The organism is Acidovorax delafieldii, from assembly GCF_007993815.1.
Taxonomy (GTDB): Bacteria; Pseudomonadota; Gammaproteobacteria; order Burkholderiales; family Burkholderiaceae_C; genus Acidovorax; species Acidovorax delafieldii.
Genome location: NZ_VJWE01000017.1, coordinates 1 through 222,600, shown reverse-complemented (window position 1 = coordinate 222,600; position 222,600 = coordinate 1). Strand labels below are relative to the sequence as shown.

218 protein-coding genes, 1 tRNA gene, 1 rRNA gene and 1 riboswitch (1 of these 221 only partly in view) are annotated in these 222,600 nt (G+C 65.9%); of the genes, 101 read left to right on the top strand and 119 right to left on the bottom strand.

The features are described 5' to 3' along the window. The 9 genes from ATF69_RS20555 to ATF69_RS20515 form a co-directional block, all read left to right on the top strand. Nucleotides 1-206, top strand: partial view of a DHCW motif cupin fold protein gene (locus ATF69_RS20555; protein ID WP_108496888.1) — the 3' portion only. The gene continues 124 nt to the left of window position 1, outside the view; only the last 206 of its 330 coding nucleotides appear in the window; its start codon lies beyond the left edge, outside the window; it ends in the stop codon at nt 204-206. Between the two features lie 99 nt (nt 207-305). Next, nucleotides 306-1,511: an aminotransferase-like domain-containing protein gene (locus ATF69_RS20550; protein WP_208758753.1), complete on the top strand. Its 1,206-nt coding sequence runs from the start codon at nt 306-308 to the stop codon at nt 1,509-1,511. Nucleotides 1,512-1,657: 146 nt separating this feature from the next. After that, nucleotides 1,658-2,287, top strand: coding sequence for a glutathione S-transferase (locus tag ATF69_RS20545; protein WP_146872112.1), 630 nt, complete (start codon nt 1,658-1,660; stop codon nt 2,285-2,287). 12 nt (nt 2,288-2,299) lie between these two features. Continuing rightward, nucleotides 2,300-3,163 carry a PhzF family phenazine biosynthesis protein gene (locus tag ATF69_RS20540; RefSeq protein WP_056065622.1) on the top strand — a complete coding sequence of 288 codons (864 nt, stop codon included), beginning with the start codon at nt 2,300-2,302 and terminating at the stop codon, nt 3,161-3,163. Nucleotides 3,164-3,332: 169 nt separating this feature from the next. Beyond that, a complete protein-coding gene (locus ATF69_RS20535) occupies nt 3,333-4,208 on the top strand; it encodes a PhzF family phenazine biosynthesis protein (protein WP_146872111.1) in 876 nt (291 codons plus the stop codon). Next, complete coding sequence (locus ATF69_RS20530) at nt 4,205-4,924, top strand: VOC family protein (protein WP_146872110.1); 720 nt, start codon at nt 4,205-4,207, stop codon at nt 4,922-4,924. The genes ATF69_RS20535 and ATF69_RS20530 overlap by 4 nt, the downstream gene beginning before the upstream one ends. Nucleotides 4,925-4,930: 6 nt before the next feature. Then, on the top strand, nt 4,931-5,572 hold the full coding sequence (locus ATF69_RS20525) for a LysE family translocator (protein WP_056065617.1): 642 nt from the start codon (nt 4,931-4,933) through the stop codon (nt 5,570-5,572). Continuing rightward, nucleotides 5,569-6,552 carry a threonine dehydratase gene (locus tag ATF69_RS20520; RefSeq protein ID WP_146872109.1) on the top strand — a complete coding sequence of 328 codons (984 nt, stop codon included), beginning with the start codon at nt 5,569-5,571 and terminating at the stop codon, nt 6,550-6,552. Before ATF69_RS20525 ends, ATF69_RS20520 begins: the two co-directional genes overlap by 4 nt. 96 nt (nt 6,553-6,648) lie before the next feature. After that, nucleotides 6,649-7,320 (top strand): histidine phosphatase family protein, encoded by a 672-nt coding sequence (locus tag ATF69_RS20515; RefSeq protein ID WP_099729160.1) that lies wholly within the window; start codon nt 6,649-6,651, stop codon nt 7,318-7,320. Nucleotides 7,321-7,408: 88 nt separating this feature from the next. Here ATF69_RS20515 and ATF69_RS20510 read toward each other — a convergent pair whose 3' ends face one another. Beyond that, the gene (locus ATF69_RS20510) at nt 7,409-8,260 is read right to left on the bottom strand and encodes a creatininase family protein (RefSeq protein ID WP_146872108.1); all 852 of its coding nucleotides are present in this window, start codon (nt 8,258-8,260) and stop codon (nt 7,409-7,411) included. A gap of 64 nt (nt 8,261-8,324) precedes the next feature. Between ATF69_RS20510 and ATF69_RS20505 the strand changes: the two genes are divergently transcribed. The 4 genes from ATF69_RS20505 (at nt 8,325) to ATF69_RS20490 (ending at nt 16,133) form a co-directional block, all read left to right on the top strand. Then, nucleotides 8,325-9,077, top strand: a complete 753-nt coding sequence (locus tag ATF69_RS20505) for an alanyl-tRNA editing protein (protein WP_146872107.1) — start codon at nt 8,325-8,327, stop codon at nt 9,075-9,077. A gap of 172 nt (nt 9,078-9,249) precedes the next feature. After that, on the top strand, nt 9,250-13,104 hold the full coding sequence (locus ATF69_RS20500) for a DUF748 domain-containing protein (RefSeq protein ID WP_146872106.1): 3,855 nt from the start codon (nt 9,250-9,252) through the stop codon (nt 13,102-13,104). Between the two features lie 115 nt (nt 13,105-13,219). Continuing rightward, a complete protein-coding gene (locus ATF69_RS20495) occupies nt 13,220-15,472 on the top strand; it encodes a protein-disulfide reductase DsbD family protein (RefSeq protein WP_167514377.1) in 2,253 nt (750 codons plus the stop codon). A 46-nt stretch (nt 15,473-15,518) separates the two neighbouring features. Next, complete coding sequence (locus ATF69_RS20490) at nt 15,519-16,133, top strand: thioredoxin family protein (RefSeq protein ID WP_146872105.1); 615 nt, start codon at nt 15,519-15,521, stop codon at nt 16,131-16,133. Nucleotides 16,134-16,175: 42 nt separating this feature from the next. Here ATF69_RS20490 and ATF69_RS20485 read toward each other — a convergent pair whose 3' ends face one another. From ATF69_RS20485 to ATF69_RS20465, 5 genes are all read right to left on the bottom strand, one after another. Next, nucleotides 16,176-19,325, bottom strand: a complete 3,150-nt coding sequence (locus ATF69_RS20485) for a type I restriction endonuclease subunit R (RefSeq protein WP_146872104.1) — start codon at nt 19,323-19,325, stop codon at nt 16,176-16,178. A 352-nt stretch (nt 19,326-19,677) separates the two neighbouring features. Next, nucleotides 19,678-21,087 (bottom strand): ATP-binding protein, encoded by a 1,410-nt coding sequence (locus tag ATF69_RS20480; protein WP_146872103.1) that lies wholly within the window; start codon nt 21,085-21,087, stop codon nt 19,678-19,680. Then, entirely contained in the window at nt 21,084-22,103 is a 1,020-nt protein-coding gene (locus tag ATF69_RS20475) for an SIR2 family protein (RefSeq protein ID WP_146872102.1), read from the bottom strand. Before ATF69_RS20475 ends, ATF69_RS20480 begins: the two co-directional genes overlap by 4 nt. Before the next feature lie 2 nt (nt 22,104-22,105). Continuing rightward, nucleotides 22,106-23,482 carry a restriction endonuclease subunit S gene (locus tag ATF69_RS20470; protein WP_244303777.1) on the bottom strand — a complete coding sequence of 459 codons (1,377 nt, stop codon included), beginning with the start codon at nt 23,480-23,482 and terminating at the stop codon, nt 22,106-22,108. Continuing rightward, nucleotides 23,466-25,202, bottom strand: a complete 1,737-nt coding sequence (locus ATF69_RS20465) for a class I SAM-dependent DNA methyltransferase (protein WP_146872101.1) — start codon at nt 25,200-25,202, stop codon at nt 23,466-23,468. The genes ATF69_RS20470 and ATF69_RS20465 overlap by 17 nt, the downstream gene beginning before the upstream one ends. Before the next feature lie 57 nt (nt 25,203-25,259). On the opposite strand from ATF69_RS20465, the gene ATF69_RS20460 reads away from it, so the two are divergent. Next, complete coding sequence (locus tag ATF69_RS20460; protein WP_146872100.1) at nt 25,260-25,775, top strand: CoA-binding protein; 516 nt, start codon at nt 25,260-25,262, stop codon at nt 25,773-25,775. A gap of 104 nt (nt 25,776-25,879) precedes the next feature. Further along, nucleotides 25,880-27,202: an O-acetylhomoserine aminocarboxypropyltransferase/cysteine synthase family protein gene (locus ATF69_RS20455; RefSeq protein ID WP_146872099.1), complete on the top strand. Its 1,323-nt coding sequence runs from the start codon at nt 25,880-25,882 to the stop codon at nt 27,200-27,202. A gap of 12 nt (nt 27,203-27,214) precedes the next feature. Here the strand turns inward: ATF69_RS20455 and ATF69_RS20450 are convergent, their stop codons facing one another. Next, a complete protein-coding gene (locus ATF69_RS20450; RefSeq protein WP_146872098.1) occupies nt 27,215-28,024 on the bottom strand; it encodes an IclR family transcriptional regulator in 810 nt (269 codons plus the stop codon). Nucleotides 28,025-28,166: 142 nt separating this feature from the next. On the opposite strand from ATF69_RS20450, the gene ATF69_RS20445 reads away from it, so the two are divergent. The 4 genes from ATF69_RS20445 (at nt 28,167) to ATF69_RS20430 (ending at nt 32,151) form a co-directional block, all read left to right on the top strand. Further along, nucleotides 28,167-29,126: an MBL fold metallo-hydrolase gene (locus ATF69_RS20445; RefSeq protein ID WP_146872097.1), complete on the top strand. Its 960-nt coding sequence runs from the start codon at nt 28,167-28,169 to the stop codon at nt 29,124-29,126. A gap of 26 nt (nt 29,127-29,152) precedes the next feature. After that, nucleotides 29,153-30,805: an FAD-dependent oxidoreductase gene (locus tag ATF69_RS20440; protein WP_146872096.1), complete on the top strand. Its 1,653-nt coding sequence runs from the start codon at nt 29,153-29,155 to the stop codon at nt 30,803-30,805. Nucleotides 30,806-30,831: 26 nt separating this feature from the next. Next, the gene (locus ATF69_RS20435) at nt 30,832-31,089 is read left to right on the top strand and encodes a DUF2783 domain-containing protein (protein WP_015015947.1); all 258 of its coding nucleotides are present in this window, start codon (nt 30,832-30,834) and stop codon (nt 31,087-31,089) included. Between the two features lie 93 nt (nt 31,090-31,182). After that, the gene (locus tag ATF69_RS20430) at nt 31,183-32,151 is read left to right on the top strand and encodes a Bug family tripartite tricarboxylate transporter substrate binding protein (protein WP_146872095.1); all 969 of its coding nucleotides are present in this window, start codon (nt 31,183-31,185) and stop codon (nt 32,149-32,151) included. Between the two features lie 54 nt (nt 32,152-32,205). Here ATF69_RS20430 and ATF69_RS20425 read toward each other — a convergent pair whose 3' ends face one another. From ATF69_RS20425 to ATF69_RS20420, 3 genes are read right to left on the bottom strand one after another with little or no spacing between them, the layout of a single operon-like run. Further along, on the bottom strand, nt 32,206-32,757 hold the full coding sequence (locus ATF69_RS20425; RefSeq protein ID WP_015015949.1) for a DUF2062 domain-containing protein: 552 nt from the start codon (nt 32,755-32,757) through the stop codon (nt 32,206-32,208). After that, the gene (locus tag ATF69_RS23175; protein ID WP_167514376.1) at nt 32,754-32,912 is read right to left on the bottom strand and encodes a hypothetical protein; all 159 of its coding nucleotides are present in this window, start codon (nt 32,910-32,912) and stop codon (nt 32,754-32,756) included. The genes ATF69_RS20425 and ATF69_RS23175 overlap by 4 nt, the downstream gene beginning before the upstream one ends. A 27-nt stretch (nt 32,913-32,939) precedes the next feature. Beyond that, entirely contained in the window at nt 32,940-33,923 is a 984-nt protein-coding gene (locus tag ATF69_RS20420; protein ID WP_146872094.1) for a TerC family protein, read from the bottom strand. Between the two features lie 160 nt (nt 33,924-34,083). On the opposite strand from ATF69_RS20420, the gene ATF69_RS20415 reads away from it, so the two are divergent. After that, nucleotides 34,084-34,986, top strand: coding sequence for a LysR family transcriptional regulator (locus ATF69_RS20415; protein ID WP_056065575.1), 903 nt, complete (start codon nt 34,084-34,086; stop codon nt 34,984-34,986). A gap of 78 nt (nt 34,987-35,064) precedes the next feature. Here ATF69_RS20415 and ATF69_RS20410 read toward each other — a convergent pair whose 3' ends face one another. The 4 genes from ATF69_RS20410 to ATF69_RS20395 all read right to left on the bottom strand — a co-directional run bounded on the left by ATF69_RS20410 (nt 35,065) and on the right by ATF69_RS20395 (nt 39,462). Beyond that, a complete protein-coding gene (locus ATF69_RS20410; RefSeq protein WP_146872093.1) occupies nt 35,065-35,793 on the bottom strand; it encodes an alpha/beta hydrolase in 729 nt (242 codons plus the stop codon). A 182-nt stretch (nt 35,794-35,975) separates the two neighbouring features. Then, entirely contained in the window at nt 35,976-36,944 is a 969-nt protein-coding gene (locus ATF69_RS20405) for a helix-turn-helix domain-containing protein (RefSeq protein WP_146872092.1), read from the bottom strand. A gap of 84 nt (nt 36,945-37,028) precedes the next feature. Then, nucleotides 37,029-38,363 carry a sulfatase family protein gene (locus ATF69_RS20400; protein WP_146872091.1) on the bottom strand — a complete coding sequence of 445 codons (1,335 nt, stop codon included), beginning with the start codon at nt 38,361-38,363 and terminating at the stop codon, nt 37,029-37,031. Nucleotides 38,364-38,508: 145 nt separating this feature from the next. Then, the gene (locus ATF69_RS20395; RefSeq protein WP_146872090.1) at nt 38,509-39,462 is read right to left on the bottom strand and encodes a tripartite tricarboxylate transporter substrate-binding protein; all 954 of its coding nucleotides are present in this window, start codon (nt 39,460-39,462) and stop codon (nt 38,509-38,511) included. Nucleotides 39,463-39,580: 118 nt separating this feature from the next. Between ATF69_RS20395 and ATF69_RS20390 the strand changes: the two genes are divergently transcribed. Next, nucleotides 39,581-40,156, top strand: a complete 576-nt coding sequence (locus ATF69_RS20390) for a MarR family winged helix-turn-helix transcriptional regulator (protein WP_146872089.1) — start codon at nt 39,581-39,583, stop codon at nt 40,154-40,156. Between the two features lie 41 nt (nt 40,157-40,197). Here the strand turns inward: ATF69_RS20390 and ATF69_RS20385 are convergent, their stop codons facing one another. Further along, complete coding sequence (locus ATF69_RS20385) at nt 40,198-40,785, bottom strand: hypothetical protein (RefSeq protein ID WP_056747955.1); 588 nt, start codon at nt 40,783-40,785, stop codon at nt 40,198-40,200. Nucleotides 40,786-41,092: 307 nt separating this feature from the next. Between ATF69_RS20385 and ATF69_RS20380 the strand changes: the two genes are divergently transcribed. From ATF69_RS20380 to ATF69_RS20370, 3 genes are all read left to right on the top strand, one after another. Then, nucleotides 41,093-42,676: an MFS transporter gene (locus tag ATF69_RS20380; RefSeq protein WP_146872088.1), complete on the top strand. Its 1,584-nt coding sequence runs from the start codon at nt 41,093-41,095 to the stop codon at nt 42,674-42,676. 101 nt (nt 42,677-42,777) lie between these two features. Next, nucleotides 42,778-43,890: a uroporphyrinogen decarboxylase gene (gene hemE, locus ATF69_RS20375; protein WP_146872087.1), complete on the top strand. Its 1,113-nt coding sequence runs from the start codon at nt 42,778-42,780 to the stop codon at nt 43,888-43,890. Nucleotides 43,891-43,948: 58 nt separating this feature from the next. Next, nucleotides 43,949-44,836 carry a helix-turn-helix transcriptional regulator gene (locus tag ATF69_RS20370; protein WP_244303776.1) on the top strand — a complete coding sequence of 296 codons (888 nt, stop codon included), beginning with the start codon at nt 43,949-43,951 and terminating at the stop codon, nt 44,834-44,836. A 26-nt stretch (nt 44,837-44,862) separates the two neighbouring features. On the opposite strand, the gene ATF69_RS20365 is transcribed toward ATF69_RS20370, so the two are convergent. Continuing rightward, nucleotides 44,863-45,324 carry a NuoB/complex I 20 kDa subunit family protein gene (locus ATF69_RS20365; RefSeq protein WP_369817519.1) on the bottom strand — a complete coding sequence of 154 codons (462 nt, stop codon included), beginning with the start codon at nt 45,322-45,324 and terminating at the stop codon, nt 44,863-44,865. 826 nt (nt 45,325-46,150) lie between these two features. Here ATF69_RS20365 and priA point away from each other — a divergent pair. After that, on the top strand, nt 46,151-48,283 hold the full coding sequence (gene priA / locus ATF69_RS20360) for a replication restart helicase PriA (RefSeq protein WP_200947635.1): 2,133 nt from the start codon (nt 46,151-46,153) through the stop codon (nt 48,281-48,283). Nucleotides 48,284-48,289: 6 nt separating this feature from the next. On the opposite strand, the gene ATF69_RS20355 is transcribed toward priA, so the two are convergent. Further along, nucleotides 48,290-48,961, bottom strand: coding sequence for a midcut-by-XrtH protein (locus tag ATF69_RS20355; protein ID WP_146872085.1), 672 nt, complete (start codon nt 48,959-48,961; stop codon nt 48,290-48,292). Between the two features lie 11 nt (nt 48,962-48,972). On the opposite strand from ATF69_RS20355, the gene ATF69_RS20350 reads away from it, so the two are divergent. Both ATF69_RS20350 and ATF69_RS20345 read left to right on the top strand, forming a co-directional pair. Next, nucleotides 48,973-49,251, top strand: coding sequence for a cupin domain-containing protein (locus ATF69_RS20350; RefSeq protein ID WP_056747941.1), 279 nt, complete (start codon nt 48,973-48,975; stop codon nt 49,249-49,251). Between the two features lie 204 nt (nt 49,252-49,455). Beyond that, nucleotides 49,456-50,178 (top strand): hypothetical protein, encoded by a 723-nt coding sequence (locus ATF69_RS20345; RefSeq protein WP_146872084.1) that lies wholly within the window; start codon nt 49,456-49,458, stop codon nt 50,176-50,178. Between the two features lie 84 nt (nt 50,179-50,262). Here the strand turns inward: ATF69_RS20345 and ATF69_RS20340 are convergent, their stop codons facing one another. Beyond that, nucleotides 50,263-51,216 carry an AEC family transporter gene (locus tag ATF69_RS20340; RefSeq protein ID WP_056747938.1) on the bottom strand — a complete coding sequence of 318 codons (954 nt, stop codon included), beginning with the start codon at nt 51,214-51,216 and terminating at the stop codon, nt 50,263-50,265. A gap of 111 nt (nt 51,217-51,327) precedes the next feature. Continuing rightward, the gene (locus tag ATF69_RS20335) at nt 51,328-52,617 is read right to left on the bottom strand and encodes an ABC transporter substrate-binding protein (RefSeq protein ID WP_121941147.1); all 1,290 of its coding nucleotides are present in this window, start codon (nt 52,615-52,617) and stop codon (nt 51,328-51,330) included. A 329-nt stretch (nt 52,618-52,946) separates the two neighbouring features. Between ATF69_RS20335 and ATF69_RS20330 the strand changes: the two genes are divergently transcribed. The 4 genes from ATF69_RS20330 to ATF69_RS20310 all read left to right on the top strand — a co-directional run bounded on the left by ATF69_RS20330 (nt 52,947) and on the right by ATF69_RS20310 (nt 57,565). Next, nucleotides 52,947-55,046, top strand: a complete 2,100-nt coding sequence (locus tag ATF69_RS20330; RefSeq protein ID WP_056747936.1) for an ATP-dependent helicase — start codon at nt 52,947-52,949, stop codon at nt 55,044-55,046. 179 nt (nt 55,047-55,225) lie between these two features. Beyond that, nucleotides 55,226-55,579 carry a hypothetical protein gene (locus tag ATF69_RS20325; protein ID WP_235510738.1) on the top strand — a complete coding sequence of 118 codons (354 nt, stop codon included), beginning with the start codon at nt 55,226-55,228 and terminating at the stop codon, nt 55,577-55,579. Continuing rightward, a complete protein-coding gene (locus ATF69_RS20320) occupies nt 55,576-56,802 on the top strand; it encodes a phospholipase A (protein WP_056747935.1) in 1,227 nt (408 codons plus the stop codon). Before ATF69_RS20325 ends, ATF69_RS20320 begins: the two co-directional genes overlap by 4 nt. A 376-nt stretch (nt 56,803-57,178) precedes the next feature. Beyond that, nucleotides 57,179-57,565 (top strand): hypothetical protein, encoded by a 387-nt coding sequence (locus tag ATF69_RS20310; RefSeq protein ID WP_056065534.1) that lies wholly within the window; start codon nt 57,179-57,181, stop codon nt 57,563-57,565. A 96-nt stretch (nt 57,566-57,661) separates the two neighbouring features. Here ATF69_RS20310 and ATF69_RS20305 read toward each other — a convergent pair whose 3' ends face one another. Beyond that, on the bottom strand, nt 57,662-58,141 hold the full coding sequence (locus tag ATF69_RS20305; protein ID WP_056065531.1) for a universal stress protein: 480 nt from the start codon (nt 58,139-58,141) through the stop codon (nt 57,662-57,664). 109 nt (nt 58,142-58,250) lie between these two features. Between ATF69_RS20305 and tgt the strand changes: the two genes are divergently transcribed. The 5 genes from tgt to ATF69_RS20280 all read left to right on the top strand — a co-directional run bounded on the left by tgt (nt 58,251) and on the right by ATF69_RS20280 (nt 63,345). Next, on the top strand, nt 58,251-59,423 hold the full coding sequence (gene tgt / locus ATF69_RS20300; RefSeq protein WP_056748090.1) for a tRNA guanosine(34) transglycosylase Tgt: 1,173 nt from the start codon (nt 58,251-58,253) through the stop codon (nt 59,421-59,423). 252 nt (nt 59,424-59,675) lie between these two features. Next, nucleotides 59,676-60,014: a hypothetical protein gene (locus tag ATF69_RS20295; protein WP_233250604.1), complete on the top strand. Its 339-nt coding sequence runs from the start codon at nt 59,676-59,678 to the stop codon at nt 60,012-60,014. 141 nt (nt 60,015-60,155) lie between these two features. Continuing rightward, nucleotides 60,156-61,298 (top strand): GGDEF domain-containing protein, encoded by a 1,143-nt coding sequence (locus ATF69_RS20290; RefSeq protein WP_146872083.1) that lies wholly within the window; start codon nt 60,156-60,158, stop codon nt 61,296-61,298. A 27-nt stretch (nt 61,299-61,325) separates the two neighbouring features. Continuing rightward, nucleotides 61,326-61,895 (top strand): PAS and helix-turn-helix domain-containing protein, encoded by a 570-nt coding sequence (locus ATF69_RS20285; RefSeq protein WP_146872082.1) that lies wholly within the window; start codon nt 61,326-61,328, stop codon nt 61,893-61,895. A 40-nt stretch (nt 61,896-61,935) separates the two neighbouring features. Then, entirely contained in the window at nt 61,936-63,345 is a 1,410-nt protein-coding gene (locus ATF69_RS20280; protein ID WP_146872081.1) for a GGDEF domain-containing protein, read from the top strand. A 33-nt stretch (nt 63,346-63,378) separates the two neighbouring features. Here ATF69_RS20280 and ATF69_RS20275 read toward each other — a convergent pair whose 3' ends face one another. The 4 genes from ATF69_RS20275 to ATF69_RS20260 all read right to left on the bottom strand — a co-directional run bounded on the left by ATF69_RS20275 (nt 63,379) and on the right by ATF69_RS20260 (nt 66,512). Continuing rightward, nucleotides 63,379-64,431, bottom strand: a complete 1,053-nt coding sequence (locus tag ATF69_RS20275; protein ID WP_056747930.1) for a zinc ribbon domain-containing protein — start codon at nt 64,429-64,431, stop codon at nt 63,379-63,381. A 119-nt stretch (nt 64,432-64,550) separates the two neighbouring features. Beyond that, entirely contained in the window at nt 64,551-65,345 is a 795-nt protein-coding gene (locus ATF69_RS20270; RefSeq protein ID WP_146872144.1) for a DUF2145 domain-containing protein, read from the bottom strand. A gap of 71 nt (nt 65,346-65,416) precedes the next feature. Then, nucleotides 65,417-65,890, bottom strand: a complete 474-nt coding sequence (locus ATF69_RS20265) for a hypothetical protein (RefSeq protein WP_146872143.1) — start codon at nt 65,888-65,890, stop codon at nt 65,417-65,419. A 133-nt stretch (nt 65,891-66,023) separates the two neighbouring features. Further along, complete coding sequence (locus ATF69_RS20260; protein WP_056065512.1) at nt 66,024-66,512, bottom strand: YiaA/YiaB family inner membrane protein; 489 nt, start codon at nt 66,510-66,512, stop codon at nt 66,024-66,026. 294 nt (nt 66,513-66,806) lie between these two features. Between ATF69_RS20260 and ATF69_RS20255 the strand changes: the two genes are divergently transcribed. Beyond that, nucleotides 66,807-67,988 (top strand): saccharopine dehydrogenase family protein, encoded by a 1,182-nt coding sequence (locus ATF69_RS20255; protein ID WP_146872080.1) that lies wholly within the window; start codon nt 66,807-66,809, stop codon nt 67,986-67,988. A gap of 73 nt (nt 67,989-68,061) precedes the next feature. Here the strand turns inward: ATF69_RS20255 and ATF69_RS20250 are convergent, their stop codons facing one another. The 15 genes from ATF69_RS20250 to ATF69_RS20180 are packed head-to-tail and all read right to left on the bottom strand — an operon-like array spanning nt 68,062 to nt 81,446. Then, nucleotides 68,062-69,042 (bottom strand): NAD-dependent epimerase/dehydratase family protein, encoded by a 981-nt coding sequence (locus tag ATF69_RS20250; protein ID WP_146872079.1) that lies wholly within the window; start codon nt 69,040-69,042, stop codon nt 68,062-68,064. Next, the gene (locus ATF69_RS20245; protein WP_146872078.1) at nt 69,042-70,037 is read right to left on the bottom strand and encodes a fumarylacetoacetate hydrolase family protein; all 996 of its coding nucleotides are present in this window, start codon (nt 70,035-70,037) and stop codon (nt 69,042-69,044) included. The genes ATF69_RS20250 and ATF69_RS20245 overlap by 1 nt, the downstream gene beginning before the upstream one ends. Before the next feature lie 21 nt (nt 70,038-70,058). Then, nucleotides 70,059-71,048, bottom strand: coding sequence for a tripartite tricarboxylate transporter substrate binding protein (locus tag ATF69_RS20240; protein ID WP_158641498.1), 990 nt, complete (start codon nt 71,046-71,048; stop codon nt 70,059-70,061). Further along, nucleotides 71,033-71,797 carry an SDR family NAD(P)-dependent oxidoreductase gene (locus tag ATF69_RS20235; RefSeq protein WP_425291794.1) on the bottom strand — a complete coding sequence of 255 codons (765 nt, stop codon included), beginning with the start codon at nt 71,795-71,797 and terminating at the stop codon, nt 71,033-71,035. The genes ATF69_RS20240 and ATF69_RS20235 overlap by 16 nt, the downstream gene beginning before the upstream one ends. Beyond that, complete coding sequence (locus ATF69_RS20230; protein WP_146872076.1) at nt 71,794-72,765, bottom strand: Bug family tripartite tricarboxylate transporter substrate binding protein; 972 nt, start codon at nt 72,763-72,765, stop codon at nt 71,794-71,796. The genes ATF69_RS20235 and ATF69_RS20230 overlap by 4 nt, the downstream gene beginning before the upstream one ends. Further along, nucleotides 72,762-73,343 carry a cupin domain-containing protein gene (locus tag ATF69_RS20225; RefSeq protein WP_146872075.1) on the bottom strand — a complete coding sequence of 194 codons (582 nt, stop codon included), beginning with the start codon at nt 73,341-73,343 and terminating at the stop codon, nt 72,762-72,764. Before ATF69_RS20225 ends, ATF69_RS20230 begins: the two co-directional genes overlap by 4 nt. Nucleotides 73,344-73,358: 15 nt before the next feature. Continuing rightward, nucleotides 73,359-74,156, bottom strand: coding sequence for a cyclase family protein (locus tag ATF69_RS20220; RefSeq protein WP_146872074.1), 798 nt, complete (start codon nt 74,154-74,156; stop codon nt 73,359-73,361). A gap of 17 nt (nt 74,157-74,173) precedes the next feature. Beyond that, complete coding sequence (locus ATF69_RS20215; RefSeq protein ID WP_146872073.1) at nt 74,174-75,193, bottom strand: tripartite tricarboxylate transporter substrate binding protein; 1,020 nt, start codon at nt 75,191-75,193, stop codon at nt 74,174-74,176. After that, nucleotides 75,190-76,350, bottom strand: a complete 1,161-nt coding sequence (locus ATF69_RS20210; RefSeq protein ID WP_146872072.1) for an MFS transporter — start codon at nt 76,348-76,350, stop codon at nt 75,190-75,192. Before ATF69_RS20210 ends, ATF69_RS20215 begins: the two co-directional genes overlap by 4 nt. A 12-nt stretch (nt 76,351-76,362) precedes the next feature. Then, entirely contained in the window at nt 76,363-77,496 is a 1,134-nt protein-coding gene (locus ATF69_RS20205) for an FAD-dependent oxidoreductase (protein WP_056065483.1), read from the bottom strand. Between the two features lie 16 nt (nt 77,497-77,512). After that, nucleotides 77,513-77,848, bottom strand: coding sequence for a Rieske (2Fe-2S) protein (locus ATF69_RS20200; protein WP_056065480.1), 336 nt, complete (start codon nt 77,846-77,848; stop codon nt 77,513-77,515). 9 nt (nt 77,849-77,857) lie between these two features. After that, nucleotides 77,858-78,799 (bottom strand): VOC family protein, encoded by a 942-nt coding sequence (locus ATF69_RS20195; RefSeq protein ID WP_146872071.1) that lies wholly within the window; start codon nt 78,797-78,799, stop codon nt 77,858-77,860. Nucleotides 78,800-78,837: 38 nt separating this feature from the next. Continuing rightward, on the bottom strand, nt 78,838-80,010 hold the full coding sequence (locus ATF69_RS20190; RefSeq protein ID WP_146872070.1) for an alpha/beta hydrolase family protein: 1,173 nt from the start codon (nt 80,008-80,010) through the stop codon (nt 78,838-78,840). An 11-nt stretch (nt 80,011-80,021) separates the two neighbouring features. Continuing rightward, the gene (locus ATF69_RS20185; protein WP_146872069.1) at nt 80,022-80,510 is read right to left on the bottom strand and encodes a nuclear transport factor 2 family protein; all 489 of its coding nucleotides are present in this window, start codon (nt 80,508-80,510) and stop codon (nt 80,022-80,024) included. Between the two features lie 24 nt (nt 80,511-80,534). Then, nucleotides 80,535-81,446, bottom strand: coding sequence for a SphA family protein (locus ATF69_RS20180; RefSeq protein ID WP_244303775.1), 912 nt, complete (start codon nt 81,444-81,446; stop codon nt 80,535-80,537). A 266-nt stretch (nt 81,447-81,712) separates the two neighbouring features. Here ATF69_RS20180 and ATF69_RS20175 point away from each other — a divergent pair, with 266 nt between their 5' ends. Further along, nucleotides 81,713-82,624 (top strand): LysR family transcriptional regulator, encoded by a 912-nt coding sequence (locus tag ATF69_RS20175; protein ID WP_146872068.1) that lies wholly within the window; start codon nt 81,713-81,715, stop codon nt 82,622-82,624. Nucleotides 82,625-82,786: 162 nt separating this feature from the next. Next, the gene (locus ATF69_RS20170; RefSeq protein WP_425291795.1) at nt 82,787-83,689 is read left to right on the top strand and encodes an EamA family transporter; all 903 of its coding nucleotides are present in this window, start codon (nt 82,787-82,789) and stop codon (nt 83,687-83,689) included. A gap of 22 nt (nt 83,690-83,711) precedes the next feature. Here the strand turns inward: ATF69_RS20170 and ATF69_RS20165 are convergent, their stop codons facing one another. Then, nucleotides 83,712-84,227 carry an Lrp/AsnC family transcriptional regulator gene (locus ATF69_RS20165; protein ID WP_116748111.1) on the bottom strand — a complete coding sequence of 172 codons (516 nt, stop codon included), beginning with the start codon at nt 84,225-84,227 and terminating at the stop codon, nt 83,712-83,714. A gap of 161 nt (nt 84,228-84,388) precedes the next feature. Here ATF69_RS20165 and ATF69_RS20160 point away from each other — a divergent pair, with 161 nt between their 5' ends. After that, nucleotides 84,389-85,405, top strand: coding sequence for a 1-aminocyclopropane-1-carboxylate deaminase (locus ATF69_RS20160; RefSeq protein ID WP_056172646.1), 1,017 nt, complete (start codon nt 84,389-84,391; stop codon nt 85,403-85,405). A 122-nt stretch (nt 85,406-85,527) separates the two neighbouring features. Continuing rightward, complete coding sequence (locus ATF69_RS20155) at nt 85,528-86,526, top strand: Bug family tripartite tricarboxylate transporter substrate binding protein (protein ID WP_146872066.1); 999 nt, start codon at nt 85,528-85,530, stop codon at nt 86,524-86,526. A gap of 21 nt (nt 86,527-86,547) precedes the next feature. On the opposite strand, the gene ATF69_RS20150 is transcribed toward ATF69_RS20155, so the two are convergent. From ATF69_RS20150 to ATF69_RS20140, 3 genes are read right to left on the bottom strand one after another with little or no spacing between them, the layout of a single operon-like run. Next, nucleotides 86,548-87,087 (bottom strand): hypothetical protein, encoded by a 540-nt coding sequence (locus tag ATF69_RS20150; RefSeq protein ID WP_244303774.1) that lies wholly within the window; start codon nt 87,085-87,087, stop codon nt 86,548-86,550. Further along, the gene (locus ATF69_RS20145; RefSeq protein ID WP_146872065.1) at nt 87,084-89,024 is read right to left on the bottom strand and encodes an MFS transporter; all 1,941 of its coding nucleotides are present in this window, start codon (nt 89,022-89,024) and stop codon (nt 87,084-87,086) included. Before ATF69_RS20145 ends, ATF69_RS20150 begins: the two co-directional genes overlap by 4 nt. A gap of 55 nt (nt 89,025-89,079) precedes the next feature. After that, nucleotides 89,080-89,967 (bottom strand): hypothetical protein, encoded by an 888-nt coding sequence (locus ATF69_RS20140; protein WP_244303773.1) that lies wholly within the window; start codon nt 89,965-89,967, stop codon nt 89,080-89,082. Between the two features lie 132 nt (nt 89,968-90,099). Between ATF69_RS20140 and ATF69_RS20135 the strand changes: the two genes are divergently transcribed. The 7 genes from ATF69_RS20135 to ATF69_RS20105 all read left to right on the top strand — a co-directional run bounded on the left by ATF69_RS20135 (nt 90,100) and on the right by ATF69_RS20105 (nt 95,575). Continuing rightward, complete coding sequence (locus ATF69_RS20135) at nt 90,100-90,831, top strand: helix-turn-helix domain-containing protein (protein WP_056065456.1); 732 nt, start codon at nt 90,100-90,102, stop codon at nt 90,829-90,831. 289 nt (nt 90,832-91,120) lie between these two features. Then, entirely contained in the window at nt 91,121-92,014 is an 894-nt protein-coding gene (locus ATF69_RS20130) for a TetR/AcrR family transcriptional regulator (protein WP_056747915.1), read from the top strand. Next, nucleotides 92,011-92,592: a DUF2867 domain-containing protein gene (locus ATF69_RS20125; RefSeq protein ID WP_146872064.1), complete on the top strand. Its 582-nt coding sequence runs from the start codon at nt 92,011-92,013 to the stop codon at nt 92,590-92,592. Before ATF69_RS20130 ends, ATF69_RS20125 begins: the two co-directional genes overlap by 4 nt. Next, nucleotides 92,579-93,910 (top strand): ABC1 kinase family protein, encoded by a 1,332-nt coding sequence (locus tag ATF69_RS20120; protein ID WP_146872063.1) that lies wholly within the window; start codon nt 92,579-92,581, stop codon nt 93,908-93,910. Before ATF69_RS20125 ends, ATF69_RS20120 begins: the two co-directional genes overlap by 14 nt. Further along, nucleotides 93,907-94,308, top strand: coding sequence for a hypothetical protein (locus ATF69_RS20115; RefSeq protein WP_146872062.1), 402 nt, complete (start codon nt 93,907-93,909; stop codon nt 94,306-94,308). The genes ATF69_RS20120 and ATF69_RS20115 overlap by 4 nt, the downstream gene beginning before the upstream one ends. 203 nt (nt 94,309-94,511) lie before the next feature. Then, the gene (locus ATF69_RS20110) at nt 94,512-94,964 is read left to right on the top strand and encodes a YXWGXW repeat-containing protein (protein ID WP_056065441.1); all 453 of its coding nucleotides are present in this window, start codon (nt 94,512-94,514) and stop codon (nt 94,962-94,964) included. A 155-nt stretch (nt 94,965-95,119) separates the two neighbouring features. Beyond that, nucleotides 95,120-95,575, top strand: a complete 456-nt coding sequence (locus ATF69_RS20105) for a YXWGXW repeat-containing protein (protein WP_146872061.1) — start codon at nt 95,120-95,122, stop codon at nt 95,573-95,575. A 66-nt stretch (nt 95,576-95,641) separates the two neighbouring features. Here ATF69_RS20105 and ATF69_RS20100 read toward each other — a convergent pair whose 3' ends face one another. Beyond that, nucleotides 95,642-96,424 (bottom strand): 2-keto-4-pentenoate hydratase, encoded by a 783-nt coding sequence (locus ATF69_RS20100; protein WP_146872060.1) that lies wholly within the window; start codon nt 96,422-96,424, stop codon nt 95,642-95,644. Nucleotides 96,425-96,652: 228 nt separating this feature from the next. Beyond that, a riboswitch (glycine riboswitch) is annotated at nt 96,653-96,764 on the top strand. Nucleotides 96,765-96,859: 95 nt separating this feature from the next. Here ATF69_RS20100 and ATF69_RS20095 point away from each other — a divergent pair. Continuing rightward, a complete protein-coding gene (locus ATF69_RS20095) occupies nt 96,860-98,179 on the top strand; it encodes a D-amino acid dehydrogenase (protein ID WP_146872059.1) in 1,320 nt (439 codons plus the stop codon). Nucleotides 98,180-98,235: 56 nt separating this feature from the next. Here ATF69_RS20095 and sorU read toward each other — a convergent pair whose 3' ends face one another. Both sorU and sorT read right to left on the bottom strand, forming a co-directional pair. After that, complete coding sequence (gene sorU / locus ATF69_RS20090; RefSeq protein ID WP_056065430.1) at nt 98,236-98,574, bottom strand: SorU family sulfite dehydrogenase c-type cytochrome subunit; 339 nt, start codon at nt 98,572-98,574, stop codon at nt 98,236-98,238. A gap of 1 nt (nt 98,575) precedes the next feature. Further along, nucleotides 98,576-99,790: a SorT family sulfite dehydrogenase catalytic subunit gene (gene sorT, locus ATF69_RS20085; protein ID WP_146872058.1), complete on the bottom strand. Its 1,215-nt coding sequence runs from the start codon at nt 99,788-99,790 to the stop codon at nt 98,576-98,578. 221 nt (nt 99,791-100,011) lie between these two features. Between sorT and ATF69_RS20080 the strand changes: the two genes are divergently transcribed. Together ATF69_RS20080 and ATF69_RS20075 are read left to right on the top strand one after the other, a co-directional pair. Beyond that, nucleotides 100,012-101,187 (top strand): rhodanese-like domain-containing protein, encoded by a 1,176-nt coding sequence (locus tag ATF69_RS20080; RefSeq protein WP_146872057.1) that lies wholly within the window; start codon nt 100,012-100,014, stop codon nt 101,185-101,187. Between the two features lie 80 nt (nt 101,188-101,267). Continuing rightward, on the top strand, nt 101,268-102,593 hold the full coding sequence (locus ATF69_RS20075; protein WP_056065422.1) for a hemolysin family protein: 1,326 nt from the start codon (nt 101,268-101,270) through the stop codon (nt 102,591-102,593). A gap of 53 nt (nt 102,594-102,646) precedes the next feature. Here ATF69_RS20075 and ATF69_RS20070 read toward each other — a convergent pair whose 3' ends face one another. The 6 genes from ATF69_RS20070 to ATF69_RS20045 all read right to left on the bottom strand — a co-directional run bounded on the left by ATF69_RS20070 (nt 102,647) and on the right by ATF69_RS20045 (nt 108,989). Beyond that, the gene (locus ATF69_RS20070; protein ID WP_146872056.1) at nt 102,647-103,981 is read right to left on the bottom strand and encodes an FIST signal transduction protein; all 1,335 of its coding nucleotides are present in this window, start codon (nt 103,979-103,981) and stop codon (nt 102,647-102,649) included. A gap of 78 nt (nt 103,982-104,059) precedes the next feature. Beyond that, nucleotides 104,060-104,929, bottom strand: coding sequence for a PhaM family polyhydroxyalkanoate granule multifunctional regulatory protein (locus tag ATF69_RS20065; RefSeq protein WP_099729104.1), 870 nt, complete (start codon nt 104,927-104,929; stop codon nt 104,060-104,062). Between the two features lie 105 nt (nt 104,930-105,034). Further along, on the bottom strand, nt 105,035-105,520 hold the full coding sequence (locus ATF69_RS20060) for a copper chaperone PCu(A)C (protein ID WP_099729103.1): 486 nt from the start codon (nt 105,518-105,520) through the stop codon (nt 105,035-105,037). A 63-nt stretch (nt 105,521-105,583) separates the two neighbouring features. After that, nucleotides 105,584-106,144 (bottom strand): YcnI family copper-binding membrane protein, encoded by a 561-nt coding sequence (locus ATF69_RS20055; RefSeq protein ID WP_208758751.1) that lies wholly within the window; start codon nt 106,142-106,144, stop codon nt 105,584-105,586. A gap of 14 nt (nt 106,145-106,158) precedes the next feature. Further along, nucleotides 106,159-108,537 carry a TonB-dependent receptor gene (locus ATF69_RS20050; RefSeq protein WP_146872055.1) on the bottom strand — a complete coding sequence of 793 codons (2,379 nt, stop codon included), beginning with the start codon at nt 108,535-108,537 and terminating at the stop codon, nt 106,159-106,161. 80 nt (nt 108,538-108,617) lie between these two features. Continuing rightward, a complete protein-coding gene (locus ATF69_RS20045) occupies nt 108,618-108,989 on the bottom strand; it encodes a DUF2946 family protein (RefSeq protein WP_208758750.1) in 372 nt (123 codons plus the stop codon). 122 nt (nt 108,990-109,111) lie between these two features. On the opposite strand from ATF69_RS20045, the gene ATF69_RS20040 reads away from it, so the two are divergent. From ATF69_RS20040 to ATF69_RS20020, 5 genes are all read left to right on the top strand, one after another. Further along, nucleotides 109,112-109,759, top strand: a complete 648-nt coding sequence (locus ATF69_RS20040; RefSeq protein WP_146872054.1) for a glutathione S-transferase — start codon at nt 109,112-109,114, stop codon at nt 109,757-109,759. A gap of 123 nt (nt 109,760-109,882) precedes the next feature. Then, the gene (locus ATF69_RS20035) at nt 109,883-110,254 is read left to right on the top strand and encodes a TraR/DksA family transcriptional regulator (RefSeq protein ID WP_099729099.1); all 372 of its coding nucleotides are present in this window, start codon (nt 109,883-109,885) and stop codon (nt 110,252-110,254) included. 64 nt (nt 110,255-110,318) lie between these two features. After that, complete coding sequence (locus tag ATF69_RS20030) at nt 110,319-110,693, top strand: hypothetical protein (protein WP_099729098.1); 375 nt, start codon at nt 110,319-110,321, stop codon at nt 110,691-110,693. A gap of 51 nt (nt 110,694-110,744) precedes the next feature. Next, nucleotides 110,745-111,158 (top strand): VOC family protein, encoded by a 414-nt coding sequence (locus ATF69_RS20025; RefSeq protein ID WP_099729097.1) that lies wholly within the window; start codon nt 110,745-110,747, stop codon nt 111,156-111,158. After that, a complete protein-coding gene (locus ATF69_RS20020; RefSeq protein WP_015016008.1) occupies nt 111,155-111,748 on the top strand; it encodes a MarC family protein in 594 nt (197 codons plus the stop codon). Before ATF69_RS20025 ends, ATF69_RS20020 begins: the two co-directional genes overlap by 4 nt. An 83-nt stretch (nt 111,749-111,831) precedes the next feature. Here the strand turns inward: ATF69_RS20020 and ATF69_RS20015 are convergent, their stop codons facing one another. Next, nucleotides 111,832-112,380 carry an Rrf2 family transcriptional regulator gene (locus ATF69_RS20015; protein WP_056065396.1) on the bottom strand — a complete coding sequence of 183 codons (549 nt, stop codon included), beginning with the start codon at nt 112,378-112,380 and terminating at the stop codon, nt 111,832-111,834. A gap of 150 nt (nt 112,381-112,530) precedes the next feature. On the opposite strand from ATF69_RS20015, the gene nhaR reads away from it, so the two are divergent. Further along, the gene (gene nhaR / locus ATF69_RS20010) at nt 112,531-113,427 is read left to right on the top strand and encodes a transcriptional activator NhaR (protein WP_099729096.1); all 897 of its coding nucleotides are present in this window, start codon (nt 112,531-112,533) and stop codon (nt 113,425-113,427) included. 158 nt (nt 113,428-113,585) lie between these two features. Here nhaR and ATF69_RS20005 read toward each other — a convergent pair. The 25 genes from ATF69_RS20005 to ATF69_RS19885 form a co-directional block, all read right to left on the bottom strand. Next, nucleotides 113,586-113,662: transfer RNA gene (locus tag ATF69_RS20005), tRNA-Met, on the bottom strand. Between the two features lie 22 nt (nt 113,663-113,684). Continuing rightward, entirely contained in the window at nt 113,685-114,077 is a 393-nt protein-coding gene (gene rplQ, locus ATF69_RS20000) for a 50S ribosomal protein L17 (RefSeq protein WP_008906513.1), read from the bottom strand. Between the two features lie 154 nt (nt 114,078-114,231). Next, nucleotides 114,232-115,224, bottom strand: coding sequence for a DNA-directed RNA polymerase subunit alpha (locus ATF69_RS19995; RefSeq protein ID WP_005793666.1), 993 nt, complete (start codon nt 115,222-115,224; stop codon nt 114,232-114,234). Nucleotides 115,225-115,337: 113 nt separating this feature from the next. Continuing rightward, a complete protein-coding gene (rpsD, locus tag ATF69_RS19990) occupies nt 115,338-115,961 on the bottom strand; it encodes a 30S ribosomal protein S4 (protein WP_008906515.1) in 624 nt (207 codons plus the stop codon). 90 nt (nt 115,962-116,051) lie between these two features. Beyond that, nucleotides 116,052-116,456, bottom strand: coding sequence for a 30S ribosomal protein S11 (gene rpsK, locus ATF69_RS19985; protein ID WP_005793662.1), 405 nt, complete (start codon nt 116,454-116,456; stop codon nt 116,052-116,054). Nucleotides 116,457-116,472: 16 nt separating this feature from the next. Beyond that, nucleotides 116,473-116,838 carry a 30S ribosomal protein S13 gene (gene rpsM / locus ATF69_RS19980; RefSeq protein WP_008906516.1) on the bottom strand — a complete coding sequence of 122 codons (366 nt, stop codon included), beginning with the start codon at nt 116,836-116,838 and terminating at the stop codon, nt 116,473-116,475. Nucleotides 116,839-116,861: 23 nt separating this feature from the next. Beyond that, nucleotides 116,862-116,975, bottom strand: coding sequence for a 50S ribosomal protein L36 (gene rpmJ / locus ATF69_RS19975; RefSeq protein WP_005793651.1), 114 nt, complete (start codon nt 116,973-116,975; stop codon nt 116,862-116,864). Between the two features lie 137 nt (nt 116,976-117,112). Then, on the bottom strand, nt 117,113-118,432 hold the full coding sequence (secY, locus tag ATF69_RS19970) for a preprotein translocase subunit SecY (protein ID WP_056065391.1): 1,320 nt from the start codon (nt 118,430-118,432) through the stop codon (nt 117,113-117,115). Nucleotides 118,433-118,456: 24 nt separating this feature from the next. After that, on the bottom strand, nt 118,457-118,888 hold the full coding sequence (gene rplO / locus ATF69_RS19965) for a 50S ribosomal protein L15 (RefSeq protein ID WP_056065387.1): 432 nt from the start codon (nt 118,886-118,888) through the stop codon (nt 118,457-118,459). Between the two features lie 10 nt (nt 118,889-118,898). After that, nucleotides 118,899-119,081 (bottom strand): 50S ribosomal protein L30, encoded by a 183-nt coding sequence (rpmD, locus tag ATF69_RS19960; RefSeq protein WP_005793644.1) that lies wholly within the window; start codon nt 119,079-119,081, stop codon nt 118,899-118,901. A gap of 14 nt (nt 119,082-119,095) precedes the next feature. Further along, nucleotides 119,096-119,614: a 30S ribosomal protein S5 gene (gene rpsE, locus ATF69_RS19955; RefSeq protein ID WP_146872053.1), complete on the bottom strand. Its 519-nt coding sequence runs from the start codon at nt 119,612-119,614 to the stop codon at nt 119,096-119,098. Nucleotides 119,615-119,631: 17 nt separating this feature from the next. Continuing rightward, on the bottom strand, nt 119,632-119,997 hold the full coding sequence (rplR, locus tag ATF69_RS19950; protein WP_005793639.1) for a 50S ribosomal protein L18: 366 nt from the start codon (nt 119,995-119,997) through the stop codon (nt 119,632-119,634). An 11-nt stretch (nt 119,998-120,008) separates the two neighbouring features. Continuing rightward, nucleotides 120,009-120,542 (bottom strand): 50S ribosomal protein L6, encoded by a 534-nt coding sequence (gene rplF / locus ATF69_RS19945; protein WP_056065384.1) that lies wholly within the window; start codon nt 120,540-120,542, stop codon nt 120,009-120,011. 25 nt (nt 120,543-120,567) lie between these two features. Further along, nucleotides 120,568-120,963, bottom strand: a complete 396-nt coding sequence (gene rpsH, locus ATF69_RS19940) for a 30S ribosomal protein S8 (protein WP_005793636.1) — start codon at nt 120,961-120,963, stop codon at nt 120,568-120,570. A gap of 20 nt (nt 120,964-120,983) precedes the next feature. Continuing rightward, on the bottom strand, nt 120,984-121,289 hold the full coding sequence (rpsN, locus tag ATF69_RS19935; protein ID WP_015016017.1) for a 30S ribosomal protein S14: 306 nt from the start codon (nt 121,287-121,289) through the stop codon (nt 120,984-120,986). Between the two features lie 8 nt (nt 121,290-121,297). Next, complete coding sequence (gene rplE, locus ATF69_RS19930; protein ID WP_005793632.1) at nt 121,298-121,837, bottom strand: 50S ribosomal protein L5; 540 nt, start codon at nt 121,835-121,837, stop codon at nt 121,298-121,300. Nucleotides 121,838-121,846: 9 nt separating this feature from the next. Next, nucleotides 121,847-122,167 carry a 50S ribosomal protein L24 gene (gene rplX, locus ATF69_RS19925; protein WP_008906524.1) on the bottom strand — a complete coding sequence of 107 codons (321 nt, stop codon included), beginning with the start codon at nt 122,165-122,167 and terminating at the stop codon, nt 121,847-121,849. A 9-nt stretch (nt 122,168-122,176) separates the two neighbouring features. Beyond that, nucleotides 122,177-122,545 (bottom strand): 50S ribosomal protein L14, encoded by a 369-nt coding sequence (gene rplN / locus ATF69_RS19920; RefSeq protein WP_007861702.1) that lies wholly within the window; start codon nt 122,543-122,545, stop codon nt 122,177-122,179. A gap of 194 nt (nt 122,546-122,739) precedes the next feature. After that, nucleotides 122,740-124,332, bottom strand: coding sequence for a glycerol-3-phosphate dehydrogenase/oxidase (locus tag ATF69_RS19915; RefSeq protein ID WP_146872052.1), 1,593 nt, complete (start codon nt 124,330-124,332; stop codon nt 122,740-122,742). Between the two features lie 188 nt (nt 124,333-124,520). Next, nucleotides 124,521-126,251, bottom strand: coding sequence for an ABC transporter substrate-binding protein (locus ATF69_RS19910; RefSeq protein ID WP_056065378.1), 1,731 nt, complete (start codon nt 126,249-126,251; stop codon nt 124,521-124,523). Nucleotides 126,252-126,364: 113 nt separating this feature from the next. Beyond that, nucleotides 126,365-126,673, bottom strand: a complete 309-nt coding sequence (locus tag ATF69_RS19905) for a DUF2160 domain-containing protein (protein ID WP_056065375.1) — start codon at nt 126,671-126,673, stop codon at nt 126,365-126,367. Nucleotides 126,674-126,685: 12 nt separating this feature from the next. Then, a complete protein-coding gene (locus tag ATF69_RS19900) occupies nt 126,686-127,498 on the bottom strand; it encodes a carbohydrate ABC transporter permease (RefSeq protein ID WP_056065372.1) in 813 nt (270 codons plus the stop codon). After that, nucleotides 127,491-128,387, bottom strand: a complete 897-nt coding sequence (locus ATF69_RS19895; protein WP_056065369.1) for a carbohydrate ABC transporter permease — start codon at nt 128,385-128,387, stop codon at nt 127,491-127,493. Before ATF69_RS19895 ends, ATF69_RS19900 begins: the two co-directional genes overlap by 8 nt. 58 nt (nt 128,388-128,445) lie before the next feature. Beyond that, nucleotides 128,446-129,537 (bottom strand): ABC transporter ATP-binding protein, encoded by a 1,092-nt coding sequence (locus tag ATF69_RS19890; protein ID WP_056748076.1) that lies wholly within the window; start codon nt 129,535-129,537, stop codon nt 128,446-128,448. A gap of 1 nt (nt 129,538) precedes the next feature. Continuing rightward, nucleotides 129,539-130,630 (bottom strand): ABC transporter ATP-binding protein, encoded by a 1,092-nt coding sequence (locus ATF69_RS19885; protein WP_056065364.1) that lies wholly within the window; start codon nt 130,628-130,630, stop codon nt 129,539-129,541. Between the two features lie 235 nt (nt 130,631-130,865). Here ATF69_RS19885 and ATF69_RS19880 point away from each other — a divergent pair, with 235 nt between their 5' ends. The 3 genes from ATF69_RS19880 to proC all read left to right on the top strand — a co-directional run bounded on the left by ATF69_RS19880 (nt 130,866) and on the right by proC (nt 134,140). Then, on the top strand, nt 130,866-131,630 hold the full coding sequence (locus tag ATF69_RS19880) for a DeoR/GlpR family DNA-binding transcription regulator (protein WP_056065359.1): 765 nt from the start codon (nt 130,866-130,868) through the stop codon (nt 131,628-131,630). A gap of 21 nt (nt 131,631-131,651) precedes the next feature. Then, the gene (gene glpK / locus ATF69_RS19875; RefSeq protein WP_146872051.1) at nt 131,652-133,145 is read left to right on the top strand and encodes a glycerol kinase GlpK; all 1,494 of its coding nucleotides are present in this window, start codon (nt 131,652-131,654) and stop codon (nt 133,143-133,145) included. A 158-nt stretch (nt 133,146-133,303) separates the two neighbouring features. Continuing rightward, entirely contained in the window at nt 133,304-134,140 is an 837-nt protein-coding gene (gene proC, locus ATF69_RS19870) for a pyrroline-5-carboxylate reductase (protein ID WP_146872050.1), read from the top strand. A 43-nt stretch (nt 134,141-134,183) separates the two neighbouring features. On the opposite strand, the gene ubiA is transcribed toward proC, so the two are convergent. Further along, the gene (ubiA, locus tag ATF69_RS19865) at nt 134,184-135,077 is read right to left on the bottom strand and encodes a 4-hydroxybenzoate octaprenyltransferase (RefSeq protein WP_146872049.1); all 894 of its coding nucleotides are present in this window, start codon (nt 135,075-135,077) and stop codon (nt 134,184-134,186) included. Nucleotides 135,078-135,273: 196 nt separating this feature from the next. On the opposite strand from ubiA, the gene ATF69_RS19860 reads away from it, so the two are divergent. Genes ATF69_RS19860 through ATF69_RS19845 form a run of 4 tightly spaced genes read left to right on the top strand, consistent with a single transcriptional unit; the run spans nt 135,274 to nt 141,359 of the window. Continuing rightward, nucleotides 135,274-138,717, top strand: a complete 3,444-nt coding sequence (locus ATF69_RS19860; RefSeq protein ID WP_146872048.1) for a response regulator — start codon at nt 135,274-135,276, stop codon at nt 138,715-138,717. A gap of 8 nt (nt 138,718-138,725) precedes the next feature. Continuing rightward, the gene (locus ATF69_RS19855) at nt 138,726-139,562 is read left to right on the top strand and encodes a CheR family methyltransferase (protein WP_116750181.1); all 837 of its coding nucleotides are present in this window, start codon (nt 138,726-138,728) and stop codon (nt 139,560-139,562) included. Then, nucleotides 139,559-140,182 (top strand): chemotaxis protein CheB, encoded by a 624-nt coding sequence (locus ATF69_RS19850; RefSeq protein ID WP_146872047.1) that lies wholly within the window; start codon nt 139,559-139,561, stop codon nt 140,180-140,182. Before ATF69_RS19855 ends, ATF69_RS19850 begins: the two co-directional genes overlap by 4 nt. 52 nt (nt 140,183-140,234) lie before the next feature. After that, entirely contained in the window at nt 140,235-141,359 is a 1,125-nt protein-coding gene (locus tag ATF69_RS19845) for a hybrid sensor histidine kinase/response regulator (RefSeq protein WP_146872046.1), read from the top strand. 127 nt (nt 141,360-141,486) lie between these two features. On the opposite strand, the gene ATF69_RS19840 is transcribed toward ATF69_RS19845, so the two are convergent. The 5 genes from ATF69_RS19840 to recG all read right to left on the bottom strand — a co-directional run bounded on the left by ATF69_RS19840 (nt 141,487) and on the right by recG (nt 147,760). Next, nucleotides 141,487-141,855 (bottom strand): response regulator, encoded by a 369-nt coding sequence (locus ATF69_RS19840; protein ID WP_056747877.1) that lies wholly within the window; start codon nt 141,853-141,855, stop codon nt 141,487-141,489. A gap of 185 nt (nt 141,856-142,040) precedes the next feature. Beyond that, complete coding sequence (locus tag ATF69_RS19835) at nt 142,041-142,559, bottom strand: Dps family protein (RefSeq protein WP_060984998.1); 519 nt, start codon at nt 142,557-142,559, stop codon at nt 142,041-142,043. Between the two features lie 154 nt (nt 142,560-142,713). Further along, a complete protein-coding gene (locus ATF69_RS19830) occupies nt 142,714-144,447 on the bottom strand; it encodes a dipeptidase (protein ID WP_146872045.1) in 1,734 nt (577 codons plus the stop codon). A 146-nt stretch (nt 144,448-144,593) separates the two neighbouring features. After that, nucleotides 144,594-145,559 carry a LysR substrate-binding domain-containing protein gene (locus ATF69_RS19825; protein ID WP_146872044.1) on the bottom strand — a complete coding sequence of 322 codons (966 nt, stop codon included), beginning with the start codon at nt 145,557-145,559 and terminating at the stop codon, nt 144,594-144,596. Between the two features lie 41 nt (nt 145,560-145,600). Beyond that, nucleotides 145,601-147,760 (bottom strand): ATP-dependent DNA helicase RecG, encoded by a 2,160-nt coding sequence (recG, locus tag ATF69_RS19820; protein WP_146872043.1) that lies wholly within the window; start codon nt 147,758-147,760, stop codon nt 145,601-145,603. Nucleotides 147,761-147,870: 110 nt separating this feature from the next. Here recG and ATF69_RS19815 point away from each other — a divergent pair, with 110 nt between their 5' ends. The 4 genes from ATF69_RS19815 to ATF69_RS19800 all read left to right on the top strand — a co-directional run bounded on the left by ATF69_RS19815 (nt 147,871) and on the right by ATF69_RS19800 (nt 152,270). Continuing rightward, a complete protein-coding gene (locus tag ATF69_RS19815; protein ID WP_056065324.1) occupies nt 147,871-149,151 on the top strand; it encodes a cyclic di-GMP phosphodiesterase in 1,281 nt (426 codons plus the stop codon). A gap of 3 nt (nt 149,152-149,154) precedes the next feature. After that, complete coding sequence (locus ATF69_RS19810; RefSeq protein ID WP_146872042.1) at nt 149,155-150,114, top strand: 1-phosphofructokinase family hexose kinase; 960 nt, start codon at nt 149,155-149,157, stop codon at nt 150,112-150,114. A gap of 90 nt (nt 150,115-150,204) precedes the next feature. Next, entirely contained in the window at nt 150,205-151,368 is a 1,164-nt protein-coding gene (gene queA, locus ATF69_RS19805) for a tRNA preQ1(34) S-adenosylmethionine ribosyltransferase-isomerase QueA (RefSeq protein ID WP_146872041.1), read from the top strand. Further along, nucleotides 151,365-152,270 carry a DMT family transporter gene (locus ATF69_RS19800; RefSeq protein ID WP_146872040.1) on the top strand — a complete coding sequence of 302 codons (906 nt, stop codon included), beginning with the start codon at nt 151,365-151,367 and terminating at the stop codon, nt 152,268-152,270. The genes queA and ATF69_RS19800 overlap by 4 nt, the downstream gene beginning before the upstream one ends. 84 nt (nt 152,271-152,354) lie before the next feature. Here ATF69_RS19800 and ATF69_RS19795 read toward each other — a convergent pair whose 3' ends face one another. Both ATF69_RS19795 and ATF69_RS19790 read right to left on the bottom strand, forming a co-directional pair. Further along, entirely contained in the window at nt 152,355-153,956 is a 1,602-nt protein-coding gene (locus ATF69_RS19795; protein WP_146872039.1) for a gamma-glutamyltransferase family protein, read from the bottom strand. Nucleotides 153,957-154,124: 168 nt separating this feature from the next. Next, the gene (locus ATF69_RS19790; protein ID WP_146872038.1) at nt 154,125-155,108 is read right to left on the bottom strand and encodes a Bug family tripartite tricarboxylate transporter substrate binding protein; all 984 of its coding nucleotides are present in this window, start codon (nt 155,106-155,108) and stop codon (nt 154,125-154,127) included. Nucleotides 155,109-155,260: 152 nt separating this feature from the next. On the opposite strand from ATF69_RS19790, the gene ATF69_RS19785 reads away from it, so the two are divergent. Continuing rightward, nucleotides 155,261-156,172: a LysR family transcriptional regulator gene (locus tag ATF69_RS19785; RefSeq protein ID WP_146872037.1), complete on the top strand. Its 912-nt coding sequence runs from the start codon at nt 155,261-155,263 to the stop codon at nt 156,170-156,172. 13 nt (nt 156,173-156,185) lie between these two features. Here ATF69_RS19785 and ATF69_RS19780 read toward each other — a convergent pair whose 3' ends face one another. The 9 genes from ATF69_RS19780 to trpE all read right to left on the bottom strand — a co-directional run bounded on the left by ATF69_RS19780 (nt 156,186) and on the right by trpE (nt 162,839). After that, nucleotides 156,186-156,455: a DUF3253 domain-containing protein gene (locus ATF69_RS19780; protein ID WP_146872036.1), complete on the bottom strand. Its 270-nt coding sequence runs from the start codon at nt 156,453-156,455 to the stop codon at nt 156,186-156,188. Nucleotides 156,456-156,483: 28 nt separating this feature from the next. Beyond that, the gene (locus ATF69_RS19775) at nt 156,484-157,200 is read right to left on the bottom strand and encodes a uracil-DNA glycosylase (RefSeq protein ID WP_121941198.1); all 717 of its coding nucleotides are present in this window, start codon (nt 157,198-157,200) and stop codon (nt 156,484-156,486) included. Between the two features lie 70 nt (nt 157,201-157,270). Beyond that, nucleotides 157,271-158,071 carry an indole-3-glycerol phosphate synthase TrpC gene (gene trpC, locus ATF69_RS19770; protein WP_146872035.1) on the bottom strand — a complete coding sequence of 267 codons (801 nt, stop codon included), beginning with the start codon at nt 158,069-158,071 and terminating at the stop codon, nt 157,271-157,273. 57 nt (nt 158,072-158,128) lie between these two features. Further along, entirely contained in the window at nt 158,129-158,698 is a 570-nt protein-coding gene (locus tag ATF69_RS19765; RefSeq protein ID WP_146872034.1) for a hypothetical protein, read from the bottom strand. A gap of 14 nt (nt 158,699-158,712) precedes the next feature. Continuing rightward, entirely contained in the window at nt 158,713-159,744 is a 1,032-nt protein-coding gene (gene trpD, locus ATF69_RS19760; protein WP_146872033.1) for an anthranilate phosphoribosyltransferase, read from the bottom strand. 17 nt (nt 159,745-159,761) lie between these two features. After that, nucleotides 159,762-160,427, bottom strand: coding sequence for a LysE family translocator (locus ATF69_RS19755; protein ID WP_146872137.1), 666 nt, complete (start codon nt 160,425-160,427; stop codon nt 159,762-159,764). Then, nucleotides 160,427-161,011 (bottom strand): aminodeoxychorismate/anthranilate synthase component II, encoded by a 585-nt coding sequence (locus tag ATF69_RS19750; RefSeq protein ID WP_121941202.1) that lies wholly within the window; start codon nt 161,009-161,011, stop codon nt 160,427-160,429. The genes ATF69_RS19755 and ATF69_RS19750 overlap by 1 nt, the downstream gene beginning before the upstream one ends. Further along, entirely contained in the window at nt 161,008-161,343 is a 336-nt protein-coding gene (locus tag ATF69_RS19745) for a chorismate mutase (RefSeq protein WP_146872032.1), read from the bottom strand. The genes ATF69_RS19750 and ATF69_RS19745 overlap by 4 nt, the downstream gene beginning before the upstream one ends. Beyond that, complete coding sequence (gene trpE, locus ATF69_RS19740; protein WP_099732322.1) at nt 161,340-162,839, bottom strand: anthranilate synthase component I; 1,500 nt, start codon at nt 162,837-162,839, stop codon at nt 161,340-161,342. The genes ATF69_RS19745 and trpE overlap by 4 nt, the downstream gene beginning before the upstream one ends. A 362-nt stretch (nt 162,840-163,201) precedes the next feature. Here trpE and ATF69_RS19735 point away from each other — a divergent pair, with 362 nt between their 5' ends. Together ATF69_RS19735 and ATF69_RS19730 are read left to right on the top strand one after the other, a co-directional pair. Further along, a complete protein-coding gene (locus ATF69_RS19735) occupies nt 163,202-163,801 on the top strand; it encodes a chalcone isomerase family protein (protein ID WP_099731938.1) in 600 nt (199 codons plus the stop codon). A 280-nt stretch (nt 163,802-164,081) separates the two neighbouring features. Continuing rightward, the gene (locus ATF69_RS19730) at nt 164,082-165,731 is read left to right on the top strand and encodes a methyl-accepting chemotaxis protein (RefSeq protein WP_146872031.1); all 1,650 of its coding nucleotides are present in this window, start codon (nt 164,082-164,084) and stop codon (nt 165,729-165,731) included. 19 nt (nt 165,732-165,750) lie between these two features. Here the strand turns inward: ATF69_RS19730 and gph are convergent, their stop codons facing one another. The 3 genes from gph to ATF69_RS19715 form a co-directional block, all read right to left on the bottom strand. After that, complete coding sequence (gph, locus tag ATF69_RS19725) at nt 165,751-166,461, bottom strand: phosphoglycolate phosphatase (RefSeq protein WP_146872030.1); 711 nt, start codon at nt 166,459-166,461, stop codon at nt 165,751-165,753. Nucleotides 166,462-166,540: 79 nt separating this feature from the next. Continuing rightward, nucleotides 166,541-168,061, bottom strand: a complete 1,521-nt coding sequence (locus ATF69_RS19720) for a hypothetical protein (protein WP_244303772.1) — start codon at nt 168,059-168,061, stop codon at nt 166,541-166,543. A gap of 2 nt (nt 168,062-168,063) precedes the next feature. Beyond that, complete coding sequence (locus tag ATF69_RS19715; RefSeq protein WP_146872029.1) at nt 168,064-169,410, bottom strand: SPFH domain-containing protein; 1,347 nt, start codon at nt 169,408-169,410, stop codon at nt 168,064-168,066. 228 nt (nt 169,411-169,638) lie between these two features. Between ATF69_RS19715 and ATF69_RS19710 the strand changes: the two genes are divergently transcribed. The 3 genes from ATF69_RS19710 to ATF69_RS19700 all read left to right on the top strand — a co-directional run bounded on the left by ATF69_RS19710 (nt 169,639) and on the right by ATF69_RS19700 (nt 173,028). Beyond that, nucleotides 169,639-170,337 (top strand): response regulator transcription factor, encoded by a 699-nt coding sequence (locus ATF69_RS19710; RefSeq protein ID WP_099731934.1) that lies wholly within the window; start codon nt 169,639-169,641, stop codon nt 170,335-170,337. Then, nucleotides 170,334-172,508, top strand: a complete 2,175-nt coding sequence (locus ATF69_RS19705) for a sensor histidine kinase (RefSeq protein WP_146872028.1) — start codon at nt 170,334-170,336, stop codon at nt 172,506-172,508. The genes ATF69_RS19710 and ATF69_RS19705 overlap by 4 nt, the downstream gene beginning before the upstream one ends. A 127-nt stretch (nt 172,509-172,635) precedes the next feature. After that, complete coding sequence (locus tag ATF69_RS19700; RefSeq protein WP_146872027.1) at nt 172,636-173,028, top strand: hypothetical protein; 393 nt, start codon at nt 172,636-172,638, stop codon at nt 173,026-173,028. Nucleotides 173,029-173,097: 69 nt separating this feature from the next. On the opposite strand, the gene rpe is transcribed toward ATF69_RS19700, so the two are convergent. Next, complete coding sequence (gene rpe / locus ATF69_RS19695; protein ID WP_099731931.1) at nt 173,098-173,778, bottom strand: ribulose-phosphate 3-epimerase; 681 nt, start codon at nt 173,776-173,778, stop codon at nt 173,098-173,100. 89 nt (nt 173,779-173,867) lie between these two features. Here rpe and apaG point away from each other — a divergent pair, with 89 nt between their 5' ends. The 7 genes from apaG (at nt 173,868) to ATF69_RS19660 (ending at nt 180,833) form a co-directional block, all read left to right on the top strand. After that, nucleotides 173,868-174,275 (top strand): Co2+/Mg2+ efflux protein ApaG, encoded by a 408-nt coding sequence (apaG, locus tag ATF69_RS19690; protein WP_146872026.1) that lies wholly within the window; start codon nt 173,868-173,870, stop codon nt 174,273-174,275. Nucleotides 174,276-174,363: 88 nt separating this feature from the next. Then, nucleotides 174,364-176,382, top strand: coding sequence for a site-specific recombinase (locus ATF69_RS19685; RefSeq protein WP_146872025.1), 2,019 nt, complete (start codon nt 174,364-174,366; stop codon nt 176,380-176,382). Between the two features lie 158 nt (nt 176,383-176,540). Then, nucleotides 176,541-177,803: a cation:proton antiporter gene (locus ATF69_RS19680; protein ID WP_056065273.1), complete on the top strand. Its 1,263-nt coding sequence runs from the start codon at nt 176,541-176,543 to the stop codon at nt 177,801-177,803. After that, nucleotides 177,793-178,920: a YbdK family carboxylate-amine ligase gene (locus ATF69_RS19675; protein ID WP_146872024.1), complete on the top strand. Its 1,128-nt coding sequence runs from the start codon at nt 177,793-177,795 to the stop codon at nt 178,918-178,920. The genes ATF69_RS19680 and ATF69_RS19675 overlap by 11 nt, the downstream gene beginning before the upstream one ends. 56 nt (nt 178,921-178,976) lie before the next feature. Beyond that, nucleotides 178,977-179,951, top strand: coding sequence for a thiamine-phosphate kinase (gene thiL, locus ATF69_RS19670; protein WP_108498245.1), 975 nt, complete (start codon nt 178,977-178,979; stop codon nt 179,949-179,951). Nucleotides 179,952-180,071: 120 nt separating this feature from the next. Further along, the gene (locus tag ATF69_RS19665) at nt 180,072-180,275 is read left to right on the top strand and encodes a YgaP family membrane protein (RefSeq protein ID WP_056065267.1); all 204 of its coding nucleotides are present in this window, start codon (nt 180,072-180,074) and stop codon (nt 180,273-180,275) included. A gap of 6 nt (nt 180,276-180,281) precedes the next feature. Then, complete coding sequence (locus ATF69_RS19660) at nt 180,282-180,833, top strand: RNA polymerase sigma factor (protein WP_146872023.1); 552 nt, start codon at nt 180,282-180,284, stop codon at nt 180,831-180,833. 23 nt (nt 180,834-180,856) lie between these two features. On the opposite strand, the gene ATF69_RS19655 is transcribed toward ATF69_RS19660, so the two are convergent. The 3 genes from ATF69_RS19655 to ATF69_RS19645 form a co-directional block, all read right to left on the bottom strand. Beyond that, complete coding sequence (locus tag ATF69_RS19655; protein ID WP_244303771.1) at nt 180,857-182,197, bottom strand: ferredoxin reductase family protein; 1,341 nt, start codon at nt 182,195-182,197, stop codon at nt 180,857-180,859. Nucleotides 182,198-182,325: 128 nt separating this feature from the next. Beyond that, nucleotides 182,326-183,507, bottom strand: coding sequence for an Acg family FMN-binding oxidoreductase (locus ATF69_RS19650; protein WP_146872022.1), 1,182 nt, complete (start codon nt 183,505-183,507; stop codon nt 182,326-182,328). A gap of 32 nt (nt 183,508-183,539) precedes the next feature. Then, nucleotides 183,540-184,580: an NAD-dependent epimerase/dehydratase family protein gene (locus tag ATF69_RS19645; protein WP_146872021.1), complete on the bottom strand. Its 1,041-nt coding sequence runs from the start codon at nt 184,578-184,580 to the stop codon at nt 183,540-183,542. A 142-nt stretch (nt 184,581-184,722) separates the two neighbouring features. On the opposite strand from ATF69_RS19645, the gene ATF69_RS19640 reads away from it, so the two are divergent. The 9 genes from ATF69_RS19640 (at nt 184,723) to ATF69_RS19600 (ending at nt 193,151) form a co-directional block, all read left to right on the top strand. After that, entirely contained in the window at nt 184,723-185,607 is an 885-nt protein-coding gene (locus tag ATF69_RS19640) for a LysR family transcriptional regulator (RefSeq protein WP_146872020.1), read from the top strand. Between the two features lie 73 nt (nt 185,608-185,680). Next, nucleotides 185,681-187,363 carry a DUF4139 domain-containing protein gene (locus ATF69_RS19635; RefSeq protein WP_146872019.1) on the top strand — a complete coding sequence of 561 codons (1,683 nt, stop codon included), beginning with the start codon at nt 185,681-185,683 and terminating at the stop codon, nt 187,361-187,363. A gap of 109 nt (nt 187,364-187,472) precedes the next feature. Continuing rightward, nucleotides 187,473-187,952, top strand: coding sequence for a universal stress protein (locus ATF69_RS19630; protein WP_146872018.1), 480 nt, complete (start codon nt 187,473-187,475; stop codon nt 187,950-187,952). A gap of 18 nt (nt 187,953-187,970) precedes the next feature. Beyond that, a complete protein-coding gene (locus ATF69_RS19625) occupies nt 187,971-188,495 on the top strand; it encodes a phosphatidylglycerophosphatase A family protein (protein WP_121941221.1) in 525 nt (174 codons plus the stop codon). Beyond that, the gene (locus tag ATF69_RS19620; RefSeq protein WP_146872017.1) at nt 188,495-189,022 is read left to right on the top strand and encodes a CinA family protein; all 528 of its coding nucleotides are present in this window, start codon (nt 188,495-188,497) and stop codon (nt 189,020-189,022) included. The genes ATF69_RS19625 and ATF69_RS19620 overlap by 1 nt, the downstream gene beginning before the upstream one ends. 90 nt (nt 189,023-189,112) lie before the next feature. Continuing rightward, a complete protein-coding gene (locus ATF69_RS19615) occupies nt 189,113-190,018 on the top strand; it encodes an alpha/beta fold hydrolase (RefSeq protein ID WP_146872016.1) in 906 nt (301 codons plus the stop codon). A gap of 218 nt (nt 190,019-190,236) precedes the next feature. Next, the gene (locus ATF69_RS19610; RefSeq protein WP_146872015.1) at nt 190,237-192,126 is read left to right on the top strand and encodes a patatin-like phospholipase family protein; all 1,890 of its coding nucleotides are present in this window, start codon (nt 190,237-190,239) and stop codon (nt 192,124-192,126) included. 84 nt (nt 192,127-192,210) lie between these two features. Next, nucleotides 192,211-192,699, top strand: a complete 489-nt coding sequence (locus tag ATF69_RS19605; protein ID WP_121941225.1) for a nuclear transport factor 2 family protein — start codon at nt 192,211-192,213, stop codon at nt 192,697-192,699. 44 nt (nt 192,700-192,743) lie between these two features. Further along, nucleotides 192,744-193,151 (top strand): GFA family protein, encoded by a 408-nt coding sequence (locus ATF69_RS19600; RefSeq protein ID WP_146872014.1) that lies wholly within the window; start codon nt 192,744-192,746, stop codon nt 193,149-193,151. A 106-nt stretch (nt 193,152-193,257) separates the two neighbouring features. Here ATF69_RS19600 and ATF69_RS19595 read toward each other — a convergent pair whose 3' ends face one another. Beyond that, nucleotides 193,258-194,112 carry a YecA/YgfB family protein gene (locus tag ATF69_RS19595; RefSeq protein WP_146872013.1) on the bottom strand — a complete coding sequence of 285 codons (855 nt, stop codon included), beginning with the start codon at nt 194,110-194,112 and terminating at the stop codon, nt 193,258-193,260. A 218-nt stretch (nt 194,113-194,330) separates the two neighbouring features. Between ATF69_RS19595 and ATF69_RS19590 the strand changes: the two genes are divergently transcribed. Then, complete coding sequence (locus ATF69_RS19590; protein WP_056747798.1) at nt 194,331-196,073, top strand: FMN-binding glutamate synthase family protein; 1,743 nt, start codon at nt 194,331-194,333, stop codon at nt 196,071-196,073. 8 nt (nt 196,074-196,081) lie between these two features. Continuing rightward, nucleotides 196,082-196,906 carry a hypothetical protein gene (locus ATF69_RS19585; RefSeq protein WP_056747797.1) on the top strand — a complete coding sequence of 275 codons (825 nt, stop codon included), beginning with the start codon at nt 196,082-196,084 and terminating at the stop codon, nt 196,904-196,906. An 89-nt stretch (nt 196,907-196,995) separates the two neighbouring features. On the opposite strand, the gene ATF69_RS19580 is transcribed toward ATF69_RS19585, so the two are convergent. From ATF69_RS19580 to ATF69_RS19565, 4 genes are read right to left on the bottom strand one after another with little or no spacing between them, the layout of a single operon-like run. Further along, on the bottom strand, nt 196,996-197,268 hold the full coding sequence (locus tag ATF69_RS19580) for a hypothetical protein (RefSeq protein WP_056747795.1): 273 nt from the start codon (nt 197,266-197,268) through the stop codon (nt 196,996-196,998). 35 nt (nt 197,269-197,303) lie between these two features. After that, complete coding sequence (locus tag ATF69_RS19575) at nt 197,304-197,789, bottom strand: putative toxin-antitoxin system toxin component, PIN family (RefSeq protein ID WP_146872012.1); 486 nt, start codon at nt 197,787-197,789, stop codon at nt 197,304-197,306. Continuing rightward, on the bottom strand, nt 197,779-199,071 hold the full coding sequence (locus ATF69_RS19570; RefSeq protein ID WP_146872011.1) for a THUMP domain-containing class I SAM-dependent RNA methyltransferase: 1,293 nt from the start codon (nt 199,069-199,071) through the stop codon (nt 197,779-197,781). Before ATF69_RS19570 ends, ATF69_RS19575 begins: the two co-directional genes overlap by 11 nt. Continuing rightward, nucleotides 199,068-199,550, bottom strand: a complete 483-nt coding sequence (locus tag ATF69_RS19565; RefSeq protein WP_146872010.1) for an acyl-CoA thioesterase — start codon at nt 199,548-199,550, stop codon at nt 199,068-199,070. The genes ATF69_RS19570 and ATF69_RS19565 overlap by 4 nt, the downstream gene beginning before the upstream one ends. A 239-nt stretch (nt 199,551-199,789) precedes the next feature. Here ATF69_RS19565 and ATF69_RS19560 point away from each other — a divergent pair, with 239 nt between their 5' ends. Further along, entirely contained in the window at nt 199,790-200,269 is a 480-nt protein-coding gene (locus ATF69_RS19560) for a glutaredoxin domain-containing protein (protein ID WP_158641497.1), read from the top strand. A 62-nt stretch (nt 200,270-200,331) separates the two neighbouring features. Here the strand turns inward: ATF69_RS19560 and ATF69_RS19555 are convergent, their stop codons facing one another. The 6 genes from ATF69_RS19555 to argS all read right to left on the bottom strand — a co-directional run bounded on the left by ATF69_RS19555 (nt 200,332) and on the right by argS (nt 206,629). Continuing rightward, nucleotides 200,332-201,933 carry an RNA polymerase factor sigma-54 gene (locus tag ATF69_RS19555; protein ID WP_146872008.1) on the bottom strand — a complete coding sequence of 534 codons (1,602 nt, stop codon included), beginning with the start codon at nt 201,931-201,933 and terminating at the stop codon, nt 200,332-200,334. Then, complete coding sequence (gene lptB, locus ATF69_RS19550) at nt 201,933-202,715, bottom strand: LPS export ABC transporter ATP-binding protein (protein WP_056065226.1); 783 nt, start codon at nt 202,713-202,715, stop codon at nt 201,933-201,935. The genes ATF69_RS19555 and lptB overlap by 1 nt, the downstream gene beginning before the upstream one ends. Then, complete coding sequence (gene lptA, locus ATF69_RS19545) at nt 202,712-203,371, bottom strand: lipopolysaccharide transport periplasmic protein LptA (RefSeq protein ID WP_056065224.1); 660 nt, start codon at nt 203,369-203,371, stop codon at nt 202,712-202,714. Before lptA ends, lptB begins: the two co-directional genes overlap by 4 nt. Nucleotides 203,372-203,478: 107 nt before the next feature. Continuing rightward, nucleotides 203,479-204,135: a thiol:disulfide interchange protein DsbA/DsbL gene (locus ATF69_RS19540; protein WP_146872007.1), complete on the bottom strand. Its 657-nt coding sequence runs from the start codon at nt 204,133-204,135 to the stop codon at nt 203,479-203,481. Nucleotides 204,136-204,247: 112 nt separating this feature from the next. Beyond that, nucleotides 204,248-204,904, bottom strand: a complete 657-nt coding sequence (locus ATF69_RS19535) for an SPOR domain-containing protein (RefSeq protein WP_056747785.1) — start codon at nt 204,902-204,904, stop codon at nt 204,248-204,250. A gap of 15 nt (nt 204,905-204,919) precedes the next feature. Next, nucleotides 204,920-206,629: an arginine--tRNA ligase gene (argS, locus tag ATF69_RS19530; protein ID WP_146872006.1), complete on the bottom strand. Its 1,710-nt coding sequence runs from the start codon at nt 206,627-206,629 to the stop codon at nt 204,920-204,922. A 110-nt stretch (nt 206,630-206,739) separates the two neighbouring features. On the opposite strand from argS, the gene ATF69_RS19525 reads away from it, so the two are divergent. Together ATF69_RS19525 and ATF69_RS19520 are read left to right on the top strand one after the other, a co-directional pair. Continuing rightward, complete coding sequence (locus ATF69_RS19525) at nt 206,740-207,267, top strand: hypothetical protein (protein ID WP_108498289.1); 528 nt, start codon at nt 206,740-206,742, stop codon at nt 207,265-207,267. An 81-nt stretch (nt 207,268-207,348) separates the two neighbouring features. Further along, nucleotides 207,349-207,642, top strand: a complete 294-nt coding sequence (locus ATF69_RS19520; RefSeq protein ID WP_056065216.1) for a PsiF family protein — start codon at nt 207,349-207,351, stop codon at nt 207,640-207,642. Between the two features lie 97 nt (nt 207,643-207,739). Here ATF69_RS19520 and ATF69_RS19515 read toward each other — a convergent pair whose 3' ends face one another. Further along, entirely contained in the window at nt 207,740-208,186 is a 447-nt protein-coding gene (locus ATF69_RS19515; protein ID WP_056065213.1) for a DUF2214 family protein, read from the bottom strand. 173 nt (nt 208,187-208,359) lie between these two features. Further along, the gene (locus ATF69_RS19510) at nt 208,360-209,730 is read right to left on the bottom strand and encodes a dicarboxylate/amino acid:cation symporter (protein WP_146872005.1); all 1,371 of its coding nucleotides are present in this window, start codon (nt 209,728-209,730) and stop codon (nt 208,360-208,362) included. A 239-nt stretch (nt 209,731-209,969) separates the two neighbouring features. Between ATF69_RS19510 and ATF69_RS19505 the strand changes: the two genes are divergently transcribed. Next, on the top strand, nt 209,970-212,636 hold the full coding sequence (locus ATF69_RS19505) for a hybrid sensor histidine kinase/response regulator (protein WP_146872004.1): 2,667 nt from the start codon (nt 209,970-209,972) through the stop codon (nt 212,634-212,636). A 147-nt stretch (nt 212,637-212,783) separates the two neighbouring features. Here ATF69_RS19505 and ATF69_RS19500 read toward each other — a convergent pair whose 3' ends face one another. The 3 genes from ATF69_RS19500 to ATF69_RS19490 form a co-directional block, all read right to left on the bottom strand. Continuing rightward, a complete protein-coding gene (locus ATF69_RS19500; RefSeq protein WP_146872003.1) occupies nt 212,784-213,431 on the bottom strand; it encodes a LuxR C-terminal-related transcriptional regulator in 648 nt (215 codons plus the stop codon). Nucleotides 213,432-213,461: 30 nt separating this feature from the next. Further along, a complete protein-coding gene (locus ATF69_RS19495) occupies nt 213,462-214,397 on the bottom strand; it encodes a LysR family transcriptional regulator (protein WP_015016104.1) in 936 nt (311 codons plus the stop codon). A gap of 151 nt (nt 214,398-214,548) precedes the next feature. Then, a complete protein-coding gene (locus ATF69_RS19490) occupies nt 214,549-216,474 on the bottom strand; it encodes an acyl CoA:acetate/3-ketoacid CoA transferase (RefSeq protein ID WP_146872002.1) in 1,926 nt (641 codons plus the stop codon). A gap of 230 nt (nt 216,475-216,704) precedes the next feature. Here ATF69_RS19490 and ATF69_RS19485 point away from each other — a divergent pair, with 230 nt between their 5' ends. From ATF69_RS19485 to ATF69_RS19465, 5 genes are all read left to right on the top strand, one after another. Continuing rightward, on the top strand, nt 216,705-218,915 hold the full coding sequence (locus tag ATF69_RS19485; RefSeq protein ID WP_146872001.1) for a malate synthase G: 2,211 nt from the start codon (nt 216,705-216,707) through the stop codon (nt 218,913-218,915). 202 nt (nt 218,916-219,117) lie between these two features. Next, nucleotides 219,118-219,369, top strand: coding sequence for a cysteine-rich CWC family protein (locus tag ATF69_RS19480; protein WP_082522517.1), 252 nt, complete (start codon nt 219,118-219,120; stop codon nt 219,367-219,369). Between the two features lie 13 nt (nt 219,370-219,382). Then, nucleotides 219,383-219,604: a 4-oxalocrotonate tautomerase gene (locus ATF69_RS19475; protein ID WP_255356291.1), complete on the top strand. Its 222-nt coding sequence runs from the start codon at nt 219,383-219,385 to the stop codon at nt 219,602-219,604. A gap of 56 nt (nt 219,605-219,660) precedes the next feature. Beyond that, nucleotides 219,661-221,118 carry a DHA2 family efflux MFS transporter permease subunit gene (locus ATF69_RS19470; protein WP_146872000.1) on the top strand — a complete coding sequence of 486 codons (1,458 nt, stop codon included), beginning with the start codon at nt 219,661-219,663 and terminating at the stop codon, nt 221,116-221,118. A 91-nt stretch (nt 221,119-221,209) separates the two neighbouring features. Further along, nucleotides 221,210-221,977 (top strand): class II glutamine amidotransferase, encoded by a 768-nt coding sequence (locus tag ATF69_RS19465; RefSeq protein WP_056065199.1) that lies wholly within the window; start codon nt 221,210-221,212, stop codon nt 221,975-221,977. 323 nt (nt 221,978-222,300) lie between these two features. Here ATF69_RS19465 and rrf read toward each other — a convergent pair. Further along, nucleotides 222,301-222,413, bottom strand: a 5S ribosomal RNA gene (rrf, locus tag ATF69_RS19460). Nucleotides 222,414-222,600: the final 187 nt, after the last annotated feature.

The window sequence follows — 222,600 nt, the reverse complement described above, 5'->3', positions numbered from 1 at the left end:
TGGTGGAGTACACGCCAGGCTATGTGTCCGACCACTGGTGCACTAAGGGCCATGTGCTCTTGTGCCTGAGCGGCGAGCTGCACACAGAGCTGGCCGACGGCCGCCAGTACACCTTGACACCCGGCATGAGTTACCAGGTGGCGGACAATGCAGAACCCCATCGGTCCACCTCCCCACAGGGCGCCACCCTGTTCATCGTGGACTGAGAAGGTGTGAACGCACCCGCCAGGGCTGCTGCACACCAATTTTTTTGACACCAACTTTGCAACCGTAGCGGCCCAGGCGGCCACCCGCAGGAGACGAGAGTGAAACTGAACGACCTTCCCACCAACAGCACGTGGACCCTGGCACGCCGTGCCGAGCGCATGAACCCCTCGGTCATCCGCGAAATCCTGAAGGTCACCGAGAAGCCCGGCATCATCAGCCTGGCAGGCGGCCTGCCATCGCCCAAGACCTTCCCGGTCTCCGCGTTTGCCGCCGCTTCTGCCGCCGTGCTGGCCAACGACGGCCCCGGCGCCCTGCAGTACGCCGCCAGCGAAGGCTATGGCCCGCTGCGCCAGGCGATTGCCGACTTCCTGCCCTGGGACGTGGACGCTGACCAGATCCTCATCACCACCGGCTCGCAGCAGGCGCTGGACCTGATCGCCAAAATCCTCATCGACACCGACAGCCGCGTGCTGGTGGAAACGCCCACCTACCTGGGCGCGCTGCAGGCCTTCACGCCCATGGAGCCCAACGTGGTGTCCGTGGCCAGCGACGACCAGGGCGTGCTGATCGACGACCTGCGTGCCAAGGTGGGCACGGGCGCGAACAAGGCGCGGTTCCTGTACGTGCTGCCCAACTTCCAGAACCCCACGGGCCGCACCATGAGCGACGCGCGCCGCACCGAGCTGGTGGCCGCCGCCGCCGAGCTGAACCTGCCCCTGGTGGAAGACAACCCCTACGGCGACCTGTGGTTCGACGCACCGCCGCCGGCCCCGCTCACGGCCCGCAACCCCGACGGCTGCATCTACATGGGTTCGTTCTCCAAGGTGCTGGCCCCCGGCCTGCGACTGGGCTACATCGTGGCACCCAAGGCCGTGTACCCCAAGCTGCTGCAGGCCAAGCAGGCGGCCGACCTGCACACGCCCGGCTATAACCAGCGACTGGTGGCCGAAGTGATGAAGGACGGCTTCCTGGACCGCCACGTGCCCACCATCCGCGCGCTCTACAAGCAGCAGTGCGAGGCCATGCTGGCCGCACTCGACAAGGAAATGCAGGGCCTGGGCGTGCACTGGAACCGCCCCGACGGCGGCATGTTCCTGTGGGTGCGCCTGCCGGAAGGCATGAGCGCCATCGAACTGCTGCCCAAGGCCGTGGAGCGCAATGTGGCCTTTGTGCCCGGGGCGGCCTTCTATGCCGACAACGCCGACCACCGCACCCTGCGGCTGTCGTTCGTGACCTCCACCGTCGAGCAGATCGCCACCGGCATCGCGGCGCTGGCGGCAGCGATCAAGGATGTCACCCCCTGAGCGGCTGCGCCGCTTCCCCCTCTCTCGCTGCGCGGGAGGGGGACGCAGCCAGCGGCCTGGCAAAGCCAGCTCCGCGGCTACCTCGCCCAATCACGCCTACTTCATGCACCCGGGGTCGCGCGACGCACCATGAAAGTCCATCAAGCATGCTAAGAGTCTGGGGACGGATGTCGTCCATCAACGTGCGCAAGGTCGTGTGGGCCGTGCAGGAGCTGGGCCTGCCCTCGGTGCAGCGCACCGACGCGGGCGGCCAGTACGGCATCGTGCGCGAGGCGCGCTACCTGGGCCTCAACCCCAATGGCCTGGTGCCGCTGATTGAGGACGAGGACACGGGCGTGACCCTGTGGGAGTCCAACGCCATCGTGCGCTACCTGTGCGCAAGGCATTCGCTGGGCAACCTGTGCCCCGAAGACCTTCCCTCGCGTTTTGTGGCCGAGCAGTGGATGGACTGGCAGCAGACCACGCTGAACCCGGCCGGGCGCGACGCCTTCATCCAGTGGATCCGCACGCCTGCGGCCCAGCGCAACGATGCGCTGATCGCCGCGTCGGTGGCGGCCACGGAGCCCCTGCTGGCCCTGCTGGACGCCCACCTGGCCCGCCAGCCCTTCATGGCGGGTGAGCGGTTCACGATGGCCGACATCCCGGTGGGTTGTGAGATCCACCGCTGGTGGGGCTTGCCGCAAGAACGCGCCGCACGTCCCCACCTGGAGCGGTGGTACAACACGGTCAGCACCCGCCCCGGCGCCCGCGGGATACTGGACCAACCCCTTTCCTGACCGCGCCTCACCATGCACCAGCGCCCCTTCAAGCAGATCGACGTCTTCAGCGACCGCCCCGGCTACGGTAACCCTGTGGCCGTGGTACTGGATGCCGACGGCCTGAGCGACAGCGACATGCGCCGCTTTGCGGCCTGGACCAACCTGTCGGAAACCACCTTTCTGATGCCGCCCACCGACGCCGGGCGCGCGGCTGGGGCCGACTACCGCCTGCGCATCTTCAGCCCCAATGGCGAGCTGCCTTTTGCGGGCCACCCCACGCTGGGCACCTGCCACGCCTGGCTGCAGGCAGGCCACCGCCCGCAGCAGGACGGCATGGTGATCCAGGAATGTGCGCTGGGCCTGGTCCGCATCGCACTGAGCGGCGACACCCTGGCGTTTGCCGCCCCTCCGCTCAAGCGCAGCGCCCCCAGCCCCGCGCTGGTGCCGCTGATCGCGAGCGCCCTGGGCCTGCGCCCGCAGCAGATTCTGGGCGCGCAGATGCTGGACAACGGCCCCGTGTGGCTGGGCTTGCTGCTCGACAGCGCTGACACGGTGCTGGGCTTGCACCCCGACCACGCCCGCCTGAAGGATCTGGGCCAGGACGTGGGCGTGATCCATGTGGGCCCTGCCGCCAGCAACACCGCCCAGCCCGGCGTGGTGGTGCGCGCCTTTGCCGCCCCCATGGGCAACCCTGAAGACCCGGTGACGGGCACCCTCAACGCGAGCCTGGCCGAATGGCTGATTGCCGATGGCCTCGCCCCCCGCAGTTACCTGGTGGCCCAGGGCGAATGCCTGGGCCGCGCGGGCCGCGTGCACATCCGCCAGGACGATGACCACCAGCTGTGGGTGGGCGGCCGAGCCGTCACCTGCATCGAAGGCACGGTGCTGCTATGACCCCGCACCGCACTGCACCGCGCCCCAGCGGCTGATTTCCCCCTCGGCCTCGCCAGAGCGCCGAGCCACAACCACCTGCTTGCACATCGGGCCAAACCCCGGTGAGCCCCCGGCGTGCCCGACCCATCCCGCTTCACTGCCCGTTTGATAGACCAAGGACCTGACCACCATGCACCAACGCCCGTTCCAGCAAGTCGATGTATTCACCGCCACGCCCTACCGTGGCAACCCCCTGGCCGTGGTGCAGGACGGCTCCGGCCTCAGCACCGAAGCCATGCAGGACTTCACCAACTGGACCAACCTGTCCGAAGCCACCTTCCTGCTGCCCCCCACCCCGGAAGGGCGCGCCGCCGGTGCCGACTACCGCGTGCGCATCTTCTGCCCCGGGCGCGAACTGCCTTTTGCAGGCCACCCCACGCTGGGCAGCTGCCACGCTTGGCTCCAAGCCGGCGGACGGCCCCAGGTCGCGGGCCAGGTGGTGCAGGAGTGTGGCGTGGGCCTGGTCACGCTGCGCCAGGACGGCGAGCGCCTGGCCTTTGCCGCGCCGCCCCTCATCCAAAGCGGCCCGCTGGCCGAAGACGACGTGGCGCTGATTGCCCGGGGCCTGGGCGTGGCGCACAGCGACATCCTGCACCACGCCTGGTGCGACAACGGCCCCAACTGGCGGGGCGTGATGCTGCGCAGCAGCGAGCAGGTGCTGGCGCTGAAGCCTGACGCCAGCATCCTTGGCCAGCTGGACGTGGGCGTGGTCGGCCCGCGTGGCAAGGTGGGCGTCATTGGCAGCACCGACGCCGAAGGCATCGCCTTTGAAGTGCGCGCCTTCTTCCCCGGCAACAACGGCCTGGCCGAAGACCCCGTGACCGGCAGCCTCAACGCAGCGCTGGCGCAATGGCTCATCGGCGCCGGGCTGGCCCCCGCCCAATATGTGGCCGCCCAAGGCACCTGCCTGGGGCGCGCCGGGCGGGTGTACGTGCAACAGGACGGCGACACCATCTGGGTCGGCGGCAGCTCGGTCACCTGCATGGCCGGTGAGGTGCTGCTGTGACCGCCACCTCCACCCAGCAACCCGCCTGCGTGGACCACCTGGTCGTGCTGGCGGCCGACCTGGCCAGCGGTGTGGCCTGGTGCGAACGCACGCTGGGTATCACCCCCACGGCGGGCGGCGAACACCCGCTGATGGGCACGCACAACCGCATCTTCAACGTCTCCAGCCCGGCGCATCCGCGCGCCTACCTGGAGATCATTGCTATCAACCCAGGAGCATCCAAGGCAATATCCACTAGCGCAAGGCGCTGGTTTGACATGGATGACGCCAATTTGCAGGGCCAGGTGGCGCAACACGGCCCCCAGCTCATTCACTGGGTGGCCAGCGTGCCCGACGTGGAGGCCGCGTGCACCGCGTTGTCGGCGCTGGACATGGATCGCGGCGCCGTCATCACCGCCAGCCGCCCCACGCCCCATGGCCTGCTGCAATGGCAGATCACCGTGCGGGACGACGGCCTGCGCCTGATGGACGGCTGCCTGCCCACGCTCATCCAGTGGGGCGCGGCGCACCCCTGCGACAGCCTGCCCGCCAGCGGCGTGCAGTTGGAGCAGCTTGCACTGCAGCACCCGCAAGCCGCCACATTGCAGGCCGCGTGCACCGCCGTGGGTGTCGCCGCCTCCGTCCTCGTCACGCCGGGCACCGCGCCGCGCCTCTCCGCCCTGCTCGGCACGCCACGGGGCCCCGTCACCCTTACCTCAGTCACCTCTCAGGAGTAAACCGCCATGCTGTTTTCGTTGCAGGAATTGCTGCTCTTCGCGCTCGCCGCGCTCGTGCTGGTGCTCACGCCGGGACCCAACATGGTGTACTGCGTCTCGCGCAGCCTTACCCAGGGGCCACGCGCCGGGCTCATCTCGCTGACCGGCGTGGTGCTGGGTTTTGTCGTGCACCTGCTGGCGGCGGCGCTGGGCCTCACCGCGCTGCTGGCGGCCGTGCCGCTGGCGTTTGACGCCATCCGCTACGCCGGCGCCGCCTACTTGCTGTGGATGGCCTGGCAGGCCGTCAAACCCGGTGGCGCCGCGCCTTTTGAAGCGCGCAACCTGCCGCACGACAGCCCGCGCACCCTGTTCCTCATGGGGTTCATGACCAACCTGTTGAACCCCAAGGTGGCCATGTTCTACCTGTCGTTCTTCCCCCAGTTTCTGCACCCCGAGCGCGGCCAGTTGCTGCAACAAAGCTTGACGCTGGGCGCGGTACAGATCAGCACCAGCGCCGCCGTCAACGCCTTGCTTGTGCTGGGCGCCGCGCGCGTGGCGCTATTCCTCAACCGCAACGCTGCCTGGATGCGCGCCCAGCGCTATTTCATGGGCACCGTGCTGGGCCTGCTCGCCCTGCGCCTCCTCACCGAAAAGAAAGCCGCCGCATGAACACCCGCCTCGACCCCACCGCCCTGCTGCCCACCCTGGCCGACATCGAAGCCGCTGCCCAGGTGGTGTACCGCGACTTCGCCGCCACGCCCCAGTACCGCTGGGGCCTGCTCAGCCAGCGCCTGGGCACCGACTGCTGGCTCAAGCACGAGAACCACACGCCCGTGGGCGCCTTCAAGATCCGGGGCGGCCTGACCTACTTTGACCAGCTCGCTCAGCGCGGCGCGCTGCCTTCTGAGGTCATCAGCGCCACACGCGGCAACCACGGCCAGAGCATGGGCTGGGCCGCACGCCGCAACGGCGTGGCCTGCACCATCGTCGTGCCGCGTGGCAACTCGGTGGAGAAGAATGCCGCCATGCGCGCGCTGGGCGTCACGCTCATCGAACACGGCGACGACTTTCAGGAAGCGCGCGAACACGCCATCCAGCTCGCGGCCCAGTGCGGCGCCCACATGGTGCCCAGCTTTCACCCCGACCTGCTGCGGGGCGTGAGCACCTACTGGTGGGAATTTTTGCGCGCCGTGCCGCAGCTCGATGTGGTGTACGTGCCCATCGGCCAGGGCTCGGGCGCGTGCTCGGCCATTGCGGCCAAGCTGGCGCTGCAGCACCCGGTCCGCGTGGTCGGCGTGGTCAGCAGCCACGCCACCACCTATGCCGATTCGCTGGCCGCAGGCCGCGTGGTGGAGGCACCGGTGACCACCCAGCTGGCCGACGGCATGGCCTGCCGCGTGGCCGATGCCGAGGCCCTGGCCGTGATGGCGCCACACATCGACCACATCGTGCAGGTGAGCGACGCCGAGGTGGCCGCCGCCATGCGTGCCCTGTTCACCGACACCCACAACGTGGCCGAAGGCGCAGGTGCGGCGGCGCTGGCGGCGGCGCTGCAGGAACGCGACCAGCTACAGGGTTTGCACGTGGGCCTGGCGTTGACGGGCGGCAACGTGGATGCGCTCATGTTCGGCAGCGTTCTGGCGGGCTGAAGCCCTTGCAGCTTCAACCGAAAAAGCTACACATTTAATAGCATCGGTCGCTTTTGCGACAAACGCCTGCGGCGGGTTCTGATCACAATCCGCCGCATGGGAACCCTCTACCTCGTGCGCCATGGCCAGGCCTCGTTTGGCGCGGAAGATTACGACCAGCTCAGCGCTCTGGGCCGCCAGCAGGCAGTGCGCCTGGGCGAACACTGGCGCGCACGCGGCTTGGGGTTTGATGCCGTCATCACCGGCACGCTGCGCCGCCACACGCAAACGCTGGAAGGCATCGCCGAAGGCCTGCAGACCACCCCCGAGGTGCTGCAGTTGCCCGGACTCAACGAATACGACAGCCATGCGCTGATCGCCGCCATCCACCCCCAGCCCCTGGGCCCGGCCGACACGCCCGAGCGCTACCGCGCGCACTTTCGCATCCTGTGCGACGCGCTGGCGCAGTGGATGGCAGGCGTCATCAGCCCCCAGGGCATGCCCAGCTGGAACGAGTTTTCGGCCGGGGTGCGCAGCGCGCTAGACCATGTGCGCCACCACCATGCGGGCCAGAACGTGCTGCTGGTGAGCAGCGGCGGCCCCATCTCGACCGCCGTGGGCGAGGTGCTGGGCACGGCGCCCGAGGTGACCATTGCGCTGAACATGCGCATCCGCAACAGCGCGGTGACGGAGTTCTCCATCTCGCCCAAGCGGTTGATGCTGCAGACCTTCAACACGCTGCCGCACCTGAACGAGCTGGAGCACGCGCAGTGGGTGACGCACGCCTGAGCACCGATATTTCGGTTTTCTGAGCCTTTCAGGCCGCTTGCGCTAGTGGATCATGCGCCGGAAGCTATCAAAAATATAGCAAACCGGTTCAGCGCAAGTGGGGGCCATGCGCCAGGGTAGACAGCGGCAGCGCCTGCAGCTCCTGCAGCAGCGCCACCAGTTGCTGCGCTGCAGCGTCCACCACCGCTTGTCCCTTGTCGGCCGTGGCTGCGGCCGCGTTACCCACTGCACCCGCCGGGTGGTAGTCCTGCATCTGCCAGCCCAGCTTGGCGCTTTTGCCGTTGCCCAGGATGGCGTAGCGCTCCGACCGGTCCTGCGAGGTGGAGCGGAAGTTTTGCGCCTGTGCCATCTGCACGGTGGCGGGCGCGAGGTGCAACATCATCGATGTCTCGATGTCGCCCGCATGGATGCCAAAGCGGTGCTCCTGGGCGCTGAACTGGCCCGCCACCGCATCGGGCAGCGGCAGGCTGAACCAGCTGGCGCTGTAGACGATGAGGTCGCAGCGCGTGCGCAGCTCGCGCGCCACGATGTCCATCACGCTCACCTGTCCGCCGTGGCCGTTGAACAGCAGCAGCTTCCTGATGCCCGCGCGGGCCACGCACTCGCCGATCTCGGTCCACAGCGCAATCACTGTGGCGGGCGACAGCGTGAGCGTGCCGGGAAAGCGGATGTGCTCCGGGCTCAGGCCCACGTTCTGTGGCGGCAGGAACAGCACGGGCAACTCGGCGTGCAGCTGCGGCAGCGCGGCATCGATCACGCCCTGCAGCAGCGTCGCATCGACCGACAGGGGCAGGTGTGGCCCATGCTGCTCGACAGCCGCCACGGGCAGCACGGCCACTACCTGTTCAGCCTGCCCGCTGGCCTTTAGCGCCGCGAAATCACGGGTGGACAAGTCGGCCCAGAAGCGGGAGGGCAAGGGAGTCAAGGCGGCAGAAGTCATGCGTGCATGGTAGCGGCGCTGCCGGCCTCTGGGAAACGGCCAGTGGCGCGGCTAACATGCCACCATGACCCAAGACCTCTTCCGCCAAGACGCCTACCTGCGCGAATGCAGCGCCCACATCACCGCTGTCACCGATGCCGGCATCGTGCTGGACCAGACCGTGTTCTACCCCCTGGGCGGCGGCCAGGCCGGTGACAGCGGCGTGCTGGTGCTGGCAGACGGCACACAGATCACCATTGCCGACACCCGCAAAGGCAAGGACGCCGACGGCAACCCCACCAGCGACATCGTGCACATCCCCGCCCCCGGGCAGGAAGACCGCGTGGCGCAGCTCACGCCCGGCACCACCGTCACGGCCCGTATCGACTGGGAGCGCCGCCACCGCATGATGCGCCTGCACACCACCAGCCACCTGCTGTGCCATGTGGTGCCGCAGCTGGTCAACGGCTGCTCCATCACACCCGACTACGCGCGGCTGGATTTTGCGATGACCGACCCGCTGGACAAGGAGCAGCTGACCGCCGCCATCGCCACCCTGGTGGCCGCTGCGCACCCGCTCACCGTGGCCTCGATCAGCGATGAAGAACTGGACGCGAACCCCGCGCTGGTCAAAAGCATGAGCGTGCAGCCCCCACGCGGCACCGGGCGCATCCGCACCATCCGCATCGGCGGCGAAGCCGACGCGCCACCGATCGACCTGCAGCCCTGTGGCGGCACGCATGTGGCCAACACGTCGGAGATCGGCGCCATCGTGGTGACCAAGATTGAAAAGAAAAGCGCCACCACCCGCAGGGTGGTGCTGGGCTTTGCCCAGTGAGCGCAGCGCAGAGCGCAGCACCCCACTGTCAACAATCTTGAACCACCCACCCCCACCTGTTGCAATGGCTTACCCCGGCTGACGCACTGCAGGGACAATAGCGGCTCGCGCGCGACCCCCTCTGGTTTTTCGCCAGCCCCCGGGGCCGCAGCGCCCACCCTAGCCTGCCGCCATGCCGATCTCCCTGCGCTCCGTCTCTTTTGCCTCTTTGCGCCAGCACCGCTGGTTCCGCCCCGCCGTCCGCGCGCTGGCGGGTTTGATCGCCTTGTGGCTGGTCACCTGGCTCGCCATTCCGCCGCTGGTCAAGGGCCCGCTGGAGCGCATCGCGTCCGAGCAACTGGGGCGCACCGTGACGGTGGGCGGCATCGACTTTGAGCCCTGGAGCCTGGAATTCGCCCTGCGTGACGTGACCGTGGCAGGCGCCAATGGTGCGCCCCCACAGCTGACCATTGGCCGCATCTATGCCGATGGCGAGCTGCAATCCCTGCTGCGCCTGGCGCCCGTGGTGGACGCCTTCACCATCGAAAACCCGGTCCTGCGCATCACCCACCTGGGCGACGGCCGCTACGACGTGGACGACATCATTGCCAAGGTCACCGCGCCCAAGAACGACCCCGAGCCCGACCAAGGCCCCGCGCGCCTGGCGCTGTACAACCTGGCGCTCACGGGCGGCAGCATCGACTTCATCGACAACACCATCAGCGAAACCCACGAGGTGCGTGCGCTGACGCTGAAAGTGCCCTTCATCAGCACCCTGCCCTCGCAGCGCGAGGTGAAGGTGGAGCCCCACCTGGCGTTCACGCTGGACGGCAGCCGTTTTGACTCGTCCGCCGAGGGCACACCGTTTGCGCAGACCGGCAAAGCCGACGCGCAGATCCGGCTGGATGGCCTGAACCTCGCACCCTACCTGGGCTATTTGCCAGCCAACCTGCCCGTCAAGGTGCTAAGCGCCACGCTGGATGCGGACGTGAAGGTGGCCTTTGAACAGCACCCGCGCATGGCCGTGAAGCTGAGCGGCACCGTGCAAGCCAGCGGCGTGCGCATGGCCGACCGCCAGGGCGCCGACCTGCTGAGCTACGAGCGCCTGAAGATTGGCATGGCCGATGTGCGCCCGCTGGAGCAGATCGTGCGCTTGCAGCATGTGGAGCTGACGGCGCCGGTGGTCACGGCCACGCGCGATGCAAGCGGCCAGATCAACCTGGCACAACTGGCACCGCCTGCGCAGCCTGCAACGCCCGCCAAGGACAAAACCACCGCACCTGCAGCGCCCGCATCTGCCGATGCGGCATCTTCGCCACTGGCCAGCGCCAGCACAGCCTCCGCCCCAGCGTCCCCCGCCTCTGTGGGTGAAGGTAAAGGCAAAGCCCAGGCCAAGGCAGCCGCCCCCGCCTGGGCGGTCGAAATCGCCACTGCCGCCGTGCGCGGCGGCACCCTGCGCTGGGCCGACGCCACCACGCGCCCCGCCGCTGCCCTGCAGGCCACCGAATTTGCGCTGGAGGCCGCCGACATCGCACTGCCCTTTGCCAAAGACAACGCCAAGCCCTTCACCTTCAAGGGCGGGCTCAACCTGCAGGGCAGCACGCTCAGCTTCACCGGCGAAGCCACAGACCAGAAGGCCCAGGTCAACACCACCCTGAACGCCCTGGCCCTGCAACTGGCCGCGCCCTACCTGGCCCAGACGCTGGAGCCCACGGTGACCGGTCAACTCAGCGGTGATGTGGGTGTGACCTGGCAAGCCCCTACGGGCGCAGCGGCACAAGCAGGCGCCACAGGCGTCACGATCAAGGCGGGCCCCCTGGCGCTGGAACAGCTCGCCGTCAAGCAAGGCAAGACCACCTTGGCCAGCCTGGGCAAGCTGGAGATTGCAGGCGCCGAAGTGCCCCTGGACGCACACACCGCTACGCTGCAGCGCCTGGCCATCACCCAGCCGCAACTGGCAGTGGAGCGCGGCGCAGATGGCCGCTGGATGTTTGAGCGCTGGCTGACATCGGAGAAGGCCGCCCCCGCCGCGCAAGGCGGCGCCACTGCAGCCGCTGACCCAGCCCCCGCCAACAGCGCCGCGCCCTGGAAGCTGCGCGTGGCCGATTTCTCGCTGCAGGGCGGCACGGTCACCCTGGCCGACAACGCCCAGCCGCGCCCCGTGGCGCTGGACCTGACCGCCCTGGGCATCACCGCCCGCAACCTGGCCAGCGACGGCAGCAAGCCCGAGGCCTTCACGCTCACCGCCCGCGCCGCCGCGCCGGGCAAGGGCAGCAAGGCGGCGCCCGGCACGATCGACTACCAGGGCACGCTGGCCCTGCAACCGCTGACCACCCAGGGCAAGCTCGACGCCACCCGCCTGCCGGTGCACGCACTGGACGGCTACCTGGCCAGTCAGCTGTCGGTGGAGCTGCTGCGCGCCGACGTGGGCTACAGGGGCCAGGTGGCGCTGACGCAGACCGACAAGGGCACCAGCCTGCGCCTGGCGGGCGATGTGGTGGTCGAAGATCTGCGGGCCAACAGCACGGCCGCCTTCACCCCCAAGACCGAGGCCCAGGTGGGCGAGGAACTGCTGGCCTGGAAGAGCCTGAACCTGCGCGGCCTGGCCGTGGCCACCGCACCCGGAACGGCGCCGCGCGTGGAAGTGAAGGAAACCAGCCTGGTCGATTTCTTTGCCCGCATCACGATCAACGAGGCAGGCCGCATCAACCTGAGCGACATTGCCAAGACCCCGGCCGAGGCCCAGGCAGCCAACGCAGCCAGCGCCGCTGCCAGCACAGCGGCACCCACCGCACCGGCTCCCGCCACAGCCGCCTCGGCGGCGCCAGCTGCCACCCCCACGGCCGCCGTGGCCCAGGCCGACCCGCTGGCCCCCGTGGTGGTCTTTGGCCCGGTGAGCCTGGTCAACGGCAAGGTGCTGTTCTCCGACTTTTTCATCAAGCCCAACTACTCGGCCGACCTCTCGGAGCTGACCGGCAAGCTCAGCGCGTTCTCCTCCGAAACGCCCGGCAGTGATCCCGTGCTGGCCGACCTGGAGCTGCGCGGCCGCGCCGAGGGCTCGGCATCGCTCGAAGTCACCGGCAAGCTCAACCCGCTGGCCAAGCCACTGGCGCTCGACATCACCGGCAAGGTGCGCGATCTGGAGCTGCCCCCGCTCACACCATATTCCGTCAAGTACGCCGGGCACGGCATCGAACGCGGCAAGCTCAGCATGGACGTGAACTACAAGGTGCTGCCCAATGGCCAGCTCACCGCCAGCAACCGGCTGGTGCTGAACCAGCTGACCTTTGGCGAGCCCGTGGAGGGCGCGCCCAACAGCCTGCCCGTGAAACTGGCCGTGGCCCTGCTGGCCGACCGCCAGGGCGTGATCGACCTGGACCTGCCCATCAGCGGCTCGCTCAACGACCCGCAGTTCCGCATCGGCCCGGTGATCTTCAAGATCATCGTCAACCTCATCGGCAAGGCGCTGACCTCGCCCTTCAGCCTGCTGGCCAGCGCCTTTGGTGGTGGCGAGGAAATGAACCACGTGCCCTTTGCCCCCGGCAGCGCCACCCTGACGCCCGAGGCGCAGCAGAGCCTGGACAAGGTGGCTAAGGCCCTGGCTGACCGGCCCGCGCTCAAGATCACCGTGACCGGCACGGCCAGCCTGCCGGACGAACGCGAAGGCCTGCAGCGCGAGCACCTGCAGCAGCGGGTGCTGGCCGAAAAGCGCCGCGCCAACCCGGCGGATACCGCCCCCGTGTCGGCCGCCGAGTACCCCGCCCTGCTCAAGGAGGTGTACCGCCGCGCCGACATCCCCAAGCCGCGCAATTTGGTCGGCCTGGCCAAGGACCTCACGGTGCCCGAAATGGAAGCCCTGCTGCTGGCCCACCAGCCCGCCACCGAGGCCATGGCCGCCGAGCTGGCCACGCAGCGCGGCCAGGCGATCCGCGCTTACCTGGTGGCGCAAAAGCTGCCGGTGGAGCGGCTGTTTGTCGCAGCCCCCAAAGCGGGCAAACAAGCAGAAAAGTGGACACCGCGTGCGGAATTGAGCCTGGCGACACAATAAGCTGCTGGCTGGCGAGCGGTTCTGGGCGAATCTCCCGCCAGCCAGTCCCATCGCCCCGCAGGCTGAGCGCAGGGCGCCGGAACCAATCCCGCCCCGCCCGCTCCCACACTGCACCATGCCTTCACGCCTGTTCCACCGCCTTGCAGCCACTCTCTTTTTTATAGCTGCCAGCGCTTTATGGACTAGCGCTAGCGCCCAATTGGGCACCAAAACCACAGGCCAAGGCACCAGCTTGGTCACCACGCCCTATGTGCGTGCCGAGCTGCTGGCCCATGCGCCCCAGGGCGTGGCGCCCGGCCAGCCGCTGTGGCTGGGCCTCTCGATCACCCACCAGCCCGAGTGGCACACCTACTGGAAGAACCCTGGCGATTCTGGCCTGCCCACCGACCTGGCCTGGACGCTGCCAGCCGGTCTGGACGCGGGCGAGATCGCCTGGCCCCTGCCCAAGAAGATCCCCATCGGCACGCTGGCCAACTATGGCTATGAAGGCACGGTGCTGCTGCCCGTGCCCGTCACCGTGGCCAGCACCTATGCCCCCGGCCCGCTGGCCAAGGACGCGACCATCAAGCTGCGCGCCTCGTGGCTGGTGTGCCGCAAGGAGTGCATTCCCGAAGAAGGCGAATTCACGCTGCAGCTGCCCATCCAGAGCACCACGGCACTGAGCAGTGCTGCCTTTGAGGCGGCCGCCAAGGCCCATCCCCGCGCCGTGGTGGCAGGCACCAACGGCATCGTGCCCGACAGCCAGGCGCAGATTGCGGACGGCAACCTGCTGAACGTCAGCGTGCAGGGCTTGCCCGTGGCGCTGCGTGGCAAGACACTGGACCTGTTCCCCGAAACCGCCGAGGTCATCGACAACGCGGCGAGCTGGAAGCAGAGCTGGAACGGCAGCGTGTGGACCGCGCAAATTCCCCTGTCGGCCCAGCGCAGCGCCAGCCCCAGCCTGATGCCCGTGGTGCTGGCCGAGCAGGCGGCCCCGGGCCACGGCACCGGCCCCGACACCCGCACCGGCTATCGCGCCGAACTGAAGGTGCTGGGCACCTGGCCGCAGGGCGCATCGGTGGCCAGCGTGTCGCCCGCGCTGGAGGCCGCGCTCAAAGCCAATGCGGCGCAGGCTGGCGGCTCAGCAACGCCTGCCGCAGCCTCCGGCGCCTCGTCCCTCACCCTCACGGCCGCGCTGCTGGGCGCCTTGCTTGGCGGGCTCATCCTCAACCTCATGCCCTGCGTGTTTCCGGTGCTGGCGATCAAGGTGGTGGGCTTCACACAGCATGCGCAAGACCGGCGCGCGCACCGCATCAGCGGCATCGCCTACACAGCGGGCGTGGTGCTGTCGTTCATCGCCCTGGGCGCGCTCATGCTGGGCCTGCGCGCAGCGGGCGAGGCGGTGGGCTGGGGCTTTCAGCTGCAGTCGCCCGCTGTGGTGGCATCGCTGGCAGCGCTGTTCACGCTGATCGCGCTGAACCTGGCGGGCGTGTTCGAGTTCGGGCATTTCCTGCCCTCCTCGGTGGCCAGCCTGCAGGCGCGCCACCCGGTGGCCGACAGTTTTCTCACCGGCGTGCTGGCCGTGGCCGTGGCCTCGCCGTGCACGGCGCCGTTCATGGGCGCGTCCCTGGGCCTGACCGCCACGCTGCCCGCACCGCAGGCGCTGGCCGTGTTCGCAGCACTGGGCCTGGGGCTGGCGCTGCCGTACCTGGCGGCCAGCTTTGTGCCCGCCGTGGCGCGCGCCCTGCCGCGCCCCGGCGCGTGGATGGACACCTTCCGCAAGCTCATGGCCTTCCCCATGCTGGCCACCGTGGTCTGGCTGGTGTGGGTGCTGGGCCAGCAAAGCGGCATCGACGGCGCCGGTGCGCTGCTAATCCTGCTGGTGGGCCTGTCGCTGGTGGTGTGGGCCCTGTCGCTGGCCGGGCGGGCGCGGGTGTGGATGGCCACGGTGTCCATCGCGGCCATGGCCTTGCTGGTCTGGGCCTTTGCGCCGCACGTCACCAACATGCCTGCCACGCAGGCGGCCACGTCGTCCCCGCAGGTCTCCGCCACCGGCTGGCAGCCCTGGGCACCCGGCGCGGCCGAGCAGATCGTGGCCGGTGGCCGCCCCGTGTTTGTGGACTTCACCGCCGCCTGGTGCGTGACCTGCCAGTACAACAAGAAGACCACGTTGGCGGATACCAACGTGGTCGCCGACCTGCAAACCAAGAACGTGGCCCTGCTGCGCGCCGACTGGACGCGCCGCGACCCTGCCATCACCGCCGCCCTGGCGTCGCTGGGACGCAGCGGCGTGCCGGTGTACGTGTTCTACCGCCCCGGCAAGCCGCCGGTGGTGCTGACCGAGGTGCTCAGCGTGGACGAGGTGCGCGCCACCATCGCCCAGCTGTAGCCCTCCCCGCTTTCGACCACCCGCCAACCCTTCAGGAGACCCCGCCATGAAGCTGCTTCGCCGTACGTTGATTGCCACCGCCGCCCTGGTTGCCCTGGGCGCACAGGCCGCCGCCACCGTGGGCCAGCCCGCGCCCGACTTCACGCTCAAGGACACCAACGGCCGGGCCGTTCGCCTGTCGGACTTCAAGGGCAAGCATGTGGTGCTGGAGTGGACCAACCCCGGCTGCCCCTTCGTGCGCAAACACTACGACAGCCGCAACATGCCCGCCACACAGAAGGACGCCACCCGCCAAGGCGTGGTGTGGCTGTCCATCAACTCCACCGAAAAAGCCAGCAGCGACTACCTGGAGCCCGCCAAGCTGATGGCCTGGAAGCAGGAGCGCAAGGCCGCCCCCACCGCCGTGCTGATGGACGAGGAAGGCACCGTGGGCAGGAGCTACGGCGCACGCACCACGCCGCACCTGTACATCGTCAACCCGCAGGGCCAGCTGATCTACGCGGGCGGCATCGACAGCATCCCCTCGGCCCGCCCGGCCGACATCGAGAAGGCCACCAACTACGTGAAGGTGGGGCTGGGCGAAGCGCTGGCGGGCAAGCCGATCTCGGCGGCGACGACGGCGCCGTATGGGTGCAGCATCAAGTACAAGTCGCCGGCCTGACCCCGCACTTTGTCGGGACGGCTCATCGCAAACTCCACTCCGCTAAACCGTCCACGCGCTCGACAACGACTCCGCCTGCTTGAGCACCAACTCCACGGCCTCCAGCTGCTTGTCAGGCGGGTACTTCCACTTCTGCAGACACCGCCGAACCAGGATGCGCAGCTTGGCACGCACGCTTTCGCGCACCTGCCAATCCACCGAAGTGCTAGCCCGCAGCTTCTCAGTGATCTCGATAGCGATCTTTTTCAGCACTTCATCGCCCAGCTCTCGCACGGCACTTTCATTGTTGGCGAGTGCGTCGTAGAACGCGATTTCGTCGCGTCCAAGTCCCAGCGCGTCTTCGCGCTTGAGCGCAGCCTGAAACTCCTTGGCCATCTGGATCAGTTCTTCGATGACCTGAGCCGTCTCTACCGCACGGTTGTGGTACTTGCGCAGTGTCTCCAGCAGCCGGTCGCCGTACTTCTTTTCCTGCACCACGTTGTTGCGTGCCCGGGCCTTAATCTCGTCGCGCAGCAGCTTCTCCAACAGTTCCACCGCCAGGTTGCGGCTATCCATCTGCCGCACGTCTTCCAGAAATTCGTCCGACAGCAGCCCAATATTGGGCTTGTCCAGCCCGGCCAGCGCAAACACATCGGCTACACCGTCTGAAATGATGGCGTTGTCCAAAATCTGTTTGAGCGCACTGTTTTTCTCGGCGTCACTGCGCTTCTTGTCCACCGTGGTGAACTTGGCAATCGCCGCCTTGATGGCCGAGAAGAACGCAATCTCCTTGCGCAACGCAGCCGCCTCATCCAGCGTGCCGCATAGCGAGAACGCTTTGGCCACCGCCACCATGGTGTCGAGAAAGCGCGTCTTGCCGTCCTTCAACCCCAGGATGTGGTTGGCTGCAGGCACTAGCAGTGGCAGGGCCTGGGCCTCAAACGCGCTGTAGTCAAAGCCCTGCATCATGCCGCGCACGATGTCCATCTTCTCCATCAACACCGCCAGCGCCTCCGCAGCGCTGTGCGTGGGGTCGCCCTTGCCTTTAGCGTCGGTATAGGCCTTCAGTGCCGCCTTGAGTTCGTTGGCAATGCCGATGTAGTCCACCACCAAGCCGCCCGGCTTGTTCTTGAACACGCGGTTGACGCGCGCAATGGCCTGCATCAGGTTGTGGCCCTTCATGGGCTTGTCGATGTACATGGTGTGGCAGCACGGCGCATCAAACCCCGTCAGCCACATGTCGCGCACGATCACCAGCTTCAAAGGGTCGCGCACATCCTTGAAGCGCGCTTCCAGCCGCTTCTTCACTTGCTTGCTGTACAGGTGCGGCTGCAGCAGCGCCTTGTCGGCAGCTGAGCCTGTCATGACGATCTTGATGGCGCCCTGCTCGGGGTCGGCGCTATGCCACTCGGGGCGCAGGCTGACGATGGCGTTGTAGAGCTGGGCGCAAATGTCTCGGCTCATGCACACGATCATGGCCTTGCCATCCACCACCGAGATGCGCGCCTCAAAGTGCTGAATCAAATCACGCGCCACCTGCTGCAGCCGGGGCTCGGAGCCCACCAGCTTCTCCAGCGCAGCCCATTCGCTCTTGGTCCTCTCGCGGCTGGCTATGTCCTCTTCGTCCTCGACGACTTCATCCACCTGAGCATTCAGCGCATCAATGTCGGCCTGGTTCACATCCAGTTTGGCCAAGCGGCTTTCGTAAAAGATGGGCACCGTTGCACCGTCATCCACCGCATCCTGAATGTCATAGATGCTGACGTAGTCGCCAAACACCGCACGGGTGTCTTTGTCCTCCAGTGCAATGGGGGTGCCGGTAAAGCCGATGAACGTGGCGTTCTTCAGCGCATCGCGCAGGTGCTTGGCGTAGCCAAACACATAGCGCCCCGTCTTTGTGTCCAGCCGCCCCTTGGTGCCGTACTGGCTGCGGTGGGCCTCGTCTGAGATCACCACGATGTTAGTGCGGGTGGAGAGCAATGGGTGGGCCTCTTCCCCATCCAAAAGCGCAAACTTTTGCACCGTGGTGAAGATGATGCCGCCCGCCTCGCGCGAGGCCAGCATCTGCCGCAGCTCGTCACGGTCGCCTGCCTGCACAGGCGTCGTCTTGAGCAAGTCGCTGGCGGCGCTGAAGGTTGCAAACAGCTGGCCATCCAGATCATTGCGGTCTGTCACCACCACCAGCGTGGGGTTCTTCATTTCTGGCTGCTGCAGCAACTTGCCCGCATAGCAGGCCATGGTGATGCTCTTGCCCGAGCCCTGTGTGTGCCACACCACGCCCGCCTTGCGCGACCCCGGCTGCACCTCTTTGCCATAGGTGGCGCGCTCTTCATGCACCTCCAGCACGCTTTTGCCCACGTCTTGCGCGGCAATCACCGTGGCGCGCACCGCCTCACGCACCGCATGAAACTGGTGGTAGCCCGCCACCTTCTTCACGATGTGGTCGCCATCCTGCTCAAACAGCACAAAGTGCCGCACATAGTCCAGAAACAGCTCAGGCTTGAAAAAGCCACGCACCACCGTCTCCAGCTCCATCTGCAAGCGGGGCCGGTCGTCTTCATTGGCAATGGTGCGCCAGGGCAACATGCGCTCTGCGTTGGCTGTGAGCGAGCCCACGCGGGCCGTGAAACCATCGCTCACCACCAAGGCCGCATTGGTGTTGAACAGGTCGCTGATCTCGTCCTTGTAGGTCTGCAACTGGTTGAAGGCGTCCCACACGTCCGTCTGTTCATTGGCGGGGTTCTTCAGCTCCACCACCGCCAGAGGCAAGCCGTTGATGAACGCAATCACATCCGGCCGGCGCGGCTGCTTGGTGCCGGTGATGGTGAACTGGTTCACCACCAAGAAGTCGTTGTTGCTAGGCTGCGCAAAGTCGATGAAGTGCACTAGGTCGGCCTTCTTATCGTCCCCTACCACAAACTCCACCAGCAAACCGCCCAGCAACAAACGGTGCACGCTGCGGTTGCGCACCACCATTTGCGGCTCGCTCACCGTTTGTAGCGCATGTGCGGCCTGCTCCAGCGCGGCGGGCGGAATCTGCGGGTTGATGCGCGCCAGTGCCGTTAGCAACCGCTCGCGCAGCACCACCTGCCGGTAGTCGGTGCGCTCCGGAGCGCTGCTGTCGGGCGCAATGTCCGGGCCATGGGCAAACCGCCAGCCAGCATCCTGAAACCAGCCCAGGCAGAGTTCTTCGAGTTGTTGCTCGTTCAGCATGTGAAGTCCCTGGCGGCAGCCCCTGCACCCGCGCTGGTTTGCGATGAAATAAAAAAATCCATAACAATCAACCACTTAGCAAGCATGCAATGACCATTTCGCATTTGCGCAGAGATAGCGAGTGGCACATGCCGCACAACGGCCGTGGAGTGTCGATGCTTTCGACACGTAGCAAAAACATGTCGAAAAACACGAGAAAAATCGACACATCGGAAGATCGGCTAAGCCCATGTTCCAGTCTTGCACCGTGCAACTCCTGCTTCTGCGATTTGCGATGAAATAAGAAAATCCATAAAAATCAAAGAGTTAGAACCACACACAGACCAATCAGAGGGTTGCACTGAAATGACGGTCAGGCCCACGCCGGGATGTACCGTGCATAGCGTTTTGAATCCGGTGCGTTCGGGTCGTTCTTGATCAAGCGCTGATCCACAGTGGCGGTGATGATTTGCGACACCGTATTGCCGCTGCTTTCAGACAGCCCGAACCGTTCGCGGAGGGATTGATTGGTCATCTGCTTGCGCAACACGTACTGCAAAACGCAGTGTTGATAGCAAGCACGGACCCTGTCGCTACCGTTCATATCCCGGAACGCACGCGGGCCATGGATCACCACCACCGTGCGCCGATGGCTGGTCAAAAATTCGGGCGCTGGCAGTTGCATGATTTCGGCAGTTTCAATCACCCGGTCGATGCCACTGCTCTTCTCTTCGCAAATCCCAAATCGGCGCATCAAGTCGGCCAGTCGCTCATTGCGGGACTGGTAACCGTCGATGAAGCGCTCCACCGGCACGATGGGTTCGCCTGGGTTGGAGATTTCCACCCGGTTGCTGAACACCTCCACCACAGGCGAAGCACCGCCCATGTCAAATTCTTGGTGAATCAGCGCATTGGCCAAAAGCTCTCGTACCACCACTTCGGGCAGCAGCTTCACCTCCTTGCGGATGGCCCCTTCAATCACCTCGTTTTGTGGTAGCTTGCCCATCACGTATTGCACCAGTCCGGCAAACCCCACCGCGTAACCCCGCTCACCGGTCACATCAGACACCGTCTGCATCTTGGACTCGCCCGCGTACACGATCACACGAACGGCTTTGCGACTGATGTCTGGGAATTGCCGCATGTTCTTGGCCAGCAGCACCGCCCCGATGTGCAAGATGTTGAATCCCGCCGCGCTGCGCTCAATCAAGCGCTCATCCAGCAAACGGGCCAGCACGCCCGCCTGATCGGTGGGGTAGGGCAAGCGCATCAGGTCAAAGTAAGTCTGCGTATCCAGCAGCTGCACTACATCTTGCGCAGACACATCCTTCAGCGCAGGGTTCTCCAGCCAACTGGGCTGCCCCTCCGCAAATATCTTGCGCAGCTGGTCTTCGCTCATAGGCACCAGCTCTTCGCCTGAGCGCATCAGGTAGGCACCTTCGTGGTGGTAAGCCGTGCCCTTGGGTCGGGCAGGAATGGTGAACACCACCACACGCCCTTCAGGGTGGGCAACAGCCTCAACATCCACACGAAAGCCCACCCAGTGGAACAGCTTCTCGGTAATGTCCTGGGTGTCCGGGAATGCTTGGCTGCCCACCACGGGGCGCGGCGGCTTGTCTGCAATGCCCAGCACCAAATGCCCGCCGCCTTCGTTGGCAATGGCAACGCAATAGCGGCACAGCTTGGTGGTGTCGTACTGGTTGCGCGCTTCTTTGAACTCCAAACGCTGCGTTTCAGAGGCCAAGCCACGCCACAAGTCAATCTGTTCTGCCGAGATGCTCATGGCGCCTCCATCAACGCAAGCAACAGTGCCTCGATAGATTCATCGTGCTCGCCTTCTGGATACCAAATAGGGAATATATTGGCCTTTGCCAACGCTTTCTTGCGCTCGACGCGATCAACGCCGCTCTTCAACTCAAGGAAGGCGTAATGCTGCGGAAGGGTGTGCGCCCCTTCCAATTCAACGACCTTCTCCATCGTTTGGATGGTGCGATCCGCCACCAGACTACACCCAATAAAAAGCAATGACTTTCCGAACAAAAAACGAGAGAAAAATCGACCAACGATGCCATCATCTCCATAGGCTTGGTTGTACTCATCACGAAGCAGTACTCGATTTGCTACCGACTCACAGGAGCCATGCATCTTCAATAGATATCTTCCCCCTGCATTCAAGATGCGCAGTGCTTCTCCGATATTGTTACCATGAATTATTTGATCAAATCCCTGCGATTGCCCGGCGAATACTGATTCAAGCAATTTATCGAAATTGGTTGTTACCACATTCGAATCTGGAAATACTAGGGGAAGCAAGTTGATTGAGCCAATTGCAGAGCACCTTCTATCAAAACACTCCTGCAATTGTTTATTGAACAATGCCGAACCAAGGTCGTTGTGAATTAGCTGTGCTGCCCCTTCGTAGTCTCCAGCGCTCAGAATAGACTCAAGATCAGCCTCTTTAACGTGTGACTCTTCCTGCAGGCTCCAGAGAAATTGGGTCCAACCAGGATAGCCGCTTGGCATCGAAAGTCCTGCACCAAGAAACGGGACAACATTTTGTGAAGCCAACGCTTTCTTCAATGCCTCAAAGCGCCGAGCATTGTCATGAGCTCCAAGCACTTGATTTGCCACATCGCACAGACCACTCTTTCTTTCTTCCACCCAGTCCTCGAAAGACAATTGATAGGTTTCGGGCTCCAACTCCTTCAAAATGCGGCTCCGTTGAAACGTTGATCCTACAATTTCAACATCCCCTTCGGAATTAAGGTATTCATGATATTTGGGCCGCCAAAATTCCATGATCAGCCCTCATCCAAGCCAGATACTTCAATTTCACCTGACAGCAATTTAGGCAGTAAAGCACCCCTAACTGATGCAAGAGTCACGCTTTGTGCAGCCAGCTTCTGCATCATCAAAAATATTGGAGCCGCCTTCAATTCGAAAGCCCGGCAAACGTCATCCAGCGGACGAACAATCGGTATTTTCCGAAGATCAGAGACGTTGAGATAGGGTAACGCAGTTCCAGAGACAAGCGTATTGAAATCGATTGTACTGAGCATTGAGTATAAAAAATACGACGCTGATTTCCCCTCGATTGGACTGGCTGACATCATGTTGTTATCAATGATCGTCGGGGTGATCAGCAATCTCCGACGATTTGAAATCAGTGCTACGCCGATCTTGGCAAAAACTGTTGCACCTTGTGGGTGCAACTTGGCCTTCATCTCTAATTGCCGAGCTTGACTGACGTAATTGTTTGCCGATTGGATGAATACCTCGTTGCCAACAAGGTTCATATCGCTAACTTTGATAAACGGATAATCCCCCTCAGCGCTTCCCTGGTGCTCAGGACTAAATGCGCTACCTGCCGTGAAATTGCAGATGTCACCAAGGTTGCCTGCGATCCACCCCATCGGTATCTCTCCCAACTCTGACTCCTCCATCTCATCGGGAAACAGCGCGGCAGTGGCAGCAAGTTGTTCGTATTGCTGGGGCGGCAGGGCGTCGAGTTCGGCGTCAGCCTTTCCGCTGATGGCAGTCATCGCGGCACGCTGCGGGTCGCGGCCTTCGGCCTTGGCGGCGATCTTGGCTTTAACCGGGTCGAAATCGACAAACCACGATTTGAAGATGGCTTGCGCCATGGCTTCGAGGGTTTGGTTGATGCGGCGATTGATGTCGATTTTGTCGTCCACTGATTTCAATGCGGCAGCAATGAATTGCTCCGAGGCACCCAGCCTTGGAATCTCGATCTTTTCGAGAACTGGAATTCGAATATTGCTAACTGTCGAGCCAGTTCCTTCATTCCAGCGAATCTGTTCTTGCACCACTGGTGATTGCAACGCGTAGAGCAAGTAGTCGGCATTTACTCCTGCCTTCGGACGCAGCAACACCTGCCGCTGCCCAAGACAGCAAGTGAGTCCTTCAGGAATCTTGCAAACCTCACCCATTGGCGCTTCACGAGTGATGACGATATCTCCCGGGCGCGGAGCCATGCGACGAACACGTTGTTTAAAGTGTTCTTCGTCCGTGTAGCTTGGGGCAGACAAGTCAAGTCGCCCGTCTTTGATGTTCTGATTTCGTAGAACAACGAAGCCAGTATCTGTCCATACGGGAGTGGAATGAGGACAGTCAACCACCGCCTCACACATGGCTGCCAGCGATTCAGTCTTCAAAGGCATAACCCAACCCCGCCAAGTTCTTCTTGATCTCCTCCTCCAACTTGGCACTCTCTGCAAACTGCTCCGCCAACTGCGCCGTCAGCCGCGTCATCTTGTCGGCAAAGGCTTCGCCAGCCTCCTCCTGCTCCACTGCGCCGACATAACGCCCCGGTGTCAGCACATGCTCGTGCTTGCGGATGTCGGCGAGTGATGCGGAGTAGCAAAAGCCTGGCACGTCCGCATAGCCCTCGCCGTGCTGCCAGGCGTGGAAGGCGTCGGCGATCTTCTGGATGTCTTTGGGCTCAAAGTCGCGCAGCACACGGTCTTTCATGTAGCCCAGTTGGCGGGCGTCGATGAACAGGAATTGCCCGCGCCGGTCGCGCTTCTTTTTGTCCAGGTTAAAGCCGTTGGCTTTGTCTTTGGTGAGGAACCAGATGCACGCCGGAATCTGCGTGTTGGTGAACAGCTGCCCCGGCAGGGCCACCATGCATTCCACATAGTCGCGCTCCACCAGCTCCTTGCGGATTTCGCCTTCGTTGTTGGTGTTGCTGCTCATGGAGCCGTTCGCCAGCAGCAGCGCCATGCTGCCGGTGTTGTTCAAGTGATAGAGCATGTGCTGCAGCCAAGCAAAGTTGGCATTGCCCTGCGGTGGAGTGCAACCTGGCAGCCAACGCGGATCGTTCTCCAGCTTGGCGCTCCACCACTCCTTCATATTGAAAGGTGGGTTGGCCATCACATAGTCAAACCTTTCGGTCAGGTTGATGTGAAGTGGATTCAGCAAGGAGTCTGCCGGTCCGCCACCGAAATTGAAGTCCAGGCCCCGGATGGCCATGTTCATGGCGGCCAGCTTCCAAGTGGTGGGGTTGCTCTCTTGACCATAGATGCTAATTTGTTGGGCTTGGTCTTTCGCGTTGGGGCGTTGCTTGCTGTGCTCGAAAATGAATTCTTCGCTCTGCACAAAGAAGCCGCCCGAGCCCATGGCCGGGTCGTACACGCGGCCCTTGAAGGGCTGCAGCATTTCCACAATCAGCGTGACGATGCTCTTGGGCGTGTAGTACTGGCCACCCTTTTTACCTTCGGCCAACGCAAACTGTCCAAGGAAGTATTCGTACACATGACCCAGGATGTCTTTGCTCCTGAGGCTCAGCACCTGTCCGCCAAAGGTGGGTTGGCTGAAGTGGGTGTCTGAGAAGTGGGCGATCAGGTCGGCCAGTTTGTGGCTGTCGATCTGGGTGCGTGCAAAGTCTTTGTTGAGCACGTTTTTGAGCTTGGGGTTCTCGCGCTCCACGGCTTCCATGGCGTTGTCGATGAGCCAACCCACAGTGCGCATTTTTTCGGGGGTGTCTTTGCCCTGCGCATTCCACGGCAGTGCGTCGCCAGGCGGTATCTGGGCGCAGTCGCGCAGGGTTTGCCAGCGGGCCTCTAGCGGCACCCAGAAGACGTTTTTTTCGGTGTAGTAGTCGCGTACCTCCAGCTCGGCGGCGATGTTTTCTTCGTACTCTGCCGTGCCCACGCCACCGTATTCGGCAGGGTCCATGTAGTAGTCGTGCTCGGGGTTTTGGAACTGCGCGCGCAGCTCGTTCTGCCGTTCTTCAAATGCGTCGGAGACGTACTTCAAAAAGATCAGCCCCAGTACTACGTGTTTGTAGACCGAGGCGTCCAGGGAGGAGCGCAGTTTGTCGGCGGCGGTCCAGAGCTTTTTTTCGAGGTCGGTGAAGAATTGTTGTTCTATGGGATTCATGGCATGCGTTGGCTGGATTGCTTCTCTCTATTCTGGCCCATGCGTACACTGGTCCGCATGCTCCACACCCCCGACACCATCAGCACCCTGCGCCACCTGCTCACCGCCTGCCGCACCATTGCGGTGGTGGGTCTTTCGCCGCAGTGGCACCGCCCCAGCTACTTTGCCGCCAAGTACATGCAGGCGCATGGCTACCGCATCGTGCCGGTCAACCCGCTGGTGGCGCGCGAGGGCGGGCAGATTTTGGGCGAGGCGGCCTACGCCAGCGTGACCGATGCGGCCGCAGCGCTGGCAGCGCGAGGCCAGAAGATCGACATGGTGGACTGCTTTCGCAAGAGTGAGGACATCCCGCCACTGGCCGACGAAGCCGTCGCCATCGGCGCACAGTGCCTGTGGCTGCAGCTGGGCGTGTTCAACGAGGCCGCCGGCCTGCGCGCCGAGGCGGCGGGCCTGCAAGTCATTCAAAACCGCTGCGTGAAGATCGAACACGCGCGTCTGTTTGGCGGCCTGGGCTGGATGGGCGTGAACACGCGCGTGATCAGCGCCAAGCGCCTGCGGCAGCTGCCTTACTAGCAAATTGATAGCTGCCAGCGCATATTGCACTAGCGCTTGCGGCCGATTTCTTTCAAATCCCTTCACCCAACCCCCTGCGCAGCACTGCAGGCTACGCCACCGCCATGACCGAGCCCACATCCCACGGTGCCGACCGCCACTTCGGCTTTGGCACCCGCGCCATCCACGCCGGGGCCCAACCCGACCCGGTGACCGGCGCACGCGCCACACCCATCCACCAGACAACCAGCTTTGTGTTCGACAACGCCGAACACGCGAGCAGCCTGTTCAACCTGCAGACCTTTGGCAACGTCTACAGCCGCATCAGCAACCCCACGGTGGCGGTGTTCGAGGAGCGCATCGCCAGCCTTGAAAACGGCCGCGCCGCGCTGGCCTGCGCCAGCGGCATGGCGGCGCAGATGGCGGCGCTGCTGGCCATCCTGAAGACCGGCGACCACATCGTGGCGGCCAGCACGCTCTACGGCGGCACGGTGGGGCAGCTGGGCGTGGGCTTCTCGCGCCTGGGCATCGAGACCACGTTTGTGGACCCAGCCGACCCCGCAAACTTTGCACGCGCCATGCGCCCCAACACCCGCGCCGTGTACGGCGAGACCATCGGCAACCCGCTGGTCAACGTGCTCGACATCGCGGCCGTGGCCGAGGTGGCGCATGCGCACGGCGTGCCGCTCGTCATCGACAACACGGTGGCCAGCCCCTACCTGTGCAACCCCTTGCAGCTGGGCGCCGACATCGTGGTGCACAGCGCCACCAAGTACATCGGCGGCCACGGCACGACCATGGGTGGTGTGGTGGTGGAAGGCGGCAAGTTCCCATGGGACAACGGCAAATTCCCCGAGATGGTCGAGCCCAGCCGCGCCTACCACGGCGTGAAGTTCTACGAGACCTTTGGCGACTTTGGCTACACCATGAAGGCGCGCATGGAGGTCAACCGCACCTTTGGCGGCGTGCTCTCCCCCATGAACGCATGGCAGCTGCTGCAGGGCGCCGAAACCCTGCACCTGCGCATGCGCGAGCACTGCCGCAATGCGCTGGCCGTGGCGAAGTTTCTGCAGAGCCATCCGCAAGTGGCGTGGGTCAACTACCCGGGCCTGGCGGATTCGCCGTACTACGACCTGGCGCGAAAGCAGTTCCGCGCGGTGGATGGCGCGCCGGGCGCCTCGGGCATCCTCACGTTTGGTGTGAAGGGCGGCGCAGCCGCTGGCGAGAAGTTCATCGACGCCTGCGAGTTTTTGAGCCACCTGGCCAACATTGGCGACGCCAAGACGCTGGTGATCCACCCCGCATCGACCACGCATCGCCAGCTGAACGAAGAGGAACTGGCCCGCGCGGGCGTGAGCGCAGACATGGTGCGGCTGTCGGTGGGGATTGAAGACCTGGACGACATCCTGTGGGACATTGACCAGGCGCTGGGGCGCGCAGCGGGCTGATCGCCCCACGGGCTACGCGGGGCTGACCGGCGCCCCCAGGCGCTGCGACAAACTCCGCGCCGCCTCGCGCAGGTGCTGCGCCGCCGGGCTGGCCGGCCCGGTCTGCAGCGTGGCGCTGGGGCCGATCACGGCGATGCACAGCACCAGCTGCCCAAACCCATCAAACACCGGCGTGGCCAGCGCGCTGATGCCGGGCAGGAGCTGGTCGGTCACCTCGCTGATCTGGTGCTGACGCACCGCCTCCAGTTCGGCCGCAAAGGCGGGCTCGTCCAAAGCGCCCGCAAACCCTTCGGCCGCCAGCGCAGCCGCTGCCCGCTCTCGCGGGCCGAAGGCCGCAAACACCTTGCCCGTGGCCGTGTGCCGCACAGAAGCCGTGGTGCCGTGGCGCATGGCCACATACACGGCGGTGGGGCCTTCTTCCACACGAATGATGGTGGGGCCACTGTCGCCCCAGACCGAGGCCGACACGGTGTAGCCGATGCGCTGGGCCAGCGCGGGCAACTCGGCAATGGCCAGGCGCACCGGGTCCACCTGCTGCAGGCTGATGAGGCCCAGTTGCATCGCCAGCGGGCCTAGGCCGTAGTGGCCGCTCACGGCGTCCTGCTCGATCAGGCCCAGCTTGCCAAAGCTCACCAGGTAGGGGTGCGCCTTGGCGGCCGTCATGTCCGCCGCGCGGGCCAGGTCCTTGAGCGCCATGCGCCGGCCGGTGCGTGCCAGCACCTTCAGCAGCTGGCCGCCCACCTCCACGCTCTGGATGCCGCGCGGGCTGCGGGGCGTGTCTTCGTCGTCGGCGGGGGGCAGGTCGGGGGTCGTCATGGGCATGGGGCGATTGTCCACGCAGCACAGCATCCACACGCCCTTCGGGTTTACACCTAAACAAATGCGTTAGACATGAACGAATTTCTTGCCTAACATCAACGCATTCCGTTTAGATAAACGCATTCACTATTAACAAATCACCACCATGAGCACCGTCAAAACCTTTGCCTCCGCCGCCGACCTCGAAGTGAAGAAGGTGAGCTTCGACAAGCTCTCCGACCACGCCTATGCCTACACGGCCGAGGGCGACCCCAACACCGGCATCATCATTGGCGACGACGCAGTGATGGTCATCGACACCCAGGCCACGCCCGTGATGGCGCAGGACGTGATCCGCCGCATCCGCGAGGTGACGGACAAGCCCATCAAGTACGTCCTGCTCTCCCACTACCATGCCGTGCGCGTGCTGGGGGCCAGTGCGTACGGGGCCGAGCACATCATTGCCAGCGAGGACACGCGCGACCTGATCGTGGAGCGCGGCCAGTTCGACAAGGACAGCGAGATCGGCCGCTTTCCGCGCCTGTTCCAGAACGTGGAGAGCGTGCCGGACGGCCTGACCTGGCCGACCATGACCTTCAACAGGAAGATGACCCTGTGGCTGGGCAAGCTGGAGGTGCAGATCCTGCAACTGGGCCGGGGCCACACCAAGGGCGACACGGTGGCCTGGCTGCCGCAGGAAAAGATCCTGTTCAGCGGCGACCTGGTGGAGTTCGACGCCACGCCGTATGCGGGCGACGCGTATTTCCAGGACTGGCCGCAGACCCTGGACAACATCGCGGCGCTGAAGCCCGAGAAGCTGGTGCCCGGCCGGGGCGCCGCGCTGCAGACGCCCGATCAGGTGCAGGCGGGCCTGGCGGGCACGCGCGCCTTCATCAGCGACCTGTACGAGAGCGTGAAGGCCAGTGCGGCCAAGGGCGAGGACCTGCGCAAGGTCTACGAGGCCACGTTTGCCCAACTGCAGCCCAAGTACGGGCACTGGGTCATCTTCAACCACTGCATGCCGTTTGACGTGACCCGTGCGTACGACGAGGCCACGCAATACCCCGACCCACGCATCTGGACCGCCGAGCGTGATGTCCAGATGTGGAAAGCCCTGGAAGGCTGATCCGCCGAGGCTGGAGGAGACAAAAAATGAACCCCAGAGACATTCCGCGCGAGGCCTTCCACGCCAGTGGCGCCGAGGTGCAGGCCATCGACTTCGGCTATGTGCGCTCGCCCGACCAGGACCGCGCCACGCCCGCACAGCACCCCATCGTGGTCATCGGCGCAGGCCCTGTGGGCCTGTCGCTCGCCATCGACCTGGCCCAGCGCGGGCAGCGTGTGGTGGTGCTGGACAACGACCACAAGCTCTCCATCGGCTCGCGCGCCATCTGCTTTGCCAAGCGCACGCTGGAGATCTGGGACCGCCTGGGCGTGGGCCAGCGCATGGTGGACAAGGGCGTCTCTTGGAACCTGGGCAAAGTGTTCCTGAAAGACGAGCAGCTGTACGAGTTCAACCTGCTACCCGAAGAAGGCCACGAGCGCCCCGCCTTCATCAACCTGCAGCAGTACTACGCCGAGGCCTACCTGGTGGAGCGCGCGCTGCAGTTGCCGGGCATCGACATCCGCTGGCACAACAAGGTCACTGCGGTGCAAAGCCGCGCGGACGGCGCGCTGCTGAGCATCGACACGCCCGAGGGCGCCTACCAGATGGATGCGCAATGGCTGGTGGCTTGCGATGGCGCACGCTCGCCCACGCGGCAGATGCTGGGACTGGAGAGCAAGGGGCGCATTTTTCAGGACCGCTTCCTGATCGCTGATGTGAAGCTGGCGGATGAAGCGAACTTCCCGACCGAGCGCTGGTTCTGGTTCGACCCACCCTTTCACCCCAACCAGAGCGTGCTGTTGCATCGCCAGCCCGACAACGTCTGGCGCATCGACTTCCAGCTCGGTTGGGACGCCGACCCCGAAGAAGAAAAGAAGCCCGAGAACATCATCCCGCGCGTGAAGGCGCTGCTGGGTGCGGATGCACAGTTTGAGCTGGACTGGGCCAGCGTCTACACCTTTGCCTGCCTGCGCATGGACCAGTTCGTGCACGGCCGCGTCGTCTTCGCGGGCGACAGCGCCCACGGCGTTTCGCCCTTTGGCGCACGGGGCGCCAACAGCGGCGTGCAGGACGCGGAGAACCTGGCCTGGAAGCTGGACTGGGTGCTCCAGGGCCGCGCGAGCCCTGCGCTGGTGAGCACCTATGGCCCCGAGCGTGAATACGCGGCCGATGAGAACCTGTGCAACTCCACCCGCGCCACCGACTTCATCACGCCCAAGAGCGAGGTGAGCCGCCTGTTCCGCGACGCGGCACTGCACCTGGCGCGCGAACATGCGTTTGCAAGGCGCATCGTCAACAGCGGCCGCCTGTCGGTGCCCGCCACGCTGCACCAGTCGCCGCTGAACACGCCGGATACCGATCACTTCGCAGGCACCCAGGTGCCCGGTGCCGTGCTGCTGGATGCACCGTTGACGAAACAGGGCCAGCCCACCTGGCTGCTGCGCGAGCTGGGGCCGGACTTCACGCTGCTGGTGTTTGGCCCAGCCCCCACTTGGACGCGCGACCTGCCCGGTGTGAAGGTGCTGCAGATCGGCATCGACGTGATCGACCACCAGGCGCTGGCCGCCCAGCGGCTGGATGCGCTGCCGCGCACCGTGTACCTGGTGCGGCCCGACCAGCATGTGTGCGCGCGCTGGCGCACGCCTACCGAAGCAGCGGTGCGCAGCGCACTGGCGCGTGCCACGGCCGCAGCGGCCTGACCAGGAAGACGACAAGGAACATGCCCATGCTGAACACCCAACCCAACCTGCAGGCCTGCGACGACTTTTATGAAGCGCTGATTGCGGCGCACCAGGGCTTGTCCACGCCCGAGAGCCACGCCATGAACGCACGCCTGGTGCTGCTGCTGGCCAACCACATCGGCGACCAGGCCACGCTGCAGCACGCGCTGCAGCTGGCGCGCGGCAGTGCCGTGCCCACGGCCGACCGGCGCACCACCCCGGCGATCACGCCGGTGGTGCCCACCCACGCGGTGGCGGCCTAGCCCGTCCCTTCTGCAATCACCACGACAGCACCGCGCAGACGGTGCGGGGTCCGACTCGACTTGAACTTTCACAACCACGGAGACAACACCACCATGCAGCGCAAACATTTCCTCACCACCCTGGCCGGGCTGGCCCTGGCCACCGCCCTCCCCCTGGCCCATGCCCAGGACACCAAACCGCTCGAATGGGTGGTGGGCTACGCCGCTGGCGGCGGCTCGGACATCGTGGCGCGCACGATTGCCGAATCGATGTCGGCCACGCTGGGCCGCCCCATCGTCATCAACAACAAGCCCGGCGCGGGCACCAACATCGCCGCTGAATACAGCGCGCGCAACAAGGACTACGGCAACCTCATTTTCTCGGCCGACTTCGCCACGCTGGCGGCCAACCCGTTTTTGTTCAGCAAGCTGAGCTACAACGCCGAGAAGGACTTCCAGCCCGTGGGCCTGCTGGTGCGCTTTCCGATGTTCCTGGTGGTGTCCAACAACGTGCCCGCCAAGAACTTGAAGGAGTTCATGGCCTGGGCCAAAGGGATGCCCGATGGTGTGAACTGGGCGTCCGCCGGGCCGGGGAGCCCGCACCACCTGGTGGGCGAGCTGTTCCGCGAGCAGAGCGGACTCAAGCTCACGCATGTGCCGTATCGCGGCGCGGCACCGGCCATCCAGGATGTGATCGGCGGCCAGGTGCCCGCGATGTGGATCGACAGCGCCACGGTGTACCCGTTCCTCGCAGGCAACAAGGTGCGCGCCATTGGCGTCGCCAGCCCGCAGCGCGTGGCGACCATGCCCGATGTGCCCACGATTTCCGAACAAGGCTTGCAGGGGTTTGAAGGCTTTGCATGGCAGGGCCTGGTGGTGCCCACGGGCGCACCGGCCGATGTGGTGGCCAGCTTCAGCAAGGCGCTGCAGACGGCCCTGGCCGACACGCGCACCAAGGCGCGCCTGCAGGCCCTGGGCGTGGAGCCCATGCCCGGCACCGCTGCCCAGATGGGCAGCTTTGCGCGCACCGAGCGGGAGAAGTGGGGGCGCGTCATCACCAAGGTGGGAGTCAAGCTGGACTGAGCCCCTGTGCCGCCTTCGGCCCAGCCCCCACAGGGCGCGCGCCGGTTTCGGGACTCAGCGGCTGCGCGCCAGCCTTCGCTTGCGGTGCAAGGCGGGTGCGAGCCACAGCAGCTGCACCGTCACATAGCCCAGCACCGCCAGCAGCAGTCCCAGGGTGGGCAGGCCGATCAGCAGCGGCGTGCCCAGTGCCTGCATCCAGGTGCCCAGGGCCTGCACCGTGAACTCTCCGCCCGGCGCCACGCTGCTCCAGGCGGGCAGTGTCTGCGCGCCGGGCATCACCAACGCTCCGAGGTAGAAGGCCATCACATACAGCGGCACGGTGGTGAGCGGGTTGGTATAGAAGGTGGCCACGCCCCCGGCCACCACGTTGCCGCGCAGCCAGGCGCACACCAGCAGCGTGCCCGGGATCTGCAGCGGCCCGGGGATCAGGCCGCAGAACATGCCCGCCGCCACCCCGCGCGCCAAAGGCTGGCGCTGAAAGCGGAACAGCGCGCGCTGCTCCAGCCAGGGCTGGAACTGCGCCAGCCAGCTGCGGTCCAGCAGCTGCCGGGCCCGGGGTTCCAGGGCCCGCAACCAGCGGCGCAGGCGACACAGCGGCTGCATCATGCGACGAACGCTACCGCAGTGCCGGCGCCCCACAAGGTGGTGAGGCCCACCAGCAGGCGCACGTCGCGGGGCTCGTTCTCAGCGCGGTAGGCCATCGCAGTGGCTCCCACAAGGCCCAACAACATGCACAGCATCACCGATTCGATCAGATCCATGGCTCAAGTCTCCGGGTTTGGCAGCGATCAGGCCTTGGGGGGCAGTGCGGGTGGGGCACCCTTGGCGGCCTCGCCCGAATTGCGCAGCGACAGGAAGATCGACCCGGCGATCAGCGTGGCCGTGACCAGCAACGCATAGCCAATCGGAATCTTCACAAAGTCGATGAGCAACATCTTGCCGCCGATGAAAACCAGGACCAGTGCCAGGCCGTAGGCCAGCAGGTGGAAGCGGTCGGCCAGGTCTGCCAGCAGGAAGTACAGCGCACGCAGGCCCAGGATGGCAAAGATGTTGGCTGTGAGCACGATGAACGGGTCGCTGGTGATCGCGAAGATGGCCGGAATGCTGTCCACCGCAAAGATGATGTCGGTCGTGCCGATCAGGATCAGCACCACGAACAGCGGGGTGTAGTGCTTGACGCCATTGATCATGGTCGAGAGCTTTTCGCCGTCGAACTGGTCGGTGATGCGGATGCGCTTTTTCAGGAATCTGAGCACCGGATTGGTGGCGATGTCAGGCTCCTGCCCGGCGGCAAACCACATCTTCACGCCCGTGACGACCAGGAACGCACCGAACACATACAGCAGCCAGTGGAAGGTGGCCAGCAGCCAGGCACCTGCCAGGATTAGCAGCGTGCGCAGCACGATGGCGCCGATGATGCCGATGATGAGCGCGCGCTTTTGGTACTGCGGCGGCACGGCAAAGTAGCTGAACAGCATCAGGAAGACGAAGATGTTGTCCACCGACAGGCTCTTCTCCACCAGGTAGCCGGTGATGAACTGCATGGACACCGTGTTGGCGATCTCGCGACCCTGGCTGCTATCCAGGTACCACCACAGGATGGCCACGAACACAAAGGCGAGCGAGAACCACAACAGGCTCCAGCGCGCGGCCTCGCCCATGGTGACCTTGTGCGCGCCCTGGCGCTCCATGACCAGCAGGTCCACGCCTATGGCGATGACCACGAAGACGGCAAATCCCGCCCACATCCACCACGTTCCGATTGTTTCCATCGAGTTTCTCCAAAGATGCCCTCACACGCCCAGCCACGCCGGACGCCCAAGCCCCGGACTGTAGGGGCTGGGGTACTTCTTTAAAACCTGTGATCACAGTAGTATTGGTTCGGTTTTTACGAACCAAACACTTTTTTAACGGCCCCACCGCAAAGAGATCATGAGCCAGAGCTTCAACTACCGCCATCTTTTCTACTTCTGGGTGGTGGCCAAGGAGGGCGGCATCGCCCGCGCCGCCGAGCGGCTGGACATGGCCGTGCAGACCATAAGCGCCCAGGTGCGCGAGCTGGAAAAGTCGCTGGGCGTGAGCCTGCTGCGCACCGAGGGCCGCAACCTGGTGCTGACCGATGCGGGCGTGGCCGCGCTGCACGAGGCCGACCACATCTTTGCGCTGGGCGAGCTGCTGCCCGTGCGCGTGCGCGAGGCCGCCAGCGGCCAGACGTTGCGGCTGAACCTGGGCATCTCCGACGGCATTGCCAAGCTGGCCGTGCACCGGCTGCTGACCCCCGTGCTGGACGAACCCCACTTGCGCCTGCTGTGCCACGAGGGCGAGTTCCAGCCCCTCTTGGGCGAGCTGGCGCTGCACAAGCTCGATGCCGTGCTGGCAGACCGTGCCGCGCCCCCCAACCCCGCCCTGCGCACCACCAGCCAGCTGCTGGGCACGAGCGCCATTGCCTGGTATGCGCCCCCGCTGTGGGCCGAGGCGGCGGCCAACAACTTCCCCCACAGCTTGGCTGTAGTGCCCGTGCTGCTGCCCACCGACCACGCCGCGATGCGCGCCCGCATCGACCACTGGCTAGAACGCGAACGCATCCGTCCGCGCATTGCCGGGGAGTTTGAAGACAGCGCCCTCTTGAGCACCTTTGCCGCCACCGGCATGGGCGTGATGCCCGCGCCGGTCTCGCTGGGCGAGCACCTGGCCCAGACCCACGGGCTGGTGCAGGTGGGTACCGCACCCGACGTGCAGGAGCAGTTCCACCTGATCTACAGCGCCCGCAAGGTGATGCACCCGCTGCTCACGCGGCTGCTGGAGGCAGGCCAGGGCGGAATGCTATTGAATTAATAGCTACCAGCACATACCGATCTAGCGCTTGGGGCCCAAAAGACGCAAAAAGATGGCGCAATGCCCTCGCAGGCCCCGTCAGTCGCGCCCTGCCCGCTCGATGTGCTGCGCCGCCGATGCCGGGTCGGAAAAGCACAGTTCGTGGCTGCCCTGGCACTCCACCAGGCGGAACAAACCCAGCCGCTCCGACAGGCGCGGGTGCCACGGCAGGCTGTGGGGCAGCGCGGTGTCCTGCTGCGCGTTGAGGTAGCTCTTGCCCACCTCCAGCGCGGCCATCGGCACGGGCAGCTGCGCCGGTTCGGTGAAGGTGCGATAGGGGTGGGGATTGAGCAGCGCATAGGTGCTTTGCGCCAGGGCCTCGTCGGCATCGTTGATGAAGGCCTCGCGCCAGATGGGGTACGGCAGCATTACGGCATTACCACTGCTCGCCGCGACCTGGTCGAACAGCGCGCGGTAGTGCGGCGGCACCAGGTCGTTCAGGCACTCGCCCGGCTGCGGTACGAAGGCGTTCCAGTACACCAGGCGGCGGATGCGCCCGGGCAAGCGCACGGGCATGTGGCTGATGACCATGCCGCCGTAGCTGTGGCCCACCAGCCGCACGTCGGTCAGGCCCTGGCCTTCGATGAAGGCCGCCAGCGAATCCACCGCGTCGGCCAGGCCCGTGGCCGCGCGGTCGTCGCCGGGGCGGTTGCCTGCCAGCGTGGGGCAATGCACGGTGTGGCCGCGCGCGCGCAGGTGGGTGGCGGTGGCTTCCATTTCGGCACCGGTGTGCCAGGCGCCATGGACCAGGACATAGGTATCCGGCATGTGTGTCTCCTTGGGGTTGTGTTGCAGGACTGGGCAATCCGCCCTGCCGCTACCTTAGAAACACCCGGTGGCACGGAATGGCCTGCGCGTGCCAGCCGGCTGTGCTGGATGTGCCAAAAGCTTCACCGCCGTGTAGCGCGGCAGGACGAAGCCCCAACGACACGGAGGATGGGGAGACGGAATCAGCCGCCGCGCCGCCACTGCGCGGGCGATACCCCCATGGCCCGCTGGAAGGCGCGTGCGAAATGCGAAGCGTCGGCAAAGCCGCAGCGCCGCCCGATCTCGCCCACGGCCACATGGGCCAGCTGGGGGCGGCGCAGCAGTTCGCCCGCGCGCGCCAGGCGCAGTTCGCGCAACGTGCCCGCAAAGGTGTGGCCCTGGGCCGCAAACGCCCGGTGCAGGGTGCGCAGCGACACGCCCGCCTCCTGCGCCAACGCTGGGGCCGCGAGGCCAGGCTGGTCGATGCGCGCCCGCAGCAGCGCACACAGATGGGCATGCAGGCTGCCTGCCGCCGTGGAGGTGGGTAGCTGGGGTGGCTCCAGCGCCGCGCACAGCAGCGCGCCCAGGTGGTCGGACAGCAAGGCGGGCGGCAGGGCCTGCGCCGAGGCGGGGTCGCGCGCCAGCTGCACGGCCAGCGCCCCCAGGCTCTGGCCCCAGCCCTGGTCGCGCCAGGCCACGCGCGGCCCGGGCGCCTCGGCCTGCTGCAGCCACTGGCCCACCCAGGCGCGCGGCAGCTGCAGCGACACGCAGTGCACACCATCAGGAAAATGCAGTTCATAGGGCCGGGCCGAATCCAGCAGCACCACATCGCCCGGGCGCAGATGGGCCACATGGTCATCCTGGCGCACATGCCATGCGGTCTCGGCCTGGCCGATCAGGTAGAAGGGCAGCTGGCGGCTGCGCGCAATGCCGGCGGGTGTGCGAAACACATCCTGGGTGGAGGCACGCACGCGGTTGATGGACAGCGTCTCCACCGGCAGGCTTTGCAGCTCGCCGCCAAACAGCGGCGCCTCGCGGGAGCTGCAGTCCATCTCCAGAAACGCCTCGCAGATCGCGCCCACCCAGTAGTCCAGGCGCGCTGGCGGCGCCACCACGTCGGTGGTCCACTGGCGCAGAGCAGCGGGGGACGAAGGCGCGGGAGCGGCGGGCATGGCGCCCAATCTACCGGCAAGCGGGCCGGGCAGGCAACAGGGCAAGCCCGCCCAACCACTCCCCTGACGGCCTGCCCGCCAGGCTCAGCGCTGCGGCATGTCCTTCACCGAATACCCCAGGCTCACCGTGGCATCGTCAGGAATAGCGGGCATGGACACATTCCACGCCTCCCACGCGGCGCGCATGGTCTGCAGGCGTTCGGGCTCCACGGACGCGCGGTTGGCGCGCTCACGTTCATCGTCGGCCAGGTTGAACAGGTAGTCGTTGCCATCCACGCGCAGGTACTTCCACACGCCCTGGCGCATGGCGCGCTGGCCCCGGTGGTTCATGCGCCAGAACAGCGGGGGCTCGTCGATCACATTGGCATCGCGCAGCAGCGGCATCAGCGTGCGGCCGTCCAGTGGGTAGTCCGCATGCGCGGCGGCCCCTGCGGCGTCGAGCATGGTGGCCGACCAGTCCATGGTCATACAGGTCTGCGCGCTAACGCCGCCGGGGCCGATCACCGCAGGCCAGTGGGCAATCCAGGGCACGCGGATGCCGCCTTCGGTCAGGTCCATCTTGCCGCCGACCAGCGGCCAGTTGTCCGAGAAGCGCTCGCCGCCGTTGTCGCTGGTGAACACCACCAGCGTGTCGCGCGCAAGGCCCAAGGACTGCAGCAGCGCCATGATGCGGCCGATGCCCTCGTCCATGTGGTGGATCATGCGGCGGTAGGTCTCGATGTTGCCGCCGTGCAGATGAAACAGGTTGCCCTTGACCTCCTGCGCCAGCGCCTCGTCGTCACGCGTCTCCCACGGCCAGTGGGGCGCGGTGTAGTGCAGGCTCAAGAAGAACGGCGTGCCCGCCTGCGCGCCCGGCGCCATGCGCTGCACGTAGTCGAGCGCGTGGTCCGTGATGAGGTCGGTGAGGTAGCCGTCCTGCTGCTTTTCTTCTTCGCCCAGGTACAGGTCGTGCGTGCCGTTGGAGCTGCAGTGGGTGAAGTAGTCCACCCCGCCCGACATGGGCCCGAAGAACTCCTCGTAGCCCGAGCGCAGCGGCCCGAACGCGGGCGGGTAGCCCAGGTGCCACTTGCCCATCAGCGCCGTGCGGTAGCCCGATGCGCGCAGCAGCGAGGGCAGCGTGGGGTGCTCGGGCGGCAGGCCCAGGGTGGTGCTGCCCCGGCTCTTGCTGTTGATGGGCTCCTCGGCAGCGCCGCGCAGGCGGTACTGGTAGCGCCCCGTCATCAGCGCAAAGCGCGTGGGCGAGCAGACGGGGGAGTTGGAGTAGCCCTGCGTGAGCTTGAGGCCATTGGCCGCCAGCTGGTCAAGCACCGGCGACACGGGGCCAAACGCCGCGTCGCGCCCACCGTAGCAGCCCAGGTCGGCATAGCCGAGGTCGTCGGCGACGATGAAGATGATGTTGGGGCGGGGTGGTAGGGTCATCTCGAAATCCAGTTTCACTCAAAGTGGCGCGCAGTCTTCGCGACAGGCGCGGCCGAGGCGGGGGCGGCAAGCAAGGGCCGCCCCGCAGCGAGGCCGCCGTCCCCCTCCGGGGGAAGCGGCGCAGCCGCTCAGGGGGGCTTCCTTGCTATGGTTTGAAGCCAGAGCGCTGCACTACCGGCGCCCACTGCGCGCGGTACGCCTTGAGCATCGCTTCGGTCTGCGCCATGGTCGCCACCACCGGCTCCATCTTGGCCGCCTCGAACTTGCGCTGGGTGTCCGGGTCCTTCATCACCTCCACGATCAGCCCGGCCAGGCGCTCGGCCTGGGCCTTGGGCATGCTCATCGGGGCGAAGAAGGTGTTCCAGCCCGTCGCGGCGAGGTCCATGCCGCTTTCCTTGAAGGTGGGAATCTTGGGGTCTAGCGGGCTGCGCTTGGCGCTCGACACGGCCAGGATGCGGATCTTGCCGGCCTCGTGCTGGGGCAGCAGGGTGTCGAAGGTGTCGAACGCCACGGGCACCTGGCCGCCCAGCAGGTCGTTGAGCAGCGGGGCGGACCCGCGGTAGCCCACCACCTCGGCGCGCACCTTGGCGGCATCGCCCACCATCAGGCCGAAGAAGTGCGGCAGGCTGCCCGTGGCGGGCACGCCGAAGTTGGCCTTGTCGGGGTTGGCGCGCAGCCAGGCCATCAGGTGCGGCAGCTCCTTGACCGGCACGGCGCTGGCCACGGCCACGCCGAACTCGTAGCTGTTGACATGGCTCACGGGGCGGAAGTCGCGCTCGGGGTCGTAGCCCGCGTCGGGGAACACCAGGGGCGCCACCAGCATGACGGCCGGGTTGGCCAGCAGCAGCATGGGCTGGTTGGCGGGCGCGGCCTTCACGGCCTGGGCCGACAGGCGGCCGCCCGCGCCGGTCTTGTTCTCCACGATCACGGGCGTACCGAGCTTGCTGCCCAGCTTGTCGGCCACGATGCGGGCCACGCGGTCGGTCGCGCCGCCGGGGGCGTAGCCCACCACGATGCGCAGCGGGGTGTCCTGGGCCTGACACAAAGAGGCAGCAAGTGCCAGCGTGGTGGCGACTAAGGATTCAACGAGTTTCCACATGGAAGGGCTCCGGTGCGAGATTCAAAAAATGCCTCGATGGGCACGATCAGATGAGTGGATCCACTGTAGGAGGCACACAATCAATTGATTTAAACAATTCTCGCCCGGAAATACCCTGATGCCCGATATAGATCCGGTCCCCGTTCGCTCAACCCTCACCAGCGACGGCCTGATCCATCCAACGACAGCCCATGACCTGCTGATGTATCGCCTCCACCGCCTGCTCGCCGTGGCGGGCAGCCTGGTAGTAAGGCTGTGCGAGGGGGGTTACGGCATCACCCGTCGGGAATGGGGGTTGCTCATGGTGCTCGCGCAACAGCCAGGTCTGCCGCCCGCAGCACTCGCTGAACACTTGGGACTGGACCGCGCTCGAACATCGCGCGCCATCACCTCATTGCTGAACAAACAACTTATCACTCGCAGCACCATGCCAGTGGACCGGCGCCACGCCATGTTGTTTCTGACACCTGCAGGACTGTCGCTCCACGACGAACTTTTCCCGCAAATCAGAGCACTGAACCAGGATCTACTGTCTCAGCTGACACCGGGAGCGGTACGAGCGCTGGATCAGGCACTGGCCGCCATGCAACAGCAAGCGGAGGCTCTGGTCGCAACGCGCACCGATCTCCCGAGAACTTACCGGCTCAGAGGCGGCCGACAGCAACTTTCGCGTGGCGGTCAAGACTCCACGTGAACTCGCCGCCCAACACCAGGCTCGTGCCTCATGGCCACCCCTCACTTTTCGGTAGTCGAGTACACCTCAAGTAGACGATCCAAATCGGACCGTAGCATTCCATTGGGGTCAATTGCTGCGTCCTTGGGCGAAGACCGCACGCCCGAGGCAATCACACCCGAGGTCACATCGGTGATGGATATCTGGACTTGGTAAAGGTTGCTGTTATTCGCGTATTCCTTGGTGGACGCGCAAACGGGTTCACCAGGGTCTGCGAAATAAATCACTGCTGCATCTGTGGCACGCTTGGGCGTACGCAGGTAGCTGGCGTACAACGAAGCCGGCACCGGGGCTTTTTCTGAGCCATTGACGTAATAAGACTCCTCCCAGTCATCGTTTTGCACCACGAGGTTGTATTTGAGCGAGCTGACTTTCAACATCGGATCGCGACCATTGCCAATCGACTCCGCAAATACGTAAAGAATCTTTGTCCCCCGATACAGCACACCGTCAGTGCCAACGATGGTGCAAGCAACAGCATCCAAGTTGGTTGCGGAGTGCACGCCACCAGAGCTGATGTTCTTCAAATCAGCTTGTGCGACGCCAGCAGCCAGCAAAAAACTGCCAACAATCAAGCATTTTTTCAACATACCCTCTCCTCTCCTTTAAAAAACTGGTGTGCCATTGTGCGTACCGTTCTTCACATCCACTCGAGGACGAAGCCGTACATGGCGTTACGTATGCAGCGAAAAATAACAGAACAGATACAAATGTCTACCCAAATCTGTGTATTTCGCCTTACGCCCTGCGGCCTTGTGTGGGGTTGTTCAGCGCCTCATCAGCGCCTTAGCCTGCGAAAAGCACATTGAGACAGTCTGCGCGACGTCCTTCACAATGCTCCGGATTGAGGCATTCCTGATTGCGCCTCCTTGAAGTACGTCAATACCTCCAAAGCCCATGCCATCTCCCTCGACATCGTTGTGGAGCCCCTTGCGCCAACCCGCGTTCCGGGGCCTGTGGATTTGCGGCGGTATCTTTTTTGTGGGCAGCGGCATGCAGAGCATGGCGGCGGCCTGGCTTATGGTGGAACTCACGGGTTCGTCGTTCCTGGCAGCCCTGGTGCAGACGGCGGTGTTCATGCCCATGTTTTTGCTGGCCCTCCCTGCCGGCGTGCTGGCAGACACGACCGACCGGCGCCGGTTGATATCGGGCGCACTGCTGGCGCAGGCCGGGGCGTGCGCCTTGCTGACGCTGCTGACGCTGGGGGGCTGGAGTGGCCCGGCGTCGGTGCTGTTTCTGGTGTTCATCTGCGGCTGCTGCACGGCAGTGCTCACACCCGCGTGGAACTCGTCGGTCATCGACCCCGTGCCGCGCGACGAATGGCCCCAGGCCATCACCGCCGTGAGCATTGCCTACAACGCTGCGCGCGCTGTGGGGCCCACGATGGCGGGCCTGGTGTTTGCGCAGCTGGGCGCGGGCTGGGTCTTTGCCGTCACGGTGACCACCACGCTGGTGATGTGGGAGTCCATCCGCCGCTGGCCGCCCAAGGCGCACCCGCCCTCCAAGCTGCCCGCCGAACGCCTGTGGGGCGGCACCCTGAGCGGCCTGCGCTTTGCCTGGCACTCGCGCATGATCCTCGCGCAACTGGTGCGCGTGATGGCCTTCAGCGCAGCGGGCTCGGCCCTGTGGGCGCTGCTGCCGGTGATTGCGCAGCGCCAGCTCGGCACAGGTGCACAGGGTTTTGGTCTGCTCATGGGCTGCCTGGGCACGGGCGCCGTGGCGGTCGGCCTGGTGCTGGGGCGGCTGCGCGCGCGTTTTGGGCTGGAGGCCATCGTCGGCGCCGGTGGTGTGGTGTTTGCGGTGGCCATGCTGGTGGCGGCGCTGACGCACATCGCCTGGGTGGTCTACATCGCCATGCTGTTCGCGGGCGCTGCCTGGATGTCGGCCATGTCCACCTTCAACACCGCCACGCAGGCCAGCGCCCCGCAGTGGGTGCGCTCGCGCGCCGTGGCCATGCACATGGTGGCGGCGCTGGGCGCGTTTGCGATGGGCTCGGCCTTCTGGGGCGCGTCCTCGGACCTGATCGGACTCATGCCCACCCTGTGTGTGGCCGCCGCGCTGATGGGCGCGGGCCTGCTGCTGGCCCGCCCCATGCCGCTGCGCATGGGCGCGCTGCACGAGGTGACCCAGGCCACGCCCTGGGACGAACTTTTCATCGAGGCCGAGCCCCTGCCCGAGGCGGGCCCCGTGGCCGTGGAAGTGGGCTACCGCATTGCCCCCGGCACCGACGCTGCCTTCCTCGACACCATCAGCCGCATGAAGGCCCCGCGCCGCCGCGACGGCGCCACCTTCTGGCGCATCTACAAGGACCTGGGCGAGCCATCGCGCTATGTGGAGCGCTTCATCGTCGAGTCCTGGGCCGACTACTTGCACCAGCGCGCCCGCGCCACCATGGCCGACCAAGCCCTGGAGACCGAGGTGCGGGCGTTCTTGGCGCCGGGCGAAGTCGTGCGGATGTCGCACTACATTGCAGAGCGATAGACGCCCTTGAGCCGACCCGTCGTGGTTTCGGCTTGATGCGCGTCAATTTTCGCAGCCGGATCGGGTGCCGAGGCCGGCGGTCTGCCTGCGACAATCGCACCATGACCTTCGCCCCCCTTGCCAACGACACCTTCCTGCGTGCCTGCCGCCGCCAGGCCACCGACTACACGCCCCTGTGGCTCATGCGCCAGGCGGGGCGCTATCTGCCGGAGTACAAGGCCACGCGCGCCCAGGCGGGCAGCTTCATGGGCCTGGCTACCAATGTCCAGTACGCCACCGAAGTGACCTTGCAGCCGCTGGAGCGTTTCCCACTCGACGCCGCCATCCTGTTCAGTGACATCCTGACCGTGCCCGACGCCATGGGCCTGGGCCTGTCCTTTGCCGAGGGCGAAGGCCCGCGCTTTGCCAAAGTTGTGCGCGACGAAGCGGCCGTGGCCGAACTGGCCGTGCCCGATATGGACAAGCTGCGCTACGTGTTCGACGCCGTCACCAGCATCCGCAAGGCCCTCAATGGGCGTGTTCCTTTGATTGGCTTCTCGGGCAGCCCCTGGACACTGGCCTGCTACATGGTCGAGGGCAAGGGATCGGACGACTACCGCCTGGTCAAGAGCCTGATGTACGCGCGCCCCGACCTGATGCACCGCATCCTGGCCATCAATGCCGACAGCGTGGCCGCATACCTCAACGCCCAGATCGACGCGGGCGCACAGGCCGTAATGATTTTTGACAGCTGGGGCGGCGTGCTGGCCGACGGTGCCTTCCAGGAGTTCAGCCTGGCTTACACCAAGCGCGTGCTGGCACAGCTCAAGCGCACCGGCGTGGATGGCACCGATGTGCCGCGCATTGTCTTCACCAAGGGCGGTGGCATCTGGCTGGAGGACATGAAAGACATCGACTGCGAGGTGCTGGGCCTGGACTGGACGGCCAACCTGGGCAAGGCGCGCGCCATCGTCGGCGGCCAGGTGGGCGGCCCCGGCAAGGCGCTGCAGGGCAACATCGACCCCAACGTGCTGTTTGCGCCGCCTGCGCAGATCGTCACCCAGGTGCATGCCGTGCTCGACAGCTTTGGCAAGCCCCACACCGACCGCAACACCACCGGCCCCACGCATATCTTCAACCTGGGCCACGGCATCAGCCAGTTCACCCCGCCCGAGCATGTGGCGGCATTGGTGGAGGCTGTGCACAGCCACTCGCGCGCGCAGCGCCAGGGCTGACACCCCGGGCGAGCCATCCAAACCGCCCGGCACACCGCCCAGGGACCAGGTGATGGCAATGGAACAGCCCGTACCGCCGCCAGCGGAGCCACCCACCGGCCCGCAGGCGCTGCCCGCCTCGGCCCTGCAAGCCCCACCCGGCGCGCTCGCGGACTGCGTGCGCGCCTTTTTCTGGCGCGACCTGGGCCGCCAGCCGCCCAACACCCCGACGGACACGCGCGTGCCGCCCAGCCCCTACCCCGGCATCATCTGGCTCACGCGGGGCACGGCCCAGCTCGTGGAATGTGCGGGCGCGACCGCCGCAGCGGCCATGCCGGCCATGCCGGCCATCACACTCTCGGGCGCCCACCGCCATCCGTACCACTCGGTCTCCTCGCACGATGGCGATTCGTTCTGCCTGGCGTTCCAGCCCGGCGCGCTCGGGCTGCTGACCGGGCAGGACCTGGCGCCGCTGACCGACCGGGTCACGGACGCAACGACCTGGCTGCCCGCAGCCTGGCACCCTTTCCTCGCGGCCGTCCACGCGGCGCGCGACCATGGGGTGCGCCAGGCGCTGTGCGTGGACTTCCTCACCCCACGCTGGGCGGCCGTGGCCGACCGGCATGCTGCCTGGTTGCAGGTGTTGCACCAGGCTTGGCAGCGCGGCGCACGCCAGGCCCTGGCCTCTGCGCTGGACTGGACGCCCCGGCACCTGCAGCGCCGCACCCGGCAGCTGGCGGGCCTGCGGCCTGGCGAGATCGAACGCATGCTGCGCGCCGAACATGCCCTGCTGGCCATGCGCGACGGCAACGCCGGTGCCCTCGATGCCGCGCTGCGCCATGGCTACGCCGACCAGGCGCATTTCAGCCGCGAGGCGCGCGCCCTGTTCGAAAAGCCCCCCGCAGCGCTGAAGGCCCACACCCGGCGGCCGGGCGACGATGCGGACTGGCTGCTGCGGCGCAGTTGAAGCCGCCGCCCGCTGGGGTCTGCCGATTACCGCTGGATCACCTGGGGCCGCTTGATCTTGGCCTGCAGCTGCAGGATGCCGTAGAGCAGCGCCTCGGCCGTGGGCGGGCAGCCGGGCACATACACATCCACGGGCACGATGCGGTCACAACCCCGCACCACCGAGTAGCTGTAGTGGTAGTAGCCACCGCCGTTGGCGCATGAGCCCATGGAGATCACGTAGCGCGGCTCGGGCATCTGGTCGTAGACCTTGCGGATGGCGGGCGCCATCTTGTTGGTCAGGGTGCCGGCGACGATCATCAGGTCGCTATGGCGGGGGCTGGAGCGCGGGATGATGCCAAACCGGTCCAGGTCGTAGCGCGCCATGGCGGCATGCATCATCTCGACCGCGCAGCACGCCAGCCCGAAGGTCATGAACCACAGGCTGTCGGTGCGTGCCGCCTGCACCACCTCGTCCAGCCGGGCCAGCACAAAACCGTCGCGCTCCATGGTGGGCGCATCTGCCATGGGGGAAGAAGAGTAAGTAGCCATGGCGGCATCGTCGCCACAAGTCGCCACGCCGTCTTGAAGCAAAGCGACATGGACCGCTGTGACACCAAGAACGCCAGACACTCCGGGCCCTGCGACAATCCCCGGGCATTTCGCAGCAGATCCGGCGTCCCCGCCAGCGCACTTATGCACAAAATTGGAGCATCCTCGCACCCGGCGCGACTTCGTACGGCAACTTGCAAACAAACCTCATCACGACGCTAAGTGCTTGATTTATATGGCGTTAAATCCCCTGCTTTTTTGACAGGCAATCCAGCCAAAGCACGAATTGACAAGGACTTGCGGACCAAACCCAAGGGATATCAACAAAGTTATCCACAGAAATTCTGAATTTCTTACAAATCCCCTGTCAAATCAAGCACTTGCAGGCCATATCGAAGAAATGCATGAACATAGGCTCACGCCGCTAGCACAAAAAGGGGGCAACCTGTCCTCTTGACGAAGTCCTGCTGTCCGACTTATGCACACAAAACGTGATGCATCGCAACATGGAGACGCTGAATCGGCTTAGCACAAAAATCCGGGGCAAATTTCTTCAGATGATTGATTCATAACGATTTTTTTGGAGTGCTGTATTTCCGGGCAATCTGTTCGCAGCCAGCATTCATGCGGCTTGGGCGGGGGTCGGGACAGGATGTCAACAAAGTTATCCACAGAAATCCGGGATTACTCACACACCCACGGCAAATCAAGCACTTAGTCGCCAAAGCTCCAGATCACATCCACAACGCGCACTAAGCCTATTTCTCCTCCATAGCTCGTGTCTATGTCCCTCTCCCTCGTCCACGTTGCCCTGCAGACGCCATCGCACAGCGGAGTCGGCGACCTTCTGAGCTACGCCAGTGAGCGCCCGCTCTCACCGGGTACGCTGGTGCGTGTGCCCTTGGGCACGCGCGAGGTGCTGGGCGTGGTGTGGGACGCCGACGAAGCCCCCGGTGAGCTGCCCGATGGCGCCACGCTGCGTCCCATTGCAGGTGTGCTGGAGGGCGTGGCGCCCCTGGATGCGTCCTGGCGCCGTCTGGTGGGGTTTGCAGCACGCTACTACCAGCGCGCCTTAGGCGAGGTGGCCCTGGCGGCCCTGCCCCCGCAACTGCGCGACCTGCGCCCCGAGCAGTTGGCACGGCGGCTGCGGCGCCCGGCCAAGGGCGCAGGAGATACCTCACGCACTATTGAAAACATAGCACTCAGCGCAGAACAAGAAAGCGCCAGGGCCCGAATTTCCTCAGAAAAAGGGCCTTTCCTGCTGTTTGGCAGCACCGGCAGTGGCAAGACCGAGGTGTATCTGCGTTGCGTGCAAGAGATGCTGGAGGCCGACCCCACCGCCCAGGCGCTGGTCATGGTGCCCGAGATCAACCTCACGCCCCAGCTGGAAGAGCGCTTTGCAGGCCGCTTCGCTCCGCGCTTCGGCCCCGGTGCCGTGGCGTCGCTGCACAGCGGCATGACCAACCCGCAACGCCTGGCCAGCTGGCTGGCCGCGCACAGCGGCAGCGCGCGCATCGTGCTGGGCACACGCATGGCGGTGTTCGCCAGCCTGCCCGGCCTGAAGCTCATCGTGGTGGATGAAGAGCACGACCCCAGCTACAAGCAGCAGGAGGGCGCGCGCTATTCCGCGCGCGACCTGGCCATCTGGCGCGGGCGCGAGCAGGGCGCTAAGGTGATCCTGGGCTCCGCCACGCCGTCGCTGGAGAGCTGGTACGCCAGCCGTCCGGCCACGGCCGAAGACCCAGAAGGTGGCCGCTACGTGCGGCTGCACATGCCCAGCCGCATTGGCGCCGGTGCCCTGGCCCGTGTGCGCCGGGTGGACATGAACCAGCAGCCCCGCCGCACCGTGTTCAGCGCGCCGCTGCTACAGGCCATTACCGAACGCGTGGCGCGTGGCGAGCAGAGCATGATCTTGCTGAACCGCCGGGGCTACGCGCCCGTGCTGCACTGCGTGGACTGCGGCTGGAAGAGCGACTGCCCGCACTGCAGCGCGCACCAGGTGTTCCACAAGACCGACCGCACCCTGCGCTGCCACCACTGCGGCCACACGGTGCGCGTGCCGTTTCACTGCCCGACCTGCGGCAGCCCCGACATCCACCCCATGGGCAAGGGCACCGAGCAGCTGGAGGAGCAGCTCGGCACGCTGCTGCGGGAGGTGCTGCGGCCCGACCGCACGCCCGCCCGCATCGCCCGCATCGACGCCGACACCACCAAGGCCAAGGGCGCGCTGGAGGCCCAGCTGGCGCAGGTGCATTCCGGCGAGGTCGATGTGCTGGTGGGCACGCAGATGATTGCCAAGGGGCACGACTTTCGGCGCATCACGCTGGTGGCTGCGGTGCAGCCCGACGGCGCACTGTTCAGCAGCGACTTCCGCGCCGCCGAGCGGCTGTTTGCACTGCTGATGCAGGCAGCGGGCCGCGCCGGGCGCGACGCCGCCTACATGGCCGCCCAAGCGGTGCATGGCACGCAGCCCGAGATGTGGGTGCAGAGTTTTCACCCCCAGCACGCCGTGTTCGAGGCACTGCGCAAGCACGACTACGAAGCTTTTGCCGCCCAACAGCTCAAGGAGCGCGAAGAGGCCGCCATGCCCCCGTTCTCGTACCAGGCGCTGGTGCGGGCTGATGCGCGCACGCAGGAGGTGGCGCAGGGCTTTCTGACTGCGGCCACCGCCGCCGCCCACGCCGCGCAGTTGCCGGGTTTGCCCGATGGCACGGTGATCCTGTTCCCGCCTGTGCCGCTCACGATCCAGCGCGTCGCCAATGTGGAGCGCGCCCAGATGCTGATGGAAAGCAGCAGCCGCGCCACCCTGCAGCGCTTTCTGGCGGCATGGCAGCCGATATTGCAAGCCACGCGCAGCCAGCCGGAGCACAAGGGGCTGATCCGCTGGCTGGTGGATGTGGACCCGCTGGCGATCTGACCTACGTCAGCCTGGCAAACCGTCGTTGTACACCTTGACATAGCAGATACCGTTGGGCTGAAGCACGAGACCCACGGTACATTCCGGCGTAAAGCCTGTAGGTGGGAGCAATGTCAACCCGGTGATCACACTGACTCCCGTCACCCGCTGCGGGCGATCTGTCAGATTCTGAGCGGTGTAGATGTGGAAAAAATCCCCGAAGAACAGCTCCGTGCTGTGAGGAATGTTGGCAACACCGCCTGGCGGCTGATCCAGTGCGATCTCTACGGGCGCCGGCTCTGCAACCGCAGGACGATTCCAGAAGGCCGCAGACAAGGCTCCACAAGCTACAAGACCCAAAGCCCACATCTTCAGCACCCGCCGGTTCTGCGCGCGCATCGCGTAAAGGGCCACGGCAGCCAATACAACCGCCATTCCGATCAGGGCCCACTCGGACATCGTTGGCACATTCGAGGCCGCAAAGGGTGCATAGGAGACACTCCCCATGGATTGGGCTGCTGCCCCCTGTGCCACCAGCAATCCCAGGACCATCGCAGCAACAGACCTTGCACCCAACAAAACTCGCGTCATTCTGAATTCCCTCAATGTAAATCCACAATTGTTACAAGGGTTTATTGGCTCAGCAAGCAAGTTATTGCCATACGCGCACGCCATCATTTGCAAATTGCTTTCGTCCACAGGAGACAACCATGACCCCCGATCACTTCACCGAACTTCTCGCCCAGGAAGGTTTCGCTGAGCCCGTCCTTGTCGAGCGTGAAGCCAATGGATCCTGGGACGAGCACACCCATCCTTTCGAGGCCAAGGCACTCATTCTTTCGGGGGAAATCCGCATCTGCACCGCGAACGGGTCAGAGCACACCTTCCGCAAGGGCGACGTGTTTCATCTGAAGGCCCACGAACCTCACTCGGAGTTCTACGGACCGACCGGCGTGTGCTATCTGGCGGGCCGTAAGGTCGGCATCTGAGCGCTTTGCCACAGTGGGGCTGGCCCCTCAGACGCCTGCACCGAGCGGGCTACCGCTAAAAACTTGCGTTCAACGGGCCTAACCTCAATACTGCGGCCTTCACACGGCACTCGGTGGCGCCTGCATGCAATCCCGAGGGCCTTCCGTTGTAGCAAGGAGGTTGCTTCTCGCCTTGCGTCGCTCCTTATTGAGAAAGCCCAAGCCATGACAGCAACAATTGTTCGTGCACTCATTCTGTTGTCTCTTATGGCGGTGGGCGTCTCTGCAAGCGCCCAGAACCTCCTTGCCAATGGCAATTTTGAATCGGGGCTGGCAGGCTGGAATACATGGGCGGCGCCGCCCGGCTTCTGGGACGGGGCCTGGATACACAGCAACGACTGCGATATCTGGGTCCCAACCGTGTGTCCTTTCGGTAGTGGCGGTACGTCCCATTCCCAGAAGAAGGGTAGCGGTGCTGGCAATGCACACGGGGGCCTTTTCCAAACTCTCGCTGTTACCCCGGGTCGTGTGTACAGACTTCGGGGGGTGTGGTCTGGGGGCGTGACCGGTAACGCGGCTGGCAACGCCAGCTGGTGGGAAGTTGTGGCTTACAACGGCGCTGTGGGGGCGGCAACCATCGACGCAGCTCCCGGTCCCATGGATGTGTTGATAGCCCGTCGCGAGGTATCAAATCTTGCGCTCAATGGCGTCTTTCAGTTTCAGTGGGAACCTTTTAGTGGCACTTTCACAGCCTCGTCTAACCAAGTAACCATTGCACTGAAGACTGGCAGCTTTTTCACCCTCGATGCAGCTGGCTACCACGATGACCTTGTGCTTGAGGAGGTGACGGCAGTCCCTGTCAACGCCTCCTGGGCTTTGATGACTCTCGCACTCGCTTTGTTCGCTACCGCCATGTGGCGGTACCGCAGCCACATGGCCCGCAAGTAGACTCCCTACTGATTTGAGGCAAAGACCCGGCTGGAGACTCCACAAGTCAGCCCCATACGTTGCGAGCCACTCCCCCTTATGCTGTCAGGTCAGCAGCGCCACTGCGGCGGAGAAGCTCAAGAACGCCAGCGCAGTGGACACCAAGATGATGCGCGCCACCCGCCCGTTGTTGGCGCCGAATTTCTCGGCCAGCAGCGACACGTTGCTGGCGCTGGGCAGCGCCGCCAGCAGCACCATCACCGTGAGCGCAAAGGGCGTGAGCGGTACCCCCATCGCCATGGCCGCCGTGCCTGCGCCCCACACCAGCAGCGGGTGCACCAGCAACTTGGCCAGCGCCACCGGCACGTAGTCCCGTGCAGGGACCTGCTCGTGCTGGTTCATCTGCGAGCGGGCGAGCACTGCGCCGATGGTGAACAGCGCAACGGGCGAGGCCGCGTCGGCCAGCATGGCGATGGTCTTGTCCACCGGGCCCGGCAACTTGAACTGCAGCGCCGACGCCAGCGCGCCCAGCGCAATCGACCAGGGCATGGGGTTGGTGGCCATGCCCCTGAAAGCGCTTTTCAGCGCCACGCCCACGCCGTGGGTGCCCGCCCCATCCAGGCGCGAGAGCGCAATACACAGTGAACTGGTGATGACCATGTCCACCACGATGGTGACGATGGCAGCGCCCGCGCTCTGGGCACCCAAGAGGGCCACCAGCAGCGGCACCCCCATGAAGCCCGTGTTCGGGAAGGCTGCGACGAGCGCACCAAAGGCCGCGTCGTTCCAGCCGATGCGCGCGTTGCGCGTAAGCGCCACCGTGGCGCCCACCATGACCAGCGCACACAGCACATACACGCCCGCCACGGCCGGGTCCAGCAGTTGGTGGATGGGTGTGCTGGCGCCAAAGCGGTACAACATGCACGGCAGCGCAAAGTACAGCACGAAGGCGTTGAGACCTGGAATGGCGGGCTGCGGCAGCACGCCGCGCCGTGCGGCGAGGTAGCCACAGAGCACGAGCGCAAAGAAGGGGAAGGTGACGAGCAGGACGGACAGCACAGCCCGATTGTCCTTGTTGCGCCAGCAGCCAGGGTCTGCGGCGCCCGGGGTGGTCAGCGCAAAGTCAGGTGGGTGGGCTCGCGGGTGGCGAGCGCAGGCACCCGTTTTTTGTTATTGCTTGCGCTGAATGATGAGGTTGCGCTTGGCATCCTCCGGGTAGGCAAAGGTGATCGCGCCGTTCTTGACCATGCCCATGACCAGCATGTTGCGCGTGATCGCGTCCTTGTCCTGCGCGCTGAAGGGCTTGTCGTAGGTGGTGACCACGCCGTAGTAGGTCTTCATCTTGCCCTCCAGCGATTCCTTGATGGCCTTGCCGTTCAGGTTGCCGTCGCGGATGCCGAGGAAGGAATACATCAACAGATAGGTGGCGTCGTAGGCGTTGGCTGCCGCCATGGGCACGGCCACCTTGCCTTGGTACTTGCGGGTGTAGCTCGACAGGAACGATGCCCGGCGCTCGTTGCTGGGCTCGGCGATGAAGGTCTGCACCATGAGCGCACCCTCGGCCGCATCTTTGGCGCCTTCGAGGAAAAACGGGAAGGACAGCGGCCAAGGCCCCACCTGCGGCACCTTCCAGCCCAGCGCCTTCTTGCCGTTGGCAATGGTGGCGTTCTCCGGCCCCACGGTGTAGCTGTAGACCACGTTGGCGCCCGCGTTGCGGGCCGCAGTCAGCTCGGCCGTGAGGTCCTTCACCCCCAGGTCAAAACGCGCCACGTGCACGGGCTTGAGGTTCTTGGCCGCCAGCGCGGCCACCACGTCGTTGTAGCCGCCTTCGCCATAGCCGGTCTTGTCGGCAAAGATGGCGACCTTGTCCCAGCCACGTTTGACGATGTCGTCCACCAGGAAAGGCGCCTGGATCGCGTCGCGCGCCTGCACGCGGAAGATGTAGCTGTCGGGCGCGGGATATTTGGCCGTCACGGCCGTGCCTGTGGCGCAGGGCACGATGAGCGGGCTTTTGGCGTCCTGGAACAGGTCGATGGCCTTGAGCGCCACGCCGGTGTTGCAAAAGCCAATGGTGGCGACCACTTTCTCATTGAGCAGTTCCTGCGACACCTTGCGGCCTTGATCGGGGTCGGCCCTGTCGTCCTTGATGACCAGCTCCAGCGGGCGGCCCAGGTAGCCACCCACGGCATTGATCTCGTCCACCGCCAGCTTGATGCCATTGAGCATGGGCACGCCAAAGTCGGCCGACGGCCCCGTGAACGGCCCCACCACGCCGATGCGCGCGGGGGCGTTGCCCCCCACCTGCGCATGCGCCACCCGTGGCAGCAACGCCGCACCCGCCAGCACACCGGCAGCCGCCAGGGCGGACCAGGCGGTCCATGCAGGCAGTGGCAACCGACGGCGGCCCGCCCGGGGCGCGGCGGCAGTCAGAGCGATGGAAGGCGGGGTGGCAGGGTTCATGGCGATGCTCGGTTCACAACACTCCCCTCCCGACAAAGGGAAGGACTCGCCAACCAGTATCAAATTGTGAAAACAAAGCCCCTAGCGGGGTTTCCCGGAGCACAGGGCCCGCGCGCGGGTCCGGCAGCGGCCCCGTCAGCAGCCTGTCAGGCGATGGTCGCGCATGGGGCGGCGGCCGATACCCTCGCGCCGCAGCCGCCGGGGGCGCGCCGGTATCATTGCGCCCTTGCGCGGCACACCCCTCGGTTTGCACCCCGCGCCCGTGGCGCCCACCGCCCCGCGCCCTGCCCGGTTTCCGCCCTCCGCCCCTTCCTGCCCTCACCCTCTCCATGTCTGCCGGTCTCAATCTCGCCCAGCTCCAGGCTGTCCACTACACCGACGGGGCCTGTCTCGTGCTGGCAGGCGCGGGCTCGGGCAAGACACGGGTGATCACGATGAAGATCGCCCACATGATCGAAAAGGGCATGGACCCCAAACGCATCGCGGCCATCACCTTCACCAACAAAGCCGCCGCCGAGATGCGCGAGCGCGCCAAGGGCCTCATCGGCCGGCGCGCCAAGGATGTGCTGGTGTGCACCTTCCACGCGCTGGGCGTGCGCATGGTGCGCGAGGACGGCCATGTGCTGGGCCTGAAGCCCCAGTTCAGCATCCTCGATGCCGATGACGTGACGGGCATCCTGAAAGAAGCCTCGGGTGGCACCACCGACATGGCCACGGCGCGCCAGTGGCAGTGGGTGATCAGCAAGTGGAAGAACATGGGCCTGACCTCCGAACAGGCCCTGGCCCAGGCGGCGGACGACAACGAACGCATCATCGCCACGCTGATGGCCCGGTATGAAGAGCGCCTGGCGGCCTACCAGAGCGTGGACTTTGACGACCTGATCGGCATGCCGCTGCGGCTGCTGCGCGACTTCCCGGAGGTGCGGGCCAAGTGGCAGGCGGCCCTGGGCCATGTGCTGGTGGACGAGTACCAGGACACCAACGCCACGCAGTACGAGCTGCTCAAGCTGCTGGTGGGCGAAAAGGGACATTTCACCGCTGTGGGCGACGACGACCAGTCCATCTACGGCTGGCGCGGCGCCACGCTGGACAACCTCAAGAAGTTGCCGGTGGACTACCCCCACCTCAAGGTCATCAAGCTGGAGCAGAACTACCGCTCCACCAGCGCCATCCTGCGTGCGGCCAACAACGTGATCGGGCCCAACCCCAAGCTGTTTCCCAAGACGCTGTTCAGCGAACTGGGCGAGGGCGAGCCGGTGCGTGTGGTCGATGCCGACAACGAGGAGCACGAAGCCGAGCGCGCCGTGGCCCGCATCCAGAGCCTGCGCGCGGCCAGCAACCCGCCGCCGGACTGGAAGAGCTTCGCCATCCTGTACCGCGCCAACCACCAGGCCAAGCCGTTCGAGAAGGCACTGCGCAAGGCCAACATTCCCTACAAGGTCTCGGGCGGCACGAGCTTCTTTGACCGCGCCGAAATCAAGGACCTGTGCGCCTGGTTTCGGCTGTGGATCAACAACGACGACGACCCGGCGTTTTTGCGCGCCATCACCACGCCCAAGCGTGGCATCGGCCACACCACGCTGGCATCGCTAGGGGCCTTCGCCACCCAGCACAAGCAAAGCATGTTCGGCGCGCTATTCAACGGCATGCTGCCTGCCGCTGTGCCCAAGCGCGCCATGGATGGCCTGCACGAGTTTGGCCGCTACATCAATTACCTGGAGTACAGCGCCCGCCGCACCCATGGCGCCGAAGAGGCCCGCGCCTTTCTGAACGAATGGCTCAAGGAAATTGGCTACGAGCAGCACCTGTACGACAACGAAGACAGCGAAAAAGTGGCGGCCGCCCGCTGGAGCAACGTGATGGAGTTCTGCGACTGGATGGCCCAGCGCGCGGGCGGGCAGATCGACGATACGGCCGGTGCCGTGGTGGCCAAGGAGACCAAGAGCCTGCTGGAGGTGTCGCAGACCATTGCGCTGCTATCCACCATCAGCGAGCGCGAGCAGGAACAGGACATGGTCACGCTCTCCACCCTGCACGCCAGCAAGGGGCTGGAGTGGCCGCATGTGGTGCTGGTGGGCGTGACCGAGGGCATGCTGCCCTTCAAACTGGACGACGACGAAGGCCGCCAGCAGAAGGTGACCGACGACGTGCTGCAGCGCCTGCAGGAGGAGCGCCGCCTGATGTACGTGGGCATCACCCGCGCCCAGCGCACCCTGGCCGTGAGCTGGACCAAGCGCCGCAAAAAAGGGCGCGAAATGGTGGCCGCACAACCGAGCCGCTTCATCGCCGAAATGGGCCTGGACAAGACCACCGCCCGCGAAGACCCGCGCGAAAAGCTCAAGGCCCTGCGCGCCGAGTTTGCGGCCAAGGCCCAGGCCACCACGGCGGCCAACGCGGCTGCGGCCGCCAACCCGGCGCCCACTGCTTGAGAGGGCGTACGCACATGGCACAACACCCCGCCACCGATACCACCCCACGCCCCGCCCTGCCCCGTGGCCGCAGCGCCTGGGGCATTGCTGCGCTTTTGATAGCTATCAGCGCTTGTCCTACAAGCGCCATCAGCCAAAAAGGCCCACAATCCACGGCGGCATGCCCAGCGGCGGCAGAGATGGATCACCAACACCTACAGGGCCAGTGGCGCGCCGAGCTGCAGGCCCCTGCGCCGGGAGATAAGCCCACCACGGCCACGCTGCAACTGGGCCCGCACCCCGAGCTGGCACAGAGCGTGCGTGGCACCGTGGTGCGCAGCGGCACCACGGCCCAGGTCAGTGGTGACGTCGACGGCGGCGACCTGACCCTGGAAGAATCGATCAACGGCACCAACATCAGCGCCACCTGGACAGGCCAGGTGGTCGATGGAAGTTGCGGCAAGGAAATACGCGGAACATGGAACAACGCCCACCCCACCCCCACCACGCCGTCAGCACCGTTTGTGCTGCGCAAACAGGCGGCCTGGCAATGAGCGCCGTTGCGCGGGGTACCCCCGCGTCCCGTCTGCACCGCCCGCTGGCCTTGCTGCTCGCAGCCCTGGCCCCGGCCGGCGCGGCCTTTGCGCAATCAGCACCTGCCGCATCCGCCGGGACCGACGCGGCCCTGCGCCGCTGCACCGCCCTGTCCAGCGACAACCAGGCGCGCCTGGCCTGCTTTGACGCCTGGGCGGCCGAACAGGCCCAGGCCGCTCCTGCAGGAGCGCAGTCCTGGCAAGCCCCTGCTGCTTCGGCGTCGGCCAGTGCCAGCGGCGCAAGCTCTTCGTCGGCCGTGCCCCCGCCGGTGGACGCCACGCTGCCTGCCACCCGCATCATCGACGTGGCGCGCACCGAAGGCTGCCGCGACCCGCAGTACAGCGATCTCTCCCGCTTCTGGGAGCTGGAAACGGGCACGGACTGCGGCACGTTCAGCTTCCGGGGCTACCGCCCGATCACGGTGTCGGTGGTGGCGTCGAGCAGCGTGAACCGCCAGCCCGCGTCGGATGCCGACGGCAACTCGGCCACCGACTCGACCCCGTACCGCCGCACCGAAAACCGCATCCAGCTGTCCGTGCGCACGAAGATTGCGCAGGGCCTGCTGACCCAGGGCCACCCCACGCTCAAGGACTCGCTCTGGTTTGGCTACACGCAGCAGTCGTACTGGCAGCTGTTCACCCCCGAGATCTCGCGCCCCTTCCGCGCCACCGACCACGAGCCCGAGCTGATGTACGTGTACCCCACCACGGCACAACTGCCGTTTGGCTGGAAGTGGCGCTACAGCGGCATCGGCCTGGTGCACCAGTCCAACGGCCAGAGCAAGCCGCTGTCGCGCAGCTGGAACCGCGCCTACCTGATGACCGGCATCGAACTGGACAACCGCTTCAGCGTGAACGCCCGCATCTGGAAGCGCATCCCCGAAAGCGCAGGCAGCGACGACAACCCGGGCATCAGCGACTACATCGGCCGGGGCGAACTGTCGCTGCTGTGGAACGTGAACAAGGACAACACCCTGGGCGCCACGGTGCGCCACACGCTGGCCAGCAGTGACCGGGGCTCGGTGCGTGTGGAATGGCTGCAGGCCCTGGGCACCGGCCTGTTCGGCAGCAAGAGCAACCTGCGCCTGCACACCTCGCTGTTCAGCGGCTACGGCGACAGCATGATCGACTACAACCGCAAGCGCACTGTGTTCAGTGTGGGGTTGAGTCTGGTGGATTTCTAGCAGAGACACCCCCCTGAGGCGCTGCGCGCCTTCCCCCCGCTCTCACATCGCTACGCGATGTGGGCAGGGGGACGCAGCCCTCGCTGCGGGGCGGCCCTTGCTTGGCTGCCCGCGCCTGGGGCCGCGCCAGTTGCATACGCCTTGGACGAAGCACCAGCCAGCAGTAGCCCAAGGCGGGGCGAAGGCCCTCACAACTCGTTACGACATCGTCCTCAAGTTTCTCCGGATGACGCCGACGCGCGGCCACAATGGCACGCGCACAGAAACCGGCGTGGCCCCCTGTGAGAGGCGCTCAATAAGAGCCCCTTTCCCACCGTTTTACCTGCCATTGCCTGCCGCGTGCCCCTCGACAATGCCGACAAAGAGGAACACACCCATGGACATGCAATACCAGCTCAAGGCAGGCAGCTATTACCTGTATGACATGCGCGAGGCGCCCAGCGCCGTCACGGGTGAACGCCGCTTCAAGCTCAAGACCGACACGGTGGCCATTGCGTTCGATGTGCACACGGGCGAGGTGCACCAGCACGGCAGCCCCACGCGCATCCAGTCCTGGGCCAACAACACGCGCCGCCGCCTGCGCGCTGCCGGTGCACAGGACGTGGCCAACGACATCGTGGTGGTGTCAGGCCCGCTGCCCGTGGACGAGCTCAACAAATGCCTGTGGGTGCGCGGCTATGTGCGCCGCATGTTCTCGCGCCTGGCCACCCTGCCCCATGGCAAGCTGCAGCGGCCCTCGGAGCCGTTTCGCAAGGCGGCCTGATCCGGGCAACCTCTCCCACACATTCCGATCGGGGCCGCGCACAGCGGCCCTTTTCCTTTGTCCTGTCTTTTTCTATCAGGGCGGGCGCCAAAGGGGTCAGGCTTCGGCGTCCTCGACCGCGTCGCTGTCCACCCCCTCCTGCACCTCGGCATGCTTGACGATGGTCACCGGCACCGGACTGGCATGGGCCACCTCCTGCGACACCGACCCGAGCAGCGCGCTGGTGATGGCGCCCTGCCCCTTGGCACCGATGATGACCATGTCGCAGCCCGAGCGCTCGATCATGTCCACCAGCGTGTGCGCCACATCGCCCACGCCCACATCGGTTTCGTAGGCCACCCCGGCGGCATCGAGCAGCGCGCGCGCTGGCGCCATCAAATGCTGGCCCGCCTCCAGGCTGGCGGCGGCGATCAGGTCGGGGTCGCGGGTGGTCACCAGTTCGTACAGCGTGGCGGGCTCCTGCACGTTGGCCAGCACCATCGTGGCCTGGAGCCCCTGGCGCACCAGCGCCAGCGCGTGGTGCACGCCATCCAGGGAGAGTTCGGAGCCGTCCACGGCGATGAGGATCTTGAGCATGGGGTTCTCCTTGAGTGAGTACAGACCAGTGTAGCGACGCCATCGGCCAGCGCCAGTCCAATCCCTTGCGGCAGGTCAGCCCGGCCCGTCTGGGACAATGCGCCCCATCATGCTGCAGTTCGACCTCCTCAAAACCGACCCCTCCAGCCACGCACGCCGTGGCCAGCTCACGCTCAACCACGGTGTGGTGCAGACCCCCATCTTCATGCCCGTGGGCACCTATGGCACCGTCAAGGGCGTCATGCCGCGCAGCCTGCACGACATGGGCGCGCAGATCATTTTGGGCAACACCTTCCACCTGTGGATGCGCCCGGGCCTCGACGTGATGCAGAGCTTTGGCGGCCTGCACGGCTTTGAGAAGTGGGACAAGCCCATCCTCACCGACTCCGGAGGTTTCCAGGTCTGGAGCCTGGGCGCCATGCGCAAGATCACCGAAGAGGGCGTGACCTTTGCCAGCCCCGTGAATGGCGACAAGCTCTTCATGTCGCCCGAGGTGAGCATGCAGATCCAGACCACGCTCAACTCCGACATCGTGATGCAGCTCGACGAGTGCACGCCGTACGAGACCAAGGGCCACAAGACCACCGAGGCCGAGGCGCGCAAAAGCATGGAAATGAGCCTGCGCTGGGCAAAACGCAGCCAGGACGAATTCCACCGCCTGAACAACCCGAACGCCCTCTTTGGCATCGTGCAGGGCGGCATGTTCAAGAACCTGCGCCAGGAGTCTCTGGAGCGCCTGGTGGAGATGGACTTCCCCGGCTACGCCGTGGGCGGCGTGAGCGTGGGCGAGCCCAAGGACGAGATGCTGGACATCATGGCCCACACGCCCCACCGCCTGCCCGCACACAAGCCCCGCTACCTGATGGGCGTGGGCACGCCCGAGGACCTGGTGCAGGGCGTGGCCGACGGTGTGGACATGTTCGACTGCGTGATGCCCACCCGCAACGCACGCAACGGCACGATGTTCACGCGCTTTGGCGACCTGAAGATCCGCAACGCCCGCCACAAGGCCGACCACAAGCCCATGGACACCAGCTGCACCTGCTACGCCTGCGCCGGCAGCTCGGGCGTGTCGTGGGACAACGGCGGGCGCGAAGGCTTCTCACGTGCCTACCTGCACCACCTGGACCGCTGCGGCGAGATGCTGGGCCCCATGCTTACCACTGTGCACAACCTGCACTACTACCTGAACCTGATGCGCGAGGTGCGCGAGTCGCTGGAGGCCGGCACCTTCGCCCAGTTCCGCGCACAGTTCAAGGCCAACCGGGCGCGCGGCGTGTGAGCTGCGGAGATGCCTCCCGCCAGATTGCTATGTTTTACATAGCGCCTCAGGCATGATCCACTAGCGCATCGGGCCAAAATCATTCCAAAACTCCTGCGTCACCTGCTGCACTGGCATCTGCGGGCCCTCACTGGCCTTGGCAGCGGCCTGCTGGCGCTGCTGATCCTGTTCGAGGAATGGGGCTGGGAGCCTCTGCAGCGCCTGCTGGCGCGCATCGGCCGCTGGCCGGGGCTGCGCTGGATCGAAGGCTGGGTGCGCTCCCTGCCGCCCTGGGCTGCGGTGGCCTTGTTTGCGTTGCCTACGGCCTTGCTGCTGCCGATCAAGCTGCTGGCGCTCTGGGCCATCGGGCGCGGGCATGTGGTGCTGGGCATGCTGGTGATCGTGTTGGCCAAGGTGGTGGGCACGGCGGTGGTGGCGCGGCTGTTCACCCTCACGCAGCCTGCGCTCATGCAATTGCGCTGGTTTGCCTGGACCCACGCGCACTGGATGCAGCTCAAGCATGCCGTCCTGGAACGTGCCCGCGCCTCGTGGGCCTGGCGCGTGGCGCGGGTGATCCAGCGGCAGTGGAAGAAGCGGTGGCGCCAGCGCTGAGGACCAGCCCCCCCCGGCATCCACCCTGCGCCGCGCTGGCATCTGTCACCTGTCACTTCTTTCGGCCACCATACGGGGGACAGAGACCACCCGATCTGATCCGCTCCAACAACTGCCATCACACGACCGCCACGCAGCGCCATGGGTTTACAGCTTGACCTCCCTACCGTCCTCCTGCTCTACAAGACCGCCTTGGTCGCCGGCGCGCTGAGCATCTTCCATGTCAGCCGGCATTCCTGCCGTCCGCAAGGGCTCCGGCCGCTGTCGGCGGCCTACCTGCTTCTGGCCGTCGGCGCCGAGCTGGCGGGCCAGGGCGAGTACCAGGTGCTGCCCCAGTGGCTGTGGACGCACACCAGCCTGCTGCTGGGCACGCTGGGCTACACGCTGTTCTGGGCCAGCGTGCGGACCCTGAGCGGGCGCCGGCGGGTTTCGTTGCCTCTGCTGGCGGCAGTGCCGGGCGGCTGGCTGGCACTGGGCATCGCCACACAGTTTCCGCTCGACAACCTGCTGCGCGCGGGCGCCTTCCACCTGACGGCCGCGCTGGCACTGGCGGCGGCGGCCCACGAGGTCTGGCGCGACCGCCACACCGAGCCCCTGCCCTCGCGCGGGTTGCTGGCCGGGCTTTTGCTAATCAGTGCCGGCCTGTTTGCACTGCAGCTGTTTCTCATCGCGACGCACGCCACCAGCCCGCTGGGGTTTGCCCGTGCGTTCTACGCGCAGATGTTCTGCCACTTCGGCGTAGCGCTCATGGTGTCGTCCCTGTCCAACGAGCGGGCCGAGGTGCGGCTGCAAAAGGTGGCCCAGACGGACGCGCTCACCGGCATCGGCAACCGCCGCTGGCTCATGTCCATGCTGCCAGCGCAGCTGCCAATGGGTAGCGCCATCGCGCAGCTGGACCTGGACCACTTCAAGCACATCAACGATCGCTTTGGCCATGCGGCGGGCGACCGCGTGCTGCGGGCAGCGGCCGAGGCCCTGGGCAGCGAGTTGCGGGGGTCGGACCTGCTGGCCCGCTGGGGCGGTGAAGAGTTTCTGGTGTACCTGCCCGACGCAACGGCAGAGCATGCGGCGGCCGTGGCCCAGCGCCTGTGCAGCGCGGTGCAGAACATCCGCCTCACAGAAGCGGGGGAGGGCATTCCCGTGACCGTGAGCATCGGCATGGTCTGCGTGACCTCTGGCGGCGGCAACTGGGCCGAATGGCTGGGCGCCGCCGACCAGGCGCTGTACGACGCCAAACACGCAGGCCGCAACCGCGTGGTGGTGGCCGCAGGGCGCCGGGCCTGATCCCGGCCTGCCGCACAATCCCGCCCCATGCCTACCGCCCGCCAAGCCCCCTTGAATGAAGCGCTGGAACTGGCCTTCAACCTGGCCCCCGTTGGCATGTGCGTGACGCGCGAACGCTGCATCGAGATCTGCAACGACGCCTTTGCCCGCATGTTTGGCTACGAACAGGCCGAGCTGCTGGGCCAGCCGCTGGCGCCGCTGTATCCGTCGCTGGACGAATTCACCCACACCGGCAACCTGGGCCTGCCCGCCATGATGGACACCGGCAGCTACAGCGACGAGCGAGTGATGCGCCGCCGGGACGGCACGCTGTTCTGGTGCCATGTGGTGGGCCGTGCGCTGGACCGCGCCCAACCGTTTGCGCGCGCGGTGTGGATGTTTGAAGACATCTCGCACCGCCGGGTGGTCAGCACCCCGCTCACGGTGCGTGAGCGCGAGGTGGCGCAGCACATCGTCACCGGTGCCACCAGCAAGCAGATTGCCCGCCACCTCCACATCAGCCACCGCACGGTGGAGGCCCACCGGGGGCGGATCATGCGCAAGCTGGGGGCCACCAGCACGGGCGAATTGGTGGCCCTGCTGTTGGGCATGCCCTGACACCGGGGACAATCGGGGCCCGCACGCCTTCGCTGCCGACATGCCGCCCACCCTGCCCCGCCTCTTTGCCCCCGCCCGGACCGTTCCCCCGCCCGTGGCCTGGGCCGCCCTGGCGCTGCTGATCTTCACCGCCTGCCTGGTGGGCATCTTTGCGCGTCCCATCGGCTTTCTGTCGGCGTTCTGGCCTGCCAATGCACTGCTGCTGGGGCTGCTGGTGCGCTACCCCCATCTGGCACGGCCACCCGCCTGGGTGGCGGCGGCAGTGGGCTATGTAGCGGCCGACCTGGCTACCGGCAGTGCCTGGGGCATGGCCCTGTGGCTCAACGCCGCCAACCTGCTGGGCGCCACCGCCGGCTGGCTGGTGCTGCGGGGGCTGGACGAGCCCATCCTGCGGCTGCAGCGCACGGTGGCGGCGCTGTACCTGCTGCTGGCAGCGCTGGTTGCCAGCGCAGTGGGTGCGCTGGCAGGCTGCGGCGCGGCACCGGTGTATTTCGACTCCCCGTGGACGGACCTGCTGTCCCTGTGGTTCAGCACCGAGCTGATGAACTACATGCTCATCGTGCCCGTGGTGCTGGCCGCTCCGCGCGCGGCAGACCCGCCCTCGCACACCCCGGACACCCCCCTGTTCTGGCGCGTCGCACCCGTCAGTTCGCTGGTGCTGGCCGAGGGCATCCGCACGCTCATCGGCGGGCCCGGCATGCTGGCTTTTGTCGTGCCCGGGTTGCTGTGGTGTGCGTTGAGCTACAGCGCCTTCACCTCCAGCCTGCTGTCGCTGGTGGTGTGCCTGTGGACCATGGCTGGTGTGGCTACGGGTGTGCTCAATTTCACACCGGCCCATGCGGGCGATGTGTTCTCGCTGCGCGTGGGCGTCACGCTCCTGGCCCTGGGGCCCCTGGCCGTGGCCTGTGCCAGCGCGGCGCGCGCGGAGGCCCTGCGGCGCCTGCACCATGCCGTGCGCCATGACGACCTGACGGGCGTGCTGGCCCGCCGTGCGCTGCTCAAACAGGGCGATCGCCTGCTGGAGCGCTACCAGCGTGAATCCACCGGGCTGGCGGTGATGATGGTGGACGTGGACCACTTCAAGCAGGTCAACGACCAGCACGGACACGGCGCGGGCGACCGACTGCTGGTCAGCATTGCGCAGACCATGGCGCGCGCGCTGCGCGCCGACGACGTGCTGGGTCGCATGGGGGGCGAAGAGTTTGCCGCCGTGCTGCCCGGCGTGTCCCCCACCGAGGCGCAGGCCATTGCAGAAAGGGTGCGCAGCGCCGTGGAGCGGCAGGCGCTGGATGCGACGCAGGGCGGCCCCCAGCGGGCCACCGTCAGCATCGGCCTGGTGCACAGCGCCACTCTGGGTGCGGATGCCGACATGGACACCCTGCTGCTGGCCGCCGACACGGCCCTGTACCGCGCAAAGGCCGAGGGGCGCAACCGGGTGATGGTGGGCTAGGTCAGCGTTGTCGGCGCCGCTCTGCGGCCCGCCTCACTCCTGCGCCAGTTTCACGCCCGCCCCGGTGCCACAGGCATGGCAGAACCGTGCAAACGCGCTCTTGCGGGTGCTGCAGTGGCCGCAGTGGTCGAACAGGCCGATGCCGCAGTGCGGACAAAAATCGATCTTCTCGTTTTTCAGGTCCACGGGCCGCTCGCAGCCGGGGCACACGCTCTTGGCCAGGCGGGCCAGGGCCACGTCGTAGCTCAGTTCCTTGCGGCGCTCCTGGTCGGGCAAGGCCTCGGCCAGCTTCTGGCGCTCCAGATAGCGGTTGAGCGCCTGGATGGCGTAGCGCCCAACCACAGCCGTCACGGCAATGCCCACCACGTAGCGCACGTAGCCGCCGTAGCTCGGCAGGTAGGGCACCAGCTCCACAAAGAAGGCAAACAGCGCAAAGAAGATAAAACCCCACACGAACGGCCAGTAGGTGCTCTTGCGCTTCTTGACGAACAGCCAGCCGGCTGCGGCCAACAGCGGCAGCGTGAGGGCCAGGCGGTACAGGAACACGCGCAGCTCGACCTTGCGGCGCTCGGCCCCGAGCTTCACATAGCCGTCGGACTCCATCTGGTTGAGCTGCTCCTGCCGGGCGGCTGCCGCCTGGCGGGCATCAAGGGCGGCCTGCTGCTGCGTCTCCACCGCCTGCTGGGCCTTGCGCTCCACCAGCTTGAGGGCGTCGAGCGCCTGGGTGCGCGCGATCACCTCGGGGTCCTGGTCGGCCCGCTGCGTGGCGCTGCGCGTGGACAGCCAGTTGTTGAAGCTCTCTCGCTCGGCCTGCACCTCGCTGCGCACCTTGCTGCGCTGCAGCTGGGCCTGCTCCAGCGCGGTCTGCGCGTCCTGTTCGGCCTGGCGCGCCGTTTTGACCTCGGCACGCAGCTTGTCGGCTGCGGCTTTGTCCAGAAAGTCGTCCACCCGCAGCGGTGTCTCGACCTTGGGCAGATCGCCCACGATGGTGCCGCCCAGCCCGATGAGGAAACTGGCAAACACCAGCGCCACCAGCCACAGGCCACGGCGGAACCATTTCTCGGACAGTCTCAGGGACTTGCTCATGTTCTTCTCCTCGGTGGCGCCGGGCGCCGGGGTTGGGTGCACCCTGCAGCGCACCGGAAAATGCTCTTCTTTTTATAGCTACCAGCGCATATATTGATTGCGCCTGCTGGCATTTTGATTCAAATTTTGATCGCCAGCACCACGGGGGCGGCTGCCAGCTGCGTACGCTGCATCCAGGCCAAGACTGAATCGACGGTCACGGTCTCAATGCGGTCCGAGAACCGTTTTTCGTTGGGATGGTCGTCAAACGCAATGTTGGCCGACCCCACCCGCCCGCCCATGCGCGTGAGCGGGCCCAGCCTGAGCGTGGTGGGCTCGTAGCCCTTGAACTGCAGCCAGGCCTGCGCCTGGTCGCGCGAGCGCACGGTGGCGGGCTCCATGGCCATCGCCAGGGTCTCCAGCGCCCACTGGTTGGACTGCTGGTATTTGCGGCCCCACGCGTAGCTGACCATGCTGTAGGGCGGGTGCTGCAGCGCCTTGGTGCGGCCCTTGTCCTGCAACACGGCCAGCAGGCGCTGCTGCACCTCGGGCGTGGGGACGGCGTACACGGCCTCGTAACGCCACAGGTCGTCCAGAAAGAATTCGCCCAGGCCCTGGCGGTACAGGTGGCCCACCGCCGTGCCACATTCGTTGAGCTTGTGCGCCACGCGCCACGGGCCTTCGGCCGTCTTGTAGGCCCAGCCGAAGTGCGAATAGCGCAGACCGTATTTGGAGAGGTCCTGCCCCGCACGGGCCAGCACCACCACCTGTGCGCCCGACTTGGTGTGCTCGGCATCCAGCGCTACCGAGGTTTGTTCGGCCAGCTTCATGCCGCGCTCGATCACCTGCGGGGGCACGGGCTTGCGCGACTCGCACGAGCGGCCCGCGTGGGCCGGCGTGGCGGCCAGCAGCGCGACCCCAGCGAGGAACACCATGCCCACCACGGCAGGGATGCGCTGCGCGGGGCTGCGGCCAAAGGTCAGGGTTTTCACCATCGTGCCGCTCCTCAAAGACGTTCGTTGTGCAGCAAGGCGCGGCCGATGGCGTTGGGCACAAAGGCAATGGCCTCGCCAGCCGCCGACAGGATCACGCCCGTGCCGATCACGCTGCAGGTGACCACGGTGCCCACCGCGTAGGCCGATCCCGCCGCACCACGGCCGACCACCTCCACACTCACCTGGGCACCATCCGATGCACGCTCCAGCAGGTACACCGTACCCACGGCCGAGGCCTCCACCGCCCGCACCGTCAGCACCGCGCCGCCCACCGACAACGCCGCCGGCACCGTCACCACCGCACCGGCGGCCGCCGAGGCCACTGACGCCGTGCCCACCACCGAGGCCACGGGCAAGAGCGACAGCGCGGCAGAAGCCTCGCTCTGGGCCCGGGCCGGTGCAGCAGCCACCAGGGCCGCGCACAACACCCCAGCCGCCAGCAGAGCGCGGGGCAGGCGAGCGGCAGAGCCCCACGAAGAAAACATGGCATTCATCATCATTCACTCCTCAGGGTACGGCCCGCCCACACACCCAGGTGCGGGACAGACCGGGTCGAAAGACCAGACAGAAATTCATCCAGAAGGGCGGCGGGTTGCCGCCTGTGCACACCGGGTGCGCTCAGTTCACGCTGCTGTTCTGGGCAGCGGCCTGGGCAGCTTCGCGGCGGCCTTGCAGGCGGGCGTCGAGCAGGTCGGCCTCATGGCGGTCGCGCAGCATCTTGGCCAGCGTGAAGGCGGTGGTGATCAGGTACAGCCAGCTCACGCCCAGGAACGCCTTGTAGGTCACGTTGATGTCCATGCTCAGCAGGCCCCAGCCGGTGAGGCCCATGGCCACCGCAAAGCCACCCCACACCACCAGCTTCCACATAGGGGTGTCACCACCGCCACGGCGCGAGGCGCTTTCGTTGTCCCGCACAAACTTGGCCAGCACAAACGCGGCCGAGAGACAGAACACATAGCCCATCACCATGAACGCCTGCTCCAGCTGCTCGCCTGGCAGCCACGCCAGGCCCACGGCGCACAGAAAAACCGCGATGCCGAACGAGACCCACACCTGCAGCTGCCAGGCCTTGGTGTCACGCTGAACAACGATGGGAGAAGAAGACATTGATGTGGCGCCCTGAAGGGCGTTGGTTGAACACGGAACGAATGGTGCCCAGACGTAACTTGCGTGTCTGCATTGAACCGTAACAGTGGCCACCCGCAGGCTATCCGGTATCGTTTTACGGTACTTTTTCTCAGAAAATTCGGTGCAAGCCGTTGTTCAGGCCCTACGAGGCCCTCGCCACGCACCTGCGCGACAGAGGCGGCAGGCACGGCCACAGAGAATGGCGGCCTCTCCGGGCAAGGCAACTTCTGCCTGCCCCCGGACCTTGTACTTCTGACGGACGGAGCCCCCACCATGACCAAACCTTTTGACCTCGTCGTCCACGGCGCCACCGGCTTCACCGGCCGCCTGGTGGTCGAATATCTGCTGCAACGCTACCCCGCCGGCAGCGGCCTGCGCTGGGCCATGGGGGGCCGCAATGCCGACAAACTCGCCGCCGTGCGCGACGAAGTGGGCGCCCCCGCCGACACCCCATTGGTCGTGACCGACACCAGCGACCCCGCCAGCCTACAGGCGCTGATGGACGCCACGCGCCTGGTGCTGACCACCGTAGGCCCCTACCAGCTGTATGGCAACGAACTGGTGGCCGCCTGCGCCAAGGCCGGGGTGGACTATGTGGACCTGTGTGGCGAGCCCGCCTGGATGCGCCAGATGATCGACGCGCATGAAGCCGCCGCCAAAGCCAGCGGCGCGCGCATCGTGTTCTCGTGCGGGTTCGACTCCATTCCGTTCGACCTGGGCGTGTTCCTGCTGCAAAAGGAATTCCGCCACCGCTTCGGCCACCCCGCCCCGCGCGTGCGCGGCCGGGTGCGCAAGATGAAGGGCACCTTCTCGGGCGGCACCGCCGCGAGCCTCAAGGCCACCATGGCGGCCGCTGCCACCCAGCCCGGTGTGCTGGACCTGCTGAAAAACCCCTTCTCGCTCACCCCCGGGTTTGAAGGCCCGCGCCAGCCCTCGGGCAACAAGCCCATGGTGGACGAGGCTTTGGGCGATGGCGTCTGGGTCGCGCCGTTCGTGATGGCGGCCATCAACACGCGCAACGTGCACCGCTCCAACTTCCTGCTGCAGCACGCCTACGGCACCGACTTTGTCTACGACGAAATGCTCATCACCGGCCCCGGCGAAAAGGGCGAGGCCATCGCCAACGCGGTGGCGGGCGACAAGTCGCTGGGTTCGGACCAAGGCCCCAAGCCGGGCGAAGGCCCTTCGCGCGAGGAACGCGAGAACGGCTTTTATGACGTGCTGTTTTTGGGCACCGACGCCGCAGGCAACACCCTGCGCGTGGGCGTGAAGGGCGACCGTGACCCCGGCTACGGCTCCACCTCCAAGATGATCACCGAAGCGGCGGTATGCCTGCTGCAGGAAGCCACGGAAACACCTGGCGGCATCTGGACCACGGCCCCAGCGATGGGCGACTGGCTCATCGCGCGGCTGCAGGCGAATGCGGGCCTGGACTTCGCGGTCGAGACGCCCTGAACGCGCCGCAGACCAGCGCCCGCATCGGCTGAAGGCCCGGCGCGTCACGGGACGCGCCCTTTTTTGTCGCCCCCTACTTCACTCCACCACCGCCCTGCAGCCCGCCCAGCACGCGTGTGACCAGGGACTGCAGCGAGCCGTCGTTCTGAAAACCGACCGCCTCCGCGCGGGGCGTGTGTAAGGCGGGCAGGCGGCCGAACAGCGTCTCAATATGGGCATCAGGCGCATACCGAATCCACTCGGCGGGATCGGCATCCACCGCGCGGGCAATGGCCTGCACGACCTCTTCCACCGAAGAGCGCAGCACCGGGGGTTGCCAGCACCGTTCGGCCGGCATGCCCTCTGCGGGCAAGCGTGCGGCATGCACCAGGTTATCCAGGCAGCACCCCAGCGACATCCACCATGCCGTGGCTTGCGCCGACACGGGGCAGGTGTACGCCTGCCGCACCCGCAGGGCATGGAAGATCTGGCTCATGAATGCGGAGCCATGGCCCGTTTCTGCCGGGGGCCGCGCCACGATGCCGGGCAGCCGCAGGCTGCGACCATCGATATCGCCACGCCGGCTGTAGTCCGCCACCAGCAATTCCGCCATCCACTTGTGCACCCCGTAGCTGAGCGTGGGCTGCGGCCACTGGCGCTCATCGACCGCCTGGGCGCCCAGCGCGCCATACACCGCCACCGAGCTGGCAAACACCAGCCGCGGGACGGGTGCCCGCCCTGCGCGCACCGGGCGCGCCAGCCCTTCGCACAAGTCCACGGTATCCAGCAAATTGGCCTGCACACCCAGCGCAGGTTCACGCTCGGCCAGCGATCCCGGGACACTGGCCAGGTGAAATACGCAGCCGGGCGGATCGTCTTCCAGGGCGTCGAACAATGCGCGGTCGGCAAAACTACCGACATGCCATTGCACGCCCGGTGCGCAAGATGCAACAGGCCCAACGCGGTCCACCAGCGTCAGGCGCAAGGGCGTACCGGGCACGAGTGGGGCGGACTGCAACCGCTCGGCCAGGGCGGAACCAATGAACCCGCCGGCACCGGTGACGAGCACATGCATCAGCGTGCCCCCGTGCCTGCAGCCACCACGCGCTGGTGCACCACACCAAAAGGCCCCTCACGGCCATCGGGCCAACGCGCCTGCATGCGCACGGTATCGCCGTAGCGCATGAACGGCGTCTTGGCGGCGCCCTCGTCCAGGATCTCGATCACACGCCGCTCGGCCAGGCAGGCTGAGCCTGCATCGCGGGCCTGGTTGGACACGGTTCCCGAACCGATGATGGTGCCTGCCGTGAGCCGCCGTGTGCGGACCGCGTGGGCAATGAGCTGGCCAAAGCTGAAGTTCATTTCGCCGCCATGCGGGTGGCCAAACCATTGGCCGTTGGAGTCCACATGCAGCCGCAGATGCACCCGCCCGTTCTGCCAGGCATCGCCCAGTTCATCCGGCGTCACGGCCAGCGGGGCAAAGCCGGTGGAAGGCTTGGCCTGCAAGAATCCAAAGCCCGTCTTCATTTCGTGCGGGCCCAGCGCGCGCAGGCTCCAGTCGTTGATCTGCACCACCAGGCGGACGCAATTCAATGCTGCTTCAGGCGTCACGCCCATGGGCACCGGGCCACAGACGACGCCGAACTCGCCCTCGAAATCGATCCCATCGGCCTCGCTGGGCAGAGGCACGTCGTCGCACGGGCCCAGAAAGTCGTCGCTCGCGCCCTGGTACATGACCGGGATGGTGTCGAAATGCGGAATGGGTGGCGTGTTGAAAGCGCGCTCCATCAAGCGGCCATGGTTGAGGAAAGCCGATGCATCGAGCCACTGCGGGCTGCGCGGCAGGGGGGCACTGCAGGCCGCCGGGTCGAACGCGAAGATGCCGGTTGCCGTGCCCGCCTCCAGCGCTGCCGTGCGCTCACGCAAAGCGGGTGCCACAGTGTCCCAGTTCTGCAAGGCCTCCAGCAGGCTCGCGGCTATCGGAGCGGCATCGACGGCCTGCAAGCCGGTGGAAGAAACCAGTACCAGGCGGCCGTCCAGGCTACCGTCTTTCAGAGTTGCAAATCGCATCGCCAGTCCTATCAGGAAGAATCAGGAAGAAGGGGTTTCCAGTCGCAGCCCCGCCGCCCGGATCACGCGGGCATAGCGGTCGGTCTCTGCAGTCAGAAATGCGCCAAACTCGCGCGCACTCTGGGTGGGGGTATCGGCACTGCCCAGCAGGGCCAGCTTTTCGCGCAGCTCGGGCTGGGCCAGGATGCGAACGCATTCGGCATTGAGCCGCGCGATGGCCTCGGCGGGCAGGGCAGCAGGAGCCAGCAGGCCAAACCAGCCGGTGACCTGAAAGCCTGCCAGTCCCGGTGTTTCGGCCACAGTGGGCAGATCGGAGGGCAACGCAGGCGAGCGCTGCGCGCCGGTCTGCGCCAGAAGGCGAATGCGCCCGTCCTTGACCATGGGGGCCACGGCCAGGGCGCTGTTGAACATGAGGTTCACCTGCCCGGCCGCCAGATCATTGAGGGCGGGCGCAGCGCCTTTGTAGGGCACATGCAGCAACTGCACTTCGGCCTGCTGCGCCAGCATCTCGCCCGCCAGGTGCAGCACATTGCCGACCCCGGCCGATCCGTAGCTGACTTGCCCGGGCTTGCGCCGAGCCAGGTCAATCAAATCGGGCAGACTGCGGACCGGCAGGGCTGCTGGCACCGCAATCACCATGGGCCCGGGGCTGGCCACCAGGGCTACGGGGGCAAAGTCGCGCTGCGTGTCATACGGCAGCCGGGGGTAAAGGCTGCCGTTGATGGCGTGAGCGGCGCTGACCCACAGCAGCGAATGCCCATCGGTGCTGCGGGCTACGGACTCCGAGGCAATGATGCCGTTGGCACCCGCGCGCGACTCCACCACCACCGGGCTGCCCAGGGCCAGGCCCAGCTTGTCGGCCAGCAGGCGGGCCACCAGGTCCGAACTGCCTCCGGCCGCGAACGGCAGGACGATGCGCAACGGCCGTGAGGGCCAGGTGGCTGCCCAGGTGCTCATGGGCAGCGCCAAGGCACTGGCCAGCAGGGTTCTTCGGTTCAGCATGCCGTGCATGGTTTCAACTCCCATCGCTGATGGTGGTGCCGCCGTCGACCACCAGGTTGTGTCCGGTCACAAAGGCCCCGGCGGGGCTGGCCAGCATGGCGACCACGCCAGCCACTTCCTCGGGTTCTCCGGCGCCGCAGCGGCGTGGCCTGGATGCGCCGCGCCATGAAGGCGTCGTCGGCCATGAGCCGCTCAGCCAGCGGCGTGCGGATGAGGCCGGGCGATACGGCGTTGACCCGTACGCCCATGGGCACCCATTCCACAGCCAGGTTGCGCGCCAACTGGGCCAGCGCCGCCTTGGTCAGCCCGTACAGGCCCATCGACCGGTTGCCGCGCAGGCCCGCGATCCTGGAGATGAGCACCGCGCTGCCGCCGCCCCGCGCTGCCATGCCAGGCAGCACCAAGGCACACAGCCGCGCTGCGGCGCACAGGTTGATGTCAAACACCTGCTGCCAGTCTGCATCGCTGGCATTGGCCAAAGGCCCCGCAGGCCCCTGGATACCGGCATTGCAGACAAGGATGTCCAGCGGCCCGGCGCGCTCCACCAGCGCAGCGATGGCCGCAGGCACCGCCATGTCGGCAGCGATACCGATGGCGTTGGGCAACGACGCAGCGACCTGCTCACAGGCCAGCGCATCGCGGTCAGAGACCACCACCCGGGCGCCCTGCTCGGCCAGGGTGCGCGCAATCGCCAGACCCAGGCCCTGGGTGGCGCCCGTAACCAGGGCGGTGCGACCCTGCAGATCAAAGAGACTCATTCGACCTTGATCCCGGCGTGGCGAATGGCCAAGCCCCATCGCTGCGATTCGCTCTGGATGAACTCGCCAAATGCAGCGGGCGCCAGCGGTGCAGGCTCCAGGCCCAGCGGCCGGTAGCGGCCCAGCACCTCAGGCGACTCCAGCGCCGCCACCACCGCCTTGTGCAGCACTTCGACCACCGGCGCAGGCGTACCCGCGCGCACCATCACACCGTTCCAGCCCGGAGTGTCGAGGTCCGCATGCCCGGCTTCGGTCAGCGTGGGCACCTGGGGCAGCACCTGCAGGCGCAGCTCGCTGCCCACGCTGACCAGCGCGCGCAGCTTGCCTTCGCGCACCAGCGGCAAGCTGGATGCCACCACATCGCACATGAAATCCAGGCGCCCGGCCATCAGGTCCTGCAGCGCGGGCGCTGCGCCCTGATAGGGCACATGGGTCATGCGCGAACGCGTCTTGATGCGCAGCTGCTCGGTCCACACATGGGGCTGGCTGCCCTGCCCGTACGAGCCATAGTTGAGCCCATCACCCGCAGCCGCCGCGCGCAGCAGGTCGGCCAGAGTCTGGAACGGACTGCCCGCAGGCACGACCACGACCAGCGGCGACTTGAACAAGCGCGTCAGGGGGGCAAAGTCCTTGAGAGGGCTGAAGCTCAGCTTGGCGTACAGCGCTGGGTACATGGCCAGCGGGCCGATGTCTGCGTACAGCAAGGTGTGGCCATCGGCGGGCTGCTGCTTGACGTACTGAGCCGCCAGTTGCGCGGCACCTCCGGGCTTGTTTTCCACCACCACGGCTTGCTGCATGCGCTCTCCCAGCTTCTGCACCAGCAGGCGCGACATCGCGTCGCCAAAGCCCCCGGCCGGGTAGGGCACCACCCAGCTCAACGGGCGCGCGGGATACGGGGTTTGTGCCAACGCCCAGGGCGTCAGCGCTGCGGACGCTGCAGCGCCCAGCCATTGACGGCGCGTGCTCATGGCTGCTCCTTGGCAGGTGCGGCCACCGACGCATCAAAGCGCCCATCGACAAGCACAAACAGCATGCGGCACGGCGCACCCGAGCGGTTGGCCCAGGCGTGGTTGGTGCCCCGCTGCACCACCACACTGCCAGGGCACAGCTGCACTTCGCCCTCATCCAGGATCAGCGTCAGTTCGCCTTCGATCACCACACCGTAGTCCACCGATTCGGTGCGGTGCATCAGCGGGTGGGGGGAGTCGGCCTTCACCGTAGACGCCGCAGCGTCGCCCACCTGGCGGAAGGCGTCGTGCATGCGTTCGGCACCGTAGGCCAGAAACTCCGGCGTGTCCGGCGGGATGTCCACAAACCGGAAGCGCGTTCCACCCTGCGGGGGCGGCAGCACCAGCGGGCCGAGCGTCGGGTCCGGGCCGTTGTCCACGACCGCGGGCGATTCGGAGGTGCTCCACACTTCGTGGAACACGGTGCCTGGGATGGCGGCGATCTCGACCACCGTGGGCAACGGCCCATCGCTGGCAATGATGGCCCGACCTTGCGCGTTGTGACCGGTAACCACGCGGTGGATGGATGGAAAACCCATGAACGAACTCCTGACTCAATCTTCAAAAATGGCGACCGCGCGCGTCCAGCCTGCTGAGGCGCCGCGGATCTTGTGGGGGAAGCAGCTGATGGTGAAACCCGTCGGCGGCAGCGCCTCCAGGTTGTGCAGCTTTTCCAGGTGGCAGTAGCCGATGTCGCGGCCCGCCTTGTGGCCCTCCCAGATCAGGGCCTTGTTGCCGGTTTCCGCCACGCGCTGGGCGGTGTATGAAAACGGTGCGTCCCAGCTCCAGGCGTCGGTGCCCGTGAGGCGCACACCGCGTTCCAGCAGGTACATGGTGGCCTCGTAGCCCATGCCGCAACCAGCGCCCAGGTAGTCCTTGTGCCCGTAGCGCGAGCCCGCGCGGGTGTTGACCACCACGATGTCGAGCGGCTGCAGTGTGTGGCCGATGCGGGCCAGCTCGGCCTCCACATCGGCAGCGGTGGCCACATAGCCATCGGGCAGGTGGCGGAAGTCCAGCTTCACACCCGGCTGAAAGCACCATTCCAGCGGCACTTCGTCAATCGTGATGGAGGGGCGGGCTCCGCCGTTCTTCGCGTCCTGCGTGGAGTGGAAGTGCCACGGCGCATCGAGGTGCGTTCCATTGTGCGTGGTCAGCGTCACCCATTCGGCGGCAGCTGCTTCGCCATCCGGGTAGTCCTCAGGCCGGGTGCCCGGGATCATGGCCATGAATTCGGGCAGCGTGTCGGCGTGCTTCTGGTATGTGATCTTGGGCGCCAAGGGAGGCGGGTCGGACAGGACATCGTTTTCCAGATAGATGGAAAGGTCCACGAAGCGGCGTTTGGGTTTGGTCATGGCAGGGGGTACACAGCTCACTCGGGCACCACACCCACGGTGCGGGCGAGGGCCTGGTGAATCTGGATTTCGGATTGGTAGAACTTGTCGAGGGCGGCCAGTGACAGAGGCTCCTGGGGCTCGGTGCCATTGGCGCGCAGAAAGCTCTGGACCTCGGTGTCGCGCAGGGCCACGCCAAAGGCCTGGTGCAGGCGACGCACCGCCGCGTCGGGGGCATGGCGCGCCACCAGCAGCGCACCCCAGGCGGTGTACTCAAAGCCTTTGAGTGCTGCAGACTGCTGGCTCAAGGGCGCGATGTGCGGCAGCAGCGCAGGCGCTTTGGCGGCGGTGCTGCCGAAGGCACGCAGCTTGCCCGTCTCCAGCATGTTCAGCGCTGCGCCGCCCAGCGGCACAAAGGACAGATCGATCTGATTGCCCATGAGGTCTTGCACGACCGGTGGCACACCCCGGTACGGCACGTGCACCAGCGGCACGCCACACAGGCACGCCCATTGCGTCCCCATCAGGTGGATCATCGAACCTTGACCGATGTGCCCAAAGGTCAGCGGCTTGCCTGCGGCCGCCGCTTGCCGCGCCATATCCAGTAACTGTGCATGGGTGGTGGCGGGCATGTCGGCCCGGCCTGCCAGCACGTAGCTGGTCCGCCCCAGTGTGCCAATGGCGCGCATCTGCTCGGGCTTGTAGCGCGCGCTGGCCAGTGACAAGGGGGTGAGGATGGGCTCGGTCTGCGACGCAACGACCAGCGTTGCACCGTCGGCAGGCGCGTTCAGCATGCGCTGCACGCCGATGGAGCCACCGGCGCCCGGCAGGTTCTCGATGACGATGGTCTGGCCCAGTTCGCGCTGCATCACTGTCTGGAGCTTTCGGGCGAACACGTCGCTGGGGTTGCCCGCAGGCTGGGGAACGATGAAGGTGATGTGCCGCCCCGACTGAGCGCGGACCCACGGCGCAGCCATGCCTGCTGCCGCCGCCACCAGACAGGCGCGGCGGCTGAGCCGAGTCTGCTGGGTCTGCACTGAGGAAAAAGGCGTGCTCATGCCATGCCTTTCACTGCGACTGCAGTACCCGGAGCACGATGAATGCGTGCAAATGCATAGACCGCCACTGCATCAATCACCAAGGCGGCCACCCCCAAGCTGCCATAGCCCCAGGCCTTGACCAGCGTGCCACCGAGGATGGGACCAATGGCCGCACCAAACATCAGCATGGCAGGAGTCGCGGCCAGCGCACGGCCACTGGGGTCCAGCCGCGCCAGCACGCCAAAGGCAAAGGTGTGCGTGAAGATCATCACGGCCGCAAACACGGCGGCGGCCGCCGCATAGGGTGCAAACACGGGCGAGTTCATGATCACCACCACCAGAAAAGCCTGCAGCGCAGGTCCCGCCAGCAGCACGTTGCGGGCTGCCCAGCGCTTTTCCAGCACCGCCGCCAGGGCCGCAGGGAAGAGGTTGACCACCCCCAGGGCAATGAGCACCCCGGTGACCGCCTGCATGCCATAACCACGGTCGCTGCCCACGCGCTCCAGAAAGCTGAAGGTCATGGACTGCACCAATCCCAGGGCCGCGATGCCTGTCACGCCCCACCAGACGGCGGCAGGCAAAGGCGTGGCAGGCGTCCGTGAACGCTCCGCACCACCCGCTATGTCAGGCGCGGGAAACGCCACTGCCGCAGTCATCGCCCCCACCGCCATGACACCGGCAAACACCTGGAACAGCACCGGCCCGCCCTGCTGCGCCACCAGCACCGGCGTGCCGCCAAGGAACACGATGGCAAACACCCCCAGCGCCATGCCCACCAGCGCGAACAGGCGGTGGGGGTTCTGGCTGCGGGCGATGGTGCCATGCGTAACGCTCAGGGCCGCGCCCGCAGCCACCCCGGCAACGCCGTGCAACAGGGCCAGCAAGGCAAACTGTTGCGTGGTGGAGGCTGCGGCAAATGCCACGGCAGCGCCAGCAAACCCTGTGGTAGCCACGCTGCGCCCACGCAGCAACTGGAAGAACGGCGCCAGCAGCAGGCTGGCCGCGACCGCCCCGGCCAGAAACAAGGTAGCCAGCAGGCCCGCCTGCTGCGGGTCAAAGCGGTACACCGAGATCAGCGTGCCCACCCACACCGGCAACGCGACCAGATCGACCATGCCCGCGCAATGGCCCACCATCAGGGCCACGCGGCCCCGCAGCGAATTGGTTGTGATCATGGCGACCTCGCTTCAGATGGGCTCAGCCAACGCCATGAGGGACTCCCGCATGATGCGCGAGTGCTCTTCCTTGTCGCCGCCGTCGATCTCGATCTCGCCCAGGCGTGCCGAGTTCTCCACCACCATGCGGCAGCGCTCCCAGCGGCGGCTTTCAAAGGCCGCCAACGCAGCCGGCATGTCGCCCGCTGACTGCGCCAGTTCATCGGCCAGCACCAGCGCGTCCTCGATGCCGATGCAGGCGCCCGATGCAAGGTGGGGCGTGGTAGCGTGCACCGTGTCGCCGATCAACACCACGCGTCCGCGTGACCAGGGTCGGGGCATGAGCAGCCCCTCCAGCGGGCGGTACACGATCTGCGAGTCCGGGCCGATCTGGCTGCGGATAGCTTGCAGCGTGGGGGCAGTAAAGCCCTCCAGCAGCGCGCGCAGGGTGTCCACAAACGTCGCGGGATCGACATGGTCGTTGGTGGGGCGCGGCTCGGTGACGAAGAGGTACATCTCGGTCTTGGAGACCGGGTTCACGCCGGGTTTGATCTGGGGCCCCATCCACATGGTGGCCGTCTCGATCTCTGGCGGCCGGGGCAGCACGGCGCGCCACACCGCCTGGCCGCTGTAGCGCGGCCGTGGGGCGTTTTCAAACACGGCTTCGCGCACCTTGGAGTAGAGCCCGTCCGCGCCGATCACCAGGTCATAGCGCTGGCGCTGGCCGTCGGTGAAAGTCACCAGCACCCCGTCAGCCTGCTGGTCGATGGCAGCGAAGGTGCAGCCCAGACGGACATTGGCGCCCGCTGCGCGGGTGGCCTCGGCCAGGATGCGGGCCAGCACCGGGCGCAGGATGGCGCCGCCCCCCGGCACATCGTCGCCCGCAATGCGGGGCGTGGGCAGCGTGGCCACCAGGGGGCCATGGGGGAGGTGCAGGTTCACGCCGTCCGAGGCGTTGCCCTGGGCCAGAAAGGCCTCCAGAACACCCAGACGCCGCAGCGCCCGCAGCGTCGCGCCACCCAGGCTGATGCCGGCGCCATAGCTGCGCCAGCCCGGGTCGATCTCGACCAGATCCACCTTGGCGCCCTGCTTGCGCAGCTCAATGGCCGCTGCCATGCCGGAAAATCCGCCGCCAATAACCAGGATGCGTTGGGAAGATAGGCTCATGGGTTTGTCTCCTTGTTCATTTTTTTGGATTCGCCAGATGGACGTCGCCATTGGCTTGCAGGACCAGGGGTACGGGGGTGAGCGCATCGCCCAGGCACGGCCCCAGAGTGCACACCCCGGTGGCGATGTCAAACAGTGCGCCGTGGGCCGCGCAGACGATGCGGTCACCAGCCGCATTCAGATACCGGTCTTTGCGCCATGCCATCGGGACGCCATCGTGGGGGCAGACGTTGGCATAGGCATGCAAACGCAGGCCCTGCCGCACGACGATGACCGTGTCCTGGCCGTGGCCTGCGGGGTCAAAGCCCCGCGATGCGCCGTCGGGCAGGTCGCTCCAGTGGCACAGCTTCATGGTGCCGGCTCAATGGTGCGCCTGCGCTGGCGGCGGGCCCGAGGGCGCCCACTTCTCGCGGTGCTGGAACAGGAACAGCTGCGAGGCATCGGCGCCCATCGGCACCTCCCGCGGCGCCCAGGTGTTGTCGTGCTGGTCCATGTCTGCGTCGTATTCGACATGGCAGCCCAGGGGCGAGTTGAAGTACCAGAACCAGTTGCTGCCGAACCGGTGGCGCCCGGGGCCCCAGAAGCTCTGGTAGCCCTTCTCCACAAAGCGGGTACCAGCCAGCAGCAACTCAGTGGGGCCGCCCATGTGGAAGGTGAAATGCTCGCAGCCTTTCATGAACGGGGGCGTCTGGATCATGAACAGCGTGTGGTGGTCTTGCGTGCCCGCAGGGCGCAGGAAGGGGCCGACGCCTGTGAACCGGTCTGTGCAGACAAAACCCAGGCGGGCATAAAACGCCTCGGCCTTGGCCGCGTCCGGAACGAAGTACACGACATGCGACAGCGAGCGGGGTCGCGCCACCAGGTCTGGCGGCAGACCCAGCGCGTTGGGAGCCCGCTGCGGCGCGGCCCCGGGGGCGTTGACGGATTCGGCAGGCAGCGAAAGCGGCTTGCGCACGGTGACCTGGAACGCGAGGGCAAAGCCCAGGTCGTCCGTGGTGCGCAGCACGTCGCCCTGGCGCACCACCACGCGGTCGCGGGTCAGTTCGGCCTCGATGGCATCGAGCGTGGCCGCGTCGGCTACGCCGTAGATGGTTTCGCGCAGCAGGCTGGCTGTGCCCAGCGAAGGCGGCAACGCCGGGTCGTCCTGAGCGCGTATCTCCACGGCTGTCCCGTCCAGTGCCTCGAAGCGCCCGCCCTGTGCTGTCACCCCGACCGGGGTCAGCCCGTAGTCCGTCAGGTATTGCGCGCAGGCGGCGATATCGTCCACGCCAAAAACCAGCGCGTCGGGTCCAATGATGTTCATCTCTTGATCCTTTGTGGTGTCAGTGGTGCGGTGGGGCTTCAAGCCCTGCAGGCGGTGTGTCCGCCCAGGACTTCTGCCACCCAATCCGCGATGTAGTGGCCCGCATTGATGCTGTTGTCAAAGCTCGCGTGCTGCGAGCCGCCTTCGCGGTCGGTGAACACCTTGAGTTCTCGCCGGGGGCTGTTGACCAGCTGCTCGTAGGTGCGGTGCGCCCACTTCAGCGGGATTTGCGAATCACGCTCGCCGTGCGTGACCAGGAAAGGCACGCGGATCTTCTCGACCACGCCGTCCAGGTGCACGTTCTGCGCGATCCGCATGAAGTCGTCGATGTCCTTGGCACCCCATACCCAGCACACGTGGGCCCAGTAGTGCGGCACCGGGAAGTCGCCTTCTTTCTGCAAGCGGCGTTCTTGCACGTCCCGCCAGTCGTGGTTCGCGCCCCAGGCCACGCCGCAGGCAAAGCGCGGCTCCATCGCCACACTGCGCGGGCAGTAGTAACCCCCCAGGGACACGCCTTCGCAGCCGATGCGTTTCGGGTCCACGGCGGGGTGTTGCTCCAGCCAGTCCACCACGCGGCTGGCCCAGTGCTCGGTGTCGTACCGCGCGGTCAGTCCGTGCAGACGCAGGGCTTCGCCGGTCCCTGGCTGATCCACAACCAGGGAGGACACGCCACGGTGGGCCAGCCACGCAGGCAGTCCAACCAGGTGCTTCATTTCCTTGGTCGAGTCCAGCCCGTTGAGCTGCACCAGAATCGGCACCCGCTGGCCCGGCCGGAGCCCCTTGGCCGGGTAATAGAGGGCAGAGAGGTGGGTTCCCTCGTACGGAATTTCCACGCGCTCCAATGGATCGCCCAGCAGGGCCGAGCCTTTGAGGAACAGCTCCAGTTCGCGGCGGTAGATGGTCAGGCGGCCCGGTGCGTTGTGCGCCTGCAGCCGCTCAGCGGTGATCAGGTAGCTCGCAGCGCGCCGGTACTTCTCACCGGCCGAAAGCATGCGACCCCGGGTTTCGTCTTCTTCAGCCAGTCCGCAGAGCTTGTCGGCCATGCGCACCCAGGTCTCGCGAAAAGCCTGCGTGCCAGCAGCATCCGGGGCCTTGGCGGCCTCTTGCAGGGGGGCGCACATCTCCTCGATTTCGCCGATCCGCGCGCCCATTTCAATGGCGAGATCGACGGACAGGTTCCAGACGTAGTTGGTGGGGAAATACTTGAACATCTATTTCAGACTCAGGGTTGGGAACTGCGGGGGCGCCGCGTGATGCCGATGCTGGAGAAGAAGCGGGCCGTGGCGGGGTCTGCGAAGTCCGGCACAAAGCGGAAGGCCCGGATCTGGCCGCCCTCGATGCGCAGCACATCGCTGCCGACGATGCGCTCCACGCCCGCCTTCTCATACAGCGGGCTGCGCACCTCCAGCTGGGCGGTCAAATCACTGGCGCGCACCTCCACCGAAAGCACAGTGAGCCGTGCGCGCGGCTGCACCACGGTCTGGTCGATGTAGAGCGCCAGGCAGGTCGGGTTGTCCATCGGCGCAGTGCAAGCCGGGTAGTCCGATCGCTCGACATCCGGGGCGATCAGCGCACGCACCGCACCCATGTCTGCCGCGTGCACGGCCTGCACATAGCGGTCGAAAACCGCCTGCAGCTCGGCGGGCGTGGCGGCATGGACCAGCGCGCAGGCGGCCAGCAGGGGCAACGCCATCAGAGATTTGTGGGTCATGGTGTGCAGTGCGAATGTGCGAGGTCAGTGCTTGATCCACAGAGGAATGGCGATCCCGATGCCCAGCACGTTGTTCTTGGTGGTATTGGCGGCGTAGAGGCCCCGCTGGTAGCTCAGGCTCACGCTGAAGGGGCCGGCGTTGTAGTTGAGCGAGGGCCCCAGCGCAAAGCTGCGTGCGCGGTTGTTCTGGATGGTGGCGCCGCCTTGCTTGTCGTCCGTGAACTGGTGAAGGTACGAACCCACCATGCCCATCTTCCAGGGGCCGACGTTCCAGCCAGCGGTGAATTCGCCCACATAGCCGCTGCCCGAGCGGTAATGGGTGGTGCTGTTTTCACGGTTCACCATCAGGCGGTTGATGAGGCCAATATCCAGGCCGCTCGGATCGGTGTGGCGAATCCCGAGCACCGGCTGGACCGAGGTGTAGCCGGTGGACACGCTGGGCCGGTGCGGGTCGTAGGAGCCATTGGGCAGCGCGATGTCCAGGCCCGCCACGGCATAGGTCTTGTCTGTCAGGCTCCAGCGCAGCACGGCGGGCGAGACGGTGATGTTGGCCACCCCGCTGTGCCGCTCGCCGTGGCCGGCGACGTCGGTGCGCAAGGAGACGGCAGGAATCACCAGCTGCGAATACAGCCGTGCGCCCAGCACCGTCATGTCGTAAGACGCCAGCAGCCGCGTGGTGGCCGAGGTTGCGCTCAGCTTGAACGGGATGGGTCGCTTGTCGCCGTGGTTGTCATACAGACCGCTGGAGGTGGTGTGGTGCACCTGCTCCAGCACAAACAACCCGGGAATGGGCGGCAGGCCGGCCACGTATTCGCCGGTCGATCCGACCGGGAAGGGCGACACGCCCCCTTCGAAAGCCTGGGCCTGGGGTGCGCTCAGCAGGCTCAGCAACATGCAGCCCGCCGCCTGCCCGGCGCGGGAAAGTACCGTCTTCATCGTTGTCTCCTTGTTCTACGCATCCAGCCAGGCTGGGCGTGTTTTCGCTTTGCTCGACAGGGCCTCGGTAGCACGGGTGAGCCCCTCATCGGGTCTGCCAGGTGGCAGGACGGGAGCGAGATTAAGATCGGCCTTAACTTAGATCAAATGGATTGATTCCATTCGCAGTATTGATCCCATGAATAGTTCAGGGACTCTGCGGGCCCCTGTTGCATCTGGCTGGGAGCGTGGAAGAAACCACATACCGTCATCGATGCCTGCCGACCATGCGCTTTAACAAACTGGACCTGAACCTGCTCGTGGCACTGGACGCCCTGCTCACCGAACGCAGCATCAGCCGCGCCGGGGAGCGCCTGCACCTGAGCCAGCCCGCCACCAGCAACGCGCTGGCGCGCCTGCGCACCTATTTCGACGATGAGCTGCTGGTGCAGCAAGGCCGCACCATGGTGCTGACGCCGCGTGCCGAGGGACTGCTGGACCCCGTGCGCGAGGTCCTGATGCGCATCGACAGCACCATCGCAGAAAAGCCCCGGTTCGATCCCGCCACATCCACCCGCAGCTTCACCCTGCTGGTGTCCGATTTCACGACCACGGTGCTCATGCAACCGCTGATCGAGCAGCTGTTTCAGGAAGCGCCCGGGGTGCAACTGCACCTGCGTGCGCAGAACAATCGGCCTGTCGAGCAGTTGGAGGAATACGGGGCCGACGTCCTCATCATTCCCGAGCAATACGCCTCGCCCAGGCACCCGAGCGTCACGCTGTTCGAGGAAACCTACCTGTGCATCACCTGGGAGGGGAACCCCCACATCTCCGAAGCGCTGAGCTTTGACGACTACCTGGCCGCCGGCCATGTGGTGGCCGACTATTCGGGCGCGCGGCACATCCCGGCGTTCGACGGCTGGTTTCTCGAACGCTTTGGCGTGAAGCGCCGCATTGAGATTTCGGCCCCCACCATGGCCGCCCTGCCCAGCCTGGTGATTGGCACCCACCGTGTGGCCACGGTGCACAAACGCATCGCCCTGCGTGCCGTTCAGCTCGGCCTGCCCGTGCGCATCTGGGAGCCGCCCCTGGAGATTCCGCCCATGCGCCAGAAGCTGCAGTGGCACCGGCACCGCGACAAGGACCCGGGGCTGGAGTGGCTGCGCGAGCGGGCCATCGCCGTGGCCGCGCGCATCTAGCCCACGCATGCCGCTGCGCTGCAGTGCGGTGCGGTGGGGTGGGGTGCGCAAAATGTCCCGTTTTGATCGGAAACCTGGCCGAACACCGCCGCTATTGCCGAGGTGCGCAAGCCACAATCGGAACCCTTCGACGGCCACTTCCGCAACACCATGCCCTCTTCCCTGCGCCCCCGCGACCTCGCCCTGGCCCTGCTCGTCATCGTGGTCTGGGGCCTCAACTTTGCTGTCATCAAGGTGGGCGTGGCCGGAGTGCCGCCCCTGCTGCTGGGCGCGCTGCGCTACCTGCTCGCAGCCTTCCCCGCACTGCTGTTCGTCAAGCCTCCCAAGGTGCCCCTGCGGCTGTACCTGCTGTACGGCATGACCATGGCCGTGGGCCAGTTTGCGCTGCTGTTCACCGCCATCCACATCGGCATGCCCTCGGGCCTGGCCTCGCTGGTGCTGCAGTCGCAGTCGTTCTTCACCCTGCTGCTGGCCGCGTGGTGGCTGCGCGAAAAATGGCATGGCAACCAGGTGGCAGGCCTCGCGCTGGCGGGCTGCGGGCTGGTGCTGATCGGCAGCGCGCATGGCGCCTCCATGCCCCTGGCAGGCTTTGCGCTGACCGTGGCGGCAGCCGCCATGTGGGGCTGCGGCAATATCGTCACCCGCGCTGTGGGGCGGTATGGGCCGATGAACAAGTTTGCCTTCATCGTCTGGTCCAGCGTAGTGGCGCCGCTGCCTTTTGTGGCGCTGTCGCTGTGGCTGGACGGGCCCGCCACGGTGTGGGCGGCCGTGCAGCACCTGTCCTTCCAATCGATGGCCGCCGTGGCCTATATCGCGTGGATTTCGACGCTGCTGGGCTTCGGGCTGTGGACCTACCTCATGTCGCGCTACCCCGTGAACCGCGTGGCGCCGTTCACGCTGCTGGTGCCCGTGGTGGGCCTGACCACGGGCTGGGTGGCGTTTGGCGAGCAGTTGCTGCCCGTGCACTTTGCAGGCGCCGGGCTCTTGATGGCGGGCTTGGTGGTCAACGTGTTTGGCGGCCCGGCCTGGGCGGCCATGATGGGACGGCTGCGCGGCGCCCAGTAAACGGTCGGTCGGACGCAGGCCGCTACATCGCCAGCGGCAATTCGGTGGTCGAGAGCACGTTGCGCAGCACCATGAACGAGCGGACCTGCCGCACCCCCGGCAGGTAAAGCAGCTGCTCGGCATGCAGGCGGTTGAAACTGTCGTTGTCGCGCGTGCGCACCAGCATGAAGTAGTCGAACTCGCCGGTGACCACATGGCATTCCATGCAGCCGGATACCTTGGCAGCCGCCTTTTCAAACTCGGCAAACGACTCGGGCGTGGAGCGGTCCAGCACCACCCCAATCATCACCAGCATGCCCGCACCCACCGCCTGGGGGTTGAGCAGCGCCACCACCTTATCGATGAGTCCCAGACGCCTGAGGCGCTCCACCCGGCGCAGGCAGGCGGGAGGGCTCAGATGCACCTTCTCGGCCAGTGCCACGTTGGAGAGCGACGCATCACGCTGCAGCTGACGCAGGATGGCTTTGTCGGTGCGGTCCAGCTCGGCCGAGACATCAGCCAGCGGCGCATTCTTGGGACGAACTTTTGTTGCGCTCATAGGTCACCCAGAGAAATATTTACCGCTCATATTCTTATCCATTAACCTTAAACACTGAAATTTTGGAAAATTTTGCAACCACTTGACGCGCGTGTTTTTCTACGATGAAGGCACTGCAAGCCCCCCGCTTGCGCCTCCTCTTCATCGACCGGAACACCGCCATGAACCTGCAGAAATTTGCCCGCCACCCGCTCACCTTCGGCCCCTCTCCCATCACGGCGCTGCCGCGCCTGTCGGCCCACCTCGGCGGCAAGGTGCACCTGTACGCCAAGCGCGAGGACTGCAACTCGGGCCTCGCCTTCGGCGGCAACAAGACGCGCAAGCTCGAATACCTGATCCCCGAGGCCATCGCAGGCGGCTACGACACGCTGGTCTCCATCGGCGGTATCCAGTCCAACCAGACGCGCCAGGTGGCCGCCGTGGCTGCACACCTGGGCATGAAGTGCGTGCTGGTGCAAGAGAACTGGGTCAACTACTCCGACGCGGTGTACGACCGCGTAGGCAACATCGAGATGAGCCGCATCATGGGCGCCGACGTGCGCCTGGACGCCGCAGGCTTTGACATCGGCATCCGCCCCAGCTGGGAACAGGCCATGGAGGACGTGAAGAAGGCTGGCGGCAAGCCCTTCCCCATCCCCGCAGGCTGCTCCGAGCACCCGTACGGTGGCCTGGGCTTTGTGGGCTTTGCCGAGGAGGTGCGCCAGCAAGAAAAAGAGCTGGGCTTTCAGTTCGACTACATCGTCGTGTGCTCGGTCACGGGCAGTACGCAGGCGGGCATGGTGGTGGGTTTTGCCGCCGATGGCCGTGCGCGCAAGGTGATCGGTATCGATGCCTCCGCCAAGCCCGAAAAGACCCATGCCCAGGTGCTGCGCATCGCGCAGAACACCGCCAAGCTGGTGGAGCTGGGCCAGGAGATCACGGCCGAGGACGTGGTCCTGGACACCCGCTACGGCGGCCCCGAGTACGGCCTGCCCAACGAGGGCACGCTCGAAGCGATTCGCCTGTGTGCGCGCCAGGAGGGCATGCTGACCGACCCGGTGTACGAGGGCAAGTCCATGCACGGAATGATCGACATGGTGCGCAAGGGCGAATTCCCCGAAGGCTCCCGCGTGCTCTATGCGCACCTGGGAGGGGTGCCGGCGTTGAACGCCTACAGCTTTCTTTTTCGCAACGGCTGATGCGTCCACGGAGCAGCAACGGCTGGCGCAGCTGGCCGGGCTGTCATTGATCTGAGCGCCTGTTCGAAAGTGCCCTGGCCGCAAGGCCGGGCCCACCCGCTTCCCCGTCCCAAGGAGTCCCCATGAAGTGCTTGCAGCTTGTCAGTCGGCGTAGCGTGATCCTCGTGGCGGCAGCCGCGGCGGGGCTGGGACTCGGCACGTGGCGGCTCGCCTATGCCGACAGTTATCCCGCCAAGCCGGTGCAGTTGGTCGTGCCCTTTCCGCCAGGGGGCGCCGTGGACATCGTGGGCCGCACCATCAGCAAGAAGCTGGGCGACCGGCTGGGCCAGCCCATCGTGGTGGAGAACAAGGCGGGCGCAGGTACGGTGGTGGGTGCAGCGTATGTGGCCAATGCGCCCGCCGATGGCTACACGCTGCTGATCAGTTCTGGCTCCACCTTCACCGTAAACCCCGCGCTGAACGCCAAGCTGCCCTACGACCCCGTCAAAAGCTACGAGCCCGTCGGCCTCGTCGCCCGTGTGCCCCTGATTCTGCTGGCCCACCGCGATGTACCCGTCAACAACCTCCGGCAGCTGATCGCTGCCGTTCAGCGCACGCCCGACAAGTTCTCCTACGGCTCGTTTGGCAACGGAACCACGGGGCATTTCGCAGCCGAGCTGACCTGGTCGGCCGCGGGCATCAAGCTGATGCACGTACCTTACCGGGGCAGCGCCCCCGCCATGGCCGACCTGATGGGCGGGCAGATCCCCTTCACCATCGACACCGTGGCGGCAGCACTGCCACAGCTCAAGGCTGGCAAGATCAAGGCCATCGCCGTCACGGGCGCCACGCGGGCCACGCAGCTGCCCGACGTGCCCACGGTGGCAGAAAGTGGCTTCCCGGGGTTCTCGGCCGATTCCTGGCTGGCCGTGGTCGCGCCGCGCGGCCTGCCCGCCGAGGCGAAGGCCAAATTGCACAAGGCCCTGGCCGAGACCCTGGCGGACGCCGAAATCCGCAGCAAGCTCATAGCCGCAGGGCTGGAGCCGTCTTACGCCACGGGCGATGCCGTGCTGGCGCAGATCGAGGACGAGCTGCCACGCATGCGGGCGATTGCGCAACGGGCGCAAATTCGTGCGGAGTGAACGCAGCGCTCTTCCGGCGCCTCAGTCCCGCAGCCAGGTCAGCATGTGGGGATAGGCATGTGGACCGCCAGGCACCTGCTGCGCAGGCAGCAGGGTGAGCCCCGCAGCAGCCAGCCCCGAAGCCCCCAGGTACACCCCCAGCTCGAAAGCGGTGCGCAGCCCGGCGGACCGTCCGTGGTATCCGCCGTCGTGAAACAGCACCGCGGGATCCATCCCCAGGTGGCACAGCGCGGCCCACGCCCAGGCGGTGGCCTCGATCTCACCGCCATGGGGCACTGCGGGCAGGTCCTGCAGTGCATCGTCCAGGGTGGGGCGCTGTGCGGCAGGCACCACCGCCAGGTGGCCAGCCTCGTGCAGCAGGTCACCGGGCCAGCGCAACCGCGCCCGGTCCACGCGCAGCCCGCCCCGCTCGATGCGGAGGCCAGGCAGAAAGCTGTCGTCTGGCACCTCGGCCTCGCAGACCGCAAGGCCGATGCTGCGCAGAAAATCCAGGATGCGATCTGTCAATCCACCGGGGTCCGCTGCCGACACAGCCGCGATGGCAACGTCTGCCGTGCTCATGTTTGCAACAGGTCTGCCACCTGGCTGCGCAGCAGCGCGGGCTGCACGGCCTGAGATGCTACAGGACGGCCCACATTCAGCCCCACCCGGCTGTAGAACCCCCGGCGAAACGGCCGCACCATGGCGCCACCCTTTTCAATGCGGCTGAAGTACGAGCCCCACAGGTTGGTCAGCGCCATGGGGATCACCGGGGCCTCGACGCCCTCGGCCGTCGCCCGCTCGATGATCTTCATGATGCCGCCCTTGAATTCCTGCAGCTGCCCGTCCTTGGTGATGCCCCCCTCAGGAAAGATGGCCAGCAGGTCGCCTTCGCGCAACACCTGGGCCGCGCGGTCAAAGGCTGCTTCGTAGGTCTTCGGGTCTTCCTTGTACGGCGCAATCGGGATCGCCTTGGCCAGGCGGAACAGCCAGCCCAGCACGGGCACGCGGAAGATGCGGTGGTCCATGACGAAATAGATGGGGCGCGGGCTGGCCGCCATGAGCAGCACCGCATCCACAAAGCTCACGTGGTTGCACGCCAGGATGGCTGCGCCGGTGGACGGCAGGTTCTCGTCGCCTTGCACCTTGAAGCGGTACACGAACCGCGAAGACACCCAGGCGACGAAGCGCAGCAGGTACTCGGGCACCAGCATGAAGATATAGAACGCCACCACGGCGTTGGCCAGGCCGGTGAGCAGGAAAATCTGCGGCACCGTGAAACCCGCGCCCAGCAAGGCGCCGGCGATGAGCGAACTGCCGATCATGAACAGCGCGTTCAGGATGTTGTTGGCCGCGATGATGCGCGCACGGTGCGTGGGCTGGCTGCGCATCTGGATCAGTGCATACATGGGCACGCTGTACAGGCCCGCAAACAGGCTGAGCAGCGCCAGGTCGAGCATCACGCGCCAGTGCGCGCCCTGGGCCATGAAGGCGGCCAGGCCCATGATCTCGGACGCCGGCAGGCTGCGCGACGCGAAGTACAGGTCGATGGAGAACACGCTCATGCCGATGGCGCCCAGCGGCACCAGGCCGATCTCGACATGGCGGCGCGAGAGCACCTCGCACAGCAGCGAGCCCACACCAATGCCGATGGAGAACACCACCAGCAGCAGCGACGCCACCTGCTCGTTGCCATGCAGCACGTTTTTGGCCAGGCTGGGGAACTGGCTCAGGAACACCGCGCCAAAGAACCACATCCAGCTGATGCCCAGCAGCGAGCGGAACACCACAATGTTCTCGTGCGCCAGCTTGAGGTTGCGCCAGGTTTCGGTGAAGGGATTCCAGTTGATGGTCAGGCCCGGATCGGTGGCCGGCACCGAGGGGATGAACTGCGCCACCGCGCGCCCGACCAGTGCAGCCACCACACAGGCCACGGCCACCGTGGTGTGGCCGATGCCCGGGATGGCCACCAGCAGTCCACCCGCCACATTGCCCAGCAGGATGGCCACAAACGTGCCCATCTCGACCATGCCGTTGCCACCCGTCAGCTCACGCTCGTTGAGCACCTGGGGCATGTAGGCAAACTTGACCGGGCCAAACAGCGTGGAGTGCACGCCCATCAAGAAGGTGCACAGCAGCAGGATGGGGATATTGCCCGAGATGAAACCCACGGCCGCCACCAGCATGATGGCGATCTCCAGGTTCTTCACGAACCGGATCATCTTCGTCTTGTCGTACTTGTCGGTCAGCTGGCCCGACGTGGCCGAGAACAGCAAGAACGGCAAGATGAACAGCGCGCCGATCACCAGCCCCGCCATGGCCGGCGGCAGCCAGTCCACGCTGAGCTGGTAGGTCACCATCACCGTGAAGGCGAACTTGAAGAGGTTGTCATTGGCCGCCCCAGAGAACTGGGTCCAGAAGAATGGCGCAAACCGCCGCTGGCGCAGCAAGGCAAACTGGTTCGGGTCCTCGTGCGTGGGTGCGGGGGCCACGCTGGTGGAGGCGGTGTCGGGGCTCATGCGTTTCTCCTCGTTTCCGATGGGTTGGCTTGTTGGAATTTTCCGGACCTGCGCTTCATGCGCCGGATCTGCGGGCGACACCCACGGCGTGGGCGCCATTCTGCCCGGACGGCATGACCCGCGGCATCGCCGCCGCGTCACTGTGGCGCAAAGCCACCAGCGCCCCCAGTGCCCTCAGCACCGGCCAGGCCGCGCCCGCCGCCAGCACATGCTTGAGGCTGTGGCCTGACACCCATCCGCCCGTGGCCTCGAACACCGAGTGGTCTGCCGCCTCCAGCAGCTTGGCCAGGGCGTACAGCACCACCACCACGCCCAGGTGCAGCGCCAGGCCATCGACCCGGCGTGGAAGGCATGCCAGCACCAGCACCACCAGCAGACCGCCCAGTTGCACCACGGCCCAGGGCAACAGGTTGCCGGTGTGCACCCAGACCCACACGGCCATCGGCCCGGCCAGCAGCACGGTGCCAGCGGCGGCCACGCCCGCCCGCACGCTCACCCGGCTGGCAGCCGCCAGACCCAGCAGCCCCGCAAAGGGCAGCACCATGCCCAGACGGTCCCACAGCAGGCCCGCGTCCTGCGGTTGCCAGTGGTACAGCGCCGAGCCTGCGGCAGTGCACAGCAGCCCGCCAAAGAACAGCGCTGCCAGCGCACGGGAGGTGGCGTCCAGCGCGCCCGGCGGCACACGGCGCAGCTCCCACCAACCCCATGCACCTGCCAAGGCAAAGGCCAGGTTGCTCAACACATCGAGCGCACAGGGAATGCCCCACAGCGTGCGCTGGTCGGCAAAGTCATGCTGGTGCTGACTGGCGGGCAGCCCCGGGCCAAACAGCGCCAGCGCGAGCAGCGTGGCCACGCCCAGCAGCAGGCCGGTTTCGGCACAGGACAGGCGCGGCAGCGTTGGCAGGCCGCGCAAACGAAGGGGAGTCACAGAAGCAATACGCATCACACACACCGTAGAAAGTGAACGATGCCGCGCAGTGTGGGCAGCGGCCGCATCGGCCGCCTCAAAAAGTCGCGCAAGGGGCTACCCACGCACCTGCGGGTATTGATAATCGATACCCAGGAGCCCCGCACCATGAGCACGACCGCCGACCTCGTCACCGCCCTGAAAAAAGAACTCAAGACCGCGCAGATGACCTACGCCGACCTGGCGCAGGCGCTGGGCATGGCCGAGTCCAGCGTCAAGCGCATGCTGGCCAAGGGCGACATGCCGCTGTCGCGCATCGACGCAATCTGCCGCGCGCTGGCGCTGGACTTTGCCGACCTGGCGCGGCGCGTGGCCGACGAGCAGCCCTTGCTGAAAGAGCTGACCCACGAGCAGGAAAAAGCCGTGGTGGCCGACAAGAAGCTGCTGCTGATGGCGATCTGTGTGCTGAGCCAGTGGACGCTGGAGCAGGTGACCGGCTACTACCGCCTGACGGACGCCGAAGGCATCAAGTACCTGGCGCAGCTGGACCGCATCGGCATCATCGAGCTGCGGCCGCTCAACCGCTACCGCCTCAAGCTGGCCAAGACCTTCCGCTGGCGCCCACATGGCCCGGTGATGAACTACTTCCGCGACCATGCGCTGCTGGACTACTTTGCGGGCGGCTTTGACGGACTGGGCGAAGGCGTGCTGCTGGTGCACGGCAACATCAGCCGCAGCCTGGCGCCCGCCTTCATGGAGCGCATGCAGCGCGTGGCGCAGGACTTTGCCCAGCAGCACCTGGCCGACCAGAAGCTGCCCGACCGCGAGCGCGAGGGCTACACCCTGCTGCTGGCCATGCGCAGCTGGGAGTTCGAGGCGTTTGCCAGCATGCGGCGCTAAGCCTGCCGTCGATTTCGCGGGCCCCTGCAAGCGGCAGCCGTCGCTGCCAGCCAACTTCTGCCCTTGGTTGAGCGCAGCGGCCGCCTCACAGGTGCGCGGACTGACTGCAGTGCCATGAACCAGCCTCCAATCACTATCTTTTTGATAGCTATCAGCGCATGAAATAACTGCGCCTGCGGCTAAAAATGCCTCAAAAACCCTCCTTGCGCCCGGCGAGAGGTGGCTTGACGCCACAAACAGAAATAACTATTCTTTAAATTGCAAATTTAATCAATTTAAGAGCAGTCAAATGAAAACCACCCGCCAGCAGCAGGACGCCACGCGCCGCCAGATCGTGGCCAGCGCGGTGGATCTCATGACCCGCCAGGGCTTTGACGGCACGACGATGAAAGACATCGCGCGTGCAGCAGGCATTGGCGACGCCACGATCTACAAATACTTCCCCACCAAGGACCGCATCGTGCTGGGCTACCTGGACGACGTGGCCCACCAGGCGCTGGCCGACACGCTGCAGACGCCGGGCTTTGCGGGCTACGGCCTGCAAGAAAAGCTGCAGCGCCTGACCGATGCCGTGCTGGAGCGCCTGCTGGCCGACCGCGAGTTCGTGGCCCAGGTGCGCGGCCTGGCCCGGCGCTCGCCGCTGTCGATGCTGGCCGAGCCGCTGGCAGCGCGCCAAAGCCTGCGCGATGCGGTGGCCAGCTTTCTGGAAGCCGCCGAGGCCAGCGGCGAGATCGAGCCCTGCGACTTCAAGGGCCTGGCGGGCAGCCTCTACACCGACTACCTGGCGGGTGTGGTGAGCTACTGGCTGGCGGACACCTCCGACGAATTTGCCGACACCACGCAGCTGGTGGACCTGTCGCTGGGCGTGCTGGTGCAGGCGCTGCGCGGCGGGCTGGTCAACCGCGTGCTGCAACTGGGCGGCTTTGTGCTGCGCAGCCAGATGGCCCGCATGGTGCAACACGGCAGCGGCCTGATGGGCATGCTGCACATGGCCCAGCAGGCCATGGCCAGCGCCCCCACGGCCCGGGCACCTGCTCCCATGGCAGCCGCCGCCGCAAGCCCGGCCACCACGCCTTCGCAGCCCCCTCGCACGCAGCGCAAGCCCCGCGCTGCCACGCCCCCCACCGAGGCACCGGCCGCCCAGCCCAAAGCCACGCCCCGCAAGAAAAAGAGCGCTCCATGAATGCGACCCCTGCCCTCGCCGCGCCCACCACCGCGCGCGCCACACAAGTGCCGCCCGGCACCGCCATCCACGCCACACTGCCGGGCGCAGATTTTTTTGATGCCTATGAGGTGGCCGACCGGCACCCCACACGCTCTGCCCTGCAGTCGTGGCTGGACGTGGCGGCCCGCACCCCGGCATGGACCCGCGCCCTCATGTTCGTGCGCAACAAGGCCGTGCGCCTGGTGGGCCTGAAGGACCTGGGCCAGCTGCACGATGACCATCCACCCGCCAGTGGCCGGCCTCTGCGCGACGCGCGCAGTTACCGCGTGGGCGACCGCGTCGGCATCTTCCGCATCCGGCATCTGAGCGACACCGAGGTGGTGATGGGCCAGGACGACAAGCACCTGGACGTGCAGGTGTCCATCTGCAAACAGCCCGCCGCCGCTGGCGCCACGCCCCGCGTGGTGCTGGTGCTGAGCACGGTGGTGCACATCCACAACACACTCGGCCATGCCTACATGGCGGTGATCACGCCCATCCACCGTGTCATAGCGCGCGGCACGGCGCAGCGCCTGGCAGACCATGGCCAAAACTGACTCGGAAGCACCCCGCACCGGCAAGCTGGCCCGCAGTGCCATCACGGGGCTGGCGGCAGCGCGCATCGGCATGGCCGAGCTCTCGCACCGCACGCGCAAGCGCTCGGCCCAGGCGCAGGCCGAGCACGAGGCAGCACTGGGCCGCATCCTGTTTGCTGCGCTGGGGCAGCTGCGCGGCTCAGCGCTCAAGGTGTCACAGCTGCTCAGCATGCACCCGGGCCTGCTGCCCGACGGCGTGCGCAGCGAACTGGCTCGCGCCCACCACCAGGCCCCGCCGCTCAACCGAGCCCTGGTGGGCCGCATGTTCCGCCAGGCCTTCGGGCAGGAGCCAGAGGCGCTGTTCGACCACTTTGAACCCGCTGCATTTGCCGCCGCCAGCCTGGGCCAGGTGCACCGCGCACAGCTGGCCGGCCACGGCACGGTGGCTGTCAAGGTGCAGTACCCCGGCATTGCCGCCACCATTGCGAGCGACATGCAACTGATGCGCGCCGCGCTGCGCGCGCTGGCCCACACCGACATGCCTTTGCCTGCGGATGCCGTGCTGGACAGCGTGATGACCGAGATCGAGGCCACGCTGCTGCGCGAGGTGGACTACCTGCAGGAGGCTGAACAAATGCAGTGGTTCGCCCAGCACGCGGCCAGGCCAGGCGTGGTGATGGCGCAGCCCCTGCTCTCGCACACGCGCGCCCAGGTGCTCACGCAGCAGTTTCTGCCTGGCCAGCCGCTGCAGGCCTGGCTGGCCACACAGCCATCGCAGGCGCTGCGTGACCAGGCTGGGCAGCATCTGTGGGACTGGTTCATGCACTGCATTTTTGTGCTGGGGCGGGTGCATGCCGACCCGCATCCGGGCAACTTTCTGTTCGCGCCCGATGGCACGGTGGGCGTGCTCGACTTTGGCTGCACGCGTGTCCTGCCCAGCGCATTCCGGGCGCAGGTGGTGCAGGCGTGGTCGGCCCTGCTGCGCGCTCCCGCCGACCCCGCGCGCACCGCGCAGGTGCTGCAGGCCTACCAGGCGCTGGGGCTCTTGCGCAAGGACCTGACCGTGCAGGCCTACACCAGCGAACTCGCCCCCGCACTGGCCGAGATGCAGGCCTGGCAGATGGAGCCCTTCACCCAGCCGGTGTTTGACTTTGGCACCAAGACACCGCCGCCCATCACCCCCGGCCAGCACCAGCGCGTGCTGGGCCAGCACCTGGCCCAGGTCCCTGGCGAGATGCCCGCATTCGAGCGCATGTGGATGGGGCTGATGCACCTGCTGACGCAGCTGGGTGCCCGCGTGCACACCCGAGCCAACGAGGCGCTGGCCATTCACCCATGACCAACACGGCGCTGACCCTGGCGGCAGCCGGGCTGGCCCTGGTGGGTGTGGCCCATTCGGTGCTGGGAGAGCTTCTGTTGTTTCGCAGCCTGCGCACGCAGGGGCACCAAACGGCGGGGCGCATGGAGCCCGGCACTGCGCGGCAGGTGCTGCATACCCCGCACCTGCGCATCCTGTGGGGCACCTGGCATGTGGCCTCGGTGCTGAGCTGGGCGTTGAGCGCCCTGCTCTGGCGCCTGGGCACCGCGCCTTGGGACGCTGCCCTGGGCGCCTGGGCCGCCGATGTGGTGGGCCTTGCCACCCTGGCCAGTGGCGTGCTGGTGTTCTTTGCCACGCATGGCAGACACCCGGCATGGTGTGCTTTGCTGGTGATTGCGGCGCTGGTGTGGTGGCGCTGAAGCAAGCCATCGCGGGCGGGTGAATGGGGGACGCCGACGCAGGATGCCTGGGCAGGCGTGACAAACATCACGCTGCAACCGTTTGCCTCCGAAGTCGGCAACACAACTTCACAAAGCTTCGCAATGGGACTACACCGGCTTGACGCAGCCTGCGCACCATGAAGTCTCCGGTTCCGCAAGGAATCACATCTGAGGAGAACCTTATGGCCCGCAAAGCACTTGCCGCTGTGTCCATCGCCCTGCTGTCGCTGGGCGCCGCGAGCGCGGCGCAGGCGCAGACCAGCGCCACCGTTGTCATCCAGGCTGGTACACCCGTCTACCGGCAACCCGCCCCGGTACTTGTGCAGTACCAGGCACCGCCCCCACCCCGCTACGAGGTGGCACCCCACCCGCGCCGCGGCATGGTGTGGGTGCCCGGCCACTGGGAGTGGCGCGGCCACCGCCATGTGTGGATGCAGGGCTACTGGGTGAAGGCCCGCCCGGGCTACCACTACCGCGAGCCCCGCTGGGTTGAACACGGCGGGCGCTGGAACATGCAGCCCGGGGGCTGGGACCGTGATGGCGACGGTGTACCGAACCGCCATGACCGGGACCGCGATGGTGATGGCGTGCCCAACCGCTACGACCATCGCCCGGACAACCCATACCGCCGTTAAGCCGAGGGGCGGCCGCCTGCGGTAGCGCGCAGGCCAGCCCCAGAGCGCCCCCTGCGCCTACGCCAGGGGCGGCCTCGCGCCTACAGCGCGGTGCAAGGTACCCGTGCACCATCGATACACCCGGTTCCGCATCGAACCACCCACAGGAGACACTCATGGCCCGCCACCCGCTCACCGCAGCATCCCTCGCGCTTATGGCGTTTTTGGCCTTCGCTCCTGCGCAGGCCGCCACCCAGGGCACCGTCATCATTCAGTCCGGCCAACCCGAGCGCGGCTACCAGACTGCGCCCACCTACCAGGTGATTCCTGCGCCCCCACCTCCGCGCAATGAAGCGATGCCCCGCCCTCGCCGAGGCCAGGTATGGGAAGAAGGCCACTGGGAATGGCGTGGCAACCGCCACCACTGGGTGCGCGGCCACTGGGTGCAGGCGCGCAACGGCTACCAATATCGCCAGCCCCAGTGGATCGAACGCGAAGGCCGGTGGGAGATGCAACGCGGTGGCTGGGACCGCGACGGTGACGGCATCTCCAACCGCAACGACCGGGACCGCGATGGCGACGGTGTGCCCAACCGCCGTGACAGCCAGCAGGACAACCCGCGCCGCAATTGAGGGAGCAGTTCCCGCCGCGACCAGGGCGCTGAGCAGGCCCCGTCCCTGCGGTAGCGGCGGACACTGCTACCGCAGCGCCACCACAGCCTGACCGAGCCCCGGAAAGTCCGCCACCACTTCGGTACCTGGCGCCACCAGTACGGTGCCAGTGCACGACCCCGTGGTGACCCACTGCCCCGTGCGCAGCCCGCCCAGGCTGCGCGCGCCTTCGTTGGCCAGCCACACCAGCAGCCGCAGCGGGTCGCCCGCCGGATTGCCCCAGGTGGCATGCTGCACGGCCACGGCCCCGTTCACCGACAAGGTCACCGCTTGCGCCCGGGGCTGCACGGCAGTGACATCGGTCACCCCAGCCCCCACGATCAGTGCCCCGTGGCAGGCCTGATCGGCCAGACGGCTCCACTCGCCCTGTTGCGCCCAGGCAGCAAAGCGCGTGTCGCACACCTCAATGGCGGCGCGCACCGACACCACCGCCGCCAGCACCTCGGCGGCGCTGTAGGGGGTGGCGCGGGCGGGCAGGTCAGCCCCCAGTTCGTACACCAGCTCCGCCTCCACGCCCATCACGGCAAAACCCGCTGCAGACAGAGCAACCGCCTCACCCGCTGCGGCCGCCCACACCGAATCGCGCGTGAGAGCGGCCCGCGCGGGTTGCGCCTGGGGCGACGCGGCGCCGACCTTCCAGCCTGCGATGTCACCGCGCGCGCGCACCACGGCGTCCTGCACCGCGTAGGCCTCGGCGGCATCGCGTGGGCGAAGCCCTGCGGGAAAGTCCAGCGGGCGGGCGGTGCGCCCCTCCCGGGCCTGGGTGATGACGGCGGCGCTGGCGACAGGGTCCAAAGTGGCGGGGGGCATGGCAAAACTCTCAGTGGGACAAGGGGTCGGCGGATTATCGGCACCTTCACCAGCGGCCCCGCGCCGCTGCATCAGCAACGATTGCGACCCATTAGCAGCCGGAGTCGATCTCGCGCGCAGGCTTGGCCCCTAGAATCGGCCTCGCAGGAGAGCACGGCAGCCACAGGCCGCCGCTGCACCGAAGGCGCAAACTCCCATACACGCTCAGGTCCCGTACTGCACCATTCATCAAAGCCGTCTGGAGAGCCGCCTCGCGCAACGCGAAGCGCACCGAAGGAGCAAGCCGCAGCCCGGGTGGGTGGCGGTGAATCTCTCAGGTACCAAGGACAGGGGGAGCGGCAGCTAGGGCATTCATGCGCCAGCTGCACGCTATTAAATCCATAGCTGCCAGCGCATGTTGTTCTAGCGCCAGAGCCCAGAAAGGCTTTGAAAATCATGCGCGTGATCGTTTTGGGCGCCGGCTTGCTCGGCGTGACTTCGGCTTATTTCCTTTCGCAACTCGGCCACGAGGTGACCGTCATCGACCGCCAGGGTGCGCCCGGTGCCGAGACCAGCTTTGCCAACGGCGGCCAGATCTCGGTGAGCCACGCCGAACCCTGGGCCAACCCCAGCGCGCCGCTCAAGGTGCTGCAGTGGCTGGGCAAAGAAGACGCCCCCCTGCTATTCCGCCTGCGCGCCGACATGCGGCAATGGCTGTGGGGCCTGTCCTTCCTGCGCAACTGCACGCCCGCGCGAACGCGCCACAACATCGAGCAGATCGTGCGCCTGGGCACCTACAGCCGCGACACGCTGCAGCAGCTGCGCGCGGCCACCGGCATCCAATACGACCAGCGCACGCAGGGCATCCTGCACTTCTATACCAACCAAAAAGAATTCGACGGCGCCCTGGCTCCTGCCGAGCAAATGCGCCAACTCGGCTGCGAGCGGCAGGTGATCAGCGCCGACGAGGCCGTGCGCATCGAGCCCGCCCTGGCCCATATCCGCTCGCAGCTGGCCGGAGCCACCTACACGGCCGAGGACGAATCCGGCGACGCCAACCAGTTCACACGCGAGCTGGCCAAGCTGTGTGAAGCGGCGGGCGTGCAGTTCCGCATGGGCCACCACATCACCGCGCTGCGCGAGGCAGGCGGCCGCATCGACCATGTGGAAGTGACCAATGCCGAAGGCCGCTTCGAGCGCGTGCGCGGCGATGCGTTTGTGCTGGCCATGGGCTCGTTCAGCCCGCTGCTGGCGCAGCCGCTGGGCATCCAGCTGCCCATCTACCCGGCCAAGGGCTACTCGGTGACCATGCCGGTCAAGGACGCCAGTAAGGCGCACCAGGTGAGCCTGACGGACGACGAGTTCAAGCTCGTGTTCTCGCGCTACACCAGCGAACGCGGCGGCGACCGTCTGCGCATTGCCGGCACTGCCGAGCTGAACGGCTACGACCGCCACCTGAACCAGGTGCGCTGCGAGGCCATCGTGCGGCGTGTGGAGCAGCTCTTCCCCTGCGCGGGCGACGCGACCCAGGCGCAGTTCTGGAGCGGCCTGCGCCCCGCCACGCCCAGCAACGTGCCGCTGATTGGCAAGACGAAGGTGGGCAACCTGTTCCTCAATACCGGCCACGGCACGCTGGGCTGGACGCATGCCTGCGGCTCGGGCAAGGCGTTGGCCGACATCGTGAGCGGCCGCGTGCCCGAGGTGGACTTTGCGTTCCAGGGCTTGCAGGGGCGCGCAGCCGGGGCGGCGCTGGTGCCGTCGCGCACGGCGGCCTGAAGCAGCGCGCGGTTGCAGCGAGGCAAGGCTGTTGCAACCGCCGCGAGAGGCTGCGCCTACTTGGCGGCGCCTGTGGCGTGTGCCACAAACTGCGCCACGGCCAGCATGTCCTTCTCGCTCATGCGCTCGGCATAGGACGGCATCACGCCGATGCCTGCCTTGAGCGCACGCAGTACACGGCCGGCGTCGGGTTTCAGCTCATCCAGCACCGGGCCTACCTGGCCCTCGGCACCGGCGGCCTGCAGTGTGTGGCACACGGCGCAGGCGGGCTGGATCTTGGTGAACAGTTCCTTGCCCCGCGCCAGTTCGGCAGGGTCGGCGGCCCAGGCCGACGCACAGGCGCCAGCCGACCACACCGCGACGGCAAGGCGGCGCGCTCGGTTCAATCCACCCATGTCAGGCCACGGTCACGGTGACGGCGTGGTCGCGCCAGCTGGCGTTGTTGTAGCCACCCAGATTTTCCTCGCGCTGCTCGGCCTGCACATTGCCCGCCGTGTCGGTGGCGCGGCTGGCCAGCACATGGGTGCCCGCCTCCAGGCGCACGGGCAGCGCAAACTGCCGCCAGGCAAAGGGGCCCAGGTCGGGGCCGATGAGCTTGGCCGCCAACCAGGTCTTGCCACCATCGGCCGACACCTCCACACCCTTGATGCCGCGTGTGCCGCCAAAGGCCACGCCATGCACCTGCACCTGCCCGGGCTTGAGCACGCCCTTTTCAGGCAGCGGGCCGTTGATCCAGGACTTCACGCCCATCTCCCACACCGAAGGCTGGTCGGGGCTGGCCTTGCTGCCGGGCGGCGACATGCGGTAGCCGTGCGACATGATGCGCGCCTGCGACTGTGCGCTGGTAAACGCCACACGCTTGACGTACTTGATGTTGTTCACGCCCTGGTAGCCCGGCACCACCAGCCGCAGCGGGCCGCCATGCGCCAGCGACAGCGGCTCGCCGTTCATCTCCCAGGCCAGCAGGGCGTCGTCCATCGCCTTCACGGGCACCGAGCGCTCCACCAGTACCGACAGCGGGTCCACACCTTCGGGCAGCTTCTCGCCCCCCGTGCCGGTCAGGTAGGCGGCACCATCGGCCAGCCCGCCCAGGGCGGCCACCACGTTGCGCAGCGGCACACCGCTCCAGACCACACAACCGGCAGCGCCCACCGACCAGGGGGTGCCGCTGGGTTTGCTGGGGAAAAAGCCCCGGCCATTGCCCGAGCATTGCAGCACGGTGGCCACGGTCTCCACGCCCAGCGTCTTGAGCTCCGCCAAGGTGAGGCTGCGCGGGCTCTTGACCCCTTCGACGGACACCGTCCACGCGTCGCGGTTGTCCAGGATGGCCGCGTCAGGCGCAGGCAGGTTGTTGCGCACGTACAGCTGGTTGGACGGCGTGATGACGCTGGTGCCGAACGCGGAGCGGCGCGTCTCCAGCGTGCTGCTGCTGTGCACGATCAACGCATCCGGCGACTTCCACCCCGCATAGGCGGGCAGCGGCTTGGCCGCAGAGGCTGCGGCCTGCTGGGCCCGCGCACTGCCCGTCCATCCGGCCAGGCCCAGCGCGCTCAGGGCAGCAGCACTTCCGGCCAACATGTGGCGGCGCGGCAGGGTCATCGAATCTTTCATGGAAACGTCTCCAAATAGTGGGGTGGACAAAACCTTGTAGCCCCTCGCCATTGAGCGGGGACGGGGGATCGGGTCAGCCCGCATTCTGTGCGGCAGCTCCTCCTGCCGCACGCACGGCGTCGTTAGCAGAAGTAACAAGAACAAAAGATCGGAAACATTCGTACGCAGGTGCGGGGGGCGTGGGCATATTCGCGCTTTGTTTTGGGGAGAGGAGCAGCGCAATGAACACCACCAGAAAACCGACCCGAGGCCCGCTGGGACTGCTACTTGTCCTATGGCTGGGATGCAGCGCAGCACAGGCCCAGCTGACGGCCATCGTGGCCGTGGAACCCACCGCCCGCAAGGCGGCGCATTCCATCCTGCGCACCGCTGCCGAATCAGGCCTGTCGAAAGCCGCGGGCCAGTCGGTGGCACTGACGACCAGCGACGATATGGCCGACGTGATGCGCGCCACCCGCAGCGCGGGCTATGACATCTTCATTGGCCCTGCGCAGGTCGCGGCGTCTGCGTTGCAACGCGGCTACGAACTGGTGGGCGCAACGCAAAAATCAGACAGATACCTGCTGGTCGGGCTGCAGCAGTTGGCGGCAGTGCCTGCGATGAAGGGCCGCAGGCTCTACCTGCCCCAGCAGGACTCGGTCTATACCTACATGGCGCGCGGCATGCTGAACGAGGCAGGACTGTCGTTCCAGGACCTGCGCGCCGTGCAGTACGAAAAATTTCCCCAGGCGGGCCTCACCGCCCTGACCTTGGGCACGGCAGACGCCACCGTGGTGCGCGAGGACGACTGGGCCGAATGGTCTGCGGCGCACCCCGGCATCGCGCGGGTGCTGGCCACGTCGCAGCCCGTTCCGGGCGGGTTCTCCATCGTGGTGAAAAATGACCTGCCGGCGGATGCGCGCAACAAACTGGCCCAGTGGTTCAGCACATCGTCCTCCGCCAGCGGCCTGCCGCCAATCTCCGTGCGCCCGGAGGCGGTGGAATACCGCCGCGTGGCCGAGCTGGGGCTGTTCACGCCCACCAGCCTGCCTGGGGTCAACCGTATCACCGCGCGCGAGGCCCAGACCCTGCTGGCGCAGGGCGCCACGCTGGTGGACACCCGCACCGAAAAGGAATTCAAGACCAAGCGCATCCGCGGGGCCGTGTTCGCTGCGTATGTGGAAAAGAGCCTCAAGGACGTGGCCTTCAATGCCGCGCAGGATGACTTCCAGGCGCTGGACAAGCTCCAAGGGCTGGACAGAGCCAAGCCGGTGATTTTTGCGTGCAATGGCGCCGAATGCTGGAAGTCCTACAAGGCCGCCAAGGTAGCCTCCGCCAAGGGCTTCCAGTCGGTGTACTGGCTGCGCGGCGGGTTGCCCGAATGGGACGAAACCGGCCTGCCAACCGAAGGTGGCTAGGAGCCTGCGCAAGGCCTCTGGCCCCTGTCCTTACAATTGGTCGCTTCTCAACTCCCAAGGGCGCGCAAGGCGCCCTTTGTATGGAAATAGCAATACTGTTCGCCCTCATCTGTCTCAACGGCCTGTTTGCCATGTCAGAGATCGCTCTGGTCACGGCCCGCAAAGTCCGGTTGCAAAAGCTGATTGATGAGGGCGATAGCGGTGCCGCCGCGGCCGTGAAGCTGGGCGAAGACCCCACCCGCTTCCTCTCCACCATCCAGATCGGCATCACGTCGATCGGCGTGCTCAACGGTATCGTGGGCGAAGCCGCGCTGGCCGCGCCGCTGGCCTCGTGGCTGGAGCGCCTGGGGGTGCCACTGCCCTACGGCGGCTACGCGGCCACGGGTCTGGTGGTGGTGCTGATCACGTACTTCTCCATCGTGGTGGGCGAACTGGTGCCCAAGCGCATCGGCCAGTCGTACCCCGAGACCTTTGCCCGCCTAGTGGCACGGCCCATCAACTTTCTGGCGCTGGCCACCAAGCCGTTTGTGCTGCTGCTGTCCACGTCCACACGCACGCTGCTGCGCCTGTTGGGTGTGAAGGAAACCAGTGGCAGCCCGGTGACCGAAGAAGAGATCCACGCCATGCTGGTCGAAGGCACCACCGCCGGCGTGATCGAGTCGCACGAGCACACCATGGTGCGCAACGTGTTCCGCCTGGACGACCGCCAGATCGGCTCGCTGATGGTGCCGCGCGGGGATGTGGTGTGTCTGGACATCGATGCTCCGTTTGAAGACAACCTCCAGTGCATTGAAGAGTCCGACCATGCGCGCTTCCCGGTGGTGCGCGGCGGCATGGACAACATCCTGGGGGTGATCAACGCGCGCCAGTGGCTGTCCCGCACCCTGCGCGACAAGGCGCGTGGTGGCCTGGCCGACCAGCCGCTGCAAACGGCGCTGTATGTGCCCGAAACCATCACGGGCATGGAGCTGCTGGACAACTTCCGCCTGTCGGACGTGCACATGGCGTTTGTGATCGACGAATACGGCGAGGTGCAGGGCATCGTGACGCTGCAGGACCTCATCGAGGCCATTACCGGCGAGTTCCAGCCGCGCGACCCCGAGACCTCGTGGGCGCTGCAGCGCGAGGACGGCAGCTGGCTGCTAGACGGCCACATCCCCGTGCCCGAGCTGAAGGACCGCCTGAACCTGGACGCCGTGCCCGAGGAAGAGCGCGGCCGCTACCACACACTCAGCGGCATGATCATGCTGCTGACCGGCCGCCTGCCCAAGGTGACCGACACGGTGCAGTGGGAGGACTGGAAGCTGGAAGTGGTGGACATGGATGGCAAGACCATCGACAAGATCCTGGCCACGCGGCTGACGCCCGAGGAAAAAGCCGAGTCCGACGAGAACGGCGCGGGCTGACCGGCGTTGACGATGGCGGGGGCTGCTGCGCCAGCCAGCCCCCCTCGTCTACCTCAGGACGGCAAGGGCTCGCCGTCCACAAACACGGTCAACACGCCGGTGTAGCCGTACAGATGGTGGTGGGCGATCTCGCCGCCCGCAAAAAAGCCGGCCAGTGGCACATCGCCCAGCGCATGGCGCACGATCTGCAGCTCGGCGCTGGGCCCGCCAAAATGCGGCCCGCCCCGGCCCGAGCAGCTCACATAGATCGCGCCGCAAATGCGCCGCCCCGTCTGGGGTTGCGCTCCAGCATGTCCGTCAACGCCCGGCGCAGCGGCCAGTTCCCCTGGCGCGCCGGACGCCACCATGGGCGCGGGCTCCAGTTCCTCTGGCGATAGTTCCTCGCGGATCTCGGCGCAGATGCGCATGAGGTCCGCCCGTGCGGCCGCCACGTTGCGCTGGCAGAACGCCAGGTGCATGCCGGGCTCCACATGGTCGGCCAGGGCCACACCCCGGCGGGAGCCGTCCAACCCCAGGATATGGCGCACGCGCGTGTCGGTGCCAAAATGCCCTTTGCGACGCTGGCCCTGTGGCTGCTCACCCGCACTGACCAGCCCGGCCAGCGTGGCGCGTACCTTGCGCAGGGCAGGCTGCGGGTCGCCACCGTCGAGCGACACCTGCAGCGTATCGAGCAGCACATCCAGCGCAGGCTCGCCATCCAGCGCAAGCACCACGTTCTCCTGCGCGGCCGTGATGGTGTGCAGCGCGCCCACGGGCTGGCAGCCCTGCGTGACGCGCGACACCAGCGACACGCCCGCGCCAAACGCCACGCCCGAGAGCCCCCCGTCAAACACCCCGCTGGCACCGCCCTGCCCGGCCATGTTGCCGTCGCCGCCCACGGCAAACTGCACGCTGGCCGTGCGGCTGGCGCTGAGGCCGCCAAACAGGTAGCCGGTGTCAGTGCGCGCGGCCATCTCGGTCAGCAGTTCGGCCAATTCCGGCGTGTGGCCGTCGGCATGCACCAGCGCTGTGTGGGCCACAAAGCCTGCGCTGGCATGCGGCGCATGGGCGGGCAGCGGCGCCACGCCAGAAAACACGCGGTACTGGTCGGCCGGCACATCGAGCAGCATGACCGACAGCGCGGGCTCGTCAAAGTACTCGGCATTGTTGGCCGATACGCCCACGCCCACGGTACCGCTCCAGTCGGTCACCTCGGGCAGTTCGCTGCTCAGGTAGTCGAGCAGCGCCTGGGCCTCGTTGGCATAGTGGTCGGTGATGTACAGCAGGCCCAGGGTGGGCGCCGACGCGTAGTCAGGCAGCGCCATCTGGGCGCGCAACTGCGCCAGTACCAGCGCAGCGGCCATGCGCCACTGCGGGTGGGTGGCATGGCCGGTGGGGAAGAGTTTCATGGTGATGGTCTCCAGGCCTGGGCGGGGGTGGGGCAGTGCTGCGCCATCTGCGGGCTGCCACACCGGCCCGCTTTGGCGTCAGCCCGCTCGCTTGCGTGCCGCAGGGCTGCGGGTGCTGCCGGCCTTTTTAGCGGCGGGTTTCGTGGTGGTTTTGCGGGCTGCGGGCTTCTTGGCGGCAGCGGCCTTTTTGGCAGTGCCCGCTGATGACGCGGCGGCGCGCTTGGCGCCGCCCTGCATGGTCTGCATGCCCTTGGCGGCAAACTGGCTGGCCATGCCGGTGGCCGTCTTGAGGGCTTCCTTGGCCAGGCCGGTGGCCATGTTCTTGGTGGTGTCGATGGCGGTCTGCTTGGCCGCGTCCTTCATGGCGTTGGTGGCAATCTGCTGGAACTGGCTCGTGAGCGCGCCCCACCACTGCATCGGGTCCACCACGGCAGGCTCGGCGGCCGCCGCTGTCTTGCCCTTGGCTTTGCCTTTGGCGGGTTGAGGGGCGGGCTCGGTGTCAGCGGGCTCCTCCTCGGACTCGTCGGCAGCGCTGGCGCGGCCGGTCACGCGGGCGGCAGCACCCGCCACGGCCTCGGCGGCGCCGGTCACCGTGTCAGCGGCTTTTTGCACGCCGCTCATCACCGTGTCGGCGGTCTTGAGCTTGAAGGCGTTGGCCACGTCGCCCATGCTGAAGTTCATGCCCTTGAGCGTGGCCAGGGTCATCTTCTGCACCTCCAGCGCCTGGATGGTGGCGGCCAGCGCGCGCGAGTTCTGCTCCAGCCAGAACTGCACGGCCTTGAGCTCGTCGATGCGCTTTTCCAGCTCTTCGACGCTGATGGTGGGCGCCACCCAATTGCTGAGGTTGGGCAACTGCGGAATGCTGCTGGACGCCCCCTTGGCAAGGCTTTGCAAAAAGTCAAAACCGGGGACGAATTTGCCGAAACCGAAGTTGGATGTGTCGCTCATGGCCGCTCCGCAAGAGGTGGGTCGTGAGAACCTGCTGAAGGTTCTGAGGAGTCACAGCTTACTCCAATGCGTTGCGCCCGCGAAGGCGCTGCGGCGGCTGTCACCTCAGTGTTTATGCCCATCCATCATGCTGCCCGCCGTGGCGCCACCGGGTGCAGCGGTGCCCACCGGCACCGTGAGGTTGAGCTTGCTTTCCACGCCCTTGGCGTCCTGGAACACCAGGGTGATGGGCACCGCGCTGTCCTTGGCCAGGGGTGCCTTCAGGTCCAGCAGCATGATGTGGTAGCCCCCGGGCTTGAGTTCCACCGTCTTGCCTGCGGGAAGGTCCAGCGTAGGCACCGCACGCATCTTCATGATGTCGCCTTCCATCTTCATCTCGTGCACCTCGGCAAGGCCGGCAGCGGGCGACTCGGCACGTACCAGGCGAGCACCGTCCTTGGCGGTCAGGCGCATGAATGCGCCCGTGGCCTTCTGGCCCTGCACGCTGGCACGCGCCCAGGCGCCTTCGACCTTGACGGCGGCGGTCTGGGCCCATGCAGGGGCACTCAGCAGTGCGGCAAAGACGGCAGCGGTGTGAAGCAGTTTTTTCATGGTGAATGTCTTTCGGTTTGCGAGAGAAGAAAGGGAAGCGGCAACAGACTCTGGGTCCGACTGTCAATGATTGTGGGCAGCGGCGCCACCGGTGGGCAGAATCTCCAGCGCCGCGGCAGGGGACTTCAGGTCCGACAGCTGCTGGCCTGCCTTGGGCACCTCGGTCCAATCGTTGCGGCCCTCGGTGCAGACCTGGCGCACCGGCCAGTACACGGTGCCCGCCTGCTCCGGCGCCTGGGCCACGAGCACAAACTCGTCGTAGTGAGCGCTCTGCAACATGTCGTCCGGCGTCTTGGCCGTCCAGGTGATGCGCACCACGTCTTCGGTGATGCTGCGGCCGTGGCTGGCGTAGGGCTGGGCCAGCTTGTCGCGCTGCACCTCCAGCGTCCAGCCCGGCTTGGGCATGGGGCGTGCACCGCGCATGCCTGCAGGGATGTCCACCACGACCTGCCGCGTGGGCGACGCGCTGCAGCCGTGGCCGACCTTGAACGCGGCCTTGTAGCTGGCGCCGGCCGGGGCCACCTGGTATTCGAGCACCACATGGGCAGATGCAGTGCCAAACAGGGCGGTAGCGCTAGTCAAACATGCGGCAGCAGCTATCTTTTTCATAGTGTTCAGAGACATGGGATATTGTCCTTTCAGAGGCTTACCTTCAGCTCAGCCATGTAGCTGCGCTGCGGGTAGGGGTGGAAGTTCCAGAACTGGTAGTTGTTGACGTTGTCGATGCCCACGGCGGCGCTGACCGCTTTGGTGATCTGGTAGCGCACGCGCACATCGGTGGTGAAGTAGCGGCTCGCGCCCTGGTAGGCAAAGCCGTTGGGGTCACTGTTGTCGAGCGTGCTGTACTGCTTGCCGCTGTAGCGCGCGCCCAGGGTGTACGACCACTTGTCATCGGGCCGGTAGGTGGCCACCGCAGTGGCGCGCCACTCGGGGATGCGGGGCTGCCATTGGCCGACGCTGGCCGGGAACTTGTCGTTCTTGGTGATCTTGGAATCCGTCCAGGTCAGGCTGCTGCCCAGCTCCAGCCCGCGCACAAAGACGTTGGCCGCCTGGTACGACAGCTCAATGCCCTTGGTGCGGATGGCGTCCACGTTTTGCACGTTGGTCACGTTGGGGCTGACGAGCACGTTGGTCTGCGAGTACAGCGCGTCTTTCGTGCGCTCAAAGAATGCGGTCAGTCGCAGCAAACCGTTGCCGAGGTCCCGCTCGGCCGTCAGCTCGGTGGTCCAGCTCTTTTCGGGCCGCAGATTCGGGTCGTTGTTGATGAGCGTGCCGCTGCCGCTGATGCCGCCCTGGTACAGCTCGGCCACGGTGGGCATACGCACGGCGCGGCCAGTGGAGGCCTTGAGCACCCACACGTCGCTGGCCTGGTAGGCCACGGCAGCCTTGGGCGACACATAGGTCTCGTTGCGCTCGGGGTGGCTGAGCGTGGTGGTGGCGTTGCCGGTCTGGCCATTGCTGGCGCTCCAGCGCTCGGCGCGGGCGCCCAGCACGGCCTTCCACCGTGGCGCGATCTTCCAGGTGTCTTGCGCCCACAGGCCAATGAGCTGCGTGTCGCCGTTGAAGGCCTGGTTGCGGGCGCCGGCATCACCGCTGATCCAGTTCGTCGTAGCGTTTTCGATAGTGCGCAGTTGGTAGCTGTCGCGCTGCAGGCCAAAGTCCACGATGTGCGTGCCCTGCAGCCCATCGGGCCGCCAGGTGCCCTTGGCGGCCAGCGTGTTCCAGCCCGTGCCCTTGCTGTTGACGATGCGCCCTGCACCACCGTTCAGCGCGGCAGGCAGCGCCACGGTGGCCGCGCGCAGGGTGTCGGTCTGGTAGTCGTAGAGGCTGGCGGCCACCTCCCAGTCAAACACGCCCTGCGTGCGGCTCTTGACCGACAGGCCGTGCATGAAATGTGTGAGGTCTTCGTTGGACACATTGAAGTCCGTAGGCGCGAGCGCAAACGAGCGGCCATTGATGTTGACCGTGCCGCTGTAGACGGCATTGCCGTTGGCGTCGCGCAGGTAGCTGGTGGGGCGCCCCTCGGATGCGTTGTGCCACCAGCCGAAGGTGTAGGCGGCGCGCACGGTGGGCGAAAAGTCATAGGCGATCTTGGCCTTGATGTGGTCTTGCTGCGTGTGGTACTGGGTGGCCGTGCCCAGCAAGTACCAGGGCTGGTTGCTGCGGTTGTTGCCCAGCACTGCGCCCGTCACCGGCGTGCCCGCATTGCCCACGGTCCCCGCAGACACGAGGCGCGTGGGGAAGGTGAGCGGCTGGCCTTCGCTGTCGGTCTTGTTGAAGTTCAGGAACCACGACCAGTCGCCATTTCTGTTGCCCACCGAGGCGCTCACCTGCTTGCCCCCATAGGTGCCGTTGGTGCTGTACAGGTCAAAGGGCTGGTGCTGATAGCTGACCTGCCCGTGCGCCTCGAACTTTGTCGGCATGCGCGTGACGTAGTCCACCACCGCACCCACCGAGTTGCCTGCGTAGGCGGCAGAAAACGGGCCGTAGAGCACGTCCACGCGCTCAATTTCTTCCGGCGTGACCAGCATCCAGCGTGGCGCGTTGGTGGGGCCGTTGCCCAGGTAGTTGGAGAGCAAGATGCCATCGGCAAACACCATGGACCGCGCCGGGTTGCCCGTGCCCGAGGCGCGGGTGGACAGCACGGCGTGGTTGTAGTCGCCGATATAGCGCTTGCGCACCAGCAGGCTGGGCAGGTACTTGAGGGCGTCTTCGCTGTCGGTGGCGTTGATCGCATGCTCGATCTGCTCGCGCGTCACGCCCTCGATGGTGGTGGGGATCTGCGTGGGCAGCGAGGTGGGCTGGCCGCCGGTGATGGTGACCACGCCCAGTTCCTTGACCGGGGCATGGCTGGTGGTGCTGGTGCTGGTGCTAGTGCTGGTGCTGGTGCTGGTGCTGGTGCTGGTGCTGGTGCTGTCAGCGGTCTGGGCGAATGCGGATGAAGCCCCGGCGGACGCGATGCCAAGGACGACGGGAAAGGCACTGGCCACGGCCAGCGCCATGCGGCTTTTGCGCATGGAAACTCCTGAAAATCAAACCAAATAGGCCGCAAGCGCAAGTGAATCATGCGCCAGCAGCTATCGAATCAATAGCGATTTCAGGAGAGCGATGGGGGCCCGCGCGGCTGCAGGGGCGCAGCGGTGCGCGCTGCAATGTGCGCGGCAGGGATGGGGCGCAGGGCATGCGCCAGCGGGTGGGCCACAGGCAGCTGGGCCTGCGATGCGGGAGGGGGAGCGCCCACATGCGCGCACAGCGGGCAGTCCAGCGTGTGGCTGGGCAGCTCCTTGGCGCCGTCGTCGGTCTTGACCAACACCTTGATCGCCCCTGAGCCTGAGCAGATCAGCTCCATGGCCTGCGGGTGCACCAGCGGCGACGCCACGGCCACGCCGATCGACAACACAAACCACGCCAGCACACAGCGGGCGAGCCAGCGAAGGCTGCGGATGGTTTGGAGGGACGGCAACGGCATGGAAGCGCCATTGTAGGTGCGCAGTCCGCGCCAGCCAGCGCACGGGTCATCTGCGTGACCGCCCCGCACCAGGTGCGGGCCTAGGATGTGCGCTTGCCCCTACAACACATCGGAGACACACCATGCTCACACTCTGCGGCTTTTCGGCCAGCAACTATTACAACAAGGTCAAGCTTGCGCTGCTCGAAAAGGGCCTGCCGTTCACCGAAGAACTGGCCTGGGTGGGCGAAACCGACCACAGCGCCAGCCCACTGGGCAAGGTGCCCTACCTGCGCACGCCGCAGGGAGCGCTGTGTGAATCGGCGGTGATCGCCGACTACATCGAAGCCGCCTACCCCGATCACCCACTGATCCCGGCCGACCCCTTCCAGGCCGCCAAGGTGCGCGAGCTGATCACCTTTCTGGAGTTGCACCTGGAGCTGGTGGCACGCAACCTGTATCCGCAGGCGTTCTTTGGCGGCACCGTGAGCGACACCGCCAAGGAAAAGGTGGGCGCACAGCTGCAGAAGAACATTGCCGCCTTCGGCCAGTTGGCAAAGTTCAGCCCCTACGTGGGCGGCGACACCTTCACGATGGCCGACTGCGCGGCCGTCGTTCACCTGCCGCTGATCAGCTCCGCCACCAAGATCATCTACGGCAAGGACTACCTGGCCGACCTGCCTGTGCGCGACTACCTCGCCCGCATGGCCGAACGCCCCCATGTGCAGCGCGTGAATGCGGACCGCAAGACCAACACCGCCGAAATGCTGGCGCGCCCGCCCAAGCGCTGAGCCCGCCACGCAGCGGTGTCACCAGGGTGGGAACACCGCGCGCCATCCCTTGACCTTGGTCAACCCAGCGCGCCGCGCACAGGCGCACCATGCAGGTATCCGATCACCCCGAGGAGACCCCGCATGGACAAGACCCAAGCCGCACCTTTCCGCCAGCAGTTATTGGCCCAGCAATCCGAGTTGCTGGCCCAGCTGGCCGCGCAGCGCGGTGGTGTCATCGGCCGCGCCGAAGCCGCCGCCGACCACTTCGGACAACCGGAAGACCCGCGTGCCCAGGTTGCCACCGAACGCGAGCTGGAATTTGCCCTGGACGAACGCGAGACCGCACACCTGGCGGCGGTCGAGGCCGCCCTGGCCCGCATCGAAGCCGGCACCTACGGCGAGTGCACGGGTTGCGGCACCCACATCACCGCCGCCCGCCTGCACGCCACGCCCGAGGCCGCACGCTGTGTGCATTGCCAGGAAGAGGCAGAGCAACACCGGCGGGCGGCATGAGCGAATGCACGCACTCAGGCTGCTCCTTTCCCGTTTTTTGTCACTCCTTCAAGAAAGCCGATTCATGAGCACTTTTCACGCCGTTGTCTGGATGGACCAATCCGAAGCCCATGTGGTGATGTTCGATCGCGAACACGCGGAAGCCCAGCGCATCAAGTCCCGCAGCCACCACAAGCACCAGGGCAAGGCCGACGACCTCGCGCCGTTTTTTGCCGATATCGCCCAGACACTGACCCACACCCGCGAGGTGCTGCTGGCCGGCCCGGGCCTGGTGCGCAACCAGTTCCGCGACTGGGCCGCCAAACACCATGCGGCCGTGGCCGGCGTGGTGGTGGACTCGGTGGCCGCAGACCACCCGACAGACGCCCAGCTGGTGGCCATGGCGCGCCAGTACTTCAAGAAGTTTGACAACATGGCCGCCGATCCGTCGGTCGCCTGACTGGCCTGCAGGCCGCGCCAAGGCGTGGCACTGGCTGCTATCCTCTGTGGGATGCGCAGCCTCTTTCACCTCGCCTTTCACGTCACCGACCTGGATGCCGCCCGGCGCTTTTACGGCGGCGTGCTGGGCTGCCTGGAGGGTCGAAGCACCAACACCTGGGTGGACTTCGACTTCTTCGGCCACCAGATCTCGTTGCATCTGGGCACGCCGTTTGCCAGCGCCCGCACCGGGCGCGTGGGAGACCATCTGGTGCCCATGCCGCACTTCGGCGCCATCCTGGAGTTGCCCGACTGGCATGCGCTGGCCGCACGGCTGAAGGCCGCCGACACCGCCTTCGTGCTGGAGCCGCAGGTGCGTTTTGAAGGCCAGCCGGGCGAACAGTGGACGATGTTCTTCCACGACCCCAGCGGCAACCCGATCGAGATCAAGGGCTTTCGCTCGCTGGACGCGGTGTACGCAACGTGAGCTACACCTTCGCGTCGGCCACCATCCTGCTCCTGCTGATCACCGATCCGCTGGGCAACATCCCCATCTTTGCCAATGCCCTGCGGGGCGTGGCGCCCGAGCGCCGGGCGCGGGTGATCCTGCGGGAAGTGCTGATTGCGTTTGCACTGCTGCTGGTGTTCCTGTTCTTCGGAGCGGAGTTCCTGCGGGTCATGAATTTGAGCGACTTGTCGCTGCAGATTGCCGGTGCCGTGGTGTTGTTTCTGATCGCACTGCGCATGATCTTTCCGTCGGCGGACGGACCACAGGCGGAGCTACCGGGCGAGCCGCTGATCGTGCCGCTGGCCATCCCCGCGCTGGCAGGCCCTTCGGCGCTGGCCACGGTGATGCTGCTGGTGGCCCAGGCCCCGGAGCGGCGATGGGAATGGGTGGGCGCACTGTGCGTCACCATGGCCGTGTGTGCCGTGGTGTTGCTGCTGGCCGAGCGCATCCAGCGCCTGGTGGGCGAACGCGTGGTGATGGCGTTTGAACGCCTGATGGGCCTGATCCTGGTCGCGATCTCGGTGGAGATGCTGATCCGGGGAATCAAGCAGCTGGCGCACCAGCTGTAGCCCGCGCTAGGAGCCGCTGGCCACGGCCCTCGTGTGTGCGTGGCGCCGTTCACAGCGCCCCGCAGCACCACATGGCGGCCGCTTCAGCGACGCTGCAGGATCGGCATGGTCCCCAGAGCAAACACCGAGTTGGGCACGTTGACCCGCGCCATCAAAGGGCGGGGCTTGGGTGCCAGCGGCAGCTTGGCCCGCGCAGCTGGGGCCTTCTCCTCCACGACCGTGCCCTGCTCCAGCGCCTGGGTGACAAGGTCCTGAAGCGTCACCGACTGCAGGTACTCCATCACCCGGGAGTTGAAGCTGGTCCACAGTTCTCCCGTCATGGATTTGACCTGGGCGGCCTGACTGGGCCCCAGGTTCTGCAGCTCGTCGGTCTTGAGGTTTTCTACCGCTAGGATGATTTCAGCCACCGATACCTGCTCCGCTTGCCGCGCCAGGGTATAGCCGCCACCGGGCCCTCGGGTACTGTCTACCAAGCCGGCGCGGCGCAGTGCGCTGAACAGCTGTTCAAGGTAAGACAGAGAAATCCCCTGCCGTGCGCTGATGGTGGACAAAGGCACGGGCCGCATCTTCTGGCGCAGGGCCAGGTCGGTCATGGCGGACACCGCCAGCTGTCCTCGGGTCGTGATACGCATCGTTGCTACTCCTTGTGAACACAGGCAGCTCCAGGCCGCAGCGCAGATCGCCACGGAAGCTGCCAAACGTCAATGTAGAGAATTTCATACTTCGCGTATATTCGTTTTATTGAGTTTTATTCTTCGATTTATGCGAAGCATTTGGGCAGTATGAACTTCAAGCACCTGCGCTACTTCTGGACGGTTGCCAAGGCTGGCGGTGTGATGCGGGCCGGTGAGCAGCTCAACACCACTCCGCAAACACTGTCCGGCCAGATCAAGCAACTGGAAGAGTGGCTGGGCCACGACCTGTTCCGGAAAAGGGGGCGTGGCCTGGAGCTGACCAGCGAGGGGCGTGTGGCCCTGGGGTATGCCGAACAGATCTTCGCGCTGGGCGACGAGCTGGAAAAATCCATCCGGCTGGCGCGTGGACAAGAGAAGCCGCTGGAGTTCCGCGTGGGGGTGGCCGACTCGATAGCCAAGTCGGTGGCCTACCACCTGCTGGAGCCCGCACTGGGCATGCCGCAGCGCGTGCACATGACCTGCCATGAGGGCAAGTTTCCCGAATTGATTGCGCAGTTGAGCCTGCACCGGCTGGACCTCGTGCTGGCCGACGAGCCTGTTTCCAACAAGATCGGCGTCAAAGCCTTCAACCACCCGCTGGGCACCAGCAGCATGAGTTTTCTGTGCGCCCCCGCCCTGCGTGCACAGTTGGAGGGGCCGTTCCCTCAGTGCCTGCATGGTGCGCCCATGCTCATCCAAGGTCCCATGTCGTCCGTTCGCCAGCAACTCGACCACTGGCTGAACAAGCACCACCTGCAACCCCGTCTCGTCGGCGAGTTTGACGACAGCGCGTTGATGAATGCGTTTGGGCGGGAAGGCAGAGGCATCTTCACATCCCCCTCCGTGCTGGAAGAGGAGACCACTGCTCAGTTTGGCGTGGAGGTTATCGGCCGCTCCTCAGACTTGGTGGAGGAATTCTTTGCGATCTCCATTGAAAGGCGCATTACGCACCCCTGTGTGGTGGCCATCACCAAGGCCGCCAAGGCAGATCTGTTCGCTCACTGAGCCGGTAGGAGCGCGATGGCGCTCTGCGCAGGAGGAACAAGTTGTCATCAACACGCCAACTCGCGCCCTCATGGAGGAGCACAAGCAACGAGTGAGAGCACAAACAAAAACGCCCACTGTGGAGTGGGCGTTTTGTTTTAGCAATGCTTGCTATGTTTTGGTTGCGCGAGAAGGATTTGAACCTCCGACCTTTGGGTTATGAGCCCAACGAGCTACCAGACTGCTCCATCGCGCGGTAAGAAATAAATTATACCCTATTATTCAGCTGCTGCCGAATTATTTTCGGTTTCTGCAGCACGATCGACCAATTCGACCAGGGCCATAGGCGCATTGTCGCCCACGCGGAAGCCCATCTTCAGAATGCGGGTGTAACCGCCAGGACGCACCTTGAAACGCGGGCCCAGGTCGTTGAACAGCTTGGTCACGCTGTCACGGTCACGCAGACGGTTGAATGCCAGGCGGCGGTTGGCGACAGAATCCTCCTTGGCCAAGGTGATCATGGGCTCGATCACGCGGCGCAGTTCCTTGGCCTTGGGGACGGTGGTCTTGATGACTTCGTGCTCGATGAGCGAGTTCATCATGTTCTGCAGCATCGCGAGGCGGTGCGAGCTGGTGCGGTTGAGTTTGCGAAGGCCGTGTCCGTGGCGCATGGTGCTTTCTTTCTACTGTCTATGTAATTAAATCAGGCAGCCGTATCAGGTACTGTCCGAGGCACTGTTCCCCGGAGGGAACGAAAAGTCCCCCTTGCGGGGGACATCAAACCGGGCGCCCAAAATTTGGGCAGCCTTCGATTATAGCTTTGGCTTAACGCTTGTCCAGACCTGCTGGCGGCCAGTTCTCAAGCTTCATGCCCAAGGTGAGGCCACGCGATGCCAGCACTTCCTTGATTTCGTTCAGCGACTTGCGGCCGAGGTTAGGCGTCTTGAGCAGCTCATTCTCGGTGCGCTGAATCAGATCACCGATGTAATAGATGTTCTCGGCCTTCAGGCAGTTTGCAGAACGCACGGTCAGTTCCAGCTCGTCCACAGGACGCAGCAGGATCGGATCGAACGTCGCATTGCCACGTGGGCCTGCGGGTGCGTCGAACGCAGCCAGCTCGCCGCCTTCCAGCTGCGCGAATACCGCCAGCTGTTCCACCAGGATCTTGGCAGATGCCCGCACGGCATCTTCGGCAGTGATCGCGCCGTTGGTCTCGATCTCGACCACCAGCTTGTCCAAGTCGGTACGCTGCTCCACACGGGCGCTTTCCACGGTGTAGCTCACACGCTTCACGGGGGAGAACGACGCGTCCAGCACGATGCGGCCAATCGACTTGGTCGATTCGTCGGCATAGCGGCGCAGATTGCCGGGCACATAGCCGCGACCCTTCTCTACCTTGATCTGCATGTCCAGCTTCCCGCCAGCAGACAGGTTGGCGATCACGTGATCAGGGTTGACGATTTCCACGTCGTGAGGGGTCTGTATGTCACGGGCAGTGACCACACCTTCGCCATCTTTGCGCAGGCTCAACGTCACTTCATCACGGTTATGGAGCTTGAACACCACACCCTTGAGGTTCAGCAGGATATTGACCACATCCTCTTGAACACCGTCAATAGACGAATACTCGTGCAGAACGCCTGCAATGGTGACTTCCGTCGCTGCGTAACCCACCATGGACGAGAGCAGGACGCGCCGAATGGCGTTGCCCAGCGTGTGGCCGTACCCACGCTCGAACGGCTCCAGTGCGACCTTGGCACGGTTGTGGCCAAGCTGCTCGACATTGATCGCCTTGGGTTTCAGCAAATTGGTTTGCATTCAGACTTCCTCTCAATACCCCCAGCTCGTTACACCGGTAAGGCTGGTGAAGCGCCTAAACCGCGATGCCTCGCGGTTCAGGGACGGTTTTCTTGAATTACGTACTCGACCGATTAGCGCGAGTACAACTCAACGATCAGCGATTCGTTGATGTCGGCGCCAAACTCATCACGGTCTGGCACCTTCTTGAAGATGCCTTCTGCCTTCTCGGCATTCACTTCCACCCATGCGGGCATGCCCACTTGAGCTGCCAGTTGCAGGGCTTCCACCACGCGATTTTGCTTCTTGGACTTTTCACGCACAGCCACCACGTCACCCGTCTTCACGAGGTACGAAGCAATGTTCACGGACTTGCCGTTCACGGTGATCGCCTTGTGCGACACCAGCTGGCGCGCTTCAGCGCGAGTGGAGCCGAAACCCATGCGGTACACGACGTTGTCGAGACGGGATTCCAACAGGAACAGCAGATTGGCGCCAGTGTTGCCCTTCTTGCCTTCGGCGGCTTCGAAGTAACGGCGGAATTGCTTTTCCAGCACGCCGTACATGCGCTTGACCTTCTGCTTTTCACGCAGTTGCAGACCGTAGTCAGAGGTGCGGGCACCCGAGGTGCGGCCGTGCTGACCAGGCTTGGAGTCGAACTTGGACTTGTCAGCGATCGAGCGGCGTGCGCTCTTCAGGAACAGGTCAGTGCCTTCACGGCGGGAGAGTTTGGCCTTGGGGCCGAGGTAACGTGCCACTTGAGCTTCCTTTGTGTCATCTACCGCAAACCATTGCGGGAGCCGCCTGAGGCGCTTGCGCGTTCACAGGCGGCGGTGGGCTTAGAGAGATTAGATACGACGGCGCTTTTGAGGGCGGCAGCCGTTGTGTGGCACCGGTGTCACATCGGAGATCGATGTGATACGGATGCCCAGTGCGCCCAATGCGCGCACCGAAGACTCACGACCAGGACCTGGGCCCTTGATTTCAACGTCAAGGTTCTTGATACCTTGATCGATGGCAGCGCGACCGGCCACTTCCGAAGCCACCTGGGCTGCGAATGGGGTGGACTTGCGCGAACCCTTGAAACCTTGGCCACCGGACGAAGCCCATGACAGGGCGTTGCCCTGACGGTCGGTGATCGTGATGATGGTGTTGTTGAACGAGGCGTGCACGTGTGCAATGCCGTCCGAAACATTCTTCCGGACCTTCTTGCGGACGCGCTGAGCTGCGTTATTGGCAGGAGACTTAGCCATGATGATCTTTCAATCTTTATTTCTTCAGTGCAGCTGCACCCTTGCGCGGACCCTTGCGAGTGCGAGCATTGGTACGGGTGCGCTGACCACGCATTGGCAGACCGCGGCGATGGCGGAAGCCACGATAGCAGCCGATGTCCATCAAACGCTTGATGTTCATCGTGGTTTCGCGGCGCAGGTCACCTTCAATGGTGAACTGCTCGATTTGTTCGCGAATTTTTTCCAGATCGCCGTCCGTCAGATCCTTGATCTTCTTGGAGTAAGCGATACCAGTTGCTTCGCAGATCTTGCGAGCGCGGGTGCGACCAATGCCAAAAATGGCGGTCAAACCGATTTCCGCGTGCTTGTGCGGCGGAATGTTAATGCCAGCGATACGTGCCATATGCGTCCTCTAATACTTTCCAATCAACCTTGGCGCTGCTTGTGACGCAGATCCGTGCAGATCACGCGCACCACACCCTTGCGGCGGATGATCTTGCAGTTGCGGCAGATTTTTTTGACCGAAGCCGAAACTCTCATTGCATTCTCCTAAAACTTTTCCATCCGTCCCGGCTGCTTCGCACGGAACACAATTTGTGCCCGCGAAAAATCGTGGGGCGCCAACTCAACCGATATCCAACTCTTTGCAGGCAGCGCTGGGCGCTGCCCTCGTGATGTCAACCGCCTGCACTGCCTTTGAAGTTCGCCTTCTTGAGCAGCGATTCGTACTGTTGCGACATCATGTAGTTCTGGACCTGGGCCATGAAGTCCATGGTCACCACCACAATGATCAGCAGGGAAGTTCCACCAAAGTAAAACGGTACGTTGTACTTCAGGATCAGAAACTCCGGCAACAGACACACGAAGGTGATGTACACGGCACCGGCCAAGGTCAGGCGAACCAGGATCTTGTCGATGTAACGGGCAGTTTGTTCACCGGGACGAATGCCTGGGATGAACGCGCCACTCTTCTTCAGGTTGTCTGCTGTCTCGCGGCTGTTGAACACCAACGCCGTGTAGAAGAAGCAGAAGAAGATGATCGCAGCGGCATAGAACATCACATAGATCGGCTGACCTGGAGTCAGTGCACCCGAGATGTCCTTGAGCCAACGCATCGATTCACCAGCACTGAACCAGTTCACCACAGTCGCAGGCAGCAAGATGATCGACGACGCGAAGATCGGAGGAATCACACCAGCCATGTTCAGCTTCAAGGGCAAGTGTGACGATTGACCGCCATACACCTTGTTGCCGACTTGTCGCCGCGCATAGTTCACCAGGATCTTGCGCTGACCACGCTCCACAAACACCACGAAGTAAGTCACCAGACCCACCACGATAACAATGAAGATGGCTGCCAGGATGCTCATCGCGCCAGTACGAACCAGCTCCAGAAGACCACCGATCGAACTGGGCAGCCCGGCGGCGATACCACCGAAGATCAGGATCGAAATCCCGTTGCCCAGACCACGCTCGGTGATCTGCTCACCCAACCACATCAGAAACATGGTTCCGGCCGTCAAACTGACCACCGCAGTCAGGCGGAAGCCAAAACCGGGGCTCAGAACCAAGCCAGCAGAGCTTTCGAGAGCCACGGCAATACCCAGAGACTGGAACAGGGCCAGGCCCAGGGTTCCGTAACGGGTGTATTGCGTGATCTTCCTGCGACCAGCTTCGCCTTCCTTCTTCAACTGCTCAAACGCGGGCAGCACGTAGGTCATCAGCTGCATGATGATCGATGCAGAGATGTACGGCATGATCCCCAGTGCGAACACTGTGAAACGCGACAGCGCGCCACCCGAAAACATGTTGAACAGGTTCAGGATGCCGCCCTGCTGGCCACTGAACAGCTGCTGAAGTTGGGCTGGATCGATACCAGGCACAGGGATATGAGCCCCGATGCGGTATACGACCAGCGCCAGCAACAGAAAAACCAGACGACGGCGCAGGTCGCCGAATTTTCCGGTCTTTGCAATTTGAGCCGCGCTAGTAGCCACAGATGCCTTCCTTCAGTGCCACACTCAGGCGACGCTGCCGCCAGCAGCTTCGATGGCTGCCTTGGCACCAGCCGTAGCACCCACGCCAGACAGCTTGACTGCCTTGCTCAGGGAACCGCTCTTGATGACCTTGACCACCTTGGCCAGCTCGCCCACCAGACCAGCTTGCTTCAGTGCCAGCACATCCACTTCGGCCAGACCCAGTTGGTCCAGCGCCGTCAGCGTAACTTCTGCATTGAACTTGAGCAGGTGCGACTTGAAGCCGCGCTTGGGCAAGCGACGTTGCAGCGGCATTTGACCGCCTTCGAAGCCCACCTTGTGGTAGCCACCAGAGCGGGACTTTTGGCCCTTGTGACCACGGCCAGCGGTCTTGCCCAGGCCGGAGCCGATACCACGGCCTACGCGGCGCTTGGCATGCTTGGCGCCGTCTGCGGGCTTGATGCTATTGAGTTCCATGATCTATCTCTCAGACGATTTTGACCAGGTAGCTGATCTTGTTAATCATGCCGCGAACTTCGGGCGAATCCTTCAATTCGCTGACGCTGTTCAGCTTGCGCAGACCCAGGCCACGGACGGTGGCGCGGTGCGATTCCTTGGTGCCGATCGGGCTGCGCACCAGTTGAATCTTGACGGTTTGTTGCGTTGTCATATTCAGGCTCCGGTTCAGGCGAAGATGTCTTCGACTGTCTTGCCGCGCTTGGCTGCAACGTTCGACGGAGTCGTCGAATTGACGAGCGCGTCAAAGGTAGCACGGACCATGTTGTAGGGGTTGGACGAACCATGGCTCTTGGCCACGATGTCGGTCACACCCAGTACTTCAAAGACTGCGCGCATAGGACCGCCAGCGATGATACCGGTACCCTTGGGTGCGGGAGCCATCATCACCACTGCCGCGCCATGGTGGCCGGTCACGTTGTGATGGATGGTGCCGTTCTTCAGGGACACCTTGACCATGTTGCGGCGGGCTTCTTCCATCGCCTTTTGCACAGCAGCGGGCACTTCCTTGGACTTGCCCTTACCCATGCCCACGCGGCCGTCACCATCGCCAACCACAGTCAGTGCGGCGAAACCGAGAATACGGCCACCCTTCACGACTTTGGTCACGCGGTTGACCGCGATCATTTTTTCGCGCAGACCGTCGTCACGACCTTCGTCTTGCACTTTGGGTTGAAATTTAGCCATTTTTTATTCCGCTCCGCTTAGAACTGCAGGCCGGCTTCACGGGCTGCGTCGGCCAAAGCCTTGACGCGACCGTGGTAAGCAAAACCTGCGCGATCAAATGCAACCTTCTCGACACCTGCAGCTTTCGCCTTTTCAGCGATCCGCTTGCCGATGATCTGGGCTGCAGCGGCATTGCCACCCTTGCCCGAACCGCCGAGCGACTTGCGCACGTCGGCTTCTGCCGTCGAAGCGCTTGCCAGCACCTTGCTGCCGTCGCCGGAGATCACACTGGCGTAGATATGGAGGTTCGTACGGTTCACGGTCAGACGCGCCACGCCTTGCTGTGCAATGCGGATGCGGGTCTGGCGCGAACGACGAAGACGCTGCTCTTTCTTGGTCAACATGTTGCAGCTCCTTATTTCTTCTTGGTCTCTTTGATCGTGATCTTTTCGTCCGCGTAGCGGATGCCCTTGCCCTTGTAGGGCTCGGGTGGACGAACAGCACGGATCTCAGCGGCGATCTGACCGACGCGTTGACGATCAGCACCCTTGATCACCACTTCAGTGGGGGTAGGGGTGGCAACCGTGATACCAGCGGGCATCTCGATGTTGACCGGGTGCGAATAGCCGACGGCCAGGTTCAGCTTGGAACCGGCTGCAGCAGCCTTGTAACCCACGCCTACCAAGCTCAGCTTCTTTTCGAAACCCTTGCTGACGCCGACCACCATGTTGTTGACCAACTGGCGAATCGTGCCGCTCATGGCATTGGCTTCGCGGGAATCATTGGCAGGCTCAAAGCTGAGCTTGCCTTCATTGCTGGACACCTTCACCAGCGCGTTTTGCGCCAGCGACAGGGTGCCGCCAGAACCCTTCACGGAGATCTGGTCACTCTTCACGGACACATCCACACCTGCGGGGATGGTCACGGGCATTTTTCCTACTCGGGACATTTCAGTTTCTCCTCAATGCCGCGGGTTAGGCCACGTAACAGAGCACTTCGCCACCGACACCGGTAGCGCGCGCCTTGCGATCGGTCATCACGCCCTTGGGCGTTGTGACAATTGCCACACCCAGACCGTTCATGACTTGTGGAATGGAATCACGGCCTTTGTAGACACGCAGACCAGGGCGGCTGACGCGCTCGATGCGCTCAATCACTGGACGGCCTGCGTAATACTTCAGGGCAATTTCGAGTTCGGACTTGCCAGCTTCGGTCTTGACCTGGAAGCCGTCGATATAACCTTCGTCCTTCAGCACCTGGGCGATGGCGATCTTCACTTTGGAAGATGGCACCAGAACCGTGGCCTTGGAGACCATCTGTGCATTACGGATGCGGGTCAGCAAGTCAGCGATGGGATCACTCATGCTCATGTTTAATCTCTCCTGCCTGCTTACCAGCTGGCCTTGGTGACACCTGGGATGTCGCCATTGAAAGCCAGTTCGCGGATCTTGGCGCGAGCCAGACCGAATTGACGGAAGGTGCCACGTGGACGACCGGTGATTTCGCAACGGTTACGCTGACGTGTGGGGTTTGCGTTGCGCGGGAGCTTTTGCAGGCCCAGGCGGGCTGCATCACGCTCTTCGTCGCTGCGCTTGGCATCGCCAGCGATTGCCTTCAGTTCCGCATACTTGGTTGCGTACTTGGCTGCCAGTTTTTCGCGCTTCAGTTCGCGCTGGATCAAAGCTACTTTAGCCATGCTTCGCCTCAGTTCTTGAACGGGAAACGGAAACCAGCGAGAAGCGCCTTGGCTTCTTCGTCGGACTTGGCCGTCGTGGTGATGCTGATATTGAGACCGCGCAGGGCGTCAACCTTGTCGTACTCAATTTCAGGGAAAATGATCTGTTCTTTGACGCCGATGTTGTAGTTGCCACGGCCATCGAAGGCGCGACCGGAGATACCACGGAAGTCACGAACGCGGGGCAGCGCCACGGTCACGAAACGATCCAGGAACTCATACATCTGCACGCCACGCAGCGTGACCATACAGCCAATGGCCTGACCTTCGCGGATCTTGAAACCAGCGATAGCCTTCTTGGCCTTGGTCACCACAGGCTTCTGACCAGCAATCTTGGTCAGATCGGCCACAGCGTTGTCCATCACCTTCTTGTCCGAGACTGCTTCGCTCACGCCCATGTTCAGCGTGATCTTAGTCAGACGGGGAACCTGCATCGGCGAGGTGTAACCGAACTGCTTGGTCAGCTCGGGAGCGATCTTGTCGCGGTAAATTTCTTGGAGTCGTGCCATGTTTACCCCTTAGGCCGCCTTGATTTCAGCGCCGCTGGACTTGAACACGCGAACGCGCGTGCCGTCAGCCTGCACCTTGATGCCCACGCGATCAGCTTTGCCAGTAGCGGCATTGAAGATGGCCACGTTGGACTGGTGAATCGGCATGGCCTTTTCGATGATGCCGCCCGTCGTACCCTTCATAGGGTTTGGCTTGGCGTGCTTCTTGACCAGGTTGATACCGTCGATGACGAGGTGAGAGTCATCCTTGCGCAGCGACACAGTGCCACGCTTGCCCTTGTCACGGCCGGTCAGCACGATGACTTCGTCGCCCTTGCGAATCTTGTTCATGGCGCGTCCTTAGAGAACTTCAGGAGCCAGGGACACGATCTTCATGAACTTCTCGGTACGCAGTTCACGCGTCACGGGTCCAAAGATGCGGGTGCCAATGGGCTCCAACTTTGCATTCAGCAACACTGCTGCGTTGCCGTCGAATTTGACGAGCGAACCGTCGCCGCGACGAATACCCTTCGCCGTGCGAACCACCACTGCGCTGTAAACCTCGCCTTTTTTGACGCGGCCACGTGGAGCGGCTTCTTTGATGCTCACCTTGATGATGTCGCCAACGCTTGCATAGCGACGCTTCGAGCCACCCAGCACCTTGATGCAAAGGACGGACTTGGCGCCGGTATTGTCGGCAACCTCTAACCGAGATTCTGTCTGGATCATTTCAATATTCCCAACTTGCACCAGAAGACAACAGCCCCAGAGAACTTCTCAAGGGCTGCAAATCAGCCAGTCAGTCTTGGGCCCGTCGTCCGCACCGCAAACCATTTGCAGCACTTCCCGCTGGGCAGAAACTTCACGTATGAAACGCGAAGCCCTCGATTATTGCAAAAGACTTTTAGGAAGTCAAGCGCGTGTTATGTGGGCACATGCAGATACTGTTGCGCCAGGGCCAGAAAGGCCTCCAGTTGCGGATCGGCGCCTAGCTCCTCGCGCAGGAGGCCTGCGACAACCGGCGCCAGCTCAATCGCCTTGCGGGCATCCAGGAACAGCAGACGCGAACGCCGCGCCAGCATATCTTCCACCGTACAGGCGTATTCGTAGCGGGCCGCAAAGCGCACCATTGCCACCGTCAGGCCGCCCCCGAGATCCGTCTGCGCTCCGGGCATTGCCCGCACCTCAGCCGCTTCCGTGCCGTAAGAGTGCAGTCCTTGGGCGTCGCTGATGCGGTGCTGTACGGGCTCCCGAGGAGTTCCCACCAACGGCAGATGATTGGTCACCCCAGCTGGTTTTTCAGGCAACAGCCCCGTGGTGAAGCATTTTTGCAACACATCTTCGGCCATTGCCCGGTAGGTGGTCCATTTTCCACCCGTCACGGTGATCAGGCCACTGCGGCTGGCCAGCACGGTGTGCTCCCGGCTGATCTTTTTGGTGTTGTCGCCGTCGTCGTCCTGCGGCTTGACCAGCGGACGCAAGCCCACCCAGATGCTACGGATGTCCTCGACGCGGGGCGCGCGGGTCAGGTAGCGCGCGGATTCCTCCAGGATGAACCGCACTTCCTCCCGGAAGGGCTCAGGCTCGCGCACCACATCCTGGCGCGGGCTGTCGGTGGTGCCCAGAATAAGTTTGCCCAGCCAAGGCACCGCAAACAGCACGCGGCCATCGGCCGTCTTGGGCACCATCAGCGCGTGGTCGGACGGCAAGAACTCCCGGTCCACCACAATGTGCACCCCCTGGCTGGGCGCCACCATGGGCTTGACAGGCCGACCGATGGCTTCGCCGTCCATCTGGCGCAGGGTGTCCACCCACACGCCCGTGGCGTTGACCACCGACCGAGCGCGCACCGTGAATTGTTGGCCGCTGTCCGCGTCCTCGCAGACAAAACCCACGACCTTGCCAGCCTCGTGAACCAGCGACCGTGCGGGACAGTAATTGACAACCAAAGCGCCCAGGCTGGCGGCCGTGCGCGCCAGCGCCAAGGCCAGGCGAGCGTCATCGAACTGGCCGTCCCAATATTTGACACTGCCCTTGAGCCCCTCGGTACGGGCGGTGGGCAGACATTGCAGGGTGCGAGCGCGCCCCAGAAACTCCGTAGCGCCCAGGCCAGCCTTGCCTGCAAGCGCGTCATACATCATCAGCCCGATGCCATAGAAGGGTGTTTCCCAGAAACGGTAAGACGGCATCACAAAGGGCAGCGGTTGCGCCAGATGGGGCGCGTTGTGCAGCAGCGTGGTGCGTTCATGCAGCGCCTCGCGCACCAACGCGATGTTGCCCTGGGCCAGGTAACGGACCCCGCCATGCACCAGCTTGGTGGCCCGGGACGAGGTTCCTTTGGCGAAATCGTGTGAATCCACCAGCACGACGCTGAAGCCGCGCGCCGCGGCATCCAGCGCCACCCCCAGGCCCGTCGCGCCACCGCCGATCACGGCGAGGTCATACTGGTGCGGCTGGGCGAGGCGGGCCAGGAGGTCGGCGCGCCGTGTAGGAAGGGGTGCGGTGGCAATGGTCATGGGGTGATTGTCCATGGGCGGAGTAGAAACCAAGGGTTTACCCTTGAATTCCTGACACTCCCGGGGTGAGAACCCGCCCCGCAGCCGCACAGGTGCCGAGGGCGGTATCGAGCAAAAAAGGCAGCCAGAGACCTTGTGAGCCCTGGCTGCCGATCAATGGTGGTTGCAACCACACCTTGATCTGTGGATCAGCGCGTCTTGCCGTCCTTCCACGCCTGCAGCAGCTTGTCGTAGGCAATGGTTTCGCCCTTTGGCTTCTCATTCGCCAGCTTCTTCCAGGGCGCCTGCTTGTCGCTCAGCCACTTGTTGGGGTCGCTCTTGGGGTTGAGCTTGGGCGCGCAGTGGGCCATGCCTGCGCGTTCCAGACGGGCCATCACCTGGTCCATCTCGTCGGCCAGGGTGTCCATGGCGCCCTGGGGAGTCTTCTCACCCGTGACCGCCTGCGCCACGTTCTTCCACCACAACTGGGCCAGCTTGGGGTAGTCGGGCACATTGGTGCCGGTAGGCGACCATGCCACGCGCGCCGGGCTGCGGTAGAACTCGACCAGGCCGCCGAGCTTGGGGGCGGCGTCCGTCATGGCCTTAGACTGGATGTCGCTCTCGCGGATCGGGGTCAGGCCCGTCAGCGTTTTCTTGAGCGACGTGGTCTTGGCCGTCACGAACTGGGCGTACAGCCAGGCGGCAGCCGTCTTGTTGGCGTCATGGTCCTTGAAGAAGGTCCAGGAGCCCACGTCCTGGTAGCCGTTCTGCATGCCCTGCTTCCAGTAGGGGCCGTTGGGGCCGGGGGCCATGCGCCACTTGGGCGTGCCGTCAGCATTCACCACGGGCAGGCCGGGCTTGGTCATGTCGGCCGTGAAGGCGGTGTACCAGAAGATCTGCTGCGCGATCTGACCTTGTGCGGGCACGGGGCCGGCTTCGCCGAAGGTCATGCCCGTGGCTTCCTTGGGCGCGTACTTCTTCATCCAGTCCACGTACTTGGTCAGCGCATACACGGCTGCGGGCGAGTTGGTCGCACCGCCACGGGCCACGCTGGCGCCCACGGGAGTGCACTTGTCGTCCGCCACGCGGATGCCCCATTCGTCGATCGGCAGGCCGTTGGGCGCGCCGATGTCGGCAGAGCCCGCCATGGACAGCCATGCGTCGGTGAAACGCCAGCCCAGGGATGGGTCCTTCTTGCCATAGTCCATGTGGCCATAGATGGGCTTGCCGTCGATGTTCTTCACGTCGTTGGTGAAGAACTCGGCGATGTCCTCATAGGCGCTCCAGTTGAGCGGCACACCCAAGTCGTAGCCGTACTTGGCCTTGAACTTGTCCTTGATGTCCTTCCGGTCGAACAGGTCGGCACGGAACCAGTACAGGTTGGCGAACTGCTGGTCGGGCAACTGGTACAGCTTGCCGTCTGGCCCGGTCGTGAACTTGGTGCCGATGTAGTCCTTGATGTCGATGCCGGGGTTGGTCCACTCCTTGCCTGCACCGCCCATGTAGTCGGTCAGATTCATGATCTTGCCGTAGCGGTAGTGCGTTCCGATCAGGTCCGAGTCCGAGATCCAGCCGTCATAGATGGACTTGCCAGACTGCATGGAGGTCTGCAGCTTCTCGACCACGTCGCCTTCCTGGATCAGGTCGTGCTTGACCTTGATGCCAGTGATTTCCTCAAACGCCTTGGCAAGCGTCTTGGATTCGTATTCGTGGGTGGTGATGGTCTCGGACACCACCGAGATTTCCTTCACACCCTTGGCCTGCAGCTTCTTGGCCGCGTCCATGAACCACTTCATTTCGGCCATCTGCTGGTCTTTGCTCAGCGTGGAGGGCTGGAACTCGGTGTCGATCCATTTTTTGGCCTCCGCCTCGCCCGCCATGGCGGCCTGACCCGTCATGACCGCCACTGCCAGTGCCAGCGCTGTGTACCGCGTCTTCATAGTGCCTGTCTCCTCATAGTCATCTCCCCTTTGGATGCAAGGGTCACGCGGCTCCGGGGAAGGGTTGAGCCGCGCGACGGGAACCATTGAAACCAAGGCTGCCTGCAAACACCTCACCCCTTGCGCAGGATGAGCAGCAGCAGCGCCATCGACAACACAAAGCTGATCCAGATCGACGGGTCGCCCTGCAGGCTGAACCACTGGGCCAGCTTGCCGCTGACGCCGACAAAAATCAGATTCACGTAGGCCGCCGACAACAGCCCAATGAACAGCCGATCACCGCGCGTCGTCTCCAGCGGCAAAAAACCCTTGCGCATCGTTGTGGGCGACTTGATCTCCCACACTGTCATACCGATCAGCATCAGCACGATGCAAATGAAGAACACCGCCACGGGCAGCGTCCAGGCCATCCAGTCAAACATGTCGCTGCCTCCTTAAACCCGCCCCATCGCAAAGCCTTTTGCGATGTAGTGGCGAACAAACCAGATCACGATCGCACCCGGCACGATGGTCAGCACGCCAGCGGCGGCCAGCGTCGCCCAGTCCATGCCCGAGGCGCTCACCGTGCGCGTCATGGTGGCCACGATGGGCTTGGCATTCACGCTGGTCAGCGTGCGCGCCAGCAGCAGTTCTACCCAGCTGAACATGAAGCAGAAGAACGCTGCCACGCCCACACCAGCCTTGATGAGCGGCAGGAAAATGGTCATGAAAAAGCGCGGAAAGCTGTAGCCATCGATATAGGCCGTCTCATCGATCTCGCGCGGAATACCGCTCATGAAGCCTTCCAGAATCCACACCGCCAGCGGTACGTTGAACAGCAGGTGCGCCAGTGCCACAGCAATGTGCGTGTCCATCAGCCCCACGGTGGTGTAGAGCTGAAAGAACGGCAGCAGGAACACGGCGGGTGGCGTCATGCGGTTGGTCAGCAGCCAGAAGAACACATGCTTGTCGCCCAGGAACTGATAGCGGCTGAAGGCATAAGCAGCGGGCAGCGCCACGGTGAGCGAGATCACCGTGTTGATGCCCACATAGATAAGGCTGTTGATATAGCCCGAATACCAGGACTCGTCCGTGAAGATGGTCTTGTAGTTGGCCCAGGTGAAGTGCTGGGGAAAGAACGTGAAGGTCGAAAGAATCTCCTCGTTCGTCTTGAAGCTCATGTTGACCATCCAGTAGATGGGCAACAGCGCGAACAGCAGGTAGACAACAAGGAAGATCGACCGCTTCTGGAAGCGCTTTTCATTCATGGCCGGCTCCTTCGTTGCTGGCGGTACCCACGCGCTGCATCCAGTTATAGAGGATGAAGCACAGCAGCAGGATGATGAAGAAATAGATCAGCGAAAACGCTGCGGCAGGGCCCAGGTCGAACTGGCCCACGGCCTTGGTCGTCAAGTACTGGCTCAAGAAGGTGGTGGCATTGCCCGGTCCGCCGCCGGTCAGCACGAACGGCTCGGTGTAGATCATGAAGCTGTCCATGAAGCGCAGCAGCACCGCAATCATCAGCACGCCACGCATCTTGGGCAGCTGGATGTAGCGGAACACCGCGAACTTGCTGGCGCCATCGATGCGTGCCGCCTGGTAGTACGCGTCGGGGATGGAGCGCAACCCGGCAAAGGCCAGCAGCGCGACCAGCGGCGTCCAGTGCCACACATCCATCAGCAGCACCGTGAGCCAGGCCTGCGTGGCGTTGCCGGTGTAGCTGTATTCGATGCCCACCTCTTGCAGCAGCCTGCCCATGAGGCCGATGTCGGCACGGCCATAGATCTGCCAGATGGTGCCCACCACGTTCCAGGGGATCAGCAACGACAGCGCCACCACCACCAGCACGGCGGACGACTTCCAGCCCTGAGCAGGCATGGACAGTGCCAGCAGGATGCCCAGCGGAATCTCCACCGCCAGCACAGCCAGCGAGAAGGTGAGCTGGCGCAGCAGCGCGGCGTGCAGTTCCTCGTCGCGCATCACCTGTACGAACCATTCCGTGCCCACGAAGACACGGCGCTCGGGGCTGATGATGTCTTGCACCGAGTAGTTCACCACCGTCATCAGCGGCAGGATGGCCGAGAAGGCCACACACAAAATCACGGGCAAGATCAGGAACCAGGCCTTCTGGTTCACGGGTTTGGTCGTGGTACTCATTGGAAACCTCCGTGCTGCGCACTGCGGTGCTGAGCGCCTTCGGGCGGCCGGGCGGCGCTCATGGTGCGACCTCCGCGGTCAGCAACTGCTCGTTCTGGTAGAAGCAGGTGTGGGTTCCCAGCACCTGCAGCCATGCCGTGTCACCGGCCGATGGCAGCCGCGTCTCGGGCGTGAAGCGCGCCTTGACGGTGTGCTCGCCCACCTTGGCGGTCAGCATCTGGTAGGTGCCGATGTCCTGCACTTGCACCACGTTGCAAGGCAATGCGCCCGGCTGCTGCGGCTGGGCCAGCGCCAGGTATTCGGGCCGGATGCCGACCTGCAGGACACCGTTTGGCAGCGCACGGCCCACGGGGCTGGCCAGGCGGTGCCCGGCCACAGTGAGGCTGTCGCCCTCGCTGTGCGCAGGCAAGAAGTTCATGCCCGGCGAGCCAATGAAGTGCCCCACAAAAGTGTGCGCGGGCCGCTCGAACAAGGCATCGGCCGACCCCACCTGCACGGCCTTGCCGCGCGTCATCACTACCACCTGGTCGGCAAAGGTCAGCGCCTCCACCTGGTCGTGGGTCACGTAGATCAGCGTGAGCTTGAGTTCGTGGTGGATCTGCTTGAGCTTGCGGCGCAGCTGCCACTTGAGGTGCGGGTCGATCACCGTGAGCGGCTCGTCGAACAGCACGGCCGCCACATCGGCGCGCACCAGTCCACGGCCCAGCGAGATCTTCTGCTTGGCGTCGGCCGCGAGGCCTGCCGCGCGCTGGTTGAGCTGGCCGCTCATTTCCAGCATCTCGGCGATCACGCCCACACGCTGCTTGATCTGGTCCTCGGGCACCTTGCGGTTGCGCAGCGGGAAGGCCAGGTTCTCGGCCACCGTCATGGTGTCGTAGATCACCGGGAACTGGAACACCTGGGCAATGTTGCGCTCCTGGGGGCTGGCGCGCGTCACGTCACGCCCGTCAAACAGCACCTTGCCGTGCGACGGTACGAGCAGGCCCGACATGATGTTGAGCATGGTGGTCTTGCCACAGCCCGAGGGGCCGAGCAGCGCATAGGCACCACCGTCCTCGAACTCCATCTTCAAAGGCAGCAGCGCGTAGTCGCCGTCCTGCTGCGGGTTGGGCTTGTACGAATGCGCCAAATCCAGACTGATGCGGGCCATGTCAGCGCCCTCCTTGTGCAGTAGCGGGCCTTGCGGGCGCCCAAGCCAGTCGGCCATCAGCACCAAACACATAGACCTGGGCAGGGTCCAGGTGCAGCGTGATGGGCGTGCCCAGTTCAAAGTAATGCACACCGGTCAACTGCGCCACCAGGTCACCCCAGGGTGTGGCCGCGTGCACAAAGGTGTCGGAGCCCGAAATTTCGGCCAGCTCGACCACTCCGCCCACACTGATGTCACCCGGGCGGGCCACCACGCGCAGCGCACTGGCGCGCACGCCTGCCGTGAGCCCTGCGGCCGTGGCCACCCCTTGCGGCAGATGCACCGCCAGCTCCACCCCACCCTGCAGACGCACCCCGGAAGGGGCCGCCGAGGCAGCAATGAGGTTCATGGGCGGGTCGCTGAAAGCGCGCGCCACACGCAGCGAATTGGGGGAATGGAACACCTCGGCGGTGGGGCCGTACTGCAGCAACTGACCTTCGTCGAGCACTGCGGTGTAGCCGCCCAGCAGCAGGGCCTCGCCCGGCTCGGTGGTGGCATAGACCACGGTGGACTGGCCGGCAGCAAACAGCTGGGTCAGCTCCTCGCGCAGTTCTTCGCGCAGCTTGTAGTCCAGGTTCACCAGCGGCTCGTCCAGCAGCATCAGCGGCGCACCCTTGGCCAGCGCACGCGCCAGCGCCACACGCTGCTGCTGCCCGCCGGAGAGTTCGGCCGGGTAACGATCCAGAAACATGTCGATGTGCAGGCGGCTCGCAATCTCACGCACCCTGGCGTCGATGTTCTTTTCACCGCGCAGCTTCAGGGGCGACGCAATGTTGGCCGCCACCTTCATCGAGGGGTAGTTGATGAACTGCTGGTACACCATGGCCACATTGCGGTCGCGCACGGGCATGCCAGTCACATCCACACCATCGACCTTGACGGTGCCCGACGTGGGCGTATCCAGCCCGGCCATGATGCGCATCAGGCTGGTCTTGCCCGCCTGGGTCGCTCCCAGCAATACCGTCACGGCATTGGGCTGCAGCGACAGGTTCATGTCGTACAGCCAGGTCTGCGCCCCGACTTTTTTGCTGATGCTGTCCAACGCCAGCTGCATGAAGCATCCTCTTCCGGCCCTGAGGCCTGTGTGAAAGGGCTGCACACACGCACGGCAGCCCTCAAATTTCGATCTTTTTCATTTTTGTTCCTTTTTGTTCGAATCGAATCAAGGTTTACCCTTAATCAATTCGTTTTTGTTCGATTTACAGTCTTTAGCGTGCCACCGGGCACCAAAGCGAATGTTTCAGATTCGTTACGATTCGGTGACATAACACTGCGCACAACACCCCACCGTGAACACCAATCCCCGCCAACTCCAACTCCTCGAAGAAGTGCGCGCGCGCAAGTCCGCCACGGTGGAACAACTCGCCGACACCCTGGGGGTCACGCTGCAGACGGTGCGCCGCGATGTGCAGCGCCTGGCGGAGTCGGGACTGCTCACGCGCTTTCATGGCGGCGTGCGCGTGCCCAGCTCCACGGTGGAGAACCTGGCGCACACCCAGCGCGAAAACCTGCATGCCGAAGGCAAAGCGCGCATTGCGCGCGCCGTGGCCGAACAGGTACCCAACGACTGCTCGCTGATCCTGAACATCGGCACCACCACCGAGGCAATTGCCAAGGCACTGCTGCACCACCGGGGCCTGCGCGTGATCACCAACAACCTCAACGTGGCCGCGATCCTGAGCGGCAACCCCGAGTGCGAGGTCATCGTGGCCGGCGGCGTGGTGCGCGCCCGTGACCGGGGCATCGTGGGCGAAGCGGCGGTGGACTTCATCCGCCAGTTCAAGGTGGACATTGCGCTCATCGGCATTTCGGGCATCGAGCCGGACGGGTCGCTGCGCGACTTCGACTACCGCGAGGTGAAGGTGGCGCAAACCATCATCGAGCACGCGCGCGAGGTCTGGCTGGCAGCCGACTTCAGCAAGTTCAACCGCCCGGCCATGGTGCAACTGGCCACGCTGGCGCAGATCGACCGCCTGTTCACCGATGCACCACCGCCCGAGCCCTTCCCGGCCCTTCTGCAAGATGCTGAAGTCATCTGCACGGTAGCTGCATAGCTTCACCTATCCTTTGCCCTCATGACCTACCTGCTCGCTCTCGACCAAGGCACCTCCAGCTCCCGCAGCATCGTTTTTGACGAAGGCGGCCACATCGTGGCGCAGGCGCAGCTGGAGCTGCCGCAGATCTACCCCCAGCCCGGCTGGGTGGAGCACGACCCGCTGGAGATCTGGCGCACCCAGATCACCACCGCGCGCGATGCGCTGGCCAAGGCGGGCATTGCGGCCAGCGACATACGCGCCGTCGGCATCACCAACCAGCGCGAGACCACCGTGCTGTGGAACCGCCAGACCGGCCAGCCCGTGCACCACGCTATCGTGTGGCAGGACCGGCGCGCCGAACCCGCCTGCGCCCAGCTGCGCGAACAAGGCCATGCCGCCACCATCCGGGCCAAGACCGGCCTGCTGGTGGACGCCTACTTCTCCGGCACCAAACTGCAGTGGATGCTGGACCATGTGCCCGGCGCGCGGCAAGCGGCCGAGCGCGGCGAGCTGGCCTTTGGCACGGTGGACAGCTGGCTGATGTGGAAGCTCACACACGGCAAAGTGCACGTGACGGATGTGAGCAACGCCTCGCGCACCATGCTGTTCAATGTGCACACCAACCAGTGGGACGACGAGCTGCTGGCGCTGCTGCGCATTCCCAAGGCGCTGATGCCCGAGGTGCTGCCGTCCAGCGCCCACTTTGGCGACATCGCGGCCGACCTGCTGGGCCACGCCATCCGCATTGGCGGCGTAGCGGGCGACCAGCAAAGCGCGCTGTTCGGCCAGGCCTGTTTCACCGCCGGCATGGCCAAGAACACCTATGGCACGGGCTGCTTCATGCTCATGCACACGGGCAGCACGTTCCAGACCTCGCAGAACGGCCTGCTCACCACCAGCGCAGCGCAGGCGACGGCGCAACCTGAATTTGCGATGGAAGGCAGTGTGTTTGTCGGCGGCGCGGTGGTGCAGTGGCTGCGCGACGGGCTGCGCGCCATCTCCACCAGCAACGAGGTGGAGTCACTGGCCCAAAGCGTGCCCGATTCGGGCGGCGTGATGATGGTGCCCGCCTTCACCGGCCTGGGCGCCCCCTACTGGAAGCCTGACGCACGCGGCACCATCACGGGCCTCACGCGTGGCACCACGCTGGGCCACATTGCGCGCGCGGCGCTCGAAAGCATTGCCTACCAGAGCGCCGCCCTGCTGCTGGCCATGAGCCGCGACGCCGTGGCCGCTGGCGGTGCGCCCGTGAGCGAACTGCGCGTGGACGGCGGCGCCTGCATCAACGACCTGCTGATGCAGTTCCAGGCCGACCTGCTGGGCATCCCGGTGGTGCGGCCGGCCGTCATCGAGACCACGGCCCTGGGCGCAGCCTACCTGGCAGGGCTGTCGAGCGGCGTGTACCGTAGCACGGATGAACTCTCGCGGCTGTGGCGCGCCGACCGCCGCTTTGTGCCCACGCTCAGCAGCGCGCGTGCGCAGGAGCTGATGGCGAACTGGGAACACGCCGTGCGCCAAACTACGGCAGCCTGAGGTCCCCGCGGCGCTGGGGTGACAAGGTCTCTGCCGTCCCAGTAGCCCGTCTTTCCTCCCATGAGTCCTGCCGCTGTCGCCGCTGCAGACATGGACTGACGGCCCGGCGGCGCTACCATCGTGGCCCTTCCTTGTTTGCCACCTTGCCTGCACGCACCATGAGCCAGACCACTGCCTCCCCAAACCTCCCCACCATCGCCTTCATCGGCGGCGGTAACATGGCCAGCGCCATCATCGGCGGCCTGATCGGCCAGGGCCACCCCGTGAGCCAGATCGAGGTGGTCGAGCCCTACGCCCCCACGCGCGAGGCGTTGCTCAAGAACTTTGGACTCACGGCGCAGCCCGAGGCGGGCGCTGCACTGCAGCGCGCCAGCATCGCGGTCTGGGCGGTCAAGCCCCAGACCTTCAAGGACGCCGCCGCACAGGCCAAGGCGCACACCCCGCAAGCCCTGCACCTGAGCGTGGCCGCTGGCATCCGCTCGGACAGCATCGCTCAGTGGCTGGGCACCGAGCGCATCGTGCGCACCATGCCCAATACACCCGCGCTGGTAGGCAAGGGCATGAGCGCGATCTACGCGCGCCCCGCCGTAACCAGCGCCGAGCGCCAGAGCGTGGAAGCCATCATGGCGTCCACCGGCGAATTCCTGTGGGTGGAGAACGAGACGCAGCTCGACGCCGTCACAGCCCTGTCGGGCTCGGGCCCGGCCTATGTGTTCTATTTCCTCGAAGCCATGACGCGCGCTGGTGTGGGCATGGGCCTGACCGAAGCGCAGGCGCACCAGCTGGCCGTGGGCACCTTTGTGGGCGCCTCGGAGCTGGCCCGCCGCTCCCATGAACCCCCGGCCGTGCTGCGTGAACGCGTCACCTCCAAGGGCGGCACCACCTACGCGGCCCTGCAGTCGATGGAAGCCAGCGGCGTGTCGCAGGCGTTCGAGGCCGCCATGCGCGCGGCCGAAAAACGTGCCAACGAATTGGGCAACGAGTTCGGATCTTGATGTTTTGGGGCGGTAGCGCTAGTCGATCAAGCGCTAACCGCTATCAATTGGTGAGCATTGCGCGCACGAGGTAACTGCCCGCAATGCCCGCAAACACCGTGGCGCCCAGCCAGTGGTTGATGCGGAACGCCTTGAAGCAGCCCTCGCGGGTGCGGGTGCGGATCAGCGTGAAGTGCCACACGGCCTGGGCCAACGCCACCGCAAGCGCTACATAAAAAATAGCACCCAGGGCATATGGTTGTAGCGCTACCGCCCAAATTCCCAAGAAAAGCAGATAGAACACCACGATGGCGGCCACATCCAGCCGCCCCAGGGTGATGGCCGAGGTCTTGATGCCGATCTTCAGGTCGTCGTCGCGGTCCACCATCGCGTATTCGGTGTCGTAGGCCAGCACCCAGAACATATTGCCCAGCCACATCCACCACGCCACGGCGGGCACGCTGCCCTGCACAGCGGCAAACGCGATGACGATGCCGAAGTTGAACGCAATGCCCAGCACCGCTTGCGGCATGGAGATGATGCGTTTGGTGAACGGGTAGGCAATGGCCACCAGCACGGCGGGTACCGACCATGCGATGGCGGCAGCGTTGGTGGTGAGCACCAGGCCAAAAGACACCAGCGCCAGCACCGCGCCCAGGCCCAGCGCCTCCTTCACCGACACCGCACCGGTGGTCACCGGGCGCTGCGCCGTGCGCTTGACGTGCTTGTCAAAGTCGCGGTCGGCCACGTCGTTCACACAGCAGCCCGCGCTGCGCATGAGGATGGTGCCCAGCACAAACACCGCCAGCAGGTGCCAGCCCGGGAAGCCGTCGGCCGCAATCCAGAGCGCGCTCAGCGTGGGCCACAGGCACACCAGCCAGCCAGCAGGGCGGTCCCAGCGGATCAGGTCGAGATAGAGCGAAAAACGGCTGCGGGGGGAAACAGGGGACGACGACATGATGGGACCATTACAAGAGCAGGCTCAGCAGCAAGACGCTGCGGCGGGTGGCGGGCCACGGGCGCACAGAATGTAGCAGCAGCGCCGCGACTGGGGCACGCATCCCCGGGGCCAGGTAACAGCCCCAGCGCGAGCACAAAACCCGTTAAAGTCTCCGCTCGTTCCGCCAACGCACCGCCCTCTGGGGCACCCACGCATGCCCCATACATCGACCTCCCAGGCCGCCACGCGTTTTGCTGTCCCCCGCGGAATGCTGGTGGGATTTGTGATTGCCGCCCTCGCCACCGTGCTGATCGCGCTGGTGAACTTCCGCACCGCCCAGGTACGCGCGCAAGCGGTGGAGGCCATGGACGAAACCACGGTGACCATGCGCCACCTCAACCTGTTCGTGTCCTCGCTGAAGGACGCCGAGACAGGCCAACGCGGGTACCTGCTGACGGGGGACGACACCTACCTGCAGCCCTACAACCTGTCGCTGAGCGCCATGGAGCGCAACATGGCGCGCCTGAAGGAACTGACGGACGACAGCGCCGTGCAGCGGCGCCTGGTGCTGCAGATCGACGACCTGCGCCACGAAAAGCTGCGCGAGCTGGGCGAGACCATTGAACTGCGCCGCTCCAAGGGCCAGGAAGCCGCCGTGGCCGTGACCCGCAATGATGCCGGCCGCGTGCTGATGGACCGCATCCGCGACCTGGCGTCGGACCTGTCCACGCTGCTGAACCAGCAGCTGGAGAGCGACCGCAAACAATGGGTGGAGGCTGCGGCCATGTCCACCTACTACTCCTGGGGCGGCTCGTTCGTGCTGTTGGTGCTCATCTGTCTGTCGGCCGCCGCCAATGCGCGGGAGTACCGCCTCAAGGCGCAGCAGTCGTGGGTGGCGGCCGGCCTCAACGGGCTGAGCCAGCGCATCCAAGGCGACCACCGGCTGGAAGATCTGGGCCAGCTCACACTCGAATACCTGGCGCAGTACCTGCGCGCCGCCGTGGGGGCGGGCTACGTGGCAGACTGCAACGGCGCGCTCACCCTGTTTGGTGGCTACGCCCTGCCCCGCGAGCGGCTGGAGCAGCGCCTGCTGCCCGGCGAGGGCCTGGTGGGCCAGGTGGCGCGCTCGCGCCAGATGCTGCATGTGCGCGATGTGCCCGCCGGGCACCTGATGGTGTCGTCCAGCACCGGCCAGTCCGCCCCCACCGAACTGCTGCTGGCACCCGCCATCGAGAACGGCGAGGTCTTTGCCGTGATCGAGCTGGGCTTTCATCGCCCGCTGACGGAGCCTGAGCGCACCCTGATGGAGCGCGCCTCGGGCATCCTGGCGGTGGCGATCCGCGCGGGCATTGACCGCAACCGCCTGGAGGCCTTGCTGGAAGAAACCCAGCGCCAGTCCGAAGAGCTGCAGACCCAGCAAGAAGAACTGCGCGTGAGCAACGAAGAGCTGGAGCAGCAAAGCCGCATCCTGCAAGAGTCGCAGGCCCAGATGGAGGTGCAGCAGACCGAGCTGGAGCAGACCAACGTCCACCTGGAGGCGCAGACCCAGCAGCTGGAATACCAGCGCGAGCAACTGCTGCGCGCCCAAAGCGCCATGACGGACAAGGCCCGCGAGCTGGAGCTGGCCAGCCAGTACAAGAGCGAGTTCCTAGCCAACATGAGCCACGAGCTGCGCACGCCGCTCAACTCGACCCTGATCCTGGCCAAGCTGCTGTCCGACAACAAGCCGGGCAACCTGAGCGCCGAGCAGGTGAAGTACGCGCAGACCATTTACGCGGCGGGCAACGACCTGCTGGCCCTCATCAACGACATCCTCGACCTGTCCAAGATCGAGGCCGGCCAGGCCACCGTGTCGGTGGAAACGGTGACGCTGTCCAAGGCCCTGCAAACGCTCATCGACCCGCTGCGCCCGCTGGCCCAGGAGAAGGGCCTGACGCTCACGGCCACCGTTGCGCCCGACGCCCCCGCCACGCTGGACACCGACCCGCAGCGCCTGGGGCAGGTGCTGAAGAACCTGCTGTCCAACGCGCTCAAGTTCACCGAGAAGGGCTCGGTGGCGCTGCATGTGTCGCGCAACCCGGACGACACGCTGTCGTTTGCCGTCAAGGACACCGGCATCGGCATTCCGGCGCACCAGCAGGAGCTGATTTTCGAAGCCTTCCGCCAGGCCGATGGCAGCACCCACCGCAAGTACGGCGGCACGGGCCTGGGCCTGTCGATCTCGCGCGATCTGGCGCAGTTGCTGGGCGGATCGATCCACGTGCACAGCACGCCGGGCGAGGGCAGCGTATTCACCCTGGTCCTGCCCCAGAAGCTGCTGCCTTCGTCGCCTGAAGCTGAACCCGCAATGCCGCTGGCGGCGCCTGCGCCAGCCCACGCGAAGGCACCGGTCGTCGCACCGGTTCCTTCGGCCCCCGCGTTGCCACCCGTGGCGGCCCCCACCGCACCCGCAGCCCCGCGCCGCGCGAGCGCGCGCAGCATTCTGGTGATTGAGGACGACGTGCGCTTTGCGCAGATCCTGAGCGACCTGGCCGGTGAGATGGACTTTGACTGCCACCTGGCCCACAACGCAGCGGATGGCCTGGCCTACGCCGTACACAGCCTGCCCAGCGCCATCGTGCTGGACGTGAACCTGCCCGACTTCTCGGGCCTGGGCGTGCTCGACCAGCTCAAGCGCAACCCGGCCACGCGCCACATTCCGGTGCATGTGGTGTCGGTGGCCGACTACTCGCAAGAGGCCCTGGGCCGGGGCGCCGTGGGCTATGCCCTTAAGCCCGTCAAGCGCGACGAGCTGGTGCATGCCCTGCAGCGGCTCGAAGCCAAATTCACCCAGGACCTGCGGCGCGTGCTGGTGGTGGAAGACGACGAGCGCCAGCGCGAGAGCGTGCGCCACCTGCTCACCAACGACGACGTGGAGATCGTGGGCGCGGGCACGGCGGCCGAGGCGCTGGCGCACCTGCGCGGCTCCACCTTCGACTGCATGGTGATGGACCTGAACCTGCCCGACCTGAGCGGCTACGAATTGCTGCAGCAGATGACAGAGCAGGATGGCGTCTCCTTCCCGCCCGTCATCGTGTACACAGGCCGCGCCCTGTCGCGCGACGAGGAGCAGCAGCTGCGCCGGTTTTCCAAGTCCATCATCATCAAGGACGCGCGCTCCCCCGAGCGGCTGCTCGACGAGGTCACGCTGTTCCTGCACCAGGTGGAGTCGGAGCTGTCGGCCGAGCACCGCCAGATGCTGCAGGTGGCCCGCAACCGCGAGACTGCCCTGGAAGGCCGCAACGTGCTGGTGGTGGAAGACGATGTGCGCAACGTGTTTGCGCTCTCCAGCATCCTGGAGCCCACCGGCATCCGCGTGGAGATTGCGCGCAACGGCCTGGAGGCCCTGCAGGCGCTGGAGCGCGCCGGCAGCGGCGGCCACCCTGCGATTGACCTGGTGCTGATGGACATCATGATGCCGGAGATGGACGGCTACACCGCCATGCGCGAGATCCGCAGCCGCCCCGAGTGGCGCCGCCTGCCCATCATTGCGCTGACCGCCAAGGCCATGAAGGACGACCAGGAAAAATGCCTGGCCGCCGGGGCCAATGACTACATCGCCAAGCCGCTGGACGTGGAAAAGCTGCTGTCCCTGGTGCGGGTGTGGATGCCCAAGTAGGCCCCGCCATGCCGCACCGCAAGGCCCGCACCGCAGACATCGAGCAGCGCCTGCTGATCGATGCGATCTACCACCGCTACCACTACGACTTCCGGGGCTACGCGCAGGCGTCGCTCAAGCGGCGGTTGGCGTCGGCGCTGGTGCAGTTTGACTGCAAGACGCTGTCGCAGCTGCAGGACCGCGTGCTGCACGAACCCGCCGTGTTCCCTGCGCTGCTCGAATACCTCACCGTGCAGGTGAGCGACATGTTCCGCGACCCGAGTTACTTCCAGGCGCTGCGCCAGGAGGTGGTGCCGCTGCTGCGCACCTACCCATCGCTCAAGGTCTGGGTGGCCGGATGCAGCGCGGGGGAGGAGGTGTATTCGCTGGCCATCCTGCTGCAGGAAGAAGGCCTGCTGGACCGCACCCTGATCTACGCTACCGACATCAACCCGCACGCGCTGCGCGCCGCCGAGTCGGGCGTGTTCGACGTGTCGCGGGTGGCGGCGTTCACCGAGAACCATGCGCGCTCCGGCGCGCGCAGCTCGTTGTCGGACTACTACGCGGCCGCCTATGGCCGCGTGGTGTTCGACAAGGGGCTGCGTGAGCACATGGTGTTCTCCGATCACAGCCTGGCCACCGACAGCGTGTTCGCCGAAGTCCATCTGGTGTCGTGCCGCAATGTGCTCATCTACTTCGAGCGCGACCTGCAGGACCGCGCCCTGGGGCTGTTCCGCGAGTCACTGTGCCACCGGGGGTTTCTGGGCCTGGGCTCCAAGGAGTCGCTGCGGTTTTCGGCACACACCGATGCGTTCGACGACTTCGTGCTGCAAGACCGCATCTACCGCAAGAAGGCCGGGCTGTGAGCAGCGCCGACCGCGCACCCAGGCCAGTGCCCCCGGGGGGCTACGCCGCCATCGTGGTGGGCGGGTCCTCGGGCGGTATCGACGCCTTGCTGGAACTGCTGCCCGCACTGCCCGCCACGCTGCAGGCGGCGGTGCTGGTGGTGCTGCACCTGCCCCGGGACCGGCGCAGCCTGCTGGTGGAGATTTTTCAGCCCCGCTGCGCCCTGCCGCTGCGCGAGGCGCAGGACAAGGATGCCATCACGCCAGGATCGGTGAGCTTTGCGCCACCGGACTACCACCTGCTGGTCGATGCCGGGCCCCAGGGCCCGCACGTGGGGCTGTCGGTGGACCCGCCCCTGCATTTTTCGCGCCCCTCCATCGACGTGCTGTTCGAATCAGCGGCAGACCACTACGGCCCCCGGCTGGTGGGCATTCTGCTGTCGGGCGCCAACGAAGACGGCGTGCACGGCCTGCAGACCATTCAGGCGGCGGGCGGCCTCACCATCGTGCAAGACCCTGCCAGTGCCAGCATGCCCACCATGCCGCAGGCAGCCATTGCGGCCTTGGCAGTTCACCAAATCCTGCCCCCTGAAGGCATTGCAAGGCTGCTGGCGGACCTGCACCAGCAACAGCAGCTTTGATCCGGGCGCATGCGTCCCTCTCTGAGAACCCCACCCACCCTCCCCACCGCCCATGCCCCAGACCGACCGCACCAAATGCCTGCTCGTCGACGATGTCGAGGAAAACCTCATCGCCCTGGAGGCGCTGCTGCAGCGTGACGGGCTGGACATCCTCAAGGCCCAGTCGGGCCCCGAGGCCCTGGAACTGCTGCTGGCCCATGACGACGTGGCCCTGGCCTTGCTGGACGTGCAGATGCCCGACATGAACGGCTTCGAGCTGGCGGAACTGATCCGGGGCAGCGAGCGCACCCGGCACATTCCGCTCATATTCATGACGGCGGGCTCACGCGAGCAGAACTGGCAGTTCCGGGGGTACGAGAGCGGGGCGGTGGACTTTCTCTACAAACCCATCGACCCGCACATGCTCACCAACAAGGCGAGCGTGTTCTTTGAACTGCACCGGCGCAAGCAGGCGCTGGCGCACGAGCTGCGCGCGCGCACCGAGGCCTTGCGCATCAACGAAATGTTCATGGCCGTGCTGAGCCACGACCTTCGCACACCGCTGCAGTCCATCGTTGCGGCGGCCACCGTGCTCAAGCGCCAGCCGCCCCCCGACAAGGCAGTGCTCATGGCCGACCGGGTGCTGGGCACCAGCCAGCGCATGGGCCACATGATCGAAGACCTGCTGGACGTGACCCGCATCCGCCAGGCGGGTGGGCTGGCCCTTCAGCTGGGCCCTGCCCACATGCAGGCGCTGGTGCAGCGCACGCTGGAGGAGGTGGCCACCAGCCACCCGGAACGCCCCATCGATTCCACCCTGCAGGGAGACCTGGCAGGCACCTGGGATGCGGAGCGCCTGTGCCAGGTGGTCACCAATCTGGTCGGCAATGCACTGCACCACGGCAGCGCCGACCACCCCGTACGGATTGCGGTGGACGGGACCCGCGCCGAGCAGGTGAGCATCACGGTGGCCAACGGCGGCACCATACCCCAAGAGCTGTTACCGCATTTGTTCGACCCTTTCCGGGGAGGAGAACGCGAGCCTGGCCGCCACCAGGGTCTGGGGCTGGGGCTTTTTATTGCACACCAGATCGTGCGGGCCCACCGTGGAACCATCGAAGCCAGGTCGCAAGACAATGTCACCACCTTTCAGGTAACACTGCCGCGCCATTCGCCAGCGCGCCCGCACCGCAGTTGACCATGCCAAGCGAGCGCAGCCAGCGTGCCAACCAGCAGACAAGCCGACCGCCGGAAGCCGTGAAGGCGCTACCAGGGTGATGTGACAGGGGGGGAGACGAACCGCGAGCGGGCCGTGCCCGCAAGCGTCAGCCGGCGGCCGAGGCCAGCGCGCTTTGGATGGAATCGAGCAGCTGCTCCAGCTCTTCCAGTTCGAAGGGTTTGAGCAAGGCGCGCACGTTCGGCCCCCAATTGCTCGGATGGCTGCCCAGTTCATACCCGGAACACAGCACCACCCAGCGCTGCGGATCATCTGCCAGCAGTTGGCGGGCCAGATCCGTGCCCGAAAGGCCGGGCAGGCTGACATCGGTCACCAGCACGTCAAAGGGGTCGCCAGCATCCAGCGCCAGCGCCTCTTCGGCAGAGGCGCAGGGCGTGACCGTCCGGCCTTCGCCTTCCATGAGCATGCCGATGGTCTCGCGCAGCTCCGGGTTGTCTTCAACGTACAGGATTCGCATACATCACAGGGAGTTGATCCGCCATGCCGTCCTGCGGAAAGGGAGCATGACCAAAACCCGCATCATGCGCAGGCGACCGTGCTGCGCCGTGTAGGACAAGGCGCTATTCTGCGCGCCTGTGCCATCTCCGCCGCGCGCAGCCGGGCCGTGCGTCGGCCGACGCGCGCGGGGGAAGGAGAGCCCTTTTATTCTTCCAGCAGCGAGCGCAGCATCCACGCCGTCTGTTCGTGCACCGTGAGGCGCTGGGTCAGCAGGTCGGCCGTGGGCTCGTCGCTGGCCTTGTCGGCCAGGGGGAACAGGCTGCGCGCCGTGCGGGCCACGGCTTCGTGGCCCTCAACCAGCACACGCACCATGTCCAGCGCCTTGGGGGGCTTGGCGGGGGCGTCGGGTACCGTCGCCAGCTTGCCAAACTCGGCATAAGAACCTGGTGCCACATGGCCCAGCGAGCGGATGCGCTCGGCAATCGGATCCACCGCGTTCCACAGTTCTGTGTACTGCGCCATGAACATGGTGTGCAGGGTGTTGAACATGGGGCCCGTGACGTTCCAGTGGAAGTTGTGGGTGGTGAGGTACAGCGTGTAGGTGTCGGCCAGCAGGCGCGACAGGCCCTGAGCGATGGCAGCGCGATCCTTGTCGCTGATGCCGATGTTGATACTGGGGGCAGAGGGTTTGCCGGATGCGGCTTTGCCAGGAGCTTTGGCCATGGGGAGGTTCCTTCCGTGCGGAGAACATGAAACACCCCGCGCTGTGCGGGGTCCTCAAATACTGTAGCGCAAGCGACTGGTCCCCCAGTGTCAGCCAAGGCCGATGCCTTGCACCTGGGTCAAGAAAGCGCAAGCGGAGCCAAGCCTTACAGGCTTATTGCATGTGCGGCAAGTTGCCAATGCGCACCAGCATCTCGGTGAACATCTGCATGTCGGCATCCAGGTCCGCCACTTCCTTGAACTCCTTGGCATTGTGGGCGGTGTACTTCTTGCCAGGCATGGCAGGGCCAAAGTTGATGGCGTTGGGCATCAGCTTGGCGGTGGTGCTGCCGGCCGTGGGCACGGGCTTGGCTTCGAGGCCGGTGGTGTCGCCAAAGGTGTTGAGCAACGTGGCCAGCCAGGCGCCCTTGGGGTCGCGGGCCATCCAGTTGCCTTGGTTGTGGTCCACCTCCACCGCCACACCGGCCTGGGCGCCCCAGGCCTTGATGCGTTCGGTGGTGGCTTTGGCCAGTGCTTCGGGCGTGTTGCCCCGGGGCATGCGCACGTTCACCAGCACATCGACCTTGCCATCCTTTTCGCGGATGAGGTTGGGAGACATCGTGAGCGGGCCCATGAAGTCATCGCTGTAGGCCAGCCCCATCGTACGACCCAGGTAGTCGGTGCCATACAGGTCTGTGAGGTAACGCACGGCCTGCGCGTAGCCGTTGGGGGCCAGCACTAGGCCCGACTCCTTGAGGAACAGCGCCAGGCGCGGCAGCGGATTCACGCCTTCTTCGGGGCGCGAGCCGTGGGCCGATGCGCCCGTGACCTTGACCAAGACGTCTGCGCCTTCACGCGCCACATCGATGCTGAACTTGCCGCCCTGGCTGGTGTATTTGCCGATAAAGGCGTCCTTGCCAGCGCTGAGCTGGCGGGTGGTGGCATCGGCGTTGCCGCCACGCAGGCGGGCCGTGGCCGTCTGGGGCACGGCGTTGGCCGATGCAGCGCCCGCCATGGCCACGATGGTGGGCTGGTTGCCTGCCGCGGCGCCCAAGGCAAAGGTGGTGCGCAGCGCACCCGAGCCCTTCTCGGCCACCACCGCAGGATATTTGCTATCGAGCACGATGTTGTACTCAGGCAGCGAGGTCTTGGCGCGGTAGTACTTCATCGCGTCGCCACCGGTTTCTTCGGTGGTTTCGATCATGAGTCGGATGGTGCGCGCCAGCGGCAGGCCGCTGTCCTTGACAGCCTTCATCGCAAACAGCACGGTGGCGATGGAGCCCTTGTCGTCAATGGAGCCCCGGCCATACAGGTTGCCGCCCACGCGGGTCAGCTGGAAGGGGTCAAGCTTCGTGCCATCGTCCAGCACCCATTCGTCGGCCACCACGGGTACCACGTCGGCATGGGTGAGGATGCCGAACTCTTCGGGACCACTGCCGGGCAGCTTCACTTCAAAGATGCGGTTGTCCACATTGCGGTACTGCAGGCCAAAGTCCTTGGCCATCCCTTCGACCAAGGCACCGAACGCAATGATGTGCTTGTCTTCGTGCGGCGGCACCTTGTCGGCCCGCACCGTGGGAATGGCCACCATCTTCGCCGTGGCGTCGATCACCGCCGCCTGGTTGCGCAAGCGGTTGTGCAGACCCAGCAAGCGGCTGATGTTGACCAAGTCATCACCCACCAAAGGCTTGTGCGCCAGGTATGCCGACACGGCGGTCTGCAGCTGCGGCTGCATCTGTGCAGCCAGCGCCAGGAACTGGCGAAAGTCCGCTGCTGCAGCGGCAGCAGGCGCGGCCGCAATGCGGTCGAGCGCAGGCTTCTTCAGCGTCTGGCCTGCGGGTGGGGGGGTGGGGGTGGAGCAAGCCGTCAGGGCGGCAACCAGCGTGGCGGTGAGCCAAAGCGTCTTCATAAAAACCTCTTGTGGGGGCAAAGGCACCGACCGCCGATGGGCAGAGGGCGCCGTGGAGCAGGGCCTGCCCGGGCCGGGTGGACCTGCGCAGGGGCGGCGGGAGTGTAGCGCCGATTCCAGGAAGCGAATCAGTGCCCCGCAGCCGTTCAGGACAGTCGCGTCACGCCTGGCAGCTCGCACGCATAGATGGCGTTGCGCAGGGCGGCAATGGCTTCGTAGCGCGTGAAGCTGCGGCGCCACGCCAGCACCACGCGGCGCACGGGCGGCGGGCCACCGTCTTCCTCACGGATGGGCAGGTAGCGGATGTAGGTCTCGTCGCTCTTGCGACGGCGCGACACCGTGAGCAACGCGTCGCGCGGCACCGACAGGCGTGGCACCAGCGTCACCCCCATGCCGGCGGCCACCATGTGCTTGATGGTCTCCAGCGACGAGCCCTCAAACGACTTGCGGATGCCCTCGGCATTGCTTGCAAAGCGCGCGAACTCGGGGCACACCTCCAGCACATGGTCCCAGAAGCAATGGCCCGCCCCCAGCAGCAGCATGGTCTCGTTTTTCAACTCGGCAGCCGTGACCGACTTCTTGGCCGCCAAGGGGTGCGTGCTGGGCACGGCCGCCATGAAGGGCTCGTCATACAGCGGCGCCATGGCCAGGCCAGTGTCGGGGAAAGGCTCGGCAAGGATGGCGCAGTCGATCTCGCCCGTGCGCAGCATCTCCAGCAGCTTGACGGTGAAGTTCTCCTGCAGCATCAGCGGCATCTGCGGGGTGCGCGTGATGGACTGGCGCACCAGCTCGGGCAGCAGATAGGGCCCGATGGTGTAGATCACGCCCAGCGTGAGCGGACCGGCCAGCGGGTCCTTGCCGCGCTTGGCGATTTCCTTGATGGCCGCGGCCTGCTCCAGCACGCTTTGCGCCTGGCGAACAATGTCCTCGCCCAGCGGGGTCACCGTGACTTCGCCCGCGCTGCGCTCGAACAGCTTCACGTCCAGCTCTTCTTCCAGCTTCTTGATGGCCACCGAGAGCGTGGGTTGCGACACATAGCAGGCGTCGGCCGCATGGCCAAAGTGCTTCTCGCGGGCCACCGCAACGATGTACTTGAGTTCGGTGAGGGTCATGGTGTGTTCCTGCGGGCCACGTCAGTGTCGTTCTGAGCGTCTCATGCCTTGAGATAGTCCGATTTTCCACCCAACCAGCGCGCCACGTGTTTTGCGGCCAATTCCGGGTAGCGGTCCAGCATCTGGGGGGCCAGCTCGCGCGCCCATTCCAGCAGATGGGTATCGGTCGCCAGGTCGGCAAACCGCAGCAGCGCATCGCCCGACTGGCGGGCGCCCAGAAATTCGCCGGGGCCGCGGATTTCCAGGTCGCGCCGGGCGATCTCGAAGCCATCGTTGGTTTCGGCCATGGCGCGCAGGCGCTCCTTGGCGGTTTCGCCCACGCGGCCGCTGTCGTTGGTGGCGTACAGCAGCACACAGGCCGAGGCCGCCGCGCCACGCCCCACGCGGCCGCGCAGCTGGTGCAATTGCGAGAGGCCAAAACGCTCGGCATGTTCGATGACCATGAGCGAGGCGTTGGGCACGTCCACGCCCACCTCGATCACCGTGGTGCTGACCAGCACGCCCATCTGGCCACTGGTGAAGAGCGCCATCACAGCCTTCTTCTCGGCGGTGGGCATGCGCGAGTGCAGCAGGCCGACCATGCAGCCCGGCAAGGCCTCGCTCAGGTCGGCGTGTGTGGCGGTGGCGTTGGAGAGGTCCAGCGCCTCGCTCTCTTCAATCAGCGGGCACACCCAGTACACCTGCCGCCCAGCCTCCACCTGCGCGCCGATGCGTTCGATCACCTCGTCCTTGCGGCTGTCGGCAATCAGCTTGGTGACGATGGGCGTGCGGCCTGGCGGCAGCTCGTCGATCACCGACACATCCAGGTCCGCGTAGTAGCTCATGGCCAAGGTGCGCGGGATGGGCGTGGCGCTCATCATGAGCATGTGCGGCTCCATGCCGTGGGCCGCCAACTTTTGCCGCAAGGCCAGCCGCTGGGCCACGCCAAAGCGGTGTTGCTCGTCGATGATGGCCAGCGCCAGGTTCTTGAACTGCACCTGGTCCTGGATCACGGCGTGCGTGCCCACCACCAGCGCCGCCTCGCCGCTGGCCACCAGCGCCAGCATGGCAGTACGGTCCTTCTTCTTTTGCCCGCCCACCAGCCAAGCCACCTTGCGGCCGTGTGCGGCCAGCAGCGGTTCGAGCCAGCCGATCATCTTGGCAAAGTGCTGCTCGGCCAGGATTTCGGTGGGTGCCATCAGCGCGCACTGCCAGCCCGCGTCCATGGCCAGGCAGGCGGCCAGGGCCGACACCACGGTTTTGCCCGAACCCACGTCGCCCTGCAGCAGACGGTGCATGGGCACCTGGCGGGCCAGATCGGCCGCAATCTCTTCGCCCACGCGGCGCTGGGCCGCCGTCAGGTCAAACGGCAATACGCCCATCAACTGTTCGTGCAATGGCAAGGCGCCGTCGGTGCTGCGCCGGGGCCGCAGCACCGGCGCGCGCAGCATGTCGCGTTCGCGCCGCGACTGCTGCTGCGACAGCTGCTGGGCCAGCAACTCCTCCGCCTTCAACCGCTGCCAGGCGGGGTGGCTCTGGTCCTCCAGCGTGGACAGCGCCACATCGGGCGTGGGATGGTGCAAAAAAGTGAGCGCCTCGCGCAAGCTGAACCTGCGCGGCAGGCCATTGGTGCCATAAACCCGGGCCATCGGTGGCTCTGTGCCGGGTGGCAGGGTGTCCGACAAATCCACCCGCGTCAGCGCACTGACGACGGCCCGGCGCAGGTAGGGCTGGGGCAGTCCGGCGGTGGTGGGGTAGACGGGCGTGAGAGCGGCGGGCAACTCGCCACCCGCCACGCGGAAGGCGGGGTGCAGCATCTGCCGCCCCCAGAAGCCGCCTTTGACCTCGCCCCGAATGCGCAGGCGCGCGCCCACGGCCAGGGTCTTCTGGTGCGACGGGTAGAAGCTGAAAAAGCGCAGCTCACAACTGCCGGTGTCATCCTCTACCTGCACCAGCAGCTGGCGGCGGGGGCGCAGTTGCACCTCGCTGGCAGTGACCGTGGCCTCGATCTGCACCGTTTGCCCGTCGCGCGCATTGGCCAGCGGGGTGATGCGGGTTTCATCCTCATAGCGCAAGGGCAGGTGCAGGGCCAGGTCGATATCGCGGCGCAGGCCCAGTTTTTGCAATGCCTTCTGCGCCACCGAGGCCGCACCCTGGCCACGCGCGGCCGGGACGGCGGAGCGCGCAGTGGGTTTGGCGGGAGCAGGGGCGGCAGCGGGCATGGAGAGCAATTTGCTAGGGAAAACGAGCGGAGATCGCAGCCTGAAAAGGCTACCATGGTTACCATTGCTAACGCCTGATCACGGCGTGTTTTCGAGTCCGGGGCCCCGTCATGCTCAAGCGCATTCAAATCCAACACCTGACCCTGGGCATGTACCTGCACGAGTTTTGCGGCTCGTGGATGGAGCACCCCTTCTGGCGGGCCAAGTTCCTGCTCAAGGACCCCAAGGACCTCGCCCGCATCCAGGCCACCGCCATTCAGGAAATCTGGATCGACACTGACAAGGGCCTGGATGTGGCCGCAGGCACGGCGTCGATGTCGCGCGAAGAGGTGGATGCGCAGATCGAGACCGACTTCAGCCGCCTGGAGGACCTGCCCCCCATCAAGGTGACGCTGCCCTCACCCCCTCCTCCCCCCAAGCGGGACCGCCAACCGGCGGACATGCACAGCGAACTGAGGATGGCCGCCGCCATCTGCGTCAAGTCCAAGGAAGCGGTGGTCTCGATGTTCAACGAGGCCCGTATGGGCCGCGCAGTGGACTCGGCCAGTGCACAGAGCCTGGTGGAAGAAATCTCCGACTCCGTCACCCGCAACCCCGGCGCACTCATCAGCCTGGCGCGGCTGAAGACAGCCGACGACTACACCTACATGCATTCGGTGGCGGTGTGCGCGCTCATGGTGGCCCTGGCCAAGCAGCTCAAGCTCAAGGACGACCAGCAGCGGCTCGCTGGCATGGCGGGCCTGCTGCACGACCTGGGCAAGGCAGCCATCCCGCTGGCAGTGCTCAACAAGCCCGGCAAGCTCACTGACCAGGAATTCACCGTGGTGCGCAGCCACCCGGTGGAGGGCTACCACATGCTCAAGGAAGGCGGCAACGTGCCCGACGCCGTGCTGGACGCCTGCCTGCACCACCATGAAAAGGTGGACGGCTCGGGCTACCCTGACAAGCTGCAGGGAGAAGGCATCAGCGTGATCGCCCGCATGACGGCCATCTGCGACGTGTACGACGCCATCACCTCCGACCGACCCTACAAGCGCGGCTGGGACCCGGCCGAGTCGCTGCGCCGCATGGCCGAGTGGACCAGGGACCACTTTGACGCACGCATCTTTCAGGCGTTTGTCAAAAGCATCGGCATCTACCCCGTGGGCTCGCTGGTGCGGCTGACCTCGGGTCGCATCGGCATCGTGACTGAGCAATCGCCCACCGCGCTGACCACCCCCATCGTCAAGGTGTTTTTCTCGACCAAGTCCGACCTGCGCATTCCGCCCGAGGTGGTGAACCTGGCCGCCCCGGACTGCAACGAGAAGATCGTGGCACGCGAAGACCCCGAGAAGTGGCGCTTTCCCGACCTGGACGAGCTGTGGTCCGGCTTCTCCGACAAGGTCTGGTAGCCCATGCCTGCACTGATCATCACCCTGACGCTCAACCCCGCCCTCGACCTGGCGACCACCACCGACCACGTGGTCCCCACACACAAGCTGCGCTGCGGCCCGGTGCGGCGGTTTGCGGGGGGCGGTGGCATCAACGTGGCGCGGGTGCTGCACCGCCTGGGCGCGGACGTGAGCGCCTGGGCACTGGCGGGCGGCGCGGCGGGCGCCCAGGTGCAACAGCTGCTGGCCGACGAGGGCGTGCTCACGCAGCTGCAGCGCATTGCGGGCGACACGCGCGAGAACTTCTCGGTGGTCGAGACCAGCACGGGCCAGGAGTTTCGGTTTGTGCTGCCCGGCCCCATGCTGCAGGCCTGCGAGTGGCAGGCCTGCCTGGATGCGCTGGCTACCCACACACCGCCACCCCGCTGGCTGATTGCCAGCGGCAGCCTGCCGCCTGGCACGCCGAACGACTTCTACGCCCAGCTGGCGCGCGCCGCATCCGGCCGGGGCGTGCGGGTGGCCGTCGACACCTCGGGGCCGCCGCTGGCGGCGGCATTGCAGGCCGGGGTGGCGCTGGTCAAACCCAGCCTGCGCGAGCTGCGCGACCTGTTGCAACAGCCCCTGGAACAGGCGGCCGACTGGTGCACTGCCGCCCAGTCGCTGGTGCGCAGCGGCGCCGCAGACACCGTGGCCCTGTCGGTGGGCGAGCAAGGCGCGGTGCTGGCCACGCGGGAGGGGGTATGGCAGGCGCCAGCGCTGAACGTGCCCGCTACGACCGGCACCACGGGCGCTGGGGACTGCTTTTTGGCGGCACTGGTCTGGGCGCTGGACCGGGGCGATGCGCCCGCCGAGGCGCTGCGCTGGGGCGTGGCCGCAGGCGCTGCCGCCTTGCTGCATCCGGGCACCACCCTGGCCCAGGCCGATGACGTACAACGGCTGGTGCACAGCGTACCGGCACCGGTGGCATTCACCACCTCGCCCTAGCACCGCGCCTGCAGGGGCTGCAGCCCCGTGGGACAATCGCGCCTTCCGCAATTTTTACCTTGGCACGGGCCCGTTCGGCCCTCAAGCACGATGACTGATCTCTCCAGCGGCGCAACCAGTGCGCCCCTCGCCTCCGGCGGCCCTTCCACGCCCCGCGTGTTCACCCTCAGCGACTTCGACTTCTCGCTGCCCCCCGAACTCATTGCCCAGCACCCCGCGCCCGAGCGCAGCGCCTCGCGCCTGCTCGACGGCCGCGCCATGCAGCCGGTGGACCGCATCTTTCGTGAGCTGCCCGGCCTGCTGCGCGAGGGCGACCTGCTCGTATTCAACGACACGCGCGTGGTCAAGGCGCGCATCTTTGGCGAGAAGGCCAGCGGCGGCAAGCTGGAGCTGCTGATCGAACGCGTGCTGCCCGCCGAGGCTGGCAACCCGGGCAACGAAGTCGTGGCCCACATGAAGGTCAGCAAGAAGCCCCTGCCCGGCAGCGTGGTGCACATGGCCGGTGGCCGCAAGGCGGGCGGCTTTGACGCGCAGTTGCTGGGCCGCTGGCCCACCGAGGACGGCCCGCTGTTCCGCTTTGCGCTGCACGGCCCCGCAGGCGAGTCGCCCTGGGAACTGATGGACCGCCACGGCCACCTGCCGCTGCCGCCCTACATCGAGCGCCAGCAAAACACCGACCACGACCCCGACGAGGCCGAGGACAGCCAGCGCTACCAGACCGTGTTTGCCCGCAACCCCGGCGCCGTGGCCGCGCCCACGGCCGCGCTGCATTTTGACGAAGGCGTGCTGGCCGATCTGGCCGCACGCGGCATCGAACGCGCCAGCGTCACGTTGCACGTGGGCGCAGGCACCTTCCAACCCTGCAAGACCGAGAACCTGGCCGAGCACCAGATGCACAGCGAGTGGTACGAGATTCCGCTGGCCACGCTGGCCGCGCTGGAGCGCTGCCGCCAGCGCGGCGGCCGCGTGGTGGCCGTGGGCACGACCACGGTCCGCACACTCGAATCCTGGGCGAAGACGGGCCAGGCCTCTGGCGACACCAACATCTTCATCACACCGGGCTTTGCATTCCAGGTGGTGGATGTGCTGATCACCAACTTCCACCTGCCCAAGAGCACGCTGATGATGCTGGTGAGCGCGTTTGCGGGTTATGCCCACATCATGGGCCTGTACCGGCACGCCATTGCGCATCAGTACCGCTTCTTCAGTTATGGCGACGCCATGCTGCTGGAGCGTGCGCGCGGCACGCCGTGAGTTCTTCAGGCCCTGCGCCGTCGACCAGCCCTGCAGCCCGCCGGCGTGCGGCGCTGGCGGGCATCGCGCTCGCCGTCACGGCCTGCGCGTTCTTTGCGCTGCTGGACACCGCGAGCAAGCTGGTCAGCGTGGGCGTGCCCATCGTCATGGCGCTGTGGATGCGCTATGTGTTCCAGTCGCTGCTGACCACGGCCTTCGTGCTACAACGGGCGGGGCGCACGGCGCTGCGCACCACACAGCCCCGCTTCCAGGCCTTGCGCGGCGCGCTGTTCGCCATGACCAGCCTGTTCGGCTTCATCAGCCTCACGGCCTTGCCGCTGGCGGAGTTCACGGCCATCGTGGCCACGGTGCCGCTGTGTGTGACGGTGGTGGCGGCCCTGTGGCTGCACCAGCCGGTGAGCCCTTTGCGCTGGCTGCTGGTGGTGACGGGCCTGGCGGGCACGCTGGCCATCATCCGGCCCGGCGGTGAGGCCTTCACCTGGGCGCTGCTGTGGCCGCTGTGCATGCTGGCTGCGGGCACCGGCTACCAGGTGCTGAGCAGCAAGATGGCCGGGCACGAGAGCCCCGCTACCACGCAGCTCTACACCAGCTGGATCGCCACCGCGCTGGTGTCGCTGGGCGTGCCGTTCTTCTGGCAGCCGGTGAGCGACCCGTGGCTGTGGGCCGGCATGTTCACCATGGGCCTGTCGAGCGCGGTGGGCCACATGCTGCTGCTCAACGCCTATGCGCGCACCACGCCGGTGACGATTGCGCCGTTCCTGTATGCACAGATCGGGTTTGCCATGCTGGCGGGCTGGCTGGTGTACCACCATGTGCCCGATGCGTGGTCGATGGCGGGCATCGCGGCCATCGTGCTCAGCGGCGCGGCCAGCGCCTGGCTAACCGTGCGCGAGACACGTTAAGAGCCGAAACAGCCAGTAGCGCTAGTGCAATATGCCTAAGCAGCTATATATTCAATAGCATCAAGCCCGCCGCCTGGGCATGGATCAGAACGCCACCGCGTGCCCGTCCTTGCGCGGGTCGGAGCCCGCGATGTAGCTGTTGCCGTTCTTGAGCACCAGTTGGGCGCCGCCAAAGGCGAACACGCCGTTGCCCTCTTCCACCGTCACCTCGTGCCCGCGCGCGCGCAGCGCGGCGACCACGGCGGGGTCGAACCCTGGCTCCACCGCCACACCCTTGCCGCCGGTGATGCGCCAGCGGGGTGCATCGGCAGCTGCCTGTGGGTTCTGGCCGTAGCGCAGCACGCGCAGCGCCATCTGGGTGTGGCCCTGGCTTTGCATGGGGCCGCCCATCACGCCAAACGCCATCTGCGGTGTGCCGTCGGCATGCATGGCAAAGGCCGGGATGATGGTGTGCGAGGGGCGCTTGCGCGGCGCCACCTGGTTGGCGTGGCCCGGGACCAGGTTGAAGCCATGGCCCCGGTTCTGCAAGCTGATGCCCGTGCCCGGCACCACCACGCCCGAGCCAAAGCCCATGTAGTTGGACTGGATGAACGAGACCATCATGCCGGACGCGTCGGCCGCCGCCAGATACACCGTGCCGCCGGGGCGTGGCGCGCCGTAGCCAGGGTCGCCCGCGCGCGTGGTGTCGATCAGCGCGGCGCGGCTGCGCAGGTAGTCGGGGTTCAGCAGCGCATCCGGTTTCACCGGCATCGCGTCGATGTCGGCGTTGTACTGGTGCAGGTCGGCAAACGCGAGCTTCATGGCCTCGATGCTGGCGTGCACCGTCTCCACATCGTCCACTGGGTGCGCGCCAATGCCATGCGCGTCGAGCATGCCCAGCGCCATCAGTGCGGCAATGCCCTGGCCGTTGGGCGGAATCTCATGGACCACCGAATCGCCAAACCGCTGCTGGATGGTGCCCACCCAGTCGGCCTGGTGCGCGGCCAGGTCGGCCATCGTCATGGCGCCGCCATGGGCCTGCGAATGCGCTGCGATGCGCTCGGCGATCACGCCCCGATAGAAGGCCTCGCCCTCGGTCTCGGCAATCAGCTCCAGCGTGCGCGCATGGGCTTCGCTGCGGAAGATATCGCCCGCCTGGGGCACGCGACCATTCGGCATGAAGCACTCGGCAAACCCGGGCTGCGTGCCCAGCTTGGCCGCGCCCAGCGCCCACAGGCGGGCGATGGTGGGCGACACCGGAAAGCCGTTGCGCGCGTAGTCGATGGCGGGCTGGGCCAGTTGTGCAAACGGCAGCTTGCCCAGGCGCTTGGACAAGGCCACCCAGGCCGACACGGCACCCGGCACGGTGACGGCGTTCCAGCCCGTTTCGGGAATGCCGCCCAGCTTCTCGAAGTATTCAGGCGTCCATGCCGCAGGCGAGCGGCCCGAGGCATTGAGGCCGTGCAGCTCCTTGCCATCCCACACGATGGCAAACCCGTCGCTGCCCAGGCCGCAGCCCGTGGGCTCCACCACCGTGAGCGCCATGGCAGCGGCAATGGCGGCGTCCACCGCGTTGCCACCCGCCAGCAGCATGCGAAGGCCCGCCTGCGCGGCCAGCGGCTGCGAAGTGGAGACCACGTTGCGGCCCATGACCGCGCTGCGGTTTGAGGCGTAGGGAAGGGACCAGTCGAGGGATGGGGTATTCATAGCGTTCTGACTCTGTTGCCCCGCACAGGGCGGGCTGCATGAAACCGGCGCGGCGCAAAGCGAGGGACGCCGAGGAAGGGCCGCCCCGCACCGAGGGCGTCGTCCCCCTTCCCGAATGGCAACGCCATTCGAGAGAAGGGGGAAGCGGCAAAGCCGCTCAGGGGGATGTCACTCCAGGGTTATTTTGTGTTGGCGAATGACGGTGGCCCAACGGTTGCTGTCGGCCTGCACCATGCTGGCGAACTGCGCGGGCGTGCGCGGTGCGGCGGGCTCCACGCCCAGCTTGGCCAGGCTCTCGGCCACTTCGGGCGCCTGTACGGCTTTGGCGAAGGCCTTATGCACCTTCTCCACCAGCGCGGGGGATGCCCCGGCAGGCAGGTACACGCCAAACCAGGTCACCGACGAATAGCCGGGCAGGCCGGATTCGGCCAGCGTGGGCAGCTCAGGCGCCAGGGTGCTGCGCTTTTCGCTGGTCACGGCCAGTGCGCGCAGGCGGCCGGCCTTGGCGTGCGGCATGCCGGTGGGCAGCGAGTCAAACAGCACATGCGTCTGCCCGGCAATCAGGTCAGGGATGGCCAGGGCCGTGCCCTTGTAGGGGATGTGCGTCATCTCCACACCCGCCTGGGCGCTGAAGGCGGCCGTGTTCAGGTGCACGATGGTGCCATTGCCGCTGGTGGCGTAGTTGAGCTTGCCGGGGTGGGCCTTGGCGTAGGCAATCAGTTCGCCCACAGTCTTGACCGGCAGGCTGTTGGTGACCAGCAGCACGCTGGGTGCGTCGGCCACATGGGCCACCGGCGTGAAGTCCTTGCGCGGGTCATAAGCCAGCTTGGGCATGAGGTGGGGCGAGATGGCATGTGTGCTGCTCGTGGTCAGCAGCAGGGTGTAGCCGTCGGGTGCGGCCTTGGCCGCCTCGGCCGTGCCCAGGGTGCCGCCAGCGCCGGGCTTGTTGTCCACCACCAGTTGCTGTCCCAGGTCGGCCGCGACGCGCTGGGTAACGGTGCGGGCCACCAGGTCGGTCGCGCCGCTGGCGGGGAAGGGCACGATCACCCGCACAGGGCGATCCGGCCAATTGGCTTGTGCCTGCGCGGCAGATGCCAGCACCAGCAGGCCGGCCAGGCCCCAGACACCACGGCCCCAGGAAAGTAGACGCATACAGAGCACTCCCGCAAAGAAATCGGACACAACAAAGGATGGAACCATCTTAGGAATCTGCGCCTTGCTTGACCACCAGCATTTCAGCAAGCTGCTTTGCCACCACGGCAAACCGGCGCATACTGAACACCTCCATCTCCGCCCCTCCCTCCATGCGCCCCCACCTGCTGCAAGACACCACCCTGCGCTACTTTCTGGCCGTGGCGCAAAGTGGATCGCTCACCGAGGCTTCGGCCCGGCTGCATGTGGCCGCCTCGGCACTGAGCCGCCAGATCGCGGGGCTGGAGGCCCAGCTGGGCACGCCCCTCTTTGAGCGCCACCCGCGCGGCATGGTGCTGACGGCGGCGGGCGAGATCCTGGCGGTGCACGCGCGCCGTACGTTGCTGGACGCCGAGCGCGCGCTGGGCGAGATCGGCGCGCTGCAGGGCCTGCGTGCGGGGCAGGTGCGCCTGGCCACGTCGGATGCGTTTGCGAACGAGCTGGTGCCGCGCCTGTGCGTGGAGTTCCAGCGCACGTACGCAGGGGTGCAGTTCAGCGTGATCGCCTTGCCCACGGCACAGGTGCCCGACGCCGTGCGCAGCGGCGCAGCCGACATCGGCCTGTGCTTCAGCCGCGCACCGCACAAGGACATCGACGTGGCCTACCGCCAGAGCGCGCCAGTGCTGGCCCTGCTGCCCCCGGGCCACCCACTGGCCAGCGCAAGCAGCGTGACCCTGGCGCAGATGGCCGGGTACCCGCTGGCCCTGCCCCCGGCCGAAACCACGGTGCGTCAGATGATCGACATCGTCTGCAGCCGCCAGGGCCTGCAGCTGGAGGCCGTGCTCATCAGCAACCACGCCAAGACGGTGGTCAACTTTGTACAGCTGGGCGGCGGCCTGTCCGTAGCCAGCGAGATCGCCGTGCGCCACCTGGTGGCCGAAGGCGCCATCGTGGCCCTGCCCATCAGCGACCCTGGCATGGACCTGCGCGACATCGAACTCCAGACCCTGGCCGGGCGCAGCCTGCCGGTGGCGGCGCAGGCGTTTCTGGAACTGCTCAAGGAGCGGCTACCGCAGCCGTGGTAGGCCTTGGCGTGGGTTAGTCGCTGGGCTGGTCATCCATCGGCAGACCGAGGCGAATCGGGCCGCCGGGCGCTATGGCATCCACCGGCACCCCGCCGCGCGTGACGCGCAGGCGGTGCTGCTGGGCCAAAACCTGCGCCACCTGCCTGACTTGAGGCATGTAGTGGCGCCAATCACCGCCCTCTGGCACCAACGCCCGAGCGACCTCTGACGGGCAGATCGTCGTGTGCGGCTTGCGCTGCGCCAGCAAGGCGAAGATTTGCGCCTCCACGTCTGCGTCGGTCATGGCGCGCGCGCGGTGTTGCGAACCCTGCTCAGTACCCGTGCTGCGCGCGAAAATCCCGCGCCTTGCCAAAGTGCCCGTTGCCAATGAAGGGCACGGGCGGGCGCAGGGCCGACAGCGGCGAGGGATGGTTGGACGTAAGCACCAGGTGCCCCCGGTCGGCGGGAATCCATGCGCGCTTTCCCTGTGCGTGCGAGCCCCAGAGCATGAACACCACCGGGCGCGGGCCCTCGGCCACGTGGCGGATGACGGTGTCGGTCAGCTCTTCCCAGCCCTTGCCCGCATGGCTGGCGGCCTGGCCCTCTTCCACCGTGAGGCAGGTGTTGAGCAGCAGCACGCCATTTTTTGCCCACTTGACCAGGCTCCCGCCGGGGTTCGGGAACGGGGGAAACGCCACCCCCAGGTCGCGCTGCATTTCCTTGAAGATGTTCTGCAGCGAGGGCGGCAGCCGCACGCCCGGCGCCACCGAAAATGCCAGACCCTCGGCCTGGCCCCGGCCGTGGTACGGGTCCTGCCCCAGGATGACCACGCGCACATCTTCGGGTGGCGTCAGGTCCAGCGCGCGCAACGGCTGGGGCGGAAAGATCGCAGCCCCGGCCTGCAGCCGCGCCTGCAAGTGAGCGAGCAACGCCTGCCCACGCGCGCCCGCAAAAAAGGCGTCCACCAAGGGCTGCCAGCCAGGGGCCACCGGCCAGTCGGCGGGTTGGGCCGTCTGGAGTTGCGTGGCGGGCATTTCAGAGGAATTCATGGCGAAATGGGCTGGTAGCGCCAGTTACATATGCTCCAGCAGCTATCAAAAACATAGTGATTGATCACTATCAAGCGAACAGCTTGGCCAGCGCCAGGCCAGGGTCATCCGCCCGCATGAAGGCCTCGCCCACCAGAAAGGCGTGCACACCCGCGTCGCGCATGGTCTTCACATCGGCAGGCTTGAGGATGCCGGACTCGGTGACCAGCAAACGGTCCGCAGGCACATCCTTGAGCATGCCCAGGGTGGTGTCCAGCGTGACTTCAAACGTGCGCAGGTTGCGGTTGTTGATGCCCACCAGCGGGGTCTTGAGCTTGAGCGCGCGCTCCAGTTCGGCGCGGTCGTGCACCTCCACCAGCACCGCCATGTCCAGGCTGCGGGCAATGGCCTCGAAATCAGCCATCTGCGCGTCATCCAGGCAGGCAGCGATCAGCAGGATGGCATCGGCGCCCATGGCGCGGGATTCGTAGATCTGGTACGCATCCACCATGAAGTCCTTGCGCAGCACGGGCAGCAAGGTGCTGGCACGGGCCTGCTTCAGGTAGTCGGGCTGGCCCTGAAAGAACTGCCGGTCGGTCAGCACCGACAGGCAGGCCGCGCTGACCTTGCCATCGCCTTCCATATAGCTTTGCGCAATGTCAGCGGGCTCGAAGTCAGCGCGCAGCACGCCCTTGCTGGGGCTGGCCTTCTTGACCTCGGCAATCACCGCCGCCTGGCCCTTGGCGATCTTGGCCCGCAGCGCGCCTTCAAAGTCGCGCGTGAGCACGCGGCTCTCCGCATCGGCGCGCATGGCGTCGAACGGCAGGCGCTTCTTGGCGGCGGTCACTTCTTCGTGCTTGACAGCGACGATTTTGTTGAGGATGTCAGACATTTGAGTACCAGTTGGGGTAATACGCTGCGCGCATGTTGAATAGGTTGCTTTGCAAGTCTACGAAACCAGCCGAGCGCCGGATCGCCGGATCTCCAGTCGATGAACCAACCGGTCCACGCACTTGTCGAGAATCTCCAATTGGGTGGCCAAGTTGGACTTCAGAGAGGTTGGCATGTCCACAGAGCATAGGGTGGCGACAGGACCCGAGGTTCTGTGGCGCAACTCGACTTCGACCGTGAGAACGCCATGATGGAGCGGCCCACCGTGGCAGCCAATGGAATGCGACGCATCCAGTTGGATCGGTGCCACGTCCTTTTCCACCGACTCCAGCCTGCGCTTCGCGATGTCCAGGATCCAATACGCACTGTATGTGGATCTCCGGACGTGCCACCGCAACACAGCTGCTGCGCCAAAAAGGCAAAGCACGATGACCCACCATTCGGTCGCGAGCAGTGGCCACCGAAAAATCAGCACGATATAGCCCATTAAGCAAAGCGGCAGAACCGTCAAGACGCTCGTCCATACTGTTTGCTTTTGCACCCGTGCGGGGAGGTACAGACAGGCTTCCATCTCAACGACAGCTGCGAGGTCGTGGACATCTTGCAGCACACGATGGCCACTTTTCATTGTCTGCTCCGAGGTCACACCGCCAGCGCATGCGTGCGCGTGACCACCTGCTCCAGCTTGGCCAGCGCGGCGCCGGAGGCAATCGCAGCGCGTGCCTTGGCAATGCCCGTCTGGATGGACTCGGCCACGTTGGCGGCGTACAGGGCCACGCCTGCATTCAGGCAGACGATGTCCTGCGCGGCACCGGGTTCGCCCTTGAGCACGCCGATCAGCATCTCACGCGACTGCTCGGGTGTTTCGACCTTGAGCGCCCGGTTGCTGGCCATCGGCAGGCCGAAGTCTTCAGGGTGGATCTCGTATTCGGTGATCTGGCCGTTCTTCAGCTCACCGACCAGCGTGGCGGCGCCCAGGCTCACTTCGTCCATGCCGTCACGGCCGTACACCACCAGCGCGTGCTCGGCGCCCAGGCGCTGCAGCGCGCGCACTTGGATGCCCACGAGGTCGGGGTGGAACACGCCCATCAAGATGTTGGGCGCACCGGCCGGGTTGGTCAGCGGGCCCAGGATGTTGAAGATGGTGCGCACGCCCAATTCCTTGCGCACCGGGGCCACGTTCTTCATGGCCGGGTGGTGGTTGGGCGCAAACATGAAGCCGATGCCGACTTCAGCGATGCACTGGGCGATCTGCTCGGGCTTCAGGTTGATGTGGATGCCCAGGGCCTCCATCACATCGGCGCTGCCGCTTTTGCTCGACACACCGCGCCCACCGTGTTTGCTGACCTTGGCGCCCGCAGCGGCGGCTACGAACATAGAGCAGGTGGAGATGTTGAAGGTGTTGGCACCGTCACCGCCCGTGCCCACGATGTCCACCATGTGGGTCGCGTCCTTGACGTGCACCTTGGTGCTGAACTCGCGCATCACCTGCGCGGCAGCGGTGATCTCGCCGATGGTTTCCTTCTTCACGCGCAGGCCGGTGATGATGGACGCGGTCATGACGGGTGAGAGTTCGCCGTTCATGATGAGCCGCATCAGGTGCAGCATCTCGTCGTGGAAGATTTCGCGGTGCTCGATGGTGCGCTGCAGCGCTTCCTGGGGGGTAATGGGCATGGAATGTCTCCTTGTATTTATGCTGAGGGCTGGTCCGTGAAGGCCAGCTTGAGCCCGAAGCCGATGAACATGGCACCGGCCACGCGGTCCAGCCAGTGCATGCCGCGCTGGATCACCCCGGCGCGCCGTGCCATCCACGATGCCGCCAGCGCCCAGCCCACATTGACGGGGACGGCGTTGAGGTTGAACAGCACGCCCAACAGCACAAAGGCCAGCGCCTTGTTGTCCGCGCCCGGCGCGATGAACTGCGGCACAAAGGCCAGGAAGAAGATCGCGACCTTGGGGTTGAGCACATTGGTCCAGAAGCCACCGAGGAACACCTTGCGCAGCGGTGTGTGCTGCGCAGGGGCCGCCTGCGCGGCTGCCAGCGCTGCGCTGTTGCCCCCATCGGCACCGGGCTTGGACAACAGCATGCGCACACCCATCCACATCAGGTACGCAGCACCGATCCACTTGAGCACGGTGAACGCCGTGGCCGATGCGGCCAGCAGCGCACCCACGCCCACGGCGGCCGCAAAGATGTGCACAAAACACCCAGCCGTGATGCCCAGGCCCGCCACGATGCCCGCGCGGGTGCCGGACTTGAGCGCGTTGGTCACGATGTAAAGCACATCGGGGCCTGGCGTGAGGTTGAGCAGCCAGCCTGCGGCAATGAACATCACCAACTGGTGGGCGTCAATCATCATGTGCGCTGCTCCAGAAAGTTCTTGAGCATGGCGTGGCCGTGTTCGGTGAGGATGCTTTCGGGGTGGAACTGCACGCCTTCGATCGCCAGCGTCTTGTGGCGCACGCCCATGATCTCGCCGTCCTCCGTCCAGGCCGTCACCTCCAGCACATCGGGGCAGGTGGCGCGCTCGATGGCGAGCGAGTGGTAGCGGTTGACGGTGAACTGTTCGGGTAGCCCGGCAAACACGCCCTTTTGCGTGGTGGTGATGACGCTGGTCTTGCCGTGCATCAGCTCCTGCGCGCGGATGATGTTGCCGCCGAAGGCCGCGCCAATGCTCTGGTGGCCCAGGCACACGCCCAGGATGGGCAGCTTGCCGGCAAAGTGTTTGATCGCAGCGACCGAGATGCCCGCCTCCGCAGGCGAACAAGGGCCGGGCGAAATCACCAAGCGGTCGAGCTGGCCTGCGTTCAGGCGCGCCTCGATCTCGGCCACGGTGATCTCGTCGTTGCGGAACACCTCGACCTCGGCACCCAGTTCACCAAAGTACTGGACGATGTTGTAGGTGAAGCTGTCGTAGTTGTCGACCATCAAGAGTTTCATGCGGCGCTCCCGGCAAGGGCGGGCTCGCGCAGACGGGCGAACTCGCGGTGTTCATAGGCAATGCAGGCTTCCATGAGGCTGCGGTAGATGGCTTCCATCACGTCGGCGTCGCCGCCTTCGGCCCCAGCGCGTTCGCGCACGCGGGCCACGATGGCCTCAATGCGCGCTTCATCGCGCACCTGTTCCACACCTTGCTTGATGCGGGCGGCCTGGGTCATGTAGCCCACGCGCTCCACCAGCAAGGGCACCAGGACGTCGTCCAGCGCGTTCACTTCGCGGCGCACGTCCTGCATGGTGGCGCAGGGTTTGACTCGGGTGATAGCGAGGGTCATTCCAGCCCCTCCTCGACCAATTCGGCGGCGCGCAGCAGCGCACGGGCCTTGTGTTCGGTTTCTTTCCATTCCAGCTCGGGCACCGAATCAGCCACCACACCGGCTGCCGCCTGCACGTAGAGCGTGCCGTTCTTGATGATGCCGGTGCGGATCGCAATCGCCACGTCCATGTCGCCCGCGTAGCTCAGGTAGCCGCAGGCGCCGCCATACAGGCCGCGCTTGGTGGGTTCGAGCTGGTCGATGAGCTCCATGGCGTGCACCTTGGGCGCGCCGGTGAGTGTGCCGGCGGGGAAGGTGGCCTTGAGCACATCCATGCTGGTCATGCCATCATGCAGGATACCTTCCACGTTGCTCACGATGTGCATCACATGGCTGTAGCGCTCCACTGCAAAGGCCTCGGTCACCTTCACGGTGCCGGTTTTGGCGATACGGCCGATGTCGTTGCGCGCCAGGTCGATCAGCATCACGTGCTCGGCACGTTCCTTGGGGTCGTTGATGAGTTCAACCTCGGTGGCCTTGTCCTTCTCGGGCGTGGCGCCGCGCGGGCGGGTGCCCGCCAGCGGGCGGATGGTGACCTTGGTGCCTTCGTCGGTCTTCTCCTGGCGCACCAGGATCTCGGGGCTGGCGCCCACCACATGGAAGTCGCCAAAGTCGTAGAAATACATGTACGGCGACGGGTTCAGCGAACGCAGCGCGCGGTACAGCGACAGGGGCGACTCGGTGTAGCGCTTGTGGATGCGCTGGCCCACCTGCACCTGCATGAAGTCGCCTGCGGCAATCAGCTCCTTGGCGCGCTCCACGGCGGCCAGGTAGTCGGCCTTGGCAAAGTCGCGCTGGGCGGGGTGGCTTTCGGTGGCCTTGACCACGGGGGCGCTCACCGAATACTTGAGCTGCTCTTTCAGCTCGCGCAGGCGCTTCTTGGCCTTGGCGTACGCCTCCGGCTGGGCCGGGTCGGCGTAGACAATGAGGTACAGCTTGCCCGAGAGGTTGTCGATGACGGCCAGCTCCTCGCACTGCAGCAGCAGAATGTCGGGGCAGCCCAGCGTGTCGGGCGGGCAGGTGGTCTCCAGCTTCTTTTCGATGTAGCGCACCGCGTCGTAGCCGAAGTAACCGGCCAGGCCGCCACAAAAACGCGGCAGGCCGGGGCGCAAAGCCACTTTGAAACGCTTTTGGTAGGCCTCGATGAAATCGAGCGGGTTGCCTTGCGCGGTCTCGACCACCTGACCGTCGGTCACCACCTCGGTCCTGGCCTGGTCGCCAAAGCCGCTGGCGCGCAGCAGGGTGCGGGCGGGCAGGCCAATGAAGCTGTAGCGCCCGAAGCGCTCGCCGCCCACCACGGATTCGAGCAGGAAGCTGTGCTTGCCGCCGTCTTTGGTGTGCGCCAGCTTCAGATAGAGCGAGAGCGGAGTTTCCAGGTCCGCAAAGGCCTCGGCCATGAGCGGAATGCGGTTATAGCCTTCGCTGGCCAGGCTTTTGAATTCAAGTTCTGTGATCACGGGGAGGGCTCCCAGCTGTCGCAGCGCGTGTCCCTGTGCAATGGAAAAGGGGCGCTGCGGTCCATTCAATCGGCCTCACCGCATCGGGGTGGAGGCCACGGGTGCACGCTGGGGCTGCTGCCCAGGTGCCATCAGGCGTTCAAAGCGACAGGCTGACGCCAGGGCCAGGCTCCCCGGTCGCTGCAACCTGTGATGAACACGTGGTGAATGAACATGGGCCAAAGTGTAGCAAAGCTTTTTTAGCGGGCTGATTTGACAGATCTCACAGCGAGATCGCACAACCGCTCGAAAACCCTGTTGCGGCCCGACAGGAGCGCTGCAACAATTTGAAACGAACGACCGTTCTTTTTTAGGAGCTGCGCATGAAATTCCTGACGCGATGCGCTGTGATGGCGGGAGCTTGCCTGTTGGCAGCCAGTGCCATTGCCCAGCCCATTACCGTGGCCGACGTGAAATACGAAGAAACCGCCAGCCTGGGCGGCAGCACCCTGCAGCTCAACGGCGCAGGGGTGCGCTACAAGGCAGTGTTCAAGGTATACACGGCGGGGCTGTATCTTGAAAAGAAAGCCGGCACACCCGCCGACGTCATGGCCCAGAAGGGCCCCAAGCGCATGAGCATCACCATGCTGCGCGACATCGACTCCACCGAGCTGGGCAAGCTGTTCTCGCGCGGCATGGAGGACAACATGGACCGCGCGGCATTCTCCAAGCTCATTCCTGGCGTGCTCCGCATGAGCCAGATCTTCTCGGACCACAAGAAGCTGGTGGCGGGAGACCAGTTCCAGATCGACTGGATTCCGGGTACCGGCACCATCATCACCGTCAAGGGCAAGCCGCAGGGAGAGCCCTTCAAGGAACCCGAGTTCTTCAACGCGTTGCTGGGTATCTGGCTGGGCAATGCGCCAGCTGACTGGAAGCTCAAGGACGCGTTGCTGGGCAAGACCGCCCAGTCATCGTCCTAGTTGTCCTAGGGCAAACACCCACGCCCTCCCGGCAAAGGCTGTCGCGCGCCCGACAGACGCGCCCCCTACCCGGGAGTAGCCTGTGCCTCAGTCCCCGCTCCAGCCATTGCCCAACCTTTCCAGCCCTTTTTTGACAACGCGACAACCGGTCTCCCGCTGCGCACACCCGCAGCGCCCGAGGCCACGGCCTGAACCGAGCTTTGTGCGCTATCCGCGCCCCGCAACGAGCCGTCTGTAACGCCCCTTCTGCCCCCAGCCCCCTTACGCGCCAGACACCACCATGAAACTCAGCAACCTTTCCGTCGGCCTGCGCCTGGGCGCATCCTTCGGCGCCATTCTTCTCATCACGGCTCTCATTGCGGCCACAGGGATGTGGCGCATTGCCAGCCTGCAAAGCGCCAGCGAGCGCGTCGCCACGCAGGAGATCGAGCAGCAAACCCTTGTGGAGGACTGGGCGTCGGACATCCGTCTGAACTGGGTACGCACCGAGGCCTTCCTCAAGGCCATCGACCGCGACTACATGGACAAGCTCACCGCCGATACCCAGGCGACGGCGAAGGGCATGGAAGCCAAGGTCAAGCGCATTGAGGCACTGGTGCAAGGCGACCAGGCCAAGGGGCTTCTGGCAGCAATTGCGACGGCCCGGCAGGCCTACAACGACAAGCTCAACGAAATCCGGGAACTGCACCGCGGTGGCGAACCCAACGTGCCCGCCCTCGTGGACAAAGACCTGCGCCCGCTGGCCGACAAATACCTTCAATCCCTCGACGACCTGCGCAAAACCATGGCCGCCCAGCTGGCCGAAAGCCAGGCAGACACCTCCACCCTGGCCAAAGCCAGCCAGGTGCTGTTGGGCGTAGGCACGCTGGTGGCCGTCGCGCTCGGCGCATTGATGGGCCTGACCGTCACGCGCTCCATCGTGCGCCCCTTGCAGCAAGGCCAACAAGCCGCCGAAAGCATTGCTGATGGCGACCTTACCCACCCCATTACCACCAGTGGCAATGACGAAACCGGCCAGTTGCTGCAGGCACTGTCCACCATGCAATCGCGCCTGGCCACCATCGTGGGCAACGTGCGCAACAGCGCCGAGGGCGTGGCCACGGCCAGTGCCGAGATTGCATCAGGCAACAACGACCTGAGTGCCCGCACAGAACAGCAGGCCAGCGCACTGGAGGAAACCGCAGCCTCCATGGAAGAGCTGGGCTCCACCGTGCGCCAGAATGCCGACAACGCCCGCACCGCCAACCAGCTGGCCATGAGCGCCAGCACCGTGGCCGTGCAGGGCGGCGACGTTGTGGCCGAGGTGGTGGACACCATGAAGGGCATCAACGACAGCAGCCGCAAGATCGCCGACATCATCAGCGTGATCGATGGCATCGCCTTCCAGACCAACATCCTGGCGCTGAACGCGGCTGTGGAGGCCGCACGCGCGGGCGAACAGGGTCGGGGCTTTGCAGTGGTGGCGGGCGAGGTGCGCAGCCTGGCGCAACGCAGCGCCGAGGCCGCCAAGGAGATCAAGGGTCTGATTGGAACCAGCGTGGAACGCGTGGAGCGCGGCACGGCACTGGTGGACAAGGCCGGCGCCACGATGACCGAAGTGGTCAGCGCGATTCGGCGCGTGACCGACATCATGGGCGAAATCAGCGCCGCCAGCAGCGAACAAAGCCAGGGCGTCTCACAGGTCGGAGAGGCCATCACGCAGATGGACCAGGCCACCCAGCAAAACGCCGCCCTGGTGGAACAAAGTGCTGCCGCCGCCGACAGCCTCAAGACCCAGGCCGGCCAGCTGGTGGATGCCGTGGCGGTGTTCCGCCTCTCTGACAACGCCACCCGCCCCAACAGCACCGCGCCCGCCCCCGTGCGCAGCAATCCCCCCGCGTCATCACGTCTGGACTACCGCAGCGTGGCGCCACGCCAGCTGACTGCCTGAACAGGCAGGCTCGGCCAGCTCAGGCGAGCTGCGCCAGCGCATCCACAAAACCATCGGCATCCACGGCCCGCACGGGCTGGCCGTGGTTGTAGCCATAGGTGACCAGCACCACCGGGCAGCCCGCAGCCCGCGCGGCCTGCGCATCGTTGCTGGAGTCGCCCACCATGAGCGTGCGCGCAGGGTCGGTACCCAATGCTTCGCAGGTCTTGAGCAACGGCAACGGATCGGGCTTCTTGCGCTCGAACGAGTCGCCACCGAAGACCTTCTCGAAATAGCCGTCAAGCCCCTTGGACTGCAACAAGGGCAGCGCAAAGTCCCGGGGCTTGTTGGTCAGACAGGCGAGACGCAGACCACGGGCGCGCAAAGCCTGGAGCCCCGCCTCCACACCGTCATACACCCCGGCATACTGGCCATTGATGGCGAGATAGTGGCGTTGGTAGCTGGCCCAGGCCGATGGATACAACGCTTCAATTTCAGTAGCAATAGAGGCATGATTTATCTGCGCCAGCACGTGGTGGAGCACTGAACGCAGCAAATGCTCCGACCCCTTGCCCACCATGTGTTCGATGGTCTGTGCCGCAATCGACGGCAGCTCCAGTTCGCGCAGCATGCGGTTCAGCGCCTCATTGAAATCACCCATGGTGTCCACCATGGTTCCGTCCAGGTCGATGATGGCGGCGTCCACGCCGGTGAGCAATGTGGACAGCGAGGGGGTAACGGCGAGAGACATTGGGCAAGCATTCGGGAAGAGAAGACGGGACCAAGTTTACGGAACCCGTCGAATCCTCCGCTGGTCTGCCTTGCTTCGTTCACCGCAGACTGAGCGTCTCGCGCTTCCACGCTGGGTCTTGCCAACGCTGGAATAGGGGCAGCGCTGCCACATCGCCCGTCACGCGCTCGGTGGTCAAGCCCTCCAGCCGCACCACCTCAAAACTCTTGCGGTAGCGGCCCTGGCCCCGGGCTTCGCGCGCCACCAGCATCTGCTGGCCGCCGGGCACCCAGCCCGCCAATTCGGCCACACCGGTCTCAGGCGTAGTGGCAGCAGGCGGCAGCACATCGGCCAGCCAGCCGCCTTCCGCCCGGCGCAGCACCCACAGCTCGCGCCAACCTTCCAGGGGCTGCACCGCCAGGGCCACGGCCGTGCCTTCGCGGTTGGTGCTGGCCGATGCAGTCCACACCACGCCGTAGGTGCAGCGGCGCAGCAGCGGGGCTTTGGCGCTGTGCTGTGCGTCCACCAGCAGCACGCAGGTTTCGCCGGGGGCACCGGGTTCGGTCAGCAGTGTGGGGCGGGCGCTGGGGGCAGCCACGGGCGCAGCAGCAGGCACCAGAGCCCAGCGCACGGCGCTCACACGCATGGCAGCGTCGTTGTAGGCATTCTGGTCTTCGTCGGGCAGGTCGGCCTTGCTCACACCGCTGAGTTCGGTCAACGCACGGGCGGCGGCAGCGGCCACCGCAGGGTCGGTCGCGTTCTTGCGCGCCTGCTGAAAGGCGGCGGCACCCCACACGCTGGCGCGGCGCATCTGCACACGGTTGCGCAGGTAGCCGGGCAGGCTGGCCACGTCCACGCGCTCCAGCACCTCGGCCTGCCAGGTGGTGACCTTGGCGCGCTCGTGCGCGGGCAGGTCGGGGTTGATGCATTCGGGGCGGGTCAGCGCCAGGGCGGCGCGGGCGCGCTGCTCGGCATCGGCCACGGGCATGGCCAGCAGGCGGCGAAAGGCCTCGCCCTCGTAGCAAACCTGCATGCGGCCTTCGACCTCGTAGGTGGCAAAACGCACGCCGTAGCCATTGGCCACGTCCAGGTGTGCCGACAACGTAGCGCCCGAGGCCTTGCCCGGCACGGCCACCGATGCGCGGCGGGCCAGCCGGTCGGCAAAGGTGCCCAGGGCATCAAAGGCCTGCGCACCCTCCACACCCGCCAGCGCCTTGGCGGGCGCGGCTTGCAAGTAAGCGGCGGTGAGGCCCATGCCCAGCGCCTCAGCACCCGGAGTGTCCTGCACAAAGCGCATCACGGCCAGCAAGGCGGGGCCTTCGGCCTCGGTCAGCGCCACGCGGCGCACATCGCTGGCGCGGATGAAGCCGCCGCGCTCGCGCTTGTGGTCCCACACCTGCAAATAGTCGAGGCGCTCGCCGCGCACTTCGAGCACTTCGCCCTGCCACAGGCTGGCCTGTTGCTGGGCACCGTCGCGCGGTGCGGCACGCAGGCTGGCCTGGTCTTGCACCACGATGGCGCTGCCCTGGGCGCCGGGCGATGGCTGGGGGGCGGCCTCGGCCGCCACGGTCACTGCAGCGCTGGCAACGGCTACCAGCAAGGTGGCGAAGGTGGCGTTCATGTTCACTGCTCCACGGCTTGGGTGGTGGTGGCCTCATCGGCCACGGCAGCAGCCTGTGTGGCCCCAGCCTGGGCGGCGCGGTTGCCGCCCAGCAGCGCGGCACCGATGAAGTCGCCATTGGTGGGCGGGGGCGCGATGATGACCTGGATCTTGTCCGAGAGCTTGTCGGCCAGCGTCTTCTGGATGAGCAGCGGGTGTTTGGTCACCAGGGCGCCTTCGCGGGCCATTTGCTCGGCATTGACCTTGCCCACGCGATCCATGCGGTAGGCCTCGGCCTCGGCCAGCTTCTGGCGGGCGTCGGCCTCGCCGTTGGCTTCGATGCGGCGGGCCTGGGCACTGCCCTCGGCGGCTTTGACGCGGGCCACGCGCTCGGCTTCGGCCTCCAGCTGGCGCTGTTCGATCTGGCGCTGCTTGAAGGGCAGCACGTGCTTCATGGCCTCTTCCTGGGCCTTGGCGGCGATGACCTGCTCACGCGCGGCGGCTTCGGCGGCCACTTCGCGACGCACCTTGTCGGCGTTGGCGTCCAGCTCGGTTTCCTTCACGCGCTTGTCTTTCAGCTCCAGCGTGTAGCGCATTTTTTCGGACGCCAGCTCTTCGGCCAGTAGGCTGTCCATGCCACGGCGGTATTCGGCGGGCAGGTCCACCTTGCCAATCTGCAGGCTGCGCAGCGTCACGCCATCGGCCGCCAGGCGGGCGCGCAGTTCGGTTTCGATGGTCTGTGCAATTTCGGCGCGCTTGGACGAGAAGATTTCGCGCACCGTGTAGCGGGCAAACACCTTGTAGACCAGGCCCTGCACGGCAGGCTCCACGATGTCGACACCCACGTTGTCGGGCAGGTTGCCGGCCTTGACGGCAGGCGAGTTGGGGTCCAGGGCATAGCGCACGCTCAGGTCCAGCCCCAGCGACAGGCCTTCCACCGACTGCAGCGGCGCGCTGCCCGTGGCCTGGCGCATGGCTTCGGGACGGTAGCTCTGGTCACGCAGCGAGAACAGGCGCACCGTGTGCAGGCCGGGCACCACCCACACGCTGCCATCCCGCCACAGGCTCACCGAGCCGGTGAACTGGTTCAGGCGCACACCCAGGTCGCCTTGCGCCAGGTGTTGCACGGGCGGATTGCGGTACACCATCAGACCCGCTGCGACGACCACGGCGCCAGCGGCCAGCCAGCGCACGGTGCGGGCGGTGGGCAGCAGGTAGGCCCAGTTCAACGGGGCGGCCGACACGGGGCCCGCTGTGGGGGGGATGCCTTGCAGATCAGCGTCCAACACGGGTTCCGTGCCCGCTTCGGGCAAGGGGGTGGAGCGACGGCCCTTCAGGGTCTGCACGATGCGATTCCAGGTGGCTTTCATGGTGTTTCTCTCTCAGGTTGGTTCGATGTTGTTGTCGTTTCTGAGCCGTCGCCGTGGCTGGCTCATTGAGGACCGATTGTTCGGATCCACCCCGGAAGCAACAACGCAGTGCAGCCCCCAATGCGCTCACACCGGACGCACGAACCTTCCGGCCCCGGAAGAAAAACTCACACCGCCCAGAACCGGCCACCGGGATAATCTGCCCACCCTCTACTGCCCGCCCTGCCCATGACCCGCATTGCCGTGATCGAAGACGACCTGCCCACCAGCAACCAATTGGCCGGGTGGATACGCAGCGCCAAGAGCGGCATCGTCATCGACCAGTGGTTCACCCGCGACGAGGCCGAGGCCGCGCTGGCCCGCGAGCACTACGACGCGGTGGTGCTGGACATTGAGTTAGGCCGCGAGCGCCATGCGGGCGTGGCCCTCATCAACGCCATCAACAAGCTGCGCCAGGGCACGCCGGTGCTGGTGGTGTCGGCCATGCCTGCGGCCATCTACCGCAGCATCATGAAGGCGCTGGACGCGTGGGACTACCTGCAGAAAACCACGTTTGAAGAAGCCGATTTCATCGAGACTTTTCTCGACATCCTGCGCACCACGCAGGCACAGGCCCCGGCCAGCGCAGCCCCTGCCCCGGCGGGCGATGCTCTGGTGCTGGACCCGCTGTGGCAGCGCACCCCCACTTGGCGCGGCGAGCGCATCAACCTGCCGCTCACGGCCCAGCGCATTCTGGCCACGCTGCACCAGCGCAGTGGCGAGGTGGTGTCGTATGACGAACTGTTCGAGGTGGTGAAAAGCGGCCGCAACCGTGACAACGTGCGCAAACATGTGAGCACCATCCGCGAGGCGCTGCGCGAAGTGGACCCTGGATTTGAAGGCATTGAGAACGTGCCCATGCGCGGCTTCCGCTGGGTCGGTAAATGAAGCGCCTGCTGCGCCGCCCCGCGCTGGAGATGCCTCGGCTGGGCCTGCCCGCGTTCCGCCTGCGCATTCTGGTGCGCGGGGTGTTCGTGCTGCTGGCCCTGGCCACGGTGGCGCTGAGCGTGGTGGTGCTCAAGGACGAAAAGGAGCGCGCCTGGCAGGCCTACCAGCATGGGTTTGTGCGCAGCCAGGCCGAGGTCATGGCACGGCTGCGCCACCCCTCCGGCCAGTTGGCGCTGCTCAATGCCAGCCACCTCGGCCAGGGCGTGACGCCGCTGGCGCCGCTGCTGCTACCCTATGCGGCCATCGACTTTGACGACCCGCAAAAATCACAGCAAGCCGTGGAGATGGCTGGCTGCTCCGTGCAATACCCCGATGGCGCCTCAGTGTGCGCGGCGATTGGCAACAACCCCTATGCAGGCGGCTTCATCTACCTGGTGGGCAGCTTCTATGCCGGCGAACTGACACCCCGCGAACGCGGCGCCTTGGTGCCCGCCGAGGCACACCGTGCGCGCATCAGCCTCGACATGCGGGGTGCCACCTACCGCTGGATTGCGCCGTATGAGGCCATGCCCCCACAAGGCAGCGCGGCCGTGCGCGGGCGCCTGACGGGGTTTGTGGACAACGGCATGCCGCAGCTCGACGCCCGCGCGCGGCCGGTGCGCGACTTTCGCGGCTGGCTGTGGCAAAACGGCCAGTGCCGCGACCTGCCGCCCCCATCGGCCAGCTCGCCCGCTGGCAAGGCCACCACCACTGACTGCCTGCGCCGCACCCACTACTCCATCCGCCTGCCGGTCGAACTGTTCCGCGAGGCGCTGTTTCGCAAGGACGAGCGTCTGGTCTGGCCGCCGGAAGACCTGGGGCAGATGCGCGTGCGGGTGGAGATGCTGGCGCCGGGCGAGGACACCAAACCGCTGTTCGACAGCGACGCACCCGGCGCGCAGCTGGCCGCATCGCTGGGCGACCTCTCGCGCAGCCTGTTGCCGGGCGAGCGTGTGCGGATTCGCAAGCTGGGCAGTGACGAGGCCAGCGCCATCATCCTCAAGGGCGTCGAAGTGCAGGCCGATCCCTCCGCCCCCTGGCTGCTGCGCCTGATCCGCTGGCTGCCGCTGGAGGCCGCAGGCGTGGGCCCGGCAGCAGCCACGCCCGCCGCCCCCACGGCCCTGGACATTCTGGACACGCCCACCGGCAACTACGTGGTCAACTTCACCGGCCACCTGCGCGGCGTGGAGCAAGGCCTGGCCGCTGTGGCCACGCGCCTGTCGTGGTACCTGGGTGCCATGCTGGGCGCCATTGCGCTGGCCTGGCTGGTGGTCGAGGTGGGCCTGATCCGCCGCGTGACAGCCCTGACCCGCCGCGCCGCCGCCGTGTCGTACAACGTGCAGCCTGGCCACACCGGCCCCCGGCTGGGCGGCCTGGATGTGTCGGACCTGCGCGGCTCGGACGAGCTGGGCATTCTGGCCGGTGGCTTGGCCGACCTGCTGCAGCGCGTGAAGGACGACCTGCAGCGCGAGCAGCTGCGCGCCCAACAAGAGCGCGACATGTGGCACGCCGTAGGGCACGAGATCATGTCGCCCCTGCAGTCGCTGATGGCGCTGAACGGCCCACAAGACCCCGGCCACCGCTATGTGCAGCGCATGCAGCAGGCCATCCATGTGTTGTATGGCACGGCATCGCCCGCCGAAGCGCTGCAGGCCGCCGATGTGCCCGAGGGGCGGCTGGACCTGGATGCCTTTTTGCGCAACGTGGCCGACAACGCCCACTTTGCTGGCATTCTGGATGTGGTGTACGACCTGGGCCCAAGCCACCCTGGCCCGGTCATCGTGCGGGCCGATGAGTTTGCGCTCGAAGACGTGGTGACCCACATCTTGCGCAATGCCGACCGCTATCGCCCCACAGGCAGCCCCATCAGGCTGACGCTCACGGCGTCAGAATCCACCGCCAGCGCTACGCTGCACAACCAGGGCTCCACCATTGCAGACGAACTGCTGGAGCGGATTTTTGAGCTGGGCGTTTCCGACCCCGCCAGCCCCACCCCGCTGGGCGAGGGCGAGCACCGGGGCCAGGGGCTGTTTGTGGCCAAAACCTACATGGCCAAGATGGGCGGCACCATCAATGCGCGCAACACGTCTGATGGCGTGGCCTTCATCCTGACCTTTCAGCGACTGGGCTGACCCAGCCCAAGACGCGAAGCGCGCGCACGGGCAAGGGCGGCTCTGTCCGACAGGGGCACATGGCCCCGGCGCCTACCCTGCAGGCATAGGTTCAGACCATCGTCTGCCATTGCCTCAGGAGCCCTCCATGAAACGCCTTCGCTTTGCCACCTCTGTATTCACTGCGACCTTGCTGCTGGCCTGTGCGGGCGCATCCGCTCAAACGCCGCCGCAGGACGCGCGGACACGCTACGAGCAGGAGCGGGAAAAGTGCATGACCAACAACACCCAGGACAGCCTGGCCACCTGCCTGCGCGAGGCCAACAACGCACTGGACGCTTCCCGCAAGGGCGATCTCAGCAACCCTGGAGCCGCCGCCACCGACAACGCCACCCAGCGTTGTGCAGCTTTCCAGACGGCTGCTGACCAGGCGGATTGCATGCGCCGCGTGCAAAGCAGCCCGGCGAGTGGCTCGGTATCCGGTGGCGGCGTGCTGCGCGAATCGACCACGACCACCATCACCGTGCCTGCGCAACAGTAACCTGACCTCCCATCAGGTGCGGTCCGTCACAAAGGCATTCGCGCCCAATCTTCGCAGCGACCCAGGCGATCAGCCCAAGGCCACACGCATCGCGTCGATCACGCCCCGGTAGTCCGGCTTGCCAAAGATGGCGCTGCCTGCCACAAAGGTGTCAGCGCCCGCGTCAGCCACGCGGCGGATGTTGTCGGTCTTGATGCCGCCATCGACTTCCAGACGAATGTCCTTGCCAGAAGCATCAATGCGCTTGCGCACAGCTTCGATCTTGCGCAGCGCGGAGTCGATAAAGCTCTGGCCGCCAAAGCCGGGGTTCACGCTCATGATGAGGATGAGGTCGATGTCGTCGATCACCCAGTCCAGCACGTCCAGAGGTTCGGCAGGATTGAACACCAGGCCAGGCTTGACGCCTTTTGACCGGATGGCCTGGATGCTGCGGTGCACATGGCCCGAGGCATCGGGGTGGAAGCTGATGTAGTCAGCACCCGCGTCGGCAAAGGCAGCGGCCAAGGCATCCACAGGCTGGATCATCAGGTGCACGTCAATCGGCACGGCCACGCCCGCAGGCGTTTTGGCGTGGGGCTTCAAGGCCTGGCAGACCATGGGGCCAAACGTCAGGTTGGGCACGTAATGGTTGTCCATCACGTCAAAGTGAATCCAGTCGGCGCCAGCGGCAATGACATTGCGCACTTCCTCGCCCAGGCGGGCAAAGTCGGCGGAAAGGATAGAGGGGGCGATTTGGAATGTGCGGCTCATCCCCCGATTGTCGCAAAGCGCAGAACCACTGGGGGTTTTGGCACTTGGGAGTTGCCCACACACGGGGCGGCACGGTTACCATGCGGCCCATGCCAAAGTACCAGTTTGACGTGGAAGTGCTGCCCGAATACCTGCCCGAGCAGTCAGCGCCGGACACCGGGGTGTTCAGCTTTGCCTACACCATCACCATCACCAACGCAGGGGACACGCCCGCCCAGCTGATCTCGCGACACTGGATCATCAGCGACGCGCGCGGCCACACCGAAGAGGTCAAGGGCCTGGGCGTGGTGGGACAGCAGCCACTGCTCAAGCCGGGTGAGTCGTTCCAGTACACCAGCGGCTGTCGCCTGCGCACCTCCAGTGGCACCATGCACGGCACCTTCCATTGCGTGGCCGAAGATGGCGAGCCTTTCAATACCCCGGTGCCCTTGTTCGTGCTGGAGGCGATCAGCCACGGCCCGTCGGGTGAGCCCCTGAGCGGCCGGGTGCTGCATTGAAGAACCATTCCCACAGCCCCCATGCCCACCCCTCCATGGGACCGCTATCCATCGGATGGGCGGCTTTTCCTATGGGGGCCGGCCACCCATGAAAAATTCCGCCGAGCCCAAAGACCTGGCCCACCTGCTGGCGGCGCTGGACCCTGCCGCCGACCTGGCCCATCGCCACCTCTGGCTCATCCACCTGCTGGACTGGGTGCGCGGCAAGCGTGATTCGGTGCCTGCCGCGGTGGGCCGGGTGCAGCTTTTCATCGATGCGGTCGCGGCACGGCCCGATATTCAGCAGCGGCTGCAGGCCTGGTGGGCGACGCTGGTGGACCAGGTAGACATCACCACCTTGCTGGCTGACTTTGGCTTTGCACCCCGCACCGCCCTGGTCAGCGAGATGGCCGAACGCCTGCGCACCAAGCTGCTGCCGGGCAGCCCAGAGACCATCGATGCGTCCGAACTGTTCATGCTGGCCTTGCCCAGTGCGTTCGACGCGCAATGGCTGGCCGCACTGGATGAAGCCACCCTGAACCGCCTGGTGATGTTGCTGGCCCAGGACAACGCCGATGAGCGCGCAGGCGGCGCGACACGCTGGCACCGCGCCTTGCTGGACGCCATCACCTACTGTGCAGGGCAAATCCTCTCGACCGGCTTTGCACCCGAACTGCGGCTGCGCATGAGCGAATCTGCACGGGAGGCACAACCCTTCCACGCCCTCATCCGCGACGTGGAAAGCCTGCGGGTCGAGGTGCTGCACGCACTGCGCACCCCCGACCGGCTGGACGCATCCGCCCAGCGCCTGCGCGAACGCCTGGAGGCCTGCCGCGCGGCGGCTGCCACCGTCTATACGCATTTCGAGGACAACGGCATTTCGGTGGGGCTGGTGTTCCGGCTGCGGCAACTGCGCGAGCGCATCTTGCGCGTGCGCGTGTTGCTCGACTGCCTGCTGTCCGCGCAGCCCGCCGTCACTGCGGCGCAACTCATGGCACAGCTGGTGATGGTGGGACAAGAGCGGCGCAGCCTGCGCGCGCTGCTGGCCTCCAACTCCTCGCTGCTGGCGGCCAAGGTGGCCGAGCGCAGCGCCGAAACGGGCGAGCACTACATCACCCGCACCAGTGCCGAATACCGCTCCATGCTGCGCAAGGCGGCAGGGGGCGGTGCGCTGATGGCCTTCACCACACTGATCAAGTTTGGCCTGTATGCGCTCGCGCTCTCGGCCTTCTGGGGCGGCTTCATGGCGGGCATCAACTATGCCGTGAGCTTCGTGCTGATCCAGTTGCTGCACTTCACGGTGGCCACCAAACAACCTGCCATGACCGCGCCTGCCATGGCGGCCAAGCTCAAGGAGCTGGGCACCGGCGATGCGATCGAGTCGTTCGTGGACGAGATCACGCACTTGGTGCGCTCGCAGGTGGCTGCTGTGCTGGGCAATGTGCTGGTGGTGTTCCCGGCCGTGCTGGCGCTGGCTGCACTGATTGCACTGGCCACGGGCCACCCGGCCATCAGCGAGAAGCAGGCCGAGCATGTGTTCGAGTCCCTGCACCTGCTGGGGCCGTCGCTGTTCTTTGCCGCCTTTACCGGGGTGCTGCTGTTTGCCTCCAGCATCATCGCGGGCTGGACAGAGAACTGGTTTGTGCTGCACCGCATGGACTCGGCCCTGCACTACAACCCGCGCATCACCGGGCTATTGGGAGCCGAGCGCGCCGCGCGCTGGGCGAGGTTCCTGCGCGAGAACCTGTCGGGTTTTGCGGCCAACATCTCGCTGGGTTTCATGCTGGGCCTGGTGCCTGCTTTCGCTGCGTTTTTCGGCTTGGGGCTGGATGTACGGCACGTCACCCTCTCCACCGGGCAGGTGGCGGCCGCCGGCGCCACGCTGGGTCTGCAGGTGCTGCAGTTGCCCGCGTTCTGGTGGGCAGTAGCCTCGCTCCCGTTCCTGGGCGCACTGAATGTGTCGGTGAGCTTTTATCTGGCCTTCAGTCTGGCGCTGCGTGCACAGAACGTGAGCGGCGTGGACCGCTCGCGCATCTATGCCGCCATCCGCGCCCGCCTGCGCACCGCGCCGCTGAGCTTTTTTGTGCCCGAGCGGCGGGGGCCACTGGCGACAACGGCACAGGGCTGAGGCAAAACCGCCGCCTCTGTCCTACAAGGGCGGAGTGTTTCCGCCTGTAAATTCAAGGGCTCAACGCCCCAGCGCACCCCGTCCCATCTGCGGAGGGCCTGTGCGCCGGGGCCTCCACTCCAACGGGCAGCGCCCGTCTGACGCAGAGGTCCGATGACATGAATGAAATCCTGAGCTTTTGGGCGCAGTGGCTGCGCCCCTCGGCCGGGCTGCCCACGGTGCAATGGTCACTGCTGCTGGCGGTAGCCGCCATGGCAGGCTATCTCACCCAACGCCACACCGGCCTGCCCAAGGTGGTGGGCTATTCGCTGGTGGGCACGGCAGCCGGCCTGGCAGGCTTCAGCGGTGCAGTCTGGCCGCTGCAGGGCATTGGCCTGTTCCTGCTGGAGCTGGGCGTGGCCATTGTGCTGTTCGAATGTGGCGGCCGTATCCCGCTGCGCTGGTTCCGCCACAACCCCATGGTGCTGGTGCAGAGCATCGCCGAATCGGTGCTGACCTATTTCGCGGTGTACTGGGTGCTGGTGTGGCTGCAGCTGCCGCCCCAGGCGGCTGGCCCGCTGGCCCTGGTGGCGCTGGCGGCATCTCCTGCAGTGCTGACCCGTGTGGTGGCCGACACCCGTGCCGCCGGCCCGGTGACCGAACGCGCCATTGTGCTCACCACACTCTCCACGCTGTATGCCCTGACCCTGGGCAGCGCCAAGGCAGAACTCATCAACCGCCAGAGTCTCACCGTGCTGGAGGCCGTGTCGCCCGTGGTGGTGGTGCTGGGCGTATCGATCGTGGTGGCCGCCGTGCTGGCCCTGGTGCTGCGCATGGCGCTGCGCTTCATGAGCCCCACCAGCGAAAACACCTCCATGCTGTTCCTGGCCCTGGTGGCTGCAGGCACGGCAGTGGCCGCTCACATGGGGGGCTCGGCACCACTGGCCGCGCTGCTGGGGGGCATGCTGCTCAAGCAGCTCAACCCGCGCCCCTGGGCCTGGCCGCGGCAACTGGGCAATGCATCGTCCCTGCTCACCATGCTGATGTTCGTGCTGGTTTCCACCGTGGCAGCGCAGGCCGACTGGAGCGCGCCCGTGGCCGGTGTGGTGCTGGCCCTGATTGCCGTGCGCCTGCTGGCCAAGGCCACCGGCGTGGCGCTGGGCAATGTGGGCAGCGGCGCCAGCTGGAAGCAGGCGCTGTGGGTGGGCTGCGCGATGACCCCCATGTCCTCCATCGCCCTGCTGATCGCCTCGCAGTTTGTGCTCGCGTCGCCTTCCACCGGCCATGTGATCGCGGGTGTGGCGCTGCCCGCCATCTTGCTGATGGAGGTATTTGGTGCCGTCATTGCCACCGTGGCCATTTACCGTGCGGGCGAAAGCTCCAAACCCTGGGCACCCCTGACCCGCAGCAACAACAACGGAGAGTCCCCCCGTGAGTCTTGAAGCCTTCACCCATTCCGAGCCGCTGACGCTGGGCGTCGAGCTGGAGCTGCAGCTGGTCAACACCAACGACTACGACCTGGCGCCCTACGCCGAGGACATGCTGCGCCTCATGAAGAAAACCCCGCTGCCCGGTAGCGTGGTGCCCGAGATGACGAACAGCATGATCGAAATCTCCACCGGCATCTGCCACTCGGCCAGCGAGGTGCTGGGCCAGCTCACGCCCATCCGCGATGCGCTGGTCAGAAGCGCCGACAAGCTCAACATTGCCGTGGTGGGTGGCGGCACGCACCCGTTCCAGCAGTGGCACGAGCGACGCATCTACGACAAGCCGCGCTTTCGCGAGCTGTCCGAGCTGTACGGCTACCTGTCCAAGCAGTTCACCATCTTCGGACAGCACGTGCACATTGGCTGCCCGGATGCCGATGCGGCGCTGCTAATGCTGCACCGCATGTCGCGCTACATCCCGCACTTCATTGCGCTGTCGGCGTCCAGCCCCTACGTGCAAGGGCAGGACACGGCATTTGACTCGGCCCGGCTCAACTCGGTGTTCGCGTTCCCCTTGTCGGGCCGCGCACCGATGGCACTGACCTGGGACGACTTCACGACCTACTTCAACAAGATGACCCGCACGGGCGTGGTCAAGAGCATGAAGGACTTCTATTGGGACATCCGCCCCAAGCCCGAGTTCGGCACCATCGAGATCCGCGTGTTCGACACGCCGCTCACCATCGAGCGCGCTGCGGCCCTCGCGGGCTACGTGCAGTCGCTGGGCGCGTGGTTCCTGGCCGACCAGCCCTTCATGCCCGAAGAGGACGACTACCTCGTGTACACCTACAACCGCTTCCAGGCCTGCCGGTTTGGCATGGACGCGGTGTATGTGGACCCGGCCACGGGCGACCACATGCCGCTGCGCGAGCACATCCTGCGCACCATGGACAAGATCGCAGGCCACGCGGCCGTACAGGGCGCGTCAAGCGCCATGCACATGCTGCGCACCGAGGTCGAGGCGGGGCAGAACGATGCCCGCTGGCTGCGCCAGCGCCAGAGCGAAGAGCAGCTGCTGGCCGAGGTAAGCCGCCAGGCAGCGCAGCGCTTTCGCGGCGCGGCAGCCGGCTGAGAATCTGGCACGCCCCTCCACCAGCTGCCCGCTCTTATCCCACTCACAATCGGGGCATGGGTGAATTTGACTTGATTGCGCGCTACTTCACGCGCCCCGTTCGCCACGCCGTGCTGGGCGTGGGCGACGACTGTGCCTTGCTGGCACCGCGCCCCGGCATGCAGCTGGCCATCAGCAGCGACATGCTGGTGGAGGGCCGCCACTTCTTTGCCGACGTCGACCCCGAAGCCCTGGGCCACAAGGCGCTGGCCGTGAACCTGTCCGACCTGGCGGCGTGCGGCGCCAAGCCGCTCGCGTTCACGCTGGCCCTGTCACTGCCCCGGGTGGATGAGGCCTGGCTCGCAGGCTTCTCGCGCGGGCTGCTGGCGCTGGCCGATGCCCACGGCTGCGAGCTGGTGGGCGGCGACACCACGCAGGGCCCGCTCAACATCTGCATCACCGTGTTTGGCGAGGTACCCACCGGCCAGGCCCTGCTGCGCAGCCGCGCACAGCCCGGCGACGACATCTATGTGAGTGGCACGCTGGGCGACGCCAGGCTGGCGCTGGAGGCGCTGCTCGGCCACATCGCCCTGCCCGCCGAGGTGCTGGCCCGCGCCCGCCAGCGGCTGGAGCGCCCCACCCCGCGCGTGGCCCTGGGCCTGGCCTTGCGCGGCGTGGCGACCAGCGCCATGGATGTGAGCGACGGGCTGCTGGGCGACCTGTCGCACATCCTCCAAGCCTCGGGGGCAGGGGCCTGTATCGACACCTCAAAAACTATAAATTTGATAGCAGCAAAGGCATATTCGACTAGCGCAACCAGCCCATTGGACCCCGAACTGGTCCACCAATGCACCTTGGCGGGCGGTGACGACTACGAGCTGGCCTTCACCGCCCCGCGCGCGCGGCGTGACGCGGTGGCCGCCTCGGCGCAGGCAAGCGGCACACCCGTCACCCGCATCGGCACCGTGCTGGCTGAGCCAGGCCTGAGGCTGGTGGACGCGCAGGGACAGGCGGTGGAGAACCGTTACGCCTCGTTCGACCATTTCCGGTGACGGATGGTGGCAGGCAAAAATTTTTTGCAACCCATGAATCCTTTTGCGCAACCAGCCGCTCTTGGTAGGGAAGGTGCCCTGTGCCGGCGCCTTCATTTCCCCACCAAGGAGTTTTTCACCATGCTGTACCGCAAGAACATCACCCGCCCCGAAAGCCTGCTGCGCGTTGCAGGGGGCGTCGCCCTCATCGCTGCAGGCCTGTGGTGGATGTCCGCATCGCCCCTGGGCCTGGCATTGGCCGCCTCGGGCGTTGGCAGCATTCTGAGCGGCGCGTTTGGCTACTGCCCCGCCTGTGCCATGGTGGGCCGCAAGCCTGTCGAGTGAACGCCCATGGCCACCACCCACCCAGCCCCCACCGTGGCCCAGCTGCTCCCCGCCGCACGCAGCGGTGACGCGGCGGCCATGGAGCAGCTGCTGCGCCTCACCCGTCCCGACATCCGCCGCTATGCGCTGCGCCACTGCGCCGCCACCACGGCGACGGACGACGTGGTGCAGGAGGCGCTCATCATCGTGTACCGCCGCGTGGGCGCGCTGCGCGAGGTGGCGGCGTTCGGCGGGTGGGTGGTGCGCATCGTGCAGCGGCTGTGCATGCAGCCCATGCTGGCCTGGCTCAAGGGCGAGCCGCTGGCACAGGTGGAAGACAACCTCGCCTGGTCGCACCGCCCCGACCACGAACTGCGCCATGACTTGGCCCTGGCCATCGACTCGCTGCCGCCCCTGTACCGCGAGGCCCTGCTGATGCGCGACTTCGAGGAGTTGACCATCGAGGAGATGGCGCAGCGGCTGGGTGTGACGCGCGAGGCGGCCAAAAGCCGCCTGCACCGCGGGCGGGCCCTGGTACAGGAGTACCTGGCACCCACGGACCGCACCGGCACCACGTAGCGCTGTAGCGCGGAGAACCCGCCTCAGCGCATCTGGAACAGCTCCTGGTGAAAGCGCGCAGGCGAGCGCCCCAACTGCTCCATGCCCTGGCGCACCGCCTCGGCAAAACCCTGCGGTCCGCAGAACCACACACTCGCCGCCGGGCTGGTGCCTGCGAGCAACGCTGCGGGTGTCACGGGCCCGGTGTCGTTGCTGTAGTGGATCTCCAGCGTCACGCTGGGCAAGCGGGCACACAGTGCAGCCATGCGCTCGGCAAACACCGCCTCGCCCGCATGGCGCACACAGTAGTGCAGGTGCACCCGGGGCGCCAGCGCGGGCGTGGACTGCATCGACTCCAGCCAGGCCATGAACGGCGTGGCGCCAATGCCTGCGGCCACCCACACCTGCTCGGTGGCGCTGTCGCTGCGAAAGTCAAAGCAGCCATACGGCCCCTCGATGCTCACCGTCTGGCCCGGCTGCACCTGCAGGGGCAATTGCCCCGTGTGATCGCCCAGCGCCTTGATGGCAAACCGCAGCACGCCATCGCCCTGGTCGGCGTTGAGCAGGGTGAAGGGGTGCGCCCCTTCGGCACGGCCAAAGGTGACAAACGCAAACTGACCGGCCGCATGCTTCCAGCCACTGGCGGGGCTGACCTGGCAGGTCACTTCCAGCACCCCAGCCCCTTGGGGCGACACGCTCACAACACGGGCCGCATGGCGGCGGCGGCGCCCGATGGCCCCGGCCAGCGAGCGCACGGCGCACAGCACCCCCACCAGCGTGCACAGGCCCACCAGCACACCCGCAGGCTGCTGCCACCAGGCAGGCGGCGTGAGCACCACGGCATGGAAGGCCAGCACCAGGTACACCACGGCCAGCAGCTTGTGCAGGTAGCGCCACACGTGGTACGGGAACCGCTGCCACAGCGTGATGACCAACATGGCCGCGAGGAACCACACGGCCCATTCCCCCATCTCCTCGGCCAGGTGGCGGAAGGTGTTGAGCCACCAATCCGCGCGCGGCGTGCGCACCGGGCGGCCTACCCAGTCAGCCAGCAGGCTGCGCGACAGCTGCAGCCCGTAGTGCAGCAACGCCAGCACAATCGCGCCGATACCCGCCCACTTGTGCAGGCGGTAGCTCTTGTCCAGGCCACCGAGCGGCTTTTCCAGCCACGCGGGCCGCACGGCCAGCACCATGATCAGCGACATCAGCGCCCAGGCTGCCACCCCGGTGAGCAGGATCAGCTGGTTACGCCACCACCAGACATCGCCCCACGCGGGCGGTGCAGGCTGGGGCACGATCAAAGCCAACATCCACACGCCGATGGCCACCGCCAGAGTGCCCCCAAAAACCTTCTTCCACATCACCAGCCCCACTAATTGTTGCAATGCAGCAACTGTAGAAACCCGCGATGAACGCCACCTGAACAGTGTGTGAAGCAGCGGCAAAGCGCGCCAGCTTGTGGCCGGAGGTTGATCTGCATCAGCCCTTTGCGCAGGTGCTGCCCTCCTCGGAATCAAGCCTGCACAAAACGCGCAAGCGGCCTGCGCGGCGTGGCAGGCACCTCGCCCTGCGGGTAACCAATGCGGCAGAACATCTGCACGGTGGGCTCCTGGGGCGTGCGCGGCGCTGGACGCCCCAGCACCAGCTGGTGCACGCGCTCGAAGTGCGGGGCCATTTCGGCAAACTCCTGCACCGCCTGGCTCATGGGGTGCATGCCCACACCCAGCGCCGTGGCCTGCAACTGTTGGCGCACATACAGGCGCCCGGTACGGATCTGGTCGCTGCGGGTGTTGGGACCGGTGATCCACACAAAACCCATGGCCGTGCGGCTATGGCCCTCAAAACGCCCCATGGCGCTTTTGTAGGCGGCGCTGCCTTCGGCCGGGGGCTGGGTGCGGTCGAACATGCCCAGAGCGTCCACGGCACGCACAAAGGGCGAGTTGATCGAGATGCCGTCGCGGTGCTGCAGGATTTCGCCTGGCCCCACGCGGGTGAGCTGGATGCTTTCCATCATCGTGCGCGGCGTGAGCAGCTCTACCCGGGCGGACTCCCAGCACAGCGTGCGCAGCGCAGGCAACTGGTCGGCGCTGACGGTACCGCCAACGCTGAGCGGGGCTTGAGCCGGGGCGCTGCCCAGCAACCGGGCCAGCAACTCGGGCGCCACGGGGCGGGTGGTGTCGAAATCGGTCTTGGGCGTGTGGCGCAGCAGCACCTGGGCAAACAGCGGGTCGGGCTGGCCACCGGGTTTCAAGGTGATGCGCGCCACGGGACGGTCGTCCCAGTCCTTCAGGGCCGCAGGCATCTCGCCCTGCGGCCACAGCAACACCTCGCTGGCCACGCCTTGCTGAGCCAGCGCCATCACCAGCAGCTCCAGAAAGGCGCCGTGGCCGATCAGGATCTGGCGCCCCCACGGATCCGTCTGTGGCAGCACCCGCGCAGGGTCGGTGCGCAGGGTGATGACACCGCTCTCGCGCAAGTCCACCAGCCAGGGCTGCAGGTTGTGCGAATTGGGCGCGGTGATGGCGTAGGCCACCGCCCGGCGGCGCACATCGGTCTCGCCCACGGGGCCCTGCCAGGCCTCGACCGCCTCGGCGGGATAGTGCGAGCCCACGGCGCCGCAGGCGACCAGCGTGCCGGTGGTGGCGGCGGCGATGGTGCCACCCCCTGCCAAACGAATGAAGTTGCGACGGTTCATGAGAAGACTCCGGTGGTTCAAAGGTGGTGCCGTCAGGCCAGCGCAGCGCGGGTCGAACGCAAGGCTACGAGCCCCAAATCTGCCAGCGCCTGGCGCACGGCCTGATCGAAGGGGGTGTGGGGCTCGTCGCCGATGAGCGCGCGCAGGCGGGTGTTGTCCAGACGGTGGGGCGTGCGCCACAGATAGCGCATGTCCGCCAGCGCAGCGAACGTGGGGGCCACCAGCCCCATCACGCGCAGCAGCGGCCACGGCAACTGGCCCACCCGCAGCGCGCCCGCATCGGGCAACCAGCCCTGCTCTGCTGCAATGGCCGTGAAGCTGTGCAGCCACTGCTGCGCGGTAACGTGGTGCCCAGCGAAATGCAGGCACTCGAAGGCGGCCAGCCGGTCACGCTCTTGCGCCACACGCACGAAGGTGCGGGCCAGGTCGGGCAGGTAGGCCCAGGGCGTGGCCACGTCCAGCGGGCCGGGCCAGGTGATGCGGCCCCGGGGCAGGTCCTTGGCAATGGCCTGGTCGATCCAGCTGCCCGTGCCGCTGCCAAAAAAATCCCCGGCGCGCAACACCACAGCACGTATCTCGCCCTGTCGCGTGGCGGCCTGCAGTCGCTGCTCCAGCTGCACCCGCATGCGGCCCTTGAAACCGGTGGCGGCCTGGGATGTGTCTTCGCGCAGTACGGGCGGCATGGCTTCGCCAAAGTTGTAGACGTTGCCCGGCAGCATCAGCCTGGCGCGCAGTTGGCGGGTGACGGCTATGGCCGCCTCCATCAGCATCGGTGCCTGCTCGCGCCAGGCCTTGTGGGTGTAGGCAGGGTTGAGCGCATGCACCACCACCTGCGCGCCCTGTGCCTGGGCCGCCAGCGCGGCAGTGTCTTCCACTGCCACCGGCATCCACCACACGCCAGGAATGGCGGGCAATGCAGCGCTCTGCGCACTGGGGCGCACCTGGGCCAGCACCTGCCAGCCAGCCTGCGCAAAGGCGCGGGTGGCCGCCAGTCCCAGCCGCCCCCGGGCGCCCAGGATCAACACGGTGGAGGGATTGTCCGTGGAGTGTGGAAAACGGGTGTGGGTGATCATCTGAGGGCTCCATTCACAAGGGATGGAGCGATTGTGAAAACGCCAGTACCGTTACACAATTGGCTAAGTATTCATATCAGCAATGCAAATATGAATACCTCTAACCACCCTCCTGCCGCCCCATTGCGGGCACGCTATTGCCATGAACCAGACCTTTGACTGGAGCCTCGTGCAGTCCTTCCTGGCCGCACTAGACCAGGGTAGCCTGCTCGGCGCCGCCCGTGCGCTCAACGCCAGCCAGCCCACCATCGGCCGCCACATTGCCGAGCTGGAATCGCAGCTGGGCGTGGTGCTGTTTGAGCGCACCGGGCGCGGCCTGCTGCCGACGGCCACGGCGCTGCGGCTGGCCGAATCGGCCCGCGCCATGGAGATGGGTGCCCACCAGCTGGCACGCAGCGTGTCGAGCGCGGAGGAAGGCGTGAGCGGCACCGTGCGCATCACCGCCAGTCAGCCCGTGGCCTGCGTGCTGTTGCCGCCCGTGCTGGCGCGCATGCGCCAGGCGCTGCCCGAGGTGCAGGTGGAGCTGGTGGCCAGCAACCAGGTCACCAACCTGCTGCGCCGCGAGGCCGACATTGCGCTGCGCATGGTGCGCCCCGACCAGGCCAGCCTGGTGGCCAAGCGCATCGGCGCGGTGACGCTGGGCGCCTATGCCCACCGCGACTACCTGCGCCGCAAGGGCACACCCCGCCAACCGCCCGACCTGCTGCAGCACGAGCTGGTGGGCAACGACCGGCACGAAGACATCCAGCAAGGCTTTGCCGCGATGGGCTACCCGGTGGAGCGCGGGCACTTCGCGTTCCGCACCGACGACCTCATGGCCTACTGGGAGGCTGTGCGGGCGGGGCTGGGCATTGGCTTTGTGGGCAACTACCTGGCCCGCACCGACCCGAATGTGGTGGCGGTTTTACCCACGCTGCCACTGCCCGAACTGCCCATCTGGCTCACCGTGCACCGCGAGATCCGCACCAGCCGCAAGATTCGGGCGGTTTATGACTTTCTGGCGGCGGAGGTGCCAGGGGTGCTATGACTATGAGTCAGTGCGGCACGCCGCCCGGCTGCTAGCATCCCAATTCCTTTGTCATTTGCGCCCAAGGAGCCCCATGCGCCCCGTGAGCCCCTCGTTTCCCGCCCTCCGTCTTCAGACGCGTCCAGCACTGCTGGCACTGGGTCTGGCCGTCCTGGCCCCGCTGCACGTTGCTGCCCAGACCCAGGACACCTCCCGCATCGCCCGTGTCACCGTCTACCCCGGCAGCGCCACGGTAGAGCGCGTGGCCAAGGTGGCCGCTGGCGCACGCAGCCTCACGCTGGCCTGCCTGCCCGCGTCGCTGGATGTGCAAAGCCTGCAGATCAACGCCGACCCCGCCGTGCGCGTGGGCGAGTTCAATGTGCTCACCGAAGACCGCGACGTGGCGGCAGGCTGCGCCAGTCCGCTGGACGGCCGCATCCGCGAGCTGGAGGACCAGATCGCGGGGGTGAAGGCCGAGGCCTCGGCCCTGCAGCTGGTGGACGGCTATCTGCGCAGCGTGGCGCAAACCGGCGCGGGCCCGGAGTCGGCAGCGCCTGCCACTTCCGCCCCCCGTGCTGCCACACCGACGCCCGCACAGATCACCGCCACTGCCGAGGTCCTGCGCAAATCCGGGCAGGACAGCTTTGCACGCGCGCACCAGCTCCAGCGCAAGCAGGAGGCACTGGAGCTGTCCCTCAAGCCGCTCGTGGCAGAGCGCGACCGCGTGGCCAGCCAGCGTGCGCGGGTGGTGTCAGTCACCATCAACCTGGCTACCGAGCGCGAGGCTGAGCTGCGCCTGTCCTACCAGGTGCGCGGCCCCGGCTGGCAGCCCGGTTACCGCGCCACGCTGGATGCGAACAAATCCACGGTGCTGATCGAACGCCAGGCGCTGGTGGCCCAGAACAGCGGCGAAGACTGGGGCAATGTGCAGCTGACCCTGTCCACCGGCCAGCCGGGCCGCGCCACACAAGGGCAACTGCCCCGCCCCTGGTGGCTGAACGTGGCACCGCCCCCGCAGGCCTCGCCCGCGCCGGCCATGGCGATGGCGCCTGCGCCCGCACCGGCCATTGCGTCCCTGTCCCGGTCCCGCAATGCCGCCGAGGAAGCCATGCCCACGTTTGACGTGAGCGCCCTCGACAAGGGGTTTGCCACCGAGTTCGCCGTGCCCCAGCGCATCACCGTGCCCTCCAGCGGCCAGCGCGTGACGCTGGCGCTGGGCAATCACAGCGCCCCCGCCACGCTGGTCACGCGCACGGCACCGGCCATGGAAGAAGCCGCCTACCTGGTTGCCCACATTGCCCAGCCGCCCGGCGTGTGGCCGGCAGGCGCAGCAGGCCTGTACCGCGATGGCGCCTTTGTGGGCAACGGCCGCATCGACTTTGGCGCGCCCAGTGCGGGCGCCCCAGCCGGCAGCACCGGCCTGTCGTTTGGCCGCGATGAACTGGTCACCGTACGGGCGGAGCCCGTGCAGGATCTGACGGGGAGCAGCGGGTTTACCGGCTCGCGCGTGGAGCGCAAGACGCGCCGGACCTACAGCGTGGAGAACCGCCACAAGACGGCCATCACGCTGCAGGTGCTGCATGCCGCACCGGTCTCGCGCAACGAAAAGATCGAGGTCGAATCACGCTACCAGCCCCAGCCGGCGGACACGGCCTGGAACCGCACGCCCGGCACTGTATCCTGGCAGCAATCCGTGGCGACGGGGGGCACTGCTCAGTTCAGCGCCGAGCACACCATCCGCTACCCGAAAGACGTGGAGCTGATCGAACGCCAGTGACCTTGGCGACACGGTGACTGGCCCTCCAAAGACCCGCGCAACAGCGTGTCGGTCACAATCCGCCCCAGCGATCACATTGGTGCCACCATGCCCCCAGGAGCCCGCCGCCATGAGTTACCAACACCTCCTTGTTGCCGTTGACGGCAGCCCCACCGCTGACCACGCTGTGAACGAAGCCACGGGCCTGGCCAAGGCAACGGGTGGACGCATTCGCCTGCTGAACGTGATGGACCCTTTGGCCCACATCAGCGGTTTTGAGCGGCCCGAGGTTTACAGCCAGGAGGTGCTGCCCCGCCTGCGCCAGGCGGGCGAGGCCTTGCTGCGCCGCGCCCAAGAGCGCGTGGCGCAAAGCGGTGTGCCGGTGGACACCGTGCTGGTCGAAAACTTGGATGCCCGGGTGGCTGACCTGGTGGTGGAACACGCGCGGGCCTGGGGCGCCGACCTGATCGTGCTGGGCACCCACGGGCGCCGTGGCCTGGCCCGCGTGCTGATGGGCAGTGATGCCGAGCAGATTGCCCGCACCGCCCCCGTGCCCGTACTGCTGGTGCGCCTGCCTGCCGGGGCAGACGGCGGCGCCGCCAGCGCCTGATCAATTTTCCGTCGCGACATGACCGCTTCCGAGCTACTGCCACCCCTTGCCCCACTGCGCCCCAGCGTGCGCTTCATGCTGTCCCACCCCGCCCACTTCATGGCGCTGGGCTTTGGCGCGGGCCTGGCCCCCAAGGCGCCAGGCACCGTGGGCACGCTGTGGGCCTGGCTGGCCTACCTGGTGCTGCAGCAGTGGCTGAACCCGCGGCAGATGGGCCTGCTGATCGTGGTCAGCACCGTGGTGGGCTGGTGGGCCTGCACCACCACAGCGCGCCATATGCGCGTGGCCGACCCCGGCAGCATCGTGTGGGACGAGGTGGTGGCCTTCTGGCTGGTGCTGTGGCTGGCCATGCCCATGGGGCTGTGGGGGCAGGTGGTGGCGTTTGGGCTGTTCCGCTTTTTTGATGCCGCCAAACCTGGCCCGGTGGGCTGGGCCGACAGCCTGTTCAAGGGCTTTGGCTGGCGCGGGGGCTGGGGTATCTTGTGGGACGACTTTGTGGCAGCCTTCTGTACCTTGCTGGTCATCGCACTGTGGAGGTTCTGATGGCACCCACATCACTATCAAAAAGTGAGCTACTAGCGCAAGAAGTACAAGCGCTTGAGGCCAATTTGACGCAAATATCGCTGCGTTTGCTGGCCCGCCGCCACATGCTGGCCACTGCCGAGAGCTGCACCGGCGGCATGATCGCCGCCACCTGCACCGACCTGTCGGGCTCCAGCCAGTGGTTCGAGCGCGGCTTTGTCACCTATTCCAACGAGGCCAAGGCCGAGATGCTGGGGGTGCCCCCCGGCCTGATCGAGCAGCACGGTGCGGTGAGCGAGCCTGTGGCACGCGCCATGGCCGATGGTGCGCTGACCCACTCGCGCGCGCAGGTCAGCCTGGCCGTGACCGGCGTCGCGGGCCCCACAGGCGGCACCGAGGCCAAGCCGGTGGGCACCGTGTGGTTTGCCTGGTGCGTGGGCGGCGAAACCCACAGCGAGATGCAGCACTTTGCAGGGGACCGCGCGGCCGTCCGCACGGCCACGCTGCGATACGCCCTGAAGCGGCTGCTGAGCCTGCTGCCTGCCTGACCTCGCTGGCAAGATCCCCGGCCCCGGCATGGGCGGCCGCTGTCGTCCACAAGACAGGACTCCACCCGCCCCTTGCCACACCATACGGCCATGACAACGAAACCCTCCTGGTTTGACGGCTTTGCCACCCGGCGCATCACCACCTCGGGCGCGGAGATCTTTGTGCGCACCGGCGGCACCGTGGGCGCGCCCCCGCTGCTGCTGTTGCACGGCTTTCCGCAAACCCATGCGCTGTGGCACCGCGTGGCGCAGCAATTGGCACGCGACTACTGTCTGGTGCTGCCGGACTTGCGCGGTTATGGCGACTCATCCCACGCGCCCGGCCTGCCCGACCACAGCAACTACAGCAAACGCGCCCTGGCGCAGGACATGGCCGAGGTGATGACCACGCTGGGCCACGACACTTTCTACCTGTGCGGCCACGACCGGGGCGGCCGTGTGGCCCACCGCCTGGCGCTGGACCACGCCGCGCGTGTGAAGAAGCTGTGCGTGATCGACATCGCCCCCACGCTCGACATGTACGCGCGCACCGACATGGAGTTTGCGCGCGCCTATTACCACTGGTTCCACCTGATCCAGCCCGCGCCGCTGCCCGAGACCATGATCGGCGGCAACGCCCGCGCCTACCTGCACGCCAAGCTGGGCGGCTGGGGCAGCGCGGGCCTGGCCCACATCGAGCCACAGGCCCTGGCCGATTACGAACGCTGCTTTTGCACACCCGAAGCCATCCACACCGCCTGTGAGGACTACCGCGCCAGTGCGGGCGTCGACCTGGACCACGACCGCGACAGCCGCGCGCGCGGCGAAAAAATAGCGTGCGACACCCTCGTGATCTGGGGTGCGCACGGCGTGGTGCACCGGCTGTTCGATCCGCTAGCACTCTGGCAGGCGCAGTGTGCGGGCGTGGTCACTGGCCAGGCCGTTCCGGCGGGGCACTTCATCCCCGAACAATTGCCCGAGGCCACGGCCCAGGCGCTGAGCGCCTTCATGCGCTGACGACCAGGTCCGACACGGCCCGAAAGGGCAATCGAAAGGATCTGCCGTGCATTTGTTCACGCGCTGCGCGGCCACCATGCCCCGTGCAGTGCGCACAGGTGACATTGCGTTCCTAGAATCCGCCGCTTCGCACGCTGCGGAACCCATGGCCAGCACCGGTGGCTGGTAAGCCATCGCCTTCCGCAGCGCCCCCACTGTGCCTTGCCGATTGCGTGACCATGCCTCCCTTTACCGCGACCCAGAACCAACTGCTCACCGAGCATCTGCGCAGCTTTCTGCCAGGCATCGAACCTGAGGCGCTGGAGCTGCTGCGCGCCCAGCTGGAGTGGGTGGAGGTGCCCGGCGGCAGCACGCTGATGACCCAGGGCGAGCCCGGCGAATCGATGTACCTCACCGTCAGCGGCCGCCTGCGCGCCTATGTGCGCAGTGACGACGGCCCCAGCGGCACACAGCGCCGCGTGGCCGACATGGGCCGGGGCCAGGTGATTGGCGAGATCAGCCTGTTCACCGACGCCCCCCGCGCCGCCACCGTGGTCGCCGTGCGCGACTCGGTGCTGGTGCGCCTGACCAAGGACGTGTTCAAGACCCTGCTAGCCAGCAGTGCCCAGGTATCGATTGCGCTCACGCGCCAGATCATCCAGCGCCTGCAGTCGGGCACCGCCGCCCATACGGCCGCGCAGGAGCGCCCGGTGGCCATGGGCCTACTGCCGGTGAGTAGCGGCGTAGACCTGCAGGCTTTTGGCCAGCGTCTGGCGCGCCACCTCGGCACGGTGGGCCGCGTACGGGTGGTGGACTCGACCACCGTGGACGCCGAATTACAGGAGCCAGGCATTGCGCAGCGCGAAGGCGCCGACGCCACGGCCAACCGCCGCATTGCCATGCTGCTCGACGAGATCGAGGCCCGCAACGACTTTGTGCTGCTGCTGGCCGACCCCGAGCCCACCCCCTGGACGCGCCGCGTGAGCCGCCACTGCGACGAGTTGCTGCTGCTGGCCGACGCGCAGGCCGAGCCCGCCATCCACCCCATCGAGGAAAACTGCCTGCTGCGCCGCGCGCCCCTGGCCGAGGCCGCCGAGATCCTGGTGCTGCTGCACCCGGAAGGCACGCAGTGCCCACGTGGCACCCAGCAATGGTTGGACCGCCGCCCCGTGGCCGACCACGTGCATGTGCGCCCCACCCTCGACCGCGACATGGCGCGCCTGGCCCGCATCCAGAGCCGCACGGCCGTGGGCCTCGTGCTGGCGGGCGGCGGCGCACGCGGCTTTGCGCACCTGGGCATCTACCGCGCCTTGCAGGAAGAAGGCGTGGAGATCGATTGTGTGGGGGGCACCAGCATCGGCTCGGTGATGGCCGCATATGTGGCGTCCGACCAGCCGCTGGCGACGGTAATGGCCAACGCACGCGAGGCATTCCGCACCAACCCCACGGGCGACTGGAGCCTGCTGCCGCTGATGTCGCTCATCAAGGGCCGCCGACTGCGCCACATCCTGCACGAGGCCGTGGGGAGCTTGGTGGGCTTCCCGGCCCAGGTGGAAGACCTGTGGAAGAACTACTACTGCGTGGCCACGAACTACTCGCGCGCCAGCGAACAGGTGGTGCGCCGTGGCAGCCTGGTGAAGTCGCTGCTGGCCAGCATCTCCATCCCCGGTGCATTGCCGCCTGTGGTGCACGAGGGCGACCTGCTGTGCGACGGTGGCACGTTCAACAACTTCCCAGTGGATGTGATGCGCAGCAGCATGCGCGGCGTGGGCACGGTGATTGGTGTGGACCTGAACTTCCGCAAGCCCCGCCGCATCGAGCTGGACGACATCCCCAGCAGCTGGGCCCTGCTGCGCGACAAGCTGCGCCCGCGCGCCCAGCGGCGCTACAAGCTGCCCTCGCTGGCCAGCTACCTCATGCAGGTCACCATCCTGTACAGCATGTCGCGCCAGCGCCAGTCGCAGCAGCTCACAGACCTGTACTTCAACCCCCCCATGGACCGCGTGGGCATGCTGCAGTGGAACCGGTTCGAGCAGATCGTGCAGCAGGGGTATGCGCACGGCATCCAGGTGCTGGACGCATTGGACGACACCAAGCGGCGGCGCATCGGTGGGTTGCGCACCGGCTGAACGCACATCGCCGCGCAGGTCCCCCAGGTGGCATGCAGCGTTCCGGCCGGGGTGTAGCATGGACGCCCTTGAGGAGGAGAACCCATGCACCCCAACGCCCAGACCCTGCAACGCTTCTACACCGCGTTTGCGCAACTGGACCATGCCACCATGGCGGCCTGCTATGCCCCCGACGCCACGTTTGACGACGAGGCCTTTTCCCTGAAAGGCCGCGAGCAGGTGGCAGGCATGTGGCGCATGCTGTGCACTGCGACGAAAAAGCCCGGCGCCGCCGAGCATTGGAAGCTGGAGTTCAGCGGCATCGACGCCGATGCGCAGGGCGGCAAGGCGCACTGGGAGGCGCACTACCTCTTCAGCGCCACCGGGCGCAAGGTGCACAACATCATCGACGGCACCTTCACCTTCACGCCCGACGGGCTGATTGCCACGCACCGTGACCGCTTCAACTTCTGGCGCTGGGCCCGGCAGGCGCTGGGCGCGCCGGGCCTGCTGCTGGGCTGGTCGCCCTCGCTCAAGCGCAAGGTGCGGAGTACGGCAGCGGGGAATTTGAAGAAGTTTCTGGCGCAGGGTTGACCCCGCACCGGCTGGCGGACACCACCCACGCACAAGGAAACGCCATGCAAGTGCGAGGCCAATGCTATTGCGGTGCAATCGCCTACGAAGCGCAGGTGGAGCCCGGCACTGCGACGGTGTGCCATTGCACGGACTGCCAGGCGCATTCCGGCTCCGCCTTCCGTACCAACATCCCGGCCCCAGCGGCAGGCTTTCGACTCACCCGCGGCACACCCCGCACATACATCAAGACGGCGGCCAGCGGCAACCGGCGTGTGCTGGCCTTCTGCGACGTCTGCGGAAGCTCGCTGTATGCCTGCGCGGCCGACAATCCGCAGACCTATTCCCTACGGCTCGGAACCATCACGCAAAGGCACGAGCTGGGCACGCCGCAGCGCCAGATCTGGACGCTGCGCCGCCTTGCGTGGGTCACCTTGCCAGAAGACATCGACGCGTTCGACGAACAGCCTTAGCGCCCCCGGCAGCAGGACGCTGCGAGAAAAGCGCGGGCCTATCAGCCTCCCGCGCTTTTGCTACAAGCGCAACCCGCTATCAAAAAAGTAGTGCCAGAGGTTACGCTTACGCGCCGTGGCATTTCTTGTACTTCTTGCCACTGCCACAGTGGCAAGGATCATTGCGCCCGGGCTCGGGCGCCTTGCGCACCGTCTCCACGCGCGGGCCCATGCTCTTCCACAGCTGGCGCAGGTCGTACACGGCCCAGATGGCTTCGCCGAAGGCTTCCACGCGCACCTGGCTGGTGCTGGGGGGGCCGTCTTCGTCGTACATACAGACTTCGGGCTTGCCGGTGTCGTCTTCGGTCAGGGCGACGATGCGCTCCAGCGCATCGTCCAGCCACTTGGCAGCTTCCTTGTCGCGCGGGGCGGCCCAGTCTTCGGGCCAGTTTTCCACCGCAAACATGAAACCCAGCGCCCAGACCTGGCCGAAGGACGGGATCTCCTGGTCGTCGCCCATCTCGGCACGCTGCTCGTCGGTCAGGCTGGCCACGGCGCCGCGCATGTCCATGGCTTCGGGCTGGAAGGTGCGGTCGTCGTCCAGCGTCTTCACATCGGTGTCGAGCTGGGCCACGATCTCGTTCCAGCGGCGCATCCACAGGTCCATGAAGCGGGCTTGCTGGGCGGCATCGGCAAACGCGGGCAACTGCGGCAGCGGGTCGCCTTCGGCCACATCCAGCTCGGCGCCGTCGCCCAGCAGCATGGGCAGATATTCGGCCGGGCCGATGGGGCGGCGGCTGCAGATCAGCGCGGTCATGAAGCCATCGCAGAACTCCCACTGCGGGATTTCCTCGCCGCGCGCGCGCAGGTCGTCGAGGATGTTGTCCATCTCCTCCAGCTCATCCGGGCCCAGCGCAGCGGCCGGGGCGGTGGTGGGGTCGAGATCGTCGGTGGCGGGGGTGGGCGATGCAGGTTCGGTCATGGGAGGACTCCGGTCGTCAAGGGAGAAAGCGGGGGCGGCAAAACAATGTTTTACTTTTATGATGCGCAGGCCTTGTGCCGCGCCGCTAGTGAGCGGCGGGTGCTAGGTGGCCCAGGGAAAGGCCTGGGCGTGAAAAAAGAGCCGCGCGCAACATGGCAACCCGATAAAAAGGCGGTCAGTGTAGCCCTCCCACGCCAACGCCCAAAACCAGGATCCCCATGATTCACCAGCTCAATTCCCTCTACCCGGTGCGCTACACGGCCTTTGCGCTGTGCGTGTTCGGGCTGCTGCTGTCGCTGTTTGCGCTGGTGGCGTTTGGCGTGGGCCTGCCCGTGGTGCTGGCGTTCGCCGCTCTGGTAGCAGTGGGCGTGTACGACCTGCAGCAGACGCGCCACGCCATCCTGCGCAACTACCCGGTCATCGGCCACATCCGCTTCATGCTCGAATATGTGCGGCCCGAGGTGCGCCAGTATTTCATCGAGAGCGACAGCGAGGCCGCGCCGTTCTCGCGCGCGCAGCGCTCACTCGTGTACCAGCGCTCCAAGGGCGACCCGGACAACCGCCCCTTTGGCACCCACCTGGACGTGGGCGCGCAGGGCTACGAATGGGTGAACCACTCGCTGGCGCCCACGCAGTTGCCCTCGCACGACTTTCGCGTGTGGATCGGTGGCAGCCCCGATGCGCCCTCACAGTCTGTATCGCCCTGCACCCAGCCGTACCACGCGAGCGTGTTCAACATCTCGGCCATGAGCTTTGGTGCGCTGTCGGCCAACGCCATTCTGGCGCTCAACCAGGGCGCGAAGAAAGGTGGCTTTGCGCACGACACGGGCGAGGGCAGCATCAGCCAGCACCACCGCGTGCACGGCGGCGACCTGATCTGGGAGATCGGCTCGGGCTACTTTGGCTGCCGCAACCCCGATGGCACCTTCAGCGAAGAGCGTTTTGCGGCCAATGCCACCGACCCGCAGGTCAAGATGATCGAGCTCAAACTCAGCCAGGGCGCCAAGCCGGGCCACGGTGGCGTGCTGCCGGGGGCCAAGGTGACTGCCGAGATCGCCGCCGCACGCGGGGTGAAGGAGGGCGAAGCCTGCATCTCGCCCGCCAGCCACAGTGCGTTTCGCACGCCGGTCGAGATGATGCAGTTCATCGCCAAGCTGCGTACGCTTTCTGGCGGCAAGCCCACGGGCTTCAAGTTCTGCCTGGGCCACCCATGGGAGTGGTTCGCCATCGTCAAGGCCATGCTGGTCACCGGCATCACGCCCGACTTCATCGTGGTTGATGGCGCCGAGGGCGGCACGGGCGCGGCGCCCGTGGAGTTCAGCGACCACGTGGGCGCGCCGCTGCAGGAGGGCCTGCTGCTGGTGCACAACACGCTGGTGGGCGTGAACCTGCGCGACCGTGTGCGCATTGGCTGCGCGGGCAAGGTCATCAGCGCTTTCGACATCGCGCGCATGATGGCGCTGGGCGCCGACTGGTGCAACGCGGGGCGCGGCTTCATGATGGCGCTGGGCTGCATCCAGGCGCAAAGCTGCCACACCGGCCACTGCCCTACGGGGGTGACCACACAAGATCCGCTGCGCCAACAGGCCCTGGTGGTGCCCGACAAGGCCACGCGCGTGGCGCAGTTCCACCGCAGCACCTTGCACGCGTTGCAGGAGCTGGTGCAGGCCGCCGGCCTGCACCACCCCAAGGACATCACCGCCCACCACATCGTGCGCCGCATCAGCGACACCGAGGTGCGCCTGCTGTCCAACCTCATCACCCGCATGTTGCCCGGTGCGCTCCTGGGCTCGCTCGACGCGCAGCACAACGTGTTCCGCCTGTACTGGCCGCTGGCCAGCGCGCACAGTTTTCAGGCCAGCGAGCCTGCACTGGAACCCTCCATCCCCCACCATGTCGAGCTGGTGCATGCTGCAGCCGTGGGCACCGCAGCGGCGGTGGCGGGGGACGCTGCTGTATGAATTTGACGATGGATGCATCCGCCCCCACCTACACCACCGCCCCGGACTACGCCGCCTTTTTGCAGCAACAACTCGCCACCCAGCCGCACAACGTGATGGCCCATGTGCTGGGCAACGAACAGATCTGGATCAAGCGCGCGGGAGCCCCCCACGGAACAGGCCGCTACCGCGCCATGGCCTTGCTGGCCGCCCTGCTGCGGCTGGATGCGCTGCGCCCCGTGCCCAACCCCGGCGGCCCCACGGCGATTGCCACCGAAGTGCAACGCCTGCGCGACCTGGCCGCACGCGGCATCCGCGTGCCCGTGGTGCTGGCCGCGTTGCCGAATGGTTTTGCCATGCGCCACCTGGGCAACGTGGGTGAGGAAACCCATTCGCTGGGCAACGAGATTGATCACGCCGTGCAGGCGGGCGACGCGGCCGCTGTGCTGGCGCTGTGGCAGCAGGGGCTGGACACCCTGACCCAGGTGCACCACCAGGGCACCTGCCTGAGCCAGGCGTTTGCGCGCAATCTGGTGCGCTGCCCCGATGGCGAGGTGGCCTGCATCGATTTTGAGGACGACCCCGCCGCCGTGCTGCCGCTGGCGGTGTGCCATGTGCGCGATGCGCTGTGTTACGCGCATTCCACCGCGATTTACCTGCATGCCAGCGGCACGCTGACCGAGGGGCGCGAGCGCTGGGCGGCGTGGGTGGCGCAGGGGAGCGAGGAGATGCGGGCGGTGCTGGCCACCAGTGTCCGGCGGATGGGGTGGATGCGGAATCTGCCCACCAATCGCAAACTGGGGCGGGATTTGCAGCGGGTGCGGGCGGCGTATGACCTCTTGGCTCAAGGCTAGATCAACCAGTAGGTCGGGTTAGCCGCTGGCGTAACCCGACAGGCCATGCCCGTGGAAGAAAACGTCGGGTTAGACCGCGCTACCCCAACCTACGCTAGCCACAGCCAGGCAGCAACCCCCAAGCAGCCCACCGACAGCATCACAAAAATCCAGTAGAGGCCGGGAATGCCCCCCACTGCAGTGATTTCGTTCGATTGCGCGCCCTCCTGCTCGGCGCGCGACAAAGGATCCACACCAACCGCCCGACCGGAAGAGGGCGGCACGGCCCAGACTTTGTGACCGGATGTCCGGTTGAACTGAAACGCATCAAAAGCGAGGTAGGCGAAGAAGCCCGAGAGGACAAGAAAACCCAACGGCCCCATACCGATCCTTGCAGCAGAAACTAATCAATGCGTGATCAGGCCGCCGCCGTGGCGAGCGCCTCTTCCAGCACCAGCGCAGTCGCCACATCCGCCCCCAGGTTCACCAACCGCTTGCGCATGCAGATCACCGCCTTGTCCTTGCTCAGCAAAATTGCCCGGTGCGCCGCCGCCAGGTCGATGAACTTCTGGTCGTCCGCGTCCTTGCACACGTAGGCCACCTTGGGTGCGATGTCCACCAGACGTGCCTGCGCATCAAACGCGGCCAGCACCTGTGCGGCACTCACGCGGTAGTAGTTCATGCGCTCAACGATGTGCGGGTATGCCAGCACGCGCTCCAGCTCGTCGCGCATGACCTGCGTGGCGATCCAGGCCAGGCGACCCTGGGCCAGCAGCGTGCGCAATGGCACGGTGCGCGGGTCGCTGAAGATCAGCAGGTCCAGCGCCACGTTGGTATCCACCACCACAGGGCGCGCCGGCTCGTCCGCCGGGGCCTCGGCGGGCAGGGGCAGTTCAACCTTCATGGCGTGGGCTGCCTTCGGGGGCAGGCTTGGTAGCCCGGTCGCGCACAGCACCCTTGATCATGTCGAAGCGGAACATGCGGCATTCAATGGGCCCGTTCCACATGGGCACGCGGCGCGATTCCTTCAGGCGCATCTTGCCGGGCAGTTTCAGGTCGGGCGTGAGCATCCAGGCCGTCCAGCCGCTGTAGTTCTTCTTCCAGTGCGTGGCCAGCTGGCTGAAGAACTCACCGCCGTCTTCGGTCTGTGCCTCTTCGCGGCCCACGGCCATGCCTTGGGCGCGATCGGCGGCTCGCTCGCTGGCGTTGCGGCCTGCAGTGCCGGCGGCGGCAATGCGCTCGCCGTAGGGTGGGTTCAGCAGCATCACACCGGGTTGCTCACAGGGCGGCATGCGCTGCAGGGCGTCGCCGCCGCGCAGCTGCACGGCGTCGGCCACGCCCGCGCGCTCGGCGTTGCGCTGCGCAAAGTCGACCATGCGGAAGGCCACATCACTGCCAAAAATGGGCACTGCGCTGGTCTGTATTGTGCTTTCAGCTTCGTTTTTGATAGCAGTCCAGACATGGGCCTGGAACGGCAGCAGTTTCTCGAACGCAAAGCGCCGCAGCATGCCCGCCGGGATGCGGCAGGCGATCTGCGCGGCCTCGACCACGATGGTGCCGCTACCGCAGCAGGGGTCGTACAGGGGCTGGGGGTTGTCGCCATGCGGGTCCCAGCCGCTGGCGGCGATCATGGCGGCGGCCAGGGTTTCCTTGAGCGGCGCGTCGCCCTTGTCCTCGCGCCAGCCGCGCTTGAACAGCGGCTCGCCCGAGGTGTCGATGTAGATCGTGGCCTCGTCGGTGGTCAGGTGCAGGTGGATGCGCACATCGGGCCACTGGGTGTTCACATCGGGGCGTACGCCGCTCTTGTGGCGGAAGCGGTCGGCCACCGCGTCCTTGACCTTGAGGCCCGCGAAGTTCAGGCTCTGCAGCGGGCTGTGCTGGGCCGTCACCTCGACCTTGAAGGTCTGGCGCGTGGTGAACCAGATCTCCCAGGCCACCTCGCTGGCCATGGCGTAGAGGTCGTTCTCAGACCGGTAGGGGCGGTGCGCCAGCTGCACCAGCACGCGCTGGGCCAGGCGGCTGTGCAGGTTGAGCTGCATGGCCTGGCGCCATGAGGCGCGCAGCAGCACGCCGCCCCGGCCCACCAGCAGGTCTTGCCCCGTGAGGCCGGTGATGCCATGCACCTCGTCGGCCAGAAAGCCCTCGACGCCCGCGGCGCAGGGGAGAAAAAGTTGGAGTTGGTTCATGTCGATGGGGAGGATACGCGCTCGGACAATGCATGGGAATCCGGCGTTCCCGCGCGGGCCAGCAGCAGCTGGCGGATGGAGTCCGGGATGGGAGCAACCTTGCGGCTGGCCTTGCCGATGAAGACGATGCCGATCTTGCCGCGCGCCACCTCGCGGCCCGAGGCCTTCTCGGTCATGCAAAAGACCAGGTCGAAGCCATAGCGGTTGAAGTCCGCAGGCGCCATCTCCACCCGCATGGTTTCGCCGTGGAAACCTTCGGACTTGTACTGCGCCACGATATCGCCCACCACGATGGACAGGCCGCCCACATCGGCCTCGGGGTAGCCGAGTGACTGAAAGAAGCGCACCCGCGCTTCGGACACCAGGCTGAGCAACTGCGCGTTGTCCAGATGCCCGCCCTGATTCACATGGCTGATGTAGATCTGCAGTTCGGTGGCAAAGCCGAAGTGCGGTGGGAGGTCGAAGACGATGCGTGCCATGGTACGGAAAGTGAGAAGGCAAAACGGGAAGCGGGGGCAGGTGCCAGCGACGGACATAGCGCATTGCGCGAAAGACAATGTCTGCCCTTCCAGGCGCCAGATGAGAAGCACAGGGGGACGCCATCCCATCCACAGCGTGGTGCCCAGGCCACTGCAGGGGAGTGTTGCGCACGAGTCCTGTGGGCCGGGCGCCACTGTCTCGTATGCTCTCGGGCAGTGGATTTTACCGGAGCCCCTTCATGCGCCCTTTTGTTCGGACCCTGTTGACCACCCTGGCACTGGCCGTGGTGCCGTTGGCAGCCAACGCCCAGACGCTGTACAAATCAGTGGGTACGGACGGCAGGGTGGTTTACAGCGACAAGCCTCCCACGACCGGTGCCGTAGAGAAAACGATGAAGCTGGAAAACCTGCCGGTCAGCGTGGTACCGGGGGCGGGCCCCGCCCCCAAAACAGCCACTCCGGACACTCCACAGATTGCGGCTCCTCGGGGCGATGTGGTGCTGTACATGGCCACCTGGTGCGGCTACTGCAAGGCGGCCAAGGCCTATCTGGCGAGCAAGGGCATCGCCTATCGGGAGCTGGATATCGACACGCCTTCTGGCAAAGCGGCGTTCAGTCAGCTGGGCGCCAGAGGCGTACCGGTCTTGCTGACCAACGGCCAGAAGATCGCAGGATTCACGCCACAAGCATATGACGCGGTATTCATGGCGCGCAGATAACCGGGCACCGAACTGTTGCCTGGACGGCCAGAGAACACTCGCGCGCCTCCACGCCGGGAGCGCTAAAGCGCCTTGCGCAAATTCGCTGGCGCGATCTTGAGCGCCTCGCGGTACTTGGCCACGGTGCGGCGTGCGCACTCGATGCCCTGCTCCTTGAGCATCTCGGCGATCTGGCTGTCGGACAGCGGCTTGGCCGGGTTTTCGGCGGACACGAACTGCTTGATCAGTGCGCGCACGGCCGTGCTGGACGCATTGCCACCGGTCTCGGTGCCCAGGCCAGAGCCAAAGAAGTACTTCAGCTCGTAGGTACCGATCGGCGTGGCCATGTACTTGGCCGTGGTCACGCGGCTGATGGTGGACTCGTGCAGACCCAGTTCGTCGGCGATGTCGCGCAGCACCAGGGGGCGCATGGCCAGCTCGCCGTGGGTGAAGAAGTTCTTCTGCCGCTCGACGATGGCGCGCGAGACGCGCAGGATGGTGTCAAAGCGCTGCTGGATGTTCTTGATGAACCAGCGCGCCTCCTGCAAGCGCTGCTGCATGCCCTGGTGGCCTTCGCCGCCCTTGTGGCCTCGTAGCGCGCCGGCGTAGATGTCGTGCACGCGCAGACGGGGCATCACATCGGGGTTGAGCTGCACGATGAAGTTGTGCTGGCCGTCCCGCCCGTTGGCGCGACCGGCTTTGCGCACGATGACGTCGGGGATGATGATGTTGCGCTCTACGTCGGCAAAACGGCGGCCGGGGCGAGGCTCCAGGCGGGCGATGAGTGCCATGGCAGACCGGGTGCGTTCTTCTCCGGCCACGCCACCTTCGCTGCACAGCTGCGTCAGGCGGCGGATGTCGCGGCGAGCCAGCATCTCCAGCGGCTGCTGACAGATGCGCAGCGCGGTCTGCACGGTCTCGGGGTCGGAGTCGCTGTCTTCATCCGCCGCCAGCGCCGTGAGCTGCAGCGTCAGGCATTCAGACAAATTGCGCGCGCCCACGCCCACGGGCTCCAGGCTCTGCAACAGGCGCTGGGCCACGGTGAAGCGGTGCACCAATTCTTCGATCTGCTCCAGGTCGTCGGGCCCGGCCAGGCTGATGGCCAGCTCTTCAAGCGACTCTTCCAGGTAGCCGTCGTCGTTCAGCGATTCAATGAGAAAACGCAGCGCGGCCGTGTCCACTTCAGACAGCCGCAGCGACAGTGCCTGGCGGTGCAAAAAGGCGGTGAGCGACTCGTGCGAACGGGCCAGCTCGGTGGCGTCGGCCTCGTCGCCTTCCGCATCGTTGCGGGTGCGCGCCGGGGCGTCGCCACCCCACTCGGCGTCGTTGGGCGCCATCTCGACGGTGCCGTCGCCGCTCCACTCGGGCTCGTCGGCGCCTCCACTGGGGATTTCAGCCTCGTTTTGGCTCTCAGCGCTAGTATTGCTTGCGCTGACAGCTCCTGAAAACATAGCATCATCGGCGCTGTAGTCGTCGGCCTGCGCGGGCGTGTCGGCGGCTTCCAGGCCAAACTCCTCGCGCGGTGCTTCGTCGGCATTGCGTTCGAGGAACGGGTTCTCGTCGAGCATCTGCTCGACTTCCTGCGAGAGTTCGAGCGTGGACAACTGCAGCAGCCGGATGGACTGCTGGAGCTGGGGGGTCAATGCAAGGTGCTGCGAGACGCGCAGCGACAGTCCAGGCTTCATCACATGCGGAAATGCTCGCCCAGGTACACGCGGCGCACTTCTGCGTTGTCCACGATCTCGGAGGGCGTGCCCTGCGCCAGCACGCGGCCGTCGCTGATGATGAAGGCGTGGTCGCAGATGCCCAGCGTCTCGCGCACGTTGTGGTCGGTGATGAGCACACCAATACCTCGTGCCTTGAGGAAGCCAATGATGCGCTGGATCTCGATCACTGCAATCGGGTCGATACCGGCAAAAGGCTCGTCCAGCAGGATGAAGCGCGGCTGGGTGGCCAGGGCGCGGGCGATCTCGACGCGGCGGCGCTCGCCACCGGACAGCGCCAGCGCGGGCGAGGCACGCAGGTGGTCCACACGCAGCTCTTGCAGCAGTGCCGTCAGGCGTTCTTCGATGGCGTCGCGCGACAGCGGCTGGCCGTCATCGGCGCGCTGCAGTTCCAGCACCGCACGCACGTTTTCTTCGACGGTGAGCTTGCGGAAGATCGAGGCTTCTTGCGGCAGGTACGACAGACCCAGCCGAGAGCGGCGGTGGATGGGCATGTGGGCCACCGAGTGGCCGTCGATGCGAATATCGCCGGCATCGCTGCGCACCAGGCCCACGATCATGTAAAAGGATGTGGTCTTGCCCGCGCCGTTGGGGCCGAGCAACCCCACAACCTCGCCTTTTTGCACCACCAGCGACACATCCTTGACGACCTTGCGGCTGCCATAGGATTTGGCCAGATGCTGTACCTCCAGGCGGCTACCCGCCTGGGAGTCAGGACCGGTACTCACAGCAGGCCCGCTCACTTGGCGCCGCCGCCAAGGCTGTTGCTGGGGCGCAGCGCCGGTGCGGGCGCGTCAGGCGCTGGGGCCGGGGCTGCCGCGCCGGGCGGAGGGTCTTTGGGCGCCAGCACGGCGCGCACACGACCACCGGGCGCTGGTGTGTCGCCCGCCGCGGCAGAAGAGGCTGGTGCCTTCTGGCCATCGACGGTGAACACATCGGTGAGGTTGTTGTAGACGATCACGGCGCCGGTGATCTCATCGTTCAGCACCGAGCCACGGTAGCGGCGGAGTTCGGCCCGGGTGATGAAGCGCACGTTGTCGGCCTTGCCGTCGTATTCGATGACTTCGCTTTCGCCTTCGATGAATTCGTCAGGCGCCCCCGCCACGGTGTCGCGCTTTTGGCGGAAGAACGCCCGTTTGCCCGCCTCGGCCGTGACCACGCCGTACTGGTAGCCGTCGGCGTCCTGGCGCACATCCAGCCGCGCACCGCGCAACACGATGGTGCCTTTGGTCATCACCACGCGGCCCGAGAACACGCTGGTCTGCTTGAGTTCATCGTGGCGCAGGGCGTCGGCCTCGATGTTCATGGGCTTGGCACGGTCGGCCTTTTCGGCGTGTGCCATGCCCGCAAGGCCGGTCAGGGCTGCGAGCACAAGGAGGGGGAGTAGGCGGTGGGTCATAGGGCACGAATCTTGCAATGATTGTAGCCACCCGATAGTACCCACCCCGAAAAAAAGCCCGCATCAGCGGGCTTTTGGAACAGCTTGCCGACAGAGTCGGCACCTTGTCAGGCTTTGCGCGCCGTGGCCGCCAGGTATTCGACCACTTGCAGCACCGTCTGCATGCTGCCAGCCATCGTGCCGTCGGTGTAGTACTTGCCCGCCACGCCCATGGACGGCACGCCTTCGACGCCATACGAATCTTGCAGCTGCGAGGCGCGACGCACCTGGTTGGCCACGCTGAAGGAACCATAGACTTCCTTGAACTTGGCGGCATCCACGCCCTGCTGGGTCACCCAGGCCAGGATTTCGTCGTCCTTGGCGAGCTTGGCCTTCTCCACATGGATGGCGCGGAATACCTTGGCGTGCAGCGCGTCGAGCTTGCCCATGCCTTCGAGTGTGTAGTACAGCTTTTGCTGGGGCACAAAGCTGGCGTTGAACGCCACGGGCACGCGGCGGATGGAGAGGTCCTTGGGCGCGGCCTTGACCCAGGCGTCCAGCGTGGGCTCAAAGGCGTTGCAGTGGGGACAGCTGTACCAGAAGAACTCGATCACATCGACCTTGCCAGCGGGGGCATCGGGGGCGACGGGCTTGTCCAGCCGCTTGAAGTCCTTGCCCTCCTTGAACTGGCGGGCTTGCGCCATCGCGGGGTTGGCCACTGGCAGCGTCAGGGCAGAAGCGGCAACCGCCGAGGCGGCGGACAAAGAAAACTCACGGCGTTTCATGACAAAGACTCTCCTGGTTCAGGTATTCGGGATGTGAGACATCCCTTTACAAAAAGTTCAGCCCTGGTGGTGGCGCTGTATGCACAGGCCCCTGTTCACAGCCACAGGCCGATCAGCGCTGCACACGCACCAGCGCCGATTCCAGCCCGGCGCCATCGAGTTTCTCTTTGAGCACTTCGGCATCGTCACGCTTGGTGAAAGGACCGATGCGCACCCGGAAGACCGCCCGGCCATTTTGCTCACGCTCGCTCACGCGGGCCTCCCAGCCCAGCATGGCCAGCTTGGCGCGCTGGGCGTCTGCGTCGGCCTGGGTGCGGAAGGCGCCCGCCTGCACAAAGTAGTCAAACGGGTCCACACTGCCCTTGGCCGCGGCCTTGGCCACGGCCAGATCGCCCAGCGGGTCAGCGCCCGGCTTGCTCTCGGCCTTGGCCTCGGCTTTGGCGTCTGGCTTGCTCGCGGCAGGCTTGGCAGCCGACGCGGCGGCGCGCACCTCGGGTGCCGGTGCCGATGCAGGGGCTGACGCGGCTGCTGCCACCGCTGGCGCCGCAGGGCGGGCCGGGTTCTTGCCATACAGCGGCGAGTTCGGGTCCCAGTTCTTGTTTTTCTGGGACTCCGCTGCGTCCAGGTCGGCACCGCGGCCATTGCCCTTGTTCAGGAAGGGCACCGGCACCTTGGTCACGTACACGGCCACGGCCAGCGCCGCGCCCAGGCCCACGATGACCCCGACGATGAAGCCGACAATGGTCCCGCCCGTCTGTTGCTTTTTCATATTGGTAGTAACTGCTTACATTCTGGCCGGGGCCGACACGCCCAGCACGGCCAGGCCATTGTGCAATACCTGGGCGGTGGCAGCGACCAGCGCCAGGCGCGCCTTCTTCACAGCCTCGTCGTCCACGAGGATGCGCTCGGCATCGTAATAGCTGTGGTAGCTGGCGGCCAGGTCGCGCAGGTAGAAGGTCACATCGTGTGGCGCCTCACCGTCGGCGGCGGCGGTGAGCATCTCGGGGTACTTGGCCAGTTGCAGCATCAGCGCCTGGGCCTGCGGGCCTTCGAGGGGGGACAGGTCCACATCCTTGAGCGAAGCCACATCACCACCGCCCGCCTCTTGCCACGCACGCAGCACCGACTGGATGCGGGCATGCGCGTACTGCACGTAGTACACGGGGTTGTCGTTGTTCTGTGCCACGGCCAGGTCCACGTCGAAGGTGTACTCGGTATCGGGCTTGCGGCTCAGGAGGAAGAAGCGCACCGCATCCTTGCTGGTCCACTCGATCAAATCGCGCAGCGTGACATAGCTGCCCGCGCGCTTGCTGATCTTGACCTCTTCGCCGCCCTTGACCACCCGCACCATGGTGTGCAGCACGTAGTCGGGGTAACCCTTGGGGATCCCCACATCGGCCGCCTGCAGGCCGGCGCGCACGCGGGCGATGGTGCCGTGGTGGTCCGTGCCCTGGATGTTGACGACCTTGGTAAAGCCGCGCTCCCACTTGGCAATGTGGTACGCCACGTCGGGCACGAAATAGGTGAAGGTACCGTCCTGCTTGCGCATGACGCGGTCCTTGTCGTCGCCGTAATCGGTGGACTTGAGCCACAGCGCACCGTCCTGCTCGTAGGTCTTGCCGTTGGCGACGAGCTTGTTCACCGTGGCCTCGACGCGGCCGCTGGTGTACAGGCTGGATTCGAGGTAGTACTCGTCGAACTGGAGGTTGAAGGCCTGCAGGTCCTTGTCCTGCTCGTTGCGCAGGTAGGCCACCGCAAACTGGCGGATGTTGTCGTAGTCCTCCACATCGCCGTTGGCCGTGAACTCGCGGTCGTCGGCCTTCACCGTGGCCTTGGCCTTGAAGGCCTCGGCGATGTCGGCGATGTAGTCGCCGTTGTAGAAGTTCTTGGCCAGCGGGTTCTCGCTGTCGGTGGGCCAGCAGTCGTCGCCGGGTTTGAAGCCCTTGGCGCGCAGCTGCGTGCTCTTGGTCAGCGTGTCGATCTGTACGCCTGCGTCGTTGTAATAGAACTCGCGGTGCACCTTCCAGCCCTGGGTGCTGAACAGGTTGCAAATCGCATCGCCCAGCGCGGCCTGGCGGCCGTGGCCCACGTGCAGCGGACCCGTAGGGTTGGCCGACACGAACTCGACCAGCACCTGCTGGCCGTTGCTGGCTTGGTAACCAAAGCGCTCACCCGCAGCCAGCACCTCACGCACCACTTCCTGCTTGGCGGCGGGTTGGAGGCGGATGTTCAGAAAGCCCGGGCCCGCGATTTCAATGGCGGACACCCAGCGCTGAAAGGCGGGCGTGGCTTCGAGTGCGGTCTTGAGCTGTTCCCCCAGTGCGCGCGGGTTGAGCTTGAGGGGCTTGGCCAGTTGCATGGCCGCGGTGCAGGCGAAGTCGCCATGGGCCGCCACCTTGGGAGATTCAAAGGCCGCCTTGGCGCCAGCGCCGGGGGACAGGTTTTCCAGCTCGGCTGCGAGCGCAGCGAGCAATTCATTTTTGGCTGTGAGCATCGGTGGATTTTACGGGTCTGCCAGCAGCAGGGCACCAGACGCGCCGCCAGGAGGCATCCCGCAGCCAAAGGCACAATGGGCCGCAATGCCCTTTCAACCGGAGATTGCGCGTGCAACCCCAGCCCATCCTGCTCTATCGGCGCCGCTGGACCCTGGTGTTTCAGGTGCCTTTTGTGCTGCTGATGGCGGTATGCCTGGCCTTCTCGCTGTACTGGGCGTCTGTATCGAACGACCGGCTGCTCACAGCCCTCTGCCTGTGCGCCGCATTCGTCTCGTTCTGTGTGGGCGGAACCCTGGGCCGGTCCGCCCTGGAGGCCTACCGGGAGCAAGACCCGGCGGTGGTCATTGACGCCACCGGCATCACCGATCTGCGCCAGGACGACCCGCACACCGTGACCTGGGAGGCCATGGAACGTGTGCACCTGGACGACTACGAAGGCGTGATCCTGGTCAAGTTGCGCCCCGGCCACCGGGACTCCGCACGGGGTGTGATCGTCAAGGCACTCAAACGCTGGCAGCAACGGGGGGATGTGGTGTTTGCCCTGGGTGGCCTGGCGCACGACCCCCGGCAGATCCACAAGGCACTGAAAGCCTTTCATGCAGCCGCGGCCACCAGGCCACGCGCAGGGTTGTCATGACTTGTTCGCGTTGTCGCAGGCCATGTTCTATGGTGCAATGCCACCGGGACCCCCCATAACGCATTCACACCAGGAGATTCCATGAAAAAGCTTCTTTCCCTGACTGCACTCGGCCTGGCGCTGACACTGGGCTTTGGTGCCCACGCCGCCGAAGACGCCAAGGCCCCTACCAAACAGCAATCGAAAATGGCGACCTGCAACAAGGACGCTGGAGACATGAAGGGCGACGAGCGCAAAGCCTTCATGAAGACCTGTCTGAGCAACAAGCCCGCCACCCAGCAAGACAAGATGAAAACCTGCAACGCCGATGCCAAGGCCAAGACCCTCAAGGGCGACGAGCGCAAGGCCTTCATGAGCGATTGCCTGAAGAAGTGAAGTAAGTTCATACCCGGTGCAGCGCCACCGGCTCAGACAAAGAAAAGCCCGCCGGCATCAAGCCGGGCGGGCTTTTTTTATCGGGGGGTATTTGCGCTTACCAGCCGCGCGCCCAGAACACCGCAATCACAGCCACCACGGGCAGCACATGCGACTGGATCATCACCAGGCGGCGGACCCGCGCGACCTCTGCGGCGGGAGGCAGCGCACCGGTGCTGCGCAGGTTCTGGCGCCAGCGGCGGAACGCGGCCGAGGGCACAAACGACAGCAGGACCATGGCCAGCACCAGGGTGATCTTGATGTGAAAAAGGGGCTGCGACAAGTACCAAGAAGCGCCCTTCACGCCCCAGATCAACCGGGCCACGCCGCTTCCAATCATGACCGCACCGGCCACACCGTAGATCACATCCAGCCGGGCCAGGCGCTCGACCACGGCGGCGTTGAGCCACTCGATACGGCACAGCGCCGCCTGGCTGGACAGAAAAACCACAAAGGTCAGGATGGCCAGAAGGTGAAAAGCGGCCAGGAAGGCTTCGAGGGTCATGGTGCGAATTCCTTGTAGCGCCCGAGGCCACTGCGCCGCGCCAAGCGCTCACAGTGCCGTCCGGCAGGGCCACCATTGTGCGCGATGGCGCTGACCCGAAGCGCCCCACAAAAAAGCGGCGCGGGCCCGAGAGCCCGCGCCGCTGGAAGCGCTAATTCAGCAAATACCGACCATCAAGCCGCGGTGCGCGCCACCGTCGGCACGGGCACATCCGCCGGCACCGCAGGCGCCGCTGCCGCAGACACCGCGAGCGGCAGCGGATGGCCATTCATCGCCGCGTCCAGGCGTTCCTGGTCCAGCGCGTTTTCCCAGCGGGAGACAACCACCGTGGCCACGGCGTTGCCGATGAAGTTGGTCAGCGAGCGGCATTCGCTCATGAAGCGGTCCACGCCCAGAATCAGCGCCATGCCGGCCACGGGCACTTCGGGCACCACGGCCAGGGTGGCGGCCAGGGTGATGAAGCCCGCGCCCGTCACACCCGCTGCGCCCTTGGACGACAGCATCGCCACCAGCAACAGCGCCACCTGGTGGCCCAGCGTCAGCTCGGTGTTGGTGGCCTGGGCGATGAACAGCGCGGCCAGCGTCATGTAGATGTTGGTGCCGTCCAGGTTGAACGAGTAGCCCGTGGGCACCACGAGGCCCACCACCGACTTGCTGCAACCGGCCTTTTCCATCTTTTCCATCAGCGATGGCAGGGCGGATTCGGACGACGAAGTGCCCAGCACCAGCATCAACTCGGCCTTGAGGTAGCGGATCAACTTGAACACCGAGAAGCCGCAAAGGCGCGCCACAAAGCCCAAGATCACCACCACAAACAGCAGCGAGGTGATGTAGAACGAACCCACCAGCCAGGCCAGATTGACCAGTGAGCCCAGGCCAAACTTGCCAATGGTGAACGCCATGGCACCAAACGCACCCAGGGGCGCGGCCTTCATCACGATGCCCACCACCTTGAACACAGGCGTCGTCAGCGCGTCCAGAAAGTTCAGCACCGGACGGCCTGCCTCACCCACCATGGCCAGGCCAATGCCAAACAGCACGGCCACCAGCAGCACCTGCAGGATGTTGTCGCCCACGAACGGGCTCACCAGCGTCTTGGGGATGATGTCCATCGCAAAGCCCGTGAGCGTCATCTCATGCGACTTGGCCACGTAGCCCTTCACAGCCGTCTGGTCCAGGTCGGCCACATTGATGTTCATGCCCGCGCCGGGCTGAACCACGTTGGCCACCACTAGCCCGACGACCAGCGCCAGCGTGGAGAAGAACAGGAAGTACGCCATGGCCTTGCCAAACACGCGGCCCACGGTGGAGAGCTGCGACATGCCCGCGATGCCAGTCACGATCGTCAAGAAGATGACCGGGGCGATGATCATCTTGACCAGCTTGATGAAGGCGTCGCCCAGCGGCTTGAGCGCCTCGCCATAAGCCGGCTCAAAATGGCCCAGCAGCACGCCCAGGACGATGGCCAGGACCACCTGGAAATACAGTTGTCGGTAAAAAGGCAGCCGCACGGGGTGGGCTGTGGGGACTGAAATGGTGTGCATGGGGCGGGTCTCCAAAAATCGCGGGGCGCACCACCGGGGTGCAACCGAGGCGCGTTAAGGGTGCCGTTTGTACTGCTGCAATTTGTTTCAGCCGATAACCTATTGGTATTAGTCCCCAACCGCCCCATAGGAGAGCACGCGCGCCCATCTAGGGTAACTACCTAGTCCCCAAGAGGGTGCAGCACACTCTCAACCGAGCCAGACTGCCCCCCGTGCCCTCCACAACACCCCGTTTTGCCATGCCCACACCCCGCCTTCGCCAATTCTGGACGCTGCTGATCCTGCTTGCAGGCACAGTGGCCAGCATGTTCGCGGCGGGCCAGTGGGCCTGGCACCGGTCTTTGCTGGACGAAAGCGAGAGCGTGCAGCGCCAGCTGAGCCTATACGGGCAAACGCTGGCGCAGCGCATTGACCGCTACCGCACCCTGCCCGAGGTGCTGGCGCTGGACGCCCAGCTGCAGGGCGCACTGCGCCGCCCGCTGAGCCCCGCCGAGGTGGAGCAGCTCAACCTGAAGCTGGAACGGGCCAACGGGGCCAGCCAGTCATCCACGCTGACCTTGCTCAACCGCGACGGCTTGGCCGTGGCGGCCAGCAACTGGCGCACGTCCACCAGCAACGTGGGCCAGGACTACAGCTTTCGCCCTTATGTGCAGCAGGCGCTGGCGCAGGGGCGCGGTAGTTTTTACGGCATTGGCGTGACCACTGGCGAGCCGGGCTACTTCTTGTCACAAGCCATTCGCGACGACAGCGGGCACACGCTGGGGCTGGTGGCCATCAAGATCGCGCTGCAGGAGCTAGAGCGCGAGTGGCTGCAGACCCCCGACATCGTGCTGGCCTCGGACGCCCATGGCGTGGTCTTCCTGGCCAGCCAGGACGCCTGGCGCTACCGCCTGCTGGAGCCGCTCGACGACGAAGAGCGCCGCGAGCTGAACGCCACCCGGCAGTACTCCGACCAGCCGCTGCGCCCGCTCGACGTCCGCGTGGACGACCGCCTGGACAACGGCGGGCGGCTGGTGCGCGTGCAACCGTCCGCCGACATGCCCGCCCCGCCCGGCCGCATGCTGTGGCTGACCCAGCCCCTGCCCGGCACGCCCTGGCAACTGCACCTGGTGCACACCACCCACAGCAGCATTGCCGACAGCCGCTGGGCGGCCGCAGCCGGGAGCGGCGGCTGGCTGGCTCTGTCGCTGCTGGTGCTGTTTGTGCGGCAGCGCCAGCGCCTGGCCCGCCTGCGCCAGCGCAGCCGCCAGGAGCTGGAGACCGTGCTGCAACAGCACGCGCAGGAGTTGCGCACCGCGCAGGACGGCATCGTGCAGGCGGCGCAGCAGGCCGACATGGGCCTCTCCCGCAGTCTGGAACACCTGCCCCAGGGGGTGGTCATCATCGACGCCGACCTGAAGCTGGTGGCGTGGAACTCGCGCTATGTGCAGCTGTTCCGCTACCCCGCCGACCTGATGCAGGTGGGCCGCCCCATTGAAGACCTGATGCGCCACAACGCACGCCGGGGCCTGCTGGGCCCGGGCCCGGTGGAAGAAGCCATCGAACGCCGCCTGGCCCACCTGCGCAGTGGCACCCCCCATCTGCACGAAAGCGCCAAGGACGACGGCACGGTGCTGGAGATCCGGGGAAACCCGCTGCCCGAGGGCGGCTTTGTGACCAGCTACGCCGACATCACCAGCTACAAGAACGCCGCACGCGAGCTGCGATCGCTGGCCGATGCGCTGGAGCAGCGCGTGGCCGACCGCACCCGCGACCTGGATGCCGCGCGGCGCGAGGCCGAGCAGGCCAACCGCTCCAAAACCCGCTTTGTGGCCGCCGCCGTGCACGACCTGCTGCAGCCCCTGAACGCCGCGCGCATGTTCACCTCGCTGCTGCGCAGCCATCTGCCGGGCGACGCCGAACGGCACGCCGTGGACAGCATCGACGGCGCCCTGGCAGCGCAGGACGCCATCCTCAACAGCCTGCTCGACATCTCGCGCATGGAGTCGGGCCAGTTCGACGTGCACATCCACGACGTGGCGCTGGGCCCGCTGCTACAGGTGCTGGGCCACAACTTTGGCGTGCTGGCCGAAAGCCAGGGCCTGCAACTGCGCTGCGTGCCCACGCGCGCCGTGGTCCGCACCGACGACAACCTGCTGCGCCGCATCTTGCAGAACTTTGTCTCCAACGCCATCCGCTACAGCCGGCGCGGGCGCATCGTGGTGGGCTGCCGCAGGGTGGGCGACCACCACCTGCGCATCGAGGTGCACGACCAGGGCCCCGGCATCCCCGAGGCATTGCAGCGCGAGATCTTTGAAGAATTCCGCCGCCTGGACGAAGGCCGCGCCGACGACCGGGGCGCAGGCCTGGGCCTGGCCATCGTCGAACGCCTGGGCCGCCTGCTGGGGCACGAGATTGGCCTGCGCTCGCAACTGGGGCGCGGCAGCGTGTTCTGGGTGTGTGTGCCGCTGGGCAACCCCGTCGCCGCGCAGCAGGCTGCGCCCCCCGCCACCACGCAGCAACCCGCCGACGACGCCCCCCTGCAAGGCAGCAGCGCCTGGGTCATTGATGACGACGGCCCTACCTGCGCCGCCACGCAGGCCCTGCTGCAGCGCTGGGGCTGCACCGTGCCACTGGCCGCTGACGCGCCCGAGGCCCTGGCCGCCGCCCAGCCCGGCCAGGCACCGCAGCTGGTGCTACTGGACGTGCACCTGGGCGCCGGCCTCCACGGCCCTGAAGTGTTCGCGCAACTGTGCCAGCGCTGGGGCCAGACGCCTGCCGTGATCCTGGTCACCGCCGAGCGCGATGCCACCCTGCGCCGCCAGGCCGCCGAACGCGGCTGGGGCTTTCTGGCCAAGCCGGTGCGGGCGCCCGCGCTGCGGGCGCTGGTGAGCCAGACGCTGCTGAGACAGGGAGCATCCCCCTGAGCCGCTGCGCGGCGGGGCGGCCCTTGCACGGCGCCTCGCGCAGGGTGCTGCGCCCGGTTGGAGAGGCTGCGCCCTTCGCTACGCTTTTAGTAGCATCCAGGGCTCGTTGAATAAGCGACAGCGGCCGTTTTGATGCAGATCTCCACCTCAGGAAGACACGCCGTCTTCCGTCTCCAGACTTTTGACCAGCACAGCCGCCTGCGTGCGGCTGTAGCACTCCAGCTTTTTCAGGATGGCGGTGACATGCACTTTCACCGTGTTCTCAGCCAGGCCCAGCGCGCTCGCAATCTGTTTGTTCAGCAGGCCATCGGCCAGGCAGAGCAGCACGCGGAACTGCTGGGGCGTGAGCTGCGCCAGGCGCGCGGCCAGTTCGGCGTCGGCCTCGGAGCGTTCGGCCGCCATGGGCGGGAACCAGCTGCCACCGTCCAGCACGGCCTGGATGGCGTCGCCCATGGCGTCGGCGGGCGCGGACTTGGGGATGAAGCCCGCAGCACCAAACTGCTGGGCGCGGCGGATGACGCGGGGGTGGTCGTTGGAAGAGATGATGACCACGGGCAGCTCGGGGTATTCGCCGCGCACATGCAGCAGGGCCGAGAAGCCGCGCGTGCCGGGCATGCTCAGGTCCAGCAGCACCAGCTCGACCTCGGGGTGGTCCTGCAGCGCCTGGCCCAGCGTGGCGGCGCTGGCCGCCTCCAGCGTACGGAACTGCGGCATCCGCTCGCGCAGCACGTGCAGCACAGCCGCACGGAACAGCGGGTGGTCGTCAGCGACAAGGAGCGTGGGCGCGGTGGACATGGAGTGTTGTGCAGTCTGCCACGGGGGCTATCAACCGCCGGCCTGCGGGCCTTTCCAGAACGCGGGCTGTGCGTACTGGTGCTTGAGGTGCTCGATCCACAGCCGCACCCGCAGCGGCATGTGCTTGCGCTGCGGAAACACCACATAGATGCCGTTGGGCGGCGCCGCAAAGTCGTGCAGCACCTCCACTAGGCGCCCGGCGGCGATCTCGGCCTCCACCTCCCAGGTGCTGCGCCAGGCAATGCCGTAGCCCGCCAGGCACCAGTCGTGCAGCACCTGCCCGTCCGAGCAATCGAGCGGGCCGCCGGGCTTGAGGTGGATGACCTCGGTGCCACCGCCTTCGACCGGCATGCGGAACGCCCAGCCCCGTGTTTGCGATGCCTCGCTCGACAGCGTGAGGCAGTCGTGCTGCACCAGCTCGCTGGGGTGGCGCGGCGTGCCGTGGCGCTGCAGGTAGGCGGGTGTGGCCACGCACAGGCGGCGGTTGTCGGCAATGCGCACGCTCACCAGCGACGAGTCGGGCAGGTCGCCCACGCGCACGGCGCAGTCATAGCCCTCGCCCGCCAGGTCCACCACGCGGTCGCTGAGGTTGAGCGAGATGGTCACGTCCGGGTGGGCGGTGCGAAAACGCGGCACCAGCGGCGCCACATGGCGGCGGCCAAAACCGGCGGGTGCGGTGATGCGCAAATGGCCCGTGGCCTTGACGCCCCCTTCGGACACGCTGGCCTCGGCATTGGCCACGTCGGACAGCAGGCGCTGGCAGTCTTCCAGAAACGCACTGCCTTCGTGCGTCAGGCTGATGCGGCGCGTGGTGCGCACCAGCAGCTTCACGCCCAGGTGTTCTTCCAGCGCATCGAGCCGCCGACCCATGATGGCTGGGGCCACGCCCTCGGCCTTGGCCGCAGCGGTGAGGCTGCCGCGTGTTGCCACCGACACAAACGATTCAAAGGCCTTGAGTTTGTCCATGGGCGCTGATTATGGGGATAAAGCGGAGAAGGGCCTGGTGACGGACTTGGGCACGGCCCGTGATCGGTTTTAGAGCCAAACAGGCCGCATGCGCTAGTGGAATATGCTTGAGCAGCTACATAAATAATAGTGAACCAGCATCACCCCCACTTCACACCAGGCGCGACTTGAGGAACCCCACGGTGCCATAGCGCTTGACCTCGGTGTAGAGGTCGCGCGTGAGGCCCTGCACCATGGCGGTGTAGGCGTCGGCCAGGTCGGGGGCGATGCTGAAGTGGTCGTAGTTCACGATCACGCCCACACGCTCGCCTTGCGCGGCGAGCGGGGCGAGCAGGCGGCGCACCTCCTGGTCGATGGCGTCGATGGTGCTGGCGGTGTTGATCTGCAGCCCCGAGAAGTCGATGTGCAGCAGTTGGCGTGCGGCGTCCAGCTCAAAGCGCTGCACCAGCGGGCGATTGAGCAGTTGCTCACGCAGGCCCAGCGGGCCGGGCTCGAACAGGCTCATATCCATGGTCTGCAAACCCGGGCTGATGCGCGGCGTGAAGGACATGTGGGCGAGCACGTCGCGGTGCAGGTCGATGCCGGGCGCCAACTCGATCAGCTCCAGCGCACCGCCGCCATCCACCTCGCCCGATGGCACCAGGCGGAACACGCAGCGCTCGGTGACATACAACACGCGCTGGCCGCGCCGCAGGGCTTCGGCGCCGCTGAAGGTGCGGTGCTCGACCTCGCGCACCAGCTTGCGCGCGCCCCCTTCGTGCAGGATGTGCAGGTGGCCGTCCACCGTCTCCACCTGCAGCGCGCCGGCCGTGAAGGTGCCGACAAACACCACGGTCTTGGCGTTCTGGCTGATGTTGATGAAGCCGCCCGCACCCGCCAGGCGCGGGCCAAACTTGCTCACGTTGAGGTTGCCGTGCTGGTCGGCCTGCGCGAGGCCCAGGATGGCGATATCGAGACCACCGCCGTCGTAGAAGTCGAACTGGTTGGGCTGGTCGATGATGGCCTGCGGGTTCACGGCCGCGCCAAAGTTCAGCCCGCCGGCGGGGATGCCGCCGATCACGCCGGGCTCGGCCGTGAGCGTGACGAGGTCGATGATGCGCTCTTCGGCCGCCACGTTGGCCACGCCCTCGGGCATGCCGATGCCCAGGTTGACGACCTGGTGCGGGCGCAGCTCCAGCGCCGCACGGCGGGCGATGATCTTGCGCTCGGTGAGCGGCATGGCCTCCAGCGTGTCCATGGGCACCCGCAGCTCGCCCGCAAACGCGGCGCTGTAGGGCTCGGCAAAGGTCTGGTGGTGGTGCGCTGGCTCGGTGGCCAGCACCACGGCGTCCACCAGCACGCCGGGCACCTTCACCTGCCGGGGGTTGAGCGTGCCGCGCTCGGCGATGCGCTCGACCTGGGCGATGACCACGCCGCCCGAGTTGCGCGCGGCCATGGCAATCGCCAGCGCTTCGAGCGTGAGCGCCTCGCGCTCCATGGTGAGGTTGCCGTCGGCGTCGGCCGTGGTCGCGCGGATGATGCCCACGTGGATCGGAAAGGCCTTGTAGAACAGGTAGTCCTGCCCGTCGATGGGCAGGATGCGCACCAGGTCTTCGGTGGTGCGCGCATTGAGCTTGCCGCCGCCGTGGCGCGGGTCCACAAAGGTGTCCAGGCCCACGCGCGTGAGCGTGCCGGGCTTGCCTGCAGCGATGTCGCGGAACAAATGCGTGATCACGCCCTGGGGTAGGTTCCAGGCCTCGATCTGGTTGTCCACCGCCAGCTTCTGGATGCGGGGCACCAGGCTCCAGTGCCCGCCGATCACGCGCTTGAGCAGGCCGGCGTGGCCCAGGTGGTTGAGGCCGCGCTGCTTGCCGTCACCCTGGCCTGCGGCGTAGACCAGCGTGAGGTCGCGCGGGGTTTGGGTCGTTTCCCAGCGCTGGGCCAGCGCCACGGCAATGCTCTCGGCAAAGCCGATGCCCACAAAGCCGCCCGTGGCCACGGTGTCGCCATCGTGGATGAGCTGCACGGCATCGGCGGCGCTCACGATCTTGTTCTTGTGGGCCGCGTTGAGCGCGCTGGCGTCCAGGGGTGCCTGCATGGGTTTGTCTCCCGGTGGGTTTGTTGTGCGCGCAGCGTAGTGGGTAACGGGCGAAAGCACCATTCAGGGTGACTACGGACTGTCACCAGTTTTGCGTAAAAGTCACTGGTTTAGAGATTTTCAGCGTATTTATGTGGACAAACATTTGCAATACAGTCTGTCCATGGCCTGCTATTGCGGGCACCGTTTTTCATTGATCTCCGTTTTCACCACTCTTCTTGAGGCACCCCATGACCGAACGCACCCAAGTCCACGGCCTGCAAGTGGCCACTTCCCTGTACCGCTTTGTCGAAGACAAGGTGCTGCCCGGCACGGGGGTGGACGCCACCGCCTTCTGGAAAGGTTTTGACGCCATCGTGTCCGACCTGGCCCCGCGCAACATCGCCCTGCTGGCCGAGCGCGACCGCCTGCAGACCGAGCTGGACACCTGGCACAAGGCCAACCCCGGCCCCATCCAGAACATGGTGGCCTACCGCGGCTTTCTCGAAAAGATCGGCTACCTGGTGCCCCAGCCTGCCGACGTGAAGGCCACCACCACCAACGTGGACGACGAGCTGGCCACGCAGGCCGGCCCGCAGCTGGTGGTGCCCATCCTGAACGCACGTTATGCACTCAACGCCGCCAACGCGCGCTGGGGCAGCCTGTATGACGCGTTGTACGGCACGGACGCCATCAGCGAAGAAGGCGGCGCCGAAAAGGGCAAGGGCTACAACCCCGTACGCGGCGCCAAGGTGATCGCCTTTGCGCGCCAGGTGCTGGACGACACCGCGCCTTTGGCCTCGGGCTCGCACAAGGATTCGACGGGCTACAAAGTGGAAGGCGGCCAGCTGCTGGTGTCACTCGCCAACGGCAGCACCACAGGCCTGAAGGACGCGTCGCAGTTCAAGGGCTACCAGGGCAATGCCGCCGCGCCGTCGTCGGTGCTGCTGCAGCACAACGGCCTGCACCTCGATATCCAGATCGACCGCAGCACGCCCATCGGCCAGTCCGATGCCGCGGGCGTGAGCGACCTGGTGCTGGAAGCGGCCCTGTCCACCATCCTGGACCTGGAAGACTCCGTGGCCGCCGTGGACGCCGAAGACAAGGTGCTGGGCTACAGCAACTGGCTGGGCATCATCCAGGCCACGCTGACCGAGCAGGTCGCCAAGGGCGGCAAGACCTTCACGCGCGGGCTGAACCCTGACCGTGTTTACACGGCCCCCCAAGGCGGCGAAGTACGCCTGCATGGCCGCTCGCTGATGTTCCTGCGCAATGTGGGCCACCTGATGACCAACCCGGCCATCCTGTGGAAGGACGCACAAGGCCAGGTGCGCGAGATTCCTGAAGGCATCATGGATGCAGTGGTGACCACCGCCATCGCCCTTCACGACCTGCAAGGCCATGGCACCAACGGAATCCGCAACTCCCGCAAGGGCAGCGTCTACATCGTCAAGCCCAAGATGCACGGCCCCGCCGAAGTGGGCTTTGCCGCCGAGCTGTTTGGCCGCGTCGAGAAGTTGCTGGGCCTGCCCGACAGCACCGTCAAGCTGGGCATTATGGACGAGGAGCGCCGCACGTCCGTCAATCTGAAGGCCTGCATTGCCGCTGCCAGCAGCCGCGTGGCCTTCATCAACACCGGCTTCCTGGACCGCACCGGCGACGAGATGCACACCGCCATGCACGCCGGCCCCATGGTGCGCAAGGGCGACATGAAGACCAGCGCCTGGATTCAGTCGTACGAGAAGAACAACGTGCTCGTGGGCCTGTCGTGCGGCCTGCGCGGCAAGGCGCAGATCGGCAAGGGCATGTGGGCCATGCCCGACCTGATGGCCGAGATGCTCAAGCAGAAGATCGCCCACCCCAAGGCCGGTGCCAACACCGCCTGGGTGCCCAGCCCCACGGGTGCCACGCTGCACGCGCTGCACTACCACCAGGTGAAGGTGAGCGACATCCAGATCGAGCTGGAAAAAACCGATGTGAACGCCGAGCGCGACAACCTGCTGACCGGCCTGCTGACCGTGCCCGTGGCCGCCGCCCCGAACTGGAGCGACGCCGAGAAGCAGCAGGAGCTGGACAACAACGCCCAGGGCATTCTGGGCTACGTGGTGCGCTGGGTGGACCAGGGCGTGGGCTGCTCCAAGGTGCCCGACATCCACAACGTGGGCCTGATGGAAGACCGCGCCACGCTGCGCATCAGCAGCCAGCACATGGCCAACTGGTTGCACCATGGCGTGGTGACCGAAGCCCAGGTGCGCGAGACCTTCGAGCGCATGGCCGCCGTGGTGGACCAGCAAAACGCGGGTGACCCGCTGTATCAGCCCATGGCCGGACACTTTGCCACCAGCATGGCCTACAAGGCAGCGTGTGACCTGGTCTTCAAGGGCATGGAGCAGCCCAGCGGCTACACCGAGCCACTGCTGCACGCCTGGCGCCTGAAGCTGAAGGCAGCACAAGCGGCCTGATTCCCAACTGCAGGCAGTGCCATATTCATGGCGTTGCCTGCTCCACTTTTGATAGCTGTTAGCGCAATCAACATGTGCGCTAGCAGCTATTTTTCTTTCAGGCAGTACTCCGGCTCACCTTGTTCAGTTGCGTGAGAAGCGGCGACCGCGTTTGGGGCAAGCTGCGCCGTACACTGGCACCGACGCCCACGCGCTCACTCCTATGCCTGCAGCACCACCTACCCACCCCGTTCCGTCTGCCTGCCCGCTGTGCGGGCAGCCCAATCAGTGCGCTATCGCAGCGGGTCGCCCAGCAGAAAGCTGCTGGTGCATGACGCAGACCATCGACCCTGCGGCCTTGGCCGCTTTGCCGCAGGAGGCACGCGGCAAGGTCTGTATCTGCGCGGCTTGCGGCGCGCCGGCGCCAGACGCACAGCAACCCTCCGCCGCAGGCCACCCGCCTTCGCCGATATGATTTGGGCTTTTCGCTGTCTTCACAGCGCGCGAAGGAACAAGACATGCCTACGTACCACATCGAAATGATGGAAGGCCGCACGGTCGAGCAAAAGAAGAAGCTGGTGGAAGAGATCACCCGCGTATCCGTCGAGATCCTGGGCGGCTCGCCCGAATCGGTGGACATCCTGATCACCGATGTGAAGCGCGAAAACTGGGCCACGGGCGGCAAGTTGTGGCTGGAGCGCACGTCCTGAGTGATGCGCCCCGTCCTCACTGACCCCGTGGTGTTGCTTCAGCATTTGATCGCTTCATGAGCGCCGCCTCGGGGTCTTTGGCTGTATTGCGCGAGCGCTATGGCGAGCGCTACCGGTGGCTGCTGCTGCTGTCCGTCATGGTCGGGACCATGGCCTCCATCATGTCCTCCACCATTGTCAACGTGGCGATACCGGACATGAGTCACTACTTTGCACTGGGCCAGGAACGCGCCCAGTGGGTCACCTCCGGGTTCATGGTGGCCACCACCGTGTCCATGCTCACCACCCCCTGGCTGTTGTCGCGGTACGGTTACCGCGCGACTTATGTGGGCGCGATGTTGCTGCTGCTCATTGGCGGCGTGGGGGGCGGTCTGGCGCGCGACTTTGGTCTGGTGCTGGCAGCACGGGTGGCCGAGGGGCTGGCAGCGGGTGTGGTGCAACCCATCCCGGCCGTCATCATTTTGTACGCCTTCCAGCCCCACGAGCAGGGACGCGCCAGCGGCATCTTTGGCATGGGTGTCGTGCTGGCGCCGGCCATCGGTCCGAGCATGGGCGGTTTGCTGGTGGATTGGTTTGGCTGGCGCTCCATTTTTTTCATGGTGGTACCGCTTTGCTTGGCCTCCCTCTGGCTGGCGTACAAGTTTGTGCCGGTCACTGCCCCCGGAGGGGTCGAGGCCAACCGGCAAGGCCAGGCGCTGGACTGGCGAGGCCTTCTGCTGGGCACGATGGGAACGCTGTGCCTGCTGAACGGCCTGGTGTCGCTGCATGGCGGCTCTCACGTCGAGGCGGCGGGCTTGCTGACGGGTGCTGTGGTGGCCGTCGCCTGTTTCATTGCCTGGCAGCGCAGGCTGCTGCGCACCGGGCGCAAGCCGCTCATGGACCTGCGCCTCTTTCAATACCGCCAGTTCGCCATGGGCAGTGTGGTGGCCTTCATTTACGGCACAGCCTTGTTCGGCTCCACGTATCTGTTGCCGGTGTTCATGCAACTGGGGCTGGAACTTTCGGCATCGCACGTGGGCACCCTTATGCTGCCAGCAGGGTTTGTTCTGGCCGCCACCATCGCCGTGGTGGGCCGCCTCGCGGACCGGCAGCCCACCCATTTGTTGGTGAGCACCGGGCTGGGTTTGCTGGCCCTGTCATTTGGTCTGATGGTGTTTGTGGGGCTCGGCTCGTCGCTGTGGATGCTGGTCGCTTTTGCGATCCTGGGGCGCATCGGACTCGGCTTCATTCTGCCGTCGCTGAATCTGGGCTCCATGCGCCCGCTGGACAAGTCGCTCATTTCTCAGGGCTCCAGCGCCATTGGCTTCTTGCGCATGCTGGGCGGCGCAGCCGGGGTCAGCCTGTGCGGCATCGTGCTCGAATGGCGACTCGGCGCACATGGTGCCTCGTTGACGGCCGGAGCAAGCAACCCGGCGCGCATCGCAGCATTCGGTGAAACCTTTTTGATGCTGACTTTTCTGTGCGGGCTGGCGCTGGTGGCCGCCTGGCAGCTGCGCGAGGCGCGGCCAGATTGACAGCAGGCATACCTTGTCCTGATGCTTGAAGGCGGATGCGCGCATTGCCCCATCAAGCCTTTCAAGAAATCAAAGAAACGGAACCTCCGCCATGTGCCAACTCCTCGGCATGAACTGCAATGTGCCCACCGATGTGACCTTCAGCTTCACGGGCTTTGCGCAACGCGGCGGTAAGACCGACCACCATACCGACGGCTGGGGCATCGCGTTTTTTGAGGACAAGGGGCTTCGGCACTTCGTGGACCATCTGGCGGCCGTGGACTCACCGGTGGCCGAACTCATTCGCCGTTACCCCATCAAGAGCCGAAACGTCATCGCCCATATCCGCAAGGCCACCCAAGGCATGGTGAGCCTGCAGAACTGCCATCCGTTCGTGCGTGAGCTGTGGGGCCGCTACTGGGTCTTTGCCCACAACGGAGATTTGAAAGACTTCCGCCCTCGCCTGCATTCGCATTTCCGCCCCGTGGGCGATACCGACAGCGAGCATGCTTTTTGCTGGATCATGCAAGAGTTGGCCAAATCGCACGCCAGCGTGCCTTCTGTTCCAGAGCTGACGCTAACGCTCAAGGAACTCGCTGCGCGCATAGCGCCCCACGGCACATTCAATTTCCTGCTTTCCAATGGACAGGCGTTGTGGGCACACGCCTCTACCCATCTGCACTACATAGAGCGCCGCCATCCTTTCGGCGCTGCGCAGCTGAGTGACGAAGACCTCCAGCTGGATTTTTCGAAGGAGACTGGCGTGAACGATCAGGTGGCAGTGATCGTGACCAGCCCCCTCACGACCAACGAAACGTGGACGGCGTTTGGCAAAGGTGAACTGCTGGTGTTCGAACAAGGCCGACGGCTGCCTATCTGACGCAGACGATATATCGCCGCTGAGAGAGGCTGTGAATATGGGGACGCGCGGAATGGATGCACTTTGGTTCTCGCGAGGTTCTATCGATCAGCTCATGCCGTATCGATTGAAGCGCGTGGGTCCATTCCGACAGTTAGATCTGGAGCTGTGCGGACTGTGTAGATGAGGGGCATCCTGCGCTTGGCGGTCCGGTAAGTCCGATGCAAACCCAGCGAACTGCGGTACCACAAGCGTTGACCAGCCACAGCCCCTGGCGCATTTCGATGCCGTCCCAAAGCAAAAAACCCCAGTCATATCTGACTGGGGTTTTCTGGGCTGTAAGAGCCTGACGATGACCTACTTTCACACGGGAACCCGCACTATCATCGGCGCAAAGTCGTTTCACTGTCCTGTTCGGGATGGGAAGGAGTGGGACCAACTTGCTATGGTCATCAGGCATAACTTGGTGCTGGGCAGTTTTTGTGAACTGCCTGGCGAATTCATAGAGTCTGGAATCAGATGTTTGTGTTTTGACTGCGTCTAACTTGGCATAACAGACTTTGAGCTTCACGCTGGTTGCGTGTTGGCTATCAAAGTTATAGGGTCAAGCCGCACGAGCAATTAGTATCAGTTAGCTTAACGCA

Coding starts and splice junctions, on each gene's coding strand:
- ATF69_RS19575 (WP_146872012.1), bottom strand. CDS start 197,789: ATGAAGGTTGAACTGCCCCTGCCCGCCGAGGCCCCGGCGGACGAGCCG.
- ATF69_RS20115 (WP_146872062.1), top strand. CDS start 93,907: ATGACCAACACGGCGCTGACCCTGGCGGCAGCCGGGCTGGCCCTGGTG.
- ATF69_RS19600 (WP_146872014.1), top strand. CDS start 192,744: ATGCAAGTGCGAGGCCAATGCTATTGCGGTGCAATCGCCTACGAAGCG.
- queA (WP_146872041.1), top strand. CDS start 150,205: ATGACTGATCTCTCCAGCGGCGCAACCAGTGCGCCCCTCGCCTCCGGC.
- ATF69_RS20420 (WP_146872094.1), bottom strand. CDS start 33,923: ATGGAAACAATCGGAACGTGGTGGATGTGGGCGGGATTTGCCGTCTTC.
- ATF69_RS20255 (WP_146872080.1), top strand. CDS start 66,807: ATGACCAAACCTTTTGACCTCGTCGTCCACGGCGCCACCGGCTTCACC.
- ATF69_RS20140 (WP_244303773.1), bottom strand. CDS start 89,967: ATGCGTATTGCTTCTGTGACTCCCCTTCGTTTGCGCGGCCTGCCAACG.
- ATF69_RS19735 (WP_099731938.1), top strand. CDS start 163,202: ATGAAATTCCTGACGCGATGCGCTGTGATGGCGGGAGCTTGCCTGTTG.
- ATF69_RS20385 (WP_056747955.1), bottom strand. CDS start 40,785: ATGTTGAAAAAATGCTTGATTGTTGGCAGTTTTTTGCTGGCTGCTGGC.
- ATF69_RS20515 (WP_099729160.1), top strand. CDS start 6,649: ATGGGAACCCTCTACCTCGTGCGCCATGGCCAGGCCTCGTTTGGCGCG.
- ATF69_RS19540 (WP_146872007.1), bottom strand. CDS start 204,135: ATGAAACGCCGTGAGTTTTCTTTGTCCGCCGCCTCGGCGGTTGCCGCT.
- ATF69_RS20310 (WP_056065534.1), top strand. CDS start 57,179: ATGGACATGCAATACCAGCTCAAGGCAGGCAGCTATTACCTGTATGAC.
- thiL (WP_108498245.1), top strand. CDS start 178,977: ATGGGTGAATTTGACTTGATTGCGCGCTACTTCACGCGCCCCGTTCGC.
- ATF69_RS20415 (WP_056065575.1), top strand. CDS start 34,084: ATGAGCCAGAGCTTCAACTACCGCCATCTTTTCTACTTCTGGGTGGTG.
- rpsK (WP_005793662.1), bottom strand. CDS start 116,456: ATGGCTAAGTCTCCTGCCAATAACGCAGCTCAGCGCGTCCGCAAGAAG.
- trpD (WP_146872033.1), bottom strand. CDS start 159,744: ATGCCCATTACCCCCCAGGAAGCGCTGCAGCGCACCATCGAGCACCGC.
- lptA (WP_056065224.1), bottom strand. CDS start 203,371: ATGACCCACCGCCTACTCCCCCTCCTTGTGCTCGCAGCCCTGACCGGC.
- ATF69_RS20070 (WP_146872056.1), bottom strand. CDS start 103,981: ATGAAACTCTTCCCCACCGGCCATGCCACCCACCCGCAGTGGCGCATG.
- ATF69_RS19610 (WP_146872015.1), top strand. CDS start 190,237: ATGCCTCCCTTTACCGCGACCCAGAACCAACTGCTCACCGAGCATCTG.
- ATF69_RS20380 (WP_146872088.1), top strand. CDS start 41,093: ATGCCATCTCCCTCGACATCGTTGTGGAGCCCCTTGCGCCAACCCGCG.
- gph (WP_146872030.1), bottom strand. CDS start 166,461: ATGTCTCTCGCCGTTACCCCCTCGCTGTCCACATTGCTCACCGGCGTG.
- ATF69_RS19855 (WP_116750181.1), top strand. CDS start 138,726: ATGCCGCACCGCAAGGCCCGCACCGCAGACATCGAGCAGCGCCTGCTG.
- ATF69_RS20390 (WP_146872089.1), top strand. CDS start 39,581: ATGCCCGATATAGATCCGGTCCCCGTTCGCTCAACCCTCACCAGCGAC.
- ATF69_RS19635 (WP_146872019.1), top strand. CDS start 185,681: ATGCGCCCCGTGAGCCCCTCGTTTCCCGCCCTCCGTCTTCAGACGCGT.
- proC (WP_146872050.1), top strand. CDS start 133,304: ATGAGCCAGACCACTGCCTCCCCAAACCTCCCCACCATCGCCTTCATC.
- rplE (WP_005793632.1), bottom strand. CDS start 121,837: ATGGCACGACTCCAAGAAATTTACCGCGACAAGATCGCTCCCGAGCTG.
- ATF69_RS20045 (WP_208758750.1), bottom strand. CDS start 108,989: ATGCCGTTGCCGTCCCTCCAAACCATCCGCAGCCTTCGCTGGCTCGCC.
- ATF69_RS19710 (WP_099731934.1), top strand. CDS start 169,639: ATGACCCGCATTGCCGTGATCGAAGACGACCTGCCCACCAGCAACCAA.
- ATF69_RS20130 (WP_056747915.1), top strand. CDS start 91,121: ATGAAAACCACCCGCCAGCAGCAGGACGCCACGCGCCGCCAGATCGTG.
- ATF69_RS20075 (WP_056065422.1), top strand. CDS start 101,268: ATGGAAATAGCAATACTGTTCGCCCTCATCTGTCTCAACGGCCTGTTT.
- ATF69_RS20230 (WP_146872076.1), bottom strand. CDS start 72,765: ATGAGCACGCGCCGTCAATGGCTGGGCGCTGCAGCGTCCGCAGCGCTG.
- rpsH (WP_005793636.1), bottom strand. CDS start 120,963: ATGAGCATGAGTGATCCCATCGCTGACTTGCTGACCCGCATCCGTAAT.
- ATF69_RS20345 (WP_146872084.1), top strand. CDS start 49,456: ATGACAGCAACAATTGTTCGTGCACTCATTCTGTTGTCTCTTATGGCG.
- ATF69_RS19645 (WP_146872021.1), bottom strand. CDS start 184,580: ATGATCACCCACACCCGTTTTCCACACTCCACGGACAATCCCTCCACC.
- ATF69_RS20320 (WP_056747935.1), top strand. CDS start 55,576: ATGAGCGCCGTTGCGCGGGGTACCCCCGCGTCCCGTCTGCACCGCCCG.
- ATF69_RS20030 (WP_099729098.1), top strand. CDS start 110,319: ATGAGCACTTTTCACGCCGTTGTCTGGATGGACCAATCCGAAGCCCAT.
- ATF69_RS20095 (WP_146872059.1), top strand. CDS start 96,860: ATGCGCGTGATCGTTTTGGGCGCCGGCTTGCTCGGCGTGACTTCGGCT.
- rpsM (WP_008906516.1), bottom strand. CDS start 116,838: ATGGCACGTATCGCTGGCATTAACATTCCGCCGCACAAGCACGCGGAA.
- ATF69_RS20525 (WP_056065617.1), top strand. CDS start 4,931: ATGCTGTTTTCGTTGCAGGAATTGCTGCTCTTCGCGCTCGCCGCGCTC.
- ATF69_RS19765 (WP_146872034.1), bottom strand. CDS start 158,698: ATGAAAAGTGGCCATCGTGTGCTGCAAGATGTCCACGACCTCGCAGCT.
- ATF69_RS20105 (WP_146872061.1), top strand. CDS start 95,120: ATGGCCCGCCACCCGCTCACCGCAGCATCCCTCGCGCTTATGGCGTTT.
- ATF69_RS20210 (WP_146872072.1), bottom strand. CDS start 76,350: ATGATCACAACCAATTCGCTGCGGGGCCGCGTGGCCCTGATGGTGGGC.
- ATF69_RS20535 (WP_146872111.1), top strand. CDS start 3,333: ATGCACCAACGCCCGTTCCAGCAAGTCGATGTATTCACCGCCACGCCC.
- ATF69_RS19835 (WP_060984998.1), bottom strand. CDS start 142,559: ATGGCCAAAGCTCCTGGCAAAGCCGCATCCGGCAAACCCTCTGCCCCC.
- ATF69_RS19485 (WP_146872001.1), top strand. CDS start 216,705: ATGACCGAACGCACCCAAGTCCACGGCCTGCAAGTGGCCACTTCCCTG.
- hemE (WP_146872087.1), top strand. CDS start 42,778: ATGACCTTCGCCCCCCTTGCCAACGACACCTTCCTGCGTGCCTGCCGC.
- ATF69_RS20330 (WP_056747936.1), top strand. CDS start 52,947: ATGTCTGCCGGTCTCAATCTCGCCCAGCTCCAGGCTGTCCACTACACC.
- glpK (WP_146872051.1), top strand. CDS start 131,652: ATGACCTACCTGCTCGCTCTCGACCAAGGCACCTCCAGCTCCCGCAGC.
- ATF69_RS19535 (WP_056747785.1), bottom strand. CDS start 204,904: ATGAAAAAGCAACAGACGGGCGGGACCATTGTCGGCTTCATCGTCGGG.
- ATF69_RS20180 (WP_244303775.1), bottom strand. CDS start 81,446: ATGAAGACGGTACTTTCCCGCGCCGGGCAGGCGGCGGGCTGCATGTTG.
- nhaR (WP_099729096.1), top strand. CDS start 112,531: ATGAACTTCAAGCACCTGCGCTACTTCTGGACGGTTGCCAAGGCTGGC.
- ATF69_RS20175 (WP_146872068.1), top strand. CDS start 81,713: ATGCGCTTTAACAAACTGGACCTGAACCTGCTCGTGGCACTGGACGCC.
- ATF69_RS20410 (WP_146872093.1), bottom strand. CDS start 35,793: ATGCCGGATACCTATGTCCTGGTCCATGGCGCCTGGCACACCGGTGCC.
- ATF69_RS19840 (WP_056747877.1), bottom strand. CDS start 141,855: ATGCGAATCCTGTACGTTGAAGACAACCCGGAGCTGCGCGAGACCATC.
- ATF69_RS20485 (WP_146872104.1), bottom strand. CDS start 19,325: ATGCTGAACGAGCAACAACTCGAAGAACTCTGCCTGGGCTGGTTTCAG.
- ATF69_RS19625 (WP_121941221.1), top strand. CDS start 187,971: ATGACCGCTTCCGAGCTACTGCCACCCCTTGCCCCACTGCGCCCCAGC.
- ATF69_RS19515 (WP_056065213.1), bottom strand. CDS start 208,186: ATGACCCTCGAAGCCTTCCTGGCCGCTTTTCACCTTCTGGCCATCCTG.
- ATF69_RS19640 (WP_146872020.1), top strand. CDS start 184,723: ATGAACCAGACCTTTGACTGGAGCCTCGTGCAGTCCTTCCTGGCCGCA.
- ATF69_RS19860 (WP_146872048.1), top strand. CDS start 135,274: ATGCCCCATACATCGACCTCCCAGGCCGCCACGCGTTTTGCTGTCCCC.
- ATF69_RS20545 (WP_146872112.1), top strand. CDS start 1,658: ATGCTAAGAGTCTGGGGACGGATGTCGTCCATCAACGTGCGCAAGGTC.
- ATF69_RS20050 (WP_146872055.1), bottom strand. CDS start 108,537: ATGCGCAAAAGCCGCATGGCGCTGGCCGTGGCCAGTGCCTTTCCCGTC.
- ATF69_RS20260 (WP_056065512.1), bottom strand. CDS start 66,512: ATGTCTTCTTCTCCCATCGTTGTTCAGCGTGACACCAAGGCCTGGCAG.
- ATF69_RS20145 (WP_146872065.1), bottom strand. CDS start 89,024: ATGAGCCCCGACACCGCCTCCACCAGCGTGGCCCCCGCACCCACGCAC.
- rpe (WP_099731931.1), bottom strand. CDS start 173,778: ATGAGCCGCACATTCCAAATCGCCCCCTCTATCCTTTCCGCCGACTTT.
- ATF69_RS20540 (WP_056065622.1), top strand. CDS start 2,300: ATGCACCAGCGCCCCTTCAAGCAGATCGACGTCTTCAGCGACCGCCCC.
- ATF69_RS20195 (WP_146872071.1), bottom strand. CDS start 78,799: ATGAACATCATTGGACCCGACGCGCTGGTTTTTGGCGTGGACGATATC.
- rplN (WP_007861702.1), bottom strand. CDS start 122,545: ATGATCCAGACAGAATCTCGGTTAGAGGTTGCCGACAATACCGGCGCC.
- ATF69_RS19895 (WP_056065369.1), bottom strand. CDS start 128,387: ATGAGTACCACGACCAAACCCGTGAACCAGAAGGCCTGGTTCCTGATC.
- ATF69_RS19520 (WP_056065216.1), top strand. CDS start 207,349: ATGAAAAAGCTTCTTTCCCTGACTGCACTCGGCCTGGCGCTGACACTG.
- ATF69_RS19780 (WP_146872036.1), bottom strand. CDS start 156,455: ATGACCGACGCAGACGTGGAGGCGCAAATCTTCGCCTTGCTGGCGCAG.
- rplO (WP_056065387.1), bottom strand. CDS start 118,888: ATGGAACTCAATAGCATCAAGCCCGCAGACGGCGCCAAGCATGCCAAG.
- ATF69_RS20470 (WP_244303777.1), bottom strand. CDS start 23,482: ATGCCTTTGAAGACTGAATCGCTGGCAGCCATGTGTGAGGCGGTGGTT.
- ATF69_RS20500 (WP_146872106.1), top strand. CDS start 9,250: ATGCCGATCTCCCTGCGCTCCGTCTCTTTTGCCTCTTTGCGCCAGCAC.
- ATF69_RS19650 (WP_146872022.1), bottom strand. CDS start 183,507: ATGAACCGTCGCAACTTCATTCGTTTGGCAGGGGGTGGCACCATCGCC.
- ATF69_RS19900 (WP_056065372.1), bottom strand. CDS start 127,498: ATGAATGAAAAGCGCTTCCAGAAGCGGTCGATCTTCCTTGTTGTCTAC.
- ATF69_RS20065 (WP_099729104.1), bottom strand. CDS start 104,929: ATGAGCGACACATCCAACTTCGGTTTCGGCAAATTCGTCCCCGGTTTT.
- ATF69_RS20510 (WP_146872108.1), bottom strand. CDS start 8,260: ATGACTTCTGCCGCCTTGACTCCCTTGCCCTCCCGCTTCTGGGCCGAC.
- ATF69_RS19730 (WP_146872031.1), top strand. CDS start 164,082: ATGAAACTCAGCAACCTTTCCGTCGGCCTGCGCCTGGGCGCATCCTTC.
- ATF69_RS19500 (WP_146872003.1), bottom strand. CDS start 213,431: ATGTCCACCGCGCCCACGCTCCTTGTCGCTGACGACCACCCGCTGTTC.
- ATF69_RS20150 (WP_244303774.1), bottom strand. CDS start 87,087: ATGAGCACGGCAGACGTTGCCATCGCGGCTGTGTCGGCAGCGGACCCC.
- ATF69_RS19510 (WP_146872005.1), bottom strand. CDS start 209,730: ATGCACACCATTTCAGTCCCCACAGCCCACCCCGTGCGGCTGCCTTTT.
- ATF69_RS20235 (WP_425291794.1), bottom strand. CDS start 71,797: ATGAGTCTCTTTGATCTGCAGGGTCGCACCGCCCTGGTTACGGGCGCC.
- ATF69_RS20160 (WP_056172646.1), top strand. CDS start 84,389: ATGAACCTGCAGAAATTTGCCCGCCACCCGCTCACCTTCGGCCCCTCT.
- priA (WP_200947635.1), top strand. CDS start 46,151: ATGTCCCTCTCCCTCGTCCACGTTGCCCTGCAGACGCCATCGCACAGC.
- rplQ (WP_008906513.1), bottom strand. CDS start 114,077: ATGCGCCACGGACACGGCCTTCGCAAACTCAACCGCACCAGCTCGCAC.
- ATF69_RS20365 (WP_369817519.1), bottom strand. CDS start 45,324: ATGGAGCGCGACGGTTTTGTGCTGGCCCGGCTGGACGAGGTGGTGCAG.
- ATF69_RS19750 (WP_121941202.1), bottom strand. CDS start 161,011: ATGAAACTCTTGATGGTCGACAACTACGACAGCTTCACCTACAACATC.
- rpmD (WP_005793644.1), bottom strand. CDS start 119,081: ATGACAACGCAACAAACCGTCAAGATTCAACTGGTGCGCAGCCCGATC.
- ATF69_RS20155 (WP_146872066.1), top strand. CDS start 85,528: ATGAAGTGCTTGCAGCTTGTCAGTCGGCGTAGCGTGATCCTCGTGGCG.
- ATF69_RS20305 (WP_056065531.1), bottom strand. CDS start 58,141: ATGCTCAAGATCCTCATCGCCGTGGACGGCTCCGAACTCTCCCTGGAT.
- ATF69_RS19505 (WP_146872004.1), top strand. CDS start 209,970: ATGCCCACACCCCGCCTTCGCCAATTCTGGACGCTGCTGATCCTGCTT.
- ATF69_RS19915 (WP_146872052.1), bottom strand. CDS start 124,332: ATGACCATTGCCACCGCACCCCTTCCTACACGGCGCGCCGACCTCCTG.
- ATF69_RS20125 (WP_146872064.1), top strand. CDS start 92,011: ATGAATGCGACCCCTGCCCTCGCCGCGCCCACCACCGCGCGCGCCACA.
- ATF69_RS19995 (WP_005793666.1), bottom strand. CDS start 115,224: ATGCAAACCAATTTGCTGAAACCCAAGGCGATCAATGTCGAGCAGCTT.
- ATF69_RS20035 (WP_099729099.1), top strand. CDS start 109,883: ATGGACAAGACCCAAGCCGCACCTTTCCGCCAGCAGTTATTGGCCCAG.
- ATF69_RS19560 (WP_158641497.1), top strand. CDS start 199,790: ATGCGCCCTTTTGTTCGGACCCTGTTGACCACCCTGGCACTGGCCGTG.
- ATF69_RS20325 (WP_235510738.1), top strand. CDS start 55,226: ATGGATCACCAACACCTACAGGGCCAGTGGCGCGCCGAGCTGCAGGCC.
- ATF69_RS19580 (WP_056747795.1), bottom strand. CDS start 197,268: ATGGGGCCGTTGGGTTTTCTTGTCCTCTCGGGCTTCTTCGCCTACCTC.
- ATF69_RS19785 (WP_146872037.1), top strand. CDS start 155,261: ATGCGCCCCCACCTGCTGCAAGACACCACCCTGCGCTACTTTCTGGCC.
- ATF69_RS20435 (WP_015015947.1), top strand. CDS start 30,832: ATGCTGAACACCCAACCCAACCTGCAGGCCTGCGACGACTTTTATGAA.
- rplR (WP_005793639.1), bottom strand. CDS start 119,997: ATGTTGACCAAGAAAGAGCAGCGTCTTCGTCGTTCGCGCCAGACCCGC.
- ATF69_RS20205 (WP_056065483.1), bottom strand. CDS start 77,496: ATGAGCCTATCTTCCCAACGCATCCTGGTTATTGGCGGCGGATTTTCC.
- ATF69_RS20215 (WP_146872073.1), bottom strand. CDS start 75,193: ATGAGCACGCCTTTTTCCTCAGTGCAGACCCAGCAGACTCGGCTCAGC.
- ATF69_RS20015 (WP_056065396.1), bottom strand. CDS start 112,380: ATGCGTATCACGACCCGAGGACAGCTGGCGGTGTCCGCCATGACCGAC.
- ATF69_RS23175 (WP_167514376.1), bottom strand. CDS start 32,912: ATGGATCTGATCGAATCGGTGATGCTGTGCATGTTGTTGGGCCTTGTG.
- ATF69_RS20395 (WP_146872090.1), bottom strand. CDS start 39,462: ATGTGGAAACTCGTTGAATCCTTAGTCGCCACCACGCTGGCACTTGCT.
- ATF69_RS20450 (WP_146872098.1), bottom strand. CDS start 28,024: ATGCCCATGACGACCCCCGACCTGCCCCCCGCCGACGACGAAGACACG.
- ATF69_RS20425 (WP_015015949.1), bottom strand. CDS start 32,757: ATGATGCAGCCGCTGTGTCGCCTGCGCCGCTGGTTGCGGGCCCTGGAA.
- ATF69_RS20245 (WP_146872078.1), bottom strand. CDS start 70,037: ATGCGATTTGCAACTCTGAAAGACGGTAGCCTGGACGGCCGCCTGGTA.
- ATF69_RS20475 (WP_146872102.1), bottom strand. CDS start 22,103: ATGGAATTTTGGCGGCCCAAATATCATGAATACCTTAATTCCGAAGGG.
- ATF69_RS19790 (WP_146872038.1), bottom strand. CDS start 155,108: ATGCGTCTACTTTCCTGGGGCCGTGGTGTCTGGGGCCTGGCCGGCCTG.
- ATF69_RS20350 (WP_056747941.1), top strand. CDS start 48,973: ATGACCCCCGATCACTTCACCGAACTTCTCGCCCAGGAAGGTTTCGCT.
- ATF69_RS19755 (WP_146872137.1), bottom strand. CDS start 160,427: ATGATTGACGCCCACCAGTTGGTGATGTTCATTGCCGCAGGCTGGCTG.
- ATF69_RS20465 (WP_146872101.1), bottom strand. CDS start 25,202: ATGAATCCCATAGAACAACAATTCTTCACCGACCTCGAAAAAAAGCTC.
- sorT (WP_146872058.1), bottom strand. CDS start 99,790: ATGAAAGATTCGATGACCCTGCCGCGCCGCCACATGTTGGCCGGAAGT.
- ATF69_RS20110 (WP_056065441.1), top strand. CDS start 94,512: ATGGCCCGCAAAGCACTTGCCGCTGTGTCCATCGCCCTGCTGTCGCTG.
- ATF69_RS20495 (WP_167514377.1), top strand. CDS start 13,220: ATGCCTTCACGCCTGTTCCACCGCCTTGCAGCCACTCTCTTTTTTATA.
- ATF69_RS20190 (WP_146872070.1), bottom strand. CDS start 80,010: ATGTTCAAGTATTTCCCCACCAACTACGTCTGGAACCTGTCCGTCGAT.
- ATF69_RS20440 (WP_146872096.1), top strand. CDS start 29,153: ATGAACCCCAGAGACATTCCGCGCGAGGCCTTCCACGCCAGTGGCGCC.
- ATF69_RS19590 (WP_056747798.1), top strand. CDS start 194,331: ATGATTCACCAGCTCAATTCCCTCTACCCGGTGCGCTACACGGCCTTT.
- ATF69_RS19745 (WP_146872032.1), bottom strand. CDS start 161,343: ATGACCCTCGCTATCACCCGAGTCAAACCCTGCGCCACCATGCAGGAC.
- ATF69_RS19495 (WP_015016104.1), bottom strand. CDS start 214,397: ATGGACAAACTCAAGGCCTTTGAATCGTTTGTGTCGGTGGCAACACGC.
- rpsN (WP_015016017.1), bottom strand. CDS start 121,289: ATGGCTAAAGTAGCTTTGATCCAGCGCGAACTGAAGCGCGAAAAACTG.
- ATF69_RS19480 (WP_082522517.1), top strand. CDS start 219,118: ATGCCTGCAGCACCACCTACCCACCCCGTTCCGTCTGCCTGCCCGCTG.
- ATF69_RS20460 (WP_146872100.1), top strand. CDS start 25,260: ATGCTCCACACCCCCGACACCATCAGCACCCTGCGCCACCTGCTCACC.
- ATF69_RS20220 (WP_146872074.1), bottom strand. CDS start 74,156: ATGACCAAACCCAAACGCCGCTTCGTGGACCTTTCCATCTATCTGGAA.
- ATF69_RS20335 (WP_121941147.1), bottom strand. CDS start 52,617: ATGAACCCTGCCACCCCGCCTTCCATCGCTCTGACTGCCGCCGCGCCC.
- ATF69_RS20060 (WP_099729103.1), bottom strand. CDS start 105,520: ATGAAAAAACTGCTTCACACCGCTGCCGTCTTTGCCGCACTGCTGAGT.
- ATF69_RS20240 (WP_158641498.1), bottom strand. CDS start 71,048: ATGCACGGCATGCTGAACCGAAGAACCCTGCTGGCCAGTGCCTTGGCG.
- ATF69_RS20285 (WP_146872082.1), top strand. CDS start 61,326: ATGCCTACCGCCCGCCAAGCCCCCTTGAATGAAGCGCTGGAACTGGCC.
- ATF69_RS20400 (WP_146872091.1), bottom strand. CDS start 38,363: ATGACCCTACCACCCCGCCCCAACATCATCTTCATCGTCGCCGACGAC.
- ATF69_RS20250 (WP_146872079.1), bottom strand. CDS start 69,042: ATGCATGTGCTCGTCACCGGTGCCGGCGGGTTCATTGGTTCCGCCCTG.
- ATF69_RS20165 (WP_116748111.1), bottom strand. CDS start 84,227: ATGAGCGCAACAAAAGTTCGTCCCAAGAATGCGCCGCTGGCTGATGTC.
- ATF69_RS19715 (WP_146872029.1), bottom strand. CDS start 169,410: ATGAAAGCCACCTGGAATCGCATCGTGCAGACCCTGAAGGGCCGTCGC.
- apaG (WP_146872026.1), top strand. CDS start 173,868: ATGCCAAAGTACCAGTTTGACGTGGAAGTGCTGCCCGAATACCTGCCC.
- ATF69_RS20100 (WP_146872060.1), bottom strand. CDS start 96,424: ATGCCCCCCGCCACTTTGGACCCTGTCGCCAGCGCCGCCGTCATCACC.
- ATF69_RS19490 (WP_146872002.1), bottom strand. CDS start 216,474: ATGCAGGCACCCCTGGACGCCAGCGCGCTCAACGCGGCCCACAAGAAC.
- ATF69_RS19910 (WP_056065378.1), bottom strand. CDS start 126,251: ATGAAGACGCGGTACACAGCGCTGGCACTGGCAGTGGCGGTCATGACG.
- ATF69_RS20430 (WP_146872095.1), top strand. CDS start 31,183: ATGCAGCGCAAACATTTCCTCACCACCCTGGCCGGGCTGGCCCTGGCC.
- ATF69_RS20480 (WP_146872103.1), bottom strand. CDS start 21,087: ATGAGCATCTCGGCAGAACAGATTGACTTGTGGCGTGGCTTGGCCTCT.
- ATF69_RS19465 (WP_056065199.1), top strand. CDS start 221,210: ATGTGCCAACTCCTCGGCATGAACTGCAATGTGCCCACCGATGTGACC.
- ATF69_RS19595 (WP_146872013.1), bottom strand. CDS start 194,112: ATGACCGAACCTGCATCGCCCACCCCCGCCACCGACGATCTCGACCCC.
- ATF69_RS19665 (WP_056065267.1), top strand. CDS start 180,072: ATGCTGTACCGCAAGAACATCACCCGCCCCGAAAGCCTGCTGCGCGTT.
- ATF69_RS19885 (WP_056065364.1), bottom strand. CDS start 130,630: ATGCAGCTGGCGTTGGACAGCATCAGCAAAAAAGTCGGGGCGCAGACC.
- ATF69_RS20405 (WP_146872092.1), bottom strand. CDS start 36,944: ATGCCCGCCGCTCCCGCGCCTTCGTCCCCCGCTGCTCTGCGCCAGTGG.
- ATF69_RS19685 (WP_146872025.1), top strand. CDS start 174,364: ATGAAAAATTCCGCCGAGCCCAAAGACCTGGCCCACCTGCTGGCGGCG.
- ATF69_RS20055 (WP_208758751.1), bottom strand. CDS start 106,144: ATGTCTCTGAACACTATGAAAAAGATAGCTGCTGCCGCATGTTTGACT.
- ATF69_RS20275 (WP_056747930.1), bottom strand. CDS start 64,431: ATGAGCAAGTCCCTGAGACTGTCCGAGAAATGGTTCCGCCGTGGCCTG.
- ATF69_RS19775 (WP_121941198.1), bottom strand. CDS start 157,200: ATGAATTCCTCTGAAATGCCCGCCACGCAACTCCAGACGGCCCAACCC.
- ATF69_RS20520 (WP_146872109.1), top strand. CDS start 5,569: ATGAACACCCGCCTCGACCCCACCGCCCTGCTGCCCACCCTGGCCGAC.
- ATF69_RS20270 (WP_146872144.1), bottom strand. CDS start 65,345: ATGGTGTTCCTCGCTGGGGTCGCGCTGCTGGCCGCCACGCCGGCCCAC.
- ATF69_RS20490 (WP_146872105.1), top strand. CDS start 15,519: ATGAAGCTGCTTCGCCGTACGTTGATTGCCACCGCCGCCCTGGTTGCC.
- rplX (WP_008906524.1), bottom strand. CDS start 122,167: ATGAACAAGATTCGCAAGGGCGACGAAGTCATCGTGCTGACCGGCCGT.
- ATF69_RS20265 (WP_146872143.1), bottom strand. CDS start 65,890: ATGTTTTCTTCGTGGGGCTCTGCCGCTCGCCTGCCCCGCGCTCTGCTG.
- ATF69_RS20025 (WP_099729097.1), top strand. CDS start 110,745: ATGCGCAGCCTCTTTCACCTCGCCTTTCACGTCACCGACCTGGATGCC.
- ATF69_RS19845 (WP_146872046.1), top strand. CDS start 140,235: ATGCCCCAGACCGACCGCACCAAATGCCTGCTCGTCGACGATGTCGAG.
- rplF (WP_056065384.1), bottom strand. CDS start 120,542: ATGTCCCGAGTAGGAAAAATGCCCGTGACCATCCCCGCAGGTGTGGAT.
- ATF69_RS20505 (WP_146872107.1), top strand. CDS start 8,325: ATGACCCAAGACCTCTTCCGCCAAGACGCCTACCTGCGCGAATGCAGC.
- ATF69_RS20185 (WP_146872069.1), bottom strand. CDS start 80,510: ATGACCCACAAATCTCTGATGGCGTTGCCCCTGCTGGCCGCCTGCGCG.
- trpC (WP_146872035.1), bottom strand. CDS start 158,071: ATGTCTGACATCCTCAACAAAATCGTCGCTGTCAAGCACGAAGAAGTG.
- sorU (WP_056065430.1), bottom strand. CDS start 98,574: ATGGGTGGATTGAACCGAGCGCGCCGCCTTGCCGTCGCGGTGTGGTCG.
- ATF69_RS19830 (WP_146872045.1), bottom strand. CDS start 144,447: ATGAAGACGCTTTGGCTCACCGCCACGCTGGTTGCCGCCCTGACGGCT.
- ATF69_RS19570 (WP_146872011.1), bottom strand. CDS start 199,071: ATGAACCAACTCCAACTTTTTCTCCCCTGCGCCGCGGGCGTCGAGGGC.
- argS (WP_146872006.1), bottom strand. CDS start 206,629: ATGCTCACAGCCAAAAATGAATTGCTCGCTGCGCTCGCAGCCGAGCTG.
- ATF69_RS19815 (WP_056065324.1), top strand. CDS start 147,871: ATGCTCAAGCGCATTCAAATCCAACACCTGACCCTGGGCATGTACCTG.
- ATF69_RS20225 (WP_146872075.1), bottom strand. CDS start 73,343: ATGGGTTTTCCATCCATCCACCGCGTGGTTACCGGTCACAACGCGCAA.
- ATF69_RS19555 (WP_146872008.1), bottom strand. CDS start 201,933: ATGAAGCCTGGACTGTCGCTGCGCGTCTCGCAGCACCTTGCATTGACC.
- ATF69_RS20040 (WP_146872054.1), top strand. CDS start 109,112: ATGCTCACACTCTGCGGCTTTTCGGCCAGCAACTATTACAACAAGGTC.
- ATF69_RS19705 (WP_146872028.1), top strand. CDS start 170,334: ATGAAGCGCCTGCTGCGCCGCCCCGCGCTGGAGATGCCTCGGCTGGGC.
- ATF69_RS19615 (WP_146872016.1), top strand. CDS start 189,113: ATGACAACGAAACCCTCCTGGTTTGACGGCTTTGCCACCCGGCGCATC.
- ATF69_RS19620 (WP_146872017.1), top strand. CDS start 188,495: ATGGCACCCACATCACTATCAAAAAGTGAGCTACTAGCGCAAGAAGTA.
- ATF69_RS20290 (WP_146872083.1), top strand. CDS start 60,156: ATGGGTTTACAGCTTGACCTCCCTACCGTCCTCCTGCTCTACAAGACC.
- ATF69_RS20200 (WP_056065480.1), bottom strand. CDS start 77,848: ATGAAGCTGTGCCACTGGAGCGACCTGCCCGACGGCGCATCGCGGGGC.
- ATF69_RS20455 (WP_146872099.1), top strand. CDS start 25,880: ATGACCGAGCCCACATCCCACGGTGCCGACCGCCACTTCGGCTTTGGC.
- recG (WP_146872043.1), bottom strand. CDS start 147,760: ATGCCCGCTGCCGCCCCTGCTCCCGCCAAACCCACTGCGCGCTCCGCC.
- ATF69_RS19700 (WP_146872027.1), top strand. CDS start 172,636: ATGAAACGCCTTCGCTTTGCCACCTCTGTATTCACTGCGACCTTGCTG.
- ATF69_RS20080 (WP_146872057.1), top strand. CDS start 100,012: ATGAACACCACCAGAAAACCGACCCGAGGCCCGCTGGGACTGCTACTT.
- ATF69_RS19605 (WP_121941225.1), top strand. CDS start 192,211: ATGCACCCCAACGCCCAGACCCTGCAACGCTTCTACACCGCGTTTGCG.
- ATF69_RS19890 (WP_056748076.1), bottom strand. CDS start 129,537: ATGGCCCGCATCAGTCTGGATTTGGCGCATTCGTACAAGCCCAACCCG.
- ATF69_RS19810 (WP_146872042.1), top strand. CDS start 149,155: ATGCCTGCACTGATCATCACCCTGACGCTCAACCCCGCCCTCGACCTG.
- rpsE (WP_146872053.1), bottom strand. CDS start 119,614: ATGGCTAAATTTCAACCCAAAGTGCAAGACGAAGGTCGTGACGACGGT.
- ATF69_RS19470 (WP_146872000.1), top strand. CDS start 219,661: ATGAGCGCCGCCTCGGGGTCTTTGGCTGTATTGCGCGAGCGCTATGGC.
- ATF69_RS19905 (WP_056065375.1), bottom strand. CDS start 126,673: ATGTTTGACTGGATGGCCTGGACGCTGCCCGTGGCGGTGTTCTTCATT.
- ATF69_RS19585 (WP_056747797.1), top strand. CDS start 196,082: ATGGATGCATCCGCCCCCACCTACACCACCGCCCCGGACTACGCCGCC.
- ATF69_RS20135 (WP_056065456.1), top strand. CDS start 90,100: ATGAGCACGACCGCCGACCTCGTCACCGCCCTGAAAAAAGAACTCAAG.
- ATF69_RS20120 (WP_146872063.1), top strand. CDS start 92,579: ATGGCCAAAACTGACTCGGAAGCACCCCGCACCGGCAAGCTGGCCCGC.
- rpmJ (WP_005793651.1), bottom strand. CDS start 116,975: ATGAGAGTTTCGGCTTCGGTCAAAAAAATCTGCCGCAACTGCAAGATC.
- ATF69_RS19630 (WP_146872018.1), top strand. CDS start 187,473: ATGAGTTACCAACACCTCCTTGTTGCCGTTGACGGCAGCCCCACCGCT.
- ATF69_RS19565 (WP_146872010.1), bottom strand. CDS start 199,550: ATGGCACGCATCGTCTTCGACCTCCCACCGCACTTCGGCTTTGCCACC.
- ATF69_RS19680 (WP_056065273.1), top strand. CDS start 176,541: ATGAATGAAATCCTGAGCTTTTGGGCGCAGTGGCTGCGCCCCTCGGCC.
- ATF69_RS19795 (WP_146872039.1), bottom strand. CDS start 153,956: ATGAATACCCCATCCCTCGACTGGTCCCTTCCCTACGCCTCAAACCGC.
- ATF69_RS20280 (WP_146872081.1), top strand. CDS start 61,936: ATGCCGCCCACCCTGCCCCGCCTCTTTGCCCCCGCCCGGACCGTTCCC.
- tgt (WP_056748090.1), top strand. CDS start 58,251: ATGCTGCAGTTCGACCTCCTCAAAACCGACCCCTCCAGCCACGCACGC.
- ATF69_RS20445 (WP_146872097.1), top strand. CDS start 28,167: ATGAGCACCGTCAAAACCTTTGCCTCCGCCGCCGACCTCGAAGTGAAG.
- ubiA (WP_146872049.1), bottom strand. CDS start 135,077: ATGTCGTCGTCCCCTGTTTCCCCCCGCAGCCGTTTTTCGCTCTATCTC.
- ATF69_RS19825 (WP_146872044.1), bottom strand. CDS start 145,559: ATGACCCTCACCGAACTCAAGTACATCGTTGCGGTGGCCCGCGAGAAG.
- ATF69_RS19660 (WP_146872023.1), top strand. CDS start 180,282: ATGGCCACCACCCACCCAGCCCCCACCGTGGCCCAGCTGCTCCCCGCC.
- ATF69_RS19720 (WP_244303772.1), bottom strand. CDS start 168,061: ATGAACGCCACCTTCGCCACCTTGCTGGTAGCCGTTGCCAGCGCTGCA.
- ATF69_RS20370 (WP_244303776.1), top strand. CDS start 43,949: ATGGAACAGCCCGTACCGCCGCCAGCGGAGCCACCCACCGGCCCGCAG.